This window comes from Campylobacter sp. IFREMER_LSEM_CL2101, assembly GCF_025771825.1.
Classification (GTDB): domain Bacteria; phylum Campylobacterota; class Campylobacteria; order Campylobacterales; family Campylobacteraceae; genus Campylobacter_D; species Campylobacter_D lari_C.
Map to the genome: position 1 here is coordinate 1 of NZ_JAKMQZ010000001.1, position 230,686 is coordinate 230,686.

Genomic DNA, 230,686 nt, shown 5'->3' on the forward strand with positions numbered 1-230,686 from the left:
TGTATCACTAAGAGAATCAAAAGGAAGGATAGATACTAATGTAGCTGATGCTATGGGCTTTAACGCTTACAAAGGTGGCGGTAGAATGATAGTTACCTTCTCAGCTGTTTCTACTTATATGGAATCAGATGGTAGTGGCATGAGTGCTGGTACAGGATATTCTGTGGGTAGTGGTAAAGAAATGTCTAAAGTGTATAATTCTACCGACGCATTAGCCTTTGTAACGGCATTTTCAATCGCTTTTGGTTTTAGTGCAGCTGGAGATGGAGCAAGTCAATTTGCTAATTTAGACACGTCAATAGCCGGAAAAGATCAAACACCGGGTGTTACTACGCTTAAAGGCGCAATGGCTGTAATGGATGTAGTAGAAACTGCAACAGCAAATTTAGATGCTATTAGAGCAGATATCGGTGCTGTGCAAAATCAAATCACAGCTACACTTAATAATATCAGTGTAACTCAAGTAAATATTAAATCAGCTGAATCAACCATTAGAGATGTAGACTTTGCAGCAGAAAGTGCGAATTTTTCTAAATACAACATCTTAGCTCAAAGTGGTTCTTATGCTATGAGTCAGGCTAATGCTGTACAGCAAAATGTTCTAAAACTTTTACAATAAATCCAAAGGTAAGGAAAATTTTCCTTACCTTATATTAATTTTCTTTTTTCTAAAATATCTTGCAAAGGCATGATGGCTATTTTTAAAGCTTTTTCTTGAACTAATATAAGTTCAGTGATATCTTCTATCCAAGTTTTATGCGATTCAATCCAAGCAACTAATTTGTTTTGTTTGTCACTTTCATTGTGCATTGCATGGACATAAATTTTTGAAAAAGTACTTTCTAGGTGAAATAAAGAAGGAGTAATGACTTCTCTTAAGAAAATGTATTTATCGCTTTCTAGCTTTTCTTTGAGTTCATCTATTTTTGCATTTAGCTCATGCAGGGTATAGCGTATTTTGCTTTTATTGTTTAAGTCTTTATGGAGTTTTTTGCATTCTTTTAAGAAAATACTACTTGCTTTTATATTTTGCTTGATTTGCTTGTAAGCTCGCAACATAAGCTCTTCGCTTTCTTTGCGTTTTAGTTTGTGTAGTTTTGGAAAAGGTTTTTTTAGTTCTTCTTTTAAAAGAGTTTTGCACAGTTCTTTAAAAGGTTTTTCTATAGTTCCTTCTATTCTAGCTCCACCCTCTGTGGCATTATAAATTTTTGCTTTTGTTTGCTTGTGTATTAAGCTTTCAAAAACTTGTTTAAATAAAACCCAAATTTCTGAGCTTTGAACATATCCTTTTCCACCATAAGCTAAAATTTTAAATTTATCCTTATCTCTTTCAAATTCTCCCTCATGATAATCACTATACAAAAATCCTTCACTATGGGATTTCCCATCATTACCATACGCTAAATCTTGGCCTATTAAAATGATATTTTTATGTCCGAGTAAGAGCGCTAATTCATAATTTAAATGTGCTACACTCATACCTCCGCTTATATAGCCAAAATTATGTAAGCCTACGGAATAAGCAAATGGTAAAGATCTTGAAACTAAAATATATTTTCTATTGTTTTTTTCTAAAAAATTTATACTGTCTTTATATACCAAAGATACTAATATAAAAGTAATATCCTTATCAAAATCACCAAAATCATTATCAAAACATTTTGATACAAAATCATCTCTTTCAAGCATACAAACATAATCAGGTTTTATACCTGCTTTTGCTAATATAGGATAAGCACTATCAGCACAAAATATAGTAGCTTTGTTTGCGTATTTTTTAAGTAAAGGAAGTTGTTTTTTTAAAGAAGGTCCGGTGGCTACTAAAATAGCATTTTGACTTTTATTGGTTCTTTTTTTCTTTAATTCTGTAAAACTTGGATGGGTAAGCATTTTGGGTAAATTTAATACAAATTGCTCAATACCTTGCATAGCATCAATTGGGTCATTTCCTCTTCTTAGAGCGATATTTTTTATAACTTTATAATTTAAATCACTAATATATTTAATTTCTTTCTTTTGATCCTCATAAAAAGAAGAGTGAATATGTAAATCATAAGTTTTTAAAAAAAGATTTAAAAAAGAGCATATAGTGTCAGCTTTTGTATAGTTCATTTCTTTGATATGAATTAAAACAAATCTATTTTCTGATAATTCTTTGGAAAAATCTATCATATTAAATATCAAAAATATAAGTTCTAGATCTTTTTCATAAACTATAATTTTTTTATGTTCTTTATTAGCAAGTAAACTTTTATAAAAAATTCCATTTCCTAAACCATAAAAAAATAAATAAGGATAACGCGCATAGTTTTTGTTAAAATACTCAAGTTTTTCCTGAAGTTCTTTCAAAGGATCTTTATAGATATTTTTTAAATTCTTATAGCATATATTACAATTTAAAGGATCTTTATCAAAAACATAAATATAGTCTTTTGCTTCTTTTAATCTACTTAGTTTTCTTTTTAAGGTTTGGTATTCGGTATGTTTTAAAGCTTTAATATTTTTTTTAAAAATTTCTGTTTTCATTGGTGTATCCTTATTATTTATCGAAATAAAATCGTCATTTTTTATAAAAATTTTATTTAACACTAAAACATTAAAAATTATTATTTATAACAACTATGCGCTTATTTAGCTTTTGAGATTTTCTTTTATTGTTTCATTGTGTTTTTCTAAATACAAGATGATTTCTTCAAAAAAATCAATTTGTTGCATTAAAAATAACTCCACATTTTTTTCTTTTTCAACCTTATATTTTAAAACTTCGCATTCATTTTGAAAAAATCTAGCTTGTAAAATATCTGAGAAAAAATCACTTTTTGACAGTTTTAATCTCAATTTTTCTAATTTTTCTAAATTTTTTTCTTTGATAGCTTTTTTACATTCATTGATAAAAATTTCACTTTGTTTTATTTGTTTGTTGAGTTTTTCTTTACATTGTTTTAATTTTTTTTGTGGATTTTTTGCTTTTGTTAGAATGATATTTTTTTCAATTTTTTCTTTTAAAAACTCTTCACAAATTTCTTTAAAAGGCTTTTCAATGGTTCCTTCTATCCTCGCTCCACCTTCTGTGGCATTGTAAGTTTTGATTTTTAATATATCTCTAGCTAGAGCTATGTCTTTTTCAAAACTTTTTAAAAATAAATACCATGTAAGTTGAGTTTTTACCTCTCCATTGCCTCCATAAGCGCAGATTGTTTTATAAACAATTTCTTCATCTCCTTGATCGCCATATAAATGTTCTTTTGGATGTGATTTACCATCATCGCTATAAGCTAAATCTTGTCCTATTAAAATAATATTTTCAAATCTTAAAGCACCAGCTAACTCATAAGCCATATTAGCCACACTCATGCCATTTCCTAAAAAGCCGTATTCATTTAAGCCAAGTTTGCTTTCAAAAAACAAAGGCCTTAAAACAAGCATATAATTTCTATTGTTTTTTTCTAAATATTCTATGGTTTTAGGATGAGTTAAAGAAGCAATGATAAATAAAATACCTTTATCAAAGTCACCAAAATCATTATTAAAAAATTCACTAGTCATTTCTTCTCTTTCTAGTGAAAAAACATAATCAGGCTTGATTCCTTCTTTAGCTAAGATAACATAAGAGCTATCGGCACTAAAAATTACAGCATTTTCTTGGTATTTTTTTAAAAGTGGAAGTTGTTTCATCAAGGAAGGGCCTGTTGAAACTATAATGGCATTTTTTGCTTTTGTTTTTCTATCTTTTATTAAATTCTTAAAAGGTACATGAGTGATTATTTTTTCTAAGTTTATAATATTATGTTTTATTCCTATTAAGGCATCTTTTGGGTCATTGCCACGAGTAAGCATTAAAGTCTTAACTAAATTTAATAAAATTTGCATCACATTTTGTGCATTTGGCATGTAAAAATTGGTGTAAAATTCATTATAAAAATGAAAATTGAAAATTTTTAATGTATATTTAATTTGTGGATAATCAAATAAAACTTTAAGTTGAGCGGTGTTGACATTTGGTGTAAAAAATAAAATAAGTTTTTCTTTTCTAAGAAGTGTAGTAAAATCAATCATATGAAAAGCTAAGTATAAAATTTCTAATTCTTCTTCAAAAACTATGATATGTTTTAAGTGTTGATTTTTTAAAAGCTCTATAAAAAATTTTCCATCGCCAAAACCATAAAAAAACAACACTGGATATAATTCAAATTTTTCATAATCAAAAGAATGATTATCATCTAAAAAAACTTGATTTTGTGTATCAAAAATTTTGTTTTCTATAAGCTGAAATCTTTGAGTATTGGTTATCTTTCTTAATTCGTAAGCTAATATTTGATCAACTTCAAAAAGAGCTTGGGTGTTTTTTAAAAATAATTCTTTGTTCATAGGTATCCGTTTTTATTTTAATTATAACAAAATTACATTATAACAATGTTGAATATGCTTATATCAAATAGTGGTTTTGTAATTTTGCTGCTTTTATTTTTTGAATATATTTTTTAAAATTATTTTCAATTAGAAAATTTTCTAAATTTAATATATTTGTTTCTAAAGTTACTTTTAATGCAACAATATGCTCATTAATAATTTCAATAAAAGCTAAGCATTCTTTTATCCAAAGAAGCATTTTGTTAAAACTATCTTCTTGTGTTTTAGGATTAAGTACTTGAATTCTTGCTAAATTGAGTTCAAACTGAATACTAATGGCGCTAGTTAATTCTTTTAAAACACTTACTCTAGTAAGTTTTGCTTTGTGATTTTCTATTTCTTGTATTAAATCAATAAAATTTTTTTCATCGCCCATTAAAAAATAAATACGATTGAGTATGTATAAATTTTCTTTGTGTAAAAATTCACAAAGTTTAATGGCTTGTTGTGTTTTATAAAACGATTTAAGCATGAGTTCGTTTTTTTTACTCTGGGCGATTTTGTCAAGTTGTATAAATGATTTTGGTGTAGTGTTTTCAAATAAAGTTTCGCAAAGCTCTTTAAAAGGTTTTTCTATGGTTCCTTCTATCCTTGCCCCGCCTTCTGTGGCATTATAGGTTTGGATATTTTGTTTATTATTTTTAGCAATAGCTTCTTCTAGATAATGCTTAAATACCATCCATATTTCGTGTGTTTTAACCATGTTTTGTCCACCATAGCCTAGGGTTTGAATACGATCATAATGACTTTCGCAGTCTGCCTTATAATGATAATCTTGAGGATGTGAAAATCCATCATCAGAATAAGCTAAATCTTGTCCTATTAAAATGATGTTTTTATGTTTCAAACAAGATGCTATGAAATAAGCCATATTTGCTACGCTTGGAGTATTTATTAAACTACCCAAATCTTTTAAATGAAAAAGCTTGCTGAAATCCCCTATTTTTTGTATAAAGATGAACTCTCTATTGTTTTCTTTTAGATATTTGGGAGTATTTTTATATACAATTTCGGTTAAGATAAATAAAATATTTTTATCAAAATCACCAAAATTGTTATTAAAAAATTCACTTGTTTTTTCTATTCTTTCCAAAGATAAAACATAATCAGGTTTTATATCATGTTTTGCTAGTATAGGATAAGCACTATCAGCACAAAAAATAGTTGCTTTGTTTGTATATTTTTTAAGCAGAGGAAGTTGTTTGATTAAAGAAGGGCCTGTTGAAACTATAATAGCATTTTGATAAGTACTTTTTCGTTTTGATAATAATTCTTTAAAGGAATAATTTAAAAAAAGATCAGGTAGGTTGTAAATAAAATTTTCTATACCTTTTAAAGCATCTTTTGAAGAATTTCCAAATTTTAAAATAGAATTTTTTATATAAGTTTGCATAGTTTCGTTTGTTTTTAAAATATCATTGTGAAATTTTTCATAATAATCACAATGGATATCTAAAAAATAAGTTCTTAAGAAATTAAAAAACGGTGAGCTATTGCATAAAATTTGAAAATGTGTATAATTTATATTGTTTACATCTAAAATAATTAGCCGGAAGTCTTTTAATTCTTCGCTAAAATCTAAAAAATGAAAACTCAGATAAATAAATTCTATTTCTTTTTCAAAAACTACGATTTTTTGTCTATTTTTGTTCTGTAAAAGCACTTTATATAAAATTCCGTTACCAAAACCAAAAAAATATAGCACTGGGTATAATAAATATTTGTCATTATATAAGTCTAATTTCTCATTTAATTCACTAAGTGTATTGTTATATAACACATATCTTTCTTTTTGGTGAATAAAATTAACATCTAAAGGATCAGATCCTTGTTTTGTTTCAAAATTATTTCGCTTAAAATTTGCTAATTTCTCTTTTAAATTTTTATCAGCTAGAGCTTCTAAATTTTTATTAAAAATATTTTTTTGCATAATCACTCCAAAAAATCTTCTTTTTTTAACGCTTGCCCAAATTCTATATCACAACTTGCTTTTTTACCAAGTATGATAGGTAAAAATTTAGGATGTAAACCTAGACTTGGTCTTACGCTTTTTACATTTTCTTGTGTAAAAATTTCACCTTTTTTAATGTCTTTACTAGCGTATAAGCTTCTTGCAAAATGGCGATTTTTTAAGGTTTTTTCATCTATTGTTAGGCTAGCTTTACCTAGCGCTTGCTCGCTTAAACGCACCATAGAACACATTTGCTTAAACTCGTCAAAATCAAGACTAAATTTAGCATCAGCACTATTTAAAGTTTTATCTAATATAAAATGCTTTTCTATCACTCTTGCGCCAAGAGCTACTGCTAAAGTAGGTGCTAAAAAGCCTTCACTATGATCGCTTAAGCCTACTATGGTTTTAAATTTTTCTTGTAAAGTTTTAATGGCATTTAGATTTAAATCACAAATTTGTGAAGGATAAGCCGAAGTGCATTTAAGCAAAATCAAATTCGAATTGTTTTCTTCTTGGAAAATTTTAACAACCATTTCAAGTTCTTCTTCATAAGCTATGCCCGTAGAAATCAAAGTAGGTTTATTTTCTTTTGCCACATAACGCACAAAATCATAATCATTTACTTCAAAAGAAGCGATTTTATAAGCTGGTGGATTAAATTGTCTTAAAAAATTCACATCCTCTTTGGAGAAAGGACTAGAAAAGCAGATTAGTCCTTCGTTTTTGGCGCATTCAAAAAGTTTCTCATGCCACTCATAAGGCGTTTTAGCTTCTTCGTATAATTCGTATAGTTTGCGTCCATGCCACAAACCACCTTCGATGATAAAGTCTTTTTTGTTTGAATTTAGTGTTAAGCTATCTGGGGTGTAGGTTTGAATTTTTATGGCATCAGCTCCTGCTTTTTTAGCTGCTTGTATGGTTTTTAAAGCCACTTCAAGGCTGTTTGCGTGGTTGGCTGAAAGCTCGGCAATGATGAAAACTTTTTCATTTAAATTGAAATTTTCTATAAACATTAAAAACCTTTTTTTAATTTAAATAAAAATTTACTATATTTTATATTTTAATTATTAATTATGATTAAAGGTTTATTTAGTAAAATAAATTTAATTAAGTTATCTAAGGAAAAAGCTATGACTAAAACACTTGAATATTCGATTTATCATTTTTGTGAACACATTTTAAAACTTAAAATTGCACCAACAAGTGTAATCAGAGGTGAGCTTTATGGAGCTTCTATACCTTTATATTTTAAAGATGAGGAATATAGCTTTTATTTATTTTTTCAAAAAAAAGCTTTAAATGAAATTGCGTTGTTTTTATTGCATGAAGAATTAAAAGAAGATGGTTTGGCAGATCTAGTAAAAGAAGTAGCTAATCAAATCATAGGTTATGCTAAAAAATTACTTAATGATACCAATGGAAAAGATGAATACCGTTTAGGGGTTCCTGAGTATTTAGGGCGTATTGATGGATTTTCAAAAATCAAGCTCAAAGAAAAATTTACCTATGAGATGAAAAATGCTCGTTTTAGAATAGGTTATAAAAAATTATGATAGAAGATCATTTAGGATTATTGCAATCTTATGAAGATATTTTAGATATTAGTGTTGATTTTGTTAGTGAGCTTGGCACAACTAATATGAGTGTGAGAGATCTTTTAAAATTAGAAGTTGGTTCTGTGATAGATCTTGAAAAGCCAGCAGGTGAGAGTGTGGAGCTTTACTTAAATAAAAGAATTTTTGGCAAAGGTGAGGTAATGGTGTATGAAAAAAACCTTGCCATAAGAATTAATGAGATTTTAGATTCAAAATCAGTGTTGCAGTATTTTAAAAAAGAATTGCAATGAAATTTATTTGGATTTTACTACTTGCTTTGCCTCTTTTTGGGGCAAAAATTCTTGATTATAATATCTATCCAAGAGAAGATAGGGTGGATATTACTTTTTCATTTGATGTTCCTTATAAAGAAGGTATTAGCCAAAAGAGAAAAGATAATATTATCATTTTTACTTTAAATGCTCAAAGTGTTAAAGAAGAAGATAAGACATTAAATTCTAATATTATTAAAAAAATAAAAATCTTTTCAGAAGGTAAAAAAACTTTCATAGCTTTAAGTACTGGCGATAAGATACAAATTAATGCAGATGCAATTGGCGAGTATGGTTTAAGACTACGTGCACAAAAAGAGGGTACAAATTTAACTACCAAAAAAAGCTTAAATGAAAAAAATGAGGAGATAAAAATGCAAGAGTATGATTTTACAAATTATATTTTAGTTGTAAGTGTTTTGATACTTTTGCTTATTGGACTTTGGTTTTTAAAAATGTATTTAAGGCAAAAACATCCTTTAGATAGAAATTTTACTTTGATTTTTCAAAGACCGCTTGATAGACATAATCAACTTGTAGTTTTTGAGTATGACTTAAAACGCTATACTATGATTATAGGAAATTCTAATGTGGTATTAGAAACGAGTGAAGCTTTGACAAAAAACGAAGAGCAAAATAAAACACCCCAAAAACCAAAAGAAAAAGATTTTGACTCTTACTTTGAAGAAAATAAACAAAGATTGCAAAATTTACTTTTAAAGCAAAATAATTAATTTTTTTGATTAAAAGCTAAAATGATAAGCTTTGGCTTTGAAATCTTTTTAATCTCTTCTTTTGAAAAATAAATTTGCTTTTTATCTGAGTAAATATATAAAGTGTGGTTTTTTAGCATAAAATCAAGATTTATATCAGTATCTTTTGCTAATTTTTTTGCTAATGCAAGAATGAAATTAAGCCAAGTTAATATATGATTGTTTGGCAATAGTTCTTTGATATGTTCAATGGCAAATGGATTGATTTTTTTACCATTGGCCTTTAAAAGGGTAGAGATAAGTAAAATTTCTTTGTGTGAAAAGCCAAAATGTAAACCATTTAAAGCCATATAAGCACTATGCTCATTAGCAAAATAAAAATTAATCCTTTCGCCTATGTGAGCTAATTTGGCAGCATTTAAAAGATCTTTTTTAAAGTTAATATCAACTTTATGAATAGGCAAAAGTGTATCAAATAATTTATTTGCAAAATACGCACTTTTATCGCTATAATCTATATTAAAACGATCTTGTAAAGATTTTAAACTTGGATTAAAATTAGGTGGAAATTTAGCGTTAAATTTTGAAAAATCAGTGGTGTCATTTTTTATCTTGGTGTATTTTTGAAAAAGATTGGATAAAAACACACCCTCTCTTACGCCCACTGCTGAGGTGATGATGTTTTTAGCTTTTAGATTTTTTGCTAAGGCTAAAAAGATTACACAACCTTCTTTTATAGTATCAAAGCGATCTTTTTTGATATTAAAATCAACTAAATTTTTAGCATTTTGAATTTTTTCTATGTGGTTTTTTTCTTTCTCAAAACTATAGCTAAAATTGTGAATCATTTTTAATGGATAAGAGTTTTTTTTCATTATAGAATTTGACAGTGCTCTTAAACTCCCTCCTATGGCAATAATATTGTCATTTTGAAAGCGTTTTGGTACTTGCATTAGTGCTTCTTGTATAAACTGATCTAGGACATTTAATCTTTTGGTGTCATAAAAGATTTCTTTTAATCTTACGGTTCCTAGATCAAGTGAAATACAATCTATAATTTTACCTTCTTTAATCAAACAAAGCTCAGTTGATCCTCCACCTATATCTATAGTGGTGGCATTTTGAATATTTGATAACAAATTTAGCGCAGCAAGACCACCTAAAAATGATTCGGTTTTCCCATTAATACACTTTATGTTTAAACCTACATTTTTTGCTATTCTAGTAATAAAGTCTTTTGCATTCGGTGCATCTCTTAATGCAGAAGTTCCAACAGCAATAATTTTTCTACATTTTTCTTTTAAAGCTTTTTCTTTAAAGTAAGCCAAAGCTTTCTCAGCCTTAAGCATAGCTTCTTCTTGGAGGATTTTGTTATTGTTGTAGGCATTTTCTCCAAGTCTTACTTTCTTTTTGTGTTCGCTACAAATGAAAAAACCATATCTTGAGGTTCTTTCAAAAACCACCATGCGAACGGAATTAGAACCAAGGTCAATTACTGCTGTTTTTTTAGCCATTAAATATCTTTATTTTTATGTTTCAAGCGAAGCTCATCAATGCTTTCTACATTGTCAGGATCAGGTATGATACAATCTACCGGACAGGCTACTATACAGGCTGGCTCTGAAAATTCATTCACGCATTCAGTGCATAGATCAGGATCTATAACATAGATTGGATCATTATCATAAATAGCCTCATCTGGACATTCTTCCCTGCATGCATCACAGGATATACATTCTCTAGTGATTAAAAGTGACATACTTTTCCTTTTATGAGTAATAAAGCAAACTTATACTATATAAAAACTTATAGCTAATTTAAATGAAAGAAAAATTAAATTTAATTTTTAGAATGATTGAATCATTCTAAAAATTTTTAGTTAGTTTTTTTAGGAAAACAAAAGCGATATCCTCTGCGACGTACAGTTTCTATAGTAGAGATATTAAGTGGTTTATCCATTTTTTGTCTTATTTGATTGATTGCAACTTCTATAACATTTGGAGTTACAAGTTCAGGTTCTTCCCAAATAGCATCTAAAAGTTGTTCTTTTGATACGATTTGATCAGAATGTCTAGCAAGGTGAGTTAAAACCTCAAAAGGCTTTCCTTTTAACTCTATATCTTTTCCTTGATAAGTGATTTTTTCTTCATCAGGATCAATCACTAAATCATCAATTTTAATCACATTAGTTCCACCAAATCTAAGTCTAGCTTCAATTCTTGCCATTAAAATTTCAAAATCCAAAGGTTTTTTTATGTAATCATCTGCTCCAGCTTTTAAAGCTTTAATTTCATTTTCTTTATCTGCTTTTGAGCATATTGTAACTATAGCAGTTCTTGGAGATTTTTGTTTGATAGCATTGATCAAATCACTTGCGTCGTTATTGCCTATAGTCCAATTTGATAATACTAAATCATAGTGTCTAATACCTATAAAATACTCAGCGTCTTTAAAATTTTCTGAAGTATCACTTTGGTAACCAAATTCGTTCAAGGTGTTTGATAAGGTTTTGTTAAGTGATGCTTCATCTTCTACAACTAAAATACGCATTTTATTCCTTTGAAGATAGTTTTAGTGCAAAAGTATAACACAAATTAAGCAAATATTCAAAATTCTTTAAAAAATTTTTAATATTTTTTGCTTAAACTAGCTCCAACACGTGCATTTTTAATAATATCAGGTTTATAACAAGTAATATGTATAAATTGAAGTTTTTTATGGTGCTTTTTGATATCTTTGCATATATATTTTAAAGATTTTTCTATGGTTTTAAATTTTTTCTTTTTATAGATTTTTTCTATTCTAGCGCATAATTTTGCATAATCTAAAAATTTTTTACTTTTAGCTTCTAGTTCTATTAAGACTTTTTGCTCTTGAATTCTTTCAAAATCCAAAAGTCCTATAATGCATTTAAATTCTAAGCTAACTTTTATATGACTTTGCATTCTTGTTTTCCGATTAATCTTAAAATATTTGGTATATGTTTATAAATAACTATAAAAGCGATAATAAATATCGGTGCATGGGTATTAATCACAGGCATATCATAATGAAATATAAAAGAAGTTATGATTAAAACAGTCAAGGCTCCAAGTGAAGCTAAACTTGAAATTTTAAATACCTTACCTATGATAAACCAAGCCAAAACCGCAGATATAATTTCAAAAGGTAAAAATACTGCTAAAACTCCAGCTCCAGTAGCTACTCCTTTGCCACCTTCAAATTTTAAATAAGGAGAAAAACAATGGCCAAATACCGCTAAAACCGCCATAGTCCATAAGATATTTTCATCATAGCCTAAAATTTTTGCAACTAATATAGGTATAATCCCTTTAAACGCATCTAAAATAATAGTCGCAATAGCAAGTGTTTTGGCAAGCTTAGGATTGCTTTCTTTTACTACTCTTAAAACATTGGTAGCACCTATGCTTTTACTACCTGCATTTTTGATATTTGTTTTGGCAAAAATTTGAGCTAGTAAAAGTCCAAATGGTATAGCACCTATAAGATAAGCTAAAAGATAGATTATTAAATTTTCCATTTACTTTTTATCCTGATTTTATAAAACTTTATAAAATGATAGCAAAAAACCCTGAAATAAATATTTAAGAGATAATTTATCCTATAATAATTTTTATTGTTAAATAGAAATTTTTTATTTTGTTTAAAGAAAATTATAGATATATTTTCAATAAGTTTATTTTAAATAGGCTTTATTTTATCTTATTTAGGAGTGGATAATGAAAAAAATTTCATTATTAGTTGCATCATCATTATTAGTTGCATCAACTGCTTTTGCTAATGATAGAGCTTTGCTAGATGAAGCAAAAGCTGCAGGTTTAGCACCTTTGCCAAAGGATCAAGCAGGTGTTGAAAAACTATTAAAAGAAATGGGAGTTAAGGCTAGCAAATTCTCTAAAGAAAAAGCTAATCTTGGTAAAAAATTGTATTTTGAACCAAGACTTTCTAAAAGTGGTTTGATTTCTTGTAATACCTGTCACAACTTAGGTATGGGTGGTGCTGATGGTATAGCAGCTGCTGTAGGACACAAATGGACAGCTAATCCTCATCATTTAAATTCACCAACAGTTTATAACTCTGTTTTAAATTCAACTCAATTTTGGGATGGTAGAGCAGGTACTTTAGCAGATCAAGCAAAAGGGCCAATCGAAGCAGAACCTGAAATGGCAACCCCAGCAAAACTAGCTGTTGAAAAAATTTCTTCTATGCCAGAATATGTAAAAGAATTTAAAAAAGTTTATGGAAGTAGTGGAGTGACTTTTGACAATATCGCAGATGCTATTGCTACATTCGAAAGAACACTTTTAACTCCATCTAAATTTGACAAATTCTTAGAAGGTGATACAAAAGCATTAAGTAAAAAAGAAAAAGAAGGCTTGAAAACTTTCATCGATAAAGGCTGTACAGCTTGTCATACAGGAGTAAATTTAGGTGGTAGTATGCAGGCTTTCCAAGTAGCAGCTAAATATAAATTTGCAAATGTAGGAGATTTTAAAGGCGATGCAAATGGTTTAGTTAAAACTCCAACCTTAAGAAATATCGCTGAAACAGCTCCGTATTTCCACAATGGTGCTATTTGGTCTTTACAAGAAGCAATCAAAGAAATGGGTAGTGTGCAACTTGGTATAGAAATTTCTGACAAAGAAGCAGCTTCTATAGAAACTTTCTTACATGCTTTAACAGGTAAAAAACCAAGCATTACTTATCCTCAACTTCCAAAAGCAACTGAAAAAACTCCAAAGCCAGAGCTTTAATTTAAATCTTAAGACGCTTTTTGCGTCTTAAGCTTACTTTATATAAAATCAAGATATAATTACCACTTTTAACCACTAAAGCTTTTTAAATTTATGTTTTATACATAATGCTTTATGGTGCTACCAAAATATTTTAAGAAAGGATAGCTGTATGTATGCTATTATAAAACACAGTGGAAAACAATACAGAGTAAGCCAAGGTGATGAGCTTAAACTAGATCGTTTTGAAGCTGAAGCAAAATCAAGCGTAGAATTAAGTGAAGTTCTTGCTGTATGCGATAAAGAATTAAAGGTAGGTGCGCCGTTTGTTGCGGGTGCAAAAGTTGTTTTAGAAGTGATTGCTCATGGAAAAGACAAAAAAGTTGTGATTTATAAAAAAAGACGTAGAAAAGACTCAAAATTAAAACGCGGTTTTAGAAGACAATTTACTCGCGTTAGAGTAGTAGATATTAAAGCTTAAGGAGTAAAGAATGGCACACAAGAAAGGTCAAGGTTCAACTCAGAATAATCGTGATTCTATAGGTCGTCGTCTAGGTGTTAAAAAATTTGGTGGAGAATTTGTTCGCGCTGGTAACATTATTATTCGCCAAAGAGGAACAGCAACTCATGCAGGTAATAACGTAGGCATGGGAAAAGATCATACAATTTTTGCTTTAATTGATGGTTTTGTAAAATTTGAAAGAAAAGATAAAAATAGAAAAAAAGTTTCTGTTTATCCTGCATAATTTCAAGGCTACTTTGTAGCCTTTTTCTTCTTTTTAATCTTAATATATTAAAAAAAATATAATATCATTTTAAAAATTTATACTTTGGTGATTGTATGTTTATAGATAATGTAAAATTAGTTTTAAGTTCGGGTAATGGTGGTAAAGGTGCTGTAAGTTTTCGCCGTGAAAAACATGTTCCACTTGGTGGACCTGATGGTGGTGATGGTGGAAATGGTGGTGATGTGTATTTTATATGTGATAATAACACCCATACTCTAGCACACTTTAAAGGCAAAAAAGAGCTTAAAGCACAAAATGGCCAGCCAGGCTTAGGCCGCAACAAAAATGGCAAAAGAGGGGAGAGTTTAGAGTTGATTGTCCCTCAAGGCACTCAAGTAATTGACGCACAAAGTGGGGAAGTTTTGCTTGATATGCTAGTAGAAGGCCAAAAAGAATTATTTTTAAAAGGCGGTAAAGGTGGTCTTGGTAATACTCATTTTAAAAACTCTACTAATCAACGCCCAGATTATGCCCAACCAGGCGTGGCAGGAAAAACCTTAAGTGTGCGCTTAGAATTAAAACTCATAGCAGATGTTGGACTTGTGGGCTTTCCAAATGTAGGAAAATCCACTCTTATAAGCGTAGTATCTAATGCAAGACCTGAAATAGCTAATTATGAATTTACTACTTTAACTCCAAAACTTGGTATGGTTGAAGTAGATGATTATAATTCTTTTGTGATGGCAGATATCCCAGGTATTATAGAAGGTGCAAGCGATGGCAGGGGTTTGGGACTTGAGTTTTTAAGACACATAGAAAGGACTTCTTTTTTGCTTTTTGTGCTTGATCCATTAAGAGATATGAGTTTAAAAGAGCAATTTTGCATTTTAAGAAAAGAATTAGAAAAATTTTCAAGCAAACTTTATGCAAGAAATTTTGGCTTAATGCTTTCAAAAAGTGACAGTGTAAATTTAGGTGAGGAATTTGCACAAAAAATAGAAGATGATTATAATGAATTAAAAGCTTATTTGCAAAGTCAAAATAATCCACAAAGCTTTTTTGTTAAAGTATCAAGCCTTGAAAAAACTGGACTTAAAGAGCTTAAATTTATGCTTTTAGAAGAAGTTAAAAAAATTAGAAGTCAAAATAATCTTTGATGAGTGAAAATTTAACTATAGATTTTATCCAAGAATATATCAAATCTAATTTTAAAGGCTTGGTATATAAATTTACCTATAAAGAGCATAGCTTTTTTTATAATCCCGATAGGGTTTTAAAAAACGGAGTTTATTTTTGCACTATTAAAGAAAATGATGGTATAAATGATAAAGCTTCGAATTTAAATAGAGAAGGTGTATTTCGTCTAAGTTGCTCTCTTTGTGATCAAGATTACCAAAATCTTTTTGGTCAAAAACCTAAAAAAGCTTTAAAGGGTGAGGTTGTTGGTTTAAATTATGATTTTTCTATGCTTGATCTTATCATGCCTCATCCAATTTATGCTTATATGGGATATATTTGTATTAACAATCCTTCAAGAAAAAATTTTGAAATTTTTAAAGATTATCTTGAGCTTTCATATCAAAAAGCTATAAAAACTTATCAAAAAAGGATAGTGGCATTATGAAAAATATCATTTTTATGGGAACTCCCTCTTATGCAACATGTATTTTAAAAGAGCTTGTTGATAAAGGGTTTAATGTCCAAGCTTTATTTACCCAGCCTGATAAACCTGTGGGAAGAAAACAAATTTTAACTTCAAGTGATACTAAAAAATTTGTTTTAGAAAATAATTTAAATATAGAAATTTTCACTCCAAAAAGCTTAAAAGATGAAAATATAATCAATGAAATAAAAAGTTTAAAACCTGATTTTATAGTTGTTGCTGCTTATGGGAAGATTTTACCAAAAGAAATTTTAGATATTGCTCCTTGCGTCAATTTGCACGCTTCCTTGCTTCCTAAATATCGTGGTGCTTCACCTATACAAAGCGCTATTTTAAATGGGGATAAAATAAGCGGGGTTTGCACTATGCTTATGGAAGAAGGGCTTGATAGTGGTGCTATTTTAGAAAACATAGAATGTGATATCGCAGGTAAAAATTCAGTTGAAGTTTTTACCATGCTTTCAAATTTAGCTGCTAAGCTTACTATTTCTACACTTTTGAATTTTGAAAAAATTATCCCAAAAAAGCAAGATGAAAATTTAGTTACACATTGTAAAAAAATTAAAAAAGAAGATGGCTTGATTGCTTTAGATAATGCAAGTGAAATTTATCAAAAATTTCTAGCTTTTACACCTTGGCCTGGAATTTTTTTAGAAAATGGTATGAAATTTTTAGACATAGAGCTAATTGATAGTGAAAAAACTCAAAAATCAGGTGTGATTTTACAAGTAGAAAAGGAAAGCTTTTTGCTTTCATGTAAAAAAGGTGTTTTGAGGATTAAAACTTTACAAGAAAGTGGAAAAAAAGCTTTAGATGCTAAGACTTATTTAAATGGAAAAAGGTTAAAACTTGGAGATAGTTTATTTTGATGAACTTGAATCAACTCAAGTTTATTTAAGTGATAAAATTCGCAGTGGAGAAATTACTAGCAATACAGCCATTTGTGCTTTTATTCAAAGTGCTGGTATAGGTAGTAGAGATAATACTTGGCAAAGCAAGCAAGGAAATTTACATGTATCTTTTTGCATAAAAACTCAAGAATTAGCACAAGATCTTCCTTTGGCTTCTGCTAGTATATACTTTGCGTTTTTAATGAAAGAAGTATTGCAAAGACAAAATTCAAAAGTATGGATTAAATGGCCTAATGATTTTTATATAGAAGATAAAAAAATAGGTGGCCTGATGAGTTCTAAAATCAATGATTTTTTGGTTGTAGGAATGGGGATTAATCTTAAATATGCCCCATTTAATGCTGAAATTTTAGACATAGAAGTAGATATAGCAAAACTTTTAAATGAGTATTTTTCTTATGTAGATGAGAAAAATTTATGGAAGAATATTTTTAGCAAGTATATGCTAGAATTTGAAAAATCAAGAAATTTTTTTATACATAATGAAGGTAAGATTTTATCTTTAAAAGATGCTTTGTTGTATAAAGATGGTTCTATATTGTTAGATAATAAAAGGATATATAGTTTAAGATGAGTGAGATAATAACTATTGCAAATCAAAAAGGCGGAGTGGGTAAAACTACTACCGCTATTAATCTAGCGGCTTCTTTGGCGGTAGCTGAAAAAAAGGTTCTTTTGATAGATATTGATCCACAAGCTAATGCTACAACAGGACTTGGTTTTAATAGAAGTAATTATGAATATAATATTTACCATGTTTTTATAGGTAGGAAAAAACTTTCTGAGATTATTTTAAAAACTGAGCTTCCACAATTATACTTAGCTCCATCAAATATTTCTTTGGTTGGAATTGAGCAAGAAGTAGTAAAAGAAAGCGGAGAATATAGAACGATTTTAAGGGAAAAAATCAAAGAAATTGCTAAAGATTATGATTTTATTATCATTGACTCACCTCCTGCACTTGGAAGCATTACAGTAAATGCTTTTGCAGCAAGTGATAGCGTTATTATCCCTATACAATGTGAGTTTTATGCACTTGAGGGTGTTGCGATGGTTTTAAACACTATTAAATTTGTGAAAAAAACTATCAATCCAAAGTTAAAAATAAAAGGTTTTTTACCGACTATGTATAGCTCACAAAATAATCTTTCAAAAGATACTGTGGAGGATTTAAAGCAAAATTTCAAGCAAAAGCTATTTAGAACAGGTGATAATGAAGATGATTTTATCATCATACCAAGAAATGTAAAACTTGCTGAAAGTCCAAGTTATGGAAAACCTATTATACTTTATGATATAAAATCTCCAGGTTCGGTGGCATATCAAAATTTAGCACATTCTATATTAGGATAAAAAATGGCAAAAAAAAGTGCATTAGGAAGAGGTTTAAGTAGTATTTTGGCTGATATTGATGAGGTTTATGAAAAAGAATTAGGCTCTAATGAAGGCAGAATAGAAGAAATTGATATAGATTTAATTAGCCCAAATCCTTATCAGCCAAGAAAAAATTTTGACACCCAAGCCTTAGAAGAACTTGCAGGTTCTATTAAAGAATATGGTTTGATTCAACCTGTTGTGGTCTTTAAAAAAGATGAATTTGATTATATTTTAATAGCAGGTGAGAGAAGATTTAGAGCATGTAAGCTTTTAGAAAAAGAACAGATTAAAGCTGTAGTTTTAAATGTAGATGATATAAAATTACGTGAGCTTGCCTTAATAGAAAATATTCAAAGAGAAAATTTAAACCCTATAGAATTAGCACATTCTTATAAAGAATTACTAGAAATTCATGATATTACTCAAGAAAAATTAGCAGATCTTATCCATAAATCAAGACCTCAAATTGCTAATACCTTAAGACTTTTAAATTTAAATGAGCAAACTCAAAATTTCATTATAGAAGGTAAAATTTCACAAGGTCATGCAAAGGTTTTAGTGGGGCTTGAAAAAGAAGAAGAAAAAATGATAGTTGATACTATCATAGGACAAAAACTTAATGTAAGAGATACTGAAAAATTAATTAAAAATTTTAAAAATACAAATCAATTAGAAAAAAACACAATTTCAAATAAACAATATCAATCTATAATAAATTTAAAAGAAAAAATCGAATCTTTAGGCTTAAAAGTAAATGCAAAAGATTTAAAAATTACTATAAATTTTGAAAATGAAGATGAGGTTAGGGAATTTCTAAAGACATTAAATTAAATATGTTTTTAGGTATGTTTTGCTATAATTTCGCGTTTTATTTAGATTTATTTAGGAGTATTAATGTTTAATGATGTACACTTTTCCATCATGATAGCCACTGGTGTCATTTTTTTGCTTATGATAGCGATTTTAAATTCTATGCTCTATAAACCTTTGATTAAATTTATGGATTCTAGGGATTTAACTATAAAAAATGATGAAGAAAAAATGAAAAAAAATTCTGATGATGTTTCAAATGTAGAAAGTGAATTAGAAAAAATTCATATCCAAACAAGAGATGAAATTAATCAAATTAAGTCAAAAGCAATAGAAGAAGCTAAATTAAAACAAGAAAAAGAATTATCAACAAGAAAAAGAGAATTAGAAGATCAAATGCTTGTTTTTCTTAAAAGCCTAAGAGAAAAAGAAAAAGAGTTAAAAGAAGAAATGCGTTCAAAAATGCCAGAATTTAAACAAAGCTTTAAAGATAGCTTGAGTAAAATTTAAGGAAGATAAATGTTAAAAAAAATTACATTATTGTCGGTACTTCCTTTTTATGCTTTTGCAGCAGGTAATGGAAGTGGTGAATACGATATTATTCCAAGAGCGGTTAATTTTGTTTTATTTGCTGCTATTTTATATTATTTTATTGCAACTCCTTTGAAAAATTTTTACAACGGAAGAATTGCAAAAATTGCTTCTAGAATGAATGAAATTCAAGAAAAGCTTATCGCGAGTAAAAATCATAAATTAGAAATGATGAAAAAACTAGACTTAGCTAAACAAGAAGCTGTTAATGCGGTTGCTCTTGCAAAAAAAGAGGCAGAAATTATCACAGATAAAATAGAAGCTGAAACAAAAATGGAAATTAAGGCTTTAGAAAAAACTTATGAAGAACATAAAGAATACGAAATAAGAAGAATGGAAAAAGAAGTTGTGCAAGCGGTTTTAGAAGAGATTTTTGAAGATCAAAATTTACAACTTCAGCAAAAAGAAATTCTAAATATCATGATGAAAAAGGTGTCTTGATGGAAAGTGTGATTGCAAAAACTTATGCAAAGGCGATATTAGAAAGAAATGATTTTGAAGATTTTTATTCTAATTTATTAGAGTTAAGTTCAGCTTTTGCATCTAATAAATTTATAGATGTTTTAAATTCTTATGAGATAAAACAAGGAAAAAAACTAGAGTTTATACTTTCTTTATTAGATAATCCAAGTGATGCTTTTAAAAATTTTATAAATTTAATCGTAGATAATAAAAGGGAAATGTTGATCCCAGAAATTACTAAAGAATTGAGTGAGCAAAAAGCATTAAAGGAAAATACATTCTTAGGGCAAGTTTATTCAAAAGAACAATTAAGTGCAGAAGAAATTAAAAATTTAGAAGAAAAACTTAGTACTAAGTTTAATGCAAACATTAGATTAGATAGTAAAATAAGTGATAATGACAGTGTGAAGATTAGCTTAGATGGTCTTGGTTATGAAATTTCATTTTCAATGCAAAGCTTAAAAGCTAAAATGAATGAATATATATTAAAAGCAATTTAAGGAGATTTGATGAAATTTAAAGCAGATGAAATTAGTTCTATTATAAAAGAAAGAATTGAAAAATTTGACTTTAATCTTGAAATAGAAGAAACAGGTAAAATTATTTCAGTTGCTGATGGTGTTGCTAAGGTTTATGGTCTTAAGAATGCCATGGCTGGAGAGATGGTTGAATTTGAAAATGGCGAAAAAGGAATGGTGCTTAACCTTGAAGAATCAAGCGTTGGTATTGTTATCTTAGGAAAAGGTCTTGGTCTTAAAGAAGGAAGTTCTGTAAAAAGACTAAAAAAACTTCTAAAAGTTCCGGTGGGCGATGCGTTGATAGGACGTGTTGTAAATGCTTTGGGTGAGCCAATTGATGCTAAAGGCGTGATTGAGGCAAGTGAATATCGCTTTGTGGAAGAAAAAGCAAAAGGTATTATGGCTAGAAAAAGCGTTCATGAGCCACTACACACAGGCATTAAAGCAATTGATGCTTTAGTTCCAATTGGTAGAGGACAAAGAGAGTTAATTATCGGTGATAGACAAACAGGTAAAACAACTGTAGCAATCGATACTATCATTAGTCAAAAAGGTAAAGATGTTATTTGTATTTATGTTGCAATTGGTCAAAAACAAAGTACAGTAGCTCAAGTAGTTAAAAAACTTGAAGAATACGGTGCAATGGATTATAGTATAGTAGTAAATGCAGGTGCTTCTGATCCTGCTGCATTGCAATACCTTGCTCCATATACAGGTGTAACTATGGGTGAGTATTTTAGAGATAATTCAAGACATGCATTGATTGTTTATGATGATTTAAGTAAGCATGCTGTTGCATATCGTGAGATGTCTTTGATTTTACGTCGTCCTCCGGGTCGTGAAGCTTATCCAGGGGATGTATTTTATTTACATTCAAGATTGCTTGAAAGAGCAAGTAAGTTAAGCGATGAGCTTGGCGCAGGAAGTTTGACTGCACTACCTATTATCGAAACTCAAGCGGGCGATGTTTCAGCTTATATTCCAACTAATGTTATTTCAATTACTGATGGGCAAATTTTCTTGGAAACAGATTTATTTAACTCAGGTATTCGTCCTGCGATTAATGTTGGTCTATCTGTATCTCGTGTTGGTGGTGCTGCGCAAATTAAAGCAACAAAACAAGTTTCAGGTACATTAAGACTTGATTTAGCTCAATATAGAGAGTTGCAAGCTTTTGCGCAATTTGCAAGTGATTTGGATGAAGCAAGTAGAAAGCAACTTGAACGCGGACAAAGAATGGTTGAAGTTCTAAAACAACCACCATATTCTCCGCTTTCAGCTGAAAATCAAGTAGTGATGATTTATGCAGGAACTAAAGGATATTTAGATGATATAGCAGTTTCGAAAATTGGAGAATTTGAAGCAGCTTTATATCCATTTATTGAAGCTAAATATCCAGAAATTTTTGAGCAAATTAGAACTAAGAAAGCTTTAGATAAAGATTTAGAAGAAAAATTAGCTAAAGCATTGAGTGAGTTTAAAGCAAACCATATATAAGGTTTTTAAATGTCTAATTTAAAAGAAATTAAAAGAAAAATAAAAAGTGTTCATAATACACAAAAGACAACTAATGCTATGAAGCTTGTCTCTACTGCCAAATTAAGAAAGGCAGAAGAGGCAGCTAAAAAGTCAAAAGTTTTTGCTCAAAAAATTGATGAAGTTTTATCTGAAATTGCATTCAAGATTAATCAATACGAAGGACTTGATGATAAACTTCCGTTTTTTAGAAAAAAAGACAATATTGAAAAAATGGATATTATTTTCATTACTGCCGATAAAGGTTTATGCGGTGGTTTTAACATCAAAACCATTAAAACAGTAAATGAAATGCTTGAAGATTGTAAAGCAAAAAAAATCAAAGTAAGATTAAGAGCTATTGGTAAAACAGGTATAGAGTATTTTAATTTTCAAAATATTGAAATTTTAGAAAAGTATTTAGATACAAGCTCTAGTCCTGACTATGAAAAAGCATGTGCTATTATACAAAGTGCAGTAGATGATTTTGTAAATGAAGTAACTGATAAGGTTGTAATTATACATAATGGTTATAAAAATATGATTTCTCAAGAAATTCGTATTAATGAATTATTGCCAGTGCAAGCTATTGCAAGTAAGGAAGAACAAGAATCGCAGTCTTTAATGGACTTAGAGCCAGAAGATGAAGAAATCTTAAATGATTTATTAAAAACTTATTTTGAATATAATATGTATTTTTCTTTGGTTGATTCTTTGGCGGCTGAACATAGTGCAAGAATGCAAGCTATGGATAATGCAACCAATAATGCAAAAGCAAGAGTTAAGCAGCTTAACTTAGCTTATAACAAAGCAAGACAAGAATCTATTACCACCGAATTGATAGAGATTATCAGCGGTGTTGAGTCAATGAAATAAATTTAGGAGTGATGATGCAAGGTTTTATTTCTCAAGTTTTAGGACCAGTGGTTGATGTTGAATTTAAAGAATATCTTCCACAAATTAATGAAGCTATTATTGTTAATTATGAATTAGAAGGAAAAGAATGTAAGCTAGTTCTTGAAGTAGCTGCACATTTAGGTGATAATAAAGTAAGAACTATTGCTATGGATATGACAGATGGTCTTGTTAGAGGTTTAACCGTAGAGGCAACTGGTAACCCAATCAGTGTTCCAGTGGGCGAAAAAGTTCTTGGAAGAATTTTTAATGTAACGGGTGATTTAATTGATGAGGGTGAAGAGATTAATTTTGATAAACATTGGTCAATTCACAGAGATCCTCCTCCATTTGAAGAGCAAAGCACAAAAAGCGAAATTTTTGAAACAGGTATTAAGGTGGTTGATTTATTAGCTCCTTATGCTAAAGGTGGCAAAGTTGGTCTTTTTGGTGGTGCCGGTGTTGGTAAAACCGTTATTATTATGGAATTAATTCACAATGTTGCATTTAAACATAGTGGATATTCAGTTTTTGCAGGTGTTGGTGAAAGAACACGTGAGGGTAATGACCTTTATAATGAAATGAAAGAAAGTAACGTATTGGATAAAGTTGCACTGTGCTATGGTCAAATGAATGAACCACCAGGGGCAAGAAATCGTATTGCATTAACAGGTCTTACTATGGCTGAGTATTTTAGAGATGAAATGGGACTTGATGTATTGATGTTTATTGATAATATTTTTAGATTTTCTCAATCAGGTTCAGAAATGTCAGCGCTTTTAGGAAGAATTCCTTCAGCTGTTGGTTATCAGCCAACCCTAGCTAGCGAAATGGGTAAGTTCCAAGAAAGAATTACATCAACCAAAAAAGGATCTATTACTTCAGTTCAAGCAGTTTATGTGCCAGCAGATGACTTAACAGACCCTGCACCAGCAACAGTTTTTGCACACTTAGATGCAACTACGGTTTTAAATAGATCGATTGCTGAAAAAGGTATTTATCCAGCTGTTGATCCACTTGATTCTACTTCAAGAATGCTTGATCCGCAAATTATAGGTGAAGAGCATTATAAAGTAGCGCGTGGCGTACAATCAGTGCTTCAAAAATATAAAGATTTACAAGATATTATTGCTATTTTAGGTATGGATGAATTAAGTGAAGAAGATAAATTGATCGTTGAAAGAGCGAGAAAAATTGAAAAATTCCTATCTCAGCCATTCTTCGTTGCAGAAGTATTTACAGGAAGTCCTGGTAAATACATTAGTTTAGAAGATACGATAGCAGGCTTTAAAGGTATTTTAGAAGGAAAATACGACCATTTACCAGAAAATGCTTTCTATATGGTAGGTGGAATTGATGAAGTTATTGAAAAAGCAGAAAAACTTAAGGCTTAATAATGGATAATTTAATACATATAGAGGTGGTAACACCTCTTGGTATGATTTACAATGATAATGTAAAATCTATTGTTCTTCCTGGAAGTGAAGGTGAATTTGGTGTTTTAAAAGGACATGCATCTTTAATCTCTTCTTTAAAGGCAGGAATTATAGATATAGAAAAATCAGATTCAACTCATGAATTAGTTGCTATTGATTCAGGTCATGCAAAGGTATCTGAAACTAAAGTAAGTGTTTTAGCAAAAGGTGCTGTATGGGTTGGTGGAAATAGCGATAGTGAAATAGCAAAAAGATTAGAAGAAGCAAAAGATTTGATTAAATCTATGAGTAGTGATAGCGTTGCTTTGGCTTCTACTTTTGCTAAGATGGATAATAATGTAAGGCAAAAATAGTGGATTTTCAAGCAATTTTTCATTTCTTTGAAAATACAAGCTTAATCACTTATATTGTATTAGCTTGGCTTTCGGTGTATTTTATACTTAGTTTTAGTATTTTATTTTCAAGATTAATGCTTATTAATAAATGGACTCAAAATGAAAGCCAAGCTTTAGAAGCTTTAATGAGAGGGGAAAAAGATTTAAGTCAAAGTGCGTCAATTTTAAAAAAATGTGTGGAAATTGATGAAACTAAAATGAATATTTATAAAAATTCTGTAGAAAAAAAAGCTACAATAGGATTGACTTGGCTTAGTATCATAGCTTCAACCTCCCCTTTTATAGGGCTTTTTGGTACAGTGATTTCTATACTTGAAACCTTTGGTGGTTTAGAAATGCAAAATTCTTTAAGCATTATTGCTCCTAAAATTAGTGAAGCTTTGGTGGCTACAGGTTGTGGGATTTTAGTGGCAATCCCTGCATATAGCTTTCATTTGATTATCAAACGCAAAGCTTATGAGTTGATTAATATCTTAGATAGTGAAATCAAGGTGCTGGTAAGTTCTATAAAGGCTTAATTTATGTTTTTAGAAGAAAAACCCGAATTAAACATTACACCTTTAGTTGATATTATGCTTGTATTGCTTGCTATTTTGATGGTAACTGCACCAAGTATCACGTATGAGGAAAAAGTGCAACTTCCTCAAGGTTCACAAAAAACTTCAAGTGCGCCAAATATTAAAAGTTTAATTGTAACAATTAATGCAAAAAAAGAAATTTTTATAGGAAAAGATAAGTTTAATTTTGTAAGTTTTGCAGACAATATGAATGCTTTAAAAGTTCAATATAATACTCAAGAGACAGTTTTCATAAGAGCAGATAAGAATCTAAAATATGATGATGTAATGAGTGTTTTAAGAACAATGAAACATTTAGGTTTCCAAAAAGTTGCTTTGCAAACTGAGTAGAAAATGGAAGAAAATTCTATACACAATTTTAAATCCTTTATTTGTGCAGTTTTAGTTTATTTTTTTGTTGTTTTCTTGGTTTTTTTTAAATTAATTGAATATAAACCAAAAGCTATTGAATATACTGATGATCCTAATAGTTTTATTAATATAGAATTTGGAGATAGTATAAATCAAAATCAAGTAAATATGATACAAGAATTGCAAAAAGAAAATTTGCAAAGCTTATTTGAAGAAAATCTTTTACAAAAATATACCACTAACAAAAGTGTCAATACGCAAAATATAGAACAACAAGCAAGTGTTTTTAATGAGCTGTTTGGTAAAATAGAAGACTATCAAGAAGAAAAAACGACTAAAGTGCAATCTTCTATGCCTTCAAAAAAACCTACTTTTGCCCAAAGAGAAAAAATCAATGATTTTTCTAAGCAACTTAATGAAAATTTGCAAATTAATCAAGAATTAGGACAATCTGTTATAGAGCAAAAAGTAGGGGTTTATGATCAATTTTTGGGTGCTGTGAGAAAATACCTTGAGGATAGATGGAGAATTTACAATCCTAGCGGTAATTTAAGTATAGAGGTAGAATTTGTAATTGATAATAATGGCTATTTTTATTTACTAAGTGCTACTAGCGCACATAGTGATAATTTTGATAAAAAAGCAAAAGAATTTTTACAAAATTTAGAAGGAAAATACATAACTTTACCTCCAAATGGTAAAATAAGAAAAATCAAAATGCAACTTAGTGATATAATTGAGTTTAAAACGGAGAAACAATGAAAAAAATACTAGTATTTTTATTTTTTTGTTCAGTATTATTTGGACAAGATGCGACAATATCTGTTGTTAATAAAGGTATGCAATTGCCAAAAATTTATATTAAAGATCAGTCTAAATTGAATGATTTAGATCTTAAAAAAAGTTTTTACAATATGCTTGTTAATGATATAAAAGTAAGTTCAAATTTTGAGATAACTCAAGATGAAAAACAAGGCGATTATATTTTTTCTTATATATTAAATAAAAATGGCAAACTTTTAGATATCGATGTTGAAATTTTAGCCGCAAATGAAACTAAAACAAGATTTTATGAACAAATTCTATCTATTGAAGAGTATCCATTTTTGTCACATAGAAGTGTCGCTCAAATGAATAGAAAATTAGGTTTTGCACCGGTTGATTGGATGGATCATAAAATTTTAATAGCTAGAACCCAAGGTAATAAGCAAAGTGATATTTTATTAGCAGATTATACTTTAACTTACCAAAAAGTATTGATTTCAAAAGGTTTAAATTTGTTTCCTAAATGGGCAAATAAAGAGCAAAATGCATTTTATTTTACTGCTTATGAAGATGAGATTCCAACTCTTTATAAATATAACATGAAAAATAAAAACACAACAAAAATTATCGCTAGCAAAGGTATGATGGTTGCTTCTGATGTGAGTGATGATGGTAAAAAAATTTTACTTACCATGGCTCCAAAAGACCAACCTGATGTGTATTTGTATGATGTAGATTCAAAAAATCTGACACAAATTACAAATTACATGGGTATTGATGTAAATGGCAATTTTGTAGATGATGATAAAAAAATTGTATTTGTATCTGATCGTTTGGGTTATCCAAATATTTTTATGCAAAATTTAGATTCAAATTTAACAGAACAAGTTGTTTTTCATGGTAAAAATAATTCTTCGGTTTCTACTTATAAACACTATATGGTTTATTCTAGTAGAGAAGTAAATCAAAGCGGAGTTTTTAATCTTTATTTAATGTCTACTCAAAGTGATTATATAAGACAGCTTACTGCAAATGGCAAAAATCTTTTTCCAAGATTTTCTAGTGATGGAGAAAGTGTTGTGTTTATTAAATATTTAGGTTCACAAAGTGCATTAGGAGTTATTAGAATTAATGCAAATAAAGCCTTTCATTATGGTTTAAAAGTAGGTAAAATTCAATCAATTGATTGGTAAAATATCAAAATAGCATTTTTTTTGTTATAATTAAATTATGATTTTTAAATAAATAAAAGGGGAAAAGCAATGAAAAAAATCATTTTTGCTTCAATTACTGCATTTGCTGTTATTGTAAGTGGTTGTGCTACAAAAAATACTAGTGTAAGTAGCTCAAGTAGTGTAGATGGCTCAAAAGGTAGCGGTGGTTCTGATAGATTTGAAAATCTTGAATCTTTAAATTCTGTAGCAAATGTATATTTTGACTTTGATAAATTTAATGTTAGAAAAGATATGCAAAAAGTTATTGCAAATAATGCTGAAATTTTCAACAAAGAAGCTGCTAATGCTGCAATCGTGGTTGAAGGAAACTGCGATGAGTGGGGAACTGATGAGTATAATCAAGCTTTAGGTTTAAAAAGAGCTAAAGCAGTAAAAGAATCTTTAGTAGCTCAAGGTGTTAGCGCAGATAGAATTAGCGTAAAAAGCTATGGAGAAACTAATCCTGTATGTACTGAAAGAACAAAAGCTTGCGATGCTCAAAATCGCCGTGCAGAATTTAAATTATCAAAATAAGTTTTAATAAATGAAATTAAAATTATTATCAGTAGCTCTTTTAGGAGCTACTTTTTTACACGCTGAAATTTCAGCATTTGATGCAGGAAAAGTAGATACAAAAACACCTTATGGTTTAACTCAAAATGAAAAATTACAATATGAAAATCAAGAACGCTTAAAAGCTTTAAATGAATATTATACAAATTTAACAAGTAAAATAAATACAGCCATAGAAAACATAGAAGGCTTGCAAAGTGTAACTGAAGGCTTAAATGCTCAGTATTCAAAAGCTAATACAAAATTGCTTTCATTGGAAGAAAACTATCAAAATTTTGATGCAAATATTACTCAAGAAATTCAAAATTTAAGAGCTTATGTCGAAGAGAATAGACAAATTCAAGAAAAAAATCATCAAGAGATTCAAAAAGTTTTAAGCGAAATTACAACTTTGATTAATAAAATTAATGATGATTATATCTCAAAAGAAGATATGAATAAAACTATAACTTTCTTTCAATCTGAAATAGCTAGAGTGCAAAATCAGACAAAAGCAACCCCTGTCGTTCCTATTGTAAGTGATGATAATAAAACCGAAGAAATCATTCAAGATGAAAATGAAACTCAAGAAGAAGTGATTGAAGTAAAAGATGATAGTTGGAAAAAATTACAATCTAGTGAAATTTTGAAAAAAGCAATTGATGAAACTAATAAAAATCAATTTGAAGATGCAAAAGAAAAATTTGAACATCTAATAAGTATTCACTATAAACCTGCTAGATCTACTTTTTGGCTTGGAGAGATAAGATATAAACAGCAAGATTACGCAGGTGCTTTGGGATTTTATAAGAAAAGTTCTGCTATAAGCACTAAGGGCGATTATGTGCCAAAATTACTTTATCATACAGCTATTAGCTTAGATAAGGTTGGAGATCCAAAAAGTGCTAATAAATTTTATAAAGCTTTAAAGACAGCTTATCCTGATAGTCCTGAAGCAAAAGTTTCACCAGATAGAAAATAACAAAGGAGATAAAATGGCTATAGAAAAAAATAGTGTAGTTTCAATGTTTTATGAGTTAAAAGATGCAAACACAAATGAAGTTTTAGAATCAAATATTTATGCTGAACCTATTTCTTTTATTTTAGGTAAGGGTCAAATTTTAGAAGGACTAGAAGAAGAAATTCAAAAACTTAATGCCCCATGTAATGCCGATATTGTGATAAAAAAAGAAAATGCTTTGGGTGAATATGATGCAAATGCATTGCAAACTTTACCAAAAGAGCAGTTTGCGGGGATTGATTTGCAAGTTGGTATGGAGCTTTTTGGCGAAGGCGAAGATGGTAATACAGTAAGAGTAATTGTTAGAGAAATTACTGAGAATGAAGTTACTATTGATTATAATCATGCTTACGCAGGAAAAGACTTGTTATTTTCAATTAATATTGTAGATGTTAGAGCTGCAAGTGAAGATGAAATTTTAACAGGAATTATTGCAGGTAGTAGAAGTTGTGGATGTGGTGGTGGAGGACATCATCATGATCATCATCACGGACATGGTGGTGGTGGATGTTGTGGTGGCCACGGACATGGTGGTGGCGGTTGCTGCGGTGGACACTAATGAATAGTGCATTTATTTTCCCAGGCCAAGGCTCTCAAAGTGTTGGTATGGGGCTTAGTTTTTATGAGAATTCACTTAAAGCAAGAGAATTATTAGATTGTGTAAGTGATTATTGTAAGATTGATTTTAAAAATTTGCTTTTTAAAGAAAATGAAAATTTAAATAAAAGTGAATTTACACAAATGGCCATAGTGTTAAACTCACTAATGGCTTATGAAGCTTTAAAAGAGCAAGCTAGTATAGAAGCTAAGTATAGTTTAGGCCATTCACTAGGAGAATTTAGTGCTTTAGCGACTCAAGGTGCATTTGACTTTTTAGATGTTATAGCACTTGTTAACAAGCGTGGCCAATTTATGCAGGAGGATTGCTCTAAAATCGAAGCTGGTATGATGGTGGTTTTAGGGCTTGAAGATAAAGTGGTAGAAGAACTTTGTCAAAATGCATTAAGTGAAGAAAAAAACATTTTTGCTGCTAATTATAATTGTGATGGGCAAATTGTAGTAGCAGGTTTAAAGCCCGATTTAGCTTCTTATGAGAGTGAGTTTAAAAATGCAGGAGCTAAAAGAGCTATGCTTTTAAATATGAGCGTTGCAAGCCATTGTCCATTATTAAAAAATGCGTCTTTGAAACTTACAAAAGAATTAGAACCTATTTTAAAAGAGAGTTTTAAAAGCGTAGTATCAAATGTTAATGCAAAAGTGTATAATGATAAAAATCAAGCTCTAACGCTTTTAAGCGAGCAACTCATCAAGCCTGTTCTTTATAAACAAAGCATTAAGGCAATAGATGAAGAAGTAGATTTTTATATAGAATTTGGTGCGAGCGTGTTAAAGGGCTTAAATAAAAAAATCACTCAAAAAGAAACTTATGCCTTAAGTAAAATAGAAGATATTGATGAAATTTTAAAGGTAATTAAATGAAAATAGCTATTTTGGGAGCTATGCCTGAAGAGGTTACTCCTTTACTAGAAACATTAAAAGAATATCAAACAATAGAATATGCAAATAATACTTATTATCTTGCAAAATATAAAAATCATGAATTAATAATCGCTTATTCTAAGATAGGGAAAGTCAATTCTACTCTTAGTGCGGCTATTATGATAGAAAAATTTAAAGCCGAGCTTTTACTCTTTACAGGTGTAGCTGGTGCTTTTAATCCTAGTTTAGAAATAGGGGATTTAATCTATGCTACAAAATTAGCTCAATATGATTTAGATATTACAGCTTTTGGTCATCCACTTGGTTATGTTCCAGGCAATGAAATTTTTATAAAAACAGATGATAAGCTAAATAATCTTGCTATAGAGGTTGCTAAAGAGCTTGGTGTTAAATTGCAATCAGGTATTATCGCTACGGGTGATGAGTTTATTTGCGATGAGAATAAAAAAGCAAAAATTAGAGAGATTTTCAATGCAGATGCTTGTGAAATGGAAGGAGCTAGTGTAGCTTTGGTGTGTGATGCTTTAAAAATTCCATGTTTGATTTTAAGATCAATGAGTGATAAAGCAGGTGAAAAGGCTGAATTTGACTTTGATGAGTTTGTAGAAAAATCTGCTAAAATTTCGGCTAATTTTGTCTTAAAAATTTGTGAGAAATTATGATAAATCTTAGCAAAAGACTAATCAGAGAAGTTGCAAAAGCAAATGCTAAATTTTCCTTAATAGGAGATAATGACAAAGTTTTATTAGGACTTAGTGGTGGGAAAGACTCTCTGGCTTTAGCACATCTTTTAAAGCGTATGCAAGCACACGCGCCTTTTAAATTTGAACTTAAAGCAGTAACTTTAAGCTATGGCATGGGTGAAGATTATACCAAACTTCATAATCACTGCAAAGAACATGATATTGACCATGAAGTGATTGATTCTAATATTTATGAAATTTCAGGTGATACGATTAGAAAAAATTCAAGCTTTTGTAGCTATTTTTCAAGAATGAGGCGTGGTGCTTTATATACTTATGCTTTGGAAAACGGTTTTAATAAACTAGCTATAGCTCATCATTTAGATGATGCAGTGGAAAGTTTTTTTATGAATTTTATTTATAATGGTGCTCTTAGAAGTTTAGCTCCAAAATATAAAAGTAAAAGAGGTGTAGAGGTTATTCGACCTTTGATTTTTGTAAGAGAAAGACAATTAAGAGAAAATGCTATTAATAATGAATTAGAAGTTATTGGTAATGAATTTTGTCCTGGTATGAAATTAAGTGAAAAAAATGTAAAATTTCCTCATGCTAGAGAAGAAGCTAAACAGCTTTTAGCAAATTTAGAAAAAGAAAATCCAAAATTATTTACAAGCTTAAAAACTGCATTTGAAAATATCCACACGGATAGTTTTTTCATGGTTAAGGATAATGACTAAACTTTTAGTTGTTGTTGATTATCAAAATGATTTTATCGATGGTAGCTTAGGTTTTGAAAAAGCTACCAAGATAAAAGAAAATATTCTTGCTCTTTTAAAAAATCATCAAGGTGATATTGTTTTTACTTTTGATACGCATGATGAAAATTATTTAAAAACTCAAGAAGGAAAAAAATTACCTATTTATCATTGTATTAGAGATACTTTAGGTTGGCAAATGCCAAGTGATTTTGATATGTATTTAAAAAATGCAAAAAAAATCTTTTATAAGAATGCTTTTGGTAGCTTAGAATTGGCTATTTTTTTAAAACAAAATTATTATGAAAGTATAGAATTTTGTGGTTTGGTTTCACATATTTGTGTATTTAGTAATATTATTTTAGCTCAAAGCGCTAGTATCAACTCAAAAATTATATTGCATAAAAATGCAACAGCGAGTTTTAGTAAGTCTTTAGAAAATAGTGCTTATGAAATTTTGCAAGCTTATGGCGTAGAACTTTTATAAAATGCAAGGTTTTATCTTACATATTCAGAGTGTAAAAGATGAGGATTTAATCGTTTATCTTTTAAGTGCTAAAAAAGTTATTAAAAGTTATAGATTTTATGGCATGCGTCATTCTAATATACTAAGTGGGTATAAGATTGATTTTGAGCTTGAGGAAAGTTCGAGGTTTTTACCACGTTTAAAAGATGTTTTGCATATTGGTTTTTCTTGGATTTTAGATAGAGAGAGAATGTTTTTTTGGCAAGAGTTTATTAGGCTTTTTTATCAGCATTTAAAAGATGTTGAGGAAATTGATAGTTTTTATTTTGAGCTTTTAGAAGATTGTGCTAAACGTTTTGAAAAACAAGATTGCAAGCGTGTTATAGTAGATGCTTATTTAAAAATTTTAAATTTTGAAGGACGTTTACATAAAAGCTTTATATGTTTTTATTGCGATGAGTATATACAAAAAAACGTTGTATTGGTAAGAGCTTTTTTACCTGCACATAAAAAATGTGCTTTTGGTTATGAGTTTAAAGCTGAAGATCTTGCAAAGTTTTATGAAAATTTTAATTCATCGCATTTTAGCGATGAATATATTGATAATTTATATAAAATCATTAAAGAGGGTTTTTAAGAGTAATATCATACATCATAATAGCCTCTTGTCTTAATTTTGCGATGATATTTGCACTATCAATATGTGTATTTTTTATAATAGCTTCCTTGCTATTTTTAATATCTTCAAGCAAATTTCCAAGTTGTTTTTGAGAACTTTGTAGGCAAGTGCTTATACATTTTGGTTGTGTTTGTTGTAAAACTTGCTCGAAATTTAAACTTTGATTGTTAAGCTTTGAAGCATGTGCTGCTAAATTGTTTGCACTTGTTCTAATGCCACCTAATGCTTTGTAAATCCCTTTTGAATTGATATGAGCTGCCATGAACCTTCCTTGTTTTATGGTATCTCTTCATTCATATTGCTTATAAATTTACAAGCAAAAATCATTCCTTATTGAAAAATTCTTGAATATATTTTCGCATAATATCTGCATCATTAATACGATTAACACAATCTCTAAAATTAGATGCATCTTCATAACCTTTAGAATATTCATGCAAATGTTTTCTAAATATACTTATGCCTTGTTCTTTATAATGCTTTAACATTTCTTCAAAATGCGCGAATATAATTTTATTTTTCATAGCCTTTTCGATTTTTTTGCCAGTTTTTATCTCATGAAATATCCAAGGTTTTCCTATGCTTGCACGTCCTATCATCAAAGCATCACAATTTGTAATTTTAAATACTTCTTTAGCATTTTCTGCACTAATATCACCATTTGCTACTAAAGGAATTTTGATATTTTCTTTGGCTAAAGCTATGGCTTCATAATCAGCATTTCCGCTATACATTTGTTTTCTAGTGCGACCATGTATACTGATAAAATCTACTCCAGCATTTTCACACGCTTTAGCAATAGCAATGGGATTTTTTTTATCAAACCCTAATCTTACTTTGACACTAGTTAATTTTTTATTACTTGCTTTTTTGATAAGTTCTAAAATTCTTTGTAATTTATCAAGATCTTGCAAAAGAGCACTACCTGCACATTGTTTTATAACTTTATTTACAGGACAACCACAATTAAAATCAATCCCATCTATAAAATCAAAACGATTTAGTATTTCTACTGCTTTTTGAATCACGCTCTCATCTGAGCCTGCAATTTGAACTATGTAAGGATTTTCAAGCTCAGCTTTTTCTAGCATTTTAAGAGTTTTTGAGCTCTCATACACTAAAGCATTAGAACTTATCATTTCACTAATAGTTACATCAGCCCCAAATTGTTTAACTAAATTTCTTAAAGGCAAGTCTGAAAAACCTGCCATAGGGGCTAAAAATAAAGGCTTTTTACTAAAATCTATCATTGTATTAATTTTTCAAGCTCTATTTTTTTATTATGTTCTCTTAAAAAGAGCAAGAGTCTAAAGTCTTTATGTTCATTTTGATCATTTCCTAATTCATTAAGCAATTCATCATACATACCAAATTCTGCCAAAGTATAAAGATAAGCTCTTAAAGCTTGAGAATGATTATCTTTTAACTTTTTAAATAAAGCAATTAATATTTGAGGTTCTATTTTTTTGCAAAGTATTTTAGCACAGTGCAAATATGATTTATCATCTAAGGTATTCATACTAAGTAAAACTTCGATTTCAGCATGATTTAAATCTAAGTTTTCTTTTTCAAATCTACTTAAAAGCAATAAAATATCATCTTGATTTTTTTGTATTTTTAGTGTTTTAATTTGACTATAGGGCGCATTTTCTAACACCATTTTATAAGCAAAAATTTCTAGCTCATCTACTAAGGTATCTTTGTTTTTGATAAAAGAAAAAGCATAATTGCTATCATTTTGAAAGTGATTTTTTTCATTTAAAATAAAAATTTCATTATTTGGATCTAGCTTGTATTTTTTTAATTCCACAAATTCCTTTTTGTCTAAGTTCTCAAAAATATCAATAATTTCATCTATTTTAGGATTTTGAATTTTTTCTTTAAAACAAAGAGCTCGAGTGTTTTTTGCTATGTTTTGAAATTCTTGAGTTTTAAATTTAACCTTGCTTGCTTTTTTTAAAAAAATATCAATAATAAAATTTTCATAATTTTTACTATCTTTAATTAGATTTTTATATTGTAAATGTTTTAAAAAACCATAAAAACTCATATGTGCTAATGCTAATATCATTAAAAATAAAGCAGGCAAAACAACCCATAAGCTAATAGGCAAATTTAATTCAAAAGTAGAAATTGTGAAAGTGTAATTTCCTAAGTTTAGATTATAAACTAAGGCTGCAACAATTAAAAGATAAACTAAACTTGCAAAGAAAAACAATCTTATTTTCATAGCTCTTTCCTTTTTTCTAGGGTTTCACGGCAATTGATACAGTATTTTGCGTGAGGTTTTACCTTAAGTCTTTCAGGATGAATATCATCTTCACAATACTCACAAATACCATAAGTATTGTTATCTATTTTACTTAATGAATGTTTAATTTCTTCTAGCTCGGCTTTTAAATTTTCGTTGATTTTAAAGTCAATATGAGAGCTATTGTCAATTTGTTGCAAATCAACCTCATCTCTAGGTTCGCTATCTTGTAGATTATGGATATTGTTTATATTACCCTGAAGTTCTTGTAAAATTTCATTTTGTCTTTGAAGTAATATGTTTTTAAATTCTTCAAGATTTAATTCTTGCATAAACGCTCCTATTTGTGATATGGGTGATTTGTATTAATGCAAAATGCACGATAAATTTGCTCTAAAAGCATAGTTTTGGCAAATTTATGCACTAAAGTCATTTTACTAAGAGCTATGCTTGTATGCATTTGTGCGATGAATTCTTGTTCAAATCCATAAGCACCGCCTATAAAAAATGAAATTTCATTTTTATCTTGTAATAATCTTGCAAATTCTACACTTGTAAGCTCTTTACCTTTTTCATCTAAGGCTATACAAAAACCTTTTTTATAAGGACTTAGTGCATTTGTATAAGATTTTTTTGCTTCTATGGTATTAGTGTTTTGTGCTTGATTGATTTTATTATTAAAAATACAAATATCATTAAAACTGCAAAATTTTTTGATGAGCTTGATATAATGCTCATCTATCTTGCTAAATTCATCATTATTGTTTTTTTGAATGCTTAAAAGATTGATTTGCATTTTTAGTTTTTAGAAAAAAATCTTAAAAAGTCTGCTATAAATTTTTTATGCTCACTTCTTTCTACAATCGCATCAATCAATCCATGCTCGAGTAAAAATTCAGCCTTTTGAAAGCCTTCTGGTAAATCAGCACCTATGGTTTGTTTGATTACCCTAGCTCCTGCAAAGCCTACTAGAGCACCAGGTTCAGCTAAGATGATATCTCCAAGCCAAGCAAAAGATGCACTCACTCCACCCATGGTCGGATCGGTTAATACTGAAATATAAGGAAGTTTTTCTTCTGCTAGCAGTTTTAATGCTGCACTTGTTTTACTCATTTGCATTAAAGAATAAGTGCTTTCTTGCATCCTAGCTCCACCGCTTGCGCTCACTATAACAACAGGAGTTTTTTTCTCAATCGCTCTTTCAATCGCTCTAAGAATTTTTTCACCTTCTACTGAGCCTAAACTTCCACCCATGAAAGAAAAATCAAAAACAACAAGTTGAGTTTTTATCCCATCTATATTACATTCACCACTTATTATGGCGCTTTTTCTTCCTGTTTTTTCTTCATTTTCTGCTAATCTTTTTTTATATGATTTACTATCTACAAATTTAAGCGGATCGATTGCGTGTAAGTCTTTATCCATTTCTACAAATGTACCTTCATCGCTAAGTAACTCGATGCGTTTTAAAGGATTTAATCTCATATGAAAATTACATTTAGGGCAAACATTATAACAAGTTTCTATTTCTTTATAATACATTAACGCATGACAAGAATTACATTTTACCCAGTGATTTGGAGCTTCACTTGGAGTAGCTTGTTTGCGTCTTATACTAGAAAAAATATCTAAAAAATTCATTATCTCTACCTAAAATAAAATTTCAAAATTATAGCAAGATTTTAGTATTTTTAAAATCTTGCACCCAACATAAACTCAAATTTACTTAAATCATCTTTTGAGTTAGTGTTAAATGGTTTAGCAAAAACTAAATTTAAAGCACCTAGTGGAGTTAGCCACTCAAAACCAACACCTGTACTCCATCTTTGAATTTGACTTAAAGAACTCTCACCTATGGCACCATAGTCAAAAAATACACTTCCTCTTAGTTTGATTCTATCAAAGATTGGAAAGCTAAGCTCAACAGAGTTAGCAAAAGCCACTGTACCACCTGTTTCATCACCCCACGCATTTTTAGGGCTTACACTTCTTCTATCAAAACCTCTAATAGTTCCTATACCTCCAAGATATAATTTTTCATTGATAGGTAAATAACCTTGATCCCATACCTTATAAAAACTTGCTTTATAACGATAAATCAAATCCCAACCTATAAATTCTTCCAAGCCTTGGTAATAATTAAATTTAGTAGTAGAGCTTATAAATTCTTGATCTCCACCTAAGCCTGCATATTCAAGTGAGGTTGAAGCGATAAAACCTGATCTTGGTAGATAATAATCATCTGTATTGTTAAATACTATTGAAGGTGTAATGGAGCTTTTATAAGTTTTTCCAAGTTTATATCCTTGAGCGATTAAGCGATCACTTAAATGATAAATATCACTTTGCTCAAGATTATAAGTTAAATCAACGCTTGTATATCTTCCTAAAGTTTTACCAACACTTATATCAAAACCATAGTTTCTCTCATCATAGCTATCCCATTCTAAACGATCTGAATATAATGATCCTCCAAGAGAATAATCACTATCATTTACTCTAGGATTTCTTAAAGATACTCTACCTGAAAGTGTATCATCGCCTTTGTCTATACTTACACTTCCTTTCATACCAGAGCCTAAGATATTTGCATCAGATAATGAAGCGCTAAGTAAAATTCCATCACTAGTTCCATAACCAATACCACCTGAGATAGCCCCAGTTGAAGCTTCTTTGACTTCTACTATCAAATCAATATGCGTATCATCTACTCTTTGCTCTTTAATATCTACATTTTCAAAATACGCAGTTCTTCTTAGAGCATTTCTTGAGTCCATTAAATCAGTTCTATTATAAAGATTGCCTTCAGTTAGATAAAGCTCTCTACGAACAACCCTATCAACTGTTTTGGTGTTACCTGAGATGATGACATCTCTTATATATACTTTTTCATTTGGTATGACTTTAAAAATAATCATAGCTTCATGATTTTCTTTATCTTTTTGTATATCAGGTATAACTTGCACAAAAGCATAGCCTAAATCTGCTGTTTTAGTTTCTATGGTTTTTATATCTTCTCTTAGTTTTTCTATATTAACTATTTTTCCAACACTTAATTTTAAATCATTTGCTAAAGCTTCATTTTCTTCATCACTAAAAATTGGATTAAAAATTTTAATCCCTTTAACTTTATAAACCTCACCCTCGTTGATAAAATAAGTCAAATCAGCTTGATAAGTATCTGTGTAAGTATTTAAAAAAGCAGGAGATACGCTCACATCAAGATATCCTTCTTTTAAATAAACATCTGAAATTCTTGAGCTATCATTTGCTAAATCAAAGATTTTAAGCTTACCATCATTAAAGCCCCACATCCAGCCTAGGGCTTCTCTTTGTTTATTTGCTATCGCAGGTTCAATATCTGAATAGCTTAAATTTTTTGCACCGCTTAAATGCACTTTTTCTATGATGATATTTTCCCCACGATTTACAACAAAAGTAAGTTTTAATGAGCTTGAATTACTTAATTTTTCATCTTTGATTTCTACAACAGTGTCATAAAAACCTTTGGCTTGATAAAAAAGCTTGATTTTTTCAGCAGCATCTTTAGCTGAATTTTCATCATATAAAATTCCAGGTTTTAAGCCAACAAGGCTTTCTATTTGTTTTCTATCGTTACTTGCTATACCTTGAATATCTATTTTTCCAATGGAAGGTTTTTCTATTACTTTAAAAGTTAGCACCCCATTTTTTTCTTCTACTACTATATCTTTAAAATAATTTCTATCAAAAAGGTTTTTAATTGCCATATCTATACTAGCAGGATCAATTTTTTGTCCTATTTTTAATTTAGAAATCGCAATAGCACTTTCTTTGGAAAGTTGCGATAAGCCTTCAAATTTGATATCTTTAATCGTAGCTGCACATAAAGAACTTGAGAGTGCAAAGAAAACAAACCATTTTTTCATCATTTTACCTAAATTTTTATATACAAAATCGTTATAATACCAAAATATTTTTAACTAATGCTTTTTAAGGAAAATTTATGAAAGTAGGTATAGTCGGACTTGGCTTAATAGGCGGATCTTTAGGCCTTAGCTTAAGAGAGAATAAATTAATAGATTTAGTTTGTGGGTATGATATAAACAAAGAATTTGAGCAGATTGCGCTAGATAGAAAGTTAATAGATAAAATTGTTTCTTTTGAAGAGTTGAAAAAATGTGATGTGATTTTTTTAGCTATTCCTGTAAGAGCTATTGTAAAAATCTTAAAAGAATTTCAAGGTATTTCTAAAGATTGTACTATCATTGAGCTTGGAAGTACAAAAGAAGAAATTATTAAAAATTTACCTTCTTATTTGAAAAGTCAATTTATCGCAGCTCATCCTATGGCAGGAACTGAAAATAGTGGTCCAAATGCAGCTATAAAAGATTTATATAAAAATGCAGTTTGTGTTTTATGTGATGTGCAAAATGCTGATCATATTCATCAAAAAAGGGCTATAGAAATTTTTTCAGATTTAGGAATGAAGCTTGTATTTATGGATAGTATCGCGCATGATCATCATGCTTCTATCATTTCACACTTACCGCATGTGATTAGTTTTTCTTTGGCAAATTTTGTGATGAAAGAAGAAAACAAAAAAAATATAGCCCATCTAGGAGGCCCTTCTTTTAAAGATATGTGCAGGATTGCTAAGTCAAACCCTCAAATGTGGAGTGGTATTTTTGAGCAAAATAAACAAAATTTATTAAATTCTATTGATTTATTTCAAAAAGAATTACAAGAATGTAAAAAAATGATAGAAAAATGTGATATAAATGAGCTTGAGACTTGGATTAAAAGTGCAAATAAATTAAGAGAAATTCTATAAAATTTTTTATAATTTACTCTTAATTTGCTAAAGAATAATATATTTTTAAAAAAATAGATTGAAAGTGAAAATATGGTTTTTGCGCGTAAAAGATCAAATAAAAAATGGATTTTTGTAGTTTTTTTAATACTTTTAGCCTTTGTGGTGTTTGTTTTAAATACAAAGTTGTTTGAAAAAAATCCTCCGTTGATTCAAACAAAATCAGATGTAATTTATAGTAATTTAACAGACCCTATATCTATAGAAATAAGCGATGAAAGTGCTTTAAAAGATGTTAAAGTCACACTATTTAAGGCAAATGAGCTAAATGGCGAAATGCTTGTTAATGAGCATGTTAAAGGCAATAAAAAAAGCATTCATTTTGATTTAAAATTACCAAAACCAGCTTATAAAGAAAAAGTCGATTCATATAAACTTGTAATAGAAGCAAGTGATAGTAGTTTTTGGAATTTCTTTTTAGGAAATCAAGCGCTTAAAGAAGTGAAAGTTATCATTGATACCAAAAAACCACTTGTAGAAATTTTAGATAATTCTTATCAAATCGAACAAGGCGGAGTAGGTAGTGTAGTATTTAAAGCAAGTGATGAGAATTTACAAGAAGTTTATATCACAACTGATAAAGATAAAATTTTTAAAGCAACTCCTTATGTAAAAGAAGGATATTATGCTGCTTTGATTCCTTGGGAGGCGACTGATGAGCACTTTAGAGCTTATGTGGTGGCAGTAGATAAAGCAGGCAATATAAACAAACAAAGAATTAGGTATTATTTTACTAATAAAAAATACCGTGTATCAAATATAAAAGTAAGTGATAGATTTTTAGATGGTAAGATTGAATTTTTAGCACAAAAATATGCTCCAAAAGATAGAGAATTAAGCAGACTTGAAAAATTTAAATTTGTGAATGAAGATTTAAGAGCTTCTAATGAAGTTATTATTCATGATATTACAAGTAAAGTTCCTGATACTATGATTAATAATTTTAAAGTTAATCTTTTCAAACCTTTAAAAAATGGCCAAAAAGTAGCTGATTATGCTGATCATAGATTTTATTCTTATAATAATCAAGCATTTAGTAGCTCTTATCATATGGGGCTTGATTTAGCAAGTGTAAAAGAAGCGCCTATCATTAGTAATAACGATGGCGAAGTGGTATTTGTGCAAGAAAATGGAATTTATGGATTAAATATTATTATCTATCATGGCTTTGGTATTTATACTCTTTATGGACACTGCACTAATGTGGATGTAAATGTAGGAGATAGAGTTAGAGCAGGAGATGTTATAGGCACTACAGGCACTACAGGTTTAGCGCTTGGAGATCATGTGCATTTTGGTGTTTTAGTACAAGGAGTTGAAGTGCGTCCTGAGCAATGGCAAGATGCAAAATGGATAAAAGAAAATATCTATAATGTATTAGAGTCAAGCAAAAAAAGAATTTTGAGTGAATAAAAATGAATCAAACAACAATAGCAAAAGAAGTTAAAGGTGTTGGCATAGGTTTGCACAAGGGTGAGCCTATTAGTATAAAATTAGAGCCATTAGAAGCTGGCAGTGGTATAGTGTTTTATAGAAGTGATTTGGGAATTTCTTATGAAGCAAAGCCTGAAAATGTCATCGATACGCAAATGGCTACTGTAATAGGCGATCATAGAGGTTATGTTTCTACTATAGAGCATTTAATGAGTGCGATTAATGCTTATGGTATTGACAATGTGCGCATAGTTTTAGATGCTAATGAAGCTCCTGTAATGGATGGTAGTAGCATAGGCTTTTGTATGATGCTTGAAGAAGCAGGTATAAAAGAGCTTGACGCGGTTAAAAAAATTTTAGTGATTAAAAAAAGTGTAGAAGTAAAAGAAGGTAATAAATTCGTACGTTTAAGTCCTACGGATATGCCTATTATAAACTATACAATCGAATTTGATAATCCTATTATAGGTAAGCAAAATTATTGTTTTGAATTTAGTAAACAAAACTACATAGAGCAAATAGCAAGAGCAAGAACCTTTGGTTTTTTAAAGGATGTTCAAGCTTTAAGAGCTATGAATTTAGGTCTTGGTGGAAGCTTAGAAAATGCTGTTGTGATTGATGATAATCGTATTTTAAACCCTGAAGGTTTGCGTTTTAAAGATGAATTTGTGCGCCATAAAATTTTAGATGCTATCGGGGATTTAACCTTGCTTGGATGTAGAGTTTTTGGAGATTATACTTCTTATGCAGGTTCGCACAAACTTAATCATCTTTTAACCAAAGAACTTTTAAAAGATCCTAGTGCCTATGAAGTAGTAAGTTTAGAAAAAAGTGCATATAAAGTTTATGAAAAGGTTTTTGCATAAAAAAGGTTACTTTACTTTTAAATGCCATAGCAAAACCTTTGATGCTTGGTATTTATGAAAATGATGTATTGATAAAAACCATTGAGAATGATTTAAAAGTTAGTGAAGTTTTGCCAAAAATATTGCAAGATTTACTTTCACAATATGAGTTTGAAAAGCTTATTTATGTGCATGGACCAGGCTCTTACATGGGTATAAAAATTTCTTATGTTTCTTTTAAAACCCTAGCTATAGTTAAAAGTATTCCTTTAAAAGCTATTAGCGCTTTTGAGCTAAATAATAACGCTCCTATAGCCGCTAATAAGCATTTGTGTTTTGTAAAAAAAGATGATGAGATTGTTTTAGAAAAGACACAAGCGGGAAGTTTTTTTATGCCCCAAAGTTTAAAAGGTTTAAATTTCAGTAAAGAAAATACACCTTTTTATGTTTTAGATGCGATTAATTAAGGTAAAAAATGAAGATTTTAGTTCCTGCTACAAGTGCAAATTTAGGTCCTGGTTTTGATTGTTTGGGTTTGAGTTTAAAATATTTTAATCAAACTATAGTTGAAAAATCTAAATTTTTTAGCATTAGTATACACGGAGAAGGTGAAAATAATATCTATCTTAAAAAAAACAATAGTTTTGTCAATATTTTTTATGAAATTTATCAAAGACTTAGTGGTAAAAAAGATAATTTCCGCTTTATTTTTCAAAATAATATCCCTTTAGCTAGAGGTATGGGAAGTTCTTCTGCTGTGATAGTTGGAGCCATTGCTTGTGCTTATGAATTAAGTGGGTTTAAAGCGGATAAAAATATCATTTTAAATGAAGCTTTAAAATATGAAAACCATCCAGATAACATAGCTCCAGCAGCACTTGGAGGTTTTGTATGTGCATTAACTCATAATGAAAAAGTTTTAGCTATAAAAAAAGAAGTAGATAAAGACTTACAAGCTGTTATAACCATACCAAATGTAGCGATGAATACTCAAAAATCAAGAGCAGTTTTAGCTAAAAAAATCAACCTAGAAGATGGTGTTTTTAATCTTTGTCATGCTTCATTTTTAACCGCTTGTTTTTTAGAGAAAAAATATGATTTATTAAAATATGCAAGTTTGGATAAACTTCATCAAAATCAAAGAATGAAACTTTTGCCAGAACTTTTTGAGGTGCAAAAACTAGCTTTAGATGATAATGCTCTCATGAGCACGCTTTCAGGATCAGGTTCGAGTTTTTTTACTCTAGCTTATAAAGATGATGCTAAAAAAATCAAAGAAAAAATCAAAAATAAATTTGCTAAATTTAGAGTTGAACTTTTAGAATTTGATGATGAGGGCTTTAAAATTTGCTAAAAATTCCAAAAAAAAGATATAATTTTGAAAAATCATATACCCATTAGAATGTGCATTGTTTGCAAAGGCCGTTATGAAAAGCAAAGTTTGCATCAATTCCAAATAAAAAATTCTCAAATTATCACTAAAGTGGAATTTGGCAGGAGTTTGTATATTTGTAATTCATGTTTTGATAAAGATGAAAAAACGTTGCAAAGGGCTTTTATGAGAGCTTGCAAAGGCAATTTTCATGGTAATATAAATCAGCAGGATTTAAAGGAGATATTTTTTAATGGCAGATGTAAAGATTAGCGAGATCGCTCAAGAGTTAGGATATACAAGTAAAGAAATTATAGAAAAAGCCAATGAAATGGGCTTAGAAGATATCAAATCCCCTAACAAAAAAGTATCTTCTGAAATCGCAGAAGCGATTTATCAATATGTACAATCAGGTGAAATACTAGATGTGGTAAAAAAAGTGGCCAAACCTAAAAAAGAAAGTACGGCAAAAAAAACTACTAAAAAAGAAGAAAGCAAAAAAGAAGAGAAAAAAACCACAACTAAAAAAGAAAGTAAAAGCCCTACTAAAGCAGTAAGTGAAAAAAAAGAAGAAATCAAAAAAGAAGAAAAACAACCTGAAAATCCTATAAAAAATGAAGTATTAGAAGAGAAAAAAGAAGAAATTAAACTCGATGAAAAGCTAGGTTCTAATTTAAATTTAGCCAAAAGAAGAGGCTTGGTCATCGTTAAAAAGAAAAAAGAAGAAAGCAAAGAAACTCAAATCAACAAAGAAGAAAAGGTTAATACGCAAGCTACTCAAGGTTTAAGCCTTAGTATGATTTTTTCAAATTCAGATGAGAATTTAAAAAGAAAGAAAAAAGAAAAGAAAAATCATCCTGTAGCAAGCAAAAAAGAAAGCACTACTAAAATGGATCTTTTGGGAGATAAAGATTTTGCTGATATTTCTTTAGAAGATGATGATATGGTGGTTTTACCTGATTTTAGTGTAAAAGAAAACAAACCAGCACAACCAGCAAACAAAAAACAACCAAATATCTTAAAGCAATCTTTAAATAATTCTATCAACCCATTTGGTGAGGGTGGTATACAAAGAAGAAGTCGTAAAAAACCACCTAAAAAGATAGAAAAAAAAGAAAGTGAAGCGATCACAAGTGTAAGCATACCTAAAGAAATTCGTGTGTATGAATTTGCTGAAAAACTTGGTAAAAACACCGGAGAAGTTATCTCTAAACTTTTCATGCTTGGCATGATGACGACTAAAAATGACTTTTTAGATGAGGATGCTATAGAAATTCTTGCAGCTGAATTTGGAGTGGAGATTAATATCATCGATGAGGCTGATGAGTTTGATTATGTAAAAGATTATGATGAAAATCAAACAGAAGAAAATTTAAGCCAAAGAGCTCCGGTTATCACTATCATGGGGCATGTGGATCATGGTAAGACTTCTTTGCTTGATTATATAAGAAAATCACGCATTGCAAGTGGCGAAGCAGGTGGGATCACTCAGCATGTTGGTGCTTACATGGTGGAAAAAAATGGTAGAAAAATCACTTTTATCGATACTCCAGGCCATGAGGCATTTACTGCTATGCGTGCAAGGGGAGCTAGTATAACGGATATTGTTATTATCGTAGTAGCTGCAGATGATGGGGTAAAACCACAAACTAAAGAAGCGATTAATCATGCAAAAGCAGCTAATGTGCCTATCATCATCGCTATTAATAAAATGGATAAAGAAAACGCAAATCCTGACATGGTAAAAACCCAACTAGCAGAAATGGACATCATGCCAGTAGAATGGGGTGGAAGTCATGAGTTTGTGCCAGTTTCAGCTAAAAAGGGTGATGGTATAGAGGATTTACTTGAAATTGTATTATTGCAAGCTGATATTTTAGAGCTTAAAGCAAATCCAAAAGCCCATGCTAAAGCAAGTATTATAGAATCTTCAGTGCAAAAAGGTAGAGGTCCTGTGGCTACTATCATCGTGCAAAATGGTACTTTAAGAGTAGGAAATACTGTCGTAGCAGGGGAAGCTTATGGTAAAGTACGTGCTATGAGCGATGATCAAGGCAAAGCTTTAAAAGAAATAGGCCCAGGTGAGTGTGGGGTGATCATAGGTCTTAGTGAAGTAGCTGATGCAGGAGAAACTCTAATAGCTGTAGATAGCGATAAACAAGCAAGAGAATATGCTAATAAACGCCATGAATACAACCGCCAAAAAGAATTAAGCAAATCCACTAAAGTAAGTATAGATGAGCTTGGTGCAAAAATCAAAGAAGGTAATTTAAAAGCCCTTCCTGTGATCTTAAAAGCAGATGTACAAGGTTCGCTTGAAGCGATTAAGGCTAGTTTAGAAAAACTTAAAAATGATGAGATTAAGGTTAATATCATCCATAGTGGGGTAGGTGGAATTACTCAAAGCGATATAGAGCTTGCAAGTGCTAGTGAAAACTCTATCGTTTTAGGCTTTAATATACGCCCAACTGGTGAGATCAAAGAACGTGCTAAAGATAAAGGCGTAGAGATAAAAACTTATAATGTTATTTACAATTTGCTTGATGATGTAAAAGCCTTATTAGGCGGTATGATGAGTCCTATCATCTCTGAAGAACAACTTGGTCAAGCTGAAATTCGCCAAGTGATCAATGTACCAAAACTAGGCCAAATCGCAGGTTGTATGGTGACAGAAGGTACGATCAATCGTGGCGCGAAAATCAGGCTCATTAGAGATGGGGTTGTGGTATTTGAAGGTAATGTAAGCTCGCTCAAACGCTTTAAAGATGATGTAAGAGAAGTTGCAAAAGGCTATGAATGCGGTGTAGGCATAGAAGGTTGTAATGATATGAGAGTGGGGGATTATATAGAAAGTTACAAAGAAGTTGAGGAACAAGTAAGCCTATGAACCCAACTGAAATCAAAAAGCTACGCACAGAAAGCATTTTAAAAGAACTTATACCAGAAGCTTTAGCAAATTTAGACAACGAAGCTTTAAAAAATTTGTGCGTAGTGGATGTAGAGTGTAAAAAAGGCAGATATGATGCTTTTGTGTATTTAGATAAAATGTTTTTTAACACCCAAGAGCAAGAAATCATACTCAATCAGCTTAAAAAAGCTGCCCGTGCTTTGCAAAATTATTGCATGAGTGAGCAAGGGTGGTATAGATGTCCGAATTTTCACTTTAAATTTGATGATAGATTAGAGTATCAAAACCATATGGATGCTTTATTTGAAAAAATCAAAAAGGAACAAAATGAATCTTGAAGCACTTTGTAAAGAAGCAGGGCTTAGCTTTTATGATGATGAGCTAACAAGTGAAAATGGTAGAAAGATTTATAGAATTTATGTGCAAAAAGAAGGTGGGGTAAATCTTGATGATTGTGCTAGGCTTAGTGAGATTTTATCGCCTATTTTTGATGTAGAACCACCTGTGAGTGGGGAGTATTTTTTAGAAGTATCAAGCTGTGGGCTTGAGAGAAAACTTAGCAAAATCGAGCATTTTGCAAAAAGCATTAACGAACTTGTAAAAATCACAACTAGTGAAAAAGAAAAAATCGAAGCAAAAATCATCGCCGTAGATGATGAAAATATCACTTTAGAAAATTTAGAAACTCAAGAAAAAACTACTATAAATTTTAGCGACATAAGAAAAGCTAAAACCTTCATACAATGGTAAAAATTTAGAAATATAAATTTTTACTTATTTTTTATATAATTAAATTTAAATACATTATTTTGTAATTTATTATAAAATAAAATAGGATTTAGATATGAATATTAATTTAGATGAGAAACAAAAAGAAAGTAATAAATTTTTAGAATTTCAAAGAATTTGGACTTTAGAAAAAGTTAAAAGTATGAGTCTTGAAGAATATACAAATCTTAAACATGAAAACCCAAATTATTATTGTTATTGGTTAGATGTTTTATTAAAAGAATATGCAGGATTTGGAGGAAATGATGCTGGAAAATTTGGAATTTATCGTTATAAAAAACCACCTAAAAAAGATGATTATTTGTATGATAATAGATATGCTTGGAGAAAAAATCTTGGAAATACTAAAGATGAAGTTTTTGAAAAAGTAAAAAAAGAAATAGTTAAAGTTATAGAATATTCGCAAAATAATAATTTAAAATGCATTGATAAAGAAATTTTAAATGAAATTTTACCTTTTGGTTTAAAATGGAAGATAGCATTTCATTATCAAAATCCAAATGATATTAAGATTGTTAATATATTTAAAAAAGATATATTAGAAGCAATATGTAAAAATGAATTTAAAAGCAATTTAGAAATTTATGAATTACATAAAAAGTTGTTAAAAGATAAAATTTATACACTCGATAGTATGAGAAATGAGGTTTCGGTTCCATTATGGGAGCATTATTCAAATTTGAATACTAAAACAATCGAACAAAATAAAATTAATTTTTCTATATACTTAAATAAAGTTACTAAAAAAGATGGTAGCAAACTAAGTGAAGGAACTAAAGAAAATTATATAGAAGATATTTCTCGAATTTCTACCAAATATTTGAATGTAAATCTATATAAATGTGATATAAAACAATTTGATCTTAAATGTAAAGAATTAGAAAATAATAAAAAATATTTAGATCAGAATTTTACAAATAAAAATAGATATTCAAGTGCTATAAAATATTATAGAGATTTTCTGATTAATTCTTCCGATAAAGAGTTTTATAATAACAAAGAAACAAATAAAGGATTGAATGTAGAAAATCCACCTTTAAATCAAATTCTTTATGGGCCTCCAGGGACAGGAAAAACTTATCAAACGATAGATAAGGCTTTAGAGATTATATCAAAAGAAGAAAAAATACAAATTCCAAGCAAAGATGATAGAGCAAATAGAAAAAAGTTATTTGATGAATATGTAAAAAAAGGGCGAATAGTTTTTACTACTTTTCATCAAAGTTATGGATATGAAGAATTTATAGAAGGTATAAAGCCTGATATCAATAAAACAGCGGAAAATTCTCAAGAAGTAAATTATAAAATAGAAAAGGGAGTTTTTAAAGAACTTTGTGAAAAAGCTTTAGATAATTATGAGAATAGTATCTTAAATGCAGATGAGTTAAATAAAAAAATAGAATTAAAGGAAAAAGTTGAAAATTTTTTAAATTGGCTTTTGGAAACAAATGAGCCTATTAGTAAAACAAAGGGTGGAAATTTCTTTGTTGTTGATATCAATGATAAAACGGTTATGATTTATAGTGAAGGAGTAGAGAGATTTGATGGAAATTTTAATTTAAGTATATCTATATTTATGGAATTATTAAAACATCATGATGAATTTAATAATGCTGCTGAAATGTTTAAAAAAGTATTTGATAGAGATTATGCCGATAGAACTCATACTTATTATTTTAATTTAGTGAAAAAATTTAAAGCATATGAAAAACAATCAACTGCAAAGAATGAAAATAAGAAAAACAACGATAATTCTTTAAAACCTTATATAATAATCATAGATGAGATTAATCGTGGTAATGTAAGTAAGATTTTTGGTGAGCTTATCACTTTAATAGAACCTAGCAAAAGAATAGGTGAAAGCGAGGGATTAAAAGTTACTTTACCTTATAGCGGTGAAAAATTTGGAGTGCCTAAAAATGTTTATATCATAGGCACTATGAATACAGCTGATAGAAGTATAACTTCACTTGATACAGCTTTGCGAAGACGTTTTGAATTTGTCGAGATGATGCCTAAACCTAGTGAACTATCTAAAATTGAAGATATAGATTTGCAAGAATTATTAAAAGCTATCAATACTCGTATAGAATACTTGCTAGATAGAGAAAAGACTATAGGACACGCATTTTTTATAGGCATTGATAGTTTAGAGAAATTAAAAAACGTTTTTCAAAATAAAATCATCCCGCTATTGCAAGAGTATTTTTACAATGATTATGCTTTAATAAAAGCAGTTTTAAATGAAAATGGTATGTTAGAAAAACAAGATATAAATAGTGATTATTTAAAAAATATGACAGAATTTATAGAAAGTGATAAGGTTATTTATAAGTTTAGTGATAGTCAAAAATGGGATGAAGCTACTTTTAAAAAAATATATGAATAATGAAAACAATTAACACTTTTTCTATCATTGAATATCAAGCTTTTTCTAAAGAAGATTTAAAAGAAATTTTCAAAGAAAAGGCTGAAAGATTTTATAAAGAGCTAGAAGACTTTGCAAAAAATAATGAAAGTCTTCTAGGCTTTAAAAACAAAAAAACCTTAAAAGCTAAAAATTATGTCGGCATTATACAGACTAAAAACGGTGTTTTAGAAATCTTGCCAAAATGTACGAATTTGGATAGCTATAAAAAAGAAGATAAATCCTCAAAATACGATAAAGAAAAATTAAAAAAATGTTATAAACTAGATAATATCTTTAAAAATGATGATTTTAGCGAAGATGATCTTAAAAATGATCCTAGTATTCTTTTAATCAACATGCTAAAAACCTTAAAAAATTCTCCCTTTAAAAAGTCTCAAATTTCATCTTTACAAATTGCTAAAATGCCTTTGTTTGAAGTATTTATCACGATGTTTTTAGATGAATTTGATAGTGTGTATAAAAAAGGTTTGATGAGATCTTATGTAAGTAGTGAAGAAAATAGAACTTTTTTAAAAGGAAAATTACTTTTTAATGAGCATATAAAATCAAATTTAATACACAAAGAAAGATTTTTTACAAGTAGTGATGAATTTGTTTTAGACATAGCACCAAATCGCTTGATAAAATCAACCCTAAATTTTTTAAAATCCAAAACAAGCTCGAATAAATTTAAAATCATCAAAGCTATGCAAATGCTTGATGAGGTAGAATTTTCTAAAAATTATGAAAAAGATTTTAGTTTTAAAATTTCAAGACATTTTGATTATTATGAAAATATACTTTCTTGGTGTAAGGTATTTCTACAAAATCAAAGCTTTGCTCCATATAAAGGTAAAAAAGAAGCCTTTGCTTTGCTTTTTCCTATGGAAAAACTTTTTGAAAACTATGTAGCTTATATGTTTAAACTTGCTAATCCTAGCAAAAATATAAAAGCCCAAAGTAGTGGAAAGTATTTAATCTCAAAAAATGATGAAAAATGTTTTATGTTAAAGCCTGATTTATATATAGAAAATAAAATGATCTTAGATACCAAATGGAAAATTCCAGATGATAGTGAAGATGAGAAAAAACATGGTATATCGCAAAGTGATTTATATCAAATGTTTGCTTATGCAAATAAATACGAGATAAAGGAAATTTATCTCATTTATCCTCTATGTGAGAGAACTTTTGACTTAAGAGAGAAATTAAAAACTAAAGATATTAAGTTTTTAGCACAAGGTTTTTTAAAAACTTGCGATGAACATGTAAAGCTTAAGGTATTTTTTGCACCTTTACCTTTTTAGGAAGTAATATGAATCACGAATTTTATATGAATTTAGCCATAGATGAAGCTTGGAAATATCAGCTTTTAACTTACCCAAATCCAGCCGTAGGTTGTGTGATCTTAGATAAAAATGGCAAAATTTTAAGCATAGAAGCACACAAAGAAGCAGGTAAGGCTCATGCAGAGCTTGAAGCAGTGAGTAAAGCCTTAAAAGCACTTAATCCAAATTTAGATTTACCACAAAATGCAAACGATTTGCATGAGTTTATTTGTCAAAATCATCAGGGGTTATTAAAAGGCGCTAGTGCTTGTGTGAGTTTAGAACCTTGCAATCACCAGGGTAAAACCCCACCTTGTGCAAAGCTTTTTAGCGCACTTGGCTTTAGTGAAGTTTTTATCGCTACTAAGGATGAGCATAAACTCGCAAGTGGTGGAGCAGGGTTTTTAAAAGATCAAGGCATAAAAGTTCACATGGGAATTTGTGAGCAAAGAGCCAAAGAGCTTTTAAAGCCTTTTTTAAAATGGCAAAAATCAAGTTTTAAATTTTTTAAACTAGCCCTTTCTTTAAATGGCTCTGCTTATGGTAAAATCGTAAGTTCTAAAGCAAGTAGAACCTATGCTCATGCATTGCGCTCAAAGCTTGATTTACTTGTAGTGGGCGGAGAAACTATAAGGCATGATAGGCCTATTTTAGATGCAAGGCTAGTTCAAGCTAAAGCGCCAAATTTATGCATACTAAGCCGTCAAAATTTAGAAAGTTTTGATCCAAACATTCCTTTATTTAGCGTAGCTGAAAGAGAAATTTTTACAAGCATTCCTAGTGAAGCAAAGCTCATCATGTATGAGGGCGGGGAGAATTTTTTAAAAGCCTTTAAAGATGAGTTAGATATGCTTTTGATTTTTTCAAGCTCAAATTTAAATACTCTTGAAAATGTTAAGTTAGATTTAAAGCTAAAGCCTTTATACAAAGGCTTTTTAGAAAATGATACTTATGGATTTTATGAGATTATTAAATCTTAATAAATTTTTTGTGAGCTTACTTGTGTGAAAAATTGTGTCAAAGTGTTAGCAAAAAAGCTAGCACTTTGCTCTTCTAATCGTTTTAAAAACTTATCTATAGCATCTTCTTTTTGCCAGATAGGATTTTGTACTTTAGCTAGTTTTTCTAACTCTTTTTTGGCTTGCTCGTAATTGCCTATTTTATCAATGAGTTTTAATTTTAAAGCCTCATTTGCTAAAAACACTTTCGCATCAGCCCATGAGCTTGTTTGGTTTAAGTCTAGCTTGCGATTTTTAGCGACAAATTGTGTGAAAAGTTCATAGCTTTGATTGGCTAAATTTTGCAAAAAGTTTTTTTCATCTTCACTCCATTTACGCATGAAAGTTCCTGCTTCTTTATAGCTTCCTGCTTTGATGGTTTGCTCATTTATACCAAGTTTTTGTGCAAGCTCACTTACTTCAAAGCCTTGCATGATTACCCCAATAGATCCCACAAAGCTAGCAGGATTAGCGATGATCATATCAGCTCCTACTGCGCTTAAGTAACTCCCACTTGCTATAGTTCCACCTGCATAGACTACCACAGGCTTTTTAGCTTTAAGATCTTGTATAGCTAAGGCTATTTCCATGCTTGGTGCAAAAGCCCCACCAGGGCTATCTATAAAAAGCAAAACCCCTTTTATAGCTTTATCATCTTTGACTTTGTAAATTTGTTCTAAAAGATTGCTCGCATCGCTAATTTCGCCTTTAAGATTAATTTGAGCTAAGTTTGCATTAGAAAGCTTGGCATTATCCCCGCTTGGAGCAAGGATCAAAAACACGATAAATAAAAATACAAAGGTTTTAAAATAAGTGTTGATATAAGAAATGATTTTTCCAATTCCTTTAAAAAATGATTTTATAATTTGCATTCTTTTCCTTCTATAAAAAGTTTTAACACTTCTTTGCTTTGTAAGATAAACTGCAAAGGAAGTTGTTTTAAATTTACACTATTTGGTAAAGCAAAAAGACTAAAATCAGCTATTTTGCCTTTTTGAATTTGGCCTAGGTTTAAATTTAAAGCTTTTGCGGCTTTGTTAGTCGTCATTAAAAGCAATATTTTAGCAAAATTTTCTAACTCTAAATCATCATGTATAAGTAAATTTGCTCTCATTTCATCAAGCATACTTAAAGAAGTATTTGAGCTTAAGCCATCAGTTCCTAGGTGGATATTAACACCATTTTTTAAAGCAGATTTTAATTTAAAAGTATTTTTACTCAAAAGTCTGTTTGAAAAAGCACAATGCGTGATCGAGTGTAAATTTTTATCTAGTAAATTCCATTCTTTAAAATACACACAATGAGTAAATAAAGTCCTTTGGCCTTTAAAAAGCTCTAAAAAGCTTTGTGGGGTGTAAAATGGCATAGGATTTTTACTAAATTTAGCCAAGCTTTTTTTAAAACTACCCTTTTTAAACCTTAGCCAGTTGTTTTCATGATTGCTTTCAAGAAAATGCGTGCTTAGTAAATGATCATTTTCTCTAGCAAGTTTTATAACAAATTTGGCAAGTTCTGGGTGGGTTGAGTAGGGTGCATGCACTGAAATAGCAGGGATAAATTTGGAAGTTTTAAAACTCATGCTTTTTTCATAACGAGTTAAAAATTCCTCTTTTTTAGCTTGGATAAAATTTTCACTTGAACCTAAAATTTCATTAAAAAATACCACTCTAGCTTGTGAATTGACACAAGGGTTTAAATCGCTTCCAAAGCTTGAAATTTCTCCTATGGTAGCAGTGCCACTTTTTAGCATTTTATGGATATTTTGTGAGATTAATTTTTCTTTGGCTTTTTCGTTTAATTGCTCGCGGTTATTAAAAACACTATCAAGCCATTTTAAAAAGTCTCCAAAGACTAAATTTCCACTATTTGCACTAAATTCTAAATGCGTGTGTGGATTGATAAAAGCAGGTAAAAGTAAGGTATCTTTTGGAGTTGGTATAAGCTTAGCTTGTGGGTGGGATTTTTGTAAATTTTCTAAGCTATCAATTTCTAAAATATTATTATCAAAAAGAACTGCTTTGTTTTCTAAAATATTAAAATCATCATCGCAAGTTAAGATGATTTTGGGTGCTATTATAAACATTTTACCTCCTTTAAAAAGGGAAATTGTAGCTAAAATTTAGCTTTAAAATGTTATAATATAGTAGATTTTACTAAATAAAGGTTAGATTATGAAAGTTATGGTGATACAAGGACCAAACATCAATATGCTTGGTTTGAGAGAAACTCATATTTATGGCAATATGAAAATGGAAGATATTCATGAGCAAATGAAACAAGCCGCAAAACAAGCTAATGTAGAGATTGAGTTTTTTCAAAGTAATTTTGAAGGTGAGTTAGTTGATAAAATTCAAGAATGCTTAGGCAGTGTAGATGGAGTGATTATTAATGCAGCTGCTTATGCACACACTTCTATAGCAATCCGCGATGCGATCGCAGCGATTAATATGCCTGTGATTGAAGTGCATATTAGTAATACTTATAGAAGAGAAGAATTCAGACAAAAAAGCATGATAGCACCAGTTTGCGCAGGTAGTGTGGTAGGTTTTGGTCCTTTTGGTTATCATATGGCTTTAATGGGACTTTTCCAAATTTTTGATCAAATCAATGCATATAAAGCAGCTCAAGCAAAAGCACAACAAGCAAATCAATGAATTTTATCTTAAAAAACGAAAATGCACTTTTTTATGAGTGTGGCTATTCTTGCGATAATGCTTTGTTTTTAAAACTTGAAGATGAAGCATTTTTCATCACTGATGCAAGATATAGCTTTGAAGCTAGTGAAATGATAAAAAATGCTAAGGTAGTTTTAGCACAAGATCTTTTTGCTAGTGCTAGAGAGCTTTTAGAAAAAGCAGAAATTGATAGGGTGTGTTTTGACCCAAAAGACTTTAGCTATTTTGAATTTAAAGAACTTAGTAAAAGTGCAAATATCGTTTTTGAAGAAAAATTAGACTTGAGTAAAAACAAGCGCATTATAAAAAATGCTAAGGAATTACAACTTTTGCAAAAGGCTGTAAATTTTGGCAAAGAATGCTTTGAAGAATTTGCTAAATTTATCAGCCAAGAAGGCCATGGAAAAAGTGAAAAAGAATTACATTTTAAAGCATGTGAAATTTTTCAAAAAAAAGGTGCTTTAGGACTTTCTTTTTCACCTATTGTGGCTATTAATGAAAATGCGGCTAAAGCACATGCTTTACCTAGTGATAAATGTTTAGAATATGGAGCTTTGTTATTAGTTGATGCGGGTGTGGTTTATCAAAGGTATTGTTCTGATCGCACAAGAACGGCTTGTTTTGATGAGAATGGTATAGTGTTTGATAAAAATAAGCCAAATTTTAAAGACAAAGAAATTATGCAAATTTATGAAGTGGTTAAACAAGCTCAGCTTCAAGCTATAGAAAAAGCACGCGTTGGTATGAGATCAAGTGAGCTTGATTTTATCGCAAGAGAAGTGATTAAAAACGCAGGTTTTGAAAAAGAATTTATTCATAGTTTAGGACATGGAGTGGGACTTGACATACATGAGTTACCAAACATTAGTCCAAGAAGTGACTATGAGCTAAAAGAGGGTATGGTATTTACCATTGAACCTGGAATTTATATCAAAGACAAACTTGGCATTAGGATAGAAGATATGGTCTATCTTGATAAAGAAAAGGCAGTGGTGTTATAATTTGCTGATTAAAGGAGCTAGAAGGTTAGAAAAAATTCGTTTTTTTCCTTTTTATTCAAAGGCTGATAAAAAAGGAAAATACATAGCCATTATAGGACTTGGAAGCAATATAGAAGATGAAAAAAAACGCTTTCGGAGTTTATTTAGGCTTTTAATGCAAGATAAACGCTTGCAAGTATTGCAAACATCACCATTTTTGATTAATAAAGCTTTTGGCTTTGAAGAGCAAAAAGACTTTACTAATGCAGTGATGGTTGTAAGTACAAGTTTACATGCAAGAGCACTTTTAAAAGTTTTGTTTTTTTATGAGTTTAAATTCAAAAGAAAAAGAACTTTTAAAAATGCTCCTAGAACGCTTGATTTGGATTTGTTGTATTTTTCAAAAAAAGCGCGTAAAGATGAGTATTGCACAGTGCCTCATGCGGGGGTAAATGATAGAATTAGTGTAACTTTGCCTTTGGGCTTGTTAAGATAAGGAAAAATATGGGACAATTGATTCATACTTTTACGGTTGAAAGCACAGATGAGATTATACCTAAGGTCAAGCAAGATTATGGCGATAAGGCTTTGATAGTAACTAATAAGCAAATTCGTCCAAAAACTATCAATCAAAAGCCTTTATACGAGGTTATAGTAGCGATTGAAGAAGCTGATTATGAAGAGCATTTAAAGCAAAACAATTTACCTATGCCACCAAAGAAAAAACCAAACACAGCAAGTTTTCCTGAGGTTAAAATTCAAGCTCCAAAACTTGAAGATGAAAAAAAAGAAGAAGATGTAGTGCTTGATTTTTCTTCAAAAGCTAAGCAAAAACCTATTAATCCTTATTTAAATACAAGCAAAAAAGATGATAATTTTTTAAATTTAAAAAATAAACTTTCTCAGGTTAGTTCAGAAATTAGCAAGGTTTCAAACTATCAAGATTTTTCTATGCCAAATCCAAATTATGATAAAAAAATTGAAGCCTTTGAAAAACAAATGAACAAGCTTAATGATAAAATGAATTTGCTTGTGGATATGATGTGGGATGATAAGGCAGATTTACGTAAAGAACTAGCTATACCACCTGAGTTTGCAAGTATTTATAAGCAAGCTAAGGCAAGTGGTATGCAAGAAGCGCATTTAGAAGCGATTATGAAAGCGACTATTGAAAATATGCCAAGCACTATGAAAGCAAATCAAGAAGCAGTGCAAAGGTATTTTTACTCACTTTTGCGTAATATGCTTCCATGTCGTTTAGAAAGTGAAATTAAAAAGCAAAAAATCATGATGTTAGTAGGCCCAACAGGAGTGGGCAAAACTACTACTTTAGCTAAACTTGCTTTTCGCTATGCTTATGGAGATAGACGCTATAAAACCGGTATTATAACTCTTGATACTTATAGAATAGGCGCAGTAGAGCAACTTTTCCAATATGCTAAGATGATGAAACTTCCTATCATTGATAGTATAGAGCCAAATGACTTAGATGATGCGATTAGAAGTTTAAATACTTGTGAGGTTATTTTAGTAGATACAACCGGAAATTCACAGTATGATAAGGCAAAACTTGAAAAAACAAAAGAATTTTTATCGCATTCTAATGCACAAATTGATGTGAATTTAGTGCTTTCAGCAAATACAAAATATGAAGATTTATTAGAAACTTACAATAATTTTTCATTTTTAAATATAGACACCTTAATCATTACAAAATTTGATGAAACAAAAGTATTTGGAAATGTGTTTTCTTTACTTTATGAAACTAGCACTCCGATGAGCTTTTTTTCCATAGGTCAAGAAGTGCCTGATGATATAGAAGTGGCTAATAGTGACTTTTTAGTGCGTTGTGTGTTAGAAGGTTTTAGAAGGGATGAAAATGAGTAATCAAGCAGAAAAATTAAAAGATCTAGTAAAAAATGAAAACTCAAATGTAAAACATACTCATTTTATCGCAGTTACTAGCGGTAAAGGTGGGGTTGGAAAAAGTACTTTTAGCGCAAATTTGGGCAACATCCTAGCTAAAAATGGTTATAAAGTAGGGCTTTTTGATGCAGATATAGGGCTTGCAAATTTAGATGTGATTTTAAATGTGCGTGTGGAAAAAAACCTTTTACATGTTTTAAAGGGCGAATGCTCGCTAGAAGATATTTTAATAGAGGTAAAGCCAAATTTATGGCTTATCCCAGGTGAGAGTGGCGATGAAATTTTAAAATACAATGATAAAAACATTTATGAGAGATTTTTAAATCAAACAAGTATTTTAGATGATTTAGACTTTTTAATCATTGATACAGGAGCAGGTATAGGTGGTAATATAGGAAATTTCTTAGAAATGTCTGATGAGGTTATTGTCATCACTGTGCCTGATCCTGCTGCGATTACCGATGCTTATGCTACTATAAAAACCACTTCAAAAACTAAAGAGAATTTATTAATGGTGTTTAATGTTGTTAAAAATGAAAATGAGGCTTTGAGAATTTTTGATAACATTAAAAAAGTAGCAGATATTAACATTAAGCATAGTTTAAATTTAGAATTTTTAGGATTTTTAGGTCAAAGTAAAGATATTAGTTCTAGTATTAAAAAAAGAACTTTATTTAGTGATGATGACACTAATGCAAGTGATGAGCTAAAAACCATAGCTTCTAAGCTTTTATATAGGTTGGAACAAAAAGTGCTTAATAATGTGGGAGATAAAAGCATTATGAGTTTTTTCAAAAAGCTTTTGGATCGTTTTTAGATTGAGGGAAAAAGATGAGACCAGAGAATTTTGTTGCTTTTTTTACTGTTTGTGGTTTTTTTATAGGATTAATGTTTACCATAGTTAATATAGAAGATGCAGTAGAGATAGTTGTATATACTTGTTTGATTACTTTTGTATTTTATGTGTTAATCCATATAGTAATTATGATCTTTGTAGATGTTAATAAAATTAGCGGTAGAAGCTTTAATAAAGAAAAATATGAAAATGAAAATAATAGTTTTATAGCAGAATTAGCCGCAAGAGAAAAGAAAATGGATTACTTGCTTGAAAAACTTCAAGAAGAGCGTGAAGACCTTAAAAAGCTTGAAAGCTCTTCAAAAAGAAAAGTAAAACATGCAGCCGCATAATGCCTATGCTTCTACGCTAAAAAAAGAACAAGATGACTTAGTCATCTCTTATATGCCAGCATTAAGAGCTATGGCTTTTAGACTTAAAGAGCGTTTGCCTGCTAGTATTGATGTAAATGATTTAATTAGTATTGGCGTAGAAGAGATGATCAAACTCTCACGCCGTTATGATAAAGAACAAAATGATAATTTCTGGGGCTTTGCAAGAAAAAGAGTTAATGGAGCTATGCTTGATTATCTAAGAAGCCTTGATGTAATGAGTAGAAGCAATAGAAAAATCATCAAAGATATTGATGCTATTATAGATGAGTTTTATCAAGAAAATGAAAAAGAACCCGATGATGAGTATTTAGCACAAAGACTAAATTTAGAAGTAGAAAAGGTAAAAGAAGCAAGAGCAGCTCATGCCATATCGCTTGTTATGCCTTTGGATGAACAGCTAAATTGCTTTAATGATAGCAATATCATAGAACAAATAGAAAAAGAAGAATTAATAGAAAAAATCAACGCAGTTTTGGAAGAATTCAAAGAAAGAGAAAAGCTTGTAATACAGCTTTATTATTATGAAGAATTAAATTTAAAAGAAATCGCAGAGATTTTAGAGATTAGCGAGTCAAGAATTTCACAAATTCATAAGCGTTTGCTTAAGAAGATTAGAGAAAGGCTAGTTTAATGGCTGAGATACTTTCCCAAGAAGAAATTGATGCTCTTTTAGAAGTTGTTGATGATGATAGCGATGAGAGTACAGCTACATCAAAACTAGAAGAAATAGAAGATAAAAGAGATATAGTAGTATATGATTTTAAGCGTCCAAATAGGGTTTCTAAAGAACAGCTTCGTTCTATTAAAGGGATTCATGATAAATTAGCAAGAAATCTTGCTTCTCAAATTTCATCCATGATGAGAAGTATAGTTGAGATTAAACTACATTCAGTGGATCAAATGACTTATGGTGAGTTTTTGATGTCTTTACCTTCGCCAACAAGCTTTAACGTTTTTTCGATTAAACCTTTAGATGGAAACTGTGTTTTAGAGATTAATCCAAGTATTGCTTTCCCTATGATAGATAGGCTTTTAGGTGGTCAAGGGGAGAGTTTTGATACCTTAAGAGAGCTTACAGAAATCGAGCTTAATTTGCTTGATTCTATTTTGCGTATTATAATGCAAAGGCTTAAAGAAAGTTGGATGAATGTTACTGAAATTTATCCAAGCGTAGAAGCAAAAGAGTCAAGTCCAAATGTTGTGCAAATTGTTTCTCAAAATGAGATTGTTATTATGGTGGTAATGGAGATTATCATAGGAAATTCAAGCGGTATGGTAAATATTTGTTATCCTGTTGTGCATTTGGAAAGTATTTTGAGCCGTTTGGCAAATCGTGATATTATGATGGGTGAAACTTCAGCTAAAAAGTCAAGAAATAAAGAACTTAAAACCTTGATCGGTCGTGCTGAGGTAATTTATGAAGCTATGCTTGGTAAAACTTTTATCAATGTGAATGAATTTTTGGATTTAAAACAAGGGGATATTTTAAAACTTGATAGAAGTGCAGATGATAAAGCTATAGTGGCTATTGATAAAAAAGAAGTATTTTTAGCTCAAGTGGGACTTCATAGATTTAGAAAGTCAATTAAAATCTTAGAACTTATCAAAACCGATAAGGATGAGATTAAAGAAATGCTTGAAAAATATGAAGATGAAAGAAGAGCAAAAGCAAATTCGTATGATGATAATGAAGAACTAGAAGAGGAAGACGATGATCAATGATTTTTTAGGCATATTCGTCAATGAATGTGTAAGTACAATAGAAGGTTTAACAGGAAAAAGTGCTGAATTTAGTGAGTATTATGAGTATGATGTAAATTCTCAAGATTCTATGACTCCACCATTAGTTAGTGCTACTTTTAGCGTTAATAATGAAATGAAAATCAAAATCCTAGCAAGTGCAGTTTTAATGAGTGCAATTGGTGAGTGGATGATGGGAGAAGAAGAAATCTCCAAAAACAGTGAGCTTAATGAAGATGAAATGGATGCAGCCAAAGAAGCTATACAAAATATCATCTCAGCATTTTCTACAACTTTAGGCGCGCAAAAAGAAATTCCAAAAATGGAGTTTAGTCTAGAAAATTGTGAATTTGTTGCAGATAGCTTAGAACTTGGTGGTTTTCATAAACTATATTTATACAATGTAAAAATAGCTGATTTAGAAGAAAAAATTTCTTTAGTTTTTGATGAAAAAATTTATAAGATTTTAACTAAAACCGACTTAGAAGAAATCGTAGCAACAAATGAAGATCATACGCAAGATCATAAGGCCTTGGCTAATGTAGAAGAGCTAAGAAATATCGGTTTGATCATGGATGTGCGTTTGCCTATAAGAGTGCGTATAGGTAGTAAAAAAATGCTTTTAAAAGATGTTTTAACTATGGATATAGGTTCGGTTATCGAGCTTGATCAATTAGCAAACGATCCTTTAGAAATTTTAATAGGGGATAAAAAAATTGCTTATGGGGAAGTAGTTATCGTAGATGGAAACTTTGGAGTGCAAATTACTGAGATAGGCTCTAAAAAAGAAAGATTAGAGCAACTAAGATGAAAGAATATATCATTGAAGATATTGCTTATCTTAAAGAATTAGAAAAAATTCAAAAAGGCATAACCTTTTTTGGTTCTGCGCGTTTAAAAGAAGATAATGAGTATTGTATTTTGACTTCAAAATTAGCTCAAAAGTTAGCAGATCTTGGTTATAGTATCATCAGTGGTGGTGGCGGTGGCATTATGCAAGCTGCAAATTATGGGGCTATGCAAAGTCAAACTTCACACTTAAAATCTTTTGGATTTAATATACATTTACCATTTGAGCAAAAAGCAAATGACTTTTTAGAGTATAATATCACTTTTAAGAGCTTAGCCATTCGCAAAATGGCTCTTATTCAAAAGAGTCTAGCTTTTGTGATTTTCCCAGGCGGCTTTGGAACATTAGATGAATTTTTTGAAATTCTTACTCTTAAACAACTTAGTTTTAAAAAAGATGTTCCTATTATTTTAGTTGGGCAAAAATTTTGGCAACCTCTTGATGAATTTATCAAAACTTCTTTACTAGAACTTGGAACTATATCTAAAAATGATGAGTTAAAGTATAGTATAAGTGATGATTTAGATGAAATTATAAGAATGATAAAGGAAAAAGATGAAAATTCTTGTTGCAATGAGTGGGGGTGTGGATAGTACTGTAACTGCTTATAAGTTAAAGCAAGCAGGACATGAGATCATAGGTTGTTATATGAAGCTTCATGGAAAAGCTAATTATCATGAAGAAAATATACAAAAAGTTGAAAAAGTTGCTAAATTTTTAGACATTAAATATCACATTTTAGACTTACAAGAAGATTTTAAAAATCAAGTTTATATGCCCTTTGTTAATACCTACAAAGAAGGAAAGACGCCAAATCCTTGTGCTTTGTGTAATCGCTTTATCAAGCTTGGTAAGCTTTTGGAATTTGCTAAGAGTTTGGGTTGTGAGAAATTATCCACAGGACATTATGCAAGGATAGAAAATGGTTTGATTAAAACTGCAGTTGATGAGAGTAAGGATCAAAGCTATTTTTTAGCAAATGCAGACAAAGAGGCTTTGGAATATTTGATTTTCCCTCTTGGAGAGATGAAAAAAGAAGATGTGAAAAAATTTGCTTCTACAATCGATGTTTTAAAATCTTTTGCAACACAAAAGGAAAGTTCTGAGATTTGTTTTGTGGAAGATACTTATGTGCAAGTTTTAGATCAGTTTATGGATACTAAAATTCCAGGTATTGTAAGAGATAGTAGTGGCAAAGAAGTAGGAAAACACGAAGGTTATATGCACTATACCATAGGTAAAAGAAGAGGTTTTGAGGTGCGTGGGGCTCATGAGCCACATTTTGTATTAAAAATTGATCCTAAAAAAAATGAAATCATAGTAGGTAAAAAAGAAGAGCTTAAGATAAGTGAATTTAACCTTGATAATATTAATTTATTTATTGATGCTAAAGAGCTAGATTGCGAAGTAAAAATACGCTATAGATCAAGATCAACCCCGTGTAAAGTTTTGATTAATGAAGATAAAAGCGCAAAAATCATCTTACAAGAGCCTGTTTATGGACTTGCTAGCGGACAAATGGCAGTATTTTACGATAAAGATTTGGTTCTTGCAAGCGGATTTATAAATTAACGCTAAAGGGTTGCAGTCCCTTTGGCATTGCACCCTTTATACTAACTTTTTTTAAAAATTAAAATTATTTTATTGTAATAAAAAATAAGAAAATTGTAGTTGAGGTTTTTCTAAGATAGATTAAGTAAATCTTATCTTAGAAAAATTATATTGCATTTGATAGGTTGATTTTATTCAGTCATATCAACAATTGCTCCACTATTTTGACATCTTTCTTTATTCCATTTTCTTGTATCACACATGCCATAAACTATTTCATGTTTATTCAAATCGCCATTTTTATAGTTGATATAAACAACATCGCCATATTGTATTTGTCCATTTGCAACCTCTTTAGCTAATTCATCTTGAGTCGGTTTTATCTCTTCAAAATCTTCAGCTACTTCAGGGTGTCTTTGCTTTAAAGCATTTAAATCAACATCTTTAAGACTTTTTATCACGACATTAGAGCCATAATCTTTTTTTAAAGTTTTAATGAATAAATCATAACCACCTTTAGAACCTCTACTTGGATCATATTTATAATCTACTCCATTAGCACATGCTATAAAAGAAATTAATGCCAAAGCACCAAACATCGTTTTTTTAATCATTTTTTATCCTTTTAGTTTGCAAAGTTTATCATAAATGAAGTTAAATCAAAAAAATTATGGAGTTAAAATATCTCCATAATGCTTATATCAAACCATAAAAGATCAAATTTAAGTAAAATTCCATAAATCACAGCACTAAATAAACCTGCGAAAATTCCTGCTAAAACATCATCTAGCATTACACCTAAACCGCCTTTGGTTTTTTTGTCAATTTTACCTATGATAGAAGGTTTTGTGATATCAAAAAATCTAAACAAAACAAAAGAAAGTAAAAAAGTAAAAACACTCTGTCCGCAAATTGCCAAAGCTAAAAACACCCCAACAACTTCATCTATAACGATGTGTTTATCATCGTGTATGCCTGTTTGTTTTTCATACTGATCGATGATTTTTATAGAAACCAAGAAAAGCAAAATTGCAAGTAAGATTAAAGTTCCTATACCCAAATACCTTAAAATAAAAAACGCAGGGATTAGCGCTGCTATCGTGCCAAAAGTTCCTGGAGCTTTATTAACACTACCTGAATAAAAAAAAGTTAAAAATAGTTTTTGCATGATTACACCATATATGACATTTGATGAAGTTTTATAAGTTGCTCATAAAATTCTTTATCGCTTCGATATTCTAAAATACCATGCGTAGGGAAAAGATTGCTATAGATATTTTGTTTATTATGAAAGCGATTTGGAAAAAGCTCAGATAAAATCAAAGCTGAAATTTCTCTTCTTATAAAAACTGCTGGTGGAATGATACCAAGTCTGAGTAAATTTTTTAAAGAATCACCATGATATTTCATATGATGATGAGCTCCATGCGGGCATGATTTGGTGCTTACTATCATTTTGCACTCATCACAAAATACAAATTCAGGAAGTATGGTTACTTCTATATTATAATCTTTTGCAAAATCATCAAGCACAGTAAAGGCTCTGTTTTGGTTAAAATACATTCCAAGCCCTGCGTGATTTTGTCCTACAAAAAGTTTATTGCAGTCAAAACTTTTAGCCAAAGCACACTCAAGAACAGGATTTAAATGCGAGGCAAAAATTTTGATATTATGCAAAGGTATGAGTAAAACCCTAGAAGATGGTAAGTAATTTTGAGCAAAAACATCAAAACAACGCTTTTTAAGTTTTAAGCTCAAACCGTTACTTTCATAAGATTCTATAAGGAAAATAATTACTAGATCAGATTGCTCTATAGCCCATCTTAAAATTCTCTCATGCGCTCTGTGAAAAGGATCAAAACTTGAAACAATGGCAGTGATATTGGAAGGATTGAGTCTTTTTTTGATTTTTTCAAAATCTTCTTTAATAGCTTTGATATGGTTATGATAAATTTCAAATTCCCCACTAATGCAAGTTTTTCCAAAATCATCAATTAAACAAGCATTGGGTCTAAAAATATCATTGCTGTTTTTATCATTTTCAAATTTACTTTCTAAAATGATATGTCCTATGGTTTTATCATTGCAGATAAAATCTATTTTATCGCCAACTTTTGCATTTTCTAAAATAGTATTATTTTCTTTTGTGCTAGCGGGTGCAAAGGTTAGAGTGTAAGGAATTTTTTGATTATGGATCATTCCAGTAGCTAGAACTTCATCTCTTTCTTTTTGGTTCATCAACTTAGTAAAAGAACCAAAAATTCCTTCTTTGATAAAGCATAAAACCTCGTATTCTTCCTCTGAGATTATAATGCTATTTTTTCTTTGTAATGCCATATTTTTTCCTTTTTTCCCATAAGGACTTTCTTGAAATTCCTAACTTTTTAGATAAATCTGTATCAGGAAAGACATTTTGATAACTAATGATAATATGCTTAACATAATCATCAATAGTTAAAATCCCATTGCTTTCAAAGCTTTTTTCATCTTCATTTAGTTCTAAAATTTGAAATTCACTATGTTCAATATTCGTACTTGTATGTATAATAACAGCTTTTTTTAAAGCAAGATTTAACACTTTCTCTTTTTCTAAAGGTTTTAAGGTTTGAAAATTGACTAAATAATATAAAGAATTATCCTTAAAAATCTTATCTAAATTTTGTTGGTGTGAAAGATCTATATAAATATTTGCGATATTATGCTCATTAGTATAATTAAACACAAAATGATCGGCAAAAATTTGATTGTTGGTTTTTAAAATCAAAGGCAATTTAAATTTTTTATAATCAAAACTTGGTAATTTTGCTGTTTCAAATTTATGTTTTAAGTAAGATTGATAAGTATGATTTAAAATACTTATTTTTTTAAATTCTTGAAAATGCTTTATTTTACGCATTAATTCTTCTATCATGAAAGGCTTTTGTATATAATCACTCGCGCCAGCTTTTAATGGCGCTAAAACAGTATCTGAGCTTATGTAAGATATAAGTAAAATAATGATTTTATGCTTAAAAATTTCTATAATATGTTCAAAATTAGCCATACTAGTAGAAAGTAAAATGATTTCATAATCATGATGAGCAAGTTCATTAACATTTGCGATAATATCACAATCATAACCTATAGAATTAAGCTTTGAACCTATACTTTGAGCTAAATAAAATTCATTTTCTACTATTAAAACTTTCATAATTTCATCCAATCAAAATATTTTAAATTTACACTAGCTAAAACCGCAATACCTTCTTTTCTTCCTACAAATCCTAGATGTTCTGTGGTGGTAGCTTTGATATTGATTTTATTAGGCGTAGTTTTTAATGTTTTAGCGATATTAAAAGCAATAGCTTCTTTAAAATCTTTCATCTTAGGTGTTTGGGCTATGATAGTAATATCAGCATTTACAAGCTCAAAGCCATAATTTTGCACCAAAGTATAAGCATTTTGCAATAAAAGCATAGAATCGGCGTTTTTATACTGCATATCATTATCTGGGAAAAGTTCGCCAATATCTCCAAGCCCTGCTGCACCCAAAAGCGCATCAATTAGCGCATGAGCTAGCACGTCTCCATCAGAATGAGCTTTTAAACCCATATTTTCATGCACTTTTACTCCACCCAAAAGCAAGGCTCTTTGCTCTCCAAATTCATGCACATCAAAGCCATTTCCATTAAAAATATCCCAAGATGGTTTTGGTAAATTTAAGCTTTTTAAATCTTCTTTAAAGGTAATTTTTTTAGCCAACTCATCACCTTGTACATACCAAATTTTACCACCAATAGCTTGTATAGCTGTGCTATCATCAGTGAAATTTGAGCTTTGCTCTAAAGCTTTTTTTAGCATACTCGTGCGTGAAAGTTGAGGGGTTTGTATGAGTTTGATTTTATCTCTATCGATAGCTTCTTGAGCGTAAATTGTAGTATCACTTACTTTTAAAACAGGTGTAATACAATCAGCTTTGTCATGGTTTTCTATGATATTATTAAAAAGGTTTTTAGAAATCAAAACCCTTGCAACATCACTGACTAAAACATATTCACTCTCAACCATACTTAAAGCATTGAGTAAAGATTGTGCTCTAGTTGTACCACCTTGGACAAATTTATATTCAGGGGCAAATTTTTTCATATAAGAAATATTACCAGAAGTAACAACTATTTGTTTAAAAGGATAAAAAGAACTTAAATTTTTAGTAGCATAAAGCCATAAAGGTTGTTCGCCTAGTCGTAAAAACTGCTTTTTTACCGGAGCATTAAATCTTGATGATTCTCCCGCAGATAGCATAATCAAGGAAATATCTAACATTTGTTACACCTTAATTTCTTATTAATGTTACGATATTATACACCATAAAAGCCAAAATTTATATTTTTGTTAGTAGAATTAATCATTTTAAATAACAAGGAGAAAAATTGAAGGAAAAAATCGAAGAAAGACTAAAACAAGTTATATATCCAGGCTTTAAAAAAGATATAGTTAGTTTTGGTTTTGTAAAAAAAATTGAAGCAAATGAAAATCAAGCTCATATAGTAGTTGAAATCGTTTCAGCTAATGCTCAAATTGCACAAGAGCTTAGACTAAACATCGCAAATGCTTTAAAAGATTTAAATTTAGAGCTTAATTTAGAAATCATTCAACCAAAAATTCCTGAAGAAAAAAGCAATTCAAGAAGTGGTAAAAATATCGCTCCACAAATTAAAAATTTCCTTATGATTTCAAGTGGTAAAGGTGGAGTAGGTAAAAGTACTACAACTTTAAATTTAGCGATTTCTTTAGCTAAAATGGGCAAAAGAGTAGGGCTTTTAGATGCAGATATTTATGGGCCAAATATACCAAGAATGCTAGGTGAGAGTAAAAGCAAACCTGAAATTGTAGGCCAAAAAATTCGTCCTATTTTATCTCATGGGGTTTATATGATGAGTATGGGTGTGCTAATAGAAGAAGGTAAAGGTTTGATGTGGCGTGGCTCTATGATTATGAAGGCAATTGAGCAGCTTTTAGCTGATGTGCTTTGGCCTGAGCTTGATGTATTATTACTTGATATGCCTCCTGGAACGGGTGATGCACAAATTACCCTAGCTCAAAGCGTGCCAGTGAGTGCAGGTGTGTGTGTAAGTACTCCTCAAGTAGTGTCTTTAGATGATAGCAAAAGAGCGCTAGATATGTTTGAAAAATTACACATTCCTGTTGCGGGTATTATAGAAAATATGAGTGGCTTTTTATGCCCTGATAATGGTAAAGAATATGATATCTTTGGTAAAGGCACTACAGAAGAAATGGCAAAAGCTTATAAATGTGAAGTTTTAGCTCAAATTCCTATCGAAATGAGTGTAAGAGAAGGTGGAGATAGTGGTAAGCCTGTGAGTTTTTATATGCCTGAGAGTGTAAGTTCAAAAAGATATTTACAAGCTGCTGAAAAAATTTGGGAATTTATAGAAAAAGTTAATCAAGAAGGTAAAGTAGATAATTCAGCTATTCAACCTATAATGAATGGCAAAAGCGCGTGCTCGCAATAAGGAGGAAAATATGCCAATAGAAAGTAAAGAAGAATTTTTAAATTTAATCAAGCAAATCGAACAAAGGATTAATTATAAAAAGCCTAAAGCTTTTGCTATAGCAAGACTTGATCTAAGTCAAGTTGATCCTAATAAAAAACTTCAAGCTAATTTTGGTGTGATTAATTTTGAGCAAAATTATGCCGCTGCAGCTGTTATGTTTGAAGCTTTTTTTAGAAGAGGGGTTGATGTTGATTTTAATGAAAGTGAGTTTGTGGCTACTTTAATTAAAGAAGATTTGGATTTTGCGCTTGAATGTTTTGCGCCATTTTTGCAAGAGCAAGGCCATAAAAATATAGAAGCAATTAAAGCAGCCAAGGAAAATTTTAGAGAAAATGCTTTTTCCTTTGTTTGTATTTTTGAAGATGAAGCGCCAAAAAGTTTAGAAAGTGTATATTTAAAACTTTACTTACTTTCAAATAAAAAAGTACCTTTAAGAAGTTTAAATTTAACAGGTGCTTTTGGGATTTTACCAAATGTTGCATGGAGCGATAATAAGCCTATTGATTTGGACTTTTTAAGAGAAAATGAGATTGATTTAAAAATGAGTGGAAGATATCCAAGGATAGATTATGTAGATAAATTTCCAAGATTTTTAGCTCATGTTATTCCTGAGGATAATACTAGAATTTTAGAAAGTTCTAAAGTAAGAATGGGTGCGGTTTTAGCTGCAGGTACTACTATAATGCCAGGGGCTGCTTATGTGAATTTTAATGCAGGTACAACTGGAGCTTGTATGGTAGAAGGACGCATTAGTTCTTCAGCTGTTGTGGGTGAAGGTAGCGATGTAGGAGGTGGTGCTTCTATACTTGGTGTTTTAAGTGGTACAAGTGGTAATGCTATTAGCATTGGTAAAGCTTGTCTTTTGGGTGCAAATTCAGTTACGGGGATTCCTTTAGGGGATAATTGTATCGTTGATGCGGGTATTGCTGTTTTAGAAGGGACTAAATTTGCTTTAAAAAATAAAGAAGAACTTCAAAAAATCAATCCTGATTTTAAATTTGATAAAGATATATACAAAGGTTTAGAATTAGCAGGATTAAATGGCTTACATTTTAGACAAGATTCTCAAAGTGGAGTGATGATAGCAGCTTTTAATAAAAAGGCTGTAAAACTTAATGAAGATTTACATTAATTCTTAGCCCTTATGGGTTAAGAATTTTAAATAATTCATGCAGTTTATAAATACACACGCTAGGATGATGTTTAATGCTTCCTGTATGTAGTAAAATCTCTTTGCTATCTTTTTTATAAAGTTTTTGCACAAAATTAAAATTCCACCATTTGTAAGTTTTGAAATTTAAATTATGGGTGGTATTTATATGAAAATTTATATAAGAATGATTTTTGAAATTTTGATTTAAACCAGGTGCTTGAAAGGCATAGACTTCTTTTACCGCGTTAGGAAAGGTTCTTGCAAAAGCTTGAGCTAGATATCCTCCTAAAGAATGCCCTATGATGATGAGTTTTTTATCAATGGTGTATTTTTGTTTGAGTTGATTATAAAAATACTGCATGGATTGAATTTGACCTTTTGGAGTTTTGTTAAGTAAAATCAAAAAATCACTATAAAGATCTTTAAAATCAAAACACAAAGGATTTAAATCACTTCCTGCAAAGGCTAAAATATAATTTTTTCTTTTTTTATCATAAATAAAACTAGCTCTAAAACCCATTTTAGATTGAGGGTGTGTTTCATTGATGTGCTCAAGTATTTCATAATTTTTTACAAATTTTAAAGCTAAAAATGTATTGTTTAAACCACCTACGGGGATTTTTTCTTTTTTATAAAAAGGATTAGTTAAAGCTTTTATAATGGCTTTGTGTTTTTGCAAACCTTCTTTTTTCAAGCTTTGATTTAAATATACATTAGCACAATAAGCTACCAAACTATAATCATATAATTTTTGCAATAAATCGATATTTTTTTTAAAATGAGTATGGAGTTTTAATAAGAGTAGTTTTTCTTGAGAGGCTAAATTTGTTTTTTGACTTAAAGCAATAAAGCTTTGCAAGTCAAAAAACATTATAAATTCTTATATAGAGCAAGTATTTTGGATAGTTGAATTAAGCATCCAAAGAACTTTTTCATATTTTGCAATATTTTCTTGAGCAAATGCTGCTGTTGTAGTATCGCTTGCTTTTTCAGCTTCTTCATTTAGCTTTTTAAATTCAGCCAAGAGATATTTATAATCTTCTCTAATAAGCTCTAAGACTTCTACTGGAGTAAAGCAGTCTTTTTGAACCTTAGGTGCTTTTGCATTTTCTAGTAATGTTTTTGAACAAACGATAGCTTTTTCTCCTAGTTGTAAAGCTCTCTCAGCGCAATCATCAAAAAGCTCTGCCATTTCTTCATAAGCTTTTTCTGTATATTCATGAATTGAGAAAAACTGTAAACCTTTTACATTCCAGTGATAATTATGAAATTTAATCCATAAACTATGAGCATCCGCTTGTAATTGTAATAATTGTTTTGTTACTGACATGTTATCTCCTTTTTTATTTTTAAAATTATAACATAAAATTCTTAAATAATAATAATTATTATCTAATAAATTTTAATGTTAGTAATTATTATATTTTCATTATACTCTTTTTTTACAATAAAGCAAATTTATTTACTTAATATATTTTTGAGTATTAATTTTCCTACTTCTACGCCAGGTTGATCATAAGTATTAATTCCAAGCATAATGCCACATGCAGAAGTAAATAACTCATAATAATACATCAAATACCCACAATGATAAGCATCTAATTTTTCAAGTTCTATGACATCAACACTTAAATTTTCAGCAATCAAAGCATGCATGGTTGCATCACATTGTGCGTTTAAAAGATCGTGTAAATTAACCTCATTAGTAAAATCACAATTTTGTAAATGATTAAAGCTTATATTTGGGATACTAGGAGATTTTTGACTATCTTTGATTTTTAAAAAAGTAACAGTTTTATCTTTGGGTCCATCCATGATAAGTTGTAAAAAGCTATGCTGATCTCTAGCACCAATTAAAGCAATAGGAGTTAAACCTATGCGTTTAAAGCCTTGTTTTTTACCTAGACTTTCGGCAATTAGTTGAATATACCATTCATTAAAACCTTTAAAAGCATCTCCATAAGAAAAAAGCACATTAATATGTGCACTTTTATGCGTGCAATAATGATAAGCCTTTTGCAAAATTTGATCACATTTTTTTTCAAAAAAATCCACATAACAAGCTTTTGCACCTTCTAATAAGGCTTTAGTATCATAGCCACAAAAGCTCAAAGGAACAATACCAATAGCAGATAAAACACTAAATCTACCTCCAACATTTTTAGGTATAAAAAAGCATTTTATGTTTAATTCTTCACCTAGTTTGTGAAGTTTTGATTCAAAATCAGTAATAAACACAAAGTTTTCGTGTAAATTTTCATTTTTAAAATCAAAATGAGCAATGATGAGTTTAAATAAAGAAATTACTTCTATAGTTGTACCTGATTTACTTGCTATGATGAAAAGTGTTTTTTGAGGATTTATTTTTTGCATAGTTTGGGTAAAAGTATGTGAGGAGGTATTGTCAATAATAAAAAGTTTTTTTTCTTCTACTTGATCAAATAAAAGCTCTTTTAAAGCTTTAACCCCACAACTTGATCCACCCATACCTACTAAAACGATATTTTCTATATGAGCTTTAGTAGCGATAAATTCTTTACTTTCTTTGATTAAATCAAAGCTTGTATCTACTAAGTGATAATATCCTATATCGCCACTTTCTAACTCATCATTCATTCTATTTGCATAAGCAGTGATTTTTTTAAAATCTTGGGTTTTAAAAAATAAAGTATTATTTAGCATTTTTACTTTTCTCATAAAAATAATTTGTCGCTTCCACAAAGCCTTCTACGCTTCCACAATCAAATCTTTTTCCTTTGAATTTATAAGCTAAAACCATATTATTAGTTGCTTGTGAAAGTAAAGCATCGGTTAGTTGAATTTCTCCATTTTTACCTGCTTTAGTATTTTCTAAAATGCCAAAAATATCAGGCGTTAGAATGTATCTTCCTATGATAGCTAAGTTACTTGGAGCATCTTTTGGATCAGGTTTTTCTACCATAGAATTTACCATGATCAAATCCTCTTCCACAGCATTTCCAGCTATAACCCCATAGTTTGAAACTTGATTGGCTTCAACTTCCATTACAGCTATAACAGAGCAGCGGTATTTTTCATAAATTTTTACCATCTGAGCTAAAACATTTACCCCATCTTCATTCACACATAAATCATCTGCCAAAATTACCCCAAAAGCTTCATCTTGCACTAAAGGCTTTGCTTTTAAAACTGCATCTCCTAAGCCTTTCATTTCATTTTGTCTTGTAAAAGTAAAAGTGCAACGATCTATGAGTGTTCTTATTTCACTTAAAAGATATTCTTTTTTAGTACCCGCAATTTGATGCTCAAGTTCATATGAAATATCAAAATAATCCTCCAAAGCCCTTTTTCCACGCCCTGTAACAAAACCCATAGTTTCCATACCAGCTTCTAAAGCCTCATCTACACCATAGTGAATTAAAGGTTTAGTTAGTATAGGTAACATTTCTTTAGGTAGGGTTTTTGTGGCAGGTAAAAATCTAGTACCATAACCTGCTGCAGGAAAAATACAAGTTTGAAGCATAGTTTATCCTTAAATTTTTATAAGTTGTTTTGATTATAATTTTATTTAAATATTATAGCTAAATTAAGGAAAATATGAAAACCATTGATCAAATTTATCAAGCAAAAATAGAAATCAAAAAATCAACTTTTTTGTCTTTTTTATGTCCTTTTGAAGATTTTCAAACTTTAATGCAAAAACTAAGAAACGAGCATTTGAAAGCCGTGCATTTTGTATATGCTTATAGGTATTTAAACGAATTTGATCAAATCATAGAAGATAAAAGCGATGATGGTGAGCCAAAAGGAACTTCTGCAATGCCTTGTTTGAATGTCTTAAGAGGGGCTTTGCTTGTTAATTGTGCGGTGATTGTGGTGCGTTATTTTGGAGGGATTAAACTTGGTACAGGTGGTCTGGTAAGAGCTTATAGTGAAGCTACAAATGAAGCTATTTTAAACGCAACGCTTTTAGAATTTGAAGCTAAAAATATTTTAATTTTAAACATTCCTTTTTATCTTTATGCAAGATTTGAGCATTTTTTGAATAAAAATAACATTTCTTATGAAAAAAAATTTCAAGAAAATGTTGAATTGATTTTAAGCGTTAATGCAAAAGAAGAAGAGGAATTTAAAAAATTTGCAAAAGAATTTGAATTTAGTGGACTTATTTGGAAGTAAGCGTTTGCTTACTTCATTTTTATAAAGAACTTAAAAGATCTTTTACCATATCTTTTTGTGGCTCTTGTTTTTCTTCTATATTAGCTTGCATAGGAGTTTCGTTTTGTCCTCTAAAACGATAATTATAAATATTTGACATATTTGAGCTAAAAATTCCTGTGCTAAATTGATCTTGACTCATAGCTTTTGAAAAAAGCTCATCAAGTTTTATGCTTTGCTCGTTTAAATTTTCACTATTGTTTTGACTAAGTAAAGACATAAAGTCTTCATTAGCTCCTTGAGTGCTTTTATAAGCACTACTTTGACCATATCCATACTCTTTAACCGATAAATTATCATGGTTAACTTGCATGTTTTCTCCTTTCAAAATATTACAAGGAAAAAACAAGCAAAAATCATTCCTTAATCACCATGAGTTGGGTAGTATTCAGCTTCTATTTCATTGTTTTTAATAAACTCTTCTCTAGCTTTGTTACAGCGCTCATCTCTCAGTTTTCTATAGGCATTTCTACTTTCTAATTCTTGAGAAGTTAAAGGGCGATCTTCTAAAAATGAAATGTGAAAATAAGTATCATCTTCCTTGCTGAATTTCTCATAAAATTCAACATAGTCAAAATAATCTTTTTCGCTTTGAAAATCAATACTTTCTTCTACATAAATAGTTGGGCCAAAGCCTCTGTGATTTTGAGTAAAATGTCCAAAACCAGCTGCATATTTTATCTTAAACGAATTCATTCTAAACCTCCTAAAAATTCGTCATAACTTCCTTTAAAGTCTGTTAATTTCCCATCTTCTAAAAACCATATACGATTAGCAAAAGCACTAATTAGCTCTCTATCGTGGCTTATGCATATCACACAACCTTTGAAATTATACAAGGCTTCGCCTAATGCAATGATACTTTCAAGATCTAAATGATTATCCGGTTCATCTAAAAGCAAGAAATTTCCACGCTCTAACATTAATTTTGAAAGCATTAAGCGGTGTTTTTCGCCTCCACTTAAACTAGAAGCCATTTTTTCTTGATCGCTTCCGCTAAAGAGCATTCTACCAAGACATTTGCGAATTTCGTCTAAATCTTTGAATTTTTCACTCATTAGCCATTCATAAAGTTTCAAATCTTCATTAATTAAATTCGTTGTATCTTGTGAAAAATATCCCATTTCTATGGTAGCACCAAGGTGAATATGGCCACTATCGGGTTCTAATTTTGATGCGATGATTTTAGCTAAAGTGCTTTTCCCAACACCATTTGCGCCAATTAAGGCTATTTTATCGCCTTTTTCTAATTTTAATTCTAAATTTTCAAATAAAGTTTTATCATAAGCCTTGCTAATACCTTTTAATTCTAAAACTTCATTTCCTATTTCTCTATTTGTTCTAAAAACTATGCTAGGATCACGCCTGCTTGAAGTTTTAATCTCTTCAAGTTCAAGTTTTTCTAAAGCTTTAGCCCTGCTTGTAGCTTGTTTGGCTTTTGAAGCATTAGCGCTAAAACGACGTATGAAATTTTCTAATTCTTCTCTTTCTTTTAAAGTTTTATCACGTTTGAGTTCAGCTTGTTTAGCAAGTAAGGTTGAAGCCATGTACCAATCATCATAATTTCCGGCAAAATCACGTATTTGTTTAAAATCTACATCTAAAATTCTTGTACAAACTTTATTTAGAAAATGTCTATCATGGCTAATTACTACTAAAGTTCCCTCATGTCTTAAAAGCTCATTTTCAAGCCAAGAAATAGCTTCTAAGTCAAGGTTGTTTGTAGGCTCATCTAAAAATAACACATCAGCACCTAAAAATAACACTTGTGCTAATAAAACTTTAAATTTATCCGCACTTTGTAAAGTACTCATGAGAGCATTAAAATCTTTAATATTTAAAGAGCTAAGAATTTTTTCACATCTAAGCTCGCAATCATAGTTTGGATCTTCTTCTGCTGTTATGATTTCAAGCTCGCTTAATCTATCGTTGATTTCATCGGTAAATTCTTCACTCATATAAAGTTTTTCTTTTTCTTTTAGCGCATCATATAATCTTTTATTTGCACACATTACCGCATCTTTGATAGTGTAATTTTCAAAAGCAAATTGATCTTGTCCTAACACTGCGATTTTTAAATTTGGATCTATGCAAATTTCTCCACTGCTTGATTCTATTTCACCTGAGAGAATTTTTAAAAAGGTTGATTTTCCTGCGCCATTTGCGCCTATAAGTCCATATCTTTCACCACGGTTTAATTTTAAATTTACATCTTCAAATAAAAGTTGATTTGCAAAACGCATAGTGAGATTTTTTACTTCTACCATTAATATCCTTAAAATATTTTTGCTATAATTTTAACAAAAAAAGGTTTATTATTTTGGATTTTTCGTATTTATTGTTAAAAACATTGCCTAGTATGACTTTGGTTTTTAATATCTTAGCTTTATTTTTAGCTTATTTTTTTAAGCAAAATAAGATTTTTTTCTTACTTTTATTAATTTTATGTGCTAGGGCTTTATCTTTAGTAGCAAGTGAATATCAAGCGCATTTGTTTATCTCGGTATTTTTACCTTTTTCTTTTGTGCTTTTTGTGTTTTTACAAGATAGCAAACTTGTGTTTGAAAGAATTAATCTCATTAAATTTGCGTATTTAGCCTTCATGGGTTTTGTAGCGTTAATACTTAGCACAAGTACTAATTTTAATGCAAGCATTACAAGTGAAATTTTTGGCCTTTCAACGCAATTTTTTAAGCCTATTAGTGAGTTAAGCTTTTGTGTGTTTTGGGTGGGAATGATATTTTTATTATTTTCGTATTTTAAAAACAATGATTTTCATTTTTTGCTAGCTTATATGGGCTTGAGCGTGCAATTTTTATTTTATAATAATGTTGATTTGGGTTATTATGAATTTGCTTCTTTAGTGTTGATAGGATTTTTAGCATATAAAGCTTATAAAATAGCCTTTTTTGATACTTTAACCAATTTGCCAAATTTAAAAGCCTTAAGAAGATATGCTCAAGGACTTGAAAATTTTCATTTAGCCTTGATTGAAGTAAAAAATATCAATGAAATTTATCATCAAAAAGGCTCAAAAATGGGCGAGTTTATAATGTATGAGTTTGCTAGGATTTTAAAAAAAGCTTTACACGCTAGAGTTTTTAAAGATGATAAGGATTATTTCATTATTGTATTTGAAAATGAAAACATGGCTTTTGTACAAAGCAAGCTTCAAATGCTTGAAAATTTTATGCAAAAATATAGTTTTGAATTGAAAGAGCAAAATGCAAAATTAGAAATTAAACTTTGTTTATCAAGCAAAAATGAAAACATAGAAGAAAGTTTAAAACAAGCAAAATTAGAACTTAGAAGACAAAAGGATTAAAATGTTAGATTTGATTTTTAGAGAGTATGATATAAGAGGGCTTTACCCAAGTGAGTTAAATGAAAAAAGTGTAAAAGCCATAGGCTATGCTTTGGGTTTAGAAATGAAAGCAAGGGGTTGTGAGAAGGTAAGCGTAGGTTATGATGCAAGATATAGTGCAAATGAACTTTTTAATTATTTAATCAGTGGTTTAAATAAAGCTAATATGCAAGTTTTCAATATAGGCTTAGCACCAACTCCTATGGGGTATTTTAGTTTGTTTTTTGATGATATTTTTGATGCAAATATCATGATAACAGGCTCACACAATCCAAAAGAATACAATGGCTTTAAAATCACGATTAATAAAGAAAGTTTTTTTGGTGCTGATTTGAAAAAGCTTTCTTTAACAGTGCAAGAGTATTTAGAACTTGAAATCAATGATGATTTAAGATATGAAAATTATGATGTTAAAAGCTTATATATAGACTTTTTAGCTAAACATTTTTCACATCTTAAGGACTATAAAGAAAAAATCATCATTGATTGCGCAAATGGAGCTACTGGAGTGATTATAAAGCCTTTGGTGGAAAAATTAAATCTTAATGCGCAAATTTTATTTGAAAATCCTGATGGAAATTTCCCAAATCACGCGCCCGATCCAACAGAGCTTGAAAATTTACACGCATTGCAAGTTGTGTTAAAAGAAAATGAAAATGCAAAAATGGGCTTTGCTTTTGATGGAGATGGAGATCGTTTAGTAGTCGTAAGTAAAGATTATGTATTTAAGGGCGATGAACTTTGCTATTTATTTGCTAAAAATATAAAAAATCCTAGAGTTTTAGGTGAAGTAAAATGTTCTAAAAATCTTTTCGATGAGGTAGCTAAATTTGGTTTTATCATGATGGGTAAGACCGGGCATTCTAACATTAAAAAAATGATGAAAGAGCAAAATATCGACATAGCAGCAGAGCTTAGTGGGCATATTTTCTTTAAAGATAGATATTTTGGTTATGATGATGGAATTTATGCATTTTTAAGAACCTTAGAGCTTTTAGTAAATGGTTTTGATATAGAAAAATTAGTTAAAGAATTGCCAAAACTTTATGCAAGTGAAGAGATTAAGCTTAAGGTTAGTGAGGAAAATAAATTTCAAATCATAGAAAAATTTAAAGAAAAAGTAAAAGCAAACGCTTTTGAAAATGTGCTTGATTGCAATGAAATTGACGGAGTTAGAATCACCTTTAAAGAAGGCTGGGCGCTTTTGCGTGCTTCTAATACAAGTCCATATCTTATCATGCGTACCGAAGCTACAAGTGCTGAATTTAAAGACTTTTTAGAAGCAAGGGTAAAAGAACTTTTTGAAGAAATCATAAAAGAGCTTGCATAAGCTCTTTTATATCAATATTTTTTGTGTATAAATACGCTCTTAAGAGTTTAGGGATTTTTGCTTTTCTATAAATTTCTTTAAATTCTTTTGGCATTTTCTCACAACTTACAAAAGGAAAAATCAACACTTTTTCTTGTATATAAACAATGCCTATTTTATGTGAAATCACTCCATCGCCTTTTAAAGCTTCTTGTCTTTGTTTGGCACTTAAAAGTACTCCAAGTTTTTTAAAACATTTTGCGATTAAACTTTCATCTTTATGAGTAATGTAAATATTTTTAAATTCACAAATATTTTCTTCTTTTAAGTCTTTTTCTAGGTATTTAAAGCTCTTTTTTACTCCATTTGGATAAAGCTTTAAAAACTCATTAGCAAAATTTTTGCGTATAAAATTTCTAAAATACTTTTCATCATCATTACTCTCATCATGAAAATAAGTGATATTGTTTTCTTTTAGGTAGTTTGAAATTTCTTTTTTTGGAATTTCAAGCAAGGGTCTTATGATAGTAAAATATTTTCTTTTTTCAATATCTTTAAAGCCAAGTAATTCTCTAAGCCCTGCACCTTTAGAAAATTGCATTAAAAACCATTCTAGTTTATCATTTAAATGATGAGCTAGTAAAAGATTATCATAAGAGTGATTTTTGCAAAGTTCTTCAAAAAATTCATAACGCAAAGCTCTTGCGCAAGCTTCGAAATTTTTTGTTATCTTGGGTGCAGTTTTGATGTAAATTTTTTTATGAAAACGCTTGGCTAATTCTTTGGCACTTTGTTCTTCTTTATCACTATTTTTGCGAGTTTTGTAGTTTATAAAAGCAAGATCAAAATCTATATTTTTTTCTAAAAGCATGAAAAATAAAGCACTAGAATCACTCCCATGAGAAAATGCTAAAAGATTTTTCCCTTGCTTTAAATGATTTAAATATTTGCTATCAATCATCAAACTTTCTTAAAGCTTTTGCAATGAGTTTTTTATCTAAGCTCTGCGTGATTTCACACTCATAAAGCTCACCCATTTCTAAATCTCCACAATCGCTTTCATTGATGAGAATTTCTCCATCAATATTTCTATCCCAACGCAAATCTTTTGCACCGATGAAAAATTCTCCTTCAGAGCTTTGACCTTCACAAAATGCTAAAGTTTTTTTACTAACTTGTTGATTAAAACTTTTTTCTATACATTCATCGACGATTTTTTCTATCACTTTCAATCTTGCATTGATGATCTTACTAGGAATTTGTTCCATGTCAAAAGCTGCGGTATCTTCTTCTTTAGAATAAGCAAAAACACTAATTCTATCAAAACCAAATTCTTTTATAAAAGCGCATAATTCTTCAAAGTCCTCATCACTCTCTCCAGGGTGTCCTACTATAAAACCTGTGCGTAAAAATGAATTTGGAGCTTGTTTCATTAAATTTAAAAGTTCGATTAATTTAGCTTTATTAGCTCCGCGTTTCATGATTTTAAGCATATTATCACTGATGTGTTGTAAAGGCATATCAAAATAATTTACAAAAACTTTTGATTGAATGATTTTTTCTATCACTTCTTTACTAATGCTTGTTGGATATAGATATAAAATTCTAGCAGCCTTTACACCTTGGATATTTTCTATAGCTTCAATAAGCTTTAAAAGGCCATCTTTTTGACCTTGATCAAACAAATACGAACTTGTATCTTGAGCAATAAAAGAAAAGTCTTTATAGCCTTTTTTAACAAGCTCTTTTACTTCATTTATAATACTTTCTAAGCTTCTTGATTTAAGTTTGCCTTTAAAACTTGGTATAGCGCAAAATGAACATTTTTGATTACATCCTTCAGCTATTTTGATAAAAGCGTGATAATTTGATCCTGTGATTACACGATTGGTATTTTTATCTTGCAAGTAAGTGGAATTTGAAAAAAGATTAGTTTTTTTAAGTATCATTTCATCAATTTTTTCATAATCTCCCACACCGGTAAAAAGATCAACTTCAGGTAGTTCTTTCATTAATTCCTCGCGGTAGCGTTGCATCAAACAACCTGTTACAACTAACAATGAATCTTTTTTTCTTTGCTCGTGTAAGTCTAAAATCGCATTTATGCTTTCTTTTTTAGCACTATCTATAAAGCCACAGGTATTTACAATCAAAACATCAGCTATGCTTGGCTCATCACAAATTTCATAATCACTTAATCTTCCAAGCATGATTTCGCTATCAACTAAATTTTTATTACAACCTAAAGACATTAAAAAAAGTTTTGGCATATTTCTCACTTTAAATATTTTATTTTTTTGCTAAAATTATAAGATTAAATTATATCAAAATTAGAAAGAAAATTTTTATGGATAATTACGAATACAGCGAACTTTTAAAAAAATTAAAAAACAAAGTTGGAAATATCGCTTCTATTATTAAGCCTGAAGAGATAAAAGCAAGATTAAAAGAAATAGAAAATTTAGAAAATTCCCCTTCTTTTTGGAGTGATGTAAAACAAGCAGGCGTTATAGGTAAAGAAAAAACTAAAATTTCAAATTTATTAAAAAACTACGAGAACGCTTTCAATGCTTTAAATGATGCAAGCGAGCTTTTTGATCTAGCAAATAGTGAAAATGATTTAGATACCATAGAAGCTTTATTTGAAGATGCAAACAAGCTAGAGGATCTTATCGTAAATCTTGAAATTTCTATGCTTTTAAGTGGGGAAAATGATGGTAAAAATGCTATAGTTTCCATTCACCCAGGAGCAGGCGGAACGGAGAGTAATGACTGGGCTAGCATGCTTTATAGGATGTATTTGAGATTTTGCGAAAGAGAAGGTTTTAAAGTAGAAACACTTGACTTTCAAGAAGGCGAAGAGGCAGGGCTTAAGGATGTGAGCTTTTTGGTAAAAGGTGAAAATGCTTATGGGTATTTAAAAGCTGAAAATGGCATTCATCGTTTAGTAAGAACTTCTCCATTTGATAGTGCAGGGCGTCGCCATACGAGTTTTTCTAGTGTGATGGTTTCACCTGAACTTGATGATGATATTGAAATAGAAATTGAAGAAAAAGATATAAGGATTGATTATTATAGAGCAAGTGGAGCGGGTGGACAGCATGTTAATAAAACTGAATCAGCAGTGCGCATAACTCATATGCCAAGTGGTATAGTAGTGCAATGTCAAAACGATAGAAGCCAACATAAAAACAAAGCCACAGCCTTTAAAATGCTAAAATCACGCCTTTATGAACTTGAGCTTATGAGACAACAAGATGAAGCAAATTCAAGCGAAAAAAGTGAGATAGGCTGGGGGCATCAAATCCGCTCTTATGTGCTTTTTCCTTATCAACAAGTCAAAGACACACGTTCAAATGAAGCTTTTTCACAGGTTGATAATATCTTAGATGGGGATATTAAAAAAATCATAGAAGGTGTTTTAATAGCGCAAAAAGCACAAGATTAATACTACAAAAGGATATTAAATGGAAAAAATTTTAGTTTGTGTGGATGTTTTAGAGCCTTGTAGGGAAAGTTTGCATTATGGGGTGTATTTAGCTAAAAAGCTAGATTTACCTTTAATGTTTTTATACACTATAGAACCAAATTTTACCAATGCTGAATTAGCTTGTAGTTTTGGCATAGGCGCTAGCGGATGTGTGATTGAAGATTTGGTAGAAGAGCAAAGTCAAAAAAATGAAAATCTTTGCAAAAAAGGGCAAAGAATTTTAGAAGAATTTTGTGCTTATGCAAAAGAACAAGGCGTAAAAGAATGCTTTAGTGTGCAAAGAGATGGAGATTTGGAAGAGGTTTTAAAAGAATACAATGATCAAATAAGATTAGCCATAGCAGGTTTAAAAGGCGGAGGTAAGAAAAACAAAATAGGCATTCATACAGAAGAATTAGTAAGAGCTTTAAATGTGCCTATTTTGCTTGTAAATTCTGCTTTTAAAGAGATTAAAAGTGTGATGATGGCTTATGATGGGAGTAATTTAGCTAAAAAGGCTATAGAGCAAGCCATTAAAAGACCTATTTTTAAAGAAGCAAAGCGTTATGTAGTAAATGTTTCTAAAGATGAAAAAGCTTCTTGTGAGTTATTAGCTCAAGTAAGTCAAATTTTTAAAGAAGCAAATTTAAATGTACAAACTCAGCATTTAAGTGGAGAGATTACTCAAGCTTTATTTGATTTTGGTGAGCAAAATGATATAGATTTATTGATTATGGGGGCTTATTCACATCACTGGTTAAAAAGTATTTTATTTGGTAGTTTGACAAATGATATTTTAACTAAGGCTAAAAAACCTTTATTGCTGATTCGCTAATGTTGCACCATAGACTTTTAAATCACTATATTAGCATTTATCATAAAAGCACCAAACAATTTCTTTTTGTTTGGACTTTGCTTGCTATGGTGCCTTTGTTTTGTAGTTTTTTATTTGATGAACTTGCTATTTATGCAACAGGTAAAATTACTTCTGAAATTTTATTTTTAATTTTAAATATTATTCCTATTATGGTGGCTATAGCATTGATGATGTTTTTGCTTATTAGTATTTGGGCTGCTTTTAGTAGTAAGATTAATATTAAAGAAAAATTTTTTATTATTTTATATGCTTATGTTTTGATATGGTTTGCGTATGGGAATTTGTATTATTTTTCTTGCGATGTAGATAATTATAATAGAATGTTAATAGCTACTCAAAAAAATGAAAATTTAGATATTGTGGATTTGCAAGAAAAAATCATAGAAGTGCAGTTTCAAACACCTATAAGAGGAATTCATAATTTTTGGTCTTTAAATGATGAGTTAAAACCTCAAATTCAAAATAGAATAAAAGGTTTGGTTGATTGTTATTATTTTAGCGGAGTTACTATGCTAACGATAGGTTTTGGCGATGTAACACCTGTTAGTTCTTTGTTAAGATTATTTAGCGTATTTCAAGGATTTTTAGGGCAGGTTATTGTTGTGATTGCTATGGGACTTTGGATTAACCAAGCAGGTAAGCAATAGCTTACCTTGCGATTAATGTTTTATAGCATATTTATTTTGTATTTCTTCATGTCCTAGTATTTTTTGAACATTGCAGTTTTTGTCAATATCTAATTTTTTAACATCATGATGAAAATTAGTACAATTGTGCAATAAAAACGCCATTGTTTTAGCATTGTGTACATCCCATCTTGATAAATCTTGATCAAATTGTTTGCAGTTTTCAAACATATGTGCCATTGTAATGGCATTATGCACATCCCAATTTTCTACTTTATGATTAAATTTAAGACAATTGCAAAACATATACTTAGTATCTTTAACATTTGACATATTCCAAGAAGATAAGTCTTGATCAAAAGATTCACAATCAAAAAACATTCCTTCCATGTTTTCAACATTTCTAACATTCCATTTAGAAATATCATGATTAAAGCTTTTGCAGCAATAAAACATATAAGACATATCTTTAACATTTGATACATTCCACTTTTCTATACCATCAAAGTTAGTCCTAGTAGAATAGTAGAATAAATAAGACATATCCGTGATTAAGCTTACATCGATTTCATCTAAGGCAATAAGCTCTTCTCTAACAAGAGCAACTAATTCACATTTTGTTTTAGGCGTAAACATGTTAGCTCCTTTTTTGGTATTTATTTTCTTTCAACACAATTATAATACTATTTAAATATAAAGTAGTAAAAAATAAATATTAAATTAATAAAAAAATATAAAATACTATAATATGTTTCATTATGAAACATATTATAAATTTAATAGGAAAATTAAGTTAATTGATATAAAGATTAACCATATAAAAAGCAAAAATGCCATCAAAAATGGTTTAAAACCTGCATTTTTTAAAATATTTTTATGGATATTTACTCCCAAAGCTACCATAGCCATAGAAAGCAAAAGTGTGTCTATGGTTTGTATACTTGGTTTTATATAGCTAAGCGCAAAATCGGTATTTAATATTTCAAGTGAGCTAATACCACAAGCAAATAAAAACCACAAAGCAAAATAAGGAATATTTGCTTTAATGGAGATTTTTTCATTATTTTTGCTTAGAAATTTCAATGAAAAAAGACTTAAAAAAATTAAAAAAGGTACTAGCATTAAAACACGCATCATTTTTTCTATGACAGCGCCATCCCCTGCTTGCACAGCTTCACCTGCTGCAACAGCATGTGCAACTTCATGCAAGCTTGCTCCCATGAAATACCCCATTTGCTTTAAACTAAAAAAATCAAACCAGCCTAAATTCCAAGCCAAAGGATATAAAAACATCCCCAAAGTTCCAAACACAACCACAGTGCAAACTGCTACGCCAACTTTAGCAGAGCCACCTTTAACAATGCTTTCACTTGCCATCACAGCAGCTGCTCCACAAATACTTGAGCCACTACTTATAAGTATGCTTTCTTTAAGATCAAGTTTAAATAATTTTCCTAGTAAAAGCCCTATAAAAAAGGTAGAAAACACTACTAAAAATGCTAATAAAATTCCATTTAATCCAACTTTTTCTAAATCATTAAAAGTAATTCTAAAACCATAAAGTATAATTCCAAGTCTTAAAATTTCTTTTGTTGCTATGCCTAAAACTCCTGATTTTTTGAGTAAATTTGCATTTTGATGTGCTAAATTTCCTATTAAAGCTCCTAAAATCACGGCTATGATTAAAGCTGAAATTCCAAGATTTTTAAAAAAATTAAGCTCAGAAATAGCAAAAGCACAAAAAGCAAGAGTAAAAAGCAGTAAAAAAGCTTCAAATTTTCTATGTTTATATATATTTTTATGCATGAAATTTTCCTTATTTTGTTTTTTGTAATCTTAATGATTTTTTTGTGATAAGTAAAATTAATTTTATTTGATATAATGATTAAAAATATTTATCAAAAGAGTACTTATGACTTTTAAACAAATAAAATATTTTCAAGCCTTGTGTAGAAATTTAAATTTAAGAGCTTGTGCTAAAGAATTAAATATAACTCAATCTGCTTTATCTTTAGCTATATTTGAACTTGAAAAAAGTTTAAACACCAAGCTTTTTGATAGAAATGCTAAATTTTTAAGCTTAAATGAAAAAGGAAAAGTTTTTTTAAAACAAATCACTCCTTTGATTTTAGAATTTGAGCGCATAGAAAAAGCAATGCAAGATGATCAAAGCTATGAAATAAGTATGAAAGTTAGTCAAAATGTAGGTACTTATTTACTAGGATCTTTTTTAGATCAAAAGGCAGAAAATATCAAATTAAATTTATCTTTGGATAATAGTCAAAATATTATCAAAGATATTTTAGATAAAGAAATTGACATAGGTTTGATTGAAGGGATTTGCAAAGATAAGGATATAAAAAAGATTAAAATTTGTGATGATGAGCTTATTGTTGTGAGTAAAAATGACTTCAAAAAAGAATTTTTCATAGATGAGTTAAAGGATTTTAAATGGTTAAGTCGTGAGCAAGGTTCAGGTGCAAAAGAAGTGTTTTTAAATGCTTTACCTAAAGATATAAAGCTTAATTTAGCTTATGAGTTAAACTCAACTGCTATGATAAAAGAGTTGATTAAAAAAGGTGATTTTTTAGCAGTTTTACCTAAATTTAGTGTTAAAGAAGAACTTGAAGCTAAAAGTTTATTTGAAGTAAGATTAAAAAATTTTAAAATTTCAAGAGAGCTTTGCTTGATTTATCATAAAAATAAAGAACCAAGCAAGAAATTTATAAATTTATGTGAGTTTTTAAAACTTTGCGTTCAAAAAGATTTAGTTTAGCTCTTGAATACATTTTTTAAAAAGCTCCCCTCTTTCTTCATAAGATTTAAACTGATCTAAACTCGCACAAGCAGGGCTTAGCAGGGCTACTTCATCATTAGTTAAGTTTTGATTGATTTTTTCTACTGCTTTGGGTAAAAACTCACAAAAATGTGCTTTTAAATTAGCATTTTTAGCATATTCAAGCATTTTATTAGTGCTTTTTCCTACGGCATAAAGTTCTATATCAAGCTCTTTCATAAAAGTAAATAAAGCACTTAAATCCACTCCCTTATCATCCCCACCTATGATAAGATGAATTTTTTTATCCTTATAGCGTTTAAGAGCAGCTAAACTAGCATCAAGGTTAGTTGCTTTAGTATCATTTACCCAAAGTCTATTTTTATGATCAAATATTTCTTCAAGTTTATTTTTTTCTATTTTAAACTCATTTAAAAGCTCATAAGAGCAACGATCTAGTATGATTTTTTCTATACTTAAAGCAATAAGTGCATCAAGTAAAAATGGGGTTTTAAAATGAATTTTTTCTAAGTCAATTTGCATTTTTTTAGCTAAATCTTGCTCATCTTCATAGCTTATAACATAAGCATGAGTTGGATAAGCCTCATACTTTTTAGGTAAAATTACCACATCATTTTCATTCATTCTTTCAAGCACGCTAAGCTTTGCTTGCTCATAATTTTCAAAGCTTTTATGCCAAGAAAGATGATCAGGTGTGATAGGTAAAAGTGCATAAATTTCAGGTTTAGCTACTTTGGTGTAAAAAAGTGAAAAAGATGAGCTTTCTAAAATCCATAATTTAGCATTAGCGTCCATTTGTACTAAAGGAGTTCCTATATTTGCTCCCATTTGTGCATTGATATGTTTTAAAAGATGATGTGTCATTTGAGTGGTGGTGGTTTTGCCATTTGTTCCGCTTATCCAAACGCTTTTTGGCATACCATCGTAAAAAAAATCATACTCGCTACTTAAATTTCTTGCTTGCTGTATGAGAGAATGATCACTTGGAAAACCAGGACTTGGAATTTCTAAGTCACTTTTTAAAGGATCAAATTTACAAGGTGGTAAAAGTGTATTGCCAAATTCATCTTTACTTATACTTGTAAAATGATCATCATAAATATCGCAATTTCCAAAACGCTGCGCAAAAGCTTTAGTTGTTTTTCCGTATCCAAAAAGTGAAATTTTCATTATCTTAACTTTATACTAATTAATGCAATAATATTTGCAAGTAAGGCTATCATCCAAAAACGCACGATGATTTTATTTTCCACCCAACCTATTTTTTCAAAATGATGATGAATAGGTGCCATTTTAAATACTCTTTTATTAAAGATTTTAAAACTTCCTACTTGTAAAATCACTGAAATAGTTTCTAAAACAAATACAAAACCTATAAGTAAAAGTAAAATTTCATTTTTACTTACTATACCAAGATAGCCTAAAAATGCCCCTATACTTAAACTCCCACTATCTCCCATAAAAACTTGTGCAGGATAGCAGTTATACCACAAAAATCCCATAAGCGCGCCAACCAAAGCTGAGCTTAGCACCACAAGTTCTCCTAGACCTTGAATTTTAGGTAAAAATAAATAAGAACTATAAATAGCATTTCCACTTAAATACAAAAAAGCGCCAAGGCTTAAAAGAGAAAATATAGAAGGCACAGTTGCAAGACCATCAAGCCCATCGGTTAAATTTACAGCATTAGAGCTTGATACAATGACTAAAATCCATAAAAACAACATAAACATACCACCATCAAATATAGCATGTTTGTAAAAAGGTAAATAAAATTCAGTATTTATATCAAATAAATATAATAATCCAACACAGATAAAAGCAGCGCTAAATTGCCCTAGAAGCTTCATTTTTGGGCTTAGCCCTGCATGATTGTCTTTTTTTAAAATTTTACCCAAATCATCCACTAAACCTATAGTGCAAAATAATACCAAACATAATAATCCAACGATTACAAAACTATTATTTAAATCAGCGCTTAAAACACTTGCTATGATAGTAGCAAAGATAAAAACAAGCCCACCCATAGTAGGGGTATGAGATTTAGCTTGGTGTGATTGTGGAGCGTATTCATAAATAGGTTGATTTGCTTTTTTATTTTGAGCCCATTTAATAAATTTTGGCATTAAATACAAACTCAAAAACAAAGCGATAAAAAATGCAAAACCAGCACGCACGCTAATATAAGAAAAAAACATATAATTTGTATATTCTGTAAGATAAAGCAAAATTTTAACCTTGTATTTGTTTTTTAAAAGCATAATTTTAGTAAAATCACATAAATAAATTATAAAAAAGAGTAAAAAATGAGTCAAAAATGTATTTTGATAATCACAGATGGTATAGGACATAATATAAATTCAAACTATAATGCTTTTTTTCATGCTAAAAAGCCAACTTATGATAAGCTTTTTGAAAATACCCCTAATGTTTTGATAAAAACAAGTGGCTTGGCAGTTGGCTTACCTGAAGGTCAAATGGGCAATAGCGAAGTAGGGCATATGTGTATAGGTAGTGGACGCATAATTTATCAAAATTTAGTCAAGATAAATAAAGCCATAGAAAATGATACTTTAAAAGATAATAAGGCTTTAAAAGATTTATTACAAAAATGCAAAAGAGTGCATATTATAGGGCTTTATAGTGATGGCGGGGTGCATTCTATGCATACACATTTTAATGCGCTTTTAAAAATTTGTAAGCAAGAAAATAAAGAAGTTTTTGCGCATGCAATTAGTGATGGTAGAGATTGTCCTCCAAATTCAGGTTTAGAATTTATAAAATCTTTACAGGAATTTTGCGAAAAAGAAGGGGTTAATTTTGCTTCTTTATCGGGAAGATTTTATGCTATGGATAGAGATAAGCGCTATGATAGGGTTAAGTCTTATTATGATGCTTTATTTGCCAAGGCACCAAAGTGTGATGATTTTGTACAATTTATACAAAAAAGCTATGATGAAAATATCACAGATGAGTTTTTAACCCCAGTTATTAGTCAAAACTTTGATGGGATTAAGGCTGAAGATGGTGTGATTTTTATCAATTTTAGAAATGATAGAATGCGTCAATTAGTCGCTTCTTTAACTCAAGAAAGTTTTAATGAATTTCCAAAAGAAGTACTTGTAAAAAATGCTATTACTATGAGTTTGTATGATGAGAGTTTTAAACTACCTGTGATGTTTGAAAAAGAAGAATTAAATAATACCTTAGCTTCTGTGATAGCTAATGCAAATTTAAGCCAACTTCACACAGCTGAAACAGAAAAATACGCTCATGTAACCTTTTTCTTTAATGGGGGAAAAGAAGAATTAGAGTGTAATGAAACAAGAGTTTTAATTCCAAGTCCTAAGGTAAAAACATACGATGAAAAACCTCAAATGAGCGCTAAAGAAGTCGCAGATGAGGTGATTAAGGGTGTAGAAAATGGTATGGATTTTATCGTAGTCAATTTTGCAAATGGTGATATGGTAGGACATACGGGTGATTTTGAAGCTGCAATTAGTGCGGTTGAATGTGTGGATGAGTGCTTGGGTAGGGTTATTGCTAAAGCAAGGGAGCATGATTATGCTTTTATTATTACTTCAGATCATGGAAATTGTGAAGCAATGAGGGATGAAAATGAAAATATGCTTACTAACCACACAACCTTTGATGTTTTTGCCTTTGTAGAAGCTAAAGGGGTAGAAAAGCTTAAAGAAGGCATGGGGCTTAGCAATATAGCACCAAGTGTGCTTAAAATTTTAAACTTACCTATCCCAAAAGAAATGGATGAGGCTTTATTTTAATTTAAAGGAGAACAATGAAATTTAGTGGAAAAAATGTTTTAATAACAGGTGCAAGTAAAGGTATAGGTGCAGCAATAGCCAAAGAATTAGCAAGTCATGGTTTAAAAGTTTGGATTAATTATAGAAGTAAGCCCGAACTTGCTGATGCGTTAAAAGAAGAGATAGAAAAAAGTGGTGGCACTGCAGCTGTGATTAAATTTGATGCAAGTGTTGAAGAAGAATTTACAAGTGCTATTGCAACTATAGTAGAAAGTGATGGTGAGCTTAGTTATTTAGTTAATAATGCAGGTATTACTAATGATAAATTAGCGCTTAGAATGAGTATGGATGATTTTTCTTTAGTGATTAATGCTAATTTAAATTCAAGCTTTTTAGGTTGTAGAGAGGCATTAAAAACTATGAGTAAAAAGCGTTTTGGCGCGGTTGTAAATATTGCTTCTATAGTTGGAGAAATGGGAAATGCAGGTCAAACTAATTATAGTGCTAGTAAAGGCGGTATGATAGCACTAACAAAATCTTTTGCTAAAGAAGGTGCAGCAAGAAATATAAGATACAACTGCATTACCCCAGGTTTTATAAAAAGTGATATGACTGAAGTTTTAAGTGATGAAATAAAACAAAATTATATTAACAATATCCCTTTAAAACGTTTTGCAGATGCAAGTGAGGTAGCTCAAGCTGTGGCGTTTTTATTAAGTGATCATTCTTCTTATATCACAGGGGAAATTTTAAAAGTCAACGGTGGGCTTTATATGTAAAAGCAAGGTTTTAACCTTGCTTAGTTTCTATAGCCACTACTGCTATAGCAAAACCCCCATCATGCGCTACGCTTACACTTGCTGATTTTATATTAAATTCTTGCATGACTTTTTGAGAAAAACTAATATGTGGAGCATTTTTATCATCTTTAGAGATGATGATGTCAAAAAAAGAACATTCTTTAGAAATTCCAACCCCCAAAGCCTTAGAAGCAGCTTCTTTAATAGCCCAAAATCCGGCTAGAGTGTTGGTATTTTTTATATAACTTTGCTCTTGCTTGGATAAAAATTTATCCAAGAAAAGCGTTTTGTGTCTTTCATAAATTTTTTCTATGCGAGAGCATACGACTATGTCACAGCCTATCATTAAGATACTACAAAGTCAGTAAAATAAATATTTTTGATAAAACCATCAGTTAAAACCTCATTGATTTTACCGGTTAATTCATCTTTTAATCTTTCTTTACCCTTTGTGGTGCTTACTTCTTCAAAGGTTTTTGAAGTTAAAGTTCTAATGATAATATCTCTAATAATAGCAACTTTTTTATCAAGTTCAGGGGTTAGGGTTTCAACATTTTGTTCAAGTTGAATGGTGCATTTTACATATCTTGATCCACCATCGCTTAATAAATTTAGTGTAAAAGGTGCTAAAGGATACATCACGCCAATATTTGCATAATCACTCCCTCTAGCTGCTACTGCATTTGTTTTTTTAGGAGCTTGTGCAACTTGTGCGCTTTCTTCAGCTTGCGGAGCAGGATTTTCTTCAGAACCACCACTAAACATTAAATAAGCAATCGCTCCTACAATTACAAGTAAAAATACAAATAAAAATACAACGATAATAATTACTAAAGTATTGCCACCTTTTTTCTTTGATTCGCCTTGTTCATCCATCATATCATCAGCCATATTTTTCCTTTTATAAAATTTAAAGTGTTATTGTATCAAAAATTATAATTTTTTTAAATTATGATTATTTAATCTTTTGTAAATGTCTATAAACACTAGGCTCTGAAATACTCAAAAGCTCAGCAACCTTAGGAATAACACCTTTTACATTAAATACGCCTTTTTCATATAAACTAGCTATCATTTTTTGCTTTTCTTTTGGTTTTAAACTTTTATTTTTAAAACTTTCTATATCCATACCTGAAATATCTTCAATGATTTCTTCTAGATCAAGTTTTATATATTCTTTATTTTCTTGTTCAGGACTTTCATAAGAATTATCATAAATATTTCCAAGATTTAAAATTTCATCAGAGATTTTTTTAAATGCTGAAGTATCATGATTAATGCAAAGCAAACCCTCAAGTTTTTCATCTTTTTTGATAAAAAAAGTAGAGCCTGACATTACTTGTGAGCTTTTAGCCGAGGTTTTATAATGTGTTATATAATCACGCTCTAAATAGATTTTATTTTTAATCATTTCAATAGCAAAACCAGTTAGAGGTGAGTTTATAGTTCTTTTACTAATATGGTTATTAGCTATTTCTGCTATATTAGCTCCATCTTCGCTTACATCGTGCAAGACTATTTCATAATTTCTACCCAAGGCTTCTGCAAGAAATTTAACTAATTTAATATAATAAGTTCTTGTTTCCTTATCCATAAGCTCTCCTTTTTTTATTAATTTTGTAGTAAAAATATTTAAAATAAGAATGCTTATTCTTATTTTTTAACAATTTTAATACAAAATAAAAATAATTATGCTTAAAAAAAGATTATTTTTTTAAAAATAAGAATTTTATAATCATTTTTTAAATAATGATAATTTTTATCGTTTAATTTTATTTTAATAATATAGGGATATAATTTATCAAATAATAAAAATTATTATTTAAAAAGGAGACACAATGAAAAAACTAACAAATGATTTCGGAAATATCATAGCTGATAATCAAAATTCACTAAGTGCAGGTGCTAAAGGTCCACTTTTAATGCAAGATTATATTTTACTTGAGAAACTTGCTCATCAAAATAGAGAAAGAATTCCAGAAAGAACGGTACATGCAAAAGGAAGCGGTGCTTATGGAGAACTTAAAATTACTAAAGATATTTCTCAATACACTAAAGCAAAAGTTTTACAGCTTGGAGAAAATACACCTTTATTTATAAGATTTTCAACCGTTGCAGGTGAAGCAGGTGCAGCTGATGCAGAAAGAGATGTAAGAGGTTTTGCTATTAAATTTTATACTAAAGAAGGAAATTGGGATTTAGTAGGTAATAATACTCCGACATTTTTTATAAGAGATGCGTATAAATTTCCTGATTTTATCCATACTCAAAAAAGAGATCCAAGAACTCATTTAAGAAGTAATAATGCTGCATGGGATTTTTGGAGCCTTTGTCCTGAAAGCTTACACCAAGTTACTATTTTAATGAGTGATAGGGGAATTCCTGCAAGTTATCGTCATATGCATGGTTTTGGAAGTCACACTTATAGTTTAATTAATGATAAAAATGAAAGATTTTGGGTGAAATTTCATTTTAAAACCAAGCAAGGCATTAAAAATTTAACTAATGAGGAAGCGGCAAATTTAATAGCAAATGATAGAGAAAGTCATCAAAGAGATTTATATGAAGCTATTGAAAAAGGAGATTTTCCAAAATGGACTTTCCAAATTCAAGTTTTAAAAGAAGATGAAGCAGAAAAATTAGGTTTTAATCCTTTTGATTTAACTAAAGTTTGGCCACATAGTATTGTGCCTTTAATAGAAGTAGGTGAATTAGTACTTAATAAAAATGTACAAAATTACTTTAATGAAGTAGAACAAGCTGCATTTAGTCCAAGTAATATCGTTCCTGGTATTGGTTTTAGTCCTGATAAAATGTTACAAGCTAGAATCTTTTCTTATCCTGATGCACACAGATATCGCATAGGGACAAATTATCATTTATTGCCAGTTAATCGTGCAAAAAGTGAAGTAAATACTTATAATGTAGCAGGAGCTATGAATTTTGACACTTATAAAAATGGCCTTGCTTATTATGAGCCAAATAGTTATGATGATAGTCCAAAAGAAGATAAAAATTACTTAGAGCCTGACTTAGCACTTGAAGGTAGTGCGCAAAGATATGCTCCACTTGATGATGATTTTTACACCCAACCAAGAGCCTTGTTTGATATAATGAACCAAGATCAAAAAGAGCAATTATTTAAAAATATCGCTACTTCTATGAGTGGGGTTGATGAAAAAATTATTGCTAGAGCATTAAGTCATTTTGAAAAAATTTCAAGTGAATATGTAAATGGCGTTAAAAAAGCTTTGAAAATGTAATTTTTACTTGCCACTTTAAAAGTGGCAAACTAAAGATTATAAAAGGAAAAATATGTTTAGCAACGAAGAAGAAAAAAGAATTCAAGAACTTTGTACTATGGCTTTTGATTACGCAAGAAAAAATGATTTACAAAATTTAAAGATTATGATAGAAGTAGGTTTGAGTGTGAATTTAAAAAATCACAAAGGCGATAGTCTTTTAATGCTTGCAAGTTATCATAATGCTTATGAATGTGCTAAGTTTTTACTAGAAAATAATGCTAGGGTAGATGAGAAAAATGATAGAGGACAAACTCCATTGGCAGGGGTGTGTTTTAAAGGATATTTGCCTATGTGTAAGCTTTTGGTAGAACATGGGGCAAATATTGATGAAAATAATGGTCTTGGTATGACACCTTTTACTTTTGCACTAATGTTTGGGCATAGAGATATAGTAGAATTTTTAACAAAGCATTCTAAAAAAAGTTTTCTTAAAAAAATAGCTTTTGCTGTGTTGAAAATTTTTAAAAGAAAGAAAAGTTAAACTCTTTGAAAAAATAAAAATTATAAAATTATCCTTTTATTTGTAAATAGAAGGATAAATATGTCACAAAAAGCAGAGAAATTATGGGGTGGACGTTTTGATTTACCTACAAATAAATTAGTTGAAGAATACACTGCTTCATTATTAGTTGAGCCAAGACTTGCTCCTTTTGATATACAAGGAAGTATAATTCATTGTACTATGCTTGCAAAACAAGGTATTATAAAAGAAGATGAAGCAAAAACTATCATCAAGGGTTTAGAACAAGTTAGAGAAGAAATTCAAAATGGAACCTTTGTTTTTGATATAGCTGATGAGGATATTCATATGGCTGTAGAAAAAAGAATGACACAAATTGTAGGCCCAGTAGGCGGAAAGCTTCACACTGCAAGAAGTAGAAATGATCAAACTACGCTTGATTCAAAAATGCATATGAGAGCAGTTATAAAAGAAATTCTAAATCAAATTATTGCTTTGCAAGAAGAAATTATAAATCAAGCTCAAAAAAATATCAAAGCTATTATGCCAGGTTATACACATTTACAAACTGGTCAACCGGTGCTTTTTTCACATTGGATTATGGCATATTTTTGGATGTTAAGTAGGGATTATTCTCGTTTTGAAGATTTATATAAAAGAATGGATGAGTGTCCTTTAGGAGCAGCTGCACTTGGTGGAACCACATTTAATATAGACAGACATTTTTGTGCCAAAGAACTAGGTTTTGCAAAACCAACAGAAAATAGCATTGATAGCGTTAGCGATAGAGATCATATGGTTGAATTTACTTCTGTGGCTGCAATGTGCTTTATGCACCTTAGTCGTTTTTGTGAAGAGCTTATACTTTTTTCAAGTCAAGATTTTAAATTTATAGAATTAAGTGATGATTTTTGCACAGGCTCAAGCATAATGCCTCAAAAGAAAAATCCTGATGTGGCTGAAAAAATGCGTGGTAAGACAGGTAGAATGTATGGCAATGTTATGGCAATGCTAACTATTATGAAAGGTATTCCACTAGCTTATAATACTGATATGAGTGAAGATAAGGCTCAAGTTTATGATTCTATGGATACTTTAATGGCAAGTTTGAAAATCATAACTCCTATGATAGAAAAAATGCAAGTAAATGCTAATAATACAAGAGCGGCTGCTGCAAAAGGTTTTTCAAATGCTACGGATATGGCTGATTATTTAGTAAGAAAAAATATACCATTTAGAGAAGCTCATAGTATAGTTGGCGGGGCTGTGAATTATTGTATTAAACATGGAAAAATGCTTGAAGAGCTTAGCATGGAGGAATTTCATCAATTTAATAAAAATATCCAAGAAGATATTTATGAAGCAATTGCTTTAGAAACTTGTATAGACGCAAGAGTATCTTATGGTGGTACAGGAACTAAAGTAGTATTAGAGCAAATTAAACACGCAAAAGAGCTTTTGGAGCAATATAAGGCACAAGATTAATGGATGTTATTTTTATATTAGAATTTTTCATCATTTTTTCTATGATAGCCATAGGTGGTAGATATGGCGGTATAGGACTTGGGGTTGCAGGTGGGCTTGGTATGTGTATTTTGGTTTTGGTCTTTGGTATGCAACCAGCTTCACTTCCTGTGAGTGTTGTGTTTATTATACTTGCTGTGATCACTTGTGTGAGTGTTTTGCAAAGTGCAGGTGGACTTGATTTACTAGTAAAAATAGCAGAGAAAATTCTAAAGAAAAAACCTCAAGCTATTGTTTTTATGGGACCTTTGATTAGCTCTACTTTTACGATTTTTTGCGGTACTACCTATGTGGCTTTTTCTGTTTATCCAGTGATTGCTGAAGTGGCAGCTGATGCTAAAATTCGCCCCGAAAGAGCGCTTTCGGTTTCAGTTGTAGCAGCAGGTATTGGTGTTATAGCTTCACCTATGAGTGCGGCCACTGCTGCTATGGTAGCTGTTTTAGCCTTTAGTGGTACAACAATAGTGCAAATTTTAATGGTAAGTTTACCTGCTTTTTTTATAGGTGTGTTTCTTGCTTGTTTGAGTGTTTTTAAAAGAGGAAAAGAGCTTGAGCAAGATGAGGAGTTTCAAAGAAGGGTAAAAGCAGGAGAATATCATTTCTTAAGTGAAGATTTGCAAAATAAAGATAGCGAACATGATCCTATGGCTAGAAGGTCTTTGTATATTTTTGCTTTAGGGATTTTAACTATTATTTTCTTTGGTACTTTTACGAATTTATTGCCTCATTATGAGCTTGCAAATGGCAAAATAGAAAGACTTTCTACTCCAAATTTAATCCAAATGATCATGCTTGCAACGGCTTGTTTGATTATGCTTTTTGCTAAAGTTCCTGCTAATAAGCTTGGTGAAGCTTCGGTATTTAGATCAGGACTTATAGGAGTTGTAGGGGTTTTTGGTATAGCTTGGATGACAGGAACATTTTTTGAAGCTTATAAGCCTTTATTTAGTGATTCTTTATCGCATATTGTAGAGGATTATCCGTATTTATTTGGTGTAGCTTTATTTGCCTTTTCTATGGTGATTTTTTCTCCTTCAGCAACAGTGGCTGCTTTGATGCCTTTGGGTGTGAGTTTGGGAATTCCTCCTCAAATTCTTATTGTGCTTTATCCTTGTGTGAGCGGAGATTTTATAGTGCCAGGAGCTAATCAAATAGCATGTGTTGCTTTTGATAGAACAGGTACAACAAAAATAGGTAAATTTGTGATCAATCACTCTTACTTAAGACCAGGTTTTGTTTTGATTATTAGTGCGACTATTGCAGGTTATTTTATCTCTAAGCTTGTATTTTAGCTTAGAGATTGTTTTTAAGTTTTTGTAAATACCTATAGACGCTAGGTTCTGATATATTAAGTGATTTAGCAACTATAGGTATGCTTCCTTTGATGTTAAAAATTCCTTTTGAATGAAGCTTTTTAATAATCTCATCTTTTTGCTCGGTGCTTAAGCTATATCCTGAATTTAAATATTTTAAGTCTATGTTTTCAGCTAAAATATCTTCTATAGAATGGCTAAGTGTTTCTATATTACTCACATTGTGTAAATTTACATTGTTTTGATTATGAATATCTAATAAATCACTAAAATCATTGATTTTTTCAAGTTCTATGATTTTGCTAATAGCATTTCTAAGCTCTGTGGTATCGTGATTTATACATAAAATTCCCACGATTTTATTTTGATTTTTAATGAAAAAAGTTGATCCAGTAACGATCTTAGACTTTCCAACCTTTGCTTTATAATCACATAAAAAATCTTTGTTTAAATACTCTTTTTCTTGTACAAGCTCACTTGCAAAAGAGGTTAGTGGAGAATTAATGGTTCTTCCGCTAATGTGGTTATTTGCAATGGCTGCTATATATGAACCCTCAGGTGCAATCACATGAAAAACGATTTCATATTGATCCCCAAGTACTTGCCCTAAAAATTGAGTGAGTTTGATAAATAATTCTTTTTGTTGCTCATCCATGATCTAGACCTTTTTGTTATTTTTTGTTATTTTACAAAATATTTTCATCAAAGTTGTTAATATTTATAACAATAAAAAAAATTATTATTATGATAAAAAAATATTGACAATTTATTATTATGATGATAATATTATATTATGATTTCATTTAAACACAAGGAGTATACATGGCAAATTATCCAAAGGCTATAGGACCATATTCAGCTTATAGAGAAGCTAATGGTTTGTTATTTATTTCAGGACAACTTCCTATTAATCCAGAAAGTGGAAATATAGAAAGTGAAGATGTGAAAGAACAAACAAGACAATCATTGTTAAATATTAAGGCTATATTAGAAGAAAATAATCTTTATTTTAACAATGTGGTTAAAACGACTTGCTTTTTAGCAAATATTGATGATTTTGTGGCTTTCAATGAGGTTTATTCTGAATTTTTCGCAGCTCCATATCCTGCAAGAAGTGCTTTTGCGGTAAAAGATCTTCCTAAGGGTGCTAAAGTGGAGATAGAGGTTATTGCTCATAAAGGATAGAGCATGTTGGGTTTATTTTTTGCAGGATGTTCTGTATTTTTACTTGTATTTATGCTCTATAAAAAAATCAACGCTCATATGGCGTTGCTTTTAAGTGGTTTATTCTTGCTAGCTTTAGCAGGAATTTTTGGACTTTCTCCTATTATTAGTGAAAAGCAATCTTTGCATTTAGGTCTTTTTGATATTTTCCAAGTAGTAAATACCAAAATGTCAAGTACATTAGCAGGACTTGGACTTACTTTGATGTGTATAGCAGGATTTTCTGCTTATATGGATCATGTGGGTGCAAGCTATGCTTTATTTAAAGTATTTGAAAGACCTTTAAAGGCAGTAAAATCACCTTATATTTTATTGCTAGTTTCATATTTTGTAATCCAGTTTTTAGTGCTTTTTATACCTTCACATGCAGGTTTAGCACTTTTGCTTATGGTTACAATGTATCCTATTTTGGTGCGCTCAGGCGTTTCTAAGCTTTCTGCACTTTCAATTATCGCTATTTGTCAATACATTGACCATGGTCCAGGTAGTGGTAATGTGATTTTGGCTGCAAAAACAGCTGAAATTGATCCTGCGGTATATTTTGTGCATTATCAGCTTCCTACAACTGTGCCTATTATCATAGCAGTAGGTATTGCGATTTATTTTTGCTCAAAATATTTTGATAAAAAAGAAAATTTCACATTTAACCGTGATGATGTTGAAAAAGAATTAGCAGAACATGATGGCAAAAGTGAAGAGCTTAAAAAGCCACCTAGAATTTATGCAATTTTACCTATTATACCTTTAGTATTGATTTTGGGCTTTAGTAGTGTTTTAGATAGCATTATGGTGCTAATGGGGCTTACCACTATGGAAGAGGTTAAAGCAGCTTCATCTACTGCTATTAAAATGAATGTGCCGGTTGCTATGATGATTTCAACCTTTATAGCGATTATTTTTGAAATCATTCGTTATAGAAGTTTGATTGATACTTTAAATTCTATTATGGTATTTTTCAAAGGTATGGGGCATTTGTTTGTAATCACAGTTTCTTTGATCGTTTGTGGTCAAGTTTTTGCAAGCGGACTTTTATCAGTTGGCTTTGTGGATACTTTAATAGGTTTTGCAAAAGATGCAGGTTTTGGAGTGCTTGCTATTATTATAGCAGTTTCTATTTTGCTTGCTGTATGTGCATTTTTAATGGGTTCAGGAAATGCAGCATTTTTTTCTTTTGCGCCACTTATCCCAAATATAGCAAAATCTTTTGGCGTTGAAACCATAGCTATGATAGCACCTATTCAAATCATGACAGGTTTTGGTAGATGTGTTTCGCCTATTGCACCTGCTATTTTGGCAATTTCAGCTATGGCTAAAGTAAATCCATTACAAGTTGTAAAAAGAACAGCTATTCCTATGCTTGTAGCTGCTATTGTTAATGTGATTATGACTTATATTTATCTATAAAAAGGAGTACAAAATGAACAACAAAACTAAATTAATCCACCTAGGAAGAGGCGATCAAAATGCCGAAGTAAGATCAGTCAATCCAACCTTAATGCGTGCATCAACTATACTTTTTAAAGATCATGCAACTTGGCAAAAATACCGCGAGCTAAGAAAAACAGATCGTGTTTTAAGTTATGGTGCTAGAGGAACGGCTACAAATTTTGAACTTGAAAAACTAATTTGTGCGCTTGAAGGAGGCCATAGAGCGCAACTTTTCCCAACAGGACTTGCAGCATTAGCTATGGTGCTTTTAAATTATGCTAGCAAAGATGCTCATTTTTTAATCACTGATGCTATTTATGGGCCTGTTAGAACAATTTGTGATTTATTTTTAACTAAAATGGGTGTAGAAATTGACTTTTTAAAAGCTGATGCTTCTGATGTAGAAGAAAAAATCAAACCAAACACAAAATTAATCCTTTGTGAAAGCCCAGGTTCTATACTTTATGAAATCATAGACTTGCCAAAACTCTGTGAAATTGCGCATAAACATAACATACCAGTAGCGATTGATAATACTTATTCAAGTGGATATTTTTTAAATCCGCTTGAGCTTGGCGTGGATATTTCAGTGATTGCAGCGACTAAGTACTTAAGTGGGCATTCAGATGTTACTATGGGTATAGTAGTAATTAATGAAAAAGAATGGAAAAATTTTGACAAACTACCAGAAGCTTTAGGATTTACTACAAGTCCTGATGATGCTTATTTAGTACTTCGTGGTATGAGAACTTTAGATGTAAGAATGAAAGCTCATGAAAAAAGTGCAGATGAGGTAGTAGAGTTTTTACAAAGTAGAAAAGAAGTTAAAACAATTTTTTATCCAAAATTAAAAACTCATCCAAACCATGAAGTTTTTATGCGCGATCATAAAGGCGCTAATGGTATGGTAACGATTGAATTTGCAGATGGTATTTCAAAAGAACAAGCTATTGAGTTTGTAGATAATTTAGAATATTTTTCAATCGGTGCAAGCTGGGGTGGATATGAGAGTTTAGCTACTGTTACTACTCCGCCAAGAACAGCAACAGATTGGAGTGCTAGAGGGCCTTTTGTGAGATTTCATATAGGTCTTGAAGATAGTAAGGATTTGATTGCTGATTTAAAACAAGCATTTGAAAAAATAAATTTTAAAGGATAAAACATGGGTGTGAGTGTATTTGATATGAGGTTGCTTCAAGATTCTTGGAGCACCCCTGCAATGAGAGCTATTTTTAGTGAAGAAAATAGAATTCAAAAATGGCTTGATGTAGAAGCTGCCCTAGCAAAAGCTCAAGCAAAACTTGGCATTATCCCTAATGAAGCAGCTATAGAAATAGCTAAAAAAGCGCATTATAAATTTATGGATATGGATTTTATTTTTGCTGAGTTTAAAAAAACTAAACACCCTTTAGTGCCTACTGTGCGTGGTTTAGAAAAAGCTTGTGAAAATGGTCTTGGTGAATATGTACATTTTGGTGTAACAACGCAAGATATCATTGATACAGGTATAGTTTTACAATTTAAAGAAGCTATGACTTTAATCAAGCAAGATTTAAAAGATATAGCTAAAAATTTAGCAAAAATCGCAAAAGAGCATAAAAACACTGCGATGATGGGAAGAACCTTAGCTTTACAAGCTTTACCTATAACTTTTGGACACAAAGTTGCAATTTGGCTTAGTGAGCTTAATCGTCACTATGAAAGAATTATCGAACTTGAAAAAAGATTATATGTAGGATTAATCGTAGGTGCAGTAGGAACTAAAGCAAGTTTAAGTGACAAGGCTAATGAAGTAGAAAAACTTACTTTAGAAAGCTTAGGTTTAGAAGTTCCTGATATCTCATGGCAACCAGCAAGAGATCGTTTTATCGAGCTTGGTTATGTTTTAGGCAATATCAATGCAACCTTTAACAAAATCGCACATCAACTTTTAATCTTAGCTCATAATGAAATCGATGAAATTGCTGAGCCTTTTGGAAAAGGTCAAGTGGGAAGCTCTACTATGCCTCATAAAAGAAATCCTGCAGTAAGTGAAAACGCAGTGACTGTAAGTAATGCCCTAAGAGCTAATATTGCAATTTTAAGCGATATAGAAAGACATGAGCATGAAAGAGATGGTCAAGTTTGGAAAATGGAATGGAAGCTTTTACCAGAAGCGTTTTTAATGCTTTCAGTGGTATTGGCAAATATGAAATTTGTCTTTGATGATTTAGAAGTTAAAAAAGACAAAATGTTAAAAAATCTTGATACGCTTAATGGCTTTGTATTAGCAGAACGCGTGATGTTTGCTTTGAGTGATCATTATGGTAAGCAACATGCACATGAAATTGTTTATGAAAATGCTATGAGAGGCATAGAAAATCATAAAACTTTCAAAGAAGTTTTACTTGAAGATGAGCGTGTAAATAAGGTTTTAAGTGAAAAAGATATTGATGTTTTAATGGATGCTACAACTTATGTAGGTTATGCACCAAAATTAGTTGATGAGTTCTTAGAAAAAATCGCTAATGCGCCAATTCTAAAGTAGGAAAAAATGTATTTAAGTGAAAAACTAGCCGAATTTATCGTAAATTTAGACTATGAAGCTATTCCTAGTGAAGTAAAGCAAAGAGCAAAAGAGCTTATGCTTGATGCACTAGGAACAGCCCTAGCTGCTAAAAATGAAGCTTGTGTTTTAAATGCAACTAAGGCTTTTGAAGCTTTAAGCGTAAATCCTAATGAAAAAATTTGGAGTGAAGATAAAAAGCTTGATGTAATTTATGCTGCGATGGTAAATGCCATTGCAGCGCATGCCCTTGATTTTGATGATACTCATACTGAAGCTATTTTGCACGCTAGTGCTATTTTAACTCCGCTTTGTTTAACTTATGGATTTAGCGTAAGTAAAGATGGAAAAAAAGTTTTAAAAGCTTTTATAGTTGGTTGGGAAATTGCTGCTAGAGTGGGTATAGCAAGCAAAGGAAGTTTCCATAAACGCGGCTTTCATACTACAGCTATAGCAGGAATTTTTGGTAGTGTAGCTGCAAGTTGTGTTTTACTTGATTTAAACAAAGAACAAATCATCAATGCTCTAGGTTTAGCAGGAAGTTTTGCAAGTGGGGTAAATGAGTTTTTATCTAATGGTTCTAATTCTAAAGTTTTACACATAGCTAATGCTTTGAAAAATGGAATTTTAGTAGCAAATTTCGCAAAAGCTAATATGAGCGGTCCTTTGAGTATATTTGAAGGAAGGGATAATATCTTTAGAACTTTTGGCTTAGAAGATGAGTGTGATAAAAATGAACTTTGTAAGGGCTTGAATGAAATTTGGCAAGTAATGCAAGTTTCACTAAAACCTTATCCAAGCTGTCATTTTGCACATGGGCTTATTGATTGTGCTATGAGTTTAAGAAATGATGGCTTAAAAGCACAAGATATCAAAAGTTTGCATTGTTTTGTAGATGAGGTGCCAATTTCATTTATCTGTGATCCAATAGAAGCAAAATACACTCCACAAAGTGCTTATGCTGCCAAATTTTCCATGCCTTTTTTAATGGCTTTGGCATTTTTTGATGGCAAGATCACTTTAAAATCTTATGAAAATTTAAATAGAGCTGAACTAATAGAATTTACTAAAAAAATTAGCTATGAAAAGAAAAAATCTAGTGGTTTCCCTAAATACTTTCCAGGACATTTAGAAGCTGTTTTAAATGATGGAAGAGTAATTAAAAAAGATGTACTGATTAATAAAGGAAATTTTGATAATCCTTTAAGTTTTGATGAATTAAAAGATAAATTTCTTTCTAATGCTAGCATAGCACTTTCTTTAGAAAAGGCTGAGGAATTAGTCAAAAAGCTTCAAAATTTAGAAAATCTAAATGATTTTGATTTCTAGCAATCTCATTTTTTGAGATTGCTTATTATTTTAAAAAAGAAATAATTTAATTTTTTATATAATGTTTTATCTTAGTTTTTGTAAGGAAAAACATGACTTTAGATACATTAAAAGATAATGAAGAAGCTATTATAGTAGGCTTTGAAGCAGATAAACAACTCCAAGCAAGACTATTTAGTTTTGGTTTTGCAAAAAACAAAAAAGTTAAAAAAATTCGCTCTTCTATTGCAAATTCTACTATTATGGTAGAGCTTGATACAACTTGCGTGATTTTACGCTCAAGTGAAGCAAAAATAATACAAATTTCAAAAGAGTTTTAATGAAAGAAATCATTGTTGCTTTAGTGGGTCAGCCAAATGTCGGTAAAAGTTTATTGATTAACGCACTTTGCAAAGCTAATATGAAAGTTGGAAATTTTAGTGGTGTTACGGTTGAAAAGGCTGAGGCTAGATTAGTTTATAAAAATTATGAGTTTAAATTTATAGATTTACCAGGAACTTATGCATTAGATGGTTATAGTGAAGAAGAAAAAATTACAAAAGATTTTTTAAAAAAGGGTAAATTTGATCTTGTAGTAAATGTACTTGATTCTACAAATTTAGAGCGTAATTTGATTTTGAGTGCATCTTTAATAGAAGCTAAAATCAAAATGATTATGGCTTTAAATATGCAAGATGAAGCTAAAAATGAAGGTTTTAGTATAGATTTTAAAATTTTATCCCAACTTCTAAATACACCTTGTCTTGGCGTGTGTGCTAAAACTAAAGAAAATCTAAATGCACTTTTGGATTTAATCATTTTAACCCATGAAGCTAAATTTGAAGCCAAAGAGCGTGTTTATAGTGATATCATAGAAGAAGAACTTGCAAAAATAAGTGAATTTTTAAATCAAAATGAAATTACATATTTAGATTTTTCTACAAAAGATTTAGCACTTGCTTTACTTAAAAATGAAGCTAATATAGTCATTTCACACGCTTTGAGAAAAATACTTGATGAGGCTTTAGAAAAAATTTATATGGCATATCATAGCAAAGATATAGAAAGTATTTTTAAAGAAGAGCTAATTGCTTTTGCAAATGGTATATGTGCTAAGGTTTTAAGTAAGGGTGTTAAGTATAAAAATCATACCAAAGAAATAGATTCTATTTTAATTAATAAATTTTTAGGAATTCCTATATTTTTGTTTTTTATGTGGGCTTTATTTCAACTAACCTTTACTTTAGGTCAAATCCCTATGGATTATATAGAAATGTTTTTTGCTAATTTAGGTGATATGGTAAAAAATAATATTAGCAATGAATTTATCGCTTCAGCCTTAGCTGATGGTGTTTTAGGTGGGGTTGGTGCGGTTATAACTTTTTTACCAAATATTATGATTTTATTTTTTGGTATAGCCTTGCTTGAAACAACTGGATATATGGCTAGGGTTGCATTTTTATTAGATGGAATTTTATACAAATTTGGCTTACATGGTAAAAGTTTCATCCCTTTAATCACGGGTTTTGGTTGCTCAGTACCTGCATTTATGGCTACAAGAACTTTAAAAAATAAAAAAGATAGATTATTAACTCTTTTTATTATTAATTTTATGAGTTGTGGCGCAAGACTTCCTGTATATGTGCTTTTTGTTGGAGTGTTTTTTCCTGCTGATGTAGCGGGAAATTATCTTTTTGGGATTTATCTTTTGGGTGCGTTTTTGGGTTTGATTGCAGCTAAAATTTTAAGAATGAGTGCTTTTAAAGGACAAGATGAACCCTTTGTAATGGAAATGCCAAAATATAGAATGCCAAATTGGAATTTGGTATGGTTTATGGTGTTTAATAAAGCCAAAATGTATTTAAAAAAAGCAGGAACATTTATTTTAATAGCTTCTTTGCTTATTTGGTTTGCGAGTAATTTTCCTGCACAAGAAAATAATACTCAAGATGCTTTAACTCAAGAGCTTCAAATAGAAAATAGTTATCTTGGACAATTTGGTAAAGCAATAGAGCCTATTTTTGCACCACTTGGCTTTGATTGGAAACTTAGTGTATCTTTGGTAAGTGGTTTAGCTGCTAAAGAAGTGATGATTTCTACTATGGGTGTGCTTTATTCTTTAGGTGATGAGGTTGATGAAACAAGTTTAAATTTACAAGAAGCTATAAAAGAAAACATCCCTTTTAGCACAGCAGTAGCTTTTATACTTTTTGTTATGATTTATAATCCTTGTTTTGCAGCAACTATAGTTTTTGCTAAAGAAGCGGGAAATAAAAAATATGCATGGTATCTTTTTATATTTACATCTTTATGTGCGTATTTGATTGCTTTTATAGGGATTAATATTACAAAATTGATAATTTAATCATCTTTATGATGATTAAATTTCCATTTTTTGCTCTAAAGAGTATTGCCAAAAGGCTGTTTCAAGCCTTATGGTAGTATAAAAAATTTCGTTTAATTTTTTAAATTTTTCTTCACTAATGCTATTTGCATAAGAATTAAAAAAGTCTTTAAATTCTTTGATTTCATCTTGAAATTCTTTACCCGCATAGGTTAAAATCCACTCTTTGTAAGGGTGATTTTCTAAGCTTTGTTTATTAAGTCCTTTATAAATTTCTTCTCCTATGTATGCATAACCTATAGCACAAGCACTCAAAGCACACAGCATATCTAAATAATCTCCATTTTGTCCCACGCTTAATAAGTATCTTGTATAAGCAATATTAGTTAAACTTTCATCTTTATAATTTAGTTTTTCTACATCAATGCCTAGTTTTAAAATACTTCTATGAAGCTCTAATTCTCCTTCTAAAGTGTAGTTTTGATTTTTAATAGCAAATTGAATTTCTTTAGCATTATTTGCATTTAAAGCAAGCAAAGCATAGCATTTTGCATAATTATTTAAAAAGATATAATCTTGTTTAAGATAAAACAAAAATACATCTTTTTCTAAAGTGCCATTTTGAAGTTTTTTTACAAATTCATGATGGATGTATTGATCCCAAGTTTTTTTATTTTCTTTTTTAAGTCTATCCAAAAGCATTAATTTCCTTTGTTAAAAATTAAGCTTTTATTTAAACACAGATAATTAAATTTTTTGTAATAATCTTTAATTTTTAACTTTTTAAACAAGAAATTTATTTTTTTATTGTAAAATGTGGTTTAATTTTTTAAACTAGGAGATAAAAATGGCAATTTTTGATGATGTAAAAAAAGTAGTTGTTGAGCAACTTAGTGTTGATGAAGATGCAGTTAAAATGGAATCTAAAATCATTGAAGATTTAGGTGCAGATTCTTTAGATGTTGTTGAATTAGTTATGGCTTTAGAAGAAAAATTTGATGTAGAAATTCCAGACAGTGATGCTGAAAAACTAGTAAAAATCGAAGATGTTGTTAATTATATAGAAAATCTTCAAAAATAATTTTAATTTTTAATAAGGAGTGCGGTTTGAAACGCGTTGTAGTAACAGGTATAGGAATGATCAATGCCCTTGGCTTAGACAAAGATAGCTCATTTAAAGCAATTTGTGATGGTAAAAGTGGCGTTGATAAAATCACTCTTTTTGATACCACTGATTTTCCAGTGCAAATTGCTGCTGAAGTGAAAAATTTTGATCCTTTAAGTGTCTGTGATGCTAAAGAGGTTAAAAAAATAGATCGTTTTATACAACTTGGTATTAAAGCAGCAAGAGAAGCTATGGAAGATGCTAAATTTGATGAAACTTTAAACAAAGAAGAATTTGGTGTAGTTTCAGCAGCTGGTATAGGTGGTTTACCAAATATAGAAAAAAATTCTGTTACTTGTGCACAGCGTGGACCACGTAAAATTACTCCTTTTTTCATACCATCAGCTTTAGTTAATATGCTTGGCGGGATTATTTCAATTGAGCATGGATTACAAGGACCAAATATCTCATGCGTAACTGCTTGTGCAGCAGGAACTCATGCTATAGGCGAAGCTTATAAAAGCATAGCTTTAGGCAATGCAGATAAAATGCTTGTAGTAGGTGCTGAAGCAGCCATTTGTGCTGTGGGTATAGGTGGCTTTGCTGCTATGAAAGCTCTTTCTACTAGAAATGATGATCCAGCTAAGGCTTCAAGACCATTTGATAAAGAAAGAGATGGTTTTGTAATGGGTGAGGGTGCCGGTGCTTTAGTGTTTGAAGAGTATGAGGCTGCTAAAAAGCGTGGAGCTAAAATTTATGCTGAGTTAGTAGGTTTTGGCGAAAGTGCAGATGCACATCATATCACTTCGCCTACTTTAGAAGGGCCATTGCGTGCTATGAAAAAAGCTTTAAAAATGGCAGGAAATCCAAAAGTAGATTATATTAATGCGCACGGAACTTCTACTCCGGTAAATGACAAAAATGAAACGGCAGCTATTAAAGAACTTTTTAAAGATCAAATTCCTTTAGTTAGTTCTACAAAAGGTCAAACAGGACATTGTTTAGGTGCTGCTGGTGCTATTGAAGCTGTTATTTCTTTAATGGCACTTGATCAAGGTATATTACCACCAACTATCAATCAAATCGTAGCAGATGAAAACTGTGATCTTGACTATATACCAAATACTGCAAGAAAAAGCGAAGTTAATGTTGTAATGAGCAATTCTTTTGGTTTTGGTGGAACAAATGGTTGTGTGATTTTCAAAAAAGTAGATTAATATGGCTTCTTATTTAGATTTTGAAAAAAATATTCAGCAAATTGATGAGGATTTAGCAAATGCTAAAATCAAAGGCGATGATGAAGCAGTAAAAATTTTAGAAAAAAACCTTGAAAAAGAAACCCAAAAAGTTTATAAAAATTTAAGCGATTACCAACGCTTACAGCTTGCAAGACATCCTGACCGTCCTTATGCGCTTGATTATATTCAAGCTATATTAAGTGATGCTTATGAAATTCATGGCGATCGTGCTTTTAGAGATGATCCTGCTATTGTGTGTTATGCAGGCTATATAGGTGGCAAAAAAGTTATTGTTATAGGTGAGCAAAAAGGTAGAGGTACTAAAGACAAGCTTCATAGAAATTTTGGTATGCCTCATCCTGAAGGTTATAGAAAAGCTCTAAGAGTGGCAAAAATGGCTGAAAAATTTGACATACCGGTGTTGTTTTTAGTAGATACTCCAGGTGCTTACCCAGGAGTAGGTGCTGAAGAGCGTGGTCAAAGTGAGGCTATAGCTAGAAATTTATATGAGTTAAGCGCTCTTAAAACAATCACTATAGCAGTGGTTATAGGTGAAGGTGGAAGTGGTGGTGCTTTGGCTATAGGAGTAGCTGATAAACTTGCTATGATGAAAAATTCAGTTTTTTCTGTGATTTCACCTGAGGGTTGTGCTGCTATTTTATGGAATGATCCATCAAAAAGTGAGGCTGCTACTAAAGCCATGAAAGTAACTGCTGATGATTTAAAAACTCAAGGTTTGATTGATGATGTTATCGAAGAGCCAATGAGTGGAGCTCATAGAGATAAAGAAAATGCGATTAAAAATTTAAGTGATTATGTCTTAAAAGCTATAGGAGAATTAGAACAATACGATAAACGCGAATTAGCCGCATTAAGAATGCAAAAAATCTTTAAATTTGGGGCTTTTTCTGAATAATTTGCATTTTTATGCAAATTTCAACTTTTTTTAAAAAAACTATTGTATAATTACAACTTCAATTCAGTGGTTGGATAGCTCAGTCGGTAGAGCAGCAGACTGAAAATCTGCGTGTCGGCAGTTCGATTCTGCCTCTAACCACCATTCATTTTCTATTATAAAAATTATCTAATTCTTGAAGTTCATTTTCGTTAAATCCTGCTTGAATTCTAGCTGTTTTGTTATATACTTTTCCTAAAAGATTAAATTCTTTATATTTGGCGCAAAGATCAAGATAACTATCATTTTCATTTTTTGCATAATTCCACCAAAAATCCCCTTTATTTACATGTTTAATCTCATCATTTAATATAATGGTAAAAATTTCACTAAATAAACTTTTTATAGGATGATTAGTTGTGTTTAATTTTTCTAAGACAAAAGGATTAGCATCAAGTCCTTTTGCTTCAAGTCCTCTATGCACTATGCCCATTCTGTGAGCAAGATTATCTTTGGTTAAAAATAAGGCTTTTTCAAGATTATCATGCGCATGGAAATCTCCATATTTAAAACCAAGTTCATTTAAAGTTTTTTCTAAAAGTAAAAAATGCTTAATTTCTTCATCAGCTACTTCAAGCCAATCTTGATAAAATTTCAATGGCAAGTTTTTAAATCTATAACTAGCATCTAAAGCTAAGTTTATAGCACTATATTCTATATGTGCAACTGAATGTAATATTTTTGCTAAAGATAAAGTGCTATTTGCTTCTTTTGGACGCCTTATTTTCATAGGATGAAGGATTTTAACTTGTGAGTTTTCACAAATGATCGCTTTATGGGAATGATTAAAATCATACAAATTAGATTTAAAATTTTCATAAAATACATTAAATAATTCAATCTTTTTAAAAATATCTTTATGATATAAAATTTTTTCTAATTCCTCAAAAAAATTTCTTTTCATTTTTAAACCTTGTTAAATATTATATAAGATAAAAAAGTATAATATAAAAATTTTGAAAATTTAAATAAGGTTTGCTAAAAATATGTTTAATGTCATACATGCTCTTTTTTTTAGAGAGTTAAAGACAAGATTTGGTATTAATAAATATTTGGGCTATTTTTGGGTAATCGGAGAGCCTATGATGGTGGTTTTAGTAATCACTTCCATTATAACAGCTATAAGAGAATTTCATCATCAAATCATGCCTGAGGGTGTTTCTATCTTTTTATTTTTAGCAGTAGGGATTATACCTTTTTTTATGTTTAGAAGTATTATTACTCAGCTTTTAAATGGTATAGGATCAAATTTAACTCTTTTTGCTTATAAACCTATTCGTCCCATACATGTTTTTATTGCAAGAGCATTGCTTGAATTTTGTATTTATTTTACTATTTTTATTTGTGTAATGTTTTTAGCAGGTTGGTTTTTGCATATGCAAGTTATACCTAAGCATTTTTTAGAAGTGATGTTTTCGCTTTTTTTGCTTGTGGTATTTGGCTTTGCTATGGGAATGTGTTTTGCTATAGCAGGACATTTTGCAGAGCCTTTAAAAATGGCATTAAATTATTTAAATATAGTTTTATACTGGACAGCCTTGGTGGTATTTCCTATATGGATAGTTCCAAAACCCATTTTAGACATTTTATATTACAATCCACTTTTGCATATTATGGAACTTTTAAAATATAATTTTTTTCAAAATTATCCATTGCTTGATGATTATAATTATTATTACCCTATTGCATGTTTGAGTGTGATTTTGTTTTTGGGATTGTTTTTTTATTATTTTACTAGAGAAAAGTTGATAGCGGTACGATGATAAAATTAGTTAATTTAACCAAATCTTTTCCTTTACGCAATGGTGGAAGACATTATGTTTTTAAAAACTTAAGTTTTGAATTTCCTGAAAATTGTAGTATAGGTTTAATGGGACGCAATGGTGCTGGAAAATCTACTTTAATGAAGCTTTTAAGCGGCTCATTGCTTCCTGATAGAGGTAAGATTGTCACTAATAAAAAATTATCTTGGCCTCTAGGCTTAGCAGGTGCGTTTCAACACAGACTTTCAGCAAGGGACAATGCACGTTTTGTGGCCAGAGTATATGGTTATAAAGGAAAGGCTTTAGAAGAAAAGATTAAATTTGTTGAAGATTTTGCTGAACTGGGTAAATTTTTTGATGAGCCTATGAATACTTACTCAGCAGGTATGAGTGCTAGGATATCTTTTGGCTTAAGTATGGCATTTGATTTTGATTATTATTTGATTGATGAAGCAGGTGCCGTGGGAGATCCTAAATTTAGAGAAAAAAGCTCTAGAATCTATAAAGAAAAATTAAGTAGGTCAAAAGTTATCATGGTTTCACATAATGTAGCTGAAATTAAACAATGGTGTGATAAAATTATATTCATGCAAGATGGACAAGCTACTATATATGATGATGTAGATGAGGGTATAGCGGTGTATCAAGGAAAAATAAATGCAAAATGATTTATTAAAAAAGTTTAAAAATTTAAAGATACTTAATTCTTTTAAAATAGTATTGATTTTAACAGCATTTGTTATATTTTATTATGTTTTTATAGCAGCAAATCGCTATGTGAGTGAAAGTGTTTTAAGTGTGAAATCAACCACAGGAGATAGCGGAGCTATCACAGGCATTGCTGCACTTTTGACTAATAATTCTTTTTCAAACGAGGATATAACTTTCTTAAAATCTTACATCCATTCTTTAGATATGCTAAATATCTTAGAAGAAAAAATCCAAATTCGCGAGTTATATCAAAAACAAAAACTTGATTTTTTTTATAGTATTTCTTCATCAGCTGACCAAGAGGATTTTTTAAAATATTATCAAAACCGTGTTAAGATTATTCAAGAAAATTCAGCCAATGGGCTTTTACGTGTAGAAGTAGAAGGTTTTGACCCACAAAGTGCACATTTAATAGCTTCAACTATAGTTAAAGAAAGTGAAAAATTTATCAATGAAATTTCACACAAAGCAGCAAGAGATCAAATGCAATTTGCTGAAGAAGAGCTTTTGCAGTTTAAAAAAAGATATCAAAAGGCTAAAGATGAGCTTTTAGCTTTTCAAAATAAATATGGGGTATTTGATCCACTCAAACAAGCAGAAGGTACGCTAAAACTCATAGCTGAACTTGAATCAAAAATAGCAGCCAAAGAAGCTGAACTTTTGATGATGCAAAGTTATATAAATGATAATGCACCGCAAATTGTTACCATAAAAAGTGAAATCACAGCTTTAAAAAAACAACTTCAAAAAGAAAAATCTAAAGTTTCATCTCCAAAATCTTCTCAAAAACTTAATGATCTTGCAGCTAAATTTCAAGATCTAACTATAGAAGCAGGTTTTGCAGAAAGCGCTTATACAGCTGCATTAAAAGCTTATGAGAGTGCTAGGATAGAAGCTTTAAGAAAGATAAAACAAGTGGTTATAGTGCAAAGCCCAAGTTTACCTCAAAGTGCTAAATACCCAGAAGCTTTGTATAATATACTCACGGCTTTTATGATTTTATCTTTGATTTATGGAATTGTTAAATTTATTAAAATGATTATAGAGGAGCATAGATACTAATGAAAAAGATATTTTTATTTTTACTTTTACCTTTGTTTTTATTTTCTGCGGTAGATGTTTCTCAAATTGCGAAAATTCAAAATCAGCCATTAACTCCATCTTTAGAGCCACAAATTATAAATTATGATAACAACCAAAGTGATTTTAATCAAACTCAAGCTCCGATAACTAAAGTTTTTGGTGCGCATTTGTTTAATGGTAATTTCACTAAATTTACCCAGCATGTTTACAATCCTGATTATAAACTAGCAGTAGGCGATAGGATTAATGTAAAAATTTGGGGTGCGGTAGAGTTTATACAAACTTTAACAGTAGATTCTCAAGGAAATATTTTCATACCAAAAGTAGGTGCTATTAATCTTTTGGGTGTGAAAAATAGTGCTTTGGTGCAAGTTATTACAAAAGCTATTAATAAAATCTATAAAAGCAATGTCTATGTATATGCGGACATGGATATTTATCAAAATGTATCGGTATTTGTTACAGGAAATGTAAATCAACCTGGTCTTTATCAAGGATTAAGTTCAGATTCTATTATACAGTATTTAGACAAAGCAAGCGGTATTAATTTAGAATATGGTAGTTTTAGAGATATTCAAATTTTAAGAGATAATAAAGTCATTAAAAAGATAGATTTATATGACTTTTTACTTAAAGGTCAACTTGATCTTTTTCCTTTTAGAATGGGCGATGTGATCTTAGTGGGTAGTGTGCAAAAGTATGTTTTTGTAGAAGGAGATGTGCAAAAACCTTTTAGATTTGAGTTAAGTAATGATATTTTAAATTTAGAAGATATAGCTAAAGTTGCAGGAGCTAAGCCTATAGTAACTAATGCAGTGGTAAAAAGCTATAGAGATGATCATAAATTACACGTAGATGCTTACAGCAAAAAGCAGTTTTTAGGTGTGAAGTTATACAATGGTGATGAGATAGAATTTAGACCTGATTATACTGCGCAAAATATTAGCATTAGCATAGAAGGTGAGCATAGTGGTTTGCACTCAGTGGTGATAAAAAAAGGCACAACTTTAGCTGAACTTGCTAAAATGATTACAATTAATGATCAATCAAACATTAATGCCTTGCAAGTTTTTAGAAAAAGCGTAGCGACTACTCAAAAACAGCTTATTGAGGCTCAACTTAAAGAGCTTGAAACGCTAGCTCTAACAAGCTCTTCGGTAAATGCTGAACAAGCTAGTATTAGAGCTACTCAAGCTAAGACGATTTTAGAATTTATTGCGCGTGCAAAGCAAGCTCAACCAAAAGGACAAATCGTTATAGACAATGTCAAAGCGTATAATTCTATAGTATTAGAAGAAGGTGATGTAGTAAATGTACCTAGTAAAAATAATCTTGTTTTAGTTCAAGGTGAAGTTTCTATACCAGGTGCATTTGTATATATGGATAAAGAAAAATTAAGATATTATATCAATCTAGCAGGTGGTTTTAGCGATAGAGCTGATATATCAAGAGTTTTAGTAATCAATGCTAATGGTAAAGCAACTAAATATAGTGGTAGAAGCTCAGCGGATATCAAAGCGGGAGATTCTATTTTAGTTTTACCAAAAGTAGATAGTCAAAATTTACAAATCTTTAGCATGCTAACACAAATTTTATACCAAATAGCTATTGCAACTAATGTAGTGTTAAATATATAGGAATTTAGATGAGCCAGATAGATGCGATTAAAATAGCCAAAGAAGTTTTTGAGATAGAATCAAAAACGATTTTAGATTTATGTGATAATTTAGATGAAGGTTTTAATAAAGCCATTGAGCTGATTTTATCTATCAAAGGCAGATGTGTAGTAAGTGGCATGGGTAAGTCAGGCCATATAGGAGCTAAGATAGCTGCAACCTTGGCTAGCACAGGTACTCCAAGTTTTTTTATGCACCCAGGTGAAGCTTTGCATGGAGATCTTGGTATGCTTACAAGCGAGGATGTGCTTTTGGCTATTTCAAATTCAGGAGAAACTGAAGAGGTTTTAAAACTTATACCAGTGATTAAAAAAAGAAAAATTCCTTTAATTGTTATGGCGGGCAATCAAAACTCTACCCTAGCTAAACAAGCAGATATTTTTATAAATATAGCAGTAAAAAAAGAAGCTTGTCCACTTCAATTAGCTCCAACTTCTTCTACCACGGCTACTTTAGCCATGGGTGATGCTATAGCAGTAGCTTTAATGAGGGCAAGGAATTTTAGACCTGGTGATTTTGCTTTATTTCATCCAGGGGGAAGCTTGGGTAGAAAGCTTTTAACTAGAGTAGGTGATTTGATGGTATCAAATAATCTACCTATAGTAAGTCCTGAGAGTGAATTTAATGAGCTAGTTGATGTGATGACTAGTGGTAAGTTAGGACTTTGTATAGTGCTTGAGAATGAAAAGCTAGTTGGGATCATCACGGATGGGGATTTAAGAAGAGCATTAAGAGCAAATGACAAGCCAAGATTTGATTTTAAAGCTAAAGAAATCATGAGCGAGAGTCCAAAAACCATAGAAGCAAGTGCTATGGCAAGTGAGGCAGAAGAGCTTATGCTAAAACATAAAATCAAAGAAATAGTTGTCACTCAAGATGAAAAAATAGTGGGTATCATACAACTTTATGCGATAGGAAAAATTTGATTTCTTATAATATTAATTTTTTGATTTATAATCAAACAAAAATGTTAAGGAATTGCTTATGATAAAAATACTTTTAATAGGTTGCGGACAATTAGGATCTAGGTATATGCAAGGTTTTTTCAATTCAAATCGTGAAATTATAGTCCAAGTACTAGAACCCAATGAATTCTCAAGAGTTAATTTAAACAATACACTTTGTGATGATATCAATAAGAAAGGTAAGAAATATTTTTTTATAGATTCTATTGATGAGGTGTATGAAGATATTAGTTTTGCTGTGATAGCAACTTCTTCCGATGTAAGATATAAAATTTTTGAAGAGTTGGTCAGTAAAAAGCGAATTAAAAAAATTATTTTGGAAAAAGTTTTATTCCAAAAAGAAGAAGAATATTACAAAGCATTAAAACTTATTAATGAAAATAATATACAATGTTGGGTAAATCACACTAGAAGAATGTTTCCTTTTTATAGAAGAATTCAAGATAATTTAAAAGATAGTAAATATCTTTCTTTTTCTATTTCTGGTGGTAGTTGGGGTATGGCTTGTAATGCTTTACATTTTTTGGATTGTATAGAATTTTTATCGCAGAGTAAGATAGATTCTATAGATTTATCAAATGTAAATAAGGCATTATATTCTTCTAAAAGAAAAGGATTTTTAGAGATAAATGGTATTATTACAGGAAGAACCAATAGGGCTTTATTTTCTTTAACTTCGATGGAAAATTGTTCTCCTCTTCTTATTGATATTTGCTTAGATGATATGCGTATTATTGTTGATGAAAATAAAGGTCTTTATTATATTCAAGGAGAAAATAATAATTGGGATAGATTTGAATGTTTTGAAGAAAAAATTTGTTATTTTCAAAGCGAGCTAAGTGCAATCTTACTTGAAGATATATTGAATGATTCTTGCCAACTTCCTGAATATAAAGATGCTATGGAATTACATTTGAAATTTATACTTCCTTTGATTGCACATATTAATAGTTTTGGTAAAAATAAATATGATTACTGTCCAATTACTTAAAAAATTTAAAGGATATTGAAATGGTATGGCTTGTTGGTTGTGGTCAAATGGCTCAAGATTATATTAAAGTTTTGCAGGCTCTTAATGTTGATTTTTTATGCATTGGAAGAGGAGAAAGTAGTGCAAATGTATGTAAAATGAAAACTAACAAAGAGGTTTTTGTTGGAGGATTGCAAGAGTTTATTCTTATGCAAAATGGTAAAAAACCTTCTCATGTAATTGTTGCGACAAATGTTGAATCATTATTTGAAAATTGTCTTTTACTTCTTAAGTATGGAATAAAAAATATTTTATTAGAAAAGCCAGGATCTTTAAGGTATAGTGAATTTTTGCTTTTAAATGATGAGGCTAAAAAGATAAATTCTAATATTTATGTAGCATACAATAGAAGATTTTATGCGTCTGTTTTGAAGGCAAAAGAATTGATTTTAAAAGATGGGGGTGTAAAATCCTTTAATTTTGATTTTACTGAGTGGAGTCATGTGATCGAAAAATTAGATAAGTCTTCATTGGTAAAAAATAAATGGTTTTTGTGTAATTCTACACATGTTGTTGATTTAGCTTTTTTTCTTGGTGGTAAGCCTAAAAAATTAACCTCTTATACAAATTGTGCTTTAGATTGGCATCCTTCAGCTTCTTCTTTTTGTGGATGTGGAGTTAGTGAAAATAATGCTTTGTTTGCCTATCAATCTAATTGGAAGAGTCCTGGAAGGTGGGTTGTTGAAATATTAACAGATAATTATAGATTAGTTTTTAAACCATTGGAAAAACTTCTTATACAAAATAAAGGTGAAATATCTATAGATTTTTATAATAATATTGATTATGCTTTGGATACAGAATATAAACCAGGACTTTATTTGCAATTAAAGAATTTTTTACATAATTTAACAGATGATTTATGTACATTAAATGAGCAAATTGATATGCTTAAATTTTATTATAAAATAGCTAATTATACAGTAGATTAAAAAATTATTTTAAGGTAATAGATAATGAAAAATATACTAGTCACAGGTGCAGATGGTTTTATAGGTTCACATTTAGTTGAAATGCTTTATACACAAAGTAAAGACAAGGATTCTTTGTTTTATGGTTATAAAATTAAAGCTTTAAGTCAGTATAATTCTTTTAATTATTGGGGTTGGCTTGAAGATATAGAGTGTTTAAAAGATATTGAAGTAGTTTGTGGAGATATTAGAGATCCACATTTTTGCAAAAACATCACTAAAGACGTAGAAATTATTTTTCATTTGGCAGCCTTAATAGCCATACCTTTTTCTTATGTTGCTCCAGATAGTTATGTAGATGTTAATATAAAGGGTACTTTAAATATCTGCCAAAGTGCATTAGAAAATAATGTAAAGCGTATTATTCACACAAGTACAAGTGAGGTTTATGGTACGGCTTTGTATGTACCTATTGATGAAAAACATCCTTTGCAAGCACAAAGTCCATATTCGGCAAGTAAAATAGGTGCTGATGCTATGGCGATGAGTTTTTATAATGCTTTCAATCTCCCACTGACCATAGCAAGACCTTTTAATACCTATGGTCCAAGGCAAAGCGCAAGGGCGGTGATCCCAACTATCATCACTCAAATTGCAAATGGAGTTAAACAGATAAAGCTTGGAGATGTAAGTCCTACTAGAGATTTTAATTATGTAAAAGATACTTGTTTAGGGTTTTTAGAGTTAGCTAAATGTCAAAAGGCTATAGGTGAAGTGGTAAATATAGGATCAAATTATGAAATAAGCATAAAAGATACTTTAGAACTCATTAAAAAACTTATGAGATCAAATGTAGAATTTATCACAGAAAATGAACGTATCAGGCCTGAAAATAGTGAAGTATTTAGACTATGGTGTGACAATAGCAAGATTAAAAGCCTTACTAGCTTTTCACCACAATATGATATAGAAAAAGGCTTAGTTCAAACTATAGAGTGGTTTAGTAATCCTTTAAATTTAAAAAAATACAAAAGTGATATTTATAACATATAATCAAGGTTTGATATGTATTATGATAGTATTTTAAATTTTATAAAAATAATATATAAAACAAATGATTACATACCATTGCATGAGCCAAAATTCCAAGGTAATGAAAAAAAATATCTAAATGAATGTATAGATAGTGGTTTTGTGTCTAGTGTGGGAAAATTTGTAGATAGATTTGAACTTGATATCGCAAATTTTTGTGGTGCCAAATATGCTGTGGCGACTACTAATGGCACCAGTGCTTTACATCTCAGTTTGCATGCTTTAGATGTTGATGAAAATTGTGAAGTTATTACACAGCCCTTATCTTTCATAGCTACAAGCAATGCTATTGCTTATACTGGGGCAAAACCAGTTTATATTGATGTTGATATAGATAGTATGGGGATGTCACCATTTGCTCTAGAAAATTTTCTTAATACAAATGCACAGATGAAAGATGGTTATACTATTAATAAAAAAACTAAAAAAGTTATAAAAGCCTGTGTTCCTATGCATACTTTTGGACATCCTGTAAGAATACTAGAAATAAAAGAGCTTTGTCAAAAATGGAATATTCATTTGATAGAAGATGCTGCTGAGAGTTTAGGAAGTTATGTTTTATATAACAATGATTTTATTCACACAGGCAATTTTGGAGTTTGTGGAATTTTAAGTTTTAATGGAAATAAGACTATTACATGTGGTGGTGGTGGCGCAATTTTAACTAATGATGAAAATTTAGCTAAAAAGCTTAAGCATTTAAGTACGACAGCTAAACTTCCTCACATCTATAAGTATAAACATGATTCTATAGCTTATAATTATAGATTACCTAATATTAATGCAGCTTTAGCTGTAGCTCAAATAGAACAATTGGAGAAATTTTTATCTATAAAAATGGAACTTTCAAAATCATATGAAAATTTTTTTGAACAAAATGATTTTCCTATAAAATTTATCAAAGCAAGATCAGGAACCAAGCCTAATTTTTGGCTTAATGCTATTATGTTTGAAAATACCAAAGATAAAGATTTATTTTTAGAATATAGTAATAAAAATGGTATAATGACAAGACCTATATGGGTTTTAAGCAATGAATTAAAAATTTATAAAGATTGTCAATGTGGTGACTTGACTAATGCTAAATTTTTAAGTGAAAGAATAGTTAATATTCCAAGTAGTGTAAATCAATAATTAAGGATTAAATTATGCAAGAAAAAATTCAAAATATAATTTTTTATTCGTTGAAAAATTTAGCCGACGAGTTAGAAAATGATGATTTTAAAAACCCTAATTTAAAAACAAAAATTTATGGTATAAATGGAAATTTAGATTCTCTAGCTTTAGTCAGTTTAGTTTCTGATTTAGAAGAGCTTTTAAGTGAGGAATTTAATAAAGAAATTATTTTAGCTAATGAAAAAATGATGAGTGCTAGAAATTCTCCATTTAAAGATGTTGAAAGCTTGACTGATTATATAGTTAAAAAACTCCAAGAGCAAGAATAATGCAAAAAATCATCATTATCACAGGAACTAGAAAAGGCATAGGTAAAGAACTGAGTGAATATTATTTAGCAAAAAATCATATAGTTTGTGGTTGTTCAAGAGGTAAAGCAAGTATAGATCATAAAAACTACAGACATTTTGAATTAGATGTTTGCGATGAAAAAGCTGTAGTTTCTATGGTAAGAAGCGTAAAAAAAGAATTTGGAAAAATTGATATTTTAATTAATAATGCTGGTGTAGCAGCTATGAATCATATATTAACAACTCCATTTAAAAGTTTAGATAATATTTTTAAAACTAATATCTATGGTAGTTTTTTGTTTATAAGAGAAGTTTCAAAGATTATGAGCCAAACTTATAAAAAAGAACAAGTTGCTATGCCTTATAGGATTGTAAATTTTTCTACTGTTGCGGTTGCTTTAAGGTTAGAAGGGGAAGCTATATATGCTGCATCAAAAGCAGCTATTTGTAATTTAACTCAAGTTTGTGCTAAAGAATTAAGTTCATTTGGTATTACTTGTAATGCCATAGGACCTACTCCAGTTCCTACTGATTTAATTAAAAATGTCCCAAAAGATAAAATACAAGATTTGCTTAATAAGCAAGCTATAAAAAGATTTGGTAATTTTCAAGATGTTGTTAATGTGGTTGATTTTTTTATTAATGAAAAAAGTGATTTTATAACAGGACAAGTAATATACTTAGGTGGAGTAAATGGATAAGTTTAAAAATGTCTTTTTAAATAAAGTTTTTAGTAAAAATCAAGAGCAACATGCTTTAATCTATGAAGAACAAAAATATACTTACAACGATTTATGTAATAATGTGATTAATAAAATCAGCTTATTAGCAGATCTTAAAAATATAGACATTGTAGGTATTGTAGGTGATTATGATTTTGAAAGTATAAGTTTATTTTTAGCATGTATTGAGCTTAATAAGATAATTATTCCATTTATTAATGAAAGTGAGATTAATAACAAACTTACCGAAGTTAATTGCGATATTTTATTTAAAAATAATCAATATAAGCTACAGGAAAAACATTATAACAATCATGATCTAATCCAAAAACTCATAGATAATAATAAACCTGGTTTGATTTTATTTTCAAGTGGTAGCACAGGTAAACCTAAAGCTATGGTACATGATCTTGATAAGATTTTAAATACTTATCTTAATAAAAAACCAAAAAAACTTAATATTTTATTATTTTTAATGTTTGACCATATAGGTGGTTTGAATACTTTGTTTAACTGTCTTAGTATGAATGCTTGCGCAATTGCTATAAAGGAAAGAAAAAATATTGAAGCTCTAGCTCAAACCATAGAAAAATATCAAATTTCACTTTTGCCTGCTTCACCTTCTTTACTTAGTTTAATGTTGGTAGCAAATGTAGTTGAAAAATATAATTTAAACTCTTTAAAAGTTATTAGTTATGGCACAGAAAGAATGTCAGAAACTTTACTTGCAAAATTAAAACAAAGTTTTCCAAAAGTTAAATTTCATCAAACCTTTGGCACAAGTGAAGTAGGTATTGCTCAAACAAAAAGTTTTGGAAACTATTTTAAATTAGAAAACATAGCATATAAAATTATCAATAATGAGTTATTTTTAAAAAGCAATATGCAAAGTTTGGGTTATTTAAATGCCGATAACTCTGTTTTTACAGATGATGGATACTTTGCTACTGGGGATTTAGTTGAAGTGATCAATGAAAATGGCGAAGAATATATTAAAATTATCGGAAGAAATAAAGAAGTTATTAATGTTGGTGGAGAAAAAGTATTACCCCAAGAAGTAGAAGGTATATTAATGCAAATACCATTTATACAAGATTGTTTAGTCTATGGACAAAATAACCCTCTAACAGGCCAAAGTGTTTGTGTAAAGATTGTGTTAGAACAAAATGAAAATTTTAGCACATTAGAAGCTAAAAAAAAGATAAGAATGTTTTGTAAAGATAAACTAGCTAATTATAAAATACCAACTAAAGTGGAAATCGTTCAAAGATTAGAAATTAGTGAGAGGTTTAAGAAAATAAGAGGATAAAATGAATCAAATTGGTTTTTATACAAGACAGGAATTGCTCGAATTAGGTTTCAAAAAAATAGGAGAAAATGTATTAATTAGTAAAAAAACTAGTTTATACAATATAGCTTGTATTGAAATTTTAGATAATGTAAGAATAGATGATTTTGTTATTCTGATAGGGCCGATTAATATTAAATCTTATGTACACATTGGAGCGGGATCAATTTTAACAGGTGGTATTGATGGAATTACAGTGGAAAATTTTGTAGGAATTTCAAGTGGTTGTAAAATTTTTAGTGTAACAGATGATTATACCGGAATGTTTATGAGTAATCCTATGGTACCAAATGAATATAAAAATGTATTGAGTCGGAAAATTATTATAGAGAAACATTGTTTAATAGGTTCAAATAGTGTTGTACTTCCAAATAGTGGAGGGCTAGCAGAAGGTGTGAGTGTAGGAGCTTTAAGTTTGGTAATGCGTAAAACAAAACCCTATGGAATATATTTTGGAGCACCTGCTAAAAGAATTGCTGAGCGAAACAAAAATGTTTTAGAACTAGAAAAAAAATTAATTTTCAATATTAAGGAAAAATAATGATAAAAACATTAATTATAGCTGAAGCGGGTGTTAATCATAATGGGGATATGAATTTAGCGAAGAAACTTATAGAAGTAGCTAGTGAAGCTGGGGCTGATTATGTTAAATTTCAAACTTTTAAAACAGAGCTTTGTATAAGTAAAAATGCACAAAAGGCAGAATATCAACTTAAAACAACTTCTCACGAAGAAAGTCAGTTTGACATGATTAAAAAATTGGAGCTTTCTAAGCAAGATCATGAAGTTTTGATAGAACATTGTAAAAAATGTAATATTAAATTTCTTTCTACTGCTTTTGATTTAAAAAGTATTGATTTGCTCGTTGAGCTTGGTGTTGAAATTTTTAAAATACCAAGTGGTGAAATAACCAATTTACCTTACTTAAAAAAAATTGCGAAATTGAATAAAAATATAATATTATCAACTGGAATGACAAGTTTAGGTGAAATTGAAATGGCTTTGGATGTTTTGATAGATAATGGTACTCAAAGAAATAAAATCACTATTTTACATTGTAACAGCGAGTATCCTACGCCTTTTAAAGATGTGAATCTTAAGGCTATGCAAACTATTAAGGAGGCGTTTAAATTGCCCGTGGGATATTCAGATCATACTCTAGGTGTGACTATACCTATAGCAGCAGTAGCAATGGGAGCTTGTGTAATAGAGAAGCATTTTACGCTTGATAAAAATATGCAAGGACCTGATCATTTGGCTTCTTTAAATCCTGATGAATTGAAAACTATGGTTCAATCTATAAGAGAATTGGAACAGGCTTTAGGCAATGGCATTAAAAAGCCAAGTGAAAGTGAAACTAAAAATATCAACATAGGAAGAAAATCGTTGGTTGCGGCAAGTCCTATAAAAAAAGGTGATTTCTTCACAGAAAAAAATTTAGGTGTTAAAAGACCTGGTAATGGAATTTCACCGATGGAGTGGGATAATATTATTGGTAAAGTTGCAGAAAAAAATTTTGATATAGATGAGTTGATTGTATTATGATGGAAAAGAAATACAGAATTTTAACAGAAGCAAGTGGAAGTTTGACAAGTTTATATATTATAAATGCTATAAAAGAAATTGGTTGTATAGCGTGTGCAAGCGATATTGATTCGTTTAATGCAGCGTATAATATCGCAGATGAATTTATTACAATGCCGTCTACTAAAGATGCTAAATTATGGAAAAAAACAAAAAAATTGTTAGTACAGTCTAAAATCGACATAGTTATTCCAACTTTGGACGATAGTTTATTGGGGTGGAGTTGTCTTAAGGAAGAATTTAAAAATATGGGTATTAATGTTATTGTTTCTCCAAAAGAAACTATTGAGATTTTTACTGATAAATGGGAGACATATTTATTTTTTAAAAAAATATCTATTCCGACTCCAAAAACTGAGATTTATAAAAATTTAGGAGTAATTAAACCTAGAAATGGAAGAGGTGGAGCAGGTATAGAATTTCATTCTAGGAATTACCAAGTCAATAATGAATGGAGTTGTATTACTCAGGAAAAAATTGTTGGACAAGAATATACAGTGGATTGTTTTTTTGATCAAAATGGCGACCCAATTTATATTATACCAAGAAAAAGGATTGATGTTAGAGAGGGTAAATCGATTAAAAGTTCAGTTGCTTATCATCGTGTGATTGAAAGTTTTATTAAAAAAATTGCCAAAGAGATATATTTTATTGGACCTATAAATTTTCAGGTATTTGAAACAGAAAAAGGTGAAATTTATTTTATAGAAGTAAATCCAAGACTAGGTGGTGGTAGCTCATTGGCATTTCATGCTAGTGAAAATTGGATAAAGTTAATTGTTGAGCATTTTGTTGAAAATAAAAGAATTATCCCTAAAGTGGTTGATTTCGATTTAAAAATGACTAGAGCCTATTTAGATGTTTTTTTTAAATAAAAATATCAGAGCTGTTATTTTCGATTTAGATAATACTTTGTATAACGAAAATATGTATATAGCAGAAGTTTTGCATATTTTTAGTAAAAAATATGATTTAGACTTTAATAAGAATGATTTTATTGATAATGAAAATTTAAGAGAAAAATCAAATGATATTTTTTCGTTTTGGTTGCATAATATAAATTTTTATTCAAAACAAAAACAAGAGGAGCTCTTCGCGTTATATCAGAATATATCATTTAATATGCCACTTTATGAAGATGCTAGGGAATTGTTGGTTTTTTTGAAGCGTCAGAGGGTAAAAATAGCTATTTTAACAAATGGTGTAGTAAATGTTCAAGAAAATAAAATAAAATGCATAAAAGAACTAAAAAAGTACAAACCTAGGATATTTTATGCTAGAAGTCTTGGAAAAGATTATGAGAAACCTCATGAGAAATCTTTTAAAATGGTTTTGGATAGTTTAAATGAAGACATAGAAAATGTTATTTTTATTGGAGATAATTTATTGACAGATATAGTTGGAGCGGAAAGAGTCGGGATAAAAGCTATTTGGGTGAATAAGAATGATAGTAAAAATATTGCAAACGTGGAATTTGCTGTAACAAATTTAAGAGAGGTTTTGGTGAAATGTTGGTAAAGAAAAAAATTCTAGCAGTAACTGGTATAAGAAGTGAGTATGATTATTTACACCCTATTCTTAAAAAATTTCAAAATGCGGAATTTGATGTTTTAGTGGTTATATGTGGTGCACATTTAAGTAGTCTTCATGGAGAAACTTATAAAATAATCGAGAATGATGGTTTTGAAATAGCCGATAAAATTGATTGCTTGTTGAATACAGATCGAATTGTGCAAAGAAGTAAAGGAGTTGGATTTCTTATATCTAGCTTATCTCAGACGGTTGAAAGGGTAAAGCCTGATTTTTTACTTGTTGTGGGCGATAGAGAGGAAAGTATAGCAACATGTATTGTGGGAAATTATATGAATGTGTTGACTATACACTATGGAGGAGGCGATCCTGTTTATGGAAATGCAGATGATCCTATAAGGCTTGCTTGTTCAAAGTTGGCTCATATTCACTGTGTAACTACAGAGCAATATGCAAATAATTTGTTAAATATTAGTGAAGATAAATGGAGAATACTAAATAGTGGAAGTACTTCATATGCTAATATTGCTAGTATTCCATTAAAAGATAAAGATGTGTTGTCTGAATATTTAAAATTAGATATACAGAATAAAGGGTATTTTGTGTTTTTAAAACACCCATTAAGCTCTGAAATGCATGACTCGTATAAGCAAATGTATTTTGCACTAGAAACTGCTGCTAAGTTTGCAGAGGATAATGATTTATATATAATTGGTATTTATCCTAATTCAGATCCTGGGAGTGTTGAAATTCTTAGAGCAATTGGGGAGTTAGAAGGAAAATATTCATGTATTCGATTTTATAAAACTATTCCACGCGATATTTTCGTAAATATAATTCGTAACGCACTATGTTTGGTAGGAAATTCAAGTATGGGTATTTTAGAGGCTCCTTACTATAAATTACCTGTTGTAAATATAGGCAATAGACAGAAAGGAAGACTAAATGCAGGAAATGTGATTTTTGTAGATTACAACCGAGATGATATTGTAAATGCTATAAAAAAATCATGTTATGATGATAAGTATAGAGGCACAATAAAAGATTTGGTCAATCCTTATGGAGATGAGACTTCTGTTGATAAAATTTATGATTTTATCAACAGTATTGATTTACATGATAGGAAATGGTATGTTAAAAGCAACTTATGCTAGAGATGTTGTTGTTATTGCAGTTCATCCAGATGATGAAACTTTGGGAGTGGGAGGAACATTGTTAAAGCACAAGCTACATGGCGATAGAGTACATTGTGTCTTTTGTACAGATATATATGAAAGTGAAGGTTACACAAGAGAGCAGGTGCTAAAAAGAGAAGAAGAAATCATGCAGGTTTGTAAAATGTATGATTTTGATAGTTGCTATCGATTAGGTTTAAAAACAACAAAAATCGATGAGTACTCTAAAAATTATTTGGTAAAAAAAATTTCTGAGATTTTTACAAATATTCAACCTCATATTATTTATTTACCATTTGCTTACGATGTGCATAGCGATCATCGTATAATTTTTGAAGCAGCTTACTCTTGTACTAAGTCTTTTCGATATCCTAGTATAGAAAAAGTATTAATGATGGAAACAGTTAGCGAGACGGAATTTGCACCTGTTTTTTCAAGTCAAAGTTTTGTTCCAAATGTTTTTGTTGATATTACAGAATTTATTAATAAAAAATGTGATATCATAAAAATATACAAAAGTGAGTTAAAACCATTGCCTTTTCCAAGAAGCATTGAAAATTTAAAAGCCTTAGCATTATACCGAGGTTGTTCTTTGGGTGGAAAAGATAAACCAGTGTATGCTGAAGCATTTATGCTTTTAAAAGAAAGAGTTTCATAATGTTAGAAAAGATTATTAATTTTAAATTAAAAGGTTTCTTAAAGAAAAGAGCTAGATGGATTGTAAAATTTTTAAATTCGAAGTTTGACATTAATACTTCGCAAAAAAATCAGTTGGTATCTTTACACATATTATGGCAACGTATATATAATTTTGAAAAAATGTATCCTGTGAATTGTTTAAAAATTCAAAATACTTACATCTATCCTTTTTTGAGAAATTATTTGTGGATTAGAATGACTATGCTTAGTAATAAAGGAATCGATGTAGATTCTCCATATATTTTGCAAGGCGGAGGGGAAAGTAAAATTCCTTATAGAATACGTCAGGCAATAAAAAAGAGATTAAATGCTGTTGAGATTGAAGAACTGCAAGAGAATAAAGTTGATATTCTTTTCTTTACACATATTTCAAGTGGTGAAAACTTAACAGTAGGTGGTAAAATTTACCAAAGACTTACAGATCCTTTTGTTGAAGAGTTTTCAAAGACTGTAACTGTAAAAAAGATAGGAATTGTTAAGTCTTCAGATATAGATTTAACGCCAGATGATTTTCATCATCCTTATATACCTTTAATATATCCTTATATTTTCAAAAGAGGTTATGCGGAAGAATTACCATTTAGCTGGGATTTTTTAGATGTTCTAAAAAAAACTACTGGATTAAAATTCACAAAAGACTCTTTAAAAATATTTTTTGATTGGGAATTTTTTATCAAGGATTGGTATAAAGAGTTATTATTAAAATTGAAGCCAAAATTGGTTGTTTGTCATCATTTGCAGTGGAACGCTCCTTTGTTTGTTGCGGCTCAAGAACTTGGTATTAAAACAGCTGATATACAAGATGGTGAATTGATTGGCGGAGTAAACCCAACTTATAACGGATGGTATAAAATTATGCCAAGAGAGGGCTATGAGAGCCTGCCTAATTATTTTTTTATGAGAAGCGAGAAAGATTGTCGGCATATTGAAAAGGAGTTTACGGGCTTAAAGCACAAAGCCGTTTTATTAGGTAATCCTTATTTGTACATACAAAAAAGATTTATTTCTGGTTTTATTAAAAATAAATATAACAACATGTTTAAAAAATATAATAAAATTGTTGTATTTTTGCTAGCAATGGATCTTCCTGATATATTTAAAGACATAGTTGCTAATTCAAATGAAGATGTATTGTTTATCTTAAGACATCATCCAAATCCAGTAAAGAAATTTTCTATTAATGATTTTTTTATTCCACATAACAATTTATTAATTGGTGATGATTTTGATAACTGTGTTATAGGGGAATTATTTAATGTTTGCGATTGTGCAATAAGCTCTGGTTCTGCTGCTTCAAAGGAATTTGTACAATGGAAAGATAATGTTGCAAGTTTTGTTTTTAATAAGGTTACAAGTAAACACTATCAGATGGAAATTGATGAGGGAAATTTAATTTTTATCAATGATTGCAATGAGTTCTATGAACATTTAAAAAAGGGAACTCTATCTCTGTCTTTTGAAGAAACAAAAATTAATACACAAAAGGCAATTCAGCAATTTATAACCGAAGAGTTAAAGGGATAGAAATGAGATATATTTCTAAAAGTATTACTATTAAAGAAGCATTAGAGCTTTTAAGTAATCATACTTCTATGAGATTGCTTGTTATCGGAGATAAAGATAAATGGGGTATCATAACAGACCCAGATATTAGAAAAGCTTTGTTGAATAATATGACACTCGAAGATAAAATTGAGAAAATTGTAAATTATAATCCAATTACTGTTCATTGTAATGATGATAAAGAGAAAATAATGCAATTATCTGTTAAATATAATATTTATCAAATTCCCATCGTAGATGATAATGGTTATATCATCAGAGTCGAAAATGTTTTAGAAGATAAAATTATAAATAAAACCAATAAAATAGTTGTTATGGCAGGGGGTTTGGGAACTAGACTCAGACCATTGACAGAAAATATTCCAAAACCTATGTTAAAAGTTGGTGATAAGCCGATATTGGAAATTATTATTAAGAAATTTAAAAAACAAGGTTTTACTAATTTTATTTTATGTGTAAATTATAAAGCAGAGGTTATTCAAAATTATTTCAAAGATGGTAAAGATTTTGGAGTCAGTATTAGCTATGTTCGAGAAGACAAACGCATGGGAACTGCTGGCGCATTAAGCTTGATTGAAGATATAGGAAAAGAGCCTTTCTTTGTAACTAATGGAGATATACTTACAGAGGTTGATTGTAATGCAATGCTTGAGTTTCATATAGCAAATAAATCTTTGGCAACTATGGGCGTTAGAAAGCATTTTTATCAAATTCCTTATGGGGTGATAGTAAGTAATATTAAAAATCAAATACTTAAAATTGAAGAAAAACCGGAACAAACATTTTTGATAAATTCAGGAATTTATATATTGGATCCAAAAATTCTATCTTATATACCTAAAAATGATTTTTTTGATATGCCTACATTATTTGAAAATATTCAAGAAAACAATAAGTATGCTTATCTTATAGAAGATTATTGGATAGATATAGGAAGACATGAAGAGTATCAAAAAGCAAATAGCGATATATCTTATTTAGGTATATAATAATGAAAGTCTTGATTGTGGGCTATGGTTCTATTGGGCAAAGGCATGCATTTGTTTTGAGAACTTTTTTTAATTACGAAATTCATATTATAAGTTCAAAAAATAATCTCGAATACACAACTTATGAATCTATAAACGTAGTTAAAGATATAAATTCATATGATTATTTTGTTATTGCAACTCCAACTTCGATACATCTTGATAATATAATACTTTTAGATAGGTTGGTGTCAAATAAAAAGATTTTAGTGGAAAAGCCGTTATTCCATATGAGTGTTAATTTTAGCAGTAAAAATTATAATGAATTTTATGTAGCTTATGTTTTAAGATATCATCCATTAATTTTGCAATTAAAAAATACAATAGATAAAGAAAAACCATATTTTGTTCAAATTGTTTGTGAATCATATTTGCCAAATTGGAGACCTGATATTGATTATAGAAAAAATTATAGTGCTATTAAAGAGTTAGGAGGAGGTGTATTGTTTGATTTAAGTCATGAGGTTGATTATGCTGAATGGTTATTTGGTAAATTTAAAAAAATTGTAGGAATAAATAAAAAAATTTCTGAACTCGAAATAACAAGTGATGATATAGGTAATTTTATTATAGAAACAGAAAATAATATTAATATTAATTTTTTGGTAAATTATTTTAGTAAAAAAATCAAAAGAGAAATTACTATATATACAAAAACTTCTAATTTTGTTTTAAACTTGGTTAAAAATACTTTAGAGGTTATAAATATTAATGGTGAGGTTGTAAAAGAAGTTGTTTCTTTAGAAAGAAATGATTTATTTAAAGCTATGCATGAAGATGTCTTAAAAAAAGATAAAAATAAAATTTTGCCAAATATTCAAGAATCGAAAAATACTATGAAAACACTTATGAGGATGAAAAATATGAATATAGAAAGAAATAATATCTGCATTATTGGATGTAGGGGTGGTAGTAAGGGGGTTAAAAATAAAAATATACGAGATATTGCTGGAAAACCTTTAATTGCATATACTATAGAACAAGCTTTAAAATCAAGGCTTTTTAAACATGTGGTGCTGAGCACTGATTCTCAGGAAATAGCGGATATTGGTAAAAAATGGGGCGCTGAGGTATTTTTTTTAAGAGATCCTCATATGGCTTCAGATTCTGCTGGTAAATTGCAAGTTATCCAAGATGCTGTAAAAAAAAGTGAAGATTATTATCAAGAGCGATATGATATAGTTGTTGATCTTGATGTTACGAGTCCTCTAAGAGAGGTTAGTGATATTATAAATGCTTATGAGCAATTTATAAAAGATGAAAATGATATTTTAATAAGCGCTTCACCATCAAGAAAAAATCCTTATTTTAATATGGTGGAAATAGAACAAAATGGAAATAAAAATACTGTAGTATTATCGAAAAAATTATCTAGCTCTATATTAAGAAGACAAGATGCTCCTCAATGTTATGATATGAATGCAAGTATTTATATTTGGAAAAAAGAAATTTTATTAAATTCAAATACTTTATTTACTGATAATACGGGTCTTTACGTAATGCCAGAAGAAAGAAGTGTGGATATAGATACCGAATTAGACCTTAAATTTGTAGAATTTTTGTTGAAATATGATAAATAAGGATTTTTGGTTATGACGGCTAGTAAATTGCTTAAATATATTTGCAAGCAACTCGAATTTTTTTATATAGATAATGATGAAAAATTAGATTTGAGTGATGTGCTTTCAGCGTTAGAAAAGGTGAATTTTTGCTTTAGTCATATATCGGCAAAATATTATAATGCAAATTTTAGTTTAAAAGATGTGCATCATACTTCTAAATATACTGTTTTTTTATATTATCTTTCGAATATTGTATTCAAAAAAAACAAATTAACTTTAGCATCGCAAATATATGCCCTAAATAAGATGTTACATAGTGTTGATATGTATTACGAAATTGAATTACCTAGTGTTTTTATGTTAGAGCATCCAGTCGGAACTGTTTTAGGGAGAGCAAAATATCCTGATTATTTTTGTGTTTATCAAAATTGCACTGTAGGTGGAGTAAGGAAAAATAATAAGATATATTATCCAGAATTTGAAAATTCTATGGAACTGAAACAAATGAGGGGGGGGGATGTATCTTGTATAGTAATGCAAAGGTAATTGGTGATTGTAAAATAGGGTCTAATGTTATATTTGCGGCAAATTCATTTGTTATTAATATGAATATTCCTTCAAATAGTATTGTTTTAGGTCAATATCCAAACATCATTATAAAACCGAATGATAGTTGCTATATATCACAATTGTTTAAATATTAGGATAAAGATATGTTAAAAGATAAAATTGTAGTTATTACAGGGGGTTCTGGTTTAATAGGCTCTTCATTTGTGGAAGCGGTGGTTCAAAATCAAGGCATTGCTGTTATAGCGGATATAAATTTGGATTTAGCTTATGACTTAAAAAGTCAACTAGAGAATAAATATCAAAATGTAAACATAGAGTGCACCTTGCTTGATATTACATCAAAAGATAGTATCCAAAAGTGTATTATATATCTTAATGATAAATATAGCAGAATAGATGCTTTAGTGAATAATGCATACCCAAGGACAAAAAATTGGGGAAAGAAGTCATTTTATGAAGTCGAATATGAAGATTTTTGTTTAAATATGAATATGCAAATGGGTGGATATTTGCTTTGTTCACAACAGTTTTCTATATACTTTAAAAACCAAGGATTTGGCAATATTGTTTCAATTAGCAGTATTCAGGGTGTGTATGCTCCTAAATTTGATACATATTATGGTACAAGTATGACTAGTCCTATTGAGTATAGCATCGTTAAAGCAGGTGTAAATCACATGACTAGATATTTAGCAAAATACTTTGCAAATTCTGGCATACGTGTTAATGCCATAGCACCTGGTGGAATTTTAGATAAACAACCAGAAAGCTTTTTAGAGCGTTATAGAGAGTATTGTACTAGTAAAGGTATGCTTGATGCTCAAGATTTAAATGGTGCTTTAGTATTTTTGCTTAGTGATAATAGCAAATTTATTAACGGACAAATTTTGGTGGTTGATGATGGATGGGGGCTTTAATGCAAGATTATAGAGTAGTTTTTTATGATTTGTTTGAAAGAGAAGAGTATTTAAAATGTAAAGATATTCTTTTAAAAATCACAGACAATCAGTTGTTGAAAGATATAGTAGATTTAACTAAAAATTCTAAAAATCCAAATGTGTTAGAATTATTCTCCATAGCATTTAGTCGTATCTATACTTCAAAGTCTAATGGTAATGATGAATGTCTTGCTTATATAAATTATAATTTATATTTAGCAGAAAACTATTTAAATCTAAGTATAGATGAATGGATATTGAATAATTTTGAAGTTATTATTCCAACTTATAACAGAAAAAAAGCACTCTTAGAGGCAATATGCCACATCAAAAATATTAACAAAAATATTCACATACGAGTTTCAGATAATGGCTCAACTGATGGTACTCGTGAGGAATTAAAAGTTATAGAAAAAAAATACCACAATCTGCATTTACATTTTAATGAAGAAAACCAAGGATTTGGAAAAAATGCTCTAAAATTAATTGAAAAAACAGATAAAAAATACATCCTTTGTATATCTGATGAGGATTTTATTTCAGGTTTCAATCTCATCAAGGCGCTTAATTTCATGAAGGATAATGATGTTGATTGTTTAAGACCACCTCATTTGTTAATAGAAGGTAAAAGAATAGGAATTTTTAGCACTAATACTTTGGAAACCAAAGAGTTACCTTTGTCAGTTATAACCTCAGGTTTTTTTAGTGGATTTATATATAAAACTGATATTTTGAAAAAAAATTTATCTTTTTTACAAAGAGATGATTCTACTTTAATTTATCCACACTGTGCTTGGACTTTTCTTGCTATGATCTTTGGAAAGTGTTTTTATTTTAGCGAGCCATTAACCATAGAAAAAAATTTGTCTCCAGGTTATATTGGTCCAAAATTTGAGGCAAAGCTAGATATCGGATTATCTTATTCGCATCCTTTGGAAAGATGGAGAATTTTTGTTGCTTTTCTTTGTTTTATTAGGGAATTAAAAAGTAAGGCAATAATGAATCACACCGAGAGAGAAAAAGTTGAAAAACTAGAATTGTTATTTCAAAAAAGTTCTATTGTTTTATTATGGAATTTAGCAAAAAATACATTTCCTTTGCTAGATAAAAAATATTCAGGCGGAGGGGAGATAGGCTTTGTATTTAAAGATCTTTCTCTACATTCCCAGCTAGAAAATCTTCAAAATAAAAACAAGCAATTTCAAAAACTCAATACCAATCTTACTAGCGAAATAAAACAAAATAAATTAGAACTGCAACAAACTCAATCTCAAATAGCATTTCAAACCAAATATGGCACAGCTAAAGCAAGAATTCAAAACCAACTTTCTTATAAACTAGGTCAAGCTATGGTAGTAAATTCTAAATCTATACCGGGTTATATAAGAATGCCTTTTGTATTATCTTATATAAAAGATAAACACAAACAAGAACAAAAAATCTATCAAGAAAAAATAAAAAAAGACTCATCGCTAATATTACCTCCATTAGAAAGCTATCCTGATTATAAAGAAGCCTTAAAAGAAAAAGAGTGTTTAACCTATAAACTAGGAGAAGCTCTTATACAAGCTAACAAAACTTGGTATAAGGGAGGATATATTGGACTACTGTTTAAGATAAAAAGACTAAAAAAGGATTTTAAGAAAGGTGCGAGATGAAAGTATTGATTTTAGCAGGTGGTCTTGGAACAAGGCTTTCTGAAGAAACAGGTTTAAAGCCAAAACCTATGGTAGAAATAGGCGGTAAGCCTATTTTGTGGCATATAATGAAAATTTATAGTTATTATGGATTTAATGATTTTGTTATTTTGACAGGGTATAAAGGACATATTATAAAAGATTATTTTATAAATTACTATACGCAATATAGTGATATAACGGTAGATATGTCAGATAATTCTGTTCAGATTCATAATACTAGACATGAACCATGGAGAGTAACTATGCTTTATACTGGGCAAGATTCTATGACAGGTGGTAGGATCTTACATGCTAAAGATTATGTGGCTAATGAGACTTTTATGCTTACTTATGGTGATGGTGTTAGTGATGTAAATATAAATGAATTGTTAAAATTTCATAAAAACCACGGTAAAGCTATCACAATGACTTCTGTACTTCCTGAGGGAAAATTTGGTGCTTTGGATATTGATAATTCAACAAATCGTATAAAAAGTTTTACAGAAAAACCAAAAGGTGATGCTAGTTTAAATAATGCAGGATGGATAAACGGTGGTTTTTTTGTATGCGAACCTAAGGTGTTTGACTATATCAAAGAAGGCGATATGACAGTTTTTGAGCAAGCACCATTAAAAAATTTAGCTCAAGATGGTGAGCTTTATAGCTACCAACATCATGGTTTTTGGAAATGTATGGATACTTTAAAAGATAAAAACGATCTTACAAAAATGTGGATGGAAAATAAAGCTCCATGGGCTTTATGGAACAATTAAAAATAAAGGGGATTGAATGAATTTTGATGTATTAAAACAAGATATTTTAAATAAAGTTAAAGAGTATTATAAGCTATATCATGCAAATAAACAAACTCAGTTTATAGAAGGAAAAACTAAAATAAATTATGCAGGGCGTGTTTTTGATGAAAAAGAAATGGAGAATTTGATCGATAGTTCATTAGACTTTTGGCTCACTGCTGGAAGATACTCTGAGCAGTTTGAAAAAAATCTTGCTAATTTTTTAGGAGTAAAATGGGCCTTTTTAGTTAATTCTGGTTCATCTGCAAATTTATTAGCCTTTTATACCTTAACTTCGCCATTACTAAAGGAAAGACAAATTAAAAGAGGCGATGAAGTTATAACTGTAGCTGCAGGATTTCCAACAACAATTGCTCCCGTTGTCCAATATGGAGCAGTTCCTGTTTTTGTTGATATGGAATTACAATTTGCTAATGTTGATGTAACTCAACTTGAAAAAGCTTTAAGTTCTAAAACCAAAGCGATTATGATCGCACATAGCTTGGGCAATCCTTTTAATATTAAAGCTATTAAAGAGTTTTGTGATAAAAATAATCTTTGGTTGATTGAGGATAATTGTGATGCATTAGGTTCTAAATATGATGATAAATATACTGGCACTTGGGGAGATATAGGTACAAGTTCATTTTACCCAGCTCATCATATAACCATGGGAGAGGGTGGAGCTGTTTATACTAACAATCCTTTGCTTAAAAAAATTATATTATCTATGAGAGATTGGGGGAGAGATTGTTGGTGTAAAGGAGGAAAAGATAATACTTGTGGTTGTCGCTTTACCCAACAGTTTGGAAGTTTACCAAAAGGGTATGATCACAAATATGTATATTCTCACTTTGGTTTTAACTTAAAGGCTACAGATATGCAAGCTGCGATAGGTTGTGCTCAGCTTGAAAAGCTTCCTGAATTTATAGAAAAAAGACAAAAAAATTATCAAAAACTATATAATGGACTAAAAAATCTTAGTGAACTTCATTTGGTAGAAACACAGCCAAATTCTCAACCAAGTTGGTTTGGTTTTATGATTACTCTAAAAGATGGTGTAAAATTTACTCGTAACGAATTTACTAGTTTCTTGGAAGAATGTAATATTCAAACAAGAACATTATTTGCGGGTAATATTATAAGACATCCTGCTTTTGATTCTTTAGAAAAGGATAGGGATTATAGAGTAGTAGGAAATTTAGAGGTAACAGAAAAAATAATGAATGATAGTTTTTGGATAGGGGTTTATCCAGGTATGAACGATGAGATGATTGAATATATGATATGCAAAATTCAAGAATTTTGTGCAAAAAAAAAGTAAGTTGGAGATTAATATGAAATCTTATAGTTGTTTGGAAAATCCAATAGTAATAGAGGATTTGGAGTATATTTATAATTCTCTAACTAAAGTTGAAAAACAAAAATTTGATAACTCTACAATTTTATTTACAGGGTGTGCAGGTTTTTTAGGATTTTATTTTATTAATTTTTTTGTAAAATATTCAAAAGACTTAAATATAAAAAAAATTATTGCACTAGATAACTTTATGCTTAGAAAGCCAAAGTGGTTAGAACAATTATCGAATGATTATTCTGATATTTTAGAGCTTCATAAATTTGATATTATAAATGATAAAATCGATCTTTTAAAAGATGCTTATAGTGCTGATTTGATAATTCATGCTGCAAGTATTGCAAGTCCTATGTTTTACCGTACTTATCCTATAGAGACCCTAGATGCAAATATCTGGGGATTGCGCTCTTTGCTTGATTTTTATAAAAATAAAAATATTAAAGGATTTTTATTTTTTTCTAGTTCTGAAATTTATGGTGATCCTGATGTTAGTAAAATTCCAACCGATGAAGAGTATAGAGGTAATGTAGCTTGTATAGGTCCTAGAGCATGTTATGATGAATCTAAAAGATTTGGGGAGACAATGTGCTCTTTATTTGCACAAAAGTTCAACATGCCAATTACTATAGCAAGACCTTTTAACAACTATGGTCCAGGGATGAGTATAGGAGATAAAAGAGTACCTGCAGATTTTGCTAAAGCAGTTATAGAAGGTAAAAATATAGAAATTCTTAGTGATGGATCCCCAAAAAGAACTTTTTGCTACATTGCTGATGCTATTGCAGGATATTTAAAGGTTTTAGTGTATGGAAAATTTGATTATTTTAATATAGGCATTGATAAACCTGAAATTTCTGTAAAAGAGTTATCATATATATATGCTAAATATTCAAAAGAAATTTTTAATTTTGAGCCTCAAGTTAACTTTGCTGTTTCAGAAGATAAAAATTATTTAAAAGATAATCCAAATCGTAGATGTCCAATTATTGATAAAGCTAGAAATAAATTACAATATAACCCTACTATTTTAGTTGAAGATGGCGTGAGAAGATTTTTAAAGTTTTTGAAATTTGAAAAAGAAAATGGGGAGCTTTTATGAAGTCGTTAAAAGTAGCAGTTTTTGGATTAGGTTTTGTTGGTCTTACTACAGCAGTTGGATTTGCAAAAAAAGGCTTCGATGTTACCGGATATGAAATAGATAAAAATAAAGCTTTATTGCTTAACGATGGAAAAATACCATTTCATGAAGAAGGATTATCAGAAGCATTAAATGATGTTTTGGAAAAAAAACTGAAAATCACTAATGATGCAACAGAAGCTTTAAAAGAAGCTAAAATTATATTTTATTGTATTGGTACACCTATGAGTGAAGACGGAAGTGCTGATTTGAGTTTTTTACTAGATGCGCTTAAGACAACTGCGCAAAATTTAGATAAATGCCAAAAAAAGCCGATTTTGGTGATAAAATCCACAGTTCCACCTTCAAGCTGCAAAGAAGTTTTTATCCCACATTTAGAGTCTTTGGGTCTTAATGTAGGACAAAAATGCCATTTGGTAAATAACCCTGAATTTTTAAGAGAAGGATTTGCATATAGTGATTTTATGAATCCTGATAGGGTGGTTATTGGTAGTCAGGATGCGCAAATTTTTCAAGAGTTAGAAGAGCTGTATAAGCCTTTTAGTTCACCTGTATTTTTTACTTCTTTAAATACCGGTGAATTCATTAAGTATCTTAGCAATACTACTTTAAGTCTAAATATAAGTTATGCTAATGAAATGAGTATGATTGCACAAAATATAGGTGATATAGATGTTATAAGTGCTTTTAAAATATTGCATAGTGATAAAAGATTTAGCGGAAATCCTAGTGGTATAACTAGTTATTTATATCCTGGAATGGGTTTTGGTGGATATTGTTTACCTAAGGATACTCTTGCTTTGTATAAAAAAAGCAAAGATAAAGGATATGAAGCAAAAATTTTAAATGATATTTTAAAAGTTAATGATGAAATTCTTGATTTTTACGCTTATAAAATACAAAAAGAAGTTTCTAAGAACAAAAAAATTGCAATTTTAGGCTTAAGTTTTAAGCCAGGAAGTGATGATGTAAGGGATACTAAATCTGCTACCTTGATTTCTAAACTTTTAAATTTAGGTTTTGAGAATATATATGCTTACGATCCTATAGCAAATGATGTGTTTGCTAAAACTTATGATTATAAATTGTATTATAGAAACAGTCTTGATGAGATCGTTTCTGAATGTGATGTTTTAGTTATAGCTACAGCTTGGATGGAGTTTAAGCCTTTGATTGAAAGACAAGATAAGATTGTTTATAATTTGAGATGGATAAAATAAGTGAAAATTTTAGTAACTGGTGCAACGGGTTTCATAGGGACTAATTTTATCTTGCAAATGCATGATAGATATGAGATTATCGCATTAGTAAGAAAGAGTAGTAATATAGATAAAATCAAAGATTATTGCAAAATTTGCTATTATGAAGATTTTGCTATACTGAAAGAAAATCTCCAAGAAGAACAAATAGATGGAGTTTTGCATCTTGCAACTTTATATTTAAAGCATCATAGACCCGAAGATTTAAAAGATTTAATTGATTCTAATATTTTATTTGGTGTTAAACTTTTGGAAATCTTATATTTAATTGGTTTTTCTGGTTGGTTTATAAATATCGGGACTTTTTGGCAATTCTATCAAAACTTGTCAAACAATCCCCTTAATTTATACGCAGCAACAAAAACAGCTTTTTTAAATATTGCAAATTATTATACTCAGATTGCTAAATATAAATTTGTAACTATTTTGTTAAATGATACATATGGACTAAATGATTGGCGTCCAAAAATTATTAATTTATGGAAAAAGTCATTAGAAACTAAAGAAGCTATTAGAATGAGTAATGGAGAACAAATTATTGATATGCTTTATATTGACGATATTATTAATGCTTTTGAAAAATGTATTAATAACTTTGAAAATAAAAAAAACACAAATAATGTAATTTATGCTTTACATTCAAAAGAAAGAATTACTTTAAAGCAGTTGTCAAATATCTTTGAAGAATGTGCTCAAGAAAAATTAAATATTATCTGGGGTGTATTACCTTATTCTAATAGAGAAAATTTTATACCTTTTGAAGGTGGAGAAAAGCTACCAAATTGGGAACAAAAAATAAGCCTTAGAGAAGGTTTTTTAAAGATCATTAATAAAACAAAGATGACCTTACCGTGCTAAAAAATGTATTATCTTGTAAAATGTAAATATAAAGTATTTTTTGAAAATATGGTTAAAAAGATAGATATTGTATATTAAAAAGAAGTTGTAATTATAAATAATGAAAAAATAAACTGCTTTTAGATGGAACTAAAATAAAGCATAAAAGTTAATTTCTATTTTACCTTTATGCTTTATTTGTTAAAATACCCTTTAAGATAATTAGAATTGTAAAATATGGAAAAACATAAAAAATAGGTTTTTTAACTAAACGTGATTTTTAGCTTATATGTAGATTTGGAGAATGGAATATTTTGAGGCATTTAAGCTTTCTATTTGAAAAATATTATTTTAAGGAATAGGGTAATAATTAATTTATAATAAAATTTATATTATAATGTGTAAAAAATTTAATTGATAGTGTAAAAATGACCCATTTAGAATATTTAGAATCAGAGTCTATTCATATTATCCGTGAGGTTATAGCTGAGTTTGAAAAACCAGCTATGCTTTATAGTATAGGTAAAGATAGCTCGGTTATGCTTCATCTTTTACAAAAAGCATTTTACCCAAGCTTACCTCCACTTCCTTTGGTGCATGTAGATACTACATGGAAATTTAAAGAGATGATAGAATTTAGAGACAAACGCGCCAAAGAGCTTGGTATGGAGCTTATAGTCTATCAAAACCCTAAAATCAAAGAATTAAATCTTTCTCCATTCACACATGGCTCTTCTATGCATACAGATATTGCTAAAACACAAGGTTTAAAACAAATGCTTGATTTATATCAGTTTGATGCGGTATTTGGTGGTGCAAGAAGAGATGAAGAGAAATCGCGTGCAAAGGAAAGAATTTATTCTTTTCGTGATGAAAATCATTCATGGGATCCAAAAAATCAACGCCCAGAATTATGGGATATCTACAACGGTCGTCATAAAAAAGGCGAATCCATAAGAGTTTTCCCGCTGAGTAATTGGACTGAGCTTGATATATGGCAGTATATTTACAAAGAAAATATTCCTTTGCCAAGTCTTTATTTTGCTAAAAAACGACCGGTGGTAGAGTACATGGGAGCTAAAATTTTAGTTGATGATGAGCGTATGCCAAAAGAACTTGCTAAAAATGCCAAAGAAGAATTGGTTCGTTTTAGAACCCTAGGTTGCTACCCGCTAACAGGAGCCATAAACTCAAGTGCTAACAATGTTTTAGAAATCATCGAAGAGCTTTTGCTTTCTAAAACAAGTGAAAGACAAGGTAGGCTTATAGACACTGATGAAGAAGCAAGTATGGAAAAAAAGAAAAAAGAGGGGTATTTTTAATGAAAACAAATGTAGAAAAATACCTAAAAGAACATGAAAATAAAGAGCTTTGTAGATTTATCACTTGTGGTAGTGTAGATGATGGCAAATCTACCCTTATAGGTAGAATGCTTTATGATGCAAAAATGCTTTTTGAAGATCAAATTTTATCTTTAGAAAAAGATAGCAAAAAGCTTGGTAATGCAGGAGAAAAGCTTGATTTTGCACTTTTAGTAGATGGTCTTGCAAGCGAGAGAGAGCAAGGCATAACCATAGATGTAGCATATAGATTTTTCACAAGTGAAAAAAGAAAATTCATCATAGCAGATACCCCAGGCCATGAACAATACACTAGAAATATGGCAACAGGTGCTAGTACGGCTGATATTGCCATCATACTTATAGATGCTAGAAAAGGGGTTTTAACTCAAACTAAAAGACATTCTTATATAGCTAGTTTGCTTGGTATAAAACAATTTATTATTGCTGTTAATAAAATGGATTTAATTGATTATAATCAAGAAATTTTTAATACAATCTGTAAAAATTATCAAGAAATTCTACCATGCTTAAAAAATCATGAGTGCATTAAAACCCACTTTGTTCCTATATGTGCACTAGATGGAGACAATATAGCTTTTAAAAGTATTAATATGCCTTGGTATAGTGGAAAAACCTTATCTGAGCTTTTAGATACTTTGCCTATTGCTACTAGTTTAAGCGATGAGTTTATCATGAGTGTGCAATATGTCAATCGCCCTCATTTAAATTTTAGAGGTTTTTGTGGAAATATTGCTAGCGGTAGTATAAATATTAAAGACGAAGTTGTGATTTTACCTTCTTTAAAAACAAGTAAAGTAAAACAAATTATCACGCCTAGTATTAAAAACTTAAATGTACCCGATAAAAATGAAAAAATTCAAAGTGCTAACAATGCTAGCTTTCCAAGTGCTATAACTTTAACTTTAGAAGATGAGATAGACATTTCAAGAGGCGATGTAATAGCTTCTAAAAATCATAGTATAGAAATTTCAAATTCTTTTAAAGCTATGGTAATATGGATGAGTGAGGTTAAGTTTAATTTAAATGAAAACTATCTTATCAAAATAGCAAATTTAACTACTAATGTAGTATTTGAAAAAAATGATTTTAAAAAAGACATTAATACTTTCAAAGAATTTCAAAGCGATGAATTAAAACTCAATGATATTGCTAAATGCACCTTAAAGCTTAATAAAAAAATAGCCCTTAAAGCTTACAAGGACAATAAGACTTTAGGAAGTTTTATCATCATAGATAAATACTCTAATGAAACCTTAGCAGCGGGTATGGTAGAAGAAATTTTAGCAAGCGAAGAAAAGAGTAGAATTTACACTCAAGCAGAAATAGAACTTAATGCTTATATTAGAAAAAACTATCCTGAATGGGAATGTAAAAAAATATGAAAATTATTGTTGCATTAAGTATTTTAATTTTGCTTCTTTTGTTGATTAGCAATAAAATTAAACCTTTTATTTTATTTGGTAGTGTAGCTGTGCTTTATTATCTTTTGGGGTATTTAAATTTAAGTACTTGGCTTAGCTCTTATACGAGCGAATCTTTGATAGTGCTTATTTTGCTTTTGCTAGTTTCACTAGCTATAGAAAAAAGCGTTGTGATAAGTTGGTGTTCTAAATTCATCATAGGTAAAAATTATCATCTATCACTTTTAAAGCTTGGAGTTGTTACAGCTAGTATTTCAGCTTTTTTAAATAATACTGCAGTAGTGGCAAGTTTTATGAGTATTATAAAAAATAACAAATTTCAAGTCCCTTCTAAACTACTCATCCCACTTTCATATTTTTCCATAGTTGGCGGAACGATGACTTTGATAGGCACTTCAACTAACTTGATAGTCAATTCTTTTGTAGTGCAAAATGGTTTGGAAAGTTTAAAGATTTTTGATTTTTTTGCAGTTGGTTTTTGTATAAGTATTGGCGTGCTTATAGTGCTTTTGATTTTTAACTTTTTATTGCCTGAGTATAAAGAAAAAGAAAATGTCATCAATGAGTATTTAATCAATGCTAAAGTATTAAAAAATAGCTCATTAGTGGGGAAAACTATACAAGAAAATGGCTTAAGGAATTTGGAGTTTTTGTTTTTACTTGAAATTCAAAGAAAAGATGAGCTTATTACTCCTGTTAGTCATAATGAGCTTATCAAAGAAAGTGATGTGTTAGTTTTTAGTGGAGATATTACACATTTAGAGGTTTTGAAAAAATTTGATGGCTTGCAAATTGGCTCACAAGATTTAAAACTAGAAACATTAAATTTAATAGATGTTGTTATAAATTCTGAGTCAAACTTGATAGGAAAAAGTGTTAAGGAAGCAAATTTTAGAGCTAAATTTGATGCAGGGATTGTAGCCTTAAAAAGAGGCTCAAAAAATATTTCAAAAATTGGCCAAAGTTTATTACAAGCTGGAGATAGGCTTATTTTAAGCATAGGTAAGGATTTTCACTCAAGAGATAATATCAATAAAAACTTTTATATTATCTCAAATATCATGCAAAATCAAAAGTTAAGTAATATCCAAAGTTTTATAGTGATTTTTGCGTTTTTAGCCATCATTGCTTTATCTGCTTTGGAATTAGTGTCTTTGCTTAAAGCGCTGCTAGTATTTTTAGCTTGCTTATTTATATTTAAAATCATAAGTTTTGATGAGGTAAAAAGACGCTTTCCTTTGGAAATTTTTATCATAGTAGGATCTTCTTTAGCCATTACTAAAGTTTTAGTTGATAGCGGTTTAGCTAAAGATTTGGCTGAATTTGTTATAGGAACTTTTGGAGTGTATGGATTATATGGTAGTTTTGTGGGAATTTATCTTCTAACTTTGCTTTTAACTGAAATCATTACCAATAACGCTGCCGCAGCTTTGGCTTTTCCTATTGCTTATAGTACTGCTTTGGCGCTTGAAGTTAATCCAACTCCGTTTATATTAGCGGTTGCTTATGGGGCAAGTTGTGCTTTTTTAATGCCACATGGTTATCAAACTCACTTGATGGTAGGTTCAATTTGCGGGTATAAAACTACTGATTTTATAAAAATAGGATGGATAGTTTCTTTGACTTATTCAGCTATTGTTTTAACTATAACTCCGGTATTTTTTAGTTTTTAAGGAAAAAAATGAGTAAAAATTTAACTTGGCATACAAGTAGCATTACAAAAACTCAAAGAGCTAAACTTAAAAATCAAAAACCATGTGTTTTATGGTTTAGTGGGCTTAGTGGTAGTGGTAAATCTACTTTGGCTAATGCAGTTGAAAAAAAACTTTTTGAGCAAGGTTTTCATACTTATCTTTTAGATGGGGATAATGTACGTCATGGACTTAATAAAGATTTAGGTTTTGATGAGGTTTCAAGAGTAGAAAACATAAGACGCATAGGAGAAGTATGTAAGCTTTTTGTGGATGCTGGTATGATAGTACTTTGCGCTTTTATATCACCTTTTGAAAAAGATAGAAAACTTATAAAAGATCTTTTAGATGAGGATGAATATATAGAAATATTTGTTGATACACCTTTGGAAATTTGTGAAAAAAGAGATCCAAAAGGACTTTATAAAAAAGCAAGAAACGGAGAGATTAAAAATTTTACAGGTATAGATAGTCCTTATGAAAGACCTAAAAACCCACATATACACATAATAAAAGAAGATCTTAATGAGAATGTGGATATGATTTTGAGATTTTATCTTAAAAACAATTAATTAAACTAAGAAAATCATGATAGCATCTTGGTTATATTCTAAATTTTGTTTTTACATTTTTAAGAAAACAAATTTCATATTCGCATAAATAAAAAACAAGGTTATGGATAATTTAATGGAGTAAAAATGACAGTATATTTGCACATAGGGACTATGAAGACAGGAAGTACAAGTATTCAGACATTTTTTAATAAAAATTATTTATTATTAATTAAAAAGAATGTGTTGTTTCCTATAAAATGTACGTTTGCTGGCCACCATTATTTTTTAGTTTATCAATCAGGTGAATTTTGTCAAGAACAAGGAGCTAAAAAATTTTTTATGCATACTGGGAAATATAGATTGATCTCTAAAGATGAGATATATGAATATGTAAGAAAATGTAATTTAAATTATAAAGCAGAATTATTGAGTTCTAAATGTTCTAATGTTGTTTTTTCTGATGAATGTATTTCAAAAGATTTATTGGATAAAAAAGAAATTATTAATTTAAAAAAAATATTAAACGATGCAGGTTTTACAAAAATTATTATTTTGGTATATCTTAGAGAACAAACAGATTTTATTTCTTCTTGGTATTCTCAAGACATTAAACATGGGGCAGCGGAAAATTACTATTTTAATAATTTCAAGACCGAACATATAATTTTTAAAATGTCTAATTATAAATATCTTTTAGAAAATTATACTGAAGTCTTTGGAAAAGAAAATATTATTGTAAAAATTTTTGATAAGAATGAATTTTATAAAGGAGATTTGCTAAAAGATTTTATTTGTAATATAGGTTTGGAATGGGATGATGATTTTATTATACCTGAAAAGGAAAATGAGAGTTTAGATCTATTAGGTATGGAATTATTGAAGGCTTTGAACCGAATAATTCCAAGATTTTTAAATGATTATACTTTAGATCCAAGCAGGATAGAAATACAAAGTTTAATTCAGGACTTATTTAAAAATAATACTGATGAGGGTTTGAAATTTAGACCTTCTAAAGCTACCTTGAGATTATATGAAAAATTATTTGAAGAATCCAACGAATGGGTAAGAAAAGAATTCTTTCCCCGTAAAGAAAGATTATTTCCTAAGAAAGATTTAAGCAATTATAAAGAAAATTATGAACTTAAGGAAATGAAACCAGAGTATTGGGATAAAATAGCTGAATTTATAGCTGATATAGTTAAAACTAAAAATCAAAATATTGCAGATAAAACTAATATCATTCAAAATAAAGACAAAATTATTGTTGAGCAAACTACCCAAATAAAATCTTTGCAAACAATTATAAAAAATAATGAATTAAGATTGAAGAATACTACAGAAGAGAAAGATAGAATTATAAATTTTAGAACAGCTCAATTCTATCAGGTCAAATCTCAAATAGCATTTCAAACCAAATATGGCACAGCTAAAGCAAGAATTCAAAACCAACTTTCTTATAAACTAGGTCAAGCTATGGTAGTAAATTCTAAATCTATACCGGGTTATATAAGAATGCCTTTTGTATTATCTTATATAAAAGATAAACACAAACAAGAACAAAAAATCTATCAAGAAAAAATAAAAAAAGACTCATCGCTAATATTACCTCCATTAGAAAGCTATCCTGATTATAAAGAAGCCTTAAAAGAAAAAGAGTGTTTAACCTATAAACTAGGAGAAGCTCTTATACAAGCTAACAAAACTTGGTATAAGGGAGGATATATTGGACTACTGTTTAAGATAAAAAGACTAAAAAAGGATTTTAAGAAAGGTGCGAGATGAAAGTATTGATTTTGTCTGATTTTGATTCTCGTTTAAAATGGGGCTTGAGTTTTGCTTTTTTTTTAAAAAAGTATTATAAGATTACTATTTATTGTAAAGAAAAAAATTTAAGTCAATTTCAGAGTTATTGTTTAGATGAATATAATATTTTAAAATACGACAATTTGATTTATCTTTTGCAACAAAATAATATTTTTTTAGATTATGATTTAATTTTCTTATCTTTAGGTGGTGGGGAAAATATTAAATTTTTTTATTATCTTAATCAATTTTATGATAAATACCAAATAAGACCTTTGGTAATCTCAGGTATGAATGGTTTGACGGATTCTAATGATACTCATGCATTACTATGTAGAATTGGTGCAGATTTGATTTGTGTAAATTCTTTAGAAAATTTAAAGAATTTTAAGAAAAAAATGTCTTTATTGGGATTATCGAGTAATAATTTGTTTTATTCAGGTTATGGACGCTTATACAATCAAAATAAAATTCCTTATAATAACGAAATAAAAACTATTCTTTTTGTTGAGCAGCCTAGTATTCCAAAGCATATTAAACAAAAAAAATATTTGGTTGAGAAAATCATAGAATATGCTAATAGATATCCTTTGAGAAGAATTATAATAAAAAAAAGAGCAATTTTACATAAGCAGCATATGAACGCTCACTTAAAAGATGATACCATATTTGATTTTTTTATGAAAAATAATATAAAAATTCCAAATAATTTAATTTTTAACGATAGCTCTGTTGAGGAATTAATGTATCAAGTTGATCTTTGTGTATCTTTTTATTCTACAGTAATTATAGAAGCAATTGCTCTCGGAGTTAGATCGATTATTATTAAAGATTTTGGTATAGGTAGAAGTAATGAAAATCATCATTTTATTGGAAGTGGATTATTAATTTCTTTAAATGAGTGGATAGAAGATAAAATTCCAAATGTTAATCAAGAATGGAAAAAAAATAATTGCGAACTTATTGATGAAAATGTAGTTTTATCATTGATAAATTTGATTGATAAATTAAAATTTTCAAAAATTGGAAAAGCGAATGTTTTTTATAATAAAAAGGATTTTCCTTATTTCTATAATTTTTTATATAGAAAAAATAAAGTTCAAAGTTTTATCGGGAAATATATAAGTTTTTTAAAAAGTAAAATAACATGAAATTTTACACGATATCTAAAAAACTAAAGGAAAATGTTAAAGATTTTTATAAAATAGTTCCATATCATGTTTATAAAAACATTATGCAAGAAGATGTTTTTGTAGGTTGGGGTAGGAAAAAGTCAGGTTTAAAAGCCGCAGAACTAGCTAAAAAATATAATGCAAGATTTTTGCTTTTAGAAGATGGCTTTTTGCGCTCATTGAATTTGGGTGTAGAAAATAGTCCAAGTTTTTCTATTGTCAAAGATGATATAGGAATTTACTATGATGCAACTGTACCATCTAAACTTGAAAATATTTTAAATACTTATGAGTTTAGTTTTAAAGAGTTAGAGGAGGCAAAAATAGCCATAGAACTCATAAAAAAAGAAAAACTTAGCAAGTATAATAATAATCTTTGCGTGCCAAAAGAGCTTTTTAACACTAATGAAGAACGCGTATTGATCATCACTCAAGTAGCAAATGATGCTTCATTAAAATTTGGCTTAGCTAGGGATTTTTCAACTCAAGATATTATAAATGATGCTATCAAAGAAAACCCAAATGCTAAAGTATATATTAAAATTCATCCTGATGTATTAAGCGGTAAAAAGCAAAGTGATTTTAACGCACAAGATTTACCAAGTAAATGTGTAGTTATAAAAGAAAATTATAATCCTATAGAATTATTAAGTTATTTTAAAAAAGTTTATACGAAAACTTCTGGAATGGGCTTTGAAGCTTTGATGTTGGGATGCGAATGTGTGTGTTATGGCATGCCTTTTTATGCAGGTTGGGGTTTAACTCAAGATAAACAAGTATGCAAAAGAAGGCTTAAAAAAAGAACTTTAGAAGAGGTTTTTTATGCTACTTATATTTTATATAGTGAGTATTTTAATCCTTATTTAAATCAAAAAAGTGATATCTTTGATACTATTCATACTCTAGCAAAGTACAAAAAGATAGAACAAGCTAATTCAAATACTTTGTATTTTTTAGGTTTTTCTAAATGGAAAAGAGAATTTACAAGACCATTTTTTAAAGCTAAGAATAATAAAATCATTTTTTTAAACTCACTTGATGAGCTTTATAAAGCTAAGTTAAACTCTGAAGATAAAATTTTCATCTGGGGTAAAAAGCATGATAAAACTTTGCTAGCTAAAGATTTTAAAAATGCAATTTTCTTAGTAGAAGATGGCTTTTTGCGCTCAGTTTTTTTGGGTTCAGATCTTACACGCCCTTTTTCTTTAATAGTAGATAGTAAAGGTTTGTATGTTGATCCAAGTAAACCAAGTGATTTAGAAGATATTTTACAAAATCATGAATTTGATGAAAGTTTAAAACAAAGAGCTAAAAAACTCATCATCACCATCACGCAAAATAAATTTTCAAAGTATAATGGTTTAAAACATGAAAAATTAAATTTTAATACCAACAAAAAAATCATCTTAATCCCTGCTCAAGTAGAAGATGATGCTTCTATGATCTTAGGTGGTGCAGGTTATGATACCTTAAAACTTTTACAAAGTGTAAGAAAGGCCAATGAAAATGCCTTTATAGTTTTTAAACCTCACCCTGATGTTTTAAGCGGTAACCGTAAGGGTTTAAAAGATAAAAGCATTATTTTAAAATATTGTGATGAGATTATAGAAAATATCAGCATAGATAGTGCTATAAATGCGAGTGATGAAGTGCATACTATAACCTCTACAAGCGGTTTTGACGCTCTTTTGCGTGGTAAAAAAGTTGTGGTCTATGGTAAGCCTTTTTATGCAGGTTGGGGTTTGACAAGCGATTTACATGAAATTCCAAGACGCACAAGAATGCTTAGTTTAGAAGAGCTTGTCGCTGGCGTTTTGATCCTTTATCCAAGATACATCCATCCAAAAAGTAAAAATTTATGTGAAGTTGAGCTTGCTTTAGATATAATGCTAAAAATGCAAAAAGATTATTTTTCTAAATTTTATTTGCGTTGGTTTATGGATATAAGAATTTATATATTAAGAAAAATAAGAAGATTAATAGAATTTATTTTAATTAGATGAATTTAAGTAAAAAGTTAAAAAAATTTTCTGGTAAAAATGTTTTATTGCTCCAAGGACCTGTGGGAGGATTTTTTCGTAAAATTGCTACAAAAATTCCAAAAGCTAAGGTTTATAAAGTAAATTTTAATGGAGGGGATTTTTTCTTTTATCCTTTTAAAAGTATTAATTATACTAAAAGTTTAGCCGAGCTTGAAGACTTTTATAAAAAACTCTTTGAAGAAAAACAAATTCAAGCTATCTTGATGTATAATGATTGTAGAAAAGTGCATGAGATAGCCATTAATGTTGCTAAGCAAATGGGTATTGAAGTATGGATTTTTGAAGAAGGTTATATAAGACCAAACTTCATTACTTTTGAAAAAGATGGAGTGAATGCAAACTCCACTTTGCCAAGAGAAAAAGAATTTTATCTAAGTCAGAAAAAATTTGATAAAGATTTTAAATTTAAAACCTTCTCAAGCACTTTTAGAAATATGGCCTTTGCTTCGTTTTTATACTGGCTTTTTGCTTTTTTATTTTCTTGGTATTTTAATAATTCTTTGCACCATAGAAGTTTAAAATTATTTGATTTTTTACCTTGGCTTTGTTCAGTATATAGAAAAAACAAATACAAAATCACAGAAAAAAGTTTAAATGAAAAAATTCTTTCTCTAAAGCAAAAGTATTTTTTAGCTATTTTGCAAGTGCATAATGATACTCAACTATCTCATCATTATAAAAAAACTACAGAAAAATTTATAGAAGAAGTGATCATCTCTTTTGCTAATCATGCCAAAGCAAAGTCTTATCTAGTTTTTAAACATCATCCTATGGATCGTGGCTATAGAGATTATACTAAGCTTATAGAAGATTTGAGCTTAAAATATAATGTCGAGGGTAGAATTTTATATGTGCATGATTTACACTTACCTACACTTTTAATCAATACAAGAGGCACCATAGTGATAAATAGCACAGTAGGACTTTCTTCTTTATATCATAATAGCCCTTTAAAAGTTATGGGAAAAGCTTTTTATGATATAGAAGGTTTGACTTATCAAAAAAGCTTGCATACTTTTTGGAAAGAATGCAGGGCATATAAGCCTGATGCTGTTTTGCACGCTAAATTTAGAAATTATGTGATATATAAAACCCAAGTTAATGGGAATTTTTTCAAAAATATTAGTTTAAATTGATTTTTATAGCTTAGAGCTTTAATGAATAATTTCAGAGTAAAAACACCTCATTTTGCCTTTAAATAAGCATTTGACAAAGATAACAACTTTAGCTATATTTTTAAATTCATTTTGAGTTTATTTGGGATTTTAATGGATAAATTGTGTCAAAAAAGAGATGTTTTTTATATAGCTGGTTATGATCCTAGAGGATATAGGCATTATTATACTATGTTTAAAAAAAATTTAGCCGAGCAAAATAAACTTTTAAATTATGATTATACTTTATCAAAAGCTCAAGTTAATATTTATCCTTTTTGGCAAATTCAAACCCCGTATACAAGCACTACTTATACTTTTTTAGGTTGGAATGATATAGTTAAAAAAAACTGGTCAGAGGGTATAAAAGATGCTCTGAGTGATTGCTATAGTTTTTTTAGAATTTATACCATCACAGGGCTTTTTTTAAAATTTGGTAAAGAATCTCCACATCAACTTATCACAGGTTATTACCCATTTTTTTATGTACTTTTGAGTTTGATTTTTACTTTATTTTGTGCTTTTGGAAGTTTATTTTATTTGCAAAATTTTCATATTGTTTTGGGAATTTTGGTTTTTATTTTATCTTTAGTGTTTTTACCAAAAATGCTTTATAAATTAGGTAAGAAATTAGCTGTTTTTTGGATAGCTAGAATTTGTTCTTTTTGTGCAAACTGGGAGAAAAATTCCCAAGGCGAGCTTGAGTTGAGAATGGATGATTTTGCTAGGGTTATTTTTGAAAAACTAAAAGAAAATATAAATGATAAAAACTATGAGCTCATCTTAAGCGCACATAGTGTAGGAACAGTTCTTTGTATAAATGTTTTAGCAAAAGTGCTTAGAAAATGTGAAAAAGAAAATATTTCTTTTGAAAATTTAAAGGTTTTAACTTTAGGTGAGTGCATACCCTTGGTAAGCTATCAAAAAAAATCTTGTGAGTTTAGAAAAGACTTAGAGTATTTAGGAAGTAAAAATTTAATATGGTATGATTTTACTTCTATTATTGATGGGGCTTGTTTTACACAAGTTGATTTCATACGTACAAGCGGAGTAAAAGCACAATTTAGTCCAAAATACCTTTCGGCTAAATTTCACACCTTATATAAAAACAAAGATTATAAAAAAATCAAAAAAGACAAATATAAAGCACATTTTTTATATTTATTTGCCACACAAATTCAAGGAGTATATAATTTTTTTGAATTTATCATAGGTAAAAATAAACTAGAAGAAAAAATCAAATAGGAGAAAAACATGGGTCAGTGTCCTTTTCATCCAAAGCCTTATAAAAATAAAGCTTCTACATTAACTACTTTTTTACTAAAAAGAAGATCATGGCTTGATGGACTTTATGAACGAAGCTATAAGATGATGATGGGTAGAGTAAAAATGCCTGGATTTGATCTATATGTAGTAAATGATCCAAAAGAAGTTAGACGCATCATGGTAGATGAGGTTAGAGAATACCCAAAAAGCCAACTTTTGCATGAACTTTTAGAGCCACTTTTGGGTATAAGCATTTTTACAACTAATGATAGAGTATGGGAAAAGCAAAGAGAGCTTTTAAGGCCTTCTTTTGAAATGACAAGGATTTCTAAGGTTTTTAATTTAATGAGTGAAGCAGCTTCTGATATGATGGCAAGATTTGCAAAGTATGAAGACAAAGCGATTGTAGAAGTAGATGAAGCTATGACTTTTGTGACTGCAGATGTGATTTTTAGAACTATCATGTCATCAAAACTTGATGAGCAAAAAGGTAAACTTGTTTTGGATGCTTTTGTAACTGTGCAAGAAGAAACAGTTAAAACAGCTATGCGAAGAATGTTTCGTTTCCCAACTTGGCTTTCAAATCTTTTGGGCGAGAGAAAAAGACTTAAAGCAGGTGGAGTTATACGCAAGGTTTTATCAGATATTATAAAACCAAGATATGATAATGCCCTAAATGATCAAGGAAAATATGAAGATATTTTATCATCATTGCTTATGGTAGTCGATGCAGATACCAATGAGAGATTTTCTTTTAATGAAATTTTAGACCAAGTTGCCATGCTTTTCTTAGCAGGCCATGAAACTACTGCAAGCTCACTAACTTGGACACTATATATTTTAAGTATTTCTCCAGATGAGCAACAAAAAGCCTATGAAGAAATCATGCAAGTTGCAGGTGATGAGGAGTTTAAAATAGAACATATTAGAGCGATGAAATATCTTACAAATGTGTTTAAAGAAAGTTTAAGGCTTTATCCACCAGTTGGCTTTTTTGCTAGAGAAGCAAGAAATGAAAGCAAAATGAGAGATAAGCTTATTAAAAAAGGTTCAGGTGTAGTGGTAGCTCCATGGCTTATCCATAGACATGATAGTTTTTGGGAAAATCCACATGAGTTTGATCCAAGTCGCCATGAAGATAAAAGCAAGATTAAAAAAGACACTTACATGCCTTTTGGTATGGGGGAACGTGTGTGTATAGGGCAGGGCTTTGCTATGCAAGAGGCTGTTTTGATTTTAGCTAATATTTTAAGGACTTATAAGTTAGAATTAGAAGAAAATTTCGTGCCTGATATTGTAGGAAGACTGACTATAAGATCAGCAAATGGTATGAATATAAGATTTATAAAAAGGCAAAAATGAAAGAAAAATTAGCAGGAACTATACTACTTTGTGCTATCGTTCCTTTAGCGGTGATTAGTTATCTTTTTATTGTTATAGTGGGTACTTTTGGTAATCCTGCTAGGGTTAGACAAGGTGTGAGAGCACTTGATCATTTTGTCAATGCTACTTTGTTTAATGGTTATGCTTGGGAGTCTTTATCATCTCATGCTTGGAGAGAACGTGATAAAAGATGGGCTAAAATAGTTATTAAAATCACAGATTTTTTTGACAAAAATCACTGCCAAAAGGCAAATAAAAGAGAACAGCCTATAGTAGATTTAGTTTTAGAAAGAAAGCTTACCGAACAAACTGTCGGTAAGCAACTTTAATTTTCTCCAAATAAAGCTTTAAGATTTTTAAATGCTTCTTCTTGGTTATTAGTTTTATCTTCATTATTTACTTCATTAAGCTCTATCTCATATCCAAGAAGCATGCTAGCTAAGCGTATATTAATACCACTTTTTCCTATGGCTTTGCTTTTTTGCTCGCTATTTAGTGTTACAATAGCCTTTTTATCTTCAATACTAACTGAGTTTATAATGGCTGGAGCTAAGCTTCTAGTGATTAAAATTGCCATTTCATTAGAATACTCAATGCAGTCAATATTTTCATTTTTTAATTCTTTGCTTACAGCATTGATTCTAACTCCTTTTATACCCACAGTTGCTCCTACTGCATCAACACTTGGGCTATTAGCTTGTAAGATGATTTTTGCTCTTTCACCTGGAATTCTTGCACTTGCATAAATATTTATAAGACCATCTTTGATTTCAGGAACTTCAGCTTTTAATAAAGCTTCTAAAAATTTAGGGCTAGTTCTACTAAGCTCCATTCTCATACCTGATTTATCAATATATACATGTCTAATAACAGCCTTAATCACATCACCTACTTTAAATTTTTCACCTTTGATACGATTTTTTCTAGGTAAATATGCACGAAACTCATCAATTTCTACATAAGTATTTTCTTCACTATCTACTCTTACCACGCTACCAAAAACCATATGTCCTACCATTTTTTGGTATTTTTCATAGATTTTTTCTTCTAAGAGTTTTTGTATATTGTATTCTAATTCTTTATGTAAGATATTTACAGCAGTGCGGCCTAAATTTTCTAAAGAACATTCATAAGTTAGCTCATCGCCAATTTCTACATCTTTAGCTTCAGCCCTTGCTTTACTTAAAGCGATAAAATGCTCATTTTCATTTTCTAATCTTTCATCATTATCAGCTACTACGATGATTTTTTGATAAAGTTGTAAATTTTTACCTGAATCAACAAAAAATTCATACTTATCGCCATAAATTTTCTTAGCAGTATTAATAAGCGCTTTTTTAACTCTTTCTCTGACATCTTCTATTTGTAAATTTTTCTCATTAGCAATGGATTCAATTATATCTGTGATTTTTTCCATAATGACAATACAACCTTAATTTTGGATTTTAAAAGTTTGAAGAATAAAATTATATCTTTAATAAGTTTAATTAAAAGTAAAATTTGCTATAATTTCAGATTAAAAAAACTTGAGGATGATGATATGGATTTAAAAATAGCAAGAACCTCTGTTGATGAAAAGCCAAAAAGTATAAGTTTAGAAAGTATTGAAAAGGCTGTAGATAAAGAAGGTCAAAAATTTTTCTATTTTGATAAAGACAATGCACATAAGCAATTAATTGCTTTAGTAGAGCATTTTGAAAAAAAAGGAAAATGTGTTTATCATAGAACGATCAAATATGGTTTAGATGATACAGATTTTATGTATGAGGTACACATTCTTTGAGTAAAAAACTTTTTATACAAACTTTAGGTTGTGCTATGAATGTGCGTGATTCAGAGCATATGATAGCTGAACTTAAAGAAAAAGAAAATTATGAATTAACTCAAGATGCAAAAGAAGCAGATTTGATTTTAATCAATACTTGCTCAGTGCGTGAAAAGCCTGTGCATAAGCTTTTTTCAGAAGTTGGAAGCTTTGAAAAAATCAAAAAAAATGGAGCTAAAATAGGAGTTTGTGGTTGCACCGCTTCACATTTGGGAGATGAGATTTTTAAGCGTGCTCCTAATGTGGATTTTGTTTTGGGTGCTAGAAATGTTTCTAAAATCACAAAGGCTGTGAATACTCCAAAATTTTTAGGCAATGATATAGATTTTGATGAGAGTAATTATGCTTTTGCAGATTTTAGAAATAGCCTTTATAAGACCTATATTAATATCTCCATAGGTTGCGATAAGCATTGTACTTATTGTATAGTGCCTCACACAAGAGGAGATGAGATTTCTATACCTTTTGAGATTATTAAAAATGAAGCATTAAAAGCTGTTTCTAAAGGTGCTAAAGAGATTTTTTTACTAGGACAAAATGTTAATAATTACGGCAAAAGATTTTCTAATGCACATGAAAAGATTAATTTTTCAGATCTTTTGGAAAAGCTAAGTGAAATCGAAGGTTTAGAGCGTATTCGTTTTACAAGCCCACATCCATTGCATATGGATGATAGATTTTTAGAGGTTTTTTCTAAAAATCCTAAAGTTTGTAAGTCTATGCATATGCCTTTACAAAGTGGTTCGAGTGAAATTTTAAAAGCTATGAAACGCGGTTATACTAAAGAGTGGTATTTAGATAGAGCCTTGAAACTTCGTTCTATGTGTGAGGATGTGAGTATTTCTACTGATGTGATTGTAGCTTTTCCAGGTGAGAGTGATAAAGATTTTGAAGATACTATGGATGTACTTGAAAAAGTGCGTTTTGAGCAAATGTTTTCTTTTAAATACTCTAAAAGACCACTAACTAAAGCTGCAACTATGCCAAATCAAATTCCTGATGATATAGCTTCAAAACGCTTGAGTATTTTACAAGCTAGACATACAGAAATTTTAGATGAAATTGTTGCAAAACAAAAAGATAAAGAATTTGAAGTTTTATTTGAAGAATTAAGAAGTGAAGGCTTTGTAGCAGGTAGAAGTGATAATAACTTTTTGATTCAAGTTAGAGGTAGTGAAGAGTTATTAGGACAAATGAAAAAAGTAAAAATCACCAATCCTAGGCGTATGGTGTTAAATGGCGAAATCCTTTAAGATTAATCTTTTAGCTTTTGGAATTTTTTTATTACAATGGCTGATTTTTTTAACTTGTAGAAAGGTTTATTTAGGGCAAAAGCTTCCAAAAAGATCATGTGTGATACTTTTTTGGCATGGGCGTCTTGCTCTCATGCCTTTTGCTTATCGTAAAATGGGTATTAAAGGAAAAAAGGCTTATGTGATGATTTCACACCATAAAGATGGAGAAATCATTGCTAGAAATATTGCCTTTTTTGGTTTGGATACTTTAAGAGGTAGCACAAGCAAAGGTGCTTTGGCTTTATTAAAACAATCTTTTAAAATTTTAGATCAAGGCGATGATGTGATTATCACTCCAGATGGACCAAGAGGACCTTATCATAGTGTTTCAGATGGTTCTGTGATGATAGCTTTGAAAAAAAATGCTCCACTTTTTTTGCTAAATTACGAAGCAAGCTCTTTTTGGGAATTTAAAAGTTGGGATAAAATGATCTTACCTAAACCTTTTTCTAAGATTACCTATAGACTAAGTGAAGAAATCAAAATACAAAATTTAAATTTAGAAGAAGCTAAAGTATTGATAAAAGAAAAATTTGATATGATAAGTCAAATAGACAAAGGATAAACACTATGTTATCTTTTTTTAGAAAATATATTTTACAACTTTTAGTTTGTATTTGCTATGATGAAAAACAATACATTATAAGATGTCATACTTGGAAAAAATCCCAAGCTGTGGATACTTTTGAAAAAAGCTTTGAAGATAAAGAAAAAGCCATAGAATATGTAAAAAATTTAACTAAAGATTTTCAAATTTATTATATATGTACTTTTTTTACTCCTATTGCCCAAGGCGTTGTGCCAAGCTCAAATTTTAAAGATCTTTCCAATTTTGGTGTTGATGCAAGTAGTGTTAAGTGTATTTCTTTTAATAATGGTTTATTATATGCATCTAATCATTCTTTAAGCTCATATGAGCAAGATTATGAGGCTTTTGGCGGTTTAGATCTACTTTATTCGCCTTTTTCTTTACTTTATCATTGTATGGCAAATAGAGGTTTTGAAGAAAAAATAGGCCTTTATGTGTATAGATACCATGATTTTGTTGCGATGTTAATTTGTAAAAATGAAGCTATATTGTTTGGAAGTTATTTTAATATAGCTAGTCAAAATTATGATGAAGATGATTTTTTTGATGATATTAAAGAAGAATTTGATTTACAAATTGATGATGAAAATCAAGAAGAAGAAAATGAGCAAAATTATGACTTAAAAAGCTTAGAAGAAATGAGTCAAGAGCTTGACAAACTTGAGGAATTAGATGAAGAAAAAGAAGAGCTTCCTATTGAGTCTTTAGAAAATTTTAGCTCAGATATGAAAATGATAGAATACATCATTTCAAGTGTAAAAGAATTTTATCAAAATCCTTTGTATGATAATAGCTTTTTAGAAGAAATTGTGATTTTTGATGAGGAAAGTTTTAGTCCGACCTCGCTTGATTATTTAGAAAATGAACTTTTTATAAAACCTAAAGTAGAACTTGTAGATACTTTAAATTTGATGAATGAACTTATGGTGAAGGACTTAAAACTATGAGATATAGTCTAATCAAACCTAAGATAAAACCTGTTTTTAATCTTTTTACTAGAATTTGGATTTATTTTACTAGTATTAGTGTTGCTTTGATTTTTGTAGTATTTATTGTGGTTGTTTTTAAAAGCTATTATGCGTCTGTACAACTTGATAATAAAAAAGAAGAATTAGCTCAAATTATCGCACAAATTAATGCTAATAAGCTTAAATATCAAGAATTAGTAAGACAAAATGATAAAGCAGAGTTGATTTTGGGAGATTTAGAGCAAGAGCAAGAAAATGGTAAAAATAAAGTTTTATTAAAAAGTATTCAAAATCTTTTTACTCTAGTGCCTAAAAACATATCTTTAGATGAGGTTTTAATGGAAGATAGATCGCTTATTTTAAGAGGCATTACACCTACTAAAGAAATGTTTGCATTATTATTAGAGGCTCCATTAAGAAGTATTTTTTCCAATTCTCAAACAAGTTATTATCAATTAGAAAATGGGTGGTATCGCTTTGTAAGTGTAAATATCACTATACCAGAGGAAATGTATGAGCAAAAACGATAAGAGCTTAGAAGAAGCTGATGTATTAAAAATCTTGATTTATTCTTTTTCATTTGTGGCACTTTGTGCGATTTTGATTTTATTCTTAATCGTGCCTTTTTTGAAAGATTATAAAATCGAACATTCAAGATTAGCAACCCAGCAAATTCAAAACACTAAAGCAATAAATGAGCTGCAAGCTTTAGAAAAAGTTATTGATGAGTTTCAAAAGGTAAATGCGCAAAATTTAGCTCAAATCAATGCAGAATTTTCACAAAAAGAATTATTGGAATTTATGAAAAATTACTTTGATGATGTAAAAATTAATCTCATTCCCATTAAAAAAGAGCAAGAGTATTTAAAATACCAATTTGGAGCTAATGTAAAGATGAAAAATCCTCAAGCTTTTTACTCTTTTTTAAATGATTTGCAAAGATATAAAAATTTAATAGAAGTTAGCACTCCTGTGGAGTTTAAATCCGAAGAAAAACACATTAATCTTAAATTTAAGATCAAAGTGTTTTACGCACAAGCTATTCAAAGATGATTACTTCATTGTTTTGATAAGGAGTAGCTTTTTCTTCTTTATCATCTTGTTTTACATCTTGAACTTCTGAGCTTTCTTGTGTTTTTGGTCCTTCTTTGATTTCTTTTACACTAGTTTTTAAACTAGATGTGATTTCTTTATAAAAAGCAACAAAAACTTTATCAATTTCTAAAGCACTTGCTGCAAGACTTTCATTAAGCTGAGTAGGAACAGCACTGTATACCTCTCTAAAGCTTTCTATGCTTGCTTGACCTTTTATAGGATAATTTAAAATAATAGGATCATTTAGTTTTGCTGAGCTTGTTGTGCTTTGAAAAGTATCTTCTTGATGTAAATTATTTAAATGACTTTGAGCTTCTAAAATAATCATAAAAGAAGACTCTACACTATCGCCTCCAAGACTTGAATTTCTTGTAACCTTATCTTCATATAAATTAGCATTGATAACTATATTAAAAGCATAATCAGGATTTTCATTATCTATAGTATATCCTTTACTTTGAAGCAATGCTTTGCTATCTTCTAAAAGTTGTTTTTTGAGTAATTCTAAGCTTTTATTAATTCTTTGATTTAGAGTAGATTGTTCAAAATATGAGCTATAAAAAGTACTTTTTATAATTTCTACATCATTGATTTTGACTTTAGGGCTATTAGCATTTGTGTGGTTATGTTCTTCAAAAGTGCTTTTAAAATTTGGCATAGAAATATAATAAGTTTTTTGATTACCAGTGCAAGCACTTAAAAATAAAATTATGCTAAAAAATAATAATATTTTTTTCATTTTCTCTCCTTGTGATTTTTATAATTATAACAATTTTTTGCTATATTATATGTTTTATAATAAGGGCTTTTTATGGAATTTTGGCAAAATATTTATGCAAATTTTGATGTAGTGGCTTTTGAAATTTTTGGTTTAAAAGTGCATTGGTATGGCATTATGTATGTGCTGGCTTTGCTTGTTGCTTTAATGGTTGCAAAATACTATGCGATTAAAGACAATATGGGAATTTCTAAAGCTATGCTTGATAGCTATTTTATATGGGTAGAAATAGGGGTGATTTTAGGTGCAAGAATAGGCTATATTTTAATTTATGATGCACATACTTTATGGTATCTTACGCATCCTTGGCAAATTTTTAATCCCTTTTATAATGGAGAATTTGTAGGGATTAGGGGTATGAGTTATCATGGAGCTGTTGTTGGATTTTTAATAGCAACTTATGCTTTTTGTAAAAAAAATAAGCAAAATTTATGGAAATATCTAGATTTAGTTGCTATTAGTGTGCCATGTGGATATATTTTTGGTCGTATTGGAAATTTTTTAAATCAAGAATTATTTGGTAGAGCTACGGAAGTACCTTGGGGTATTTATGTAGAGGGGATATTGCGTCATCCTTCACAACTTTATGAAGCATTTTTAGAAGGCTTTGTGGTTTTTGTTATTTTACTACTAATAAAAAAATATAAAAAACACAATGGAGAACTGATTGCTTACTATACGATTTTATATGCCCTAGCGCGCTTTGTATGCGAGTTTTTTAGAGAGCCTGATTTTGGTATAGGCTTTGTTGCTTTTGGTATGAGTATGGGTCAGATATTGAGCTTATTAATGTTTTTATTAGGACTATTTCTATCTTTTTATTTAAGAAATATTAAAAAAAATTTATAAATTTTTATTTATTTTAAGAATAAAAGTTCTATAATTGCTCCGATATTAAAACTTATCAACTTTTAAAAGGAGTAAATATGAGCCAACTCATTGAAGGTTTTTTAGGCAAGAGTATTGATGGCAAAAAAAGCAAAATGCCAGCAAAACTTGACTATATTCAAAGTGCAACAGGCTTGATTTTAGGCTTGTTTATGTGGGCACATATGTTTTTCGTTTCTACCATTTTGGTTAGTGATGATTTTTTTGATTCAGTGGTTCACTTTTTAGAACTAAAATTTATCATTAATAGCCCTATGATGAGCTACATCACTTCTTTCTTAGCTGCCTGTGTTTTGGTTATTTTCTTTGTGCATGCGGGTCTTGCAATGAGAAAATTCCCTATTAATTTCAGACAATACCAACTTTGTAGAACACACTTAAAATATATGAATCATGGTGATTCTTCTTTATGGTGGGTTCAAGCTGCAACTGGTTTTGTAATGTTTTTCTTGGGTTCTGCACACTTAATTTTTATCATTACTAATGCAGATAAAATCAGTGCTGATATGTCAGGCGATAGAGTAGTGAGCCATTTTATGTGGTTATTTTACATTGCCTTATTAATCTGTGTTGAGTTGCATGGTAGTATTGGTCTTTATAGATTATGTGTAAAATGGGGTTGGTTTGAAGGTAAAGATGCAAAAGAAAGTCGTAAAAAACTTAAAAAAGCAAAATGGTTTATTAGTATTTTCTTCTTAGTTTTAGGTGTATTAAGCTTAGCTGCTTTTGCAAAAATAGGCTTTAATAATTACCAAAACAACTCTGTAGCGCAAATAGTAAAAACTTATGATGGAGCTAAATATGAACATACAATATAGTGATGCTTTAGTTATCGGTGGTGGTCTTGCAGGTTTAAGAGCTGCTATTGAAGTTGCAAAAAGTGGTCAAAGTGTAACTTTATTAAGTATTTGTCCGGTTAAAAGATCTCACTCAGCTGCTGTACAAGGTGGTATGCAAGCTAGTTTAGGAAATAGCGTTAAAGGTGAGGGAGATAATGAAGATGTGCATTTTGCTGATACAGTAAAAGGGTCTGACTGGGGCTGTGATCAAGAAGTTGCAAGAATGTTTGCGCAAACTGCTCCAAAAGCTGTGCGTGAGCTTGCTGCCTGGGGTGTGCCTTGGACTAGGGTTGCAAAAGGACCTAGAACTGTAGTTATCAATGCTCAAAAAACTACTATTGAAGAAAAAGAAGAAGCACATGGTCTTATAAATGCAAGAGACTTTGGTGGTACTAAAAAATGGAGAACATGTTATATCGCTGATGCAACAGGACACTGTATGCTATATGGTGTGGCAAATGAAGCGATTAAACATCAAGTTAAAATCATCGATAGAATGGAAGCAGTAAGAATTATCCATGATGGTAAAAAATGTCTAGGAGCTATTGCTAGAGATTTAACTAATGGAGAATTAATCGCTTATGTTGCTAGAGGAACTATGATTGCAACAGGTGGTTATGGTAGAATTTATAAACAAACCACAAATGCTGTTATTTGTGAAGGAACAGGCGCTGCTATTGCACTTGAAACTGGACTTTGCAGACTTTCAAATATGGAAGCAGTGCAATTTCACCCAACTCCAATCGTACCAAGTGGTATCTTACTAACTGAAGGTTGTAGAGGTGATGGTGGTATCTTAAGAGATGTTGATGGTTACCGCTTTATGCCTGATTATGAGCCTGAGAAAAAAGAACTTGCAAGTAGGGACGTTGTAAGTCGTAGAATGATGGAGCATATTAGAAAAGGAAAAGGTGTAAAAAGCCCTTATGGAGATCATTTATGGCTTGATATTTCTATCCTTGGTCGTGCTCATGTTGAAAAAAATCTTCGCGATGTTCAAGATATTTGTAAAACATTTAATGGTATTGATCCTGCTGATGAGGGTCCAAAAGGCTGGGCACCAGTTTTACCTATGCAACATTACTCAATGGGTGGTATTAGAACAAAGCCAACTGGTGAAAGTCAATGGCTAAATGGTCTTTTTGCGTGTGGTGAAGCAGCTTGCTGGGATATGCACGGATTTAACCGCTTGGGTGGAAATTCATGTTCAGAAACTGTTGTTGCAGGTATGATCGTTGGAGATTATTTTGCACAATATTGTAAAGAAAATGGTAATGATATTGATACAAATATCGTTAAATCTTTCCTTTCTAAAGAGTATGATTACTTAAAATCTCTTGTTAGCAAAGAAGGAAAACATGATGTATTTGAAATCAAAAATAGAATGAAAGACATTATGTGGGAAAAAGTAGCTATCTTTAGAACAGGCCAAGGTCTTGAAGAAGCGGTTAAAGAGCTTGAAGAATTGTATCAAAAATCACTTGATCTAAAAGTACATGATAAAGAATTAAAATGTGCAAATCCAGAGCTTGAAGAAGCTTACAGGGTTCCAAGAATGCTAAAAATTGCTTTATGTGTTGCTTATGGTGCGCTTTTAAGAACAGAAAGCCGCGGGGCTCATTATAGAGAAGATTATCCAAAAAGAGATGACTTAAATTGGATGAAAAGAACAAATACTTACTGGGTAGAAGGTGAAAGTATGCCTAGAGTTGAGTATGAAGATCTTGACATTATGAAAATGGAAATCCCACCTGCATTTAGAGGTTATGGTGCTAAAGGAAATATCATTGAAAATCCATTAAGTGAAAAACGCCAAGCTGAAGTTGATGCGATCCGTGAAAAAATGGAAGCAGAAGGCAAAGGAAGATATGAAATTCAACATGCTTTAATGCCTTATGAATTACAAGCTAAATTTAAAGCACCAAATCAAAGAATAGGAGTTGATTATGAGTAGAAAATTAACAATAAGAGCATTTAAATATAATCCATTAAGTAAAATTTCTAAGCCTCATTTTGTTACTTATGAGCTTGAAGAAACTCCATTTATGACGATTTTTGTGTGCTTAACTCAAATCAGAGAAAAAATGGATGCGGATTTGAGTTTTGACTTTGTATGTAGAGCAGGGATTTGTGGAAGTTGTGCTATGATGATCAATGGTAAGCCAAAACTTGCTTGTAAAACATTGACAAAAGACTATCCAGATGGCGTTATAGAGCTTATGCCTTTACCTGCATTTAGACACATTAAGGACTTAAGTGTTAATACAGGTGAGTGGTTTGATGGTATGTGTAAACGCGTTGAAAGCTGGGTGCATAATGAAAAAGAAACAGATATTTCTAAACTTGAAGAGCGTATTGAACCAGAAGTTGCTGATGAGACTTTTGAGCTTGATCGTTGTATAGAGTGTGGAATTTGTGTTGCTTCTTGTGCAACTAAGTTAATGAGACCTGACTTTATCGCAGCTACTGGACTTTTAAGAACAGCTAGATATTTACAAGACCCACATGATCACAGAACCATAGAAGATTTTTATGAATTAGTGGGTGATGATGATGGTGTGTTTGGATGTATGTCTTTACTTGCATGTGAAGATAATTGTCCAAAAGAACTACCTTTACAAAGCAAAATCGCTTATATGAGAAGACAGCTTGTCGCTCAAAGAAACAAATAATTCTAGCCCCCAAGAAAAGGGGGCTCTTAAAACCTTACTAAAACAAATTTGGCAAAATCATAGCGTTTATCTTGACACAAATACACTTTTTGATGAAAGTTTGATTGATGTTCAAAAAGTAGCAATTCTTTTAAGTACTAATCTTGAAAATTATGAAAGATTTAGCGCTTTAAATGAATTTAAAAGTTTGATGAAAAGTTTAAATTTACGCTTAGATCTTTATGGTATTCAGTATGCACAGGTTTGTTTTATTAACGCTTTAAATTTAGGAATTTTAGACAAAAATGAGCTTTTAAAAGCCTTGGAAAAACTTCAAAAAATCACCGATAATACTTTAATATATGCTTTTGTATCTAAACAAAAAGTTATTCAAAAAGATTACAAGCAAGAAGTTAAAAACTCACATCAAACACTAGATCTTATTAACCAAAACTTACAAGAGCTTTGCGAAGATGAAAAAGCTCAAAAACTCTTACAAGAAGCTTTAGTTAAATTTAGCAATATTGATTTTTCTATCGCGGTAACGGGTGTGGTAAATGCAGGTAAATCAAGTATGCTAAATGCACTTTTAAAAAAAGATTTTTTAGGTGTATCTAATGTGCCTGAAACTGCAAATTTAAGTGTTTTAAAATACGGCAAAGACCAAAAAGCTAAGATATATTTTTGGAGTGATGAAGAATGGCAAGATATTTTAAAAAGCTCTAAAGATAATCAAGAAATGCAAGAACTTATAAAACAATTAGAGCAAAATTTTAATCTAAATGAGTATATTGAAAAAGAAAATAAAAATATAGAAATAAAAATTGAAGAATTAAAAAATTACACTAGTGCAAAAAACAAAATCTCAGCACTTATTAAAAAAATAGAACTTTTTTCATCGCTTGATTTTTTAAAAGATAATGTTTGTATAGTTGATACTCCAGGACTTGATGATGTGATCATCCAAAGAGAGCTTTTAACAAAAGCTTATATAAGCAAAGCTGACTTTTTAATTCATCTTATGAATGCTTCTCAAAGTTTAAGTCAAAAAGATTGTGACTTTATTATAGAATGTTTGTTAACTTCAAGGGTAAGTAAGCTTTTGATTGTGCTTACTAAGGCTGACTTGCTTAGTCAAAAAGACTTACAAGAAGTAATTAACTATACTAAAAATAAGCTCAAAGAAAATTTAGCACAAAAGCAGCTTAGCCAAGAATTATTAGATAATGTAGATTTTGTGTGTATTTCTTCAAAACTAGCTAATGATTTTTATCAAAAAAAAGGTGGAAATTTAGAACAAAGCAATATTTTAACACTAGAAGAACTTATAGCCAAAAGCTTATATGATAAAAACAAAATCGCTCTAAGTGCTTATAAAAAAGAATTATTATTGCATTTAGAAAAAATAGAAGAAAAAATTAAATTTTCTAATAAAATGCTAAATTATGAAAGCTTTGAGCTTGATAGGCAAAATCAAGCTATTATCAATGATTTTAAAGCAAAAAAAGAAAAATTAATGCAAGTAAAAGCAGAGCTAAGTGCTATTTTTAGCACAAAAGATGAAAATACTCAAGAAATTTTAACGCTTTTGCATTTACTAGCTAAGAAATTAAAAGAAAAACTTATAGATGAGCTAAAATATAATCAAAATAATAAAATCAAAAACAACACTCAAAGATTAAACACTATCATTGATACGACTTTAAAAGATGGAATTTTTGATCTTTTAAGAGAATTAAAACAACAAAGTGAGTATAAGATCAATGAGCTTAAAAATACACTAAGCGTGAAATATGATTTTTTAAAAGTTATTTTAGAGCAAAATTGTGATGATTTTAAAAGCAAGGTTGAAGCAAAAATAGAAAGCATTTTCACTAATGATCTTTTTATGACATTAAAAGCGGAACTTTTAAAAAATTTAGAATCCACGCAAGATATTTATAAACTAGAAAGCTCTTTAGAAAATCAAATTTTAGAAAAATTACAAACATTTAATATAGAAAAAATCGCCCTAGATTTAAAAAATAATCAAGAATTTTTTACTAATTTAGAGCTTAGTTTAAATTTATACGAAAAAGAACAAGAAGAGCAAATCAAAGACTTAAAAGACTTGATTTTACAAATAGAACAAAATGAACAAAATTCCAAAGAGCTTTTAGAAAAAAACAATACAAAATTACAAAGTTTAAAGACTTTAAAAACGGAGCTTTTAAATGCAAAATGATTTGATTAATGATTTTTTAAAAGCTTATGAAAATGCTTATTGTAAAAGTTTTGATGATAGTTTTGAAGGAAAAATTTTAGCAATTAAAAATGCATTTTTAGAGCCAAGTTTGCATTTAAATGATGTGTTTTTAAAAGATCTTGAAATGATTATAGCTAGCTATAAAAGAGCCATTAATGTGGCCATTATAGGGCAATTTTCCAGCGGTAAATCTACGCTTTTAAATTTGATTTTACAAAAAGAATGCCTGCCAACAGGCGTGGTACCAGTGACTTTTAAACCTACTTTTTTACGCTATGCTAAAGAGTATTTTTTAAGAGTTGAATATGAAGATGGTAGTGATGAGATTGTTGATATAGATGAGCTTTCTAAATTTAGCGATCAAAGAAATGAGCTAAAAGAAACTAAAAGTTTGCACCTTTTTGCACCTATTGAGCTTTTAAAAGATATCACGCTTATAGATACCCCAGGTCTAAATGCAAACACCACCGACACGCTAACTACTTTTAAAGAACTTTCTTTTATGCATAGTGCTATTTGGCTTAGTTTGATTGATAATGCAGGTAAAAAAAGTGAAGAAGATGCTATAAAAGCAAATGCCAAGCTTTTAGAGCGTGGTGGGATTTGCGTGCTAAATCAAAAAGATAAGTTAAGTCAAGATGAGCTAGAAAATGTTTTAAATTACGCTCATTTAGTTTTTGATAAGTATTTTGAAAAAATCATCGCAATTTCATGCAAAGAAGCAAAATTTGATTTGCAAAAGTCAAATTTACCTTTACTTTATGAGTATTTAAAAGAACTTGATTATGAGCATATTAAAAAAGATTTTATCAAAGATAAACTTGGTAATCTATGCGAACTTTTGTCAAATCAATATGATTTATTTCAAAATGCACTAGAGCAATTAGAGCTTAAATTTAATACTATTATGCAAACTTTCAAAGTAAGCAAGCTAGAGCAAAAAATCAAAATTTTAAATCATAATTGTTTAGATAAGTTAAAACTTGTTGGAGAAAAAATTTCTCAAGAAATCTTAAAATTTATCAAAGAAAAAGATAGTAGTTATTATAAAGAAGCTAAGGGCTTATTTAAGAAAAATCTTTATGAAAAAGTTGCTTATAAAGCACCATATCTTTCAAGTGATGATGCGTTTTTGGCTATGTTTTATAACTCTGAAGCAATGAATAAGGAATTTAAAAGATTAAAAAATGAAATCGCTTTAGAATTTAGTCAAATCAAAGATGATTTTTCCTTACTTTTTACTAATTTAGAAGAGCAAATTTTGCTTTTTAAGGCTCAATTTTCAAATTTACAAAAAGAAAATGCCTTAGAAAGTGAAAAAGAATTTGCTAGTTTTAGAAGCTTTGCTAGTGCTAGCGAGGAGCTTTTTTTAAAAGATTTTAAGCAATTATTATTTAAAAGCCAACTTGAACTTGATCTATTTTTAGAAAAGCTTAATCTAAAAGCTTTAGCAAATTATGAAAGTGCTACTAAACTTACTTTGGGATTTTTTAGCACTAAAATGAATGCGAGTAAAGAATTTTACGAGCTTGATAGTACTGAGTTTAGCTTATATCATCCAAAAGCAAGTGAAGTACATCAAAGGGTATTAACTGAGCTTAATGTATATGAATTTGAAGATTTGCTTTTAAATAAGCCTGTAGTTTTAAAAATTTATAAAAATTATATGCAAAGCTTTGTTGATTTTATTGAAGCTAAAAGGCAGATTATTTTGAATTTAAAAAGTGAATTTGAGGCTAAAAAATCAATGATTTCTAGCATCAAATCCCAAATTTCTAAGCTTTAAAAATTTTTTCTAAGTGCGCCTTGTAGTTTGTAAAATATTCTTGTATTTGAGGATTTTTGATTACATCATTTGCTATGAAAGTAGGCAAAGCACTCATTCCTAAAAACTCATGTGCTTTGTGAAAGTGTAAATACACTCCATCAACTCCGGATCCATTAAAGAATTCATTCTCATCATCAAAAGCTTGCATTGGAGCATTCCAAGTTAGTGAAAGCATGTATTTTTTATTTTTTAAAAGCCCACCTGTGCCATAATTCTTAGTAGGTTCATTATGACTTCTACCATCGTTTTTATAAAACACTCCATGTCCTGCTGTGAAAACATCGTCAATGTATTTTTTCACTATCCAAGGCTCTCCCATCCACCAACCAGGCATTTGCCAAATCAAAACATCAGCATTTAGAATTTTTTCTACCTCATTGTTTGTATCATAGCCTTGATCTATATGTGTTTGCTGGGTTTGTAAACCAAGATCTTGCAGAGTTTTAAGTGCAAGCTCATGTAAGCTTGTGTTTAGTCTTCCTTTAGAGTGTCCAAAGTCTTTTGCACCATTTAATAACAATGCTTTTTGCATATTTTATCCTTTTATGTTTTTAAAATTATAATTTAACTATAATTTTATTTCAATACTGAAATTTATGTAAGATACTATATAAAAGGAAAGTATATGGAAGAAAAGTGCGATTTTACAGAATGTGGGTTTAACTATACCTTGTCTTTGATTTCGGGAAAGTATAAGATGAGTGTTTTGTATTGTTTGTTTCGCTATGAAGTTGTAAGATATAATGAACTTAAAAGATATCTTGGAAATATTTCTTTTAAGACTTTAACACATACTTTAAGAGAGCTTGAAAATGATGATTTAATCACGCGTAAAGAATACCCACAAATCCCTCCAAAAGTAGAATACCGCCTTGCTAAAAAAGGACAAAGCTTGATCCCTATTTTACAAGCGATGTGTGATTGGGGTGAGGCAAATCAAAAGGAAGAAAAATGATAGAATTATTAGATGATATAAATTTAGAAAAATACATGGGTACATGGTTAGAAATGGCTAGAAAACCTGCATTTTTTCAAAAAACTTGCAAAAGTGCTAAGGCAGAATATGAGCTAGAGTATGAAGGCTCTATACCTATAATTAAAGTCAAAAATATATGCACAAAAGAAAATGGAGAAATCTCTCAGGCAAATGGCAAAGCTAGGGTAAAATCTCCAAGATCTTTAGCGGTTAAATTTAGTATTTTTATGAATGTTTTTAACAAGCCAAACTATGAGATTATTTACATTGATACAAATTATCAAGTTTCTATCGTAGGTAGTCCTGATAAAAAATATCTTTGGATTTTATCAAGAGAGATTTTAGCAAAAGAGCAAATAAACTCTTTGCTTGAAATAGCCAAGCAAAGAGATTTTGACACTAGTGATGTGATTTTTGATGAGCATTAATCCTCTGCACTCATATCGATTACATAGCGGAATTTGGCTTTTCCTGAAGTGAGATTTTCATAAGCTTTGTCAATCTCGCTTGGTTTGATGAGTTCAATTTCAGGATAAATTCCATGTTCTAAAGAAAAGTCAAGCATTTCTTGAGTTTCTTTAATGCCCCCAATAAGCGAGCCATATACTTTTTTACCAGCTTTATGTACAAAGTGAATGATGTTAATGCTAGGACTTACTTCATGTGGAGGTAATCCTACTATAGCCATCTCACCACCAAATTTTAATAAATCCATATAAGCTAGTAGATCATAAGGGGTTGGTATGGTAGAGATGATGAGATCAAATCTTTCTTTTACTGTACTTTTATCTGTACTAGTATAAAAATTACTCACACCCATAGCTAGAGCTTCTGCTTTTTTGTTTTCATTTCTTGCAAAAACACTTACTTTTGCACCCATTTTCACAGCATATTTTACTGCCATCATACCAAGCCCACCAAACCCTGCTATGGCTACGCTTGAACCTTCTTTTATATTTGAAAATTTAAGCGGTGAGTAGGTAGTAATACCCGCACAAAGTAAAGGCGCTACTTTGTCAAGTGGAGTATTTTTTGGTACATTGATAGCAAATTTTTCACTTACTACGATGTTGTTTGAGTAGCCTCCATAGGTGTTTTCATTATCATGAAATACATCTTTGCAGTTATAAGTGTAGATGGTTTTACCATTTTCGCAAAATTGTTCTTGAGATTTTTTACATGCTTCGCACTCTCCGCATGAGTTTACCATGCACCCAACCCCAGCATAATCACCTACTTTAAATTTACTCACATTTTCACCCACTGCGATAACTTCTCCTGCTATCTCATGACCAGGTACGCAAGGGTAAGTTGCCTCACCCCATTCGCTTCTTGCGGTGTGTATGTCACTATGGCAAATTCCTGCGTATTTGATAGCGATTAAGATGTCGTTTTTGCCTACTTTATGGCGTGTAAATTCAAAAGGTGTAAATTTAGAATCCTTGCTAAGCATAGCATAACCTTTACTTTTAACACGACCATTTTCTAAAAAGATTTTTGAGTCCATTTTCTCTCCTTTGTGGTTTTTGAAATTATATTAAAGCTAGGTTTTTATTGCAATAGGGAAAATAAAGTAAGATACTATACTAAAGGTAAGTTTGTAGATTTTGCAAAAGAATATATAATTTAACTACCGAGTTTTTCTCGGTAGTTGTGAATTTTTCAAAAATTAAAAATTTTTATCTAAAACATATTTTTTATCTATTATAAATGATTTTTCTGTGGATGTATTATCTTCTTTTTTGCTTTGTATATAATAAATATCTTTTGCATCCGATAGAATGTGTACATTTTCTACTTTTATACCTTCTGCATTTTCAATAAAGCTGATATTATTATCTATTAATTTATCTTTTAGAATTTTATTTTTACTTAGTAGTAATTCCGCGTTAAAATTACCTATTTTTAAATATGAAATAATATTTTTATTTAAAGTAAAAAGAGAAAAAATCAAGATGATAGCATTGGTAAGTATAAAAAATTTAAAATCATTAATGTAAAATAAAAAGCTGAATAAACCTAAAATAAGAATACAAGCAAAGATTAAATAAATATCATTAATTTTTTGTGTATTAATAATAACAAGGGCATAAATAAAAGCAATAACTGCATATAATATAAATATTAATATGGTTTGCATTGCGCAAATTTCTATCATGTTTGATGAAATTATATATTTTCTCCCAAAAAACCATAGTATTATATTTGCAACAACTAATGTAATTAAAAATAAAAATAAAAATTTTATACTAGGGTCGTTTTGTGTAATAAAAAATATTATCAATGTGGCAATATAAATTAATATAGGAATTTTTATTGGTATTTTAAGAAAATATTTATGTAATTCTCTTGAAAAAACGAATACTGCTATATAGAAAAAACAAAAAATACCTCCAAATAAAATACCTGTCACTGCCAAAGCGATTATCTTTTGACTATCTATAAAAGGAATAGTTTTTGTTTGTATAAAATGCTGTGCTAGTATGAATATGGCTATAAAAAATCCCACGATATTAATCAATGAAAATAAATCTTTTGATTTCTTTAAAATCAATTTTGAAATATTGGTAAAATCTTGTGTATCTTTTCTTGTTCTATAAGATTCTTTATATTTTATAAATTTGGATTCAGATTTAAAAATTAACTCTTCTGACTTTTTAAAAATTGATTTATTAGCAAAATCTTGTATATATTTTCTTATTCTATGGGATTTTGTAAGTTCGGATTTATGTTTATTGAGCTTTTCTAGTTTTATTCTATCAATATTCTTTATATACAAATTAAAATAAAAATAAATTTCATTTTCTAAATCATTGATTTCATGAGGATTGTTTTTAAATTTTGTGTATTCTAAATTATTAAAAAATAATATTTCTTTATTTATAAGTTCTTGTAATCTTCTATTTATTATCTTTATATTCTCATGGTTTAAAATTTGTTTTTCTTCTTTAAGCTCTTTAATTAATTCTTGACAATCTTGTAGCCTTTTTTCTTTTGTAGCTAACAGGGTTTCAAAATTCATTAATAATCCTTATTTTATATTATCACAATTAATATCAAGGCATTAAAACAATATCTACCAAATCATTTTCTTTTATATCATCATGTGCTATCATAAGTGCGGCTTTGTGGTTAAGGTTGTTGATGATGGCACTTGATCCTTGTTTTTTGCCTTTTAAATTGGCATAAATTTTTCCATCTTTAAATTCTACATTACAAGCTACAAATTCTAAATGTGAACTTTTTTTCTTATAGTCAGTATTTGCAAATGCTTTAAATACATAGTCTTTTTCTTGTAAAAGCCAAGCATTTAAAAGTTCTCTTACATATAAATTAAACATCACCATAGCCGAGTATGGAAAACCCGGTAGAGCAAAGATGAATTTATCTTCAAATTTGGCTATTTTGATGTGTTTGCCAGGCTTTACATTGACTTTGTCTATGATGATTTCATACTCTTTAACAGCTTGTTTTAAAAAGTCAAAATCCCCCATGGAAACTCCACCAGTGGTAACTAAAATATCACATGCATTAAGTGCTTGTTTTAAAACACTTGGGGTTTTTTGCATATCATCTTTTAAAAGTGGGAAAATTCTAGCTTCAGCACCAAGTTTTTTTGCCATATTAGCTATGGCTACATGGTTTGATGAGCGAATTTGTGCAGGGTGTTCTAAGCTTTCGCCTAAGTCTTTGATCTCACTTCCACTACTTAGCACGCCTATGATAGGTTTAGCAAAAACACTAATGTGAAAGTGTCCAAGCTCGGCTAAAAGTGCTATCTCGCTATAGCCTAGCTTTGTGCCTTTTGTAAGTAAAATTTCACCTTTGGTGTAGCTCTCGCCAACCTTTCTTACAGCAAAGCCTTGTGGAACTTTTTCTTTTATATAAACCATGTTGTTTTTAACTTCTACTTTTTCAACAGGTACTAAGGTATCACAACCCTCACTCATCAAAGAACCTGTAAAGGTTTTAACACATTCTTTATTTTGTATTTTAAAGCTTGGAAAAACTCCCGCAGGTACTTCACCTATGATAGACAAAGGCTCATCTTGCTCGCTAAATTTGATCGCATAACCATCCATAGAAGCAGTGGGAAATTGAGGGTTGTTGGTAGAAGCTTTGATATCTATGGCTAAAATTCTATCTAAGCACTGTGTTAAAGCGATGTTTTCTATCTTTTCATATGCTTGTATGTGTGAATGAAGTATATCTAAACTTTGGTTATAAGAAGTTAGCATTTTAGTCCTTAGTGCTTAAAATTCCTGCTCCTTGAAGTTTCAAAGAGCGTTCTTTGGCATAAATTTTTTCGCCATTAATGATATCATATTTCCATATAGGTGCGCTTGCTTTAAAATCTTCTACAAAATCATTAATTAACTTAAGTCCTAATTTTCTTTGCTTGCTTAAAACCCCAGCAAAATAAGAACTCTCATGTACTTTAACCTCACCGATAGAGTGAGCAAACATCAAGCTTACATTTTCATTTGCAAGTTTTTGGCACCATTTTTCAAACCAAGTTTTTAATAAAGGCTCATATATATCAAAACTTAAAGCCTCAATCTCATCTTCAGCTCTGACTATACCGCAAAATGTGATCAAAGCTCCGCAGTTTTTATCTTTAGCATATTCATACCATCTAGCATAAATGCTAGGAATTTCTAAGGCTCCTTGATGTAATTCAAACATAACTCATCCTCCACAAACCGGTGGTAATAAACAAATTTTATCCCCATCTTTTAAGGTAGTTTCATCATCAAAAACCATTTCATCATTTAAAGCAACTGCACAAAGCTCAAGCCATTCTTTTAAGCTTTCATCTTGCCCTAAAATTGCTTTTAATTCTTTAAGATTGCTTACGTTTAGTTCTAAGCTTTCTTTGTTAATTGGCCCTAGAAATTCGACTTTTATCATTTTTTACCTTTACTCTTTTATTTCTAAAATTCCCATCATTCCAAGATCTTCATGCTCTAAAATATGGCAGTGAAACATTCTAATACCGGTAAATTTTTGACTCATTCTAAGTCTTAATTCTTCTCCAGGTCTTACATTAATCGTATCTTGCAATGCTCTGAATTTTGCTTTTGTTATTTTACCTTTAAATTTAGAAGATATGAGTTCAAATTGTGTTCCGTGTATATGGAAAGGATGATCCATATGTGATTTGTTTTTTACTACCCATTCTTCTACTTCATTTAATTTTGAGGTTAAATCCGTTCTATTCATATCAAATGTTTTACCATTGATTAAAAACATAGAGGCAAGGCTTTTTTTGATTTCTTCTTCACTTTTTTTACTAATACCATGCATTTGCATATGATCTTCACTCATAATCACTTCTTTAAAGCTTGTAGCTTCTTTTAAAGGTGGAAATTCGTGTAATTTCTCCGGTATGTTTTCTATAGTTTTTTCTACTTTAAGATTAGCTAACATAAGAGTGTAAGGTTTTTCTTTAACAAGCATTTTATCGCGGTCATAATAAGTACTTTCAAGTTTAAAATCACCTTTATTTGCTTTGATTAATACTTCTACTCTTGAAGCAGGACTTAAAAATAACTCATCTAATTCAACACCTTTTTCTATAAGCCCTCCATCGGTTCCTACTAAAATAAATTTAGCACCTTTAATGCGTAAATTTAAATATCTTGCCGCACAAAAATTATAAATACGAATTCTTTGAGCTTTGTCAAGTGTTATTTTTGGTTTTAATTGTCCATTGATAAGAACTAAATTTCCTTCTCTACCATTTAGCCAATCAAATAAATTATTATCAGGAATTTGTGCATTTTCATCTAAACGCAAATCACTAATCACCCAATCTTGTTCTTGTAAATGCGACAACGCATCTTTTTTAGCTTTAACTACAAATACCCCTGCTAAGCCTTTATAAACTTGTTTTGCTGTAGTGTAGTGTGGGTGTGGATGATACCAGTAAGTTCCTGCTGAATTTTCTCCAAGTTTAAAGCGATAAATTCTTTCTCTACCAGGCATGATAGGATCATGTGGGTTGCCATCTTGCTCAGGTGGTATGTCAAGTCCATGCCAGTGGATAGTAGTTGGTTCTTTTAAGCTATTTTTTACCAAAATTTCTACAGTGTCACCTTCATAAACTTCTATTTTAGGTCCAGGTATAGAGCCATTGTAAGTAAAGCATTTTGTTTTTTTACCTTTAACAAGTTCTATTTGACTTTCTTTGATTTCTATACTTGATCTAAAGAAATTTTTCTTTGTACTTGTATTTTTTAGAAGTTTTAAATTTGCTAATGTTTGTCCGCTAGGAAAGTCTTTTTCATCTAGTAATTTAATGTTTGGATTTTCTAGTTTTATAAAAGAAGTATTGATTTCTTTTGTGTCTTTTTGTGTATGTTTTGAGTGCATATTGTGATGAGAATGATCTCCCATTGCATAAGCACTGCTAATACTTGCTAAACCTAAAGCATTAAATTTTAAAAATAACCTTCTGTCCATTAAATTTTTACTCCTAAATTAATTTTGATTTGGATTTTGATTATAACTATTATTTGATTAATGATTGTAAATTATAAAAACAAGATATAATTTTAATATGATTTGTTATACAAGTGGTTTTAAATCAAAAAATTAAGGATAAATAATGCTAATTAAAAATCATTTAGATAAAGACTTTCAAACTCCTGCTTATATTTTAGAAGAAGATAAACTTAGAAAAAATTGTGAGCTTTTGGCTAAAGTGAGCGAGCAAAGTGGAGCAAAAGTTTTGCTTGCGCTAAAGGGTTTTGCTTTTTCAGGTGCTATGGATATAGTGGGTGAGTATCTATCAGGCTGTACTTGTAGCGGGCTTTGGGAAGCTAAATTTGCAAAAGAATATATGGATAAAGAAATTCATACTTTTTCACCTGCTTTTAAAGAGGATGAAATAGATGAAATCATAGATCTTTCACACCATATAGTATTTAATTCTTTTAATCAGTTTAAAAAATTTAAAGACAAAGCAAGTAAAAAGTCTCTTGGTTTGCGTTGTAATCCAGAGCTTTCAGTAGCCCCAAAAGAACTTTATAATCCTTGTGGCAGATTTTCAAGATTAGGAATTCGTGCAATTGATTTTGAAAATGAAGATTTAAGCGCTTTAAGTGGGCTTCATTTTCATGCTTTATGTGAAGAAAGTGCGCATTCTTTAGAGCTTGTGTTAAATGCTTTTGAAGCTAAATTTTCAAAATTTATTAAAAATATGAAATGGGTTAATTTTGGCGGGGGTCATCACATTACAAAAGAAGGCTATGACACGCAAAAACTAATTGATCTTTGTAAAAAATTTAGCGATAAATATGGAGTGCAAGTGTATCTTGAGCCAGGTGAGGCTGTGGGTTGGCAGTGTGGAACTTTAGTTGCAAGTGTGATAGATATAGTAGAAAATGAGAAAAAAATAGCTATTTTAGATACTTCAAGCGAAGCTCATATGCCAGATACTATCATCATGCCTTATACAAGTGAGGTTTTAAATGCTAGAATTTTATCAAGTCGTGATGGGGAAAAATACAGCGAGTTAAAAGAAAATGAATTTGCTTATTTACTTGGTGGTAATACTTGCCTAGCAGGGGATATTATGGGTGAGTATGCTTTTAATCAAGAATTAAAAATAGGACAAAAAATAGCATTTTTAGATCAAATTCATTATTCCATAGTTAAAAACACCACATTTAATGGAGTAAGACTTCCAAATTTAATGTTCTTAGATAAGAATGAAAATTTATCTATGGTAAGAGAATTTGGCTATGAAAATTATTCAAAAAGAAACTAAAAATTGAGTTTTTTTGTAGTTTTTTGCAAATTTATGTTTTTTAAATAAAACTTTTTTTAAAATAAAAATGGAAACTGAAAATTAACAAAACTACAACGCTAAGCTTTAGCTAGCGTGTAATGTTTAGGAGTAATTTATGTATAGGGTTATACTAGCTCTTTTAGCCTGTTTTAACTTTCTATTTGCTCAAGAAAATTTTGAAGTTAAAAATACTCAAATTTGGGATGTGCAAAGAGTGATGAATATAGAAAGTTATCAAAATTTTGGTGCTTTGTGGACTAAACTACAAGGTGAATATATTGCAAGTGCTGTTTTGATTATACTTATAGTGGTAATTTCAGCTTTTGCATTGCATTATATGGTCATAGGTCCAAAGAAATTTTCTCATGATGGTAAGAAAATTTACGCTTTTTCAGTATTTGAAAGATTGTTTCATTTTGTAGCAGCAATCTCTTGGGTTATCCTTGTGCCAACCGGACTTATTATGATTTTTGGATCATACTTTGGTGGTGGATTCTTTGTAAGAATGTGTAAAAACTTACATGGTATTGCTACTATTTTATTTATCATTTCTATCATTCCTATGCTTTTGTGTTGGATTAAAAGAATGCTTCCTGCAAGTTATGATTTAAGATGGATGATGATAGTAGGTGGATATTTAAGTAAAGAGAAAAAACCTGTGCCCGCGGGTAAGTTTAATTTTGGTCAAAAATCATGGTATTATATAGCTGTTTTTGGCGGCTTTTTGATGATAATCACCGGTGCATTTATGTTTTTCCTTGATTTTAATTCTACTTCTTTACAATCTATTTTTGGAATTTCTCATATAGATATTTTAAGAGCTTCGGCTATCATCCATAATATTTTGGGTATTTTATGTGCAGTATTTTTTGCTATTCATATTTATATGGCTGTATTTGCTATTAAAGGAAGTATCCATTCTATGATTAGTGGTTATAAAGAAGAAGAAGAAGTTTATATTTTACATTCTTATTGGTATAAAGAATTAAGCGATAAAAAACAAATCAATCCATCATTTACTTACGATTCTAAAACAAAATTTTAAAATCTCACTTGATTTTTTTAAATTTTCCTTGTTATAATCAAATAAAAATAACAAGGAAAATTAATGATACAAGATGTTGATCTTTCGCGTAAATATTTTTATGAATTTTTTTCAAAAGCTTTTAATTTTATTGATGAAAATGAGTTTAAAATTTGGCATGAGCAAGTTTTAGTTTTAGCTCAAAGTCCTTTAGATGATAGTTTAAAACCTGATTTTGAAAAACTTAGTGCATGTGATTTTACAAGTTTTAAAGAAGAACAAAATGGGGTGTTTTTTGATTTTTCTTATGTGAATGTGCCTATTAGTGCTTCTTTTTATGATGAGGGTAGAGATGATGGTAAAATGAAACTTCAAGCCTGTGAAATCATTAGAAAAACCAAATTTAGAAAAAAAGAAGATTGCAGACAAAGTGAAGATGAATTTGGCTTTTTGTTTGCTTTTATGGCAAGTATTATTGAGCATGATTTAAAAGTTGCACAGCAATTATTTCGTTTTGTGATAAACCCTGTAATAGATGAGTTTATAGAAAAATTGCAAATTCACAAAAACTCAAATTTTTACATTGCTATTGCTAATATTATGAAAGTCTTTTTTGTAAATGAAAGAGCTTATTTAGAAGTACAAGCACCTATGAAAAAAGAAGGCAAAAGCGTAGCAGATGAAGCTTTACAAAGACTTCCTTACGAACCAAGACTTCCTACTAAATTTAGTAAAACAAATATAGAAGAACTTAGTAAATTATAAAAATTAATATGTATTTTGTTACCAAAATACATATTATCAAAATCATCTTTTTATGAAAATAGAAATTAAATAAAATCTTAAGTGAAAATATGCAAAATTTACTCTGTTAAGTGCGTAAATACTTTGAAAATAAGTATTTATAGTTATTCTTTACTTTTATTTCAAAGGAGAGAACATGGAGGCCAATCAAAGAAGAGATTTTTTAAAAAAATCTTTGAAAATTGGTGCTTTAGGGGTGGTAGCTGGAGCAAGCGTAAATGCTTTAGCTAAAGATGACTACCAAGAGCAAAATACCGTAGTTTTAGGAAAAAGTACTAAAAAAGAAGTACTTTATAAAAAAACTATGCATTGGGAAAAATACTACAAAATAGCTTATTAACTAAGAAAGGAAGAAGATGGCATTAGCAAGAAGAAATTTTCTTAAGCTTGCTGGTATTGCTGGTCTTGGAAGTGCGGCTTTTGGTAGTGAAAACAAAGCTATTAGAGCTGCAAGTGAACAAGAAGTAGCAAATCCTTATCCAGATTCTAAGATTGTTAGAACAATCTGTAGTATCTGTAGTGCAGGCTGTGGAATTAAAGCAGAAGTACAAGATGGAGTTTGGGTGCGTCAAGAAAACGCTATAGAACATCCTATTTCTCAAGGATCACACTGCTGTAAAGGGATAGATCAAATCGATCTTACTAAATCAAAACAGCGTATTAAATATCCTATGAAAAAAGAAAATGGCAAATGGGTACGTTTAACTTGGGAGCAAGCTATCAACGAAATTGGTGATAAAATGCTTGAAATCCGTAAAGAAAATGGACCTGATAGCGTTATGTTCTTAGGTTCAGCTAAATTTAATAACCAACAAGCTTATTATTTTAGAAAATTTGCAGCATTTTGGGGTACTAATAATATAGACCACGTTGCTAGAATTTGACACAGCGCAACAGTCGCCGGTGTGGCGAATACATGGGGTTATGGCGCTATGACAAATCATTTTGGTGATGTGACTAAACATTCAAAAATGATGATTATTTTTGGTGCAAATACTGCTGTGGCAAATCCTATTGGATTTAAACACTTATTGCAAGCAAAAGATCGTAATAATGCTAAATTAGTAGTTGTAGATCCTGTATTTACAAAAACTGCGGTACATGCTGATGAATACGTAAGAATTCGTCCAGGTACAGATATAGCTTTAGTTTATGGTATGCTTCATTTAATCTTTAAAAATGGTTGGGAAGATAAAGAATTAATCAAAACTAGAACTTATGGGGTTGAAGAAATAAAAGCAGAAGCTGCTAAATGGACTCCTGAAGTTGTAGAAGATGTAACGGGTGTTCCAGCTGCTCAACTTGAAAAAATCACAAGAATGCTAGCTACAATCAAACCTGCTACGCTATTTTGGGCTTTAGGTATTACTCAACACTCAGTAGGTAGCTCTAATACAAGAATTCTAGCTATCTTACAACTCGTTCTTGGTAATATAGGCAAGCCAGGTGCAGGAACAAATATCATTAGAGGTCATGATAATGTTCAAGGTGCTACTGATATGGGTTGTTTAGCTGATACTTTACCGGCTTATTATGGTTTAGGTGATGATGCATGGAATCATTTTGCTAATTTTTGGAATGTAGATAGAGAATATTTAAATTCAAGATTTTATTCTAAAGAATGGATGCATGAAAAAGGCTTTTCACTAGCAAAATGGTGGCAAGGTGTTTTACATGAAGAAAAAACTTATTCTAACTCACCTATCCGCGTACTTTGGGTGCAAGGAACGGGTATTACTTCTATGGCACATACGGTAAAAATTCAAGAAGCACTTAAAAAACTTGATATGATCGTAATTGCTGAGCCTTTTGTAAATGAAGTAGCAGTTTTAGCAGATCGTCCTGATGGTATTTATATCATCCCTGCTTGTACTCAATTTGAAACAGAAGGTTATGTAACTGCGACTAACCGTGCTATGCAATGGCGCTCTCAAGTAGTAAAACCAATTTATGAAAGTAAAGAAGACCATGAAATTATGTTTGCTTTTGCCAAAAAATTTGGTTTTTACAAAGAATACACTCGCGGTATGAAAATGGAATTAAAAGATCATAAACTTGTGCAAACAAGAGATGATAGTGATGATAATTTCGTATGGCCTGATGATGCTACAAGAGAAATGAGTAATGGTCTTTTAAGTATAGGTTTAAGAGGTATTTCAGCTGAGCGTCTAAGAAAACACCAACAAAATTGGGAACATTTTGATCCTGATACTCAAAGAGGTATTGGTGGTGAAGTTAAAGGTGAATACTATGGTCTACCTTGGCCTTGTTGGGATAAACAGCACCCTGGTACTTCTATATTATGGAATACTGATGTGCCTTATGAAGAAGGTGGTATGGGCTTTAGAAACCGTTTTGGTTTAGAGCATGAGGGGCATTCTCAATTAGCAGATGAAGCTTTTACCCCAAAAGGATGTAAAGTTAAAGGTGGTTACCCACAAATTACTAAAGCAAATATCGAAAAAGTGTTTAATATTAAACTAAGCAATAGTGAAAAAGAATTAATGGGTGCTAGCTGGAGTACTGATATTTCAGGTATTATCTTAGAAAAATGTAGGGAAAAAAGTGCTTGTTGTTTAGGTAATGCAAGAGCGAGAATGAAAGTTTGGGAATTTGCTGATCCTATTCCGTTGCATAGAGAGCCTATTCACTCGCCTCGTTGGGATTTGGTTAAAAAATATCCTACTTGGGGTGATCAAGAGAAAAACTTTAGGGTTGAGAGTAAATTTATTAGCGAGCAACAAAAAACAGATTGGAGTAAAGAGTTTCCAACTATTATTTCAAGTATGCGCTTAGTAAATTTAAGCGGTGCGGGTATGCTTGAGAGAACTAGTAAATATCTTGCTGCAATCACACCTGAGATGTTTGCTAATGTGCACCCTGAACTTGCTTTAAAATATGGTATAAATGATGGTGATATGATGTGGATTCATTCACCACAAGGCACTAAGATTAAAGTAAAATGTGTGCATAATCATTCAGTTACGCCAGATAGAATTTGCTTGCCTTATAATTTTGCAGGTATTATGCAAGGTGTGGATTTAAGTTATAATTATCCTGAAGGTACTAAACCTTATACTATAGGGGAAAGTTCTAACACGGTTACTAACTATGGTTTTGATATAAATACGCAAATTTCTGAGTTTAATGCAGGACTTTGCAGACTTGAAAAGGCTTAAGGGGTAAGTTATGGCTAGAATGAAATTTTATGTAGATAATAATCGCTGTATTTCTTGCTTTGCTTGTCAAGTAGCTTGTTCAAGTGCGCACGAAGTACCAGTGGGAATTAATAGAAGAAAAGTAATCACTTTAAATGAAGGTATAGAAGGCAAAGAGTTTTCAACAACTCTTGCTTGCCAACACTGTACAGATGCTCCGTGTGAGCAAGTTTGTCCTGTAAAATGCTTTTATATTAGAGCTGATGGTATTGTTTTACATGATAAAAAAACTTGTATAGGTTGTGGGTATTGTCTTTATGCATGTCCTTTTGGTGCTCCACAATTTCCAAGAGATGGTGCTTTTGGTATTAAGGGTGAAATGGACAAATGTACTATGTGTGCAGGTGGTCCTGAGCCTACTAACTCTCATGAAGAAAGAGAGCTTTATGGACAAAATCGTATCGCAGAAGGTAAAGTGCCTATGTGTGCTGCGGTTTGTTCTACAAATGCACTTTTGGTTGGTGATGCAGCTGAAGTTAGTGCAATGTATAGAAAAAGAGTTTTACTCAAGGGTCAAAATTTAGGACTTGATGTAAAATAATTCAAAGGGTGTTTACAAGCACCCTTTTTTACTACTTATAATCCAAGGTTAATTCATGGAAGAGCTAATTTTACAAATTCAAAAAAATCTTGATGAAAATAATAAACTTACTTGTAAAAAAGCACTAGAACTTTTAAAACAATATTCTAAAGAAGATTTTCAAACTGCTATAAAAGAATTAGGCGTAAAAATTTCAGATTGTGAGTTAGGTCAATTTGGCAAGTTAAACAAAAATATAGCAAAAAGTGAAATTTTAGAAAAGTTAGAAACAAAATTAGATTCTAAGCGTCGCATATCATGTAAAGATACTTTAGAATGTACTAAAGACTTTAATATGGCTGATATTAGAGCCACACTTAAAACTTATAAAATTGATGTTAAATACTGTGAACTTGGTTGCTTTGAAGAAAAAAAAGGTAAAAAATTTCATATAAAAAGTAAAATTTGGATAGAAAATTCTGATGGAGAATTACTTTTTGGTAAGGGTAAAACAGATATTTTAGAATTAGTAGGAGAATGTGGAAGTATTTCTCAAGCAGCTAAACAATTAGGGATTAATTATAAAAAAGCATGGCTTTATATACAAGATTTGGAAAAAAATATGAAAGAAGAATTACTCATTGCCAAAAAAGGAAGAGGAAGTGAAGCTGGTAGCAAACTTACTCCAAGAGCTTATGAGTTAATTCAAAATTTTAAAATTTTACAACAAGATGTAGAAGAATACACTAATAAACGCTTTAAAGAATTATTTTTTAAGAAAAATCAAGAAAAAGATAAAACTTAATTTGAATACAAGTTATAACAATATATTATTAAGCAAAAAAGGTAAAAAATGAAAATTGATTGTAGAGATTTAGCTTGTCCGCGTCCTGTGATAGAAACAAAAAAAGCTTTAGAAGAGTTAAAAGAAAATGAAAATTTAGAAATTCTTTTAAATTCTCAAGCTTCTAAAGAAAATGTAATAAGATTTTTAAAATCTTTAAATTTGGAATTTAGTGTTAAAGATTTAGATGATGAGAGTATTATTGGTATTGTAAAAGATGGTAATATAGCTCAAACTCAAGAACAAAATTTACAAGAATACAATGTGTTATTTTTAAAAAGTGATAGAGTGGGCGAGGGAGAACTTGGAAAAAATCTAATGCTAGGTTTTTTAAAAACCCTAAAAGATTTATCTAATAAACCTGCAAAAATCCTTTGTGTTAATGATAGTGTTTTGATGAATACTGATTGCTCTCATATGGCTTTTGAAGCTATGAAAGAACTTGAAAATTTAGGAGTTGAAATTTATAGTTGCGGGGCATGTTTGGAATTTTTTGGCAAAAGCAAAGAACTTAAAATAGGCAAAATAGGCAATGCTTATGAAATTTTAAATGAACTTTTTGGAAAGGCAAAGATTATTTCTTTATGATATATAAAGATCAAAAACTAACCCAATATGTAAAAGCTGCGGGTTGAGCTGCCAAATTAGACTCGGTGGGTCTTGACAAAATTCTTGGCATTTTAAAACCGCATGAAAACATTTTAAGTGGTATTAATAATAATGAAGATGCGAGTGTTTATAAGCTAAATGAAGATTTAGCTTTGGTGCAAACTCTTGATTTTATTACACCCGTGGTTGATAGTGCGTATCATTTTGGCGCTATAGCTGCTGCAAATGCTTTAAGTGATGTATTTGCTATGGGCGCTGAGGCGATTAATGCTTTAAATATTGTAGGCTTTGATACTTGTCATTTTAACAATGAAATTTTACTTGAAGTTTTAGAAGGTGCTAGAGTTAAGGTTGAAGAAGCTGGTGCTGTGCTAGTAGGTGGACATACTATAGAAAATGATGAATTTATTTTTGGTCTTAGTGTAACAGGTGTAGTTCATCCTAAGAAATTTATAGCTAATAATAGCGCAAAAGATGGCGATGTGATTTTACTTACTAAGCCTATAGGTAGTGGTATTATTAGTACTGCTATCAAGGCTGGTTTGCTAGAAAAAGCAAAGATTTTAAAAGCAATAGAACAAATGAGTTTTTTAAATCTTTATGCAAGTCGTATTTTAAAGAGATTTAAAAGTCTTAGTGCTTTAAGTGATGTTACCGGTTTTGGTCTTTTGGGACATTTAAAAGAAATGTTAAATAAAGAGCTTATGATAGAAGTGTATAAAAATGAAATTCCTTTAATGGATGGAGTTTTATCAATGGCTAATATAGGGATTATCCCAGCAGGAGCTTATAAAAATAAAGATAGTCTAAAAATTTGGATTGATAATTTAAATGAAAAAGATGAGGATATAGTGTATTTTGATCCTCAAACTTCAGGTGGACTTTTAGCTGCAATGAGTGAAAAAGATGCAAATGAGGCTTTGAAAATTTTGAAAGATTACAATATAGAGGCAAAGATTATTGCTAGATGTGTAAGAAATACTCATAATTATTTATTATTACGCTAATATTTTATTTACAATTAAAAGCATATGTTTATATTTGTTACTTTTTTACATAAAAAAATAAATTACAAATAAATATATGTTGATTTTTGTGGCTATTTTTGTATCATAGAAAGATATTAACTACAAAATGGAGGAAAAAATGATACAAAAAGCTTTGCAATTAGCTGAAGAATTACAAAGAAAGATAGAAAGTAATATCTCTCAAAGCGAAAAAGAATTTCATGCCAAAATGCAAAAACTTTTAAACAATCCTAAAAATAAAGTAATGTTAATTGAGCTTTTAGATCGCTCTTTTAGATGCAAAGATAAAAGTGCAAGTTTTGAGCTTATAGAACATACTTTAAACAAATATGGTATAGCTGATTTTTTTAGTGCTTTTGAAAAATTTTTACTTTTTTCATTTTTAAATTTTGGAAAATTTGCACCAACTCTTAGTGTGCCATTTTTCATTAAGCATTTAAGAGAAGATACTAAAGCTATGGTTTTAGATGCAAATCCTAGTGTTTTAGAGCCTCATATGCGCAAAAGAAAAGATGAAGATAAAATCACCTTAAATGTAAATTTAATTGGTGAAGAGGTTTTGGGTGAGGCTGAAAGTGCTTATAGGATGAAAAAATATGAAGAAGCGCTAAAAACAAGCTATATTACTTATATTTCTATTAAAATTACTACCATTTTTTCCCAAATCAATATTATTGATTTTGAATACTCTAAAGATGAGGTGGTAAAAAGATTAGATAAATTATACGCTCTTGCTTTAGAGGAAGAAAAAAAGCAAGGTGTGTCTAAATTTATCAATCTTGATATGGAAGAATTTAGAGATTTAGAATTAACTGTTGAAGCTTTTATGGAAAGTGTTGCAAAATACGATATTAAAGCAGGTATTGTTTTGCAAGCTTATCTTCCTGATTCTTATGAGTATTTGAAAAAACTTTTTGCCTTTTCTAAAGAAAGAGTTTTAAAAGGTATGAAGCCTATAAAAATTCGCTTTGTTAAAGGAGCGAATATGGAAAGTGAAGAAACTATAGCTTCACAAAGAGGTTGGGCTCTACCTACTTTTTATAAAAAAATTGACACCGATAGTAACTATAAAAAAATGCTTGATTTTGTCTTAGAGGGAGATAATCATAAATATATTAATGTAGGTATTGCAAGTCATAATTTATTTGAAATAGCTTATGCTTATACTAGAATTTCACAAACAGGAGCTTTATCATCTTTTACTTTTGAAATGCTTGAGGGTATGAGTTTGCAATGCTCTTATGAGCTTTCTAAAATGCATGATCTTATACTTTATGCACCAGTTTGCGATGAAGCACATTTTAACAATGCTATTGCATACTTAGTAAGAAGACTTGATGAAAATACTAGTGAAGATAATTTCATGAGATATTTTTTCAATCTTAAAATCAATGATAAAAATTGGCAGATACAAAAAGAATTGTTTATAAAATCCTTAGAAGGCGTTGCTAGTTTGGATAATTCTACTCATAGAACCCAGGATAGAAATAATGAAACAAAAGCTATTAGTTCTTATGAGAGTAAAGAATTTAAAAACGAACCTGATACAGATTTTATCTTAAAAGCAAATAGAGAGTGGGCTAAAAATATAAGAACTAAATATGAAAATTTAGAAAATTATGATGTCTATCCGGTTGCAAAAGAAGAAATTAAAAATGAAAATTTACAAGTAGTAGAAGTTAAAGATAAAATCAAAAATCGCACTATAGGTAAAGCACATTTAGCAGGCCAAGCAGAGATCAAATACGCTTTAGATGTAGCTAAGAGCTCAAATTTTAGTGATTTAAGTCACGATGAAATTTATAAAATTTTAGCAAAAACTGCTCAACTTGTTAGAGATCGTAGAGGAGATTTAATAGGTATAGCAGCTTTAGAAGTAGGAAAAACTTTCTTAGAAATTGATCCTGAAGTTAGTGAGGCTATAGACTTTTTAGAATTTTATCCACATTCTTTGGAAAAACTAAAAGAGCAAAATCCAAATACGACTTTTAAAGCAAAAGGCATAGGCGTGGTGATTGCGCCATGGAATTTCCCAGTAGGTATTTCAGTAGGAACCATAGCAGCACCTTTGGCCGCAGGAAATAAAGTAATATATAAACCATCATCTTTATCGATGTTAACAGGCTATATGCTTTGTAAATGTTTTTGGGATGCAGGAATTCCAAAAGATGCTTTGATTTTCTTACCTGCTAAAGGTAGTGATATATCAAAATACTTACTTGTTGATCAAAGTGTGAAATTTTCAGTATTAACCGGTGGGGAAGAAACTGCTTATGCAATGCTCAAAGCTAATCCAACCTTACTTTTAAGCGCTGAAACAGGCGGTAAAAATGCAACTATTGTTTCTAAATTTGCCGATCGTGATAGTGCGATTAAAAATATCATTCATTCAGCATTTTCAAATTCAGGTCAAAAATGCTCTGCTACTTCTTTACTAGTTTTAGAAGAAGAAGTTTATAATGATGAAGAGTTCAAAAAGACTTTGGTAGATGCTGCTAGTTCCATGGCGGTTGGAAATCCATTTGTATTTAAAAATAAACTTGGAGCTTTAGCAGATAAACCAGATGTGAAATTACAAAAAGCTTTAGATGAGTTAGCTCCATATGAAAGTTGGGCTTTAAAACCTAAATTTGTAGATGATAATCCTTATCTTCTAACTCCAGGGATTAAATATGGTACTAAAAAAGGTGATTTTACGCACATGAATGAGCTTTTTGCGCCAATCTTAACTGTAATGAAAGCAAAAGATTTAAAAGAAGCTATTGATATAGTAAATTCTACAGGTTATGGACTTACAGCAGGATTTGAAAGTTTAGATGAGAGAGAATGGGAATACTTCCATACTCACATAGAGGCAGGAAATATTTATATTAATAAACCAACAACAGGAGCTATAGTTCTTAGACAGCCTTTTGGTGGTATTAAAAAATCAGCCATTGGTTTTGGTAGAAAAGTTGGAATTTATAATTACATTACCCAATTTTTAGATATAGAGCAAAGTCAAGCTGATCAAAATGTCTTAGATAACGAATTAGTATCAAATTTAAATGCTTTAAGTTTGGATTTAAATGAAAAAGATAAAGCCGATTTTGAAGTCATTAAAGCTATGGCAAGAAGCTATGCTTATCATGTAAAGAATGAATTTGCAAGTGCGAAAGATTATGTCAATATAAGAGGCGAGGATAATCTTTTTTCTTATACAAAGGTTAAAAATATCGCTTATAGAGTGCATAAAAATGATAGTTTAAAAGATATTTTAGGGGTTATTTTAGCAGCTAGTGTGCTAAATATTGATCTTATTTTAAGTTATGATGAGCATGAAAAAATAGATCTTGTGCAAAAGATTAATCAAAAAATTAGTTCAAAAACTTTATTCCTTAAAGAAAGTAAAGAAAATTTCATTAGCAAAATAGCTGATTATGAAAGAATTCGTTATTTTGCTCCATTAGATGTTAATGATGAAATTTTCATAAAGGCAGCAAGTTGCGCAAAAATCATTGCTAATGCTAAGCCTTTAATGAATGGACGTTTTGAGTTGCTTTTATATCATAATGAAAAAGCTTTAAGTGTATCTTTCCATCGTTATGGAAATCTAGGCATTCGTGCTTTAAAATAAAAAAAGGAGAATAAATGGAGGTTGTACACATTAATACTCAAATTGCGATAATGTTTGTCGCATATTCAGCATTAATGCTTTTTATCGGATTTTATTTTTATAAACAAAATAAAAATTCAGAAGACTATTTTTTAGGCGGTCGTTCTATGGGGCCTGTGGTTTCAGCACTTAGTGCCGGAGCTTCTGATATGAGCGGTTGGCTTTTAATGGGTTTACCAGGAGCTTTATATGTAAGTGGTTTAGCTGAAAGTTATATTGCAATAGGTCTTAGTATAGGAGCATTTTTAAACTGGGCTTTTGTAGCAAAAAGACTTAGAATTTATACTAGTGTGATTGCAAATTCTATTACCATACCTGATTATTTTGAAACAAGGTTTGATGATGATAAGCATATATTAAGAGTGGTTTGCGCTATTGTTATTTTGATTTTCTTTACTTTTTATGTTTCTTCAGGGCTTGTAGGTGGAGCAAAACTTTTTGAAGCAACTTTTGGAATTCAATATGATTATGCTTTAACTACAGGAACTGTTATTATAGTTGCTTATACATTTTTGGGTGGATATAAGGCGGTTTGTTGGACGGATTTGATTCAAGGTTTATTGATGATGAGTGCCTTGATTATCGTACCTATAGTGATGATTTATCATTTGGGTGGTTTTAGTGAAGCTGTTAATATAGTCAAAGAAATCAAGCCAAATACTTTTTCTATGGGAGAAGGATTAAGCTTTTTAGGTATAGTTTCAGCACTTTCCTGGGGACTTGGATATTTTGGTCAACCACATATTTTGGTGCGCTTTATGTCTATAAGATCAACTAAAGATATTCCAACTGCTACTTTTGTGGGAATTTCTTGGATGGTTATATCTTTAATTGGCGCTTGTTTGATAGGTGTTTTAGGTATAGCTTATGTGAGTAAATTTGAACTTAGTTTGCAAGATCCTGAAAAGATTTTTATCGTAATGTCGCAATTACTTTTTAATCCTTGGATAGCAGGTATTTTATTAAGTGCTATTTTAGCAGCTATTATGAGTACAGCAAGTTCGCAATTGCTTGTTTCAAGTTCAACCATAGCAGAAGATTTTTATAAAAGAATTTTCAATAAAGAAGCGTCTAATAAAATGGTAATGACTTTAGGTAGATTTGGTGTTTTAGCAGTGGCTGTGATAGCTTTTATCATTTCTACTGATAAAAACTCAAGTGTATTAAGTATAGTAGCTTATGCTTGGGCAGGGTTTGGAGCAAGTTTTGGTTCTGTAATGCTCTTTTCATTATTTTGGTCAAAAATGACTAGATATGCTGCTATTGCAGGTATGATTACAGGTGCAGTTGTAGTTGTAGCATATAAAAATTTCTTAGCCGAGTGGCTTAATTTTCCTATTTATGAAATCATTCCAGGATTTTTAGCTGCATCTATTGTGATTGTTTTAGTGAGCTTGGTAACTAAAGTGCGCCCAGGAACTAAAGCAGCTTATGAAACAATGTTAAAACATCTTTAAAGTTTTTTTGTGGGTAATTCTTTGTAAGAATTACCTTTAAAAACTATAGATATATTTTAATTGTGTGCTATATATTCTTTGAGTTTTTGTGCTTGTGTGAAAAATATTTTCTTTACAATCTGAGATAGAACTTCTTATAAAAGGAATTTTAGCACCCAATTCTATACTATGATGATTGTTAAAATTTGCTCTTGTGCCAAAATTAATTCCACTAATGAATCCTTTTTTCTCTATATTTGTAGAATTCACAAAATCCCAATCAGTATAACCTGCAAATAATCCACCATAAACACCCATATTTGTTTCATTTGAGGTAAAATTATATAAAGTATCTAAATTAATCGTATATTCATTCCAACCTGCTTCTTTAGCTTGAGTTACCACTCCATAGTTTATTGAACTTGCTTCGTGATTAAAATAAATTCTAGCGCCAAGTTGAGGGGTATAGAAGTATTTATAGCCCACAATTAGATTAAAAACAATATCTTGTGAGTTATCTTTATATTTTTCTCCGATAATACTTGTTGTATCTTTGTTTCCTGTGCTAGAAATTCCTCCACCTATAAAAAAACCACTATTTTCTGCATTTAAAAGAGTAGTAAATAAAAGTAAAAAGAAAATACTCTTTTTTATGATTTTCATGTATTCTCCTTTATATGATTAAAATTATAATAATATAATTGAAAAAATTATATTATTTTTTATTAATTATATGAAATATTTTTTAATTTTTACTTTATAAGTATAATTATTTTTCATTTTTGTAAAAATATATATTTACTAATTATTTTATTCTAATATATAAATTTATAAGATATAATATAATTTTTGGAAGGTTAGCTTATCTGGTGATGGCCACTGACTTCAAATCAGATGAAAGGGTAGTTGACTACTTTTTGGGGAGTTCGATTCTCTCACCTTCTCGCCAAATTTAAGTCAAAATGGAGTTTTTTTTATGAGTAAAGCAGATATTGTAGTTGGTATCCAATGGGGTGATGAGGGTAAAGGTAAGATAGTTGATAAACTATGTGAAAATTATGATTATGTTTGCAGGAGTGCAGGCGGACATAATGCAGGTCACACTATATGGGTTGATGGTATAAGATATGCTTTACATTTAATGCCATCAGGTGTTTTAAATAAGCAATGTATTAATGTTATAGGAAATGGAGTTGTAGTTAATCCTGATGTATTAATTAGCGAAATGGCTCAATTTGAAAATTTAGAAGGAAGATTGTTTATAAGTGATAGGGCTCATTTAAATTTAAATCACCATGCTTTGATTGATCAAGCAAGAGAAAGACTTAAAGGCGATAAAGCTATAGGAACAACAGGCAAGGGTATAGGGCCAAGTTATGAAGATAAAATAAGTCGTAATGGACATAGAGTAGGGGAATTGCTAGAGCCTGAAAAACTTTGTGAAAATTTAATGAAAGATTTTGAACTTAAAAAAACTTATTTTGATGTTTTAGGTATTGCAATGCCTAGTTATGATGAAATTTTAAAAGATTTAAAACGCTTTAAAGAAGTTTTAGCACCATATATTACAGATACCACAAGAATGCTTTGGAAAGCTTTGGATGAGGATAAAAAAGTATTATTAGAAGGTGCGCAAGGATCGATGCTTGATATTGATCATGGAACTTATCCTTATGTTACTAGTTCAACGACTATTTCAGCTGGAGCTTTAAGTGGTTTGGGGTTAAATCCAAAAGAAATTGGAAAAGTTATAGGTATAGTAAAAGCTTATACAACAAGAGTGGGAAATGGAGCTTTTCCAAGTGAAGATTTAGGTGAAGATGGTGAAAAAATAGGACTTATTGGTAAAGAAATCGGTGTAAGTACAGGTAGAAAAAGAAGATGTGGTTGGTTTGATGCGGTTGCGGTAAGATATACTGCAAGATTAAATGGCTTAGATACTTTATCATTAATGAAACTTGATGTGTTAGATGGTTTTGAAAGTGTTAAAATTTGTAAAGCTTATGAGTATAAGGGACAAGAAATAGACTATGTGCCTTGTGATTTAGAAAATGCTAAACCTATTTATGAAGTAATGGAAGGTTGGGATAAAGTTGCAGGGATTAGGGATTATGATTTATTGCCTGAAAATGCTAAAAAATACATTAAACGTTTAGAAGAATTAAGTGGTGTTAAAGTAGGCTATATCTCTACAAGTCCTGAAAGAGAAGATACTATCATTTTATGAAAAGCAAATATTCTTCTGTGATTAAGCTTAGAAAACAACAGCTTGATAAAGCAGAAGCAAATTTAACTAAAACAAGACAAAAGCTTTTGCAGTGTGAAGAAGAGCTTAAAGAAGCTTCAAAAACTTGCGAAAGCTTAACTTTAGCTGATAAGGGTTCGATAGCTTTGTTAAGATCGTCTTTAAAAATGCAAGAAATTGCAAGAGAAGGTAAGCAAAGAGTTAAGCAAAAATTGGATTTAACTAAAAAAGAATTAGCACACCATCAGCACTTATATAAAAAAGCCCATTTAGAATTTGAAAAAATTAAAGTTTTAGAAAATGAAGAATTAAAAAAAATCCAAAAAGCCTTGCAAAAAGAAGAAGAAAAATTTATAGATGAACTTGCTATAACAAGACATTTTAATAGGGATAAATAATGAAAAAAATAATATATTTATTGATTTTTTTAAATTTTGTAAATGCACAGCAAAATTGTGAGCAGTATTTTGAAGCAAGAAAAGAACAAATGCAAGAACAAATTAGAGAATATGATGAAGCAAGGCAAAGCTTGGAGGCTTATAGAGCATCTTTTGAAGCTTTACAAAAAGAAAAAATGCAAGCTTTAATGCAAAAAGAAGCTGATATTAATGCAAGTTTAGAGCAAATCAAAAGCTTAAAAGAACAAAATGAGCGTATATTAGAAGCAACTAAGCAAAATCTTCAAATTATTAATGATAAAACTATGGGACGTATTACAGAAATCTATGCCAAGATGAAAGATGTGGCTGTGGCAGGTATATTAAGCGAAATGGAGCCTGATGAAGCTTCAAAAATTCTACTTTCGCTAGATCCTAGAAAAATTTCATCTATTATGGCAAAAATGGAACCTAAAAAAGCTTCGGATTTAACACTACTTTTGAAAAATTTAGATCAAAATGCAAGTTCGCAGTAAGTTTTAAGCAGTTTTTACCTTTTTTTTAGTATTATTTCAATAAAAATAAAAAGGTGAATAAATGCGTATCAAACCAGCTCATATACCTTATATAGCAAATAAAATAATACTTGATTTAATACATTCTTCTTTTGTAAAAATCAAAGATGATAGTCAAAAACTTTTAAAAATAGCAAAAGAGATTATAGAAATAGATGTTTTAAACGAGCGTAAGCTTGATGAAAAAGCAAAAGAGCTTTTGGAAAGTCAGGAAGATGAAATTGAGTTTATGCAAATAGATAGAAAAAGTATGTTTTGGATGATTAAGAAAAAATTAGCAAATGAATTTAAATTTATACTTGATAGTGAAGATAGATATAACAATCTTTCTCATAAAATTTTAGAAAATTTAGTAGAAGAGGATTTGATAAATTATAATGTATCAGAAAATCGCGTGAAAAATCTCATTTTTTCAAGCATTATGTCTTATTTAAAAGAGTATGAAAATTTAGAAGATTTGGTTTATGAAAAAATTTCAAATTATAAAAGAAAACTTATCCCAGGTTCTGAAGAATATGAATTAGTATTTGAAAAGCTGTATCAAGAAGAGCTTAGAAAAAAGGGACTTTTATGAAAGCTTATATTTATATAGAAAATGATGTTTTTTTAAGCGCAAAGGCTTTTGGAAAAGGTGGAACTTTTTTTGGTGAGCTTGTTTTTAATACCTCTTTAACGGGCTATCAAGAGATTATTTCTGATCCTTCATATGCAGGTCAGTTTGTGGTATTTTCGATGCCAGAAATTGGTATAGTTGGTGTTAATGATGAAGACAATGAAAGCAAAGAAGTTTTTGCTAGTGGTATGATTATAAGAGAATTAAATGAAGATTATTCTAATTTTAGAGCTAACAATTCTTTAAGTGCTTATTTGAAAAATCATGGCAAAATAGGACTTTGCGAAATTGATACAAGATTTTTAGTTAAAATGATTAGAGATTATGGTAATTTAAGAGCGGTAATATCTACTGAAATAAAAGACAAAGAAGAGCTTAAGAAAATGCTTCTTTCTAGTGCTAAAATCGATGAGGTAAATTATGTAGCACAGGTTAGCACTAAAAGCTCTTATAAACATAGTAAAGGTGCCTGGGATCATAGCAAAAAAGCTTATGAGAATGTAAAAGCAAGTGGTAAAAAAGTAGCTGTGATTGATTATGGTGTAAAAGAAAATATTTTAAATGAGCTTGTAAGCGTTGGGCTTGAAGTAGAAGTTTTTCCTTATAATACCAAGGCAAAAGATTTGATTGAATTATACCAAAAAGGTGTGATTCATGGGGTATTTTTATCTAATGGGCCAGGTGAGCCAAGAATTTTAAAAGATGAAATCGCAGAGATTAAAAAATTAGCAGAAGCAAAAATTCCTATGCTAGGTATTTGTTTAGGACACCAACTTTTAAGTAATGCTTTTGGTTATGAAACTTATAAGATGAAATTTGGTCAACATGGAGCAAATCACCCAGTAATCAACCTTACAAATAACACAGTAGAAATCACAGCCCAAAATCACAACTATAATGTTCCTGAAAAAATAGCAGAGGTTGCAACAATTACTCATAGAAATTTATTTGGTGACAATGTAGAGGGTGTAAGATATAAAAATTATCCTATTATATCAGTACAACACCATCCAGAAAGCTCATCAGGGCCACATGAGAGCAAGTATATTTTTAAAGAATTTTTAGAGCTTTTGTGAATTTAGATTTTATTGCTTTAGCGAGTATAGCTTTTCTTTCAAGCTTTGGACATTGCTATGGAATGTGCGGAGGCTTTGTTTTGGCTTATACTCAGCTTTCAAAGCAAATTAAACTCCCTTTTTCTCTTTTGATTTTCTCTTATCATTTATCTAGAATTTTTGCTTATGTTTGCTTAGGCGTATTTTTTGGAATTTTTGGAAATTTATTTTCTTTTAACGAATTTGCAAAAGGTGTAATGTTTTTTATTATTGGGCTTTTTATGATGATTTTAGCTTGTGCTTTAATTTTTAAAGGAAAATTTTTAGCTTTTTTTGAAAGCTCTTTAATTTTTGACTGTATCATCAAAAAAAATATTTCCAAACTAATTCAAAATAAGTCTTTAAAAAGTACTCTTTTTTTAGGATTTTTAAATGGTTTTGTGCCATGTGGATTGGTGTATTTTTACATAGCCTTTGGTATGAGTGTGCAAAATATTTATTTGTCAGCATTAATTATGCTTGTTTTTGGACTTTCAACCTTGCCCGCTTTGATATTTTTTGCTTATTTTTCTAAAACATTAAATGAAAAATTTCAAAAAATAGCTAGTTTGATTTCTTATATTTTAATCTTTTTTTATGGTGTGTATTTTTCTTATACAGGTTTTATACTCACGCGATAACATTACAATTTATTAATAAATAATAAATAATTTGACATAATTTAAGCTAAAAAAGATATTAAATATCATATAATATAAAGATTGCATAATTGCAGAAAAAAACTTAAGGAGAGGAAATGCACCCAGGAAATGCATTAAACTATGACTATACGGTTGCTAAATATTTTATGTTTGCTACCTTATTGTTTGGTGTTATTGGTATGGCTATTGGAACGCTTATTGCCTTTCAAATGGCTTATCCGGATTTAAACTATTTAGCCGGTGAGTATGGTACTTTTTCAAGACTTAGACCATTACACACTTCAGGTGTAATTTTTGGTTTTATGCTCTCAGGAATTTGGGCTACATGGTATTATATTGGTCAGCGTGTACTAAAAGTTAGTATGGCAGAATCAAGCTTTTTAATGTTTATTGGTAAATTACATTTTTGGCTTTATATGATCACTATGATTATAGCTGTTATTACTTTGTTTGCAGGTGTTAGTACTTCAAAAGAGTATGCTGAACTTGAATGGCCACTTGATATATTGGTAGTTTTAGTTTGGGTTTTATGGGGTGTAAGTATTTTTGGACTTATTGGAATACGCCGTGAAAAAACTTTATACGTTTCACTTTGGTATTATATAGCTACTTTTTTAGGTATAGCAATGCTTTATCTATTTAATAATATGGCTGTGCCAACATATTTTGTAAGTGGAATGGGTGATTGGTGGCATAGTGTTTCTATGTATGCAGGAACAAATGATGCGTTAGTTCAATGGTGGTATGGACACAATGCAGTTGCATTTGTATTCACTGTTGGTATTATTGCTCAAATTTATTATTTCTTACCAAAAGAAAGCGGTCAACCAATTTTCTCTTATAAATTGTCTTTATTTGCATTTTGGGGCTTAATGTTTGTTTATTTATGGGCAGGTGGACACCACTTGATTTATTCTACTGTACCTGATTGGATGCAAACTATGGGTTCAGTTTTTTCAATTGTGCTTATTTTACCTTCTTGGGGTTCAGCAATTAATATCTTACTTACTATGAAAGGTGAGTGGAGTCAATTAAGAGAAAGTCCATTAATCAAATTTATGATTTTAGCTTCAACTTTCTATATGTTCTCAACTTTAGAAGGTCCTATTCTTTCTATTAAATCAGTTAATGCATTAGCACACTTTACAGATTGGATTCCAGGGCATGTTCATGATGGTACTTTAGGTTGGGTTGGCTTTATGACTATGGCAGCACTTTATCATATGGTGCCTAGAATGTTTAAAAGAGAGCTATATAGCAAATCACTAATGGAAGCTCAATTTTGGATTCAAACCACAGGTATAGTATTGTACTTTAGTTCTATGTGGATAGCAGGTATTACTCAAGGTATGATGTGGAGAGCTACAGATGAGTATGGTAACTTACTTTATACTTTCATCGATACTGTTGAAGCTATTATTCCTTACTATTGGATTAGAGCTGTGGGTGGCTTGTTATACTTGGTAGGATTTTTCATGTTTGTTTATAATATTTACAAATCAATCGCAGTGGGTAGAGTACTTGATAAAGAACCAAAAAGTGCTTCACCTATGGCAGCATAAGGAGGAAAAATATGTTTAGTTGGTTAGAAAAAAATCCATTCTTTTTTGCTGTAGCGGTATTTATTGTGATTGCATATGCGGGTATTGTAGAAGTTTTACCTGATTTTGCTCAAAATGCAAGACCAATTGAAGGTAAAAAGCCTTATACGGTTTTACAACTTGCAGGACGTCATGCTTATATTAAAGAAAGTTGTAATGCATGTCATTCACAACTTATTCGTCCTTTTAAATCAGAAACAGATCGTTATGGTATGTATTCAGTTAGTGGTGAATATGCTTATGATAGACCATTTTTATGGGGCTCAAAAAGAACCGGACCTGATTTATTACGTATAGGTAATTTTAGAACTACAGATTGGCATGAAAATCATATGTGGGATCCAGTTTCAGTTGTTCCTGGTTCTATTATGCCAGCTTATAAACATATGTTTAGCAATAATGCAAACATAGAAACAGCTTATGCAGAAGCATTGACTGTGAAAAAAGTTTTCAATGTGCCTTACGATGTTGAAAATGGTACAAAACTTGGTACTTGGGAAGAAGCTCAAGCAGAAGTTAAAGCAGAAGCTCAAGCTATAGTAGATCAAATGAAAAATCAAGATGTTAAAGATGCGTTTGCTAGAGGCGAAATTAGAGAGATTGTAGCTTTAATCGCGTATCTTAATAGCTTAAAATAGGAAAAACCATGGATTTAGAACTAATAAGAGAGCTACAAGCTTATGGTTTTTTTGCTCTTGTAGTATTTTTAGTGGTAGTTTTGTATTCTTATTGGTTTCATTTATATAGATCTGAAAAAACAGGTAGAAGAAACTATGAAAAATATGCTGATTTAGCATTGCATGATGAAATCAGTGATCGTGTTTTAGAGCAAAATAAAAGGAGTGCTTAATGCAATGGTTGAATTTACAAGATAATGTTAATTTATTATCTTTTATTGGAGCAATTCTTATCATACTAATTACGCTTGTTGTGGTAGGAAAATTATTTAAAAGTATGAAAGAAGAAAAAAGCCAAGGTGAGCTAAGCGAACATAGCTGGGATGGTATAGGCGAGTTTAAAAATCCTATACCACTTGGTTGGGCTGTGGTGTTTTTCTTGTCTATAGTATGGTGTATATGGTATTTCCTTTGGGGATATCCTTTAAATAGTTATTCTCAAATTGGTGAGTATAACAAAGAAGTACAAGCGCATAATGAAAAATTTGCACAGAAATTTGCAAATTTAAGTGCACAAGATAAACAAGAAATGGGTAAAAATATTTTCTTGGTTCAGTGTTCTTCTTGTCATGGAATTACAGGTGATGGTATTAATGGAAAAGCACAAAACCTTAACATTTGGGGTTCAGAAGAAGGACTTATAGAAGTAATTACTAAAGGTTCTAAGGGTATGAATTATCCTATGGGTGAGATGTTAAGCGCAGCAGATAATGGCATAGATGAGGCTGATATCCCTGCAATTGCAGCTTATGTTGCTTCTGAAATTTCAGCGATTAAAAAAACTGAAAATCCTCAGCTTGTGGCAAAAGGAAAAGAGCTTTTTGTAACTTGTACAGTATGTCATGGAGAGGACGGAAAAGGAACTATTGATGGACAATTAGTAGCTCCGGATTTATCAAAATACGGTAGTGCTGAGTTTGTAGTAGATGTTTTAAATCGTGGTAAAGCAGGTAGTATAGGTGTAATGCCTCACTTTAACAATGGTTTATTAAACGAGCTTCAAAAAGAAGCAGTTAGTGAATATGCAATTTCTCTTTCAAGGGGTGAATAATGGAAAATTCAAATAGATGTGTATTTTCACTTTCAGGTGTTAGTGGAATGTTAATAGCAACTGTTTTATTATTATCGATTTTAGCTGGATTTACTGTTTGGGGTTTAAAAGCACAGCAAGATGTAATGCAAAAACCTTATAAATTAGAAAAAGCAGAGCAAATTAAAATGTTTGACTCTAAAAGAGAAGAACATATCATCATAAAGGAATGATTATGGCAAAAGTTCTTGAATACTTAATCATAGCTGGCTTAGTTGTAGCAGCAGGAATTACTGCTTGGTCGGTTTTAACTGTAAATCATCTTTTTATAGGATGAAAAATACATTTAAGGGCGGTTTTTTAACCGCCATTTTTATTTGCTTTGCTAATTTCTTGCATGCTGAAATATTATTAAATGATAACATCTTAAATACTGCAATAGAACAAAATATCACTTCAAGTTCTAAACAAATCCATGAATTAACCGGAGTTAATATAGCCTTAGCATTAAGTGATAAAAAAGACTTTGAAAGCTTAAAAAGCTATGAAGCTAATTTGAGTAAGCCATATATTTTGCTTGTGTTTTCTAAAGCTTCGCATAAGGTGGATATACTTGCAAGTGATGATGCTATGAAGTATTTTGATAAAGAAGGTGTTTTAAGTCCTTATCCTGAAAAAGGAACGATTTTACCTATACTTGCAAATCCTAAACAAAAAGATATTTATAATGCTGCTATTTTAAATGGCTATGCAGATATTGCCGATCAAGTGGCAAATTATTTTAATATAAAACCTTTTTATGGAAATTCAAATCGTGATACTTTAAATATCATGAGAATTTTAATCTATGGCTTTTTATGTGTCGCAATTTTAATGCTAGTTCAAAGAAAAATCAAAAGGAGAAGATAAATGCAAAATCAAAAAACATTTTGGCCTTATGGTATTTTGATTTCTTTAGGGCTTATTGTTATAGCTTGTATTGTTACGGTTTTTATTGCAAGCAAAGCCCCTGTGTATGAAGATAATTTTTATTTTGATTCTTATCAAAATGTTGAGTTAAATTATAATGAAATTCAAAACAGACAAAAGATTTTTGATGAAAATTTTAAGCTAAGCATTAAAGACAAAGAAAGCTTTGTGCATAAGAAAAATCAAGTTTATTATATCAATGAAGGGCAAAATGAGCTGAGAATTGCTATTGAAAATTTAAAAGATTATGACTTAAGTAAGCTTCAAATTCAAACTTTACTTTCACGCCCACATACAAATGCAAATGATGAGAATTTACAAGCAAAATTAGAAGGAAATGATTTGGTATTTGATTTTAATATCAAAGAAAAAGGTGTTTGGCAAATACTTTTAAAAATCACTCAAGATGAAAATAGTGTAGGATTTTTTAAATTCTTTTTACAAACTAGATAATGAAGCTTTTTGTATTTAGCTCACTAAGAGCTTTAAGAAAATATTATGAGAAAAAACTACAGATTGATAGTTTAGTAGAACCGGCTATGAGTATAGCTGAATTTATGCAAAAATTAGTTTTTTCTCCATGTTTTCAAGCAACTCATTATGAGTGTTTGCTTTTGATGAAAAAGGCTTGCGAGCAAACTAAAAATTTAGAGCAAAGTTTAAAAATACCGAGTAATTTTTTTGCTTTCTTAAAAAACAATGCTTATTTATTTAGTTTCTTTAAAGAGCTTAGTTTAGAAAAAAAAGATATCAACTCATTAAAATTTCATGATGCTTATGCTCAGTATGATGAGCATTTGCAAATTTTAGAAGAGCTTTTTAAAAATTATCTTGTCTTGTTAAAAGAGCAAAATCTATATGATGATATTTCTTTGCCACTAGATTATGAAATTAATAGCGATTTTTTAAAAAATTATGATGAGATTATTTTTGATTTTCAAGGTTTTTTAAATGCCTTTGAAGTAGAGCTTTTGTTAAAAGTTAAGGAAATACTTCCTCTTAAAGTGCAGTTTAATTGCACTAAATTTAATAAAGATTTTTTAAATACTCTTAGCTTTTTACAAGGACTTTCTCTTAAGGAAAATCATGCTTATTTGTTTGATGTAAATCAAAAAATAATTTTAAAAGAAGAGTGCTTTTTTAAAGAAAGTAAAATTAGTTATAAAAGTTTTCACTTAAGATCTTTACAAGCTGCTTTTGTTTTTGAAAAAATTAATTCTTTTTTAAAATCCGGTATAAACGCAAAAGATATTGTAGTGATTACTCCTGATGAGAATTTTGTAGATATTTTAAGACTTTATGATAAAAATAATGTTTTAAACTATGCAAGTGGAGAAAGTATTAAAAACACACTTTTTTATCATAGATTAAAGTCTTTGTATGAAAGTGCTAAAGATGATGAGTTTGAGTATGAAGAAAATGAAGAATTTTATGAAAGGTGTAATTTAAACAAACATTTGTGCAATTTACACTTTTTTTCTTCTAATGTTGATTTTATAGAGTTTAAAAAGCTTTTTGATGAAAATATTTCTTATGATTTTTTTGAGAATTTTATTTTTAATTTGCTAGAAGATAGTGATGAGGAATTAAAAAATTATATATATCAAGAGCTTATTTTTATCAAAGAGCTTGTAAAAACACACAAGTTAAGCTTTGTGCAAATTTTAGAATTATTTTTTATGCAAATTGATGGTATAAAACTAAGCAGTGTTGGTGGTGGTGAAGTTACTGTAATGGGACTTTTAGAAAGTAGGGGGCTTAGATATGATGGGGTAATTATAGTTGATTTTAATGATGAGTTTATCCCAAAAAGAGTTTCAAGCGAGTTATTTTTAAACAATGAAATTCGCAAAAAAGCAGGACTTATCACTCATGCTCAAAGAGAAAATTTACAAAGACATTATTATTATACTTTAATAGCCAAGGCAAAATTAGTTGGAATTTCTTATGTGGAAAATGAAGAAAAAATCAAATCAAGATTTTTAAATGAACTTGAATTTCCGCTTTATGAAGATAAAACTTATAGCAATAATGCTTATGTGAAATATTTCCAAACTTATCCATGTACTTTTAATCTTGAACCTATTGTAAGTATTAAAGCAAAACATGATTATTTTCAAAGCGATCTTTCTTTTTCAAGATTTCATCTTCTTGTACATTATGGTTTGGATTATTATTATAAGTATGTTTTAAGATTAAAAGAGCCAAAGACTTTAGATGATACACTTAGAGCAAATGAGTTGGGGAGTTTTATCCATAAGGCTTTAGAGCTTTATTATACACAAAAATCTAAAAATCATTTTGATTATGAAGTTTTTATGCAAGTGGTAAAAAACATTAAACAATACCGAGTTGATGCGCTAAATTTAGCTTTAATACAAACTATATTTAAAGAATTTCAAACACTTGAAAATGAGCATTTTAAGCAAGGTTATGTGGTAGAAAAATGTGAATTTAATCCACCAAGAAAAGAATTTATTGCAGAAAATGGAGTGAAAATTCACGCCATAGGCTTTTTAGATAGAGTAGATAATAATGGCAATGAAAGATTGATTATAGATTATAAAAGTGGCAAGGCAGATGAAAAGTCTTATCAACTTGCTTTTTATAAGTTTTTATTAGAAAATCAAAATGCCTTATTAAATACAAAAGCTTGTTTTTATGATCTAAAAAATATCAAAATCATACATGAAAATGCTAAAAGCAAGAGCGTGCAAGAACTGAAAGATTTACTTAATGAGCTTGCTAAAGAGCCTTTGGAAAAAGAATTTTTTAATCAAAAAAACGACAATGCTTACAGCCCTTATACCATGCTTTATAAAAAGGAGTTTAAACTTTGAGTTATCATTTTGAGCCTTTTTTAGCTTTAGAAGCTAGTGCAGGAAGTGGGAAAACTTTTGCATTAAGTGTGCGTTTTGTAGCTTTGGTTTTAATGGGAGCTAAGATTAATGAAATTTTAGCCCTTACTTTTACTAATAAAGCTACAAGCGAAATGAAAGAAAGAGTTTTTAAAACCTTTTTAGAATTTGATGTGCTTGAAAATGGAGAGAATAAAGCAGAGTGTAATGAGCTTATGAAAATGCTAGGCAAAAGCAAGAATGAGCTTATAGCTTTAAGAGAAAAATACAAAGATGAGTTTTTAAGATCTAAGCTTAATATCTACACTTTTGACAGCTTTTTTTCACAAATCATTCGTTCTTTTGCTTTAAATTTAGGTCTTATAAGTGATTTTGACATTATAGAAAGTCAAGATAGTTATAAAAATTTCATTTCTAAATTAGACGAAGAAGAACTAAGGGCTTTAGCTTATTACATTGTCCAAACAAAAAGTAAAAGTGATTTTTTGCAAAATCTTGAAAGCTTGTATGAAAGATCTTGTGAGATAAAATCTATACAAAATGCACATTTTCCAAATAAAACTTTTTTAGAAAAAAGCTTAAGTGAGTTTATAACTTATGCAAGAAATTTAAGCACAGATAAAAACTATCAAAAAAATTTCGAATTTGAAAACATAGAAGATTTCTTTACTAAACCTATTATTTGTGATTTAGATAAAAAATATTTTGTAAAAGTCATCGATAGTGAATTTTTACAAAAAAGAGCAGAGTTTTTACAAAGCGCAAAAGAGTATTTTACTCAAATGGAAAATTATCGCATTAGTATGCTTGCAAAGCTTTTGAAGCATTTTAAAGAAGCAAGAAATGAAAATAATGCCAAGCAAAATGCATTGACTTTTTCAGATATAGCTTTAAAAACTCATGAGTTAATTAGTGATGAAACTAACAAAGATTTGATTTATTTTAGACTTGATGGTTATATTTCGCATTTATTAATCGATGAATTTCAAGATACTAATGTTTTGCAGTATCAAATTTTAAAACCCATCATCGCTGAGCTTGTTTCAGGCGAGGGAGTGAAAAAAAATAGAAGCTTTTTTTATGTGGGGGATAAAAAGCAAAGCATATATGGTTTTAGAGGGGGTAAAAAAGAGCTTTTTGATAAGCTTTTAAAAGACTTTCCACAAATTAAATTAGAGCATTTAGATACTAATTATCGTAGTAAAAAGATCATTGTTGATTATGTAAATGAAGTCTTTAAAGATAAATTTTTTGATAGCTTTTTAAATCCTAGCTTTACTTTGCAAAAAAGCATTAAAGAAGGTGGATATGTGGAAGTTTTGCAAAATCATATCCCACCAAAAAGTTCTTTACATGAAGCAAGTGGCAAAGAAGTTTTAAAGATCATCCAAAAGCTTTTAGAAAAAGGCGTAAAGCTCAGTGAAATTTGCATTTTGGTGTGGATTAACAAAGACGCTACTTTAATGAAAGAATTTCTTGAAGAAAATGACATTAAAGCTTATACACAAAGCAATGTAGCTTTGATAGATTGTATTAGTGTAAGAGTGCTTTTTGAGTACGCAAAGGCTTGTGTGCTTAAAGATGAGTTTAGTTTGTACTTTGCAAGTAGTATTTTAGAAAAAGAACTTGAGTTTATAACGCTTGATTTAAACCGTAGTGTAAGTGAGATTTTAAAATACCTAGTGCATATTTTAAAGCTTGATTTAAGTGATGTTAATCTCATCGCATATTTAGAGTATGCAAGCACTTTTGATAATTTTTTTGATTTTTTGTTTGCTCCATGCGAGTTAAAGTCTTTGCAAGCTCAAGATGATGGAGTAAGTATCATGACTGTGCATAAATCTAAGGGGCTTGAATTTGAAAATTTAATCGTACTTGATAGACTTAGTAAAAAAGCTCCGGATAATGAAACTTTAATGTTTGAGTATGATTTAGAGCAAGGTTGGGAAGTAAAATACCGACACAGTGTTAGAAAATATCTTGAAGATCAAAATTACAATGCCTTTTTAGCTAAAAGAGAAAAACTTCAAGCAGAAGATGAGATAAATTGTCTATATGTAGCCCTTACTAGAGCTAAAAACTCTCTTTTTATTGTAAAAAACGATGAGAGTTTTAAAACCTTTAAGAGCTATTTTCAAGACTATGAAGAAAAACAAATAGGCATTATAGAAGAACAGCTTGTTAAAACAAATGAGCCTTTAGAAAATTTAGAACAAATAGAAAACTTTGAAGAATTTCAAAAGGTAAATTTGCAAGAAGTTAAAGTAAAAAGTCATCTTTCAAGCACGCAAATACATTTTGGCTTGGCTTTGCATGAGTTTTTGCAATATTTTGACTTTAACACTAAAAGTAATTTTGAATTTTGCAAGCAAATGGTGCATAAAAAATATCGTTTTTACTTAGATGATGAAGGTTTTAATGAGCTTTTTAAAAGACTTACTATGCTTTTAAAAGATGAGAGCTTTAACGCGCTTTTAGTGGGTAAAAAGCTACTAAAAGAGCAAATCATCACTTATAAAGGTGAGCAAAAACAGCTTGATATGCTTGCATTTGATGATAATGAAGCTATCATTATAGACTATAAAACGGGTTTAAATTTAAACGAGCATAAAAAGCAAGTTTTGCTTTACAAAGAAGCTATAGAAAAAATCCTAGCCAAGACTTCCACTAAGGCTTTTTTGGTGTATGTTTTAAAGGATAGAGTGGAGATAGTGGAGGTTTAATAATAATCTATATCATCAAATATAGGTTTTATTACAATCTCATCTTTTTCATTCATAAAACCATAATTATTTCCCATTCTAATTATTATCAAACCTTCCTTAAAATCACCTAGCTTAATAATTTCAGGGTTCATTATTTATCCTTTCAACAAATTTATAAAGTTATTTAATCTTTAGATACAATATTACCTTTTTTGTCAATAAATACCCATTTTCCGTTTAGTTTAACTTTTGCTATTCCGCCTCTAAAATACCGTATATCGTCAAATTGAGGTTCTATTGCAATTTTTCCACTTGTATCAACAAAACCCCATTTACCATTCAGTTTAACACCAGTCAAACCTTCATTAAAACCCCACGTATAATCAAATGCATTTTCAACTAAAATTTTATTATTTTCATCGACTAAATTCCATTGATTATTATCTTTGATAGCTCTTAGATCCTTATGTTTGTGTATATAAGCACCTATACAAGCTTTCCTATCTCCCTTGTCGCATTTTTCTTTGTAGATAGCTTGGAGTATTTTACAACTTGCTTCATCGCTGTGGCATTTACTTTCAAGTTCGCTTATGCAAATTCGGCTATATTTTCCACCATAAAAATACTGATACACACTAGCTAAAGCTATCAAAAACAAAATTATCGCACTAGCTATGATTTTACTTTTGTGTTTTGTGATGAATTCTTTTCTTTGTTTGAGTTTCTTTTCTCTTTCTTCTTGGGCTATTTTTATCTCTTCTTCGATTTTTCTTTTTCTTTCTTCTTCTAATTTTTTTAATTCTTCTTGTCTTTGTCTTTCTTTTTCTAGTTTTTCTTTTGCTTGTGGATCGTATAGTTCATTACTACCACATTCTTTACAAAATTTAGCTACATCTAAATTTTTCATATTACAGCGCTTGCAAATAAGCATCATACACCTCTTGCTTGTTTTATGATTTCATAGGCTTGGTTGATCTTTTTCATCATCTCTTGAGCTATCTTTAAAAGTTCAGGTGGAAGCTCTTTAGAATGAAGGTTATCATAGTGGTATTCTTTAGCTAGCTTTCTATAATTTTTCTTTATGCTTTCAAAATTATCATTTGGATGAGAATTTAAAATTTCATAGGCTTGCTCTAGGGTGATTTTTATTTCATCTTGGTGTTTTTCTTGTTTTTGCTGAGAGTTTTCATGTGTGAAATTATAAATTTGCTCATACCTTATTTTTATTTCCCTAAAGCTTATGAGGTTTAACCCAAGTCCTATGATGATATTTTCCATTAAGGTGTTTTCATTTGCACTCATTTGTTTATCATAATATATTAGATCAAGCAATAAACATATAAGAAAATCTGCTTCTTTCTTGCTTATGCGTATGTTAGAGCAAAGCTCACTAATGCTTCTACCTTGATTTTTCTCATACTCAAAAATATTTGCATAAGTATTTCTAAAGCCACTATACTCTTTAGTATAAAACATTTCTATCTTATCAAGTAAAGAAGATATAAATTTAGATAAATCTTGAGTAATGATTTTATTATCTACTTTGGCAACTTTTGCTAAAAAAGCAACCATGATAGCAGGATTTTTACTATAAATATAATCAAATTTTTGTCTTGCAACATGGTATAATTCTTTTCCGCAAAATATACAAAATTTAGCGTCTTTGTCGGGGTTAAATTCTGAGCAATGCTTGCAAATTCTATATTCTTGAGTTTTAAATTTTAAAGAAAACAAAATAAAACCTTATTTTTAATATAATAAAAAGTTATTTTATAAAGAACTTACTTAAAATGTGCTATTTTACTTTTATCTGCAAGAATTAATCAAAATATTTAAACTTTAAGTATTCTTAAATTAAGTATTAATTAAGCTAAAATAATTATAATCTCATTTTTAAAAAAATTTTTGGCAAAGGTAAGATGATGACAAAGATAACAAAGCCAAACGAAGTAAAACGCGAATGGATCGTTTTAGACGCTGAAGGAAAGCGTTTTGGTCGTCTTTTAACAGAAGTAGCGACTATTTTAAGAGGTAAAAATAAACCTTGCTATACTCCAAATGTTGATTGTGGAGATTATGTAATCATTATCAATGCTTCTAAAGCAGTTTTCACAGGTGCAAATAAAGCAGAAGATAAACTATACCACAGACATTCAGGGTATTTTGGAAGCGTAAAAAGTGAAAAATTTGGTGATTTATTAGAAAAAAATCCAGTTAAATTATATAAATTAGCAGTTCGTGGTATGCTACCTAAAACAAACCTAGGTAGAGCTATGCTTAAAAAATTAAAAATTTATGCAGGTAGCGAACACCCTCATACTGCTCAAATTGCTAATAAAGGAAAATAATCATGGCAACAACATACGCAACAGGTAAAAGAAAAACCGCTGTAGCTAAAGTTTGGGTAAAAGCTGGTAGTGGTAAAATCATCGTTAATGGTATGGATTTAAACACTTGGCTTGGCGGACATGAAGCTATAAAATTAAAAGTAGTTCAGCCTTTATTAGTAACTAAACAAGAAACTTCTATGGATATTAAAGCAACAACTTTAGGCGGTGGATACAGCGCTCAAGCTGAAGCTTTAAGACATGGTATTTCAAGAGCTTTAGCTGCTATGGATGCAGATTTTAGAGCATTATTAAAACCAAAAGGACTTCTTACTAGAGATAGTAGAACTGTTGAGCGTAAAAAATACGGTCGCAGAAAAGCAAGAAGAAGCCCGCAATTCTCTAAACGTTAATCTTTTTTTGGATCCATTTTTTTGGATCCACTCTCTCTTTTATTTTTAAAATCACATTTTTTCATATATTTTTGTTTTGTTTAAAATCAAAGGATTTTTTGTTTAGAATAAACTTTTATAATTTCAAAGTCCGATCAGGGAAACCTCCTTTTTGTAGTAAATTTAAGCCCCTTTCCCAAAAAGGGGCTTATTTTATTTTAATCTTCTTTTTATATAATACCCCATTTATTTTCATTATTTAAGGATAGTTTATGAAAAAAATTATAGGATTAGTTAGTTTAGCTAGTGTTTTGTTTGCTTTTGATGCTAGTAAAATAGAAATCACTCCAACCTTTAACTATACAACTCCAGAAGGAAATTTAGATCTTAAAAATTATGGTGGAGTGGGTTTAAGATTTGGTTATCATTATGATGATTTATGGATAGATCAAGCTGAGCTTGGCTTAGAGTATTATGATAACGCAAAATATAATAATCCAAACGATAATACACATACAGATACTAGTGTTTCAAGATTTTATATAAATGCTATTAAAGGAATTGATTTAGCTAATCATGTATATTTATATGGTTTGTTAGGAACGGGTTATGAGTATTTAAGCCATGGAGCTTATGAAAATAAAAGCGGTATGTTTGCTCAATATGGTGCGGGTTTTAAATTTGCACTTGGCGAAGATTTGGCTTTAAGACTTGAAGCAAGAGATCAAATTAAATTCAATAATGGTGAACATAATTTGATTTCTAGTGTTGGTTTGAGTTTTTATTTTGGCAATAAAGCTCCAAAAACTCCTCAAACTGCAACTAAACAAATCGAAGAAAAACCGCAAACAAAACAAATTGATAAATCATGTCCAGAGCCAAGAAAGGGTGCTTTGCTTGATCATATAGGTTGTGAAAAGACAATAGCACTTGAAGGGCATTTCGGTTTTGATCAAATCACTATAAATCCTGAGTTTGCACAAAAAATCCAAGAAGTAGGTAAGGTTTTAGAAGAAAACCCACAATATTATACTATTTTAGAAGGTCACACAGATAGCACAGGCCCTAAAGCTTATAATCAAAAATTATCATTAGAGCGTGCTAAGGCAGTTGCGAAAGAACTTGAAAAATCAGGCGTAGCTAAAGAAAAAATTGCAACTAAAGGCTATGGTTTTGAAAAGCCAAAAGCAAGCAATGATACTAAAGAAGGCCGTGCGCAAAATAGACGCGTGGAAGCAAAATTTTTCATTAAAGAATAAGCTTTGTTAAAAAAGACAATTTTATTTGACTTAGATGGCACTTTGATAGACTCTACAAGTGCCATTTTAGATGGTTTTGATGCTGCTTTTAAAGCTTTTGAAGAGCCTTTAAGAGATCATGAAGCCATTAAAGCTTTAATAGGTTTTCCTTTAGATGTAGCTTTTGAGAAACTTGGAGTGCCAAAAGAAAAAACAAGTGAGTATATTAATGCTTATAGAAGCGTATATCAAAAAATCTATATGAAGCAAACTTCTTTGCTCTCTTTGGCAAAAGAAAGTGTATATGAAGCTAGTTTGTTTGCTGATTTAGCTGTTGTAACGACTAAAAGTTCTAAATTTTCTAAACCTTTACTTGATCATTTAGGTATAGGAAAATACTTTAAAGTTATCATAGGTAGAGATGATGTAACTTACCCAAAACCAAATGCTGAGCCTATTTTGTTAGCTTTAGAAAAATTATCTAAAAGCAAAGAAAATGCATTTATGATCGGAGATACTCATTTAGATATTCAAGCAGCTTGTAATGCTGGCGTTAAACCCATAGCAGTAAGTAGTGGTTATGAAAGCAAGGAAAGTTTAGCTAAATTTAAAATTCCACTTTTTGAAAATACTTATGAAGCTGTAAAACATATAAAAAATATCCGATAATTTCACATTCAAACCCTATACACATAAATAATAAAAAATTTTTATCATTGTTTAAGACAATTAAAGATAAAGTAGCTATTGATTTTAAGTAATTATTTTAATTATAAGGATAATTAAATGAGTAAAATAATGAAAACAATGGATGGTAACGAAGCAGCAGCTTATGCTGCCTATGCATTCACAGAGGTTGCTGGAATTTATCCTATTACCCCAAGCTCTCCTATGGCAGATTATACTGATATATGGGCTTCTCAAGGGAAAAAAAATCTTTTTGGAGTACCGGTTAAAGTCGTAGAAATGCAAAGTGAAGCAGGAGCAGCAGGGACAGTTCATGGTTCTTTACAAGCAGGTGCTTTAACTACTACTTATACAGCATCTCAAGGGCTTTTATTAAAAATACCAAATATGTATAAAATCGCAGGTCAGCTTTTACCTGGGGTTATCCATGTGGCAGCTAGGGCTTTAGCTTCTCAAGCATTATCTATTTTTGGAGATCATCAAGATGTTTATGCTGCAAGACAAACAGGCTTTGCTATGCTTTGTTCACATTCTGTGCAAGAAAGTATGGATTTAGCAGGTGTTGCACACCTAGCAGCTATTAAAGGTAGAGTACCTTTTATGCATTTTTTTGATGGTTTTAGAACAAGCCATGAAATCCAAAAAATCGAAGTAATGGATTATGCACATTTTGATCGTTTGCTTGACCGTGAAGCTTTATTAGAATTTAGAAATTCCTGTCTAAATCCAGAAAATCCAAAAACAAGAGGTACGGCTCAAAATGATGATATTTATTTTCAAACAAGAGAGTTAGCAAATAAATATTATGAAGCTATTCCTGACATTGTTAATGAATATATGCAAGAAATTTCAAAAATCACAGGAAGGGAATACAAGCCTTTTGTATATTATGGGGATAAAAACGCAACACGCATTGTAGTAGCAATGGGTTCAGTGACTGAAGCTTTAAAAGAGGTTGTAGATCATCTAAACAGTAAAGGCGAAAAAGTAGGGGTTTTAAAAGTTCATTTATATAGACCATTTAGTTTAAAATATTTATTTGATGTAATGCCTCAAAGTGTTGAAAAAATAGCTGTTTTAGATAGAACTAAAGAGCCAGGAAGTTTAGGCGAGCCACTTTATTTGGATTTAAAAAGTGCATATTATGGAAAAGAAAAAGCACCTTTAATCGTTGGTGGTAGATATGGACTTTCTTCAAAAGATGTAGATCCTGCTCAGTTAATAGCAGTTTTTGAAAATCTAAATCAAGTAAATCCAAAAGATGGTTTTACCATAGGAATTAATGATGATGTGACCTTTACTTCATTGCCTGTGGGAGAAAAAATTTCTTTAGGTGATGAAAGTACTATAGAGTGTTTATTCTATGGGCTTGGTGCTGATGGTACTGTAGGTGCAAATAAAAACTCTATTAAAATCATAGGGGATAAAACAGACTTTTATGCGCAAGCTTATTTTGCTTATGATTCTAAAAAATCAGGTGGTTATACAAGAAGCCATTTAAGATTTTCTAAAAAACCTATCACTTCAACTTATTTAGTTTCTACACCGCATTTTGTAGCGTGTTCAGTTGCTGCTTATTTAGAAATTTATGATGTTTTAGCAGGTATTAGAAAAGGTGGAACTTTCCTTTTAAATAGTATTTGGAGTGCGCAAGAAACTATTAAAAAAATTCCAAATGCAGTTAAGAGAGTTTTAGCGCAAAAAGAAATTAATTTTTATATCATTAATGCTACAAAACTTGCTAGGGAAATAGGACTAGGTAGTAGAACAAACACAATTATGCAATCAGCATTTTTCAAACTTGCTAATATTATTCCTTTTGAAGATGCACAAAAATATATGAAAGAATTAGCTTATAAATCATATAGCAAAAAAGGTGATGCTATAGTTGAGATGAATTATAAAGCTATTGATGTAGGTGCAGATGGACTTGTAAAAGTTGATATTGATCCTTCTTGGGCAAATTTAGCTGATGAAGTTAAAGAAGAAACTATAGCTTATAAAGGTACTGAGTTTGTTGAAAAAATCGCAAAACCTATGAATGCAGCTAAGGGTGATGATTTACCAGTTTCGGCATTTTTGGGCTATGAAGATGGTAGTTTTGAGCATGGTACTACTGAGTATGAAAAAAGAGGCGTTGGTGTTATGGTGCCAAGATGGATAGAAACTAATTGTATTCAGTGTAATCAATGTGCCTCAGTATGTCCACATGCAGTTATTAGACCATTTTTAATAGATGAAAAAGAATTAGAAAATGCTCCAGTAGGTGTAAAAGAACACAGCTTAAACGCAAAAGGCGTGAAAGAGCAAAAATTAAATTTCAAAATTCAAGTTTCACCACTTGATTGTACAGGTTGTGAGCTTTGTGTGCATGAGTGTCCTACTAAAGAAAAATCTTTAGTAATGGTGCCACTAGGTGAAGAGCTTGATCATGGTGAGCAAGAAAATGCAGATTATTTATTCAAAAAAGTAAGTTATAAAGATAATATCTTAAATAGAGAAAATGCAAAAGGTATTCAATTTGCTCAACCTTTATTTGAATTCCATGGAGCATGCCCAGGGTGTGGAGAAACTCCTTATATTACTTTAATCACTAGATTGTTTGGTGAAAGAATGATTATTGCTAATGCAACGGGTTGTAGTTCTATTTATGGTGGTTCAGCTCCTTCAACTCCTTATAGAAAAAGCAATAAAAATGGTCATGGGCCTGCTTGGGGTAATTCTTTATTTGAAGATAATGCTGAATTTGGTCTTGGTATGAAAATAGCAACTGAAACAACAAGACATAAAATAGAGCAAATCATGAATGAAAGTATGCAAGAAGTTCCTAATGCGCTTTCTGCATTATATAAAGAATGGATTGCAAATAAAGAAGATTCTAAAGCTTCTTTAGAACTAAGAGATAAGTTAGTGCCATTATTAGAAGAAAATAAACAAATTAAAGCTGTAAATGATATTTTAGAGCTTAAAAGCTATTTGAGCAAAAAATCACATTGGATTTTTGGTGGTGATGGTTGGGCTTATGATATAGGTTATGGCGGGCTTGATCATGTTTTAGCAAGTGGTGAAAATGTAAATATTTTAGTGCTTGATACCGAAGTGTATTCAAATACCGGAGGTCAAAGCTCAAAATCTTCAAGAACAGGTTCAGTAGCGCAGTTTGCTGCAGCAGGTAAGCCAATACAGAAAAAAGATCTAGGCCAAATTGCTATGACTTATGGCTATATTTTTGTAGCTCAAGTAAATTCTAATGCAAACTATGCACAGTTGTTAAAAGCTGTAATGGCAGCAGAAGCTTATGATGGGCCTTCTTTGATTATAGCTTATTCTCCTTGTATAGCTCATGGTATTAAAGGTGGGCTTGGAAATTCAGGAAATCAAGCAGAGCTTGCTACAAAATGTGGATATTGGCCAACTTATATTTATGATCCGCGTTTAGAAGCTGAAGGTAAAAATCCTTTAACAATTTCTTCTAAAGAGCCTGATTGGGATTTATATGAAAGCTTTTTAATGAATGAGGTGCGTTATAGCTCACTTAAAAAATCAAATCCTGAACAAGCAAAAGAATTATTTGAAAAAAATAAAGCAGAAGCACAACGCCGTTATAGACAACTTAAACGCTTAGCAAGTGCTGATTTTAGTAATGAAAACTAAAATTTGCTTCGATTTTTACTTGTGAGTTTATGGGTACTTGGTGCTTTTGGTACTAAGTACCCATTTTTGAATCAAAGTTGTAATGATGTTGATTTTTCTTTGATTCAAGATCCTTTTTTTCAAAAAACTACAAATATAAAATCTGATTTTTCCTTACAAGCTATCGTTTCTAATAAAGTTAAGATTAATGATAAATGGTATGTTTTGAATGATGATATTGAAGGTTTTAAGATTGTTGAGATTAAAAATTCTCAAGTTATATTGATAAAGGAAGAAAAAATCATGGTTTTAAAATTGTATGAAAAAAATAATATTTTTATTTATTAGTATTTTAACTTTTACAAATGTTTTTGCCTCACAGTGCCATCAGCGCTTTTTTGATATAAGTGTAGAAAATAAAACTTCTTTGATTGAAATTTTAAATGAACTTGGTAGAGAATGTGGTTTTAGCATTATAATAAAAGATTCATTAGCTAGAGAAAAGTTAAATCATACCCAAAATTATCTACACATAAGAAAAATGTCTTTAAGAGAAATTTTTAAACTTTTATTGATGGAAAATAATCTTGCTTATGAGTATGAAAAAAATATTTTAAAAATTTATGGAAGACAAGTTAAAACTTTTAAAGTGCATTATATAAGCTCTATTAGAGAAGGGCAAAGCGTTACTAAAGCTTCAGTGGATTCAAGACCTAAACAAGGCGATTATGATAGTACTAAAGAAGCAGATAATCTAGTCATTAGCACGGATAAATTTGATTTTTGGGAAAAAATTTCAGAAGAAATACAAGCCTTATTAGATGAAAATACAACTAAGCCTATTATTAATACTAATGCAGGGATTATTACTTTAAATGCTACTTTGTATGAGCTTACAAGGGTTGAAAAATATTTAAAAGATTTAAATAAAAGACTTAAAAAGCAAGTTTTAATTGATGTAAGTATAGTTGCAGTACATTTAAATAAAAGTCATTCAAGTGGGATTAACTGGCAAGAGCTTGCTTTTAAACTTAATGGAGATGATAATGATTTTATAATCAATAAAGGCGGTGTTAGAAATATCAATCTTAAAGCCAATGTTGAAACTAAGGCTATTTTAAATTTATTACAAGAAAATGGTAAAACTACTGTACTTTCTAACCCAAAACTCATGGCACTTAATAATCAACAAGCTATTATTTCCATAGGTGATACGATTAATTATCAAGTAAAAGAAAGTTCTAAGGGTACTGAAAATGGTACGACTATTAGTGAAACTTATAATAATTATTCTATTTTTGTAGGAATTTTACTAAATATTTTGCCTGAAATTTCAGATGATCACAAAATCATGCTTAGAATAAATCCTAGTTTGAGTGATTTTAAATATAGTGTTGATAATCACAGACAAAATAAACCAAGAAATATAGCACCAGATACCATACAAAAAAAGCTTTCTACTGTAGTTGAAGTTGATGATGGACAAACCTTAATTTTGGGCGGATTGATTAGTAAAAATACGATTAGTAATCATAACGAAGTAAGTGCTTTATCTAAAATACCACTTTTTGGTGCTTTATTTCAAGGAAAGCAAAATTTAGAAGATATTAGCGAAATAGTTTTTATCATCAAGCCAAGTTTAATAAGAGCTGATAAAAAAGTGTTGAGTTTAAAAGAATTAGGTTTTGAACATGAAGATGATATGTTTTAATTTTTTAATTTGTTTGTCTTTTTTAAATGCAATGAATATTCAAAATGAAAGTTTTGAACAAAATGTATTCTATGAAAAATTTATTAATCATCCAAGTTATGAAAGTGCCCTAAATTTAGCTAAATATTTTTATCAAATCAAAGATTATAAAAAGGCTATTTTTTGGGCTATTGAGGCAAATGAATTTGAGTTGTTAGAAAAAGAGGCGTGGTTAGTTTTTATCAATGCTAAATTAAAACTTGGAAAGCATGAAGATGCTTTAAGAGCTAAAGAAGAGTATGAAAAACTTTTAGGAAATTATTTTGAATGACACAAAAGAAATAAAAGCTTTAAATGAACTTTCTTTGCAAGAATTAGCTTTAGAGTATAAATTAGAAATTTTAGACTTAAATCAAACTCTTAAAATAGAAAAATATATCCATGTTTTACCTTTTTCTTTAATAGAACAATATAATATTTTTTGTTTTTATGAAGATGATGAAAATATTCATATAGCTTCTTTAAAACCTTTAGATGAGAGTATTTTAGAAAAAATACAAAATTTATACCGCTTAAAGGTTATTAAAATTTTTCTTTGTGATTTTACACAATTTAAATTCTTACTAGAAAGGATTAAATTTTTAATTTGCTTTCAAAACTATCTTGATAAATTAGAACTTAATTTAAAAAGTGATGAAAATAAAGATGAGTTTTTACTAGAGCAGTTTTTGAATTTAATTTTAACTTATGCTTGTTTTTTAAGAGCAAGTGATATTCATTTGGAGCCTTTGGAAAATGAAATTTTGATAAGATTTAGAATAGATGGGGAGTTAAAATATATCCATAGTTTTGATGTGGATTCTTATCAGGCTTTATTAATGCATATAAAAATCATTACCTTGCTTAATGTAGCAGAGCAAAGACAAGCCCAAGATGGAAGTTTTTCTAAGATTATTTTAGAACAAAAATATGATTTTAGAATTTCAATTATGCCTTTGTTATTTGGGCAAAGTGTGGTGCTTAGAATTTTAAAACAAGATGAGTATGTTTTAAAACTTGATAGACTTTTTATTAAAGAAGAAAATTTAACCTCATTAAAAAAATACATGAATGCACCTTATGGTTTGATTTTATTTTGTGGGCCAACGGGGAGTGGTAAAAGTACTTTTATGCATGCTATTTTAAACGAGCTTGATCAAAATAAAAAAATTATTACTCTAGAAGATCCTATAGAATATAAACTTAAACATGCTCAGCAAATTTTGTTAAATTCTAAAATTGGCTTTGATTTTCATAAAGCTTTAAGAGCGGTTTTAAGGCAAGATCCTGATGTGATTATGGTGGGTGAAATCAGAGATGATGAGAGTTTAGATATAGTTTTAAAAGCTTCTTTAAGTGGACATTTAGTTTTAAGCACCTTGCATACTAATGGTGCTATAGAAGCTATTTTTAGAATGAAGCATATGGGTGCAAAAGAATATTTAATAGCTTATGCGCTTAATTTGATCATAGCCCAACGCTTGGTAAGAAAACTATGTGAATGTAAGGAACTTAGCAATGAAAAATTTCATTTTCAAAATCAAGTTTTTGAAGGAAAATTTTATAAAGCAAAGGGTTGTGCTAAGTGTATGCATAGTGGATATAAAGGGCGTTTAATGGTGGCTGAATTTTTGTTTTTAGATCATAATTTAAAAAGCATGATAGAAAATAATGCAAATTATGAAAATATTTTAACTTATGCTTTAAAAAAAGGCTTTTTAACTTTAGGTAGGGATGCTTTGGAAAAAGTTAAGCTTGGTTTGACAAGTGTAGATGAGCTAAGAAAGATTGGCGTTTGAAAAAATTTATTATTTTTTATGCTTTAAACAAAGAGCAAAAGCAATGTATAATTAAAGCCAAAAATCTATATGAAGCTAGAAATCTTGCACAAAAATCATTTGAAAATATTATTAGCATTGAAGAGTATTTTGGAGTAACAAAACATAAAATTAAAGAAGAAGAGCTTATTTTTATCCTTAAAGATTTAAGTATGGTTTTAAAAGCAGGATTAAGCTTACAAGAGGCTATTTTAGAATTTACAAGATCAAATTATGATGTGCATATAGCTAAAATATTTAGTGTGGTTTATAATAAACTCAAAAATGGAAGCTCTTACAATGAAGCTTTTAGAAGTGTTTTAAATTCTAGAGAATGTGCTGTTTTAAAAATTTGTGATGGCAAGGAGGATTTATATAAGGCTTTTGAGATTATCATTAATCTAAAAGAAAAAAACCTTCATAGTTTTAAGCAGTTTAAAAAGGCTATAACTTATCCACTTTTTGTTTTTACATGTATTATTTTAGCTTTTTTTGTGTTGATGATTTTGGTTTTGCCTGAATTTAAAACTTTATTTTTACAACTTGAATTAGATTTGCCAAAAATCACTCAAATTCTTTTTATTGTAGGAGATTTTTTTAAACATTTTTATGTATTTATTTTATTAGGTGTGGGAATTTTTATAATACTTGCTTATTCTTTTAGAAAGTCTTTGTTTTTTCATAAAATTCTTTTTTATTCTCCCATTTTTGGAAAAATAATATTTTATCAAGATAAATTTTGTTTTTTCTTGATTTTTTCGTATTTATTAAAAGCAGGGGTGGATATAAAAAGAGCTTTCGAGCTTGCTTGTGAAGGTATAGAAAATCAATTTTTTAAAAATAAAATGTTTATTGTAAAGACTTCATTTGAATCAGGATTTGATTTAGCTCAAGCTTTTTCTAACACAAGGCTTTTTGAGCCTTTTGTGATAAGAATGTTAAATTTAGCTTTAAAAAGTTCTAAGTTAGATGAAAGTACTTATGAGCTTGCTTTATTTTATGAATATAAAAAAGAAAATTACACCCAAAGACTTTTGGTTATTTTAGAACCTTTGATGACAATTTTTATGGCGAGTTTGATTTTAGTTTTAGCCTTGGGTGTATTTTTACCTATGTGGCAAATTAGTCAAGGAATTTAAGCAAGATAATCATAAGCAACCTTAGCTATAGTTAAAGCAACCATAGTTAAAAAAAGTTTCTTGATAAAAGTTCCTTGTGTTTTTAAAACTAGTTTTGAGCCTACAAAGGCGCCTAAAACTTGACCTATACCCATTAAAATACCAACTTTCCAAAGTACTTCATAAGAGTATAAAAATACCCCTAAAGCCACTACATTGCTAGTAAAATTTAAGATTTTAGTATTAATGCTTGCATTTTTCATACTAAAACCAAGAAATATCACACAGGCAAAAATCCAAAAAGATCCGGTTCCAGGCCCTAAAAAGCCATCATAAAAGCCAAGTAATAAACCAAAAGTGATTTGAAAGCTTGCGGTGCTCATTTTGGCTTTATTATGAACATGGCCTAAATCAGGTTTGAAAATAGTATATAAAAAGATTAAAATAAGGCAAATTAATACAATGATTTTAACAGCATTTTGATCTATTAGTAAAACTGCATAAGTTCCAATGGCTGCACCAATAGCAGTAAATAAAATTCCCAAAGCTATCTTTTCTATGTGCATGGATTTTCTATAAGCTAAAACCGCAGTGAGTGAGCCAAAGGTACTTTGAAGTTTATTAGTAGCTAGGGCTAAATGAGGAGGAATTCCACAAGCAAATAAAGCAGGTATGGTAATAAGTCCACCACCACCTACAATCGCATCAACACAACCTGCAAAAGCAGCAACAAAAAATAAAATCACATAATAAGTTAATTCAAGCTCCATAAGCTTTCCTTGTTTTGTCCGATTCTATATAGAGCAAAATCATATTTTATAGGATCTTGTGGATCAAATTTTTTAAGACTTTGAGTAAGCTCTAAAACACTTTTAAAATCATAAATCTTACGCTTTAAAAGCTTAAGTTTTAATGAAACTTTATGAGTATGAGTATCTAAGGGTATGAGTAAATCTTTTTTGTCTATATTTTTAAACAAACCCAAATCAAGCTCATCTTTTCTTACCATCCACCTAAGATACATATTGTATCTTTTTAAAGGACCTTTTGGAATGCTAAATTCTTTTGAAAAGAAAAATTCATAACCATAACTTTTATAAGGATTAAGCTTGTAAATTGTTTCTATGAAAGCTTTTATTGCTTGTGTGATGTTTTGCTCTTTTTGATAAGCTTTGGTAAAAATATTTTCTATACTATCTTCATTTCTTAAGCGTTTAAGTGTGATGAAAATTTGAGCTATATCTTGAGAGTTTTGAAAGCGATATTTTAGATCTTTGCATTCTTTTTTAATAATCTCATCATTTCTTTCAAGTAAGGAAAAATCAAGTTTGTTTAAAAAATTTACAATATTTTTAGCATTTCCATAAGCAAACAAAGCGCAAAGCAAGGCTATATTTTCATCTTTATAAACACTTGCAATTTGTAAAGGATCAGGATGAGAAAAAAGCTCTTTTTGAGTGTTTTTGCTTAAAATTGCTTCATCTAAAAGAGCTTTAATTTGCATTAAGATTTTAAACCAAGTAAGGTTTCAAGCATTTGATCAACAGTAGTTACGATTTTAGCCGCAGCACCATAACTTGCTTGATATTGTATGAGTGCTGCTAATTCTTCATTAGTATTTACACCACTTTTTGATTGATATTCTGCATAGGCTGTATTAAATACTGTCATATTAGTTGCATGTGCAAAACCATTGCTTTCAGCATCTGAAGCAATTTGGCCTGTAAATTTTCTATAATATCCATCTAAAGTCATAGTATCTACTGTACCATCTTTATTATAAAAATTTACTTTTTGATTTTGAAGTTGCAACATAGCATTAGCTACTTCATTATTCCCATCAACTCCGTTTGAACTTGCTTTTAAGCTGTTTGGATCATTTCTGATGCTTGAATTTACATTAATACTGCTTGCATCTTGACCATTAAAAAATGAAGATACATTTAAAGCACCCGGGAAATTTGTGCCATTATCTTTAAAAGCTATTTTATAACCTTCTTTTAAGCCATTGATTTGGAAATTTCCGCTATCACTTTTTCCATCATAATGATAAAAGGCTTGAAAATAATCATTTAAATCATCGCCACTTTGACCATTTTTATTATCATCAATATCTGCGTTGATTTGCTTGACAACATCTTCTATGGTGGTATTAACATCAATTTTTATAGTTCTAGTGGCAACCGGCTCACCTTTTTCATCATAAATTGTGATGTCAAAGCTTCCTGCTTGGATGTTTTTATCATAACTCATTAAAGAAGTATCAGGTTTTAAACCTTTTAAATCATCTGAATTTACTTTATCGGTTGCTGCTTGAGCATAGACATTATTAGTTTGGGTTATGAGTGTTTTTGTAAAGGTATTGAGCATATCTTTATACTCTTGCAATTTTCCATCGCTGTAAGTATCGTGATTGCCATCATAGTTTCTACCTCTAAGATCAAGTTGAGCTCCAAGTTGTCCGCCTGAAATTTTACTAGTTAAATCATAGCGGTTTTCATCATTTACTTCATAATAAATTTGATAAAAACCATTAGGATTGTTATTGTCTAGTTTTAAAGGATGAAAGCTAGAGCCATTGACTATACTAAAGCCTTGAATGCTTAAATCATAATATCTTCCAGAATCAGTCATGGTAGATTCTAAAGTGCTATCCTGAGAGCTTTTTCCTTTCCAAGCTACTGCATTGACTAGTTTTGAAAGTCTAAGTTCAAGCTCATCTCTTTTATCTCTTAATTGATTTGCATTATCAGTAGGTAAAACTTCTTCATTTTCAAGTTGTTTGTTAATATTTGCAATTTCTTGACCAATATTATTAATTTCATCTACAGTTTGTTGAATTTGCTCATTAACAGTTTGTTGCATTTTATTAAGATCTTGCAAGGTTTTTTGTATGTTTTGAGTTAGTGTATTTGCGCTATTAACAAGATCTATTTTACTTGCTCCATCGCTTGGATTAGAAGCAAAGTTATTCCACGCATCATAGTAGTTTTTATAATCTTGTAAAATACCAGTTCCTTGCATATCAGGAAATCTTTGGCTTGCTTCTTGTAAAATTTGTCCTAAATAATTTGTATAGTTTTGCTGAGTGGTAGCGTTTTTTAACTCATAATAAGAATGCTCATCATGTAATCTTTTAATAGTATCAATTTGCGTACCTGTTCCTAGGTGTAAACCACCTCTATCAAGAGACATACCCGAGCTTTGCACAGCTCTTTGTCTAGTATAAAACACCGCATTTGCATTAGAGATATTATTACCTGTTGTGTTAATTTGAAGTTCAGCAGCTCTAATACCGCTAACCCCTGTATATAAGCTATCAAAAATTCCCATGACTTAGCCTTTAAACATTGATCTTAAATAATGAATCTGGAATTGTCTTATTATCCCCATAAGCATTATTTGTTCCATTTTGTTCAAACATTGTATTTAAAAGATTGTCGTAAAAATTTTTAATAATAAGAGCCAATTTAGCATATTCTTTATTTTTTTGATGTAAGGTGTTTAAATTTTGCTTTAAAAGAGCAAGTTTTTCTTTATCTTCATCATCTAAAAGTTCGTCTAAACCCTTATTGTTTCCTTGATTGCTAAGTTCTACTAAAGCCTTATCAAGATTTTTTTTAGCAATTTGGAAGTCATTTACAAGTTTAGTTTTTTCCTCTACGCTTTTGCTAACATGTTGGTGATTAGCGGCTTGAATTTGGGTTATATCTTCTAAAGTAAGATTGATGAGTTTTTCTAAAATAGAATTTGTTTCGTCTAAGTGTTGTTTAACCATTTTTTATCCTTTCTTAGGCACTAACCCAAAAAAGGATAAAAATTATAATAAAGAATCTGCTATTGCTTTAGAAGTGGCTTGTAAGTCTATTTTATACGCGCCATTTTTTATTTGTGAAGCAATCAAAGATGCCTTACTCTCTTCTACCTTTTGAGTTTCTTTTGCCTTGTTGTTTTCTTTGTTTTCTGTTTTATTTAAATCATTAGTAGCAACTTGAGCTACATAACTTTGATGTATAGGGTTTATCATTTTAAGCCTCCAGTTCTATTGAAAAACTCTAAGAACTATATCGACACTTAAAAAAATAACTTAACCCCTTTCTTTTAAATAATCAAATAATAATTTTGAAAAACCTAACCCCCCGCTTAATGCTTTACTCATAGTATCATTGTACATAGATGAATAAATTTCATCACTTGCATCTTTTCCAAATAAAGAATTTTCTTGTTTTAAAGAAATATCCAAAACGCTTTTGATTAAAAAAGCTTCAAAAGCGTCAGTTTGTTCTTTTAAAGCTTTATCTTCATCATTTAATGCTTGTATATGAGTTAAATCATTTTTAAAAGCACTATCTGCATAGTTTTTGGCAGCCTTGTAGCTATTGTTGTGTTTAGTAATACTTTCATAAAGCTCACTGCTATAGTTTTTACTTGCTAAATAATTATCAACTCTCATCATATCACCTCTAATTCAGCACTAATTGCACCAGCTCTTTTTAGATTTTGCATAATAGCTATGATATCATTTGGTGCTGCTCCAAGTTTATTTAACATTCTAGCTATATTTGCTACTGTTGTTTTATTGTTTGTGATTTTTAAAGTATTAGATACAGGATCTAAAATACCACCATCTTTCATATCGATTTCATTTTGTCCTAAAGCTACGGTATTGTTTGGATCAATTTTTATAGTAATATCTTTATGAGTAATTAATATAGGTTCAACTTCTATATTTACTCCTGCTACTATAGTTCCTGTTCTTTCATCGATGATTACTTTGCTTTCTGGAGTATAAGCTATATCTTGCTCTAATACTCTTGCCATAAATTCAACATGAGAAAATTCTTCAGGTTTTGTTAATTTTATAGTTCTAGAATCTAAAGCCTTTGCTATATCTGTATCAAAAATAGTATTTAGAACTCTTTCTATATTATTAGCAGTTTTAAAATCTGCTTCTTTTAAACTTAAAACCAAATCTTCACTTTGGCTAAAGTTTTGTGGAATTTCTCTTTCTACTACTGCACCATTAATAACATTTGCTGAGGTTGAGTGTGTTCCTGCTGCACCTGGTCTTGGACTAAGTCCACCTATTGCTAAAGAGCCTTGAGCTACTGCATAAATTTCTCCATCAACCCCTTTTAGAGCCGTCATAAGTAAGGTTCCACCTTGTAAAGATTTGGCATCGCCTAAAGAAGCTACACTTACATCAAGCTTATCTCCACTTCTTGCAAAAGCAGGAAGTTTTGCTGTGACCATTACTGCTGCTGTGTTTTTTGATTTAATATCACCCGGGCTAATTTTTACATTCATACCTTGAAGCATATTTGAAATAGATTGTAGAGTAAATTCGCTACTTGTACCATCTCCACTTCCATTTAAACCAACAACCAAACCATATCCTATAAGTTGGTTATCTCTAACACCTACTACATTGGTAAGTTCTTTAATAGTAGCTGCAAAAACGCTTAGACTTAGTGCTAAGCTCAAAAATAATATTCTCATCGATTCTTCCTTTAATCTATGCTATTTTCATAAATTAAAGCAAAAAAAGTTCCAAATTTATATAAAGGAGTAAAAACTTAGAGTGGTTGAACCAAATTTTTTTTCTTTTGTTTTTTGATAATTTTGTATTTTAGCTGGAGTTTTAAAAGTGCTGTGATGTTCTATGATGATGAATTTAACATTTGAATTTTTTATATTTTCTATCAACTTTAAAGTTTTTTCATAAATATCAAAAAAACCTTCTCTAATATCAAAGGGTGGATCAAGATATAAAATAATATCTTCTTTGGAATTTTGAATGATTTGAGGGGTTTTTTTAAAGGTATCATCATTAAAGCAAATGGTGTTTTGATCAATATTGGAAGCATTTTTTAAAGCGATTTCATAAGCTTTTTTATCTTTTTCTATAGCATAGCTTTTTAAACAACCATTACTTCTTGCCTCTAATGCCATTAAAGCACTTCCTCCAAAGGCCTCTATAAAAACCTTATCTTGTAAAGAAAAACGTAAAACATTAAAAACACAAGATTTTACTATGCTTTTGGTGCTTCTTGTGGTATCTAGACTAGGAAGTAAAATTTTTTTGCCTTTATAAATTCCGCTTTCTATGGTGGTGTAAATTTTTTGAGTTTGTTTTTTTGAGTTTGTTTTTTTATCTTCTTTGTAATTTTTTAAAAAATCTTTTACACTTTGATATTCTTGTATTTTATGCATTATTATTTTCTTCTTTGATAAGATTTTTTAACTCTGTTTTGTAAAGATCAAATATCGCATCGATTTTTTCATGACTTTCTTGACGCAATTGCTCTAAAATGGCTTCACATTTTTGATTCATGATTTTTTTCTCACGCATTGCTATTTTATAAGCAATATTTTGCAAACTTGCATTGAAATCATTTAAAGCATTAAGTAACTCTTCCATATTAAAAGGAGGGGTTAAAAAATTTGATTTTTTATTGATGATAAATTGTGGTTTTTGTGTGTTGATTTTTTCATCACAGACTAAAAAATCACAATCTTTTTTTAAAACTAAAAAATCTTTTAAAGCAATTTCTAAAGTTTTTTCTAAAATTAAATCTTTGCATTCAAGAGCGATTTTCATTGACTAAACTCACTTTTAATTTATGTTTTTTTAAAGTATATGGTACTATACCTAGAGCCAAATTTGCAAGCTCTGCAAAACTTAAAATATAAAAATCTTCAAAATTTCTATTTGAAATAGCTTGTAATTCTTTATAGCATTTATCAAACATATAAAAAGAATAAAAATTTTCTACTACTAAAAAATCACAGCCACTATCATAGGCATCTAACATTATAGCAGCTGAGCTTTTGTAAGCTAGTTGAGCATTTAAATTTAAAAACCCATAGCCACAGCTTTTGTATTTTCTTTCAAAATCTATTATATTTGCTTTAAGTATTTTAGCAAGCTCTAAAGAACAGCTTGCATTGGAAAATCCTTGATATATGCCTATATTAAATTGCTCAAAAAAATGTTTAATGTGTTTTTGTTTAAGGTGATTTAAAAAAACTTTTGGGGCATATTGAATTTTTTCAATTTTACTCATAATTTCATAAGAGCTGTATTCGCAAGCTAAGATATTATCTTCATTCATCATTCTTGAATATTCATCTAAGATATCTTTTGGATCATAATCGATAATAAAATAATTTTTACCCAAAGGTTTTTCACACAGTGTGCTTTCAACACCGACTACATCTAAAGCATTTTTGATAATATCAAAATAACAAAATAAGTCATTATTACTATTAGTATAAATTTTATACATTTTAATTCCTTAAAAAATACTTCTTGCAAGGCCTGATTTTACAAGCATAACTTTTAATTCTTTAATGTAAGATTCATAATCAAGCTCATTTGATGAAATAAAATTTTTAAATTTAGTATGATAGTAAATCCCTTTTTCTTCATCTGCGACTAATTTTAAAAATTGTGGCGCTTTTTCTGGGTATTTAAGTAGCATTTTATAAGCAAATATAAAAAAGCTATCTCCTAGATATTCAGGTAAAAATTCTCTAACTTCGCTTGTATAATATAAAAAATCATATTGTTTGTAAAGTTCTACATCATGTATATCAATAAGTCCTTTAAAAAGCTCTAATTTTTCTAAAAAATCACTTTTATCCATGATTAAATCTTTGGTTGCTCTTTTGGTATCAAGTGGTTCTATGATGAGTTCTTTTCCAAATTTTTCAATGATATTATTTAAATCTCTTCTTTGTCTAATGGCAACTTGGTTGATTTTAATGCAACTTTCTGGGTTTTCTTCAAAATCAAAATATATATCATCTTTTTTCACTTGCACTAAAATATCATAAACACTTTTAAAATTTTTACTATCATAAACATAAGGTTTATAATAAGCTAAATAATCACTATCTTTATCAAAACGAAAAATTCTTAAAGTTATTTGCATATTTTAATCCTTGGTATTATTTTTCATTATATACATTTTAAACTTATAAAAATTTGATTATTATATAAAATTAAAAGCTTTTTGTATAAAATATTCACATGGATAAAGAAAAATTTATTATCAATGCCTTTGCTAATCCTATCAATGGAGATGATGGGGCAATCATCGATGGATATTGTTATTCTAAAGATTTATTTTGTGAAGACGTGCATTTTAAGCGCTCTTGGATGAGTTTAGAACAAATTGGAGCAAAGGCTATGCTTGTTAATATTTCTGATGCAATTGCTATGAATGCTACGCCAAAATATGCTCTTTTGGGGCTTTCGTTGCCAAAATGTTTAGATATGAAGCAAGTTAAAGCCTTACAAAAAGGTTTGCTAGATAGTGCAAAAGAATTTGGAGTACAAATTATAGGCGGAGATACTATAGCAGATAATAAAATCAATATTAGTATAACTATTATTTCTAAAGTAAATAAAAAGGCTATTTTTAGAAAAGGTTTGAAAAAAGGAGATTTACTTGCTTTTAGTGGAAAATTGGGTGAGAGTTTAAAAGGTTTAAATATATTATTTCGCGGTGGAAAATTGCATTCTAAACATCGTTTTATAAAACCAAATTTAAGACAAAATTTTTTTTATGATATAGCAAAAAAAGTTAGAGTAAGTATGGATATTTCAGATGGTTTAAATAAGGATCTATCGAGAATGCTCTTTATAAATCAACTTGGTATAAAATTCCTTAAGAAATTAGATAAATTTAGTTTAAATAGTGCAGAAGAGTATGAAATTTTATTTGCTTTTGATAAAAAACACAAAGCGTTTATACAAAATATGGCTAAAAAGCATAGAGTTAAACTAAATATTTTTGCAAAAACAACAACAGGAAGGTATAAATTTTATGGAAGAGAACATCATTTTTAAGCCCTTATATACTTTAAAACACAGCCCGATAAATGTGTATTTTTCAAAAAATAGCAATGATTTTGTAGTAAGAGAAAAGCCTTTGTATGAATTTAGTGGTAAAGGTGAACATTTAATTTTACATATACAAAAAAAAGATCTTAGCACTAGTGAAGCTTTGAGAATTTTAAGCGAGCAAAGTGGTGTTAAAATGAAAGATTTTGGTTATAGTGGTTTAAAAGATAAACAAGGCTTAACTTTTCAATATATTTCTATGCCTAAAAAATTTGAAGAAAGCTTAAGAAATTTTAAACATGATAAGATGAAAATTTTAGAAACTTTTTATCATGATAATAAACTTAGAATAGGGCATTTAAAAGGAAATTCATTTTTTATAAGATTAAAAAAAGTATCAAAGGTAGATGCTTTAAAAATAGAACAAGCTTTTAAAAATATCCAAGAACAAGGTTTTGCTAATTATTTTGGATATCAGCGTTTTGGCAAATTTCAAGATAATTTTTCACAAGGACTAGAAATTTTAAAAGGCAAAAAAATCAAAAATAAAAAAATGCAAGAATTTTTGATTTCTGCTTTTCAAAGTGAGCTTTTTAATAGATATTTGAGTAAAAGGGTAGAATTATCACATTTTATTAATGACTTTAGTGAAAAAGAAATAAAGCAAATTTATAGTTTAGAAAAAGAAGAAATCAAAAGTTTAAAAAATCAAAAGCAGTTTTTTAAACTTTTAAAGGGTGAAGTTTTAGGACATTATCCTTTTGGCAAATGTTTTATATGTGAAGATTTATCAAGTGAAGTAGAAAGATTTAATCAAAAAGATATTAGCGCCATGGGTCTTTTAATAGGCTCTAAAGCTTATGAGGCAAATGAAGGTTTAGCTAAAAAATTAGAAGATGAGATTTTTTCTTTTGCATATGAGTTTAAAGATAAAATGCAAGGCTCAAGACGCTTTATGTGGTCTTATTTGCAAGATTGTAAAAGTTATTATGATGAAGAAAAAGCTCATTTTACTTTGGAGTTTTTCTTGCAAAAAGGATCGTATGCCACAGTGGTTTTAGAAGAAATTTTACATACAGATATTTTTGAACAAACCCATAATATATAATTAAAAATTGATATTGAGTATCAGTAAAAATTTATCTTTTATAAATTATAATAACAATTATCATTTTTATAAAAAGGAAAGCTCAATGTCAGTTTTGGTTATCGGAGCGGATGAAATAACTCCAATTAAGGCAGTTTTGACAAATCTAGGTGCAAAAAGCATAGAGCATTGGGATGCTAGAAATGAAAATAGGGTAAATAGAAAACCCATTCCACAAAATACCGAATGTATAGTTATGCTTACTAGTTTTTTAAACCATAATACCATGAAAAAAATCAAAACAGAGGCAAAAAAACGTAATATACCTTTAGTTTGTGCTAAACGCAGTGTAAGTTGTGTGTATTGTGAATATTGTAAGGTTTTTGGGCTTGATCAAACCTATGAGTGTGCAAAGAAGGCTTAATATGTTTGGATTTAATGAAAAAGAGGATTTTATACCTAAAATATTTAGAGATTTAGAGCAAAAAAGTATTAATCGTATTTTTTTAAATTTATACAATTCTTTGGTTGAAGATGAATTGAAAATACCTTATATTTATGCAAAAGAAGCTAGTTGTTTAAGAAATATTTTTGAGTTAAAAATTCAAAATATGAGTGCAGAAAGAGCTTTGAGATTTAATAAAGTGAGGCAGTTTTGCCCATATTCTCATAAAATCATCAAGGCGTATAAGGAAGGAAATTTAAATAAATTAAAGCTTGAAGCAAAGAAACCAAAATATGCTTTAGCTAAATTAATACAAAATGTGTTTTTATCATCTAGTTTTACTTTGCCTTTACAA

General features: G+C 29.9%; 241 protein-coding genes, 2 tRNA genes and 2 pseudogenes (1 of these 245 cut by a window edge). 179 read left to right on the top strand and 66 right to left on the bottom strand.

What is annotated here, in order from left to right; all coding sequences use genetic code 11:
- On the top strand, positions 1–619 hold a 619-nt coding region (locus tag L8V88_RS00005), incomplete at its 5' end, for a flagellin (protein ID WP_263726292.1).
- 29 nt (positions 620–648) lie between these two features.
- Here the strand turns inward: L8V88_RS00005 and L8V88_RS00010 are convergent.
- Genes L8V88_RS00010 through pseI form a run of 4 tightly spaced genes read right to left on the bottom strand, consistent with a single transcriptional unit; the run spans position 649 to position 7,377 of the window.
- Positions 649–2,571 carry a motility associated factor glycosyltransferase family protein gene (locus L8V88_RS00010; RefSeq protein ID WP_263726468.1) on the bottom strand — a complete coding sequence of 641 codons (1,923 nt, stop codon included), beginning with the start codon at positions 2,569–2,571 and terminating at the stop codon, positions 649–651.
- Between the two features lie 60 nt (positions 2,572–2,631).
- The gene (locus tag L8V88_RS00015) at positions 2,632–4,368 is read right to left on the bottom strand and encodes a motility associated factor glycosyltransferase family protein (RefSeq protein WP_263726293.1); all 1,737 of its coding nucleotides are present in this window, start codon (positions 4,366–4,368) and stop codon (positions 2,632–2,634) included.
- Between the two features lie 58 nt (positions 4,369–4,426).
- Positions 4,427–6,340, bottom strand: coding sequence for a motility associated factor glycosyltransferase family protein (locus L8V88_RS00020; protein ID WP_263726294.1), 1,914 nt, complete (start codon positions 6,338–6,340; stop codon positions 4,427–4,429).
- A 2-nt stretch (positions 6,341–6,342) separates the two neighbouring features.
- Complete coding sequence (gene pseI / locus L8V88_RS00025; RefSeq protein WP_263726295.1) at positions 6,343–7,377, bottom strand: pseudaminic acid synthase; 1,035 nt, start codon at positions 7,375–7,377, stop codon at positions 6,343–6,345.
- A gap of 117 nt (positions 7,378–7,494) precedes the next feature.
- Here pseI and L8V88_RS00030 point away from each other — a divergent pair, with 117 nt between their 5' ends.
- Genes L8V88_RS00030 through L8V88_RS00040 form a run of 3 tightly spaced genes read left to right on the top strand, consistent with a single transcriptional unit; the run spans position 7,495 to position 8,965 of the window.
- On the top strand, positions 7,495–7,917 hold the full coding sequence (locus L8V88_RS00030) for a hypothetical protein (protein WP_087699344.1): 423 nt from the start codon (positions 7,495–7,497) through the stop codon (positions 7,915–7,917).
- Positions 7,914–8,210, top strand: a complete 297-nt coding sequence (gene fliN / locus L8V88_RS00035; RefSeq protein ID WP_039617302.1) for a flagellar motor switch protein FliN — start codon at positions 7,914–7,916, stop codon at positions 8,208–8,210. Before L8V88_RS00030 ends, fliN begins: the two co-directional genes overlap by 4 nt.
- Positions 8,207–8,965 (top strand): hypothetical protein, encoded by a 759-nt coding sequence (locus L8V88_RS00040; RefSeq protein ID WP_263726296.1) that lies wholly within the window; start codon positions 8,207–8,209, stop codon positions 8,963–8,965. Before fliN ends, L8V88_RS00040 begins: the two co-directional genes overlap by 4 nt.
- Here L8V88_RS00040 and L8V88_RS00045 read toward each other — a convergent pair.
- The 5 genes from L8V88_RS00045 to plsY form a co-directional block, all read right to left on the bottom strand.
- On the bottom strand, positions 8,962–10,458 hold the full coding sequence (locus L8V88_RS00045) for a Ppx/GppA phosphatase family protein (RefSeq protein WP_263726297.1): 1,497 nt from the start codon (positions 10,456–10,458) through the stop codon (positions 8,962–8,964). The genes L8V88_RS00040 and L8V88_RS00045 overlap by 4 nt on opposite strands.
- Positions 10,458–10,703: a YfhL family 4Fe-4S dicluster ferredoxin gene (locus tag L8V88_RS00050; protein WP_012660922.1), complete on the bottom strand. Its 246-nt coding sequence runs from the start codon at positions 10,701–10,703 to the stop codon at positions 10,458–10,460. Before L8V88_RS00050 ends, L8V88_RS00045 begins: the two co-directional genes overlap by 1 nt.
- 116 nt (positions 10,704–10,819) lie before the next feature.
- Positions 10,820–11,494 carry a homeostatic response regulator transcription factor HsrA gene (gene hsrA / locus L8V88_RS00055; protein WP_039617309.1) on the bottom strand — a complete coding sequence of 225 codons (675 nt, stop codon included), beginning with the start codon at positions 11,492–11,494 and terminating at the stop codon, positions 10,820–10,822.
- Between the two features lie 77 nt (positions 11,495–11,571).
- A complete protein-coding gene (locus L8V88_RS00060; protein WP_047207913.1) occupies positions 11,572–11,889 on the bottom strand; it encodes a dihydroneopterin aldolase in 318 nt (105 codons plus the stop codon).
- Positions 11,874–12,485 carry a glycerol-3-phosphate 1-O-acyltransferase PlsY gene (gene plsY, locus L8V88_RS00065; protein WP_263726298.1) on the bottom strand — a complete coding sequence of 204 codons (612 nt, stop codon included), beginning with the start codon at positions 12,483–12,485 and terminating at the stop codon, positions 11,874–11,876. Before plsY ends, L8V88_RS00060 begins: the two co-directional genes overlap by 16 nt.
- A gap of 199 nt (positions 12,486–12,684) precedes the next feature.
- Here plsY and L8V88_RS00070 point away from each other — a divergent pair, with 199 nt between their 5' ends.
- From L8V88_RS00070 to recO, 28 genes are all read left to right on the top strand, one after another.
- Positions 12,685–13,719, top strand: coding sequence for a cytochrome c551 peroxidase (locus tag L8V88_RS00070; protein WP_039617315.1), 1,035 nt, complete (start codon positions 12,685–12,687; stop codon positions 13,717–13,719).
- A gap of 151 nt (positions 13,720–13,870) precedes the next feature.
- The gene (rplU, locus tag L8V88_RS00075; RefSeq protein WP_263726299.1) at positions 13,871–14,179 is read left to right on the top strand and encodes a 50S ribosomal protein L21; all 309 of its coding nucleotides are present in this window, start codon (positions 13,871–13,873) and stop codon (positions 14,177–14,179) included.
- A 10-nt stretch (positions 14,180–14,189) separates the two neighbouring features.
- A complete protein-coding gene (gene rpmA / locus L8V88_RS00080; RefSeq protein ID WP_002862355.1) occupies positions 14,190–14,444 on the top strand; it encodes a 50S ribosomal protein L27 in 255 nt (84 codons plus the stop codon).
- A gap of 95 nt (positions 14,445–14,539) precedes the next feature.
- The gene (obgE, locus tag L8V88_RS00085; protein WP_263726300.1) at positions 14,540–15,583 is read left to right on the top strand and encodes a GTPase ObgE; all 1,044 of its coding nucleotides are present in this window, start codon (positions 14,540–14,542) and stop codon (positions 15,581–15,583) included.
- A complete protein-coding gene (locus L8V88_RS00090) occupies positions 15,583–16,050 on the top strand; it encodes a DUF6194 family protein (protein ID WP_263726301.1) in 468 nt (155 codons plus the stop codon). The genes obgE and L8V88_RS00090 overlap by 1 nt, the downstream gene beginning before the upstream one ends.
- Positions 16,047–16,958 carry a methionyl-tRNA formyltransferase gene (fmt, locus tag L8V88_RS00095; protein WP_263726302.1) on the top strand — a complete coding sequence of 304 codons (912 nt, stop codon included), beginning with the start codon at positions 16,047–16,049 and terminating at the stop codon, positions 16,956–16,958. The genes L8V88_RS00090 and fmt overlap by 4 nt, the downstream gene beginning before the upstream one ends.
- Positions 16,939–17,574, top strand: coding sequence for a biotin--[acetyl-CoA-carboxylase] ligase (locus L8V88_RS00100; RefSeq protein ID WP_263726303.1), 636 nt, complete (start codon positions 16,939–16,941; stop codon positions 17,572–17,574). Before fmt ends, L8V88_RS00100 begins: the two co-directional genes overlap by 20 nt.
- Positions 17,571–18,353 (top strand): ParA family protein, encoded by a 783-nt coding sequence (locus L8V88_RS00105; RefSeq protein WP_012660935.1) that lies wholly within the window; start codon positions 17,571–17,573, stop codon positions 18,351–18,353. Before L8V88_RS00100 ends, L8V88_RS00105 begins: the two co-directional genes overlap by 4 nt.
- A gap of 3 nt (positions 18,354–18,356) precedes the next feature.
- The gene (locus L8V88_RS00110; protein ID WP_039627805.1) at positions 18,357–19,208 is read left to right on the top strand and encodes a ParB/RepB/Spo0J family partition protein; all 852 of its coding nucleotides are present in this window, start codon (positions 18,357–18,359) and stop codon (positions 19,206–19,208) included.
- Between the two features lie 63 nt (positions 19,209–19,271).
- The gene (locus L8V88_RS00115) at positions 19,272–19,697 is read left to right on the top strand and encodes a FoF1 ATP synthase subunit B' (protein ID WP_263726304.1); all 426 of its coding nucleotides are present in this window, start codon (positions 19,272–19,274) and stop codon (positions 19,695–19,697) included.
- A 9-nt stretch (positions 19,698–19,706) separates the two neighbouring features.
- On the top strand, positions 19,707–20,219 hold the full coding sequence (locus L8V88_RS00120) for a F0F1 ATP synthase subunit B (protein ID WP_263726305.1): 513 nt from the start codon (positions 19,707–19,709) through the stop codon (positions 20,217–20,219).
- Positions 20,219–20,740 carry a F0F1 ATP synthase subunit delta gene (locus tag L8V88_RS00125; RefSeq protein ID WP_263726306.1) on the top strand — a complete coding sequence of 174 codons (522 nt, stop codon included), beginning with the start codon at positions 20,219–20,221 and terminating at the stop codon, positions 20,738–20,740. Before L8V88_RS00120 ends, L8V88_RS00125 begins: the two co-directional genes overlap by 1 nt.
- A gap of 9 nt (positions 20,741–20,749) precedes the next feature.
- Positions 20,750–22,255: a F0F1 ATP synthase subunit alpha gene (gene atpA / locus L8V88_RS00130; protein WP_039617356.1), complete on the top strand. Its 1,506-nt coding sequence runs from the start codon at positions 20,750–20,752 to the stop codon at positions 22,253–22,255.
- Positions 22,256–22,264: 9 nt separating this feature from the next.
- Entirely contained in the window at positions 22,265–23,149 is an 885-nt protein-coding gene (gene atpG / locus L8V88_RS00135; RefSeq protein WP_263726307.1) for an ATP synthase F1 subunit gamma, read from the top strand.
- 14 nt (positions 23,150–23,163) lie between these two features.
- Positions 23,164–24,561 (top strand): F0F1 ATP synthase subunit beta, encoded by a 1,398-nt coding sequence (atpD, locus tag L8V88_RS00140; RefSeq protein ID WP_263677861.1) that lies wholly within the window; start codon positions 23,164–23,166, stop codon positions 24,559–24,561.
- Between the two features lie 2 nt (positions 24,562–24,563).
- Entirely contained in the window at positions 24,564–24,956 is a 393-nt protein-coding gene (gene atpC, locus L8V88_RS00145; RefSeq protein ID WP_039625212.1) for an ATP synthase F1 subunit epsilon, read from the top strand.
- On the top strand, positions 24,956–25,516 hold the full coding sequence (locus tag L8V88_RS00150; RefSeq protein ID WP_039617360.1) for a MotA/TolQ/ExbB proton channel family protein: 561 nt from the start codon (positions 24,956–24,958) through the stop codon (positions 25,514–25,516). Before atpC ends, L8V88_RS00150 begins: the two co-directional genes overlap by 1 nt.
- A 3-nt stretch (positions 25,517–25,519) precedes the next feature.
- Positions 25,520–25,906 (top strand): ExbD/TolR family protein, encoded by a 387-nt coding sequence (locus tag L8V88_RS00155; RefSeq protein WP_263674844.1) that lies wholly within the window; start codon positions 25,520–25,522, stop codon positions 25,904–25,906.
- A 3-nt stretch (positions 25,907–25,909) separates the two neighbouring features.
- The gene (locus tag L8V88_RS00160) at positions 25,910–26,689 is read left to right on the top strand and encodes a TonB C-terminal domain-containing protein (RefSeq protein WP_263726308.1); all 780 of its coding nucleotides are present in this window, start codon (positions 25,910–25,912) and stop codon (positions 26,687–26,689) included.
- Positions 26,686–27,885: a Tol-Pal system protein TolB gene (gene tolB, locus L8V88_RS00165; RefSeq protein ID WP_263726309.1), complete on the top strand. Its 1,200-nt coding sequence runs from the start codon at positions 26,686–26,688 to the stop codon at positions 27,883–27,885. The genes L8V88_RS00160 and tolB overlap by 4 nt, the downstream gene beginning before the upstream one ends.
- A gap of 69 nt (positions 27,886–27,954) precedes the next feature.
- A complete protein-coding gene (gene pal, locus L8V88_RS00170) occupies positions 27,955–28,440 on the top strand; it encodes a peptidoglycan-associated lipoprotein Pal (RefSeq protein ID WP_214135612.1) in 486 nt (161 codons plus the stop codon).
- Between the two features lie 10 nt (positions 28,441–28,450).
- Positions 28,451–29,440 (top strand): tetratricopeptide repeat protein, encoded by a 990-nt coding sequence (locus L8V88_RS00175; RefSeq protein WP_263726310.1) that lies wholly within the window; start codon positions 28,451–28,453, stop codon positions 29,438–29,440.
- Between the two features lie 13 nt (positions 29,441–29,453).
- Complete coding sequence (locus tag L8V88_RS00180; protein ID WP_039617371.1) at positions 29,454–30,038, top strand: FKBP-type peptidyl-prolyl cis-trans isomerase; 585 nt, start codon at positions 29,454–29,456, stop codon at positions 30,036–30,038.
- A complete protein-coding gene (fabD, locus tag L8V88_RS00185) occupies positions 30,038–30,958 on the top strand; it encodes an ACP S-malonyltransferase (RefSeq protein WP_263726311.1) in 921 nt (306 codons plus the stop codon). The genes L8V88_RS00180 and fabD overlap by 1 nt, the downstream gene beginning before the upstream one ends.
- Positions 30,955–31,641, top strand: coding sequence for a 5'-methylthioadenosine/adenosylhomocysteine nucleosidase (locus L8V88_RS00190; RefSeq protein WP_214135615.1), 687 nt, complete (start codon positions 30,955–30,957; stop codon positions 31,639–31,641). The genes fabD and L8V88_RS00190 overlap by 4 nt, the downstream gene beginning before the upstream one ends.
- A complete protein-coding gene (locus L8V88_RS00195; protein ID WP_263726312.1) occupies positions 31,638–32,399 on the top strand; it encodes an ATP-binding protein in 762 nt (253 codons plus the stop codon). The genes L8V88_RS00190 and L8V88_RS00195 overlap by 4 nt, the downstream gene beginning before the upstream one ends.
- Positions 32,392–32,904 carry a cysteine hydrolase family protein gene (locus L8V88_RS00200; RefSeq protein ID WP_263726313.1) on the top strand — a complete coding sequence of 171 codons (513 nt, stop codon included), beginning with the start codon at positions 32,392–32,394 and terminating at the stop codon, positions 32,902–32,904. The genes L8V88_RS00195 and L8V88_RS00200 overlap by 8 nt, the downstream gene beginning before the upstream one ends.
- Position 32,905: 1 nt before the next feature.
- Complete coding sequence (recO, locus tag L8V88_RS00205; RefSeq protein ID WP_263726314.1) at positions 32,906–33,520, top strand: recombination protein RecO; 615 nt, start codon at positions 32,906–32,908, stop codon at positions 33,518–33,520.
- Here the strand turns inward: recO and L8V88_RS00210 are convergent.
- From L8V88_RS00210 to bamA, 7 genes are all read right to left on the bottom strand, one after another.
- A complete protein-coding gene (locus L8V88_RS00210; protein WP_039617382.1) occupies positions 33,504–33,824 on the bottom strand; it encodes a hypothetical protein in 321 nt (106 codons plus the stop codon). The two genes, recO and L8V88_RS00210, sit on opposite strands and share 17 nt — an antisense overlap.
- A 61-nt stretch (positions 33,825–33,885) precedes the next feature.
- Positions 33,886–34,812 (bottom strand): tRNA dihydrouridine synthase, encoded by a 927-nt coding sequence (locus tag L8V88_RS00215; RefSeq protein WP_263726315.1) that lies wholly within the window; start codon positions 34,810–34,812, stop codon positions 33,886–33,888.
- Positions 34,809–35,792, bottom strand: coding sequence for a hypothetical protein (locus L8V88_RS00220; RefSeq protein WP_263726316.1), 984 nt, complete (start codon positions 35,790–35,792; stop codon positions 34,809–34,811). The genes L8V88_RS00215 and L8V88_RS00220 overlap by 4 nt, the downstream gene beginning before the upstream one ends.
- The gene (dksA, locus tag L8V88_RS00225) at positions 35,789–36,145 is read right to left on the bottom strand and encodes an RNA polymerase-binding protein DksA (RefSeq protein ID WP_263726317.1); all 357 of its coding nucleotides are present in this window, start codon (positions 36,143–36,145) and stop codon (positions 35,789–35,791) included. The genes L8V88_RS00220 and dksA overlap by 4 nt, the downstream gene beginning before the upstream one ends.
- A gap of 8 nt (positions 36,146–36,153) precedes the next feature.
- The gene (locus tag L8V88_RS00230) at positions 36,154–36,609 is read right to left on the bottom strand and encodes a 23S rRNA (pseudouridine(1915)-N(3))-methyltransferase RlmH (protein ID WP_263726318.1); all 456 of its coding nucleotides are present in this window, start codon (positions 36,607–36,609) and stop codon (positions 36,154–36,156) included.
- 2 nt (positions 36,610–36,611) lie between these two features.
- Positions 36,612–37,454: an acetyl-CoA carboxylase, carboxyltransferase subunit beta gene (gene accD, locus L8V88_RS00235; protein ID WP_263726319.1), complete on the bottom strand. Its 843-nt coding sequence runs from the start codon at positions 37,452–37,454 to the stop codon at positions 36,612–36,614.
- 50 nt (positions 37,455–37,504) lie between these two features.
- Entirely contained in the window at positions 37,505–39,721 is a 2,217-nt protein-coding gene (bamA, locus tag L8V88_RS00240) for an outer membrane protein assembly factor BamA (protein ID WP_263726320.1), read from the bottom strand.
- A 77-nt stretch (positions 39,722–39,798) separates the two neighbouring features.
- On the opposite strand from bamA, the gene L8V88_RS00245 reads away from it, so the two are divergent.
- From L8V88_RS00245 to ribD, 12 genes and pseudogenes are all read left to right on the top strand, one after another.
- Complete coding sequence (locus L8V88_RS00245; protein ID WP_263678038.1) at positions 39,799–40,626, top strand: prephenate dehydrogenase; 828 nt, start codon at positions 39,799–39,801, stop codon at positions 40,624–40,626.
- Between the two features lie 72 nt (positions 40,627–40,698).
- Positions 40,699–42,078, top strand: coding sequence for a M23 family metallopeptidase (locus L8V88_RS00250; protein WP_263726321.1), 1,380 nt, complete (start codon positions 40,699–40,701; stop codon positions 42,076–42,078).
- A gap of 2 nt (positions 42,079–42,080) precedes the next feature.
- Complete coding sequence (lpxC, locus tag L8V88_RS00255) at positions 42,081–42,965, top strand: UDP-3-O-acyl-N-acetylglucosamine deacetylase (RefSeq protein WP_263726322.1); 885 nt, start codon at positions 42,081–42,083, stop codon at positions 42,963–42,965.
- A 41-nt stretch (positions 42,966–43,006) separates the two neighbouring features.
- A complete protein-coding gene (locus tag L8V88_RS00260) occupies positions 43,007–43,411 on the top strand; it encodes a tRNA threonylcarbamoyladenosine biosynthesis protein TsaB (RefSeq protein WP_263726323.1) in 405 nt (134 codons plus the stop codon).
- An 8-nt stretch (positions 43,412–43,419) separates the two neighbouring features.
- Positions 43,420–44,298, top strand: coding sequence for a homoserine kinase (thrB, locus tag L8V88_RS00265; RefSeq protein ID WP_263726324.1), 879 nt, complete (start codon positions 43,420–43,422; stop codon positions 44,296–44,298).
- A gap of 48 nt (positions 44,299–44,346) precedes the next feature.
- Positions 44,347–44,589 (top strand): DUF448 domain-containing protein, encoded by a 243-nt coding sequence (locus L8V88_RS07945; RefSeq protein WP_069099694.1) that lies wholly within the window; start codon positions 44,347–44,349, stop codon positions 44,587–44,589.
- Entirely contained in the window at positions 44,570–47,203 is a 2,634-nt protein-coding gene (gene infB, locus L8V88_RS00270; RefSeq protein ID WP_263726325.1) for a translation initiation factor IF-2, read from the top strand. Before L8V88_RS07945 ends, infB begins: the two co-directional genes overlap by 20 nt.
- Positions 47,200–47,562: a 30S ribosome-binding factor RbfA gene (gene rbfA, locus L8V88_RS00275; RefSeq protein ID WP_263726326.1), complete on the top strand. Its 363-nt coding sequence runs from the start codon at positions 47,200–47,202 to the stop codon at positions 47,560–47,562. The genes infB and rbfA overlap by 4 nt, the downstream gene beginning before the upstream one ends.
- Positions 47,552–47,974, top strand: coding sequence for a ribosome maturation factor RimP (gene rimP, locus L8V88_RS00280; RefSeq protein ID WP_039625257.1), 423 nt, complete (start codon positions 47,552–47,554; stop codon positions 47,972–47,974). The genes rbfA and rimP overlap by 11 nt, the downstream gene beginning before the upstream one ends.
- 94 nt (positions 47,975–48,068) lie before the next feature.
- Positions 48,069–50,402, top strand: coding sequence for an McrB family protein (locus tag L8V88_RS00285; protein WP_263726327.1), 2,334 nt, complete (start codon positions 48,069–48,071; stop codon positions 50,400–50,402).
- A pseudogene (locus tag L8V88_RS00290) lies at positions 50,402–51,632 on the top strand (McrC family protein); the annotation flags it as partial. The gene L8V88_RS00285 and the pseudogene L8V88_RS00290, both read left to right, overlap by 1 nt.
- Before the next feature lie 106 nt (positions 51,633–51,738).
- Positions 51,739–52,731, top strand: a complete 993-nt coding sequence (gene ribD / locus L8V88_RS00295; RefSeq protein ID WP_263726329.1) for a bifunctional diaminohydroxyphosphoribosylaminopyrimidine deaminase/5-amino-6-(5-phosphoribosylamino)uracil reductase RibD — start codon at positions 51,739–51,741, stop codon at positions 52,729–52,731.
- Here ribD and sppA read toward each other — a convergent pair.
- Positions 52,728–53,621 (bottom strand): signal peptide peptidase SppA, encoded by an 894-nt coding sequence (gene sppA / locus L8V88_RS00300; RefSeq protein WP_263726330.1) that lies wholly within the window; start codon positions 53,619–53,621, stop codon positions 52,728–52,730. The genes ribD and sppA overlap by 4 nt on opposite strands.
- Complete coding sequence (locus tag L8V88_RS00305) at positions 53,609–54,832, bottom strand: metal-dependent hydrolase (RefSeq protein WP_263726331.1); 1,224 nt, start codon at positions 54,830–54,832, stop codon at positions 53,609–53,611. Before L8V88_RS00305 ends, sppA begins: the two co-directional genes overlap by 13 nt.
- An 88-nt stretch (positions 54,833–54,920) precedes the next feature.
- Here L8V88_RS00305 and aroQ point away from each other — a divergent pair, with 88 nt between their 5' ends.
- From aroQ to mnmA, 11 genes are read left to right on the top strand one after another with little or no spacing between them, the layout of a single operon-like run.
- Positions 54,921–55,403 carry a type II 3-dehydroquinate dehydratase gene (gene aroQ / locus L8V88_RS00310; RefSeq protein WP_263726332.1) on the top strand — a complete coding sequence of 161 codons (483 nt, stop codon included), beginning with the start codon at positions 54,921–54,923 and terminating at the stop codon, positions 55,401–55,403.
- Positions 55,400–56,425, top strand: coding sequence for a M24 family metallopeptidase (locus tag L8V88_RS00315; protein WP_263726333.1), 1,026 nt, complete (start codon positions 55,400–55,402; stop codon positions 56,423–56,425). Before aroQ ends, L8V88_RS00315 begins: the two co-directional genes overlap by 4 nt.
- A 1-nt stretch (position 56,426) precedes the next feature.
- Complete coding sequence (gene folK, locus L8V88_RS00320) at positions 56,427–56,900, top strand: 2-amino-4-hydroxy-6-hydroxymethyldihydropteridine diphosphokinase (RefSeq protein ID WP_263674870.1); 474 nt, start codon at positions 56,427–56,429, stop codon at positions 56,898–56,900.
- 8 nt (positions 56,901–56,908) lie between these two features.
- Complete coding sequence (flhF, locus tag L8V88_RS00325) at positions 56,909–58,291, top strand: flagellar biosynthesis protein FlhF (RefSeq protein WP_263664775.1); 1,383 nt, start codon at positions 56,909–56,911, stop codon at positions 58,289–58,291.
- A complete protein-coding gene (flhG, locus tag L8V88_RS00330) occupies positions 58,284–59,147 on the top strand; it encodes a P-loop NTPase (RefSeq protein WP_214118644.1) in 864 nt (287 codons plus the stop codon). The genes flhF and flhG overlap by 8 nt, the downstream gene beginning before the upstream one ends.
- Positions 59,148–59,161: 14 nt before the next feature.
- Complete coding sequence (locus L8V88_RS00335) at positions 59,162–59,518, top strand: hypothetical protein (protein WP_039617428.1); 357 nt, start codon at positions 59,162–59,164, stop codon at positions 59,516–59,518.
- Complete coding sequence (locus tag L8V88_RS00340) at positions 59,505–60,191, top strand: RNA polymerase sigma factor FliA (RefSeq protein WP_039627867.1); 687 nt, start codon at positions 59,505–59,507, stop codon at positions 60,189–60,191. Before L8V88_RS00335 ends, L8V88_RS00340 begins: the two co-directional genes overlap by 14 nt.
- On the top strand, positions 60,191–61,282 hold the full coding sequence (fliM, locus tag L8V88_RS00345; RefSeq protein WP_039617431.1) for a flagellar motor switch protein FliM: 1,092 nt from the start codon (positions 60,191–60,193) through the stop codon (positions 61,280–61,282). The genes L8V88_RS00340 and fliM overlap by 1 nt, the downstream gene beginning before the upstream one ends.
- Entirely contained in the window at positions 61,272–62,111 is an 840-nt protein-coding gene (fliY, locus tag L8V88_RS00350; protein WP_039617433.1) for a flagellar motor switch protein FliY, read from the top strand. The genes fliM and fliY overlap by 11 nt, the downstream gene beginning before the upstream one ends.
- On the top strand, positions 62,108–62,743 hold the full coding sequence (locus tag L8V88_RS00355; RefSeq protein WP_263726334.1) for a TIGR00730 family Rossman fold protein: 636 nt from the start codon (positions 62,108–62,110) through the stop codon (positions 62,741–62,743). Before fliY ends, L8V88_RS00355 begins: the two co-directional genes overlap by 4 nt.
- Complete coding sequence (gene mnmA / locus L8V88_RS00360) at positions 62,706–63,722, top strand: tRNA 2-thiouridine(34) synthase MnmA (RefSeq protein WP_263726335.1); 1,017 nt, start codon at positions 62,706–62,708, stop codon at positions 63,720–63,722. The genes L8V88_RS00355 and mnmA overlap by 38 nt, the downstream gene beginning before the upstream one ends.
- A 170-nt stretch (positions 63,723–63,892) precedes the next feature.
- Here mnmA and L8V88_RS00365 read toward each other — a convergent pair whose 3' ends face one another.
- From L8V88_RS00365 to L8V88_RS00385, 5 genes are all read right to left on the bottom strand, one after another.
- Complete coding sequence (locus L8V88_RS00365; protein WP_263726336.1) at positions 63,893–64,315, bottom strand: hypothetical protein; 423 nt, start codon at positions 64,313–64,315, stop codon at positions 63,893–63,895.
- A gap of 62 nt (positions 64,316–64,377) precedes the next feature.
- Complete coding sequence (locus L8V88_RS00370) at positions 64,378–64,869, bottom strand: phosphatidylglycerophosphatase A (protein WP_263674873.1); 492 nt, start codon at positions 64,867–64,869, stop codon at positions 64,378–64,380.
- A 2-nt stretch (positions 64,870–64,871) separates the two neighbouring features.
- Entirely contained in the window at positions 64,872–66,038 is a 1,167-nt protein-coding gene (locus tag L8V88_RS00375; RefSeq protein ID WP_263726337.1) for a sulfate adenylyltransferase, read from the bottom strand.
- Complete coding sequence (locus tag L8V88_RS00380; RefSeq protein WP_263726338.1) at positions 66,016–66,891, bottom strand: hypothetical protein; 876 nt, start codon at positions 66,889–66,891, stop codon at positions 66,016–66,018. Before L8V88_RS00380 ends, L8V88_RS00375 begins: the two co-directional genes overlap by 23 nt.
- Positions 66,888–68,003, bottom strand: a complete 1,116-nt coding sequence (locus tag L8V88_RS00385) for a bifunctional 2-C-methyl-D-erythritol 4-phosphate cytidylyltransferase/2-C-methyl-D-erythritol 2,4-cyclodiphosphate synthase (RefSeq protein WP_263726339.1) — start codon at positions 68,001–68,003, stop codon at positions 66,888–66,890. The genes L8V88_RS00380 and L8V88_RS00385 overlap by 4 nt, the downstream gene beginning before the upstream one ends.
- Positions 68,004–68,110: 107 nt before the next feature.
- Between L8V88_RS00385 and L8V88_RS00390 the strand changes: the two genes are divergently transcribed.
- Together L8V88_RS00390 and L8V88_RS00395 are read left to right on the top strand one after the other, a co-directional pair.
- Complete coding sequence (locus L8V88_RS00390) at positions 68,111–69,214, top strand: Mrp/NBP35 family ATP-binding protein (RefSeq protein WP_263724383.1); 1,104 nt, start codon at positions 68,111–68,113, stop codon at positions 69,212–69,214.
- A 10-nt stretch (positions 69,215–69,224) separates the two neighbouring features.
- Entirely contained in the window at positions 69,225–70,388 is a 1,164-nt protein-coding gene (locus L8V88_RS00395) for a 2,3,4,5-tetrahydropyridine-2,6-carboxylate N-succinyltransferase (protein ID WP_258107832.1), read from the top strand.
- A 10-nt stretch (positions 70,389–70,398) separates the two neighbouring features.
- Here the strand turns inward: L8V88_RS00395 and L8V88_RS00400 are convergent, their stop codons facing one another.
- The 4 genes from L8V88_RS00400 to galU form a co-directional block, all read right to left on the bottom strand.
- On the bottom strand, positions 70,399–71,280 hold the full coding sequence (locus L8V88_RS00400; protein WP_263726340.1) for an alpha/beta fold hydrolase: 882 nt from the start codon (positions 71,278–71,280) through the stop codon (positions 70,399–70,401).
- A 9-nt stretch (positions 71,281–71,289) separates the two neighbouring features.
- Complete coding sequence (locus L8V88_RS00405) at positions 71,290–71,739, bottom strand: Dps family protein (protein WP_263726341.1); 450 nt, start codon at positions 71,737–71,739, stop codon at positions 71,290–71,292.
- Between the two features lie 128 nt (positions 71,740–71,867).
- Positions 71,868–73,091: a glucose-6-phosphate isomerase gene (locus tag L8V88_RS00410; RefSeq protein WP_263726469.1), complete on the bottom strand. Its 1,224-nt coding sequence runs from the start codon at positions 73,089–73,091 to the stop codon at positions 71,868–71,870.
- The gene (galU, locus tag L8V88_RS00415) at positions 73,081–73,911 is read right to left on the bottom strand and encodes a UTP--glucose-1-phosphate uridylyltransferase GalU (RefSeq protein WP_087700679.1); all 831 of its coding nucleotides are present in this window, start codon (positions 73,909–73,911) and stop codon (positions 73,081–73,083) included. The genes L8V88_RS00410 and galU overlap by 11 nt, the downstream gene beginning before the upstream one ends.
- Before the next feature lie 74 nt (positions 73,912–73,985).
- Between galU and L8V88_RS00420 the strand changes: the two genes are divergently transcribed.
- Positions 73,986–74,567 carry an IMPACT family protein gene (locus L8V88_RS00420; RefSeq protein ID WP_263726342.1) on the top strand — a complete coding sequence of 194 codons (582 nt, stop codon included), beginning with the start codon at positions 73,986–73,988 and terminating at the stop codon, positions 74,565–74,567.
- Between the two features lie 19 nt (positions 74,568–74,586).
- On the opposite strand, the gene L8V88_RS00425 is transcribed toward L8V88_RS00420, so the two are convergent.
- The 3 genes from L8V88_RS00425 to L8V88_RS00435 are packed head-to-tail and all read right to left on the bottom strand — an operon-like array spanning position 74,587 to position 76,873.
- Positions 74,587–74,919, bottom strand: a complete 333-nt coding sequence (locus tag L8V88_RS00425) for a hypothetical protein (RefSeq protein WP_039617460.1) — start codon at positions 74,917–74,919, stop codon at positions 74,587–74,589.
- A 50-nt stretch (positions 74,920–74,969) separates the two neighbouring features.
- Positions 74,970–75,302 (bottom strand): hypothetical protein, encoded by a 333-nt coding sequence (locus tag L8V88_RS00430; RefSeq protein WP_039617462.1) that lies wholly within the window; start codon positions 75,300–75,302, stop codon positions 74,970–74,972.
- Positions 75,299–76,873 carry an ABC-F family ATP-binding cassette domain-containing protein gene (locus L8V88_RS00435; protein ID WP_047207957.1) on the bottom strand — a complete coding sequence of 525 codons (1,575 nt, stop codon included), beginning with the start codon at positions 76,871–76,873 and terminating at the stop codon, positions 75,299–75,301. Before L8V88_RS00435 ends, L8V88_RS00430 begins: the two co-directional genes overlap by 4 nt.
- Positions 76,874–76,926: 53 nt before the next feature.
- Between L8V88_RS00435 and L8V88_RS00440 the strand changes: the two genes are divergently transcribed.
- Positions 76,927–77,931: a GGDEF domain-containing protein gene (locus tag L8V88_RS00440; RefSeq protein ID WP_263726343.1), complete on the top strand. Its 1,005-nt coding sequence runs from the start codon at positions 76,927–76,929 to the stop codon at positions 77,929–77,931.
- A 1-nt stretch (position 77,932) separates the two neighbouring features.
- The gene (locus L8V88_RS00445; protein ID WP_263726344.1) at positions 77,933–79,300 is read left to right on the top strand and encodes a phosphomannomutase/phosphoglucomutase; all 1,368 of its coding nucleotides are present in this window, start codon (positions 77,933–77,935) and stop codon (positions 79,298–79,300) included.
- Here the strand turns inward: L8V88_RS00445 and tilS are convergent.
- Together tilS and rimO are read right to left on the bottom strand one after the other, a co-directional pair.
- Positions 79,281–80,243, bottom strand: a complete 963-nt coding sequence (tilS, locus tag L8V88_RS00450; RefSeq protein WP_263726345.1) for a tRNA lysidine(34) synthetase TilS — start codon at positions 80,241–80,243, stop codon at positions 79,281–79,283. The two genes, L8V88_RS00445 and tilS, sit on opposite strands and share 20 nt — an antisense overlap.
- A complete protein-coding gene (gene rimO, locus L8V88_RS00455; RefSeq protein ID WP_263726346.1) occupies positions 80,233–81,549 on the bottom strand; it encodes a 30S ribosomal protein S12 methylthiotransferase RimO in 1,317 nt (438 codons plus the stop codon). The genes tilS and rimO overlap by 11 nt, the downstream gene beginning before the upstream one ends.
- Positions 81,550–81,626: 77 nt before the next feature.
- On the opposite strand from rimO, the gene prfB reads away from it, so the two are divergent.
- From prfB to L8V88_RS00470, 3 genes are read left to right on the top strand one after another with little or no spacing between them, the layout of a single operon-like run.
- Positions 81,627–82,727 (top strand): peptide chain release factor 2, encoded by a 1,101-nt coding sequence (gene prfB / locus L8V88_RS00460; RefSeq protein ID WP_263688283.1) that lies wholly within the window; start codon positions 81,627–81,629, stop codon positions 82,725–82,727.
- A 19-nt stretch (positions 82,728–82,746) separates the two neighbouring features.
- Positions 82,747–83,583 carry a universal stress protein gene (locus tag L8V88_RS00465; protein ID WP_263674884.1) on the top strand — a complete coding sequence of 279 codons (837 nt, stop codon included), beginning with the start codon at positions 82,747–82,749 and terminating at the stop codon, positions 83,581–83,583.
- The gene (locus tag L8V88_RS00470; RefSeq protein ID WP_263726347.1) at positions 83,583–84,272 is read left to right on the top strand and encodes a potassium channel family protein; all 690 of its coding nucleotides are present in this window, start codon (positions 83,583–83,585) and stop codon (positions 84,270–84,272) included. Before L8V88_RS00465 ends, L8V88_RS00470 begins: the two co-directional genes overlap by 1 nt.
- Before the next feature lie 12 nt (positions 84,273–84,284).
- On the opposite strand, the gene L8V88_RS00475 is transcribed toward L8V88_RS00470, so the two are convergent.
- Entirely contained in the window at positions 84,285–84,887 is a 603-nt protein-coding gene (locus L8V88_RS00475; RefSeq protein WP_263724394.1) for a BspA family leucine-rich repeat surface protein, read from the bottom strand.
- A gap of 132 nt (positions 84,888–85,019) precedes the next feature.
- Positions 85,020–86,057 carry a YeiH family protein gene (locus tag L8V88_RS00480; RefSeq protein ID WP_263726348.1) on the bottom strand — a complete coding sequence of 346 codons (1,038 nt, stop codon included), beginning with the start codon at positions 86,055–86,057 and terminating at the stop codon, positions 85,020–85,022.
- Between the two features lie 106 nt (positions 86,058–86,163).
- Here L8V88_RS00480 and L8V88_RS00485 point away from each other — a divergent pair, with 106 nt between their 5' ends.
- Entirely contained in the window at positions 86,164–87,027 is an 864-nt protein-coding gene (locus L8V88_RS00485; protein ID WP_263726349.1) for a LysR family transcriptional regulator, read from the top strand.
- On the opposite strand, the gene murD is transcribed toward L8V88_RS00485, so the two are convergent.
- Both murD and mraY read right to left on the bottom strand, forming a co-directional pair.
- Entirely contained in the window at positions 87,019–88,218 is a 1,200-nt protein-coding gene (murD, locus tag L8V88_RS00490) for a UDP-N-acetylmuramoyl-L-alanine--D-glutamate ligase (protein WP_263726350.1), read from the bottom strand. The genes L8V88_RS00485 and murD overlap by 9 nt on opposite strands.
- Positions 88,218–89,276, bottom strand: a complete 1,059-nt coding sequence (gene mraY / locus L8V88_RS00495) for a phospho-N-acetylmuramoyl-pentapeptide-transferase (RefSeq protein WP_214125069.1) — start codon at positions 89,274–89,276, stop codon at positions 88,218–88,220. Before mraY ends, murD begins: the two co-directional genes overlap by 1 nt.
- A gap of 78 nt (positions 89,277–89,354) precedes the next feature.
- On the opposite strand from mraY, the gene gpmI reads away from it, so the two are divergent.
- Both gpmI and fabG read left to right on the top strand, forming a co-directional pair.
- Positions 89,355–90,833 (top strand): 2,3-bisphosphoglycerate-independent phosphoglycerate mutase, encoded by a 1,479-nt coding sequence (gene gpmI, locus L8V88_RS00500; RefSeq protein ID WP_263726351.1) that lies wholly within the window; start codon positions 89,355–89,357, stop codon positions 90,831–90,833.
- Between the two features lie 14 nt (positions 90,834–90,847).
- Positions 90,848–91,591, top strand: a complete 744-nt coding sequence (gene fabG, locus L8V88_RS00505) for a 3-oxoacyl-ACP reductase FabG (RefSeq protein ID WP_263726352.1) — start codon at positions 90,848–90,850, stop codon at positions 91,589–91,591.
- Between the two features lie 10 nt (positions 91,592–91,601).
- Here the strand turns inward: fabG and acpS are convergent, their stop codons facing one another.
- The 3 genes from acpS to L8V88_RS00520 form a co-directional block, all read right to left on the bottom strand.
- Positions 91,602–91,958: a holo-ACP synthase gene (gene acpS / locus L8V88_RS00510; protein ID WP_039617490.1), complete on the bottom strand. Its 357-nt coding sequence runs from the start codon at positions 91,956–91,958 to the stop codon at positions 91,602–91,604.
- The gene (gene fliL / locus L8V88_RS00515) at positions 91,958–92,503 is read right to left on the bottom strand and encodes a flagellar basal body-associated protein FliL (protein ID WP_404842191.1); all 546 of its coding nucleotides are present in this window, start codon (positions 92,501–92,503) and stop codon (positions 91,958–91,960) included. Before fliL ends, acpS begins: the two co-directional genes overlap by 1 nt.
- A gap of 64 nt (positions 92,504–92,567) precedes the next feature.
- Positions 92,568–93,206 carry a transcriptional regulator gene (locus L8V88_RS00520; protein WP_263724401.1) on the bottom strand — a complete coding sequence of 213 codons (639 nt, stop codon included), beginning with the start codon at positions 93,204–93,206 and terminating at the stop codon, positions 92,568–92,570.
- Positions 93,207–93,450: 244 nt separating this feature from the next.
- Here L8V88_RS00520 and L8V88_RS00525 point away from each other — a divergent pair, with 244 nt between their 5' ends.
- From L8V88_RS00525 to L8V88_RS00540, 4 genes are read left to right on the top strand one after another with little or no spacing between them, the layout of a single operon-like run.
- On the top strand, positions 93,451–94,875 hold the full coding sequence (locus L8V88_RS00525; protein ID WP_263726353.1) for a catalase: 1,425 nt from the start codon (positions 93,451–93,453) through the stop codon (positions 94,873–94,875).
- A 52-nt stretch (positions 94,876–94,927) separates the two neighbouring features.
- On the top strand, positions 94,928–95,398 hold the full coding sequence (locus L8V88_RS00530; RefSeq protein WP_263726354.1) for an ankyrin repeat domain-containing protein: 471 nt from the start codon (positions 94,928–94,930) through the stop codon (positions 95,396–95,398).
- 60 nt (positions 95,399–95,458) lie between these two features.
- The gene (gene argH, locus L8V88_RS00535; RefSeq protein ID WP_263726355.1) at positions 95,459–96,862 is read left to right on the top strand and encodes an argininosuccinate lyase; all 1,404 of its coding nucleotides are present in this window, start codon (positions 95,459–95,461) and stop codon (positions 96,860–96,862) included.
- Positions 96,862–98,193, top strand: a complete 1,332-nt coding sequence (locus tag L8V88_RS00540) for an anaerobic C4-dicarboxylate transporter family protein (RefSeq protein WP_263726356.1) — start codon at positions 96,862–96,864, stop codon at positions 98,191–98,193. Before argH ends, L8V88_RS00540 begins: the two co-directional genes overlap by 1 nt.
- 1 nt (position 98,194) lies before the next feature.
- Here the strand turns inward: L8V88_RS00540 and L8V88_RS00545 are convergent, their stop codons facing one another.
- Positions 98,195–98,869, bottom strand: coding sequence for a YheO-like PAS sensor domain-containing protein (locus tag L8V88_RS00545; protein WP_039617503.1), 675 nt, complete (start codon positions 98,867–98,869; stop codon positions 98,195–98,197).
- A gap of 167 nt (positions 98,870–99,036) precedes the next feature.
- Here L8V88_RS00545 and L8V88_RS00550 point away from each other — a divergent pair, with 167 nt between their 5' ends.
- From L8V88_RS00550 to feoB, 7 genes are all read left to right on the top strand, one after another.
- A complete protein-coding gene (locus L8V88_RS00550; RefSeq protein ID WP_012661024.1) occupies positions 99,037–99,399 on the top strand; it encodes a Rid family detoxifying hydrolase in 363 nt (120 codons plus the stop codon).
- A 3-nt stretch (positions 99,400–99,402) separates the two neighbouring features.
- Positions 99,403–100,842 carry a C4-dicarboxylate transporter DcuC gene (gene dcuC / locus L8V88_RS00555; RefSeq protein WP_263724405.1) on the top strand — a complete coding sequence of 480 codons (1,440 nt, stop codon included), beginning with the start codon at positions 99,403–99,405 and terminating at the stop codon, positions 100,840–100,842.
- 13 nt (positions 100,843–100,855) lie between these two features.
- Positions 100,856–102,025, top strand: a complete 1,170-nt coding sequence (gene metC, locus L8V88_RS00560) for a cystathionine beta-lyase (protein ID WP_263682646.1) — start codon at positions 100,856–100,858, stop codon at positions 102,023–102,025.
- Positions 102,026–102,028: 3 nt separating this feature from the next.
- The gene (gene purB, locus L8V88_RS00565) at positions 102,029–103,393 is read left to right on the top strand and encodes an adenylosuccinate lyase (RefSeq protein WP_263726357.1); all 1,365 of its coding nucleotides are present in this window, start codon (positions 102,029–102,031) and stop codon (positions 103,391–103,393) included.
- Positions 103,394–103,399: 6 nt separating this feature from the next.
- Positions 103,400–104,740, top strand: a complete 1,341-nt coding sequence (locus L8V88_RS00570; protein ID WP_263726358.1) for an MmgE/PrpD family protein — start codon at positions 103,400–103,402, stop codon at positions 104,738–104,740.
- A 92-nt stretch (positions 104,741–104,832) separates the two neighbouring features.
- Positions 104,833–105,060 (top strand): FeoA family protein, encoded by a 228-nt coding sequence (locus L8V88_RS00575; RefSeq protein ID WP_039625344.1) that lies wholly within the window; start codon positions 104,833–104,835, stop codon positions 105,058–105,060.
- Positions 105,060–107,084, top strand: a complete 2,025-nt coding sequence (feoB, locus tag L8V88_RS00580; RefSeq protein ID WP_263726359.1) for a ferrous iron transport protein B — start codon at positions 105,060–105,062, stop codon at positions 107,082–107,084. The genes L8V88_RS00575 and feoB overlap by 1 nt, the downstream gene beginning before the upstream one ends.
- Before the next feature lie 15 nt (positions 107,085–107,099).
- On the opposite strand, the gene tenA is transcribed toward feoB, so the two are convergent.
- The gene (gene tenA, locus L8V88_RS00585) at positions 107,100–107,765 is read right to left on the bottom strand and encodes a thiaminase II (RefSeq protein WP_263726360.1); all 666 of its coding nucleotides are present in this window, start codon (positions 107,763–107,765) and stop codon (positions 107,100–107,102) included.
- 145 nt (positions 107,766–107,910) lie between these two features.
- Here tenA and acpP point away from each other — a divergent pair, with 145 nt between their 5' ends.
- The 4 genes from acpP to L8V88_RS00605 all read left to right on the top strand — a co-directional run bounded on the left by acpP (position 107,911) and on the right by L8V88_RS00605 (position 110,466).
- A complete protein-coding gene (gene acpP, locus L8V88_RS00590; RefSeq protein WP_039617517.1) occupies positions 107,911–108,144 on the top strand; it encodes an acyl carrier protein in 234 nt (77 codons plus the stop codon).
- Positions 108,145–108,170: 26 nt separating this feature from the next.
- Positions 108,171–109,385 (top strand): beta-ketoacyl-ACP synthase II, encoded by a 1,215-nt coding sequence (locus tag L8V88_RS00595; RefSeq protein WP_039627924.1) that lies wholly within the window; start codon positions 108,171–108,173, stop codon positions 109,383–109,385.
- Between the two features lies 1 nt (position 109,386).
- On the top strand, positions 109,387–110,322 hold the full coding sequence (locus L8V88_RS00600; protein WP_263726361.1) for an acetyl-CoA carboxylase carboxyltransferase subunit alpha: 936 nt from the start codon (positions 109,387–109,389) through the stop codon (positions 110,320–110,322).
- Positions 110,323–110,390: 68 nt separating this feature from the next.
- Positions 110,391–110,466, top strand: a tRNA-Phe gene (locus L8V88_RS00605).
- Between the two features lies 1 nt (position 110,467).
- On the opposite strand, the gene L8V88_RS00610 is transcribed toward L8V88_RS00605, so the two are convergent.
- Entirely contained in the window at positions 110,468–111,265 is a 798-nt protein-coding gene (locus L8V88_RS00610; protein WP_263726362.1) for a ferritin-like domain-containing protein, read from the bottom strand.
- 82 nt (positions 111,266–111,347) lie between these two features.
- Between L8V88_RS00610 and L8V88_RS00615 the strand changes: the two genes are divergently transcribed.
- From L8V88_RS00615 to L8V88_RS00810, 42 genes and pseudogenes are all read left to right on the top strand, one after another.
- On the top strand, positions 111,348–112,124 hold the full coding sequence (locus tag L8V88_RS00615) for an ABC transporter permease (RefSeq protein WP_263669521.1): 777 nt from the start codon (positions 111,348–111,350) through the stop codon (positions 112,122–112,124).
- Positions 112,121–112,792 carry an ABC transporter ATP-binding protein gene (locus tag L8V88_RS00620; protein ID WP_263726363.1) on the top strand — a complete coding sequence of 224 codons (672 nt, stop codon included), beginning with the start codon at positions 112,121–112,123 and terminating at the stop codon, positions 112,790–112,792. Before L8V88_RS00615 ends, L8V88_RS00620 begins: the two co-directional genes overlap by 4 nt.
- On the top strand, positions 112,782–113,897 hold the full coding sequence (locus L8V88_RS00625; protein ID WP_263726364.1) for a capsule biosynthesis protein: 1,116 nt from the start codon (positions 112,782–112,784) through the stop codon (positions 113,895–113,897). Before L8V88_RS00620 ends, L8V88_RS00625 begins: the two co-directional genes overlap by 11 nt.
- The gene (locus L8V88_RS00630) at positions 113,897–115,555 is read left to right on the top strand and encodes a polysaccharide biosynthesis/export family protein (RefSeq protein ID WP_263726365.1); all 1,659 of its coding nucleotides are present in this window, start codon (positions 113,897–113,899) and stop codon (positions 115,553–115,555) included. Before L8V88_RS00625 ends, L8V88_RS00630 begins: the two co-directional genes overlap by 1 nt.
- Positions 115,556–115,563: 8 nt before the next feature.
- On the top strand, positions 115,564–116,520 hold the full coding sequence (locus L8V88_RS00635; RefSeq protein ID WP_412175393.1) for a KpsF/GutQ family sugar-phosphate isomerase: 957 nt from the start codon (positions 115,564–115,566) through the stop codon (positions 116,518–116,520).
- 58 nt (positions 116,521–116,578) lie between these two features.
- Positions 116,579–117,550 carry a Gfo/Idh/MocA family oxidoreductase gene (locus L8V88_RS00640; RefSeq protein WP_263726366.1) on the top strand — a complete coding sequence of 324 codons (972 nt, stop codon included), beginning with the start codon at positions 116,579–116,581 and terminating at the stop codon, positions 117,548–117,550.
- 20 nt (positions 117,551–117,570) lie between these two features.
- Positions 117,571–118,521: a gfo/Idh/MocA family oxidoreductase gene (locus L8V88_RS00645; RefSeq protein ID WP_263726367.1), complete on the top strand. Its 951-nt coding sequence runs from the start codon at positions 117,571–117,573 to the stop codon at positions 118,519–118,521.
- Between the two features lie 24 nt (positions 118,522–118,545).
- On the top strand, positions 118,546–119,553 hold the full coding sequence (locus L8V88_RS00650) for an NAD-dependent 4,6-dehydratase LegB (protein WP_263726368.1): 1,008 nt from the start codon (positions 118,546–118,548) through the stop codon (positions 119,551–119,553).
- 12 nt (positions 119,554–119,565) lie between these two features.
- On the top strand, positions 119,566–120,726 hold the full coding sequence (locus tag L8V88_RS00655) for a LegC family aminotransferase (RefSeq protein WP_263688305.1): 1,161 nt from the start codon (positions 119,566–119,568) through the stop codon (positions 120,724–120,726).
- A gap of 14 nt (positions 120,727–120,740) precedes the next feature.
- Positions 120,741–121,037: a hypothetical protein gene (locus L8V88_RS00660; RefSeq protein ID WP_263726369.1), complete on the top strand. Its 297-nt coding sequence runs from the start codon at positions 120,741–120,743 to the stop codon at positions 121,035–121,037.
- On the top strand, positions 121,037–121,759 hold the full coding sequence (locus L8V88_RS00665) for an SDR family NAD(P)-dependent oxidoreductase (protein ID WP_263726370.1): 723 nt from the start codon (positions 121,037–121,039) through the stop codon (positions 121,757–121,759). The genes L8V88_RS00660 and L8V88_RS00665 overlap by 1 nt, the downstream gene beginning before the upstream one ends.
- Positions 121,752–123,089, top strand: coding sequence for an ANL family adenylate-forming protein (locus tag L8V88_RS00670; RefSeq protein ID WP_263726371.1), 1,338 nt, complete (start codon positions 121,752–121,754; stop codon positions 123,087–123,089). Before L8V88_RS00665 ends, L8V88_RS00670 begins: the two co-directional genes overlap by 8 nt.
- 1 nt (position 123,090) lies before the next feature.
- Complete coding sequence (locus tag L8V88_RS00675) at positions 123,091–123,669, top strand: acyltransferase (RefSeq protein WP_257941838.1); 579 nt, start codon at positions 123,091–123,093, stop codon at positions 123,667–123,669.
- Positions 123,669–124,673 carry an N-acetylneuraminate synthase gene (gene neuB, locus L8V88_RS00680; protein ID WP_257941837.1) on the top strand — a complete coding sequence of 335 codons (1,005 nt, stop codon included), beginning with the start codon at positions 123,669–123,671 and terminating at the stop codon, positions 124,671–124,673. Before L8V88_RS00675 ends, neuB begins: the two co-directional genes overlap by 1 nt.
- Positions 124,670–125,587, top strand: coding sequence for an ATP-grasp domain-containing protein (locus L8V88_RS00685; RefSeq protein WP_263726372.1), 918 nt, complete (start codon positions 124,670–124,672; stop codon positions 125,585–125,587). The genes neuB and L8V88_RS00685 overlap by 4 nt, the downstream gene beginning before the upstream one ends.
- Complete coding sequence (locus tag L8V88_RS00690) at positions 125,571–126,230, top strand: HAD family hydrolase (RefSeq protein ID WP_263726373.1); 660 nt, start codon at positions 125,571–125,573, stop codon at positions 126,228–126,230. The genes L8V88_RS00685 and L8V88_RS00690 overlap by 17 nt, the downstream gene beginning before the upstream one ends.
- Entirely contained in the window at positions 126,221–127,396 is a 1,176-nt protein-coding gene (neuC, locus tag L8V88_RS00695) for a UDP-N-acetylglucosamine 2-epimerase (RefSeq protein WP_263726374.1), read from the top strand. Before L8V88_RS00690 ends, neuC begins: the two co-directional genes overlap by 10 nt.
- Positions 127,374–128,075, top strand: coding sequence for a PIG-L deacetylase family protein (locus tag L8V88_RS00700; protein WP_263726375.1), 702 nt, complete (start codon positions 127,374–127,376; stop codon positions 128,073–128,075). The genes neuC and L8V88_RS00700 overlap by 23 nt, the downstream gene beginning before the upstream one ends.
- A complete protein-coding gene (locus L8V88_RS00705) occupies positions 128,075–129,640 on the top strand; it encodes a hypothetical protein (RefSeq protein WP_263726376.1) in 1,566 nt (521 codons plus the stop codon). The genes L8V88_RS00700 and L8V88_RS00705 overlap by 1 nt, the downstream gene beginning before the upstream one ends.
- Positions 129,641–129,642: 2 nt before the next feature.
- Complete coding sequence (locus tag L8V88_RS00710) at positions 129,643–130,668, top strand: nucleotidyltransferase family protein (RefSeq protein WP_263726377.1); 1,026 nt, start codon at positions 129,643–129,645, stop codon at positions 130,666–130,668.
- Between the two features lie 2 nt (positions 130,669–130,670).
- Positions 130,671–131,345: pseudogene (locus tag L8V88_RS07950) on the top strand (Gfo/Idh/MocA family protein); the annotation flags it as partial.
- 225 nt (positions 131,346–131,570) lie between these two features.
- Positions 131,571–132,287, top strand: a complete 717-nt coding sequence (locus L8V88_RS07955) for an acylneuraminate cytidylyltransferase family protein (protein ID WP_412175394.1) — start codon at positions 131,571–131,573, stop codon at positions 132,285–132,287.
- Positions 132,288–132,299: 12 nt separating this feature from the next.
- Positions 132,300–132,815, top strand: a complete 516-nt coding sequence (locus tag L8V88_RS00720; protein ID WP_263726379.1) for a hypothetical protein — start codon at positions 132,300–132,302, stop codon at positions 132,813–132,815.
- Positions 132,794–132,973 (top strand): hypothetical protein, encoded by a 180-nt coding sequence (locus L8V88_RS07960; RefSeq protein ID WP_404842872.1) that lies wholly within the window; start codon positions 132,794–132,796, stop codon positions 132,971–132,973. The genes L8V88_RS00720 and L8V88_RS07960 overlap by 22 nt, the downstream gene beginning before the upstream one ends.
- Positions 132,974–132,982: 9 nt before the next feature.
- Positions 132,983–133,756 (top strand): oxidoreductase, encoded by a 774-nt coding sequence (locus L8V88_RS00725; protein ID WP_263726380.1) that lies wholly within the window; start codon positions 132,983–132,985, stop codon positions 133,754–133,756.
- A complete protein-coding gene (locus tag L8V88_RS00730; RefSeq protein WP_263726381.1) occupies positions 133,756–135,435 on the top strand; it encodes a glycosyltransferase family 2 protein in 1,680 nt (559 codons plus the stop codon). Before L8V88_RS00725 ends, L8V88_RS00730 begins: the two co-directional genes overlap by 1 nt.
- The gene (gene rfbF / locus L8V88_RS00735) at positions 135,432–136,229 is read left to right on the top strand and encodes a glucose-1-phosphate cytidylyltransferase (protein ID WP_263726382.1); all 798 of its coding nucleotides are present in this window, start codon (positions 135,432–135,434) and stop codon (positions 136,227–136,229) included. Before L8V88_RS00730 ends, rfbF begins: the two co-directional genes overlap by 4 nt.
- 16 nt (positions 136,230–136,245) lie before the next feature.
- On the top strand, positions 136,246–137,574 hold the full coding sequence (gene rfbH / locus L8V88_RS00740) for a lipopolysaccharide biosynthesis protein RfbH (RefSeq protein WP_263726383.1): 1,329 nt from the start codon (positions 136,246–136,248) through the stop codon (positions 137,572–137,574).
- A gap of 13 nt (positions 137,575–137,587) precedes the next feature.
- Entirely contained in the window at positions 137,588–138,706 is a 1,119-nt protein-coding gene (locus tag L8V88_RS00745; protein WP_263726384.1) for an NAD-dependent epimerase/dehydratase family protein, read from the top strand.
- Positions 138,703–139,965 carry a UDP-glucose dehydrogenase family protein gene (locus L8V88_RS00750; protein ID WP_263726385.1) on the top strand — a complete coding sequence of 421 codons (1,263 nt, stop codon included), beginning with the start codon at positions 138,703–138,705 and terminating at the stop codon, positions 139,963–139,965. The genes L8V88_RS00745 and L8V88_RS00750 overlap by 4 nt, the downstream gene beginning before the upstream one ends.
- Positions 139,966–140,862, top strand: a complete 897-nt coding sequence (locus L8V88_RS00755) for an NAD-dependent epimerase/dehydratase family protein (protein WP_263726386.1) — start codon at positions 139,966–139,968, stop codon at positions 140,860–140,862.
- Positions 140,863–141,269: 407 nt separating this feature from the next.
- Complete coding sequence (gene cysD / locus L8V88_RS00760) at positions 141,270–142,163, top strand: sulfate adenylyltransferase subunit CysD (protein WP_263726387.1); 894 nt, start codon at positions 141,270–141,272, stop codon at positions 142,161–142,163.
- Positions 142,163–143,587, top strand: coding sequence for a sulfate adenylyltransferase subunit CysN (gene cysN, locus L8V88_RS00765; RefSeq protein ID WP_263726388.1), 1,425 nt, complete (start codon positions 142,163–142,165; stop codon positions 143,585–143,587). Before cysD ends, cysN begins: the two co-directional genes overlap by 1 nt.
- Positions 143,584–145,299, top strand: a complete 1,716-nt coding sequence (locus L8V88_RS00770; RefSeq protein ID WP_263726389.1) for an SLC13 family permease — start codon at positions 143,584–143,586, stop codon at positions 145,297–145,299. Before cysN ends, L8V88_RS00770 begins: the two co-directional genes overlap by 4 nt.
- An 8-nt stretch (positions 145,300–145,307) precedes the next feature.
- Complete coding sequence (gene cysC / locus L8V88_RS00775) at positions 145,308–145,889, top strand: adenylyl-sulfate kinase (RefSeq protein WP_263726390.1); 582 nt, start codon at positions 145,308–145,310, stop codon at positions 145,887–145,889.
- Positions 145,890–146,015: 126 nt separating this feature from the next.
- A complete protein-coding gene (locus L8V88_RS00780) occupies positions 146,016–147,653 on the top strand; it encodes a hypothetical protein (protein ID WP_263726391.1) in 1,638 nt (545 codons plus the stop codon).
- Positions 147,650–148,825, top strand: a complete 1,176-nt coding sequence (locus tag L8V88_RS00785; RefSeq protein WP_263726392.1) for a DUF6716 putative glycosyltransferase — start codon at positions 147,650–147,652, stop codon at positions 148,823–148,825. Before L8V88_RS00780 ends, L8V88_RS00785 begins: the two co-directional genes overlap by 4 nt.
- Complete coding sequence (locus tag L8V88_RS00790; RefSeq protein ID WP_263726393.1) at positions 148,822–150,849, top strand: capsular polysaccharide biosynthesis protein; 2,028 nt, start codon at positions 148,822–148,824, stop codon at positions 150,847–150,849. The genes L8V88_RS00785 and L8V88_RS00790 overlap by 4 nt, the downstream gene beginning before the upstream one ends.
- On the top strand, positions 150,846–152,024 hold the full coding sequence (locus L8V88_RS00795) for a capsule biosynthesis protein (RefSeq protein ID WP_263726394.1): 1,179 nt from the start codon (positions 150,846–150,848) through the stop codon (positions 152,022–152,024). Before L8V88_RS00790 ends, L8V88_RS00795 begins: the two co-directional genes overlap by 4 nt.
- 132 nt (positions 152,025–152,156) lie before the next feature.
- Positions 152,157–153,287: a DUF829 domain-containing protein gene (locus tag L8V88_RS00800; RefSeq protein ID WP_263726395.1), complete on the top strand. Its 1,131-nt coding sequence runs from the start codon at positions 152,157–152,159 to the stop codon at positions 153,285–153,287.
- Between the two features lie 9 nt (positions 153,288–153,296).
- Entirely contained in the window at positions 153,297–154,670 is a 1,374-nt protein-coding gene (locus tag L8V88_RS00805; RefSeq protein ID WP_263726396.1) for a cytochrome P450, read from the top strand.
- Complete coding sequence (locus L8V88_RS00810; protein ID WP_039627957.1) at positions 154,667–155,020, top strand: membrane protein; 354 nt, start codon at positions 154,667–154,669, stop codon at positions 155,018–155,020. Before L8V88_RS00805 ends, L8V88_RS00810 begins: the two co-directional genes overlap by 4 nt.
- On the opposite strand, the gene nusA is transcribed toward L8V88_RS00810, so the two are convergent.
- Positions 155,017–156,108, bottom strand: a complete 1,092-nt coding sequence (nusA, locus tag L8V88_RS00815) for a transcription termination factor NusA (RefSeq protein ID WP_039617565.1) — start codon at positions 156,106–156,108, stop codon at positions 155,017–155,019. The genes L8V88_RS00810 and nusA overlap by 4 nt on opposite strands.
- Positions 156,109–156,231: 123 nt before the next feature.
- Here nusA and L8V88_RS00820 point away from each other — a divergent pair, with 123 nt between their 5' ends.
- Genes L8V88_RS00820 through L8V88_RS00845 form a run of 6 tightly spaced genes read left to right on the top strand, consistent with a single transcriptional unit; the run spans position 156,232 to position 160,421 of the window.
- A complete protein-coding gene (locus L8V88_RS00820; RefSeq protein ID WP_039617566.1) occupies positions 156,232–156,474 on the top strand; it encodes an HP0268 family nuclease in 243 nt (80 codons plus the stop codon).
- The gene (miaB, locus tag L8V88_RS00825; RefSeq protein WP_263726397.1) at positions 156,471–157,769 is read left to right on the top strand and encodes a tRNA (N6-isopentenyl adenosine(37)-C2)-methylthiotransferase MiaB; all 1,299 of its coding nucleotides are present in this window, start codon (positions 156,471–156,473) and stop codon (positions 157,767–157,769) included. Before L8V88_RS00820 ends, miaB begins: the two co-directional genes overlap by 4 nt.
- Complete coding sequence (locus tag L8V88_RS00830; protein ID WP_039617569.1) at positions 157,753–158,376, top strand: lysophospholipid acyltransferase family protein; 624 nt, start codon at positions 157,753–157,755, stop codon at positions 158,374–158,376. The genes miaB and L8V88_RS00830 overlap by 17 nt, the downstream gene beginning before the upstream one ends.
- Positions 158,377–158,381: 5 nt before the next feature.
- Positions 158,382–159,347, top strand: a complete 966-nt coding sequence (locus L8V88_RS00835; RefSeq protein ID WP_263674751.1) for a hypothetical protein — start codon at positions 158,382–158,384, stop codon at positions 159,345–159,347.
- Positions 159,344–159,898: a hypothetical protein gene (locus tag L8V88_RS00840; RefSeq protein WP_039627963.1), complete on the top strand. Its 555-nt coding sequence runs from the start codon at positions 159,344–159,346 to the stop codon at positions 159,896–159,898. The genes L8V88_RS00835 and L8V88_RS00840 overlap by 4 nt, the downstream gene beginning before the upstream one ends.
- Positions 159,882–160,421, top strand: a complete 540-nt coding sequence (locus L8V88_RS00845) for a hypothetical protein (RefSeq protein ID WP_257938602.1) — start codon at positions 159,882–159,884, stop codon at positions 160,419–160,421. The genes L8V88_RS00840 and L8V88_RS00845 overlap by 17 nt, the downstream gene beginning before the upstream one ends.
- Here L8V88_RS00845 and L8V88_RS00850 read toward each other — a convergent pair.
- Positions 160,408–161,202, bottom strand: a complete 795-nt coding sequence (locus tag L8V88_RS00850) for a membrane lipoprotein lipid attachment site-containing protein (protein ID WP_263726398.1) — start codon at positions 161,200–161,202, stop codon at positions 160,408–160,410. The genes L8V88_RS00845 and L8V88_RS00850 overlap by 14 nt on opposite strands.
- A 72-nt stretch (positions 161,203–161,274) precedes the next feature.
- On the opposite strand from L8V88_RS00850, the gene lgt reads away from it, so the two are divergent.
- From lgt to L8V88_RS00880, 6 genes are all read left to right on the top strand, one after another.
- On the top strand, positions 161,275–162,090 hold the full coding sequence (gene lgt / locus L8V88_RS00855) for a prolipoprotein diacylglyceryl transferase (RefSeq protein WP_263726399.1): 816 nt from the start codon (positions 161,275–161,277) through the stop codon (positions 162,088–162,090).
- 77 nt (positions 162,091–162,167) lie between these two features.
- Positions 162,168–162,947 (top strand): fumarate reductase cytochrome b subunit, encoded by a 780-nt coding sequence (locus tag L8V88_RS00860; RefSeq protein WP_039617578.1) that lies wholly within the window; start codon positions 162,168–162,170, stop codon positions 162,945–162,947.
- On the top strand, positions 162,931–164,922 hold the full coding sequence (locus tag L8V88_RS00865) for a fumarate reductase flavoprotein subunit (protein ID WP_263726400.1): 1,992 nt from the start codon (positions 162,931–162,933) through the stop codon (positions 164,920–164,922). Before L8V88_RS00860 ends, L8V88_RS00865 begins: the two co-directional genes overlap by 17 nt.
- Positions 164,915–165,640 (top strand): fumarate reductase iron-sulfur subunit, encoded by a 726-nt coding sequence (locus tag L8V88_RS00870; RefSeq protein WP_012661078.1) that lies wholly within the window; start codon positions 164,915–164,917, stop codon positions 165,638–165,640. Before L8V88_RS00865 ends, L8V88_RS00870 begins: the two co-directional genes overlap by 8 nt.
- Positions 165,618–167,843, top strand: a complete 2,226-nt coding sequence (locus L8V88_RS00875) for a dynamin family protein (RefSeq protein WP_263726401.1) — start codon at positions 165,618–165,620, stop codon at positions 167,841–167,843. Before L8V88_RS00870 ends, L8V88_RS00875 begins: the two co-directional genes overlap by 23 nt.
- Positions 167,833–169,650 carry a dynamin family protein gene (locus tag L8V88_RS00880; protein ID WP_263726402.1) on the top strand — a complete coding sequence of 606 codons (1,818 nt, stop codon included), beginning with the start codon at positions 167,833–167,835 and terminating at the stop codon, positions 169,648–169,650. Before L8V88_RS00875 ends, L8V88_RS00880 begins: the two co-directional genes overlap by 11 nt.
- Here L8V88_RS00880 and L8V88_RS00885 read toward each other — a convergent pair.
- Positions 169,640–170,224 carry an NAD(P)H-dependent oxidoreductase gene (locus tag L8V88_RS00885; protein WP_263726403.1) on the bottom strand — a complete coding sequence of 195 codons (585 nt, stop codon included), beginning with the start codon at positions 170,222–170,224 and terminating at the stop codon, positions 169,640–169,642. The genes L8V88_RS00880 and L8V88_RS00885 overlap by 11 nt on opposite strands.
- 93 nt (positions 170,225–170,317) lie before the next feature.
- On the opposite strand from L8V88_RS00885, the gene rrpA reads away from it, so the two are divergent.
- Positions 170,318–170,647: a MarR family transcription factor RrpA gene (gene rrpA, locus L8V88_RS00890; RefSeq protein WP_087700365.1), complete on the top strand. Its 330-nt coding sequence runs from the start codon at positions 170,318–170,320 to the stop codon at positions 170,645–170,647.
- On the top strand, positions 170,644–171,096 hold the full coding sequence (locus L8V88_RS00895) for a lipocalin family protein (protein ID WP_263726404.1): 453 nt from the start codon (positions 170,644–170,646) through the stop codon (positions 171,094–171,096). The genes rrpA and L8V88_RS00895 overlap by 4 nt, the downstream gene beginning before the upstream one ends.
- On the opposite strand, the gene L8V88_RS00900 is transcribed toward L8V88_RS00895, so the two are convergent.
- The 6 genes from L8V88_RS00900 to L8V88_RS00925 all read right to left on the bottom strand — a co-directional run bounded on the left by L8V88_RS00900 (position 171,093) and on the right by L8V88_RS00925 (position 177,133).
- Positions 171,093–172,175: an NAD(P)-dependent alcohol dehydrogenase gene (locus L8V88_RS00900; protein ID WP_263726405.1), complete on the bottom strand. Its 1,083-nt coding sequence runs from the start codon at positions 172,173–172,175 to the stop codon at positions 171,093–171,095. The two genes, L8V88_RS00895 and L8V88_RS00900, sit on opposite strands and share 4 nt — an antisense overlap.
- Positions 172,176–172,337: 162 nt before the next feature.
- Positions 172,338–173,690 (bottom strand): hypothetical protein, encoded by a 1,353-nt coding sequence (locus L8V88_RS00905; protein ID WP_263726406.1) that lies wholly within the window; start codon positions 173,688–173,690, stop codon positions 172,338–172,340.
- Between the two features lie 34 nt (positions 173,691–173,724).
- Positions 173,725–174,906 (bottom strand): molybdopterin molybdotransferase MoeA, encoded by a 1,182-nt coding sequence (locus tag L8V88_RS00910; protein ID WP_263726407.1) that lies wholly within the window; start codon positions 174,904–174,906, stop codon positions 173,725–173,727.
- A gap of 1 nt (position 174,907) precedes the next feature.
- A complete protein-coding gene (locus tag L8V88_RS00915; protein ID WP_039627992.1) occupies positions 174,908–175,354 on the bottom strand; it encodes a molybdopterin synthase catalytic subunit in 447 nt (148 codons plus the stop codon).
- 3 nt (positions 175,355–175,357) lie between these two features.
- A complete protein-coding gene (locus L8V88_RS00920) occupies positions 175,358–175,579 on the bottom strand; it encodes a MoaD/ThiS family protein (protein ID WP_263726408.1) in 222 nt (73 codons plus the stop codon).
- A gap of 9 nt (positions 175,580–175,588) precedes the next feature.
- Complete coding sequence (locus L8V88_RS00925; protein ID WP_263726409.1) at positions 175,589–177,133, bottom strand: multicopper oxidase family protein; 1,545 nt, start codon at positions 177,131–177,133, stop codon at positions 175,589–175,591.
- A gap of 145 nt (positions 177,134–177,278) precedes the next feature.
- Here L8V88_RS00925 and nspC point away from each other — a divergent pair, with 145 nt between their 5' ends.
- From nspC to putP, 11 genes are all read left to right on the top strand, one after another.
- Entirely contained in the window at positions 177,279–178,442 is a 1,164-nt protein-coding gene (nspC, locus tag L8V88_RS00930) for a carboxynorspermidine decarboxylase (protein ID WP_263726410.1), read from the top strand.
- Between the two features lie 136 nt (positions 178,443–178,578).
- On the top strand, positions 178,579–179,508 hold the full coding sequence (locus L8V88_RS00935) for a formate dehydrogenase subunit gamma (protein ID WP_263726411.1): 930 nt from the start codon (positions 178,579–178,581) through the stop codon (positions 179,506–179,508).
- Between the two features lie 63 nt (positions 179,509–179,571).
- The gene (locus L8V88_RS00940; RefSeq protein ID WP_263726412.1) at positions 179,572–180,252 is read left to right on the top strand and encodes a molecular chaperone; all 681 of its coding nucleotides are present in this window, start codon (positions 179,572–179,574) and stop codon (positions 180,250–180,252) included.
- A gap of 175 nt (positions 180,253–180,427) precedes the next feature.
- Positions 180,428–180,631, top strand: a complete 204-nt coding sequence (locus tag L8V88_RS00945) for a twin-arginine translocation signal domain-containing protein (RefSeq protein WP_012661099.1) — start codon at positions 180,428–180,430, stop codon at positions 180,629–180,631.
- A 16-nt stretch (positions 180,632–180,647) separates the two neighbouring features.
- Positions 180,648–183,470: a formate dehydrogenase subunit alpha gene (locus tag L8V88_RS00950; protein ID WP_263726413.1), complete on the top strand. Its 2,823-nt coding sequence runs from the start codon at positions 180,648–180,650 to the stop codon at positions 183,468–183,470.
- Between the two features lie 10 nt (positions 183,471–183,480).
- The gene (gene fdh3B, locus L8V88_RS00955) at positions 183,481–184,050 is read left to right on the top strand and encodes a formate dehydrogenase FDH3 subunit beta (protein ID WP_039617607.1); all 570 of its coding nucleotides are present in this window, start codon (positions 183,481–183,483) and stop codon (positions 184,048–184,050) included.
- Between the two features lie 55 nt (positions 184,051–184,105).
- Positions 184,106–184,834, top strand: coding sequence for a winged helix-turn-helix domain-containing protein (locus L8V88_RS00960; protein WP_263726414.1), 729 nt, complete (start codon positions 184,106–184,108; stop codon positions 184,832–184,834).
- A 48-nt stretch (positions 184,835–184,882) separates the two neighbouring features.
- Positions 184,883–185,461 carry a sulfurtransferase-like selenium metabolism protein YedF gene (yedF, locus tag L8V88_RS00965; protein WP_263726415.1) on the top strand — a complete coding sequence of 193 codons (579 nt, stop codon included), beginning with the start codon at positions 184,883–184,885 and terminating at the stop codon, positions 185,459–185,461.
- Positions 185,458–186,489 carry a selenide, water dikinase SelD gene (gene selD, locus L8V88_RS00970; RefSeq protein WP_263726416.1) on the top strand — a complete coding sequence of 344 codons (1,032 nt, stop codon included), beginning with the start codon at positions 185,458–185,460 and terminating at the stop codon, positions 186,487–186,489. Before yedF ends, selD begins: the two co-directional genes overlap by 4 nt.
- Before the next feature lie 139 nt (positions 186,490–186,628).
- Entirely contained in the window at positions 186,629–190,126 is a 3,498-nt protein-coding gene (locus tag L8V88_RS00975) for a bifunctional proline dehydrogenase/L-glutamate gamma-semialdehyde dehydrogenase (protein ID WP_263726417.1), read from the top strand.
- A gap of 14 nt (positions 190,127–190,140) precedes the next feature.
- Positions 190,141–191,622: a sodium/proline symporter PutP gene (putP, locus tag L8V88_RS00980; protein WP_263726418.1), complete on the top strand. Its 1,482-nt coding sequence runs from the start codon at positions 190,141–190,143 to the stop codon at positions 191,620–191,622.
- 36 nt (positions 191,623–191,658) lie between these two features.
- Here the strand turns inward: putP and L8V88_RS00985 are convergent, their stop codons facing one another.
- Positions 191,659–192,264: an outer membrane protein gene (locus tag L8V88_RS00985; protein ID WP_263726419.1), complete on the bottom strand. Its 606-nt coding sequence runs from the start codon at positions 192,262–192,264 to the stop codon at positions 191,659–191,661.
- A gap of 188 nt (positions 192,265–192,452) precedes the next feature.
- Between L8V88_RS00985 and L8V88_RS00990 the strand changes: the two genes are divergently transcribed.
- The 17 genes from L8V88_RS00990 (at position 192,453) to L8V88_RS01070 (ending at position 207,025) form a co-directional block, all read left to right on the top strand.
- Positions 192,453–192,550, top strand: a tRNA-Sec gene (locus tag L8V88_RS00990).
- Between the two features lie 27 nt (positions 192,551–192,577).
- Complete coding sequence (locus L8V88_RS00995) at positions 192,578–193,828, top strand: adenylosuccinate synthase (protein ID WP_012661109.1); 1,251 nt, start codon at positions 192,578–192,580, stop codon at positions 193,826–193,828.
- A complete protein-coding gene (locus L8V88_RS01000; RefSeq protein ID WP_263726420.1) occupies positions 193,825–194,244 on the top strand; it encodes a flagellar FliJ family protein in 420 nt (139 codons plus the stop codon). The genes L8V88_RS00995 and L8V88_RS01000 overlap by 4 nt, the downstream gene beginning before the upstream one ends.
- Positions 194,241–194,759 (top strand): MotE family protein, encoded by a 519-nt coding sequence (locus L8V88_RS01005; protein ID WP_263726471.1) that lies wholly within the window; start codon positions 194,241–194,243, stop codon positions 194,757–194,759. The genes L8V88_RS01000 and L8V88_RS01005 overlap by 4 nt, the downstream gene beginning before the upstream one ends.
- Positions 194,760–194,820: 61 nt before the next feature.
- Positions 194,821–195,372: a DUF507 family protein gene (locus L8V88_RS01010; RefSeq protein WP_263726421.1), complete on the top strand. Its 552-nt coding sequence runs from the start codon at positions 194,821–194,823 to the stop codon at positions 195,370–195,372.
- Entirely contained in the window at positions 195,369–196,487 is a 1,119-nt protein-coding gene (gene carA, locus L8V88_RS01015; protein WP_263726422.1) for a glutamine-hydrolyzing carbamoyl-phosphate synthase small subunit, read from the top strand. The genes L8V88_RS01010 and carA overlap by 4 nt, the downstream gene beginning before the upstream one ends.
- On the top strand, positions 196,484–197,146 hold the full coding sequence (locus L8V88_RS01020; protein WP_263726423.1) for a sulfite exporter TauE/SafE family protein: 663 nt from the start codon (positions 196,484–196,486) through the stop codon (positions 197,144–197,146). Before carA ends, L8V88_RS01020 begins: the two co-directional genes overlap by 4 nt.
- 116 nt (positions 197,147–197,262) lie before the next feature.
- On the top strand, positions 197,263–198,729 hold the full coding sequence (gene ccoN, locus L8V88_RS01025) for a cytochrome-c oxidase, cbb3-type subunit I (protein ID WP_263674776.1): 1,467 nt from the start codon (positions 197,263–197,265) through the stop codon (positions 198,727–198,729).
- 11 nt (positions 198,730–198,740) lie between these two features.
- Positions 198,741–199,406: a cytochrome-c oxidase, cbb3-type subunit II gene (gene ccoO, locus L8V88_RS01030; RefSeq protein ID WP_087700416.1), complete on the top strand. Its 666-nt coding sequence runs from the start codon at positions 198,741–198,743 to the stop codon at positions 199,404–199,406.
- Between the two features lie 8 nt (positions 199,407–199,414).
- A complete protein-coding gene (locus L8V88_RS01035) occupies positions 199,415–199,618 on the top strand; it encodes a cytochrome c oxidase, cbb3-type, CcoQ subunit (protein WP_039617636.1) in 204 nt (67 codons plus the stop codon).
- Positions 199,618–200,496, top strand: coding sequence for a cytochrome-c oxidase, cbb3-type subunit III (gene ccoP / locus L8V88_RS01040; protein ID WP_263674777.1), 879 nt, complete (start codon positions 199,618–199,620; stop codon positions 200,494–200,496). Before L8V88_RS01035 ends, ccoP begins: the two co-directional genes overlap by 1 nt.
- Positions 200,496–200,708, top strand: coding sequence for a DUF4006 family protein (locus L8V88_RS01045; protein ID WP_263726424.1), 213 nt, complete (start codon positions 200,496–200,498; stop codon positions 200,706–200,708). Before ccoP ends, L8V88_RS01045 begins: the two co-directional genes overlap by 1 nt.
- Before the next feature lie 2 nt (positions 200,709–200,710).
- Positions 200,711–200,812 (top strand): hypothetical protein, encoded by a 102-nt coding sequence (locus L8V88_RS01050; protein WP_087685197.1) that lies wholly within the window; start codon positions 200,711–200,713, stop codon positions 200,810–200,812.
- A complete protein-coding gene (locus L8V88_RS01055) occupies positions 200,809–201,384 on the top strand; it encodes a hypothetical protein (RefSeq protein ID WP_263726425.1) in 576 nt (191 codons plus the stop codon). The genes L8V88_RS01050 and L8V88_RS01055 overlap by 4 nt, the downstream gene beginning before the upstream one ends.
- Positions 201,385–201,897 (top strand): FixH family protein, encoded by a 513-nt coding sequence (locus L8V88_RS01060; RefSeq protein ID WP_263726426.1) that lies wholly within the window; start codon positions 201,385–201,387, stop codon positions 201,895–201,897.
- Complete coding sequence (locus tag L8V88_RS01065; RefSeq protein ID WP_263726427.1) at positions 201,897–204,284, top strand: PD-(D/E)XK nuclease family protein; 2,388 nt, start codon at positions 201,897–201,899, stop codon at positions 204,282–204,284. Before L8V88_RS01060 ends, L8V88_RS01065 begins: the two co-directional genes overlap by 1 nt.
- Positions 204,281–207,025: a RecB-like helicase gene (locus L8V88_RS01070; RefSeq protein ID WP_263726428.1), complete on the top strand. Its 2,745-nt coding sequence runs from the start codon at positions 204,281–204,283 to the stop codon at positions 207,023–207,025. Before L8V88_RS01065 ends, L8V88_RS01070 begins: the two co-directional genes overlap by 4 nt.
- Here the strand turns inward: L8V88_RS01070 and L8V88_RS01075 are convergent.
- The 3 genes from L8V88_RS01075 to L8V88_RS01085 are packed head-to-tail and all read right to left on the bottom strand — an operon-like array spanning position 207,022 to position 208,741.
- The gene (locus L8V88_RS01075; RefSeq protein ID WP_263726429.1) at positions 207,022–207,159 is read right to left on the bottom strand and encodes a WG repeat-containing protein; all 138 of its coding nucleotides are present in this window, start codon (positions 207,157–207,159) and stop codon (positions 207,022–207,024) included. The two genes, L8V88_RS01070 and L8V88_RS01075, sit on opposite strands and share 4 nt — an antisense overlap.
- Before the next feature lie 32 nt (positions 207,160–207,191).
- A complete protein-coding gene (locus L8V88_RS01080) occupies positions 207,192–207,914 on the bottom strand; it encodes a WG repeat-containing protein (protein WP_263726430.1) in 723 nt (240 codons plus the stop codon).
- A gap of 23 nt (positions 207,915–207,937) precedes the next feature.
- Complete coding sequence (locus L8V88_RS01085) at positions 207,938–208,741, bottom strand: DnaJ domain-containing protein (protein WP_263726431.1); 804 nt, start codon at positions 208,739–208,741, stop codon at positions 207,938–207,940.
- A gap of 188 nt (positions 208,742–208,929) precedes the next feature.
- Between L8V88_RS01085 and rplM the strand changes: the two genes are divergently transcribed.
- From rplM to L8V88_RS01135, 10 genes are all read left to right on the top strand, one after another.
- Positions 208,930–209,355 carry a 50S ribosomal protein L13 gene (rplM, locus tag L8V88_RS01090; protein WP_039617653.1) on the top strand — a complete coding sequence of 142 codons (426 nt, stop codon included), beginning with the start codon at positions 208,930–208,932 and terminating at the stop codon, positions 209,353–209,355.
- Positions 209,356–209,357: 2 nt separating this feature from the next.
- Positions 209,358–209,747, top strand: a complete 390-nt coding sequence (gene rpsI / locus L8V88_RS01095) for a 30S ribosomal protein S9 (protein WP_039617655.1) — start codon at positions 209,358–209,360, stop codon at positions 209,745–209,747.
- Between the two features lie 251 nt (positions 209,748–209,998).
- Positions 209,999–210,985, top strand: a complete 987-nt coding sequence (locus tag L8V88_RS01100; protein WP_263726432.1) for an OmpA family protein — start codon at positions 209,999–210,001, stop codon at positions 210,983–210,985.
- Positions 210,986–210,988: 3 nt separating this feature from the next.
- Positions 210,989–211,633, top strand: a complete 645-nt coding sequence (locus L8V88_RS01105) for an HAD family hydrolase (protein ID WP_263726433.1) — start codon at positions 210,989–210,991, stop codon at positions 211,631–211,633.
- Between the two features lie 117 nt (positions 211,634–211,750).
- Positions 211,751–215,305, top strand: coding sequence for a pyruvate:ferredoxin (flavodoxin) oxidoreductase (gene nifJ, locus L8V88_RS01110; RefSeq protein ID WP_263726434.1), 3,555 nt, complete (start codon positions 211,751–211,753; stop codon positions 215,303–215,305).
- 21 nt (positions 215,306–215,326) lie between these two features.
- Entirely contained in the window at positions 215,327–215,632 is a 306-nt protein-coding gene (locus L8V88_RS01115; protein WP_263726435.1) for a hypothetical protein, read from the top strand.
- On the top strand, positions 215,604–216,995 hold the full coding sequence (gene mshL / locus L8V88_RS01120) for a pilus (MSHA type) biogenesis protein MshL (protein ID WP_263726436.1): 1,392 nt from the start codon (positions 215,604–215,606) through the stop codon (positions 216,993–216,995). Before L8V88_RS01115 ends, mshL begins: the two co-directional genes overlap by 29 nt.
- Positions 216,976–217,305, top strand: a complete 330-nt coding sequence (locus L8V88_RS01125; protein ID WP_263726437.1) for a hypothetical protein — start codon at positions 216,976–216,978, stop codon at positions 217,303–217,305. Before mshL ends, L8V88_RS01125 begins: the two co-directional genes overlap by 20 nt.
- On the top strand, positions 217,298–218,812 hold the full coding sequence (locus L8V88_RS01130; protein WP_263726438.1) for a GspE/PulE family protein: 1,515 nt from the start codon (positions 217,298–217,300) through the stop codon (positions 218,810–218,812). Before L8V88_RS01125 ends, L8V88_RS01130 begins: the two co-directional genes overlap by 8 nt.
- Positions 218,809–219,969 (top strand): type II secretion system F family protein, encoded by a 1,161-nt coding sequence (locus tag L8V88_RS01135; RefSeq protein ID WP_263726439.1) that lies wholly within the window; start codon positions 218,809–218,811, stop codon positions 219,967–219,969. The genes L8V88_RS01130 and L8V88_RS01135 overlap by 4 nt, the downstream gene beginning before the upstream one ends.
- Here the strand turns inward: L8V88_RS01135 and L8V88_RS01140 are convergent.
- The 11 genes from L8V88_RS01140 to L8V88_RS01190 are packed head-to-tail and all read right to left on the bottom strand — an operon-like array spanning position 219,966 to position 227,885.
- Positions 219,966–220,718 (bottom strand): TSUP family transporter, encoded by a 753-nt coding sequence (locus L8V88_RS01140; RefSeq protein WP_263726440.1) that lies wholly within the window; start codon positions 220,716–220,718, stop codon positions 219,966–219,968. The two genes, L8V88_RS01135 and L8V88_RS01140, sit on opposite strands and share 4 nt — an antisense overlap.
- Positions 220,703–221,452: a TIGR02757 family protein gene (locus L8V88_RS01145; protein ID WP_263726441.1), complete on the bottom strand. Its 750-nt coding sequence runs from the start codon at positions 221,450–221,452 to the stop codon at positions 220,703–220,705. The genes L8V88_RS01140 and L8V88_RS01145 overlap by 16 nt, the downstream gene beginning before the upstream one ends.
- Entirely contained in the window at positions 221,452–223,281 is a 1,830-nt protein-coding gene (gene flgK / locus L8V88_RS01150) for a flagellar hook-associated protein FlgK (protein ID WP_263726442.1), read from the bottom strand. The genes L8V88_RS01145 and flgK overlap by 1 nt, the downstream gene beginning before the upstream one ends.
- Before the next feature lie 10 nt (positions 223,282–223,291).
- The gene (locus L8V88_RS01155; RefSeq protein WP_263726443.1) at positions 223,292–223,726 is read right to left on the bottom strand and encodes a flagellar protein FlgN; all 435 of its coding nucleotides are present in this window, start codon (positions 223,724–223,726) and stop codon (positions 223,292–223,294) included.
- 42 nt (positions 223,727–223,768) lie between these two features.
- The gene (locus tag L8V88_RS01160) at positions 223,769–223,975 is read right to left on the bottom strand and encodes a flagellar biosynthesis anti-sigma factor FlgM (RefSeq protein ID WP_214125878.1); all 207 of its coding nucleotides are present in this window, start codon (positions 223,973–223,975) and stop codon (positions 223,769–223,771) included.
- A 60-nt stretch (positions 223,976–224,035) separates the two neighbouring features.
- Complete coding sequence (locus L8V88_RS01165; RefSeq protein WP_039617679.1) at positions 224,036–224,401, bottom strand: rod-binding protein; 366 nt, start codon at positions 224,399–224,401, stop codon at positions 224,036–224,038.
- Positions 224,401–225,447, bottom strand: a complete 1,047-nt coding sequence (locus tag L8V88_RS01170) for a flagellar basal body P-ring protein FlgI (RefSeq protein ID WP_263674797.1) — start codon at positions 225,445–225,447, stop codon at positions 224,401–224,403. Before L8V88_RS01170 ends, L8V88_RS01165 begins: the two co-directional genes overlap by 1 nt.
- 57 nt (positions 225,448–225,504) lie before the next feature.
- On the bottom strand, positions 225,505–226,161 hold the full coding sequence (locus L8V88_RS01175; RefSeq protein WP_263726444.1) for an RsmD family RNA methyltransferase: 657 nt from the start codon (positions 226,159–226,161) through the stop codon (positions 225,505–225,507).
- Positions 226,154–226,549: a hypothetical protein gene (locus tag L8V88_RS01180; protein ID WP_263674799.1), complete on the bottom strand. Its 396-nt coding sequence runs from the start codon at positions 226,547–226,549 to the stop codon at positions 226,154–226,156. The genes L8V88_RS01175 and L8V88_RS01180 overlap by 8 nt, the downstream gene beginning before the upstream one ends.
- A complete protein-coding gene (locus L8V88_RS01185) occupies positions 226,533–227,237 on the bottom strand; it encodes a hypothetical protein (protein WP_263726445.1) in 705 nt (234 codons plus the stop codon). Before L8V88_RS01185 ends, L8V88_RS01180 begins: the two co-directional genes overlap by 17 nt.
- 9 nt (positions 227,238–227,246) lie before the next feature.
- Complete coding sequence (locus tag L8V88_RS01190; RefSeq protein ID WP_263726446.1) at positions 227,247–227,885, bottom strand: DUF5644 domain-containing protein; 639 nt, start codon at positions 227,883–227,885, stop codon at positions 227,247–227,249.
- Between the two features lie 98 nt (positions 227,886–227,983).
- Here L8V88_RS01190 and L8V88_RS01195 point away from each other — a divergent pair, with 98 nt between their 5' ends.
- From L8V88_RS01195 to L8V88_RS01210, 4 genes are all read left to right on the top strand, one after another.
- Positions 227,984–228,805, top strand: a complete 822-nt coding sequence (locus L8V88_RS01195) for a thiamine-phosphate kinase (protein ID WP_263726447.1) — start codon at positions 227,984–227,986, stop codon at positions 228,803–228,805.
- Complete coding sequence (gene truD / locus L8V88_RS01200) at positions 228,774–229,907, top strand: tRNA pseudouridine(13) synthase TruD (protein WP_263726472.1); 1,134 nt, start codon at positions 228,774–228,776, stop codon at positions 229,905–229,907. The genes L8V88_RS01195 and truD overlap by 32 nt, the downstream gene beginning before the upstream one ends.
- A gap of 85 nt (positions 229,908–229,992) precedes the next feature.
- Positions 229,993–230,310: a DUF2325 domain-containing protein gene (locus tag L8V88_RS01205; RefSeq protein ID WP_012661148.1), complete on the top strand. Its 318-nt coding sequence runs from the start codon at positions 229,993–229,995 to the stop codon at positions 230,308–230,310.
- 1 nt (position 230,311) lies between these two features.
- On the top strand, positions 230,312–230,686 hold the 5' portion of the coding sequence (locus L8V88_RS01210; RefSeq protein ID WP_263726448.1) for a hypothetical protein. The gene runs 318 nt beyond the window's last position; the window shows 375 of its 693 coding nt (coding positions 1–375); its start codon is at positions 230,312–230,314; the stop codon falls past the right edge of the window.

Coding starts and splice junctions, on each gene's coding strand:
- L8V88_RS00015 (WP_263726293.1), bottom strand. CDS start 4,368: ATGAACAAAGAATTATTTTTAAAAAACACCCAAGCTCTTTTTGAAGTT.
- L8V88_RS00020 (WP_263726294.1), bottom strand. CDS start 6,340: ATGCAAAAAAATATTTTTAATAAAAATTTAGAAGCTCTAGCTGATAAA.
- pseI (WP_263726295.1), bottom strand. CDS start 7,377: ATGTTTATAGAAAATTTCAATTTAAATGAAAAAGTTTTCATCATTGCC.
- L8V88_RS00030 (WP_087699344.1), top strand. CDS start 7,495: ATGACTAAAACACTTGAATATTCGATTTATCATTTTTGTGAACACATT.
- fliN (WP_039617302.1), top strand. CDS start 7,914: ATGATAGAAGATCATTTAGGATTATTGCAATCTTATGAAGATATTTTA.
- L8V88_RS00040 (WP_263726296.1), top strand. CDS start 8,207: ATGAAATTTATTTGGATTTTACTACTTGCTTTGCCTCTTTTTGGGGCA.
- L8V88_RS00045 (WP_263726297.1), bottom strand. CDS start 10,458: ATGGCTAAAAAAACAGCAGTAATTGACCTTGGTTCTAATTCCGTTCGC.
- L8V88_RS00050 (WP_012660922.1), bottom strand. CDS start 10,703: ATGTCACTTTTAATCACTAGAGAATGTATATCCTGTGATGCATGCAGG.
- hsrA (WP_039617309.1), bottom strand. CDS start 11,494: ATGCGTATTTTAGTTGTAGAAGATGAAGCATCACTTAACAAAACCTTA.
- L8V88_RS00060 (WP_047207913.1), bottom strand. CDS start 11,889: ATGCAAAGTCATATAAAAGTTAGCTTAGAATTTAAATGCATTATAGGA.
- plsY (WP_263726298.1), bottom strand. CDS start 12,485: ATGGAAAATTTAATAATCTATCTTTTAGCTTATCTTATAGGTGCTATA.
- L8V88_RS00070 (WP_039617315.1), top strand. CDS start 12,685: ATGAAAAAAATTTCATTATTAGTTGCATCATCATTATTAGTTGCATCA.
- rplU (WP_263726299.1), top strand. CDS start 13,871: ATGTATGCTATTATAAAACACAGTGGAAAACAATACAGAGTAAGCCAA.
- rpmA (WP_002862355.1), top strand. CDS start 14,190: ATGGCACACAAGAAAGGTCAAGGTTCAACTCAGAATAATCGTGATTCT.
- obgE (WP_263726300.1), top strand. CDS start 14,540: ATGTTTATAGATAATGTAAAATTAGTTTTAAGTTCGGGTAATGGTGGT.
- L8V88_RS00090 (WP_263726301.1), top strand. CDS start 15,583: ATGAGTGAAAATTTAACTATAGATTTTATCCAAGAATATATCAAATCT.
- fmt (WP_263726302.1), top strand. CDS start 16,047: ATGAAAAATATCATTTTTATGGGAACTCCCTCTTATGCAACATGTATT.
- L8V88_RS00105 (WP_012660935.1), top strand. CDS start 17,571: ATGAGTGAGATAATAACTATTGCAAATCAAAAAGGCGGAGTGGGTAAA.
- L8V88_RS00110 (WP_039627805.1), top strand. CDS start 18,357: ATGGCAAAAAAAAGTGCATTAGGAAGAGGTTTAAGTAGTATTTTGGCT.
- L8V88_RS00115 (WP_263726304.1), top strand. CDS start 19,272: ATGTTTAATGATGTACACTTTTCCATCATGATAGCCACTGGTGTCATT.
- L8V88_RS00120 (WP_263726305.1), top strand. CDS start 19,707: ATGTTAAAAAAAATTACATTATTGTCGGTACTTCCTTTTTATGCTTTT.
- L8V88_RS00125 (WP_263726306.1), top strand. CDS start 20,219: ATGGAAAGTGTGATTGCAAAAACTTATGCAAAGGCGATATTAGAAAGA.
- atpA (WP_039617356.1), top strand. CDS start 20,750: ATGAAATTTAAAGCAGATGAAATTAGTTCTATTATAAAAGAAAGAATT.
- atpG (WP_263726307.1), top strand. CDS start 22,265: ATGTCTAATTTAAAAGAAATTAAAAGAAAAATAAAAAGTGTTCATAAT.
- atpD (WP_263677861.1), top strand. CDS start 23,164: ATGCAAGGTTTTATTTCTCAAGTTTTAGGACCAGTGGTTGATGTTGAA.
- atpC (WP_039625212.1), top strand. CDS start 24,564: ATGGATAATTTAATACATATAGAGGTGGTAACACCTCTTGGTATGATT.
- L8V88_RS00155 (WP_263674844.1), top strand. CDS start 25,520: ATGTTTTTAGAAGAAAAACCCGAATTAAACATTACACCTTTAGTTGAT.
- L8V88_RS00160 (WP_263726308.1), top strand. CDS start 25,910: ATGGAAGAAAATTCTATACACAATTTTAAATCCTTTATTTGTGCAGTT.
- tolB (WP_263726309.1), top strand. CDS start 26,686: ATGAAAAAAATACTAGTATTTTTATTTTTTTGTTCAGTATTATTTGGA.
- pal (WP_214135612.1), top strand. CDS start 27,955: ATGAAAAAAATCATTTTTGCTTCAATTACTGCATTTGCTGTTATTGTA.
- L8V88_RS00175 (WP_263726310.1), top strand. CDS start 28,451: ATGAAATTAAAATTATTATCAGTAGCTCTTTTAGGAGCTACTTTTTTA.
- L8V88_RS00180 (WP_039617371.1), top strand. CDS start 29,454: ATGGCTATAGAAAAAAATAGTGTAGTTTCAATGTTTTATGAGTTAAAA.
- fabD (WP_263726311.1), top strand. CDS start 30,038: ATGAATAGTGCATTTATTTTCCCAGGCCAAGGCTCTCAAAGTGTTGGT.
- L8V88_RS00190 (WP_214135615.1), top strand. CDS start 30,955: ATGAAAATAGCTATTTTGGGAGCTATGCCTGAAGAGGTTACTCCTTTA.
- L8V88_RS00195 (WP_263726312.1), top strand. CDS start 31,638: ATGATAAATCTTAGCAAAAGACTAATCAGAGAAGTTGCAAAAGCAAAT.
- L8V88_RS00200 (WP_263726313.1), top strand. CDS start 32,392: ATGACTAAACTTTTAGTTGTTGTTGATTATCAAAATGATTTTATCGAT.
- recO (WP_263726314.1), top strand. CDS start 32,906: ATGCAAGGTTTTATCTTACATATTCAGAGTGTAAAAGATGAGGATTTA.
- L8V88_RS00210 (WP_039617382.1), bottom strand. CDS start 33,824: ATGGCAGCTCATATCAATTCAAAAGGGATTTACAAAGCATTAGGTGGC.
- L8V88_RS00215 (WP_263726315.1), bottom strand. CDS start 34,812: ATGATAGATTTTAGTAAAAAGCCTTTATTTTTAGCCCCTATGGCAGGT.
- L8V88_RS00220 (WP_263726316.1), bottom strand. CDS start 35,792: ATGAAAATAAGATTGTTTTTCTTTGCAAGTTTAGTTTATCTTTTAATT.
- dksA (WP_263726317.1), bottom strand. CDS start 36,145: ATGCAAGAATTAAATCTTGAAGAATTTAAAAACATATTACTTCAAAGA.
- L8V88_RS00230 (WP_263726318.1), bottom strand. CDS start 36,609: ATGCAAATCAATCTTTTAAGCATTCAAAAAAACAATAATGATGAATTT.
- accD (WP_263726319.1), bottom strand. CDS start 37,454: ATGAATTTTTTAGATATTTTTTCTAGTATAAGACGCAAACAAGCTACT.
- bamA (WP_263726320.1), bottom strand. CDS start 39,721: ATGAAAAAATGGTTTGTTTTCTTTGCACTCTCAAGTTCTTTATGTGCA.
- L8V88_RS00245 (WP_263678038.1), top strand. CDS start 39,799: ATGAAAGTAGGTATAGTCGGACTTGGCTTAATAGGCGGATCTTTAGGC.
- L8V88_RS00250 (WP_263726321.1), top strand. CDS start 40,699: ATGGTTTTTGCGCGTAAAAGATCAAATAAAAAATGGATTTTTGTAGTT.
- lpxC (WP_263726322.1), top strand. CDS start 42,081: ATGAATCAAACAACAATAGCAAAAGAAGTTAAAGGTGTTGGCATAGGT.
- L8V88_RS00260 (WP_263726323.1), top strand. CDS start 43,007: ATGCTTGGTATTTATGAAAATGATGTATTGATAAAAACCATTGAGAAT.
- thrB (WP_263726324.1), top strand. CDS start 43,420: ATGAAGATTTTAGTTCCTGCTACAAGTGCAAATTTAGGTCCTGGTTTT.
- L8V88_RS07945 (WP_069099694.1), top strand. CDS start 44,347: ATGTGCATTGTTTGCAAAGGCCGTTATGAAAAGCAAAGTTTGCATCAA.
- infB (WP_263726325.1), top strand. CDS start 44,570: ATGGCAGATGTAAAGATTAGCGAGATCGCTCAAGAGTTAGGATATACA.
- rbfA (WP_263726326.1), top strand. CDS start 47,200: ATGAACCCAACTGAAATCAAAAAGCTACGCACAGAAAGCATTTTAAAA.
- rimP (WP_039625257.1), top strand. CDS start 47,552: ATGAATCTTGAAGCACTTTGTAAAGAAGCAGGGCTTAGCTTTTATGAT.
- L8V88_RS00285 (WP_263726327.1), top strand. CDS start 48,069: ATGAATATTAATTTAGATGAGAAACAAAAAGAAAGTAATAAATTTTTA.
- ribD (WP_263726329.1), top strand. CDS start 51,739: ATGAATCACGAATTTTATATGAATTTAGCCATAGATGAAGCTTGGAAA.
- sppA (WP_263726330.1), bottom strand. CDS start 53,621: ATGCAAATTATAAAATCATTTTTTAAAGGAATTGGAAAAATCATTTCT.
- L8V88_RS00305 (WP_263726331.1), bottom strand. CDS start 54,832: ATGTTTATAATAGCACCCAAAATCATCTTAACTTGCGATGATGATTTT.
- aroQ (WP_263726332.1), top strand. CDS start 54,921: ATGAAAGTTATGGTGATACAAGGACCAAACATCAATATGCTTGGTTTG.
- L8V88_RS00315 (WP_263726333.1), top strand. CDS start 55,400: ATGAATTTTATCTTAAAAAACGAAAATGCACTTTTTTATGAGTGTGGC.
- flhF (WP_263664775.1), top strand. CDS start 56,909: ATGGGACAATTGATTCATACTTTTACGGTTGAAAGCACAGATGAGATT.
- flhG (WP_214118644.1), top strand. CDS start 58,284: ATGAGTAATCAAGCAGAAAAATTAAAAGATCTAGTAAAAAATGAAAAC.
- L8V88_RS00335 (WP_039617428.1), top strand. CDS start 59,162: ATGAGACCAGAGAATTTTGTTGCTTTTTTTACTGTTTGTGGTTTTTTT.
- L8V88_RS00340 (WP_039627867.1), top strand. CDS start 59,505: ATGCAGCCGCATAATGCCTATGCTTCTACGCTAAAAAAAGAACAAGAT.
- fliM (WP_039617431.1), top strand. CDS start 60,191: ATGGCTGAGATACTTTCCCAAGAAGAAATTGATGCTCTTTTAGAAGTT.
- fliY (WP_039617433.1), top strand. CDS start 61,272: ATGATCAATGATTTTTTAGGCATATTCGTCAATGAATGTGTAAGTACA.
- L8V88_RS00355 (WP_263726334.1), top strand. CDS start 62,108: ATGAAAGAATATATCATTGAAGATATTGCTTATCTTAAAGAATTAGAA.
- mnmA (WP_263726335.1), top strand. CDS start 62,706: ATGAAAATTCTTGTTGCAATGAGTGGGGGTGTGGATAGTACTGTAACT.
- L8V88_RS00365 (WP_263726336.1), bottom strand. CDS start 64,315: ATGATTAAAAAAACGATGTTTGGTGCTTTGGCATTAATTTCTTTTATA.
- L8V88_RS00370 (WP_263674873.1), bottom strand. CDS start 64,869: ATGCAAAAACTATTTTTAACTTTTTTTTATTCAGGTAGTGTTAATAAA.
- L8V88_RS00375 (WP_263726337.1), bottom strand. CDS start 66,038: ATGGCATTACAAAGAAAAAATAGCATTATAATCTCAGAGGAAGAATAC.
- L8V88_RS00380 (WP_263726338.1), bottom strand. CDS start 66,891: ATGAAAGTTTTAATAGTAGAAAATGAATTTTATTTAGCTCAAAGTATA.
- L8V88_RS00385 (WP_263726339.1), bottom strand. CDS start 68,003: ATGTTAGATATTTCCTTGATTATGCTATCTGCGGGAGAATCATCAAGA.
- L8V88_RS00395 (WP_258107832.1), top strand. CDS start 69,225: ATGCCAATAGAAAGTAAAGAAGAATTTTTAAATTTAATCAAGCAAATC.
- L8V88_RS00400 (WP_263726340.1), bottom strand. CDS start 71,280: ATGTTTTTTGACTTGCAAAGCTTTATTGCTTTAAGTCAAAAAACAAAT.
- L8V88_RS00405 (WP_263726341.1), bottom strand. CDS start 71,739: ATGTCAGTAACAAAACAATTATTACAATTACAAGCGGATGCTCATAGT.
- L8V88_RS00410 (WP_263726469.1), bottom strand. CDS start 73,091: ATGCTAAATAATACTTTATTTTTTAAAACCCAAGATTTTAAAAAAATC.
- galU (WP_087700679.1), bottom strand. CDS start 73,911: ATGCTTCAAACTTGTATTTTTCCTGCAGCAGGTTATGGTACTAGATTT.
- L8V88_RS00420 (WP_263726342.1), top strand. CDS start 73,986: ATGAAAACCATTGATCAAATTTATCAAGCAAAAATAGAAATCAAAAAA.
- L8V88_RS00425 (WP_039617460.1), bottom strand. CDS start 74,919: ATGCAAGTTAACCATGATAATTTATCGGTTAAAGAGTATGGATATGGT.
- L8V88_RS00430 (WP_039617462.1), bottom strand. CDS start 75,302: ATGAATTCGTTTAAGATAAAATATGCAGCTGGTTTTGGACATTTTACT.
- L8V88_RS00435 (WP_047207957.1), bottom strand. CDS start 76,873: ATGGTAGAAGTAAAAAATCTCACTATGCGTTTTGCAAATCAACTTTTA.
- L8V88_RS00445 (WP_263726344.1), top strand. CDS start 77,933: ATGTTAGATTTGATTTTTAGAGAGTATGATATAAGAGGGCTTTACCCA.
- rimO (WP_263726346.1), bottom strand. CDS start 81,549: ATGCCAAAACTTTTTTTAATGTCTTTAGGTTGTAATAAAAATTTAGTT.
- prfB (WP_263688283.1), top strand. CDS start 81,627: ATGGATAATTACGAATACAGCGAACTTTTAAAAAAATTAAAAAACAAA.
- L8V88_RS00465 (WP_263674884.1), top strand. CDS start 82,747: ATGGAAAAAATTTTAGTTTGTGTGGATGTTTTAGAGCCTTGTAGGGAA.
- L8V88_RS00470 (WP_263726347.1), top strand. CDS start 83,583: ATGTTGCACCATAGACTTTTAAATCACTATATTAGCATTTATCATAAA.
- L8V88_RS00475 (WP_263724394.1), bottom strand. CDS start 84,887: ATGTTTACGCCTAAAACAAAATGTGAATTAGTTGCTCTTGTTAGAGAA.
- L8V88_RS00480 (WP_263726348.1), bottom strand. CDS start 86,057: ATGCATAAAAATATATATAAACATAGAAAATTTGAAGCTTTTTTACTG.
- L8V88_RS00485 (WP_263726349.1), top strand. CDS start 86,164: ATGACTTTTAAACAAATAAAATATTTTCAAGCCTTGTGTAGAAATTTA.
- murD (WP_263726350.1), bottom strand. CDS start 88,218: ATGAAAATTTCACTTTTTGGATACGGAAAAACAACTAAAGCTTTTGCG.
- gpmI (WP_263726351.1), top strand. CDS start 89,355: ATGAGTCAAAAATGTATTTTGATAATCACAGATGGTATAGGACATAAT.
- fabG (WP_263726352.1), top strand. CDS start 90,848: ATGAAATTTAGTGGAAAAAATGTTTTAATAACAGGTGCAAGTAAAGGT.
- acpS (WP_039617490.1), bottom strand. CDS start 91,958: ATGATAGGCTGTGACATAGTCGTATGCTCTCGCATAGAAAAAATTTAT.
- fliL (WP_404842191.1), bottom strand. CDS start 92,503: ATGGCTGATGATATGATGGATGAACAAGGCGAATCAAAGAAAAAAGGT.
- L8V88_RS00520 (WP_263724401.1), bottom strand. CDS start 93,206: ATGGATAAGGAAACAAGAACTTATTATATTAAATTAGTTAAATTTCTT.
- L8V88_RS00525 (WP_263726353.1), top strand. CDS start 93,451: ATGAAAAAACTAACAAATGATTTCGGAAATATCATAGCTGATAATCAA.
- L8V88_RS00530 (WP_263726354.1), top strand. CDS start 94,928: ATGTTTAGCAACGAAGAAGAAAAAAGAATTCAAGAACTTTGTACTATG.
- argH (WP_263726355.1), top strand. CDS start 95,459: ATGTCACAAAAAGCAGAGAAATTATGGGGTGGACGTTTTGATTTACCT.
- L8V88_RS00540 (WP_263726356.1), top strand. CDS start 96,862: ATGGATGTTATTTTTATATTAGAATTTTTCATCATTTTTTCTATGATA.
- L8V88_RS00545 (WP_039617503.1), bottom strand. CDS start 98,869: ATGGATGAGCAACAAAAAGAATTATTTATCAAACTCACTCAATTTTTA.
- L8V88_RS00550 (WP_012661024.1), top strand. CDS start 99,037: ATGGCAAATTATCCAAAGGCTATAGGACCATATTCAGCTTATAGAGAA.
- dcuC (WP_263724405.1), top strand. CDS start 99,403: ATGTTGGGTTTATTTTTTGCAGGATGTTCTGTATTTTTACTTGTATTT.
- metC (WP_263682646.1), top strand. CDS start 100,856: ATGAACAACAAAACTAAATTAATCCACCTAGGAAGAGGCGATCAAAAT.
- purB (WP_263726357.1), top strand. CDS start 102,029: ATGGGTGTGAGTGTATTTGATATGAGGTTGCTTCAAGATTCTTGGAGC.
- L8V88_RS00570 (WP_263726358.1), top strand. CDS start 103,400: ATGTATTTAAGTGAAAAACTAGCCGAATTTATCGTAAATTTAGACTAT.
- L8V88_RS00575 (WP_039625344.1), top strand. CDS start 104,833: ATGACTTTAGATACATTAAAAGATAATGAAGAAGCTATTATAGTAGGC.
- feoB (WP_263726359.1), top strand. CDS start 105,060: ATGAAAGAAATCATTGTTGCTTTAGTGGGTCAGCCAAATGTCGGTAAA.
- tenA (WP_263726360.1), bottom strand. CDS start 107,765: ATGCTTTTGGATAGACTTAAAAAAGAAAATAAAAAAACTTGGGATCAA.
- acpP (WP_039617517.1), top strand. CDS start 107,911: ATGGCAATTTTTGATGATGTAAAAAAAGTAGTTGTTGAGCAACTTAGT.
- L8V88_RS00600 (WP_263726361.1), top strand. CDS start 109,387: ATGGCTTCTTATTTAGATTTTGAAAAAAATATTCAGCAAATTGATGAG.
- L8V88_RS00610 (WP_263726362.1), bottom strand. CDS start 111,265: ATGAAAAGAAATTTTTTTGAGGAATTAGAAAAAATTTTATATCATAAA.
- L8V88_RS00615 (WP_263669521.1), top strand. CDS start 111,348: ATGTTTAATGTCATACATGCTCTTTTTTTTAGAGAGTTAAAGACAAGA.
- L8V88_RS00620 (WP_263726363.1), top strand. CDS start 112,121: ATGATAAAATTAGTTAATTTAACCAAATCTTTTCCTTTACGCAATGGT.
- L8V88_RS00625 (WP_263726364.1), top strand. CDS start 112,782: ATGCAAAATGATTTATTAAAAAAGTTTAAAAATTTAAAGATACTTAAT.
- L8V88_RS00630 (WP_263726365.1), top strand. CDS start 113,897: ATGAAAAAGATATTTTTATTTTTACTTTTACCTTTGTTTTTATTTTCT.
- L8V88_RS00635 (WP_412175393.1), top strand. CDS start 115,564: ATGAGCCAGATAGATGCGATTAAAATAGCCAAAGAAGTTTTTGAGATA.
- L8V88_RS00640 (WP_263726366.1), top strand. CDS start 116,579: ATGATAAAAATACTTTTAATAGGTTGCGGACAATTAGGATCTAGGTAT.
- L8V88_RS00645 (WP_263726367.1), top strand. CDS start 117,571: ATGGTATGGCTTGTTGGTTGTGGTCAAATGGCTCAAGATTATATTAAA.
- L8V88_RS00650 (WP_263726368.1), top strand. CDS start 118,546: ATGAAAAATATACTAGTCACAGGTGCAGATGGTTTTATAGGTTCACAT.
- L8V88_RS00655 (WP_263688305.1), top strand. CDS start 119,566: ATGTATTATGATAGTATTTTAAATTTTATAAAAATAATATATAAAACA.
- L8V88_RS00660 (WP_263726369.1), top strand. CDS start 120,741: ATGCAAGAAAAAATTCAAAATATAATTTTTTATTCGTTGAAAAATTTA.
- L8V88_RS00665 (WP_263726370.1), top strand. CDS start 121,037: ATGCAAAAAATCATCATTATCACAGGAACTAGAAAAGGCATAGGTAAA.
- L8V88_RS00670 (WP_263726371.1), top strand. CDS start 121,752: ATGGATAAGTTTAAAAATGTCTTTTTAAATAAAGTTTTTAGTAAAAAT.
- L8V88_RS00675 (WP_257941838.1), top strand. CDS start 123,091: ATGAATCAAATTGGTTTTTATACAAGACAGGAATTGCTCGAATTAGGT.
- neuB (WP_257941837.1), top strand. CDS start 123,669: ATGATAAAAACATTAATTATAGCTGAAGCGGGTGTTAATCATAATGGG.
- L8V88_RS00685 (WP_263726372.1), top strand. CDS start 124,670: ATGATGGAAAAGAAATACAGAATTTTAACAGAAGCAAGTGGAAGTTTG.
- L8V88_RS00690 (WP_263726373.1), top strand. CDS start 125,571: ATGTTTTTTTTAAATAAAAATATCAGAGCTGTTATTTTCGATTTAGAT.
- neuC (WP_263726374.1), top strand. CDS start 126,221: ATGTTGGTAAAGAAAAAAATTCTAGCAGTAACTGGTATAAGAAGTGAG.
- L8V88_RS00700 (WP_263726375.1), top strand. CDS start 127,374: ATGTTAAAAGCAACTTATGCTAGAGATGTTGTTGTTATTGCAGTTCAT.
- L8V88_RS00705 (WP_263726376.1), top strand. CDS start 128,075: ATGTTAGAAAAGATTATTAATTTTAAATTAAAAGGTTTCTTAAAGAAA.
- L8V88_RS00710 (WP_263726377.1), top strand. CDS start 129,643: ATGAGATATATTTCTAAAAGTATTACTATTAAAGAAGCATTAGAGCTT.
- L8V88_RS07955 (WP_412175394.1), top strand. CDS start 131,571: ATGAATATAGAAAGAAATAATATCTGCATTATTGGATGTAGGGGTGGT.
- L8V88_RS00720 (WP_263726379.1), top strand. CDS start 132,300: ATGACGGCTAGTAAATTGCTTAAATATATTTGCAAGCAACTCGAATTT.
- L8V88_RS00725 (WP_263726380.1), top strand. CDS start 132,983: ATGTTAAAAGATAAAATTGTAGTTATTACAGGGGGTTCTGGTTTAATA.
- L8V88_RS00730 (WP_263726381.1), top strand. CDS start 133,756: ATGCAAGATTATAGAGTAGTTTTTTATGATTTGTTTGAAAGAGAAGAG.
- rfbF (WP_263726382.1), top strand. CDS start 135,432: ATGAAAGTATTGATTTTAGCAGGTGGTCTTGGAACAAGGCTTTCTGAA.
- rfbH (WP_263726383.1), top strand. CDS start 136,246: ATGAATTTTGATGTATTAAAACAAGATATTTTAAATAAAGTTAAAGAG.
- L8V88_RS00745 (WP_263726384.1), top strand. CDS start 137,588: ATGAAATCTTATAGTTGTTTGGAAAATCCAATAGTAATAGAGGATTTG.
- L8V88_RS00750 (WP_263726385.1), top strand. CDS start 138,703: ATGAAGTCGTTAAAAGTAGCAGTTTTTGGATTAGGTTTTGTTGGTCTT.
- cysD (WP_263726387.1), top strand. CDS start 141,270: ATGACCCATTTAGAATATTTAGAATCAGAGTCTATTCATATTATCCGT.
- cysN (WP_263726388.1), top strand. CDS start 142,163: ATGAAAACAAATGTAGAAAAATACCTAAAAGAACATGAAAATAAAGAG.
- L8V88_RS00770 (WP_263726389.1), top strand. CDS start 143,584: ATGAAAATTATTGTTGCATTAAGTATTTTAATTTTGCTTCTTTTGTTG.
- cysC (WP_263726390.1), top strand. CDS start 145,308: ATGAGTAAAAATTTAACTTGGCATACAAGTAGCATTACAAAAACTCAA.
- L8V88_RS00780 (WP_263726391.1), top strand. CDS start 146,016: ATGACAGTATATTTGCACATAGGGACTATGAAGACAGGAAGTACAAGT.
- L8V88_RS00785 (WP_263726392.1), top strand. CDS start 147,650: ATGAAAGTATTGATTTTGTCTGATTTTGATTCTCGTTTAAAATGGGGC.
- L8V88_RS00790 (WP_263726393.1), top strand. CDS start 148,822: ATGAAATTTTACACGATATCTAAAAAACTAAAGGAAAATGTTAAAGAT.
- L8V88_RS00795 (WP_263726394.1), top strand. CDS start 150,846: ATGAATTTAAGTAAAAAGTTAAAAAAATTTTCTGGTAAAAATGTTTTA.
- L8V88_RS00800 (WP_263726395.1), top strand. CDS start 152,157: ATGGATAAATTGTGTCAAAAAAGAGATGTTTTTTATATAGCTGGTTAT.
- L8V88_RS00805 (WP_263726396.1), top strand. CDS start 153,297: ATGGGTCAGTGTCCTTTTCATCCAAAGCCTTATAAAAATAAAGCTTCT.
- L8V88_RS00810 (WP_039627957.1), top strand. CDS start 154,667: ATGAAAGAAAAATTAGCAGGAACTATACTACTTTGTGCTATCGTTCCT.
- nusA (WP_039617565.1), bottom strand. CDS start 156,108: ATGGAAAAAATCACAGATATAATTGAATCCATTGCTAATGAGAAAAAT.
- L8V88_RS00820 (WP_039617566.1), top strand. CDS start 156,232: ATGGATTTAAAAATAGCAAGAACCTCTGTTGATGAAAAGCCAAAAAGT.
- L8V88_RS00830 (WP_039617569.1), top strand. CDS start 157,753: ATGGCGAAATCCTTTAAGATTAATCTTTTAGCTTTTGGAATTTTTTTA.
- L8V88_RS00835 (WP_263674751.1), top strand. CDS start 158,382: ATGTTATCTTTTTTTAGAAAATATATTTTACAACTTTTAGTTTGTATT.
- L8V88_RS00840 (WP_039627963.1), top strand. CDS start 159,344: ATGAGATATAGTCTAATCAAACCTAAGATAAAACCTGTTTTTAATCTT.
- L8V88_RS00845 (WP_257938602.1), top strand. CDS start 159,882: ATGAGCAAAAACGATAAGAGCTTAGAAGAAGCTGATGTATTAAAAATC.
- L8V88_RS00850 (WP_263726398.1), bottom strand. CDS start 161,202: ATGAAAAAAATATTATTATTTTTTAGCATAATTTTATTTTTAAGTGCT.
- lgt (WP_263726399.1), top strand. CDS start 161,275: ATGGAATTTTGGCAAAATATTTATGCAAATTTTGATGTAGTGGCTTTT.
- L8V88_RS00860 (WP_039617578.1), top strand. CDS start 162,168: ATGAGCCAACTCATTGAAGGTTTTTTAGGCAAGAGTATTGATGGCAAA.
- L8V88_RS00865 (WP_263726400.1), top strand. CDS start 162,931: ATGAACATACAATATAGTGATGCTTTAGTTATCGGTGGTGGTCTTGCA.
- L8V88_RS00870 (WP_012661078.1), top strand. CDS start 164,915: ATGAGTAGAAAATTAACAATAAGAGCATTTAAATATAATCCATTAAGT.
- L8V88_RS00880 (WP_263726402.1), top strand. CDS start 167,833: ATGCAAAATGATTTGATTAATGATTTTTTAAAAGCTTATGAAAATGCT.
- L8V88_RS00885 (WP_263726403.1), bottom strand. CDS start 170,224: ATGCAAAAAGCATTGTTATTAAATGGTGCAAAAGACTTTGGACACTCT.
- rrpA (WP_087700365.1), top strand. CDS start 170,318: ATGGAAGAAAAGTGCGATTTTACAGAATGTGGGTTTAACTATACCTTG.
- L8V88_RS00895 (WP_263726404.1), top strand. CDS start 170,644: ATGATAGAATTATTAGATGATATAAATTTAGAAAAATACATGGGTACA.
- L8V88_RS00900 (WP_263726405.1), bottom strand. CDS start 172,175: ATGGACTCAAAAATCTTTTTAGAAAATGGTCGTGTTAAAAGTAAAGGT.
- L8V88_RS00905 (WP_263726406.1), bottom strand. CDS start 173,690: ATGAATTTTGAAACCCTGTTAGCTACAAAAGAAAAAAGGCTACAAGAT.
- L8V88_RS00910 (WP_263726407.1), bottom strand. CDS start 174,906: ATGCTAACTTCTTATAACCAAAGTTTAGATATACTTCATTCACACATA.
- L8V88_RS00915 (WP_039627992.1), bottom strand. CDS start 175,354: ATGTTTGAATTACATCAAGGAGCCTTAGAAATTCCTAGCATTTATGCT.
- L8V88_RS00920 (WP_263726408.1), bottom strand. CDS start 175,579: ATGATAAAAGTCGAATTTCTAGGGCCAATTAACAAAGAAAGCTTAGAA.
- L8V88_RS00925 (WP_263726409.1), bottom strand. CDS start 177,133: ATGGACAGAAGGTTATTTTTAAAATTTAATGCTTTAGGTTTAGCAAGT.
- nspC (WP_263726410.1), top strand. CDS start 177,279: ATGCTAATTAAAAATCATTTAGATAAAGACTTTCAAACTCCTGCTTAT.
- L8V88_RS00935 (WP_263726411.1), top strand. CDS start 178,579: ATGTATAGGGTTATACTAGCTCTTTTAGCCTGTTTTAACTTTCTATTT.
- L8V88_RS00940 (WP_263726412.1), top strand. CDS start 179,572: ATGATACAAGATGTTGATCTTTCGCGTAAATATTTTTATGAATTTTTT.
- L8V88_RS00945 (WP_012661099.1), top strand. CDS start 180,428: ATGGAGGCCAATCAAAGAAGAGATTTTTTAAAAAAATCTTTGAAAATT.
- fdh3B (WP_039617607.1), top strand. CDS start 183,481: ATGGCTAGAATGAAATTTTATGTAGATAATAATCGCTGTATTTCTTGC.
- L8V88_RS00960 (WP_263726414.1), top strand. CDS start 184,106: ATGGAAGAGCTAATTTTACAAATTCAAAAAAATCTTGATGAAAATAAT.
- yedF (WP_263726415.1), top strand. CDS start 184,883: ATGAAAATTGATTGTAGAGATTTAGCTTGTCCGCGTCCTGTGATAGAA.
- L8V88_RS00975 (WP_263726417.1), top strand. CDS start 186,629: ATGATACAAAAAGCTTTGCAATTAGCTGAAGAATTACAAAGAAAGATA.
- putP (WP_263726418.1), top strand. CDS start 190,141: ATGGAGGTTGTACACATTAATACTCAAATTGCGATAATGTTTGTCGCA.
- L8V88_RS00985 (WP_263726419.1), bottom strand. CDS start 192,264: ATGAAAATCATAAAAAAGAGTATTTTCTTTTTACTTTTATTTACTACT.
- L8V88_RS00995 (WP_012661109.1), top strand. CDS start 192,578: ATGAGTAAAGCAGATATTGTAGTTGGTATCCAATGGGGTGATGAGGGT.
- L8V88_RS01000 (WP_263726420.1), top strand. CDS start 193,825: ATGAAAAGCAAATATTCTTCTGTGATTAAGCTTAGAAAACAACAGCTT.
- L8V88_RS01010 (WP_263726421.1), top strand. CDS start 194,821: ATGCGTATCAAACCAGCTCATATACCTTATATAGCAAATAAAATAATA.
- carA (WP_263726422.1), top strand. CDS start 195,369: ATGAAAGCTTATATTTATATAGAAAATGATGTTTTTTTAAGCGCAAAG.
- ccoN (WP_263674776.1), top strand. CDS start 197,263: ATGCACCCAGGAAATGCATTAAACTATGACTATACGGTTGCTAAATAT.
- ccoO (WP_087700416.1), top strand. CDS start 198,741: ATGTTTAGTTGGTTAGAAAAAAATCCATTCTTTTTTGCTGTAGCGGTA.
- L8V88_RS01035 (WP_039617636.1), top strand. CDS start 199,415: ATGGATTTAGAACTAATAAGAGAGCTACAAGCTTATGGTTTTTTTGCT.
- ccoP (WP_263674777.1), top strand. CDS start 199,618: ATGCAATGGTTGAATTTACAAGATAATGTTAATTTATTATCTTTTATT.
- L8V88_RS01045 (WP_263726424.1), top strand. CDS start 200,496: ATGGAAAATTCAAATAGATGTGTATTTTCACTTTCAGGTGTTAGTGGA.
- L8V88_RS01050 (WP_087685197.1), top strand. CDS start 200,711: ATGGCAAAAGTTCTTGAATACTTAATCATAGCTGGCTTAGTTGTAGCA.
- L8V88_RS01055 (WP_263726425.1), top strand. CDS start 200,809: ATGAAAAATACATTTAAGGGCGGTTTTTTAACCGCCATTTTTATTTGC.
- L8V88_RS01060 (WP_263726426.1), top strand. CDS start 201,385: ATGCAAAATCAAAAAACATTTTGGCCTTATGGTATTTTGATTTCTTTA.
- L8V88_RS01065 (WP_263726427.1), top strand. CDS start 201,897: ATGAAGCTTTTTGTATTTAGCTCACTAAGAGCTTTAAGAAAATATTAT.
- L8V88_RS01075 (WP_263726429.1), bottom strand. CDS start 207,159: ATGAACCCTGAAATTATTAAGCTAGGTGATTTTAAGGAAGGTTTGATA.
- L8V88_RS01080 (WP_263726430.1), bottom strand. CDS start 207,914: ATGAAAAATTTAGATGTAGCTAAATTTTGTAAAGAATGTGGTAGTAAT.
- rplM (WP_039617653.1), top strand. CDS start 208,930: ATGACAAAGATAACAAAGCCAAACGAAGTAAAACGCGAATGGATCGTT.
- rpsI (WP_039617655.1), top strand. CDS start 209,358: ATGGCAACAACATACGCAACAGGTAAAAGAAAAACCGCTGTAGCTAAA.
- L8V88_RS01100 (WP_263726432.1), top strand. CDS start 209,999: ATGAAAAAAATTATAGGATTAGTTAGTTTAGCTAGTGTTTTGTTTGCT.
- nifJ (WP_263726434.1), top strand. CDS start 211,751: ATGAGTAAAATAATGAAAACAATGGATGGTAACGAAGCAGCAGCTTAT.
- mshL (WP_263726436.1), top strand. CDS start 215,604: ATGAAAAAAATAATATTTTTATTTATTAGTATTTTAACTTTTACAAAT.
- L8V88_RS01125 (WP_263726437.1), top strand. CDS start 216,976: ATGAAGATGATATGTTTTAATTTTTTAATTTGTTTGTCTTTTTTAAAT.
- L8V88_RS01140 (WP_263726440.1), bottom strand. CDS start 220,718: ATGGAGCTTGAATTAACTTATTATGTGATTTTATTTTTTGTTGCTGCT.
- L8V88_RS01145 (WP_263726441.1), bottom strand. CDS start 221,452: ATGCAAATTAAAGCTCTTTTAGATGAAGCAATTTTAAGCAAAAACACT.
- flgK (WP_263726442.1), bottom strand. CDS start 223,281: ATGGGAATTTTTGATAGCTTATATACAGGGGTTAGCGGTATTAGAGCT.
- L8V88_RS01155 (WP_263726443.1), bottom strand. CDS start 223,726: ATGGTTAAACAACACTTAGACGAAACAAATTCTATTTTAGAAAAACTC.
- L8V88_RS01160 (WP_214125878.1), bottom strand. CDS start 223,975: ATGATAAACCCTATACATCAAAGTTATGTAGCTCAAGTTGCTACTAAT.
- L8V88_RS01165 (WP_039617679.1), bottom strand. CDS start 224,401: ATGAGAGTTGATAATTATTTAGCAAGTAAAAACTATAGCAGTGAGCTT.
- L8V88_RS01170 (WP_263674797.1), bottom strand. CDS start 225,447: ATGAGAATATTATTTTTGAGCTTAGCACTAAGTCTAAGCGTTTTTGCA.
- L8V88_RS01175 (WP_263726444.1), bottom strand. CDS start 226,161: ATGCATAAAATACAAGAATATCAAAGTGTAAAAGATTTTTTAAAAAAT.
- L8V88_RS01180 (WP_263674799.1), bottom strand. CDS start 226,549: ATGAAAATCGCTCTTGAATGCAAAGATTTAATTTTAGAAAAAACTTTA.
- L8V88_RS01185 (WP_263726445.1), bottom strand. CDS start 227,237: ATGTATAAAATTTATACTAATAGTAATAATGACTTATTTTGTTATTTT.
- L8V88_RS01190 (WP_263726446.1), bottom strand. CDS start 227,885: ATGCAAATAACTTTAAGAATTTTTCGTTTTGATAAAGATAGTGATTAT.
- L8V88_RS01195 (WP_263726447.1), top strand. CDS start 227,984: ATGGATAAAGAAAAATTTATTATCAATGCCTTTGCTAATCCTATCAAT.
- L8V88_RS01205 (WP_012661148.1), top strand. CDS start 229,993: ATGTCAGTTTTGGTTATCGGAGCGGATGAAATAACTCCAATTAAGGCA.